At 36.4% G+C, this 230686-nt stretch carries 217 protein-coding genes, 2 tRNA genes, 1 pseudogene and 1 CRISPR repeat array (2 of these 221 only partly in view); of the genes and pseudogenes, 76 read left to right on the top strand and 144 right to left on the bottom strand.

Annotated elements, in window-relative coordinates; translation table 11 throughout:
- The 3 genes from QM524_RS02545 to QM524_RS02535 all read left to right on the top strand — a co-directional run.
- Window positions 1-629 carry the 3' end of a cytochrome c gene (locus QM524_RS02545; protein WP_283343344.1) on the top strand. Its footprint begins 775 nt before the window's first position, so the window shows 629 of its 1404 coding nt (coding positions 776-1404); its start codon lies beyond the left edge, outside the window; its stop codon occupies window positions 627-629.
- Window positions 630-682: 53 nt separating this feature from the next.
- Entirely contained in the window at window positions 683-2002 is a 1320-nt protein-coding gene (locus QM524_RS02540; protein ID WP_283343343.1) for a c-type cytochrome, read from the top strand.
- A 103-nt stretch (window positions 2003-2105) separates the two neighbouring features.
- Window positions 2106-2261 carry a hypothetical protein gene (locus tag QM524_RS02535; protein WP_283343342.1) on the top strand — a complete coding sequence of 52 codons (156 nt, stop codon included), beginning with the start codon at window positions 2106-2108 and terminating at the stop codon, window positions 2259-2261.
- 660 nt (window positions 2262-2921) lie between these two features.
- Here the strand turns inward: QM524_RS02535 and QM524_RS02530 are convergent.
- The 3 genes from QM524_RS02530 to QM524_RS02520 all read right to left on the bottom strand — a co-directional run bounded on the left by QM524_RS02530 (window position 2922) and on the right by QM524_RS02520 (window position 8491).
- Entirely contained in the window at window positions 2922-6833 is a 3912-nt protein-coding gene (locus QM524_RS02530) for a M12 family metallo-peptidase (protein ID WP_283343341.1), read from the bottom strand.
- A 206-nt stretch (window positions 6834-7039) separates the two neighbouring features.
- Window positions 7040-7165 (bottom strand): hypothetical protein, encoded by a 126-nt coding sequence (locus QM524_RS02525; protein WP_283343340.1) that lies wholly within the window; start codon window positions 7163-7165, stop codon window positions 7040-7042.
- Window positions 7166-7669: 504 nt separating this feature from the next.
- Entirely contained in the window at window positions 7670-8491 is an 822-nt protein-coding gene (locus tag QM524_RS02520) for an SGNH/GDSL hydrolase family protein (RefSeq protein ID WP_283343339.1), read from the bottom strand.
- A gap of 443 nt (window positions 8492-8934) precedes the next feature.
- On the opposite strand from QM524_RS02520, the gene QM524_RS02515 reads away from it, so the two are divergent.
- From QM524_RS02515 to QM524_RS02470, 10 genes are all read left to right on the top strand, one after another.
- The gene (locus tag QM524_RS02515) at window positions 8935-11325 is read left to right on the top strand and encodes a hypothetical protein (RefSeq protein WP_283343338.1); all 2391 of its coding nucleotides are present in this window, start codon (window positions 8935-8937) and stop codon (window positions 11323-11325) included.
- A gap of 272 nt (window positions 11326-11597) precedes the next feature.
- Window positions 11598-12218: a hypothetical protein gene (locus tag QM524_RS02510; RefSeq protein WP_283343337.1), complete on the top strand. Its 621-nt coding sequence runs from the start codon at window positions 11598-11600 to the stop codon at window positions 12216-12218.
- Window positions 12219-12380: 162 nt separating this feature from the next.
- Complete coding sequence (locus tag QM524_RS02505) at window positions 12381-13163, top strand: nucleotide-binding protein (RefSeq protein WP_283343336.1); 783 nt, start codon at window positions 12381-12383, stop codon at window positions 13161-13163.
- Window positions 13164-13319: 156 nt separating this feature from the next.
- On the top strand, window positions 13320-13925 hold the full coding sequence (locus tag QM524_RS02500; RefSeq protein WP_283343335.1) for a hypothetical protein: 606 nt from the start codon (window positions 13320-13322) through the stop codon (window positions 13923-13925).
- Window positions 13926-14368: 443 nt separating this feature from the next.
- Window positions 14369-14905, top strand: a complete 537-nt coding sequence (locus QM524_RS02495; RefSeq protein ID WP_283343334.1) for a hypothetical protein — start codon at window positions 14369-14371, stop codon at window positions 14903-14905.
- Between the two features lie 284 nt (window positions 14906-15189).
- Window positions 15190-15696 (top strand): hypothetical protein, encoded by a 507-nt coding sequence (locus QM524_RS02490; RefSeq protein ID WP_283343333.1) that lies wholly within the window; start codon window positions 15190-15192, stop codon window positions 15694-15696.
- A 174-nt stretch (window positions 15697-15870) separates the two neighbouring features.
- A complete protein-coding gene (locus QM524_RS02485) occupies window positions 15871-16362 on the top strand; it encodes a helix-hairpin-helix domain-containing protein (protein ID WP_283343332.1) in 492 nt (163 codons plus the stop codon).
- Window positions 16363-16751: 389 nt separating this feature from the next.
- Complete coding sequence (locus QM524_RS02480; protein WP_283343331.1) at window positions 16752-17618, top strand: DUF7003 family protein; 867 nt, start codon at window positions 16752-16754, stop codon at window positions 17616-17618.
- Window positions 17619-17959: 341 nt separating this feature from the next.
- The gene (locus QM524_RS02475; protein ID WP_283343330.1) at window positions 17960-18529 is read left to right on the top strand and encodes a hypothetical protein; all 570 of its coding nucleotides are present in this window, start codon (window positions 17960-17962) and stop codon (window positions 18527-18529) included.
- 537 nt (window positions 18530-19066) lie between these two features.
- Complete coding sequence (locus QM524_RS02470; RefSeq protein ID WP_283343329.1) at window positions 19067-19873, top strand: TIGR02452 family protein; 807 nt, start codon at window positions 19067-19069, stop codon at window positions 19871-19873.
- Window positions 19874-20016: 143 nt separating this feature from the next.
- Here the strand turns inward: QM524_RS02470 and QM524_RS02465 are convergent, their stop codons facing one another.
- Window positions 20017-20670 carry a hypothetical protein gene (locus QM524_RS02465; RefSeq protein WP_283343328.1) on the bottom strand — a complete coding sequence of 218 codons (654 nt, stop codon included), beginning with the start codon at window positions 20668-20670 and terminating at the stop codon, window positions 20017-20019.
- A gap of 906 nt (window positions 20671-21576) precedes the next feature.
- On the opposite strand from QM524_RS02465, the gene QM524_RS02460 reads away from it, so the two are divergent.
- The 4 genes from QM524_RS02460 (at window position 21577) to QM524_RS02445 (ending at window position 24726) form a co-directional block, all read left to right on the top strand.
- Window positions 21577-22050, top strand: coding sequence for a hypothetical protein (locus QM524_RS02460; protein WP_283343327.1), 474 nt, complete (start codon window positions 21577-21579; stop codon window positions 22048-22050).
- A 404-nt stretch (window positions 22051-22454) separates the two neighbouring features.
- Window positions 22455-22946: a hypothetical protein gene (locus tag QM524_RS02455; protein ID WP_283343326.1), complete on the top strand. Its 492-nt coding sequence runs from the start codon at window positions 22455-22457 to the stop codon at window positions 22944-22946.
- Between the two features lie 102 nt (window positions 22947-23048).
- The gene (locus tag QM524_RS02450) at window positions 23049-23822 is read left to right on the top strand and encodes a DUF4241 domain-containing protein (RefSeq protein WP_283343325.1); all 774 of its coding nucleotides are present in this window, start codon (window positions 23049-23051) and stop codon (window positions 23820-23822) included.
- Between the two features lie 256 nt (window positions 23823-24078).
- A complete protein-coding gene (locus QM524_RS02445) occupies window positions 24079-24726 on the top strand; it encodes a hypothetical protein (RefSeq protein ID WP_283343324.1) in 648 nt (215 codons plus the stop codon).
- Between the two features lie 63 nt (window positions 24727-24789).
- On the opposite strand, the gene QM524_RS02440 is transcribed toward QM524_RS02445, so the two are convergent.
- Complete coding sequence (locus QM524_RS02440; protein WP_283343323.1) at window positions 24790-25716, bottom strand: carboxypeptidase-like regulatory domain-containing protein; 927 nt, start codon at window positions 25714-25716, stop codon at window positions 24790-24792.
- Window positions 25717-26037: 321 nt separating this feature from the next.
- Window positions 26038-26499, bottom strand: a complete 462-nt coding sequence (locus QM524_RS02435) for an SMI1/KNR4 family protein (protein WP_283343322.1) — start codon at window positions 26497-26499, stop codon at window positions 26038-26040.
- A gap of 246 nt (window positions 26500-26745) precedes the next feature.
- Between QM524_RS02435 and QM524_RS02430 the strand changes: the two genes are divergently transcribed.
- A complete protein-coding gene (locus tag QM524_RS02430) occupies window positions 26746-27165 on the top strand; it encodes a hypothetical protein (RefSeq protein ID WP_283343321.1) in 420 nt (139 codons plus the stop codon).
- A gap of 152 nt (window positions 27166-27317) precedes the next feature.
- Here the strand turns inward: QM524_RS02430 and QM524_RS02425 are convergent, their stop codons facing one another.
- The 3 genes from QM524_RS02425 to QM524_RS02415 form a co-directional block, all read right to left on the bottom strand.
- Entirely contained in the window at window positions 27318-27863 is a 546-nt protein-coding gene (locus QM524_RS02425; protein ID WP_283343320.1) for a hypothetical protein, read from the bottom strand.
- Between the two features lie 409 nt (window positions 27864-28272).
- Window positions 28273-29901 carry a RagB/SusD family nutrient uptake outer membrane protein gene (locus QM524_RS02420; RefSeq protein WP_283343319.1) on the bottom strand — a complete coding sequence of 543 codons (1629 nt, stop codon included), beginning with the start codon at window positions 29899-29901 and terminating at the stop codon, window positions 28273-28275.
- An 83-nt stretch (window positions 29902-29984) separates the two neighbouring features.
- Window positions 29985-32957, bottom strand: coding sequence for a SusC/RagA family TonB-linked outer membrane protein (locus tag QM524_RS02415; protein ID WP_283343318.1), 2973 nt, complete (start codon window positions 32955-32957; stop codon window positions 29985-29987).
- Window positions 32958-33463: 506 nt separating this feature from the next.
- Here QM524_RS02415 and QM524_RS02410 point away from each other — a divergent pair.
- From QM524_RS02410 to QM524_RS02400, 3 genes are all read left to right on the top strand, one after another.
- Window positions 33464-37612 carry a hybrid sensor histidine kinase/response regulator transcription factor gene (locus QM524_RS02410; protein WP_283343317.1) on the top strand — a complete coding sequence of 1383 codons (4149 nt, stop codon included), beginning with the start codon at window positions 33464-33466 and terminating at the stop codon, window positions 37610-37612.
- Between the two features lie 422 nt (window positions 37613-38034).
- Window positions 38035-38397, top strand: a complete 363-nt coding sequence (locus QM524_RS02405) for a response regulator (RefSeq protein ID WP_283343316.1) — start codon at window positions 38035-38037, stop codon at window positions 38395-38397.
- Between the two features lie 320 nt (window positions 38398-38717).
- Window positions 38718-40688, top strand: coding sequence for an alpha/beta hydrolase domain-containing protein (locus tag QM524_RS02400; RefSeq protein ID WP_283343315.1), 1971 nt, complete (start codon window positions 38718-38720; stop codon window positions 40686-40688).
- A gap of 84 nt (window positions 40689-40772) precedes the next feature.
- Here QM524_RS02400 and QM524_RS02395 read toward each other — a convergent pair whose 3' ends face one another.
- From QM524_RS02395 to QM524_RS02365, 7 genes are all read right to left on the bottom strand, one after another.
- Complete coding sequence (locus QM524_RS02395; RefSeq protein ID WP_283343314.1) at window positions 40773-42125, bottom strand: chloride channel protein; 1353 nt, start codon at window positions 42123-42125, stop codon at window positions 40773-40775.
- 246 nt (window positions 42126-42371) lie between these two features.
- A complete protein-coding gene (locus QM524_RS02390) occupies window positions 42372-42695 on the bottom strand; it encodes a DUF952 domain-containing protein (protein WP_283343313.1) in 324 nt (107 codons plus the stop codon).
- A gap of 38 nt (window positions 42696-42733) precedes the next feature.
- Window positions 42734-46150, bottom strand: a complete 3417-nt coding sequence (gene galA, locus QM524_RS02385) for a beta-galactosidase GalA (RefSeq protein WP_283343312.1) — start codon at window positions 46148-46150, stop codon at window positions 42734-42736.
- Window positions 46151-46439: 289 nt separating this feature from the next.
- Complete coding sequence (locus QM524_RS02380; protein ID WP_283343311.1) at window positions 46440-47486, bottom strand: glycoside hydrolase family 53 protein; 1047 nt, start codon at window positions 47484-47486, stop codon at window positions 46440-46442.
- A 294-nt stretch (window positions 47487-47780) separates the two neighbouring features.
- Window positions 47781-48839, bottom strand: a complete 1059-nt coding sequence (locus QM524_RS02375; protein WP_283343310.1) for a SusE domain-containing protein — start codon at window positions 48837-48839, stop codon at window positions 47781-47783.
- Between the two features lie 321 nt (window positions 48840-49160).
- Window positions 49161-50768, bottom strand: a complete 1608-nt coding sequence (locus QM524_RS02370; protein ID WP_283343309.1) for a RagB/SusD family nutrient uptake outer membrane protein — start codon at window positions 50766-50768, stop codon at window positions 49161-49163.
- Between the two features lie 10 nt (window positions 50769-50778).
- Entirely contained in the window at window positions 50779-53766 is a 2988-nt protein-coding gene (locus QM524_RS02365; protein ID WP_283343308.1) for a SusC/RagA family TonB-linked outer membrane protein, read from the bottom strand.
- Window positions 53767-53969: 203 nt separating this feature from the next.
- Here QM524_RS02365 and QM524_RS02360 point away from each other — a divergent pair, with 203 nt between their 5' ends.
- The 3 genes from QM524_RS02360 to QM524_RS02350 all read left to right on the top strand — a co-directional run bounded on the left by QM524_RS02360 (window position 53970) and on the right by QM524_RS02350 (window position 63008).
- Complete coding sequence (locus QM524_RS02360; RefSeq protein ID WP_283343307.1) at window positions 53970-58079, top strand: hybrid sensor histidine kinase/response regulator transcription factor; 4110 nt, start codon at window positions 53970-53972, stop codon at window positions 58077-58079.
- A 531-nt stretch (window positions 58080-58610) separates the two neighbouring features.
- Window positions 58611-61559 carry a M16 family metallopeptidase gene (locus tag QM524_RS02355; RefSeq protein WP_283343306.1) on the top strand — a complete coding sequence of 983 codons (2949 nt, stop codon included), beginning with the start codon at window positions 58611-58613 and terminating at the stop codon, window positions 61557-61559.
- 321 nt (window positions 61560-61880) lie between these two features.
- Window positions 61881-63008 carry an NAD(P)/FAD-dependent oxidoreductase gene (locus QM524_RS02350; protein ID WP_283343305.1) on the top strand — a complete coding sequence of 376 codons (1128 nt, stop codon included), beginning with the start codon at window positions 61881-61883 and terminating at the stop codon, window positions 63006-63008.
- Window positions 63009-63323: 315 nt separating this feature from the next.
- On the opposite strand, the gene QM524_RS02345 is transcribed toward QM524_RS02350, so the two are convergent.
- Window positions 63324-63782: an Lrp/AsnC family transcriptional regulator gene (locus QM524_RS02345; protein ID WP_283343304.1), complete on the bottom strand. Its 459-nt coding sequence runs from the start codon at window positions 63780-63782 to the stop codon at window positions 63324-63326.
- A 341-nt stretch (window positions 63783-64123) separates the two neighbouring features.
- Between QM524_RS02345 and ald the strand changes: the two genes are divergently transcribed.
- Window positions 64124-65239: an alanine dehydrogenase gene (gene ald, locus QM524_RS02340; protein ID WP_095164405.1), complete on the top strand. Its 1116-nt coding sequence runs from the start codon at window positions 64124-64126 to the stop codon at window positions 65237-65239.
- A 68-nt stretch (window positions 65240-65307) separates the two neighbouring features.
- Here ald and QM524_RS02335 read toward each other — a convergent pair whose 3' ends face one another.
- The 6 genes from QM524_RS02335 to QM524_RS02310 all read right to left on the bottom strand — a co-directional run bounded on the left by QM524_RS02335 (window position 65308) and on the right by QM524_RS02310 (window position 77382).
- Entirely contained in the window at window positions 65308-67716 is a 2409-nt protein-coding gene (locus QM524_RS02335) for an alpha-L-rhamnosidase-related protein (RefSeq protein WP_283343303.1), read from the bottom strand.
- Window positions 67717-68065: 349 nt separating this feature from the next.
- Window positions 68066-69727, bottom strand: coding sequence for a glucoamylase family protein (locus QM524_RS02330; RefSeq protein ID WP_283343302.1), 1662 nt, complete (start codon window positions 69725-69727; stop codon window positions 68066-68068).
- Window positions 69728-70085: 358 nt separating this feature from the next.
- Window positions 70086-70919 (bottom strand): LamG domain-containing protein, encoded by an 834-nt coding sequence (locus QM524_RS02325; protein WP_095164415.1) that lies wholly within the window; start codon window positions 70917-70919, stop codon window positions 70086-70088.
- A gap of 40 nt (window positions 70920-70959) precedes the next feature.
- Window positions 70960-72447, bottom strand: a complete 1488-nt coding sequence (locus QM524_RS02320) for a RagB/SusD family nutrient uptake outer membrane protein (RefSeq protein ID WP_283343301.1) — start codon at window positions 72445-72447, stop codon at window positions 70960-70962.
- A 51-nt stretch (window positions 72448-72498) separates the two neighbouring features.
- Window positions 72499-75636, bottom strand: a complete 3138-nt coding sequence (locus tag QM524_RS02315) for a SusC/RagA family TonB-linked outer membrane protein (RefSeq protein WP_283343300.1) — start codon at window positions 75634-75636, stop codon at window positions 72499-72501.
- Between the two features lie 153 nt (window positions 75637-75789).
- Window positions 75790-77382 carry a glucoamylase family protein gene (locus QM524_RS02310; protein WP_283343299.1) on the bottom strand — a complete coding sequence of 531 codons (1593 nt, stop codon included), beginning with the start codon at window positions 77380-77382 and terminating at the stop codon, window positions 75790-75792.
- A gap of 236 nt (window positions 77383-77618) precedes the next feature.
- Here QM524_RS02310 and QM524_RS02305 point away from each other — a divergent pair, with 236 nt between their 5' ends.
- On the top strand, window positions 77619-80486 hold the full coding sequence (locus tag QM524_RS02305) for a ligand-binding sensor domain-containing protein (protein WP_283343298.1): 2868 nt from the start codon (window positions 77619-77621) through the stop codon (window positions 80484-80486).
- Between the two features lie 92 nt (window positions 80487-80578).
- Here the strand turns inward: QM524_RS02305 and coaD are convergent, their stop codons facing one another.
- The 3 genes from coaD to QM524_RS02290 all read right to left on the bottom strand — a co-directional run bounded on the left by coaD (window position 80579) and on the right by QM524_RS02290 (window position 82876).
- Entirely contained in the window at window positions 80579-81037 is a 459-nt protein-coding gene (coaD, locus tag QM524_RS02300) for a pantetheine-phosphate adenylyltransferase (RefSeq protein WP_095164421.1), read from the bottom strand.
- 214 nt (window positions 81038-81251) lie between these two features.
- Complete coding sequence (locus QM524_RS02295) at window positions 81252-82154, bottom strand: DUF3822 family protein (protein WP_283343297.1); 903 nt, start codon at window positions 82152-82154, stop codon at window positions 81252-81254.
- 221 nt (window positions 82155-82375) lie between these two features.
- Window positions 82376-82876, bottom strand: a complete 501-nt coding sequence (locus tag QM524_RS02290; RefSeq protein WP_283343296.1) for an NUDIX domain-containing protein — start codon at window positions 82874-82876, stop codon at window positions 82376-82378.
- 198 nt (window positions 82877-83074) lie between these two features.
- Between QM524_RS02290 and QM524_RS02285 the strand changes: the two genes are divergently transcribed.
- Window positions 83075-84403 carry a peptidase C69 family protein gene (locus QM524_RS02285; RefSeq protein ID WP_283343295.1) on the top strand — a complete coding sequence of 443 codons (1329 nt, stop codon included), beginning with the start codon at window positions 83075-83077 and terminating at the stop codon, window positions 84401-84403.
- Window positions 84404-84943: 540 nt separating this feature from the next.
- On the opposite strand, the gene QM524_RS02280 is transcribed toward QM524_RS02285, so the two are convergent.
- From QM524_RS02280 to QM524_RS02270, 3 genes are all read right to left on the bottom strand, one after another.
- Complete coding sequence (locus QM524_RS02280) at window positions 84944-85696, bottom strand: alpha/beta hydrolase family protein (RefSeq protein ID WP_283343294.1); 753 nt, start codon at window positions 85694-85696, stop codon at window positions 84944-84946.
- A gap of 76 nt (window positions 85697-85772) precedes the next feature.
- A complete protein-coding gene (locus QM524_RS02275) occupies window positions 85773-86294 on the bottom strand; it encodes an STM3941 family protein (RefSeq protein ID WP_283343293.1) in 522 nt (173 codons plus the stop codon).
- A gap of 852 nt (window positions 86295-87146) precedes the next feature.
- Window positions 87147-88208 (bottom strand): PLP-dependent cysteine synthase family protein, encoded by a 1062-nt coding sequence (locus QM524_RS02270; RefSeq protein WP_283343292.1) that lies wholly within the window; start codon window positions 88206-88208, stop codon window positions 87147-87149.
- A 282-nt stretch (window positions 88209-88490) separates the two neighbouring features.
- On the opposite strand from QM524_RS02270, the gene QM524_RS02265 reads away from it, so the two are divergent.
- The 3 genes from QM524_RS02265 to QM524_RS02255 all read left to right on the top strand — a co-directional run bounded on the left by QM524_RS02265 (window position 88491) and on the right by QM524_RS02255 (window position 90538).
- Complete coding sequence (locus QM524_RS02265) at window positions 88491-88952, top strand: Lrp/AsnC family transcriptional regulator (RefSeq protein ID WP_095164435.1); 462 nt, start codon at window positions 88491-88493, stop codon at window positions 88950-88952.
- 229 nt (window positions 88953-89181) lie between these two features.
- A complete protein-coding gene (locus QM524_RS02260) occupies window positions 89182-90039 on the top strand; it encodes a DUF4846 domain-containing protein (RefSeq protein ID WP_283343291.1) in 858 nt (285 codons plus the stop codon).
- 277 nt (window positions 90040-90316) lie between these two features.
- Complete coding sequence (locus tag QM524_RS02255) at window positions 90317-90538, top strand: hypothetical protein (protein ID WP_283343290.1); 222 nt, start codon at window positions 90317-90319, stop codon at window positions 90536-90538.
- A 2317-nt stretch (window positions 90539-92855) separates the two neighbouring features.
- On the opposite strand, the gene QM524_RS02250 is transcribed toward QM524_RS02255, so the two are convergent.
- Both QM524_RS02250 and QM524_RS02245 read right to left on the bottom strand, forming a co-directional pair.
- A complete protein-coding gene (locus QM524_RS02250) occupies window positions 92856-93518 on the bottom strand; it encodes an SMI1/KNR4 family protein (protein ID WP_283343289.1) in 663 nt (220 codons plus the stop codon).
- 1946 nt (window positions 93519-95464) lie between these two features.
- On the bottom strand, window positions 95465-95824 hold the full coding sequence (locus tag QM524_RS02245) for a helix-turn-helix domain-containing protein (protein WP_283343288.1): 360 nt from the start codon (window positions 95822-95824) through the stop codon (window positions 95465-95467).
- A 216-nt stretch (window positions 95825-96040) separates the two neighbouring features.
- Between QM524_RS02245 and QM524_RS02240 the strand changes: the two genes are divergently transcribed.
- Window positions 96041-96235, top strand: coding sequence for a hypothetical protein (locus QM524_RS02240; RefSeq protein ID WP_095160541.1), 195 nt, complete (start codon window positions 96041-96043; stop codon window positions 96233-96235).
- A gap of 397 nt (window positions 96236-96632) precedes the next feature.
- Here the strand turns inward: QM524_RS02240 and QM524_RS02235 are convergent, their stop codons facing one another.
- Entirely contained in the window at window positions 96633-96992 is a 360-nt protein-coding gene (locus tag QM524_RS02235; protein WP_283343287.1) for a GIY-YIG nuclease family protein, read from the bottom strand.
- 178 nt (window positions 96993-97170) lie between these two features.
- On the opposite strand from QM524_RS02235, the gene QM524_RS02230 reads away from it, so the two are divergent.
- From QM524_RS02230 to QM524_RS02205, 6 genes are all read left to right on the top strand, one after another.
- A complete protein-coding gene (locus QM524_RS02230; RefSeq protein ID WP_176464455.1) occupies window positions 97171-97335 on the top strand; it encodes a hypothetical protein in 165 nt (54 codons plus the stop codon).
- A gap of 90 nt (window positions 97336-97425) precedes the next feature.
- Window positions 97426-97938, top strand: a complete 513-nt coding sequence (locus QM524_RS02225) for a hypothetical protein (protein WP_283343286.1) — start codon at window positions 97426-97428, stop codon at window positions 97936-97938.
- A gap of 274 nt (window positions 97939-98212) precedes the next feature.
- Window positions 98213-99550 carry a hypothetical protein gene (locus QM524_RS02220; protein WP_283343285.1) on the top strand — a complete coding sequence of 446 codons (1338 nt, stop codon included), beginning with the start codon at window positions 98213-98215 and terminating at the stop codon, window positions 99548-99550.
- Entirely contained in the window at window positions 99523-99780 is a 258-nt protein-coding gene (locus QM524_RS02215; RefSeq protein WP_283343284.1) for a hypothetical protein, read from the top strand. The genes QM524_RS02220 and QM524_RS02215 overlap by 28 nt, the downstream gene beginning before the upstream one ends.
- A 680-nt stretch (window positions 99781-100460) precedes the next feature.
- The gene (locus QM524_RS02210; RefSeq protein ID WP_283343283.1) at window positions 100461-100634 is read left to right on the top strand and encodes a hypothetical protein; all 174 of its coding nucleotides are present in this window, start codon (window positions 100461-100463) and stop codon (window positions 100632-100634) included.
- A 106-nt stretch (window positions 100635-100740) separates the two neighbouring features.
- Entirely contained in the window at window positions 100741-101046 is a 306-nt protein-coding gene (locus tag QM524_RS02205; protein ID WP_283343282.1) for a hypothetical protein, read from the top strand.
- Window positions 101047-101459: 413 nt separating this feature from the next.
- Here the strand turns inward: QM524_RS02205 and QM524_RS02200 are convergent, their stop codons facing one another.
- Window positions 101460-103241 carry an AIPR family protein gene (locus tag QM524_RS02200; protein WP_283343281.1) on the bottom strand — a complete coding sequence of 594 codons (1782 nt, stop codon included), beginning with the start codon at window positions 103239-103241 and terminating at the stop codon, window positions 101460-101462.
- A 405-nt stretch (window positions 103242-103646) separates the two neighbouring features.
- Here QM524_RS02200 and QM524_RS02195 point away from each other — a divergent pair, with 405 nt between their 5' ends.
- Complete coding sequence (locus tag QM524_RS02195) at window positions 103647-104177, top strand: hypothetical protein (protein ID WP_283343280.1); 531 nt, start codon at window positions 103647-103649, stop codon at window positions 104175-104177.
- A gap of 111 nt (window positions 104178-104288) precedes the next feature.
- Here the strand turns inward: QM524_RS02195 and QM524_RS02190 are convergent, their stop codons facing one another.
- The 31 genes from QM524_RS02190 to QM524_RS02040 form a co-directional block, all read right to left on the bottom strand.
- Complete coding sequence (locus QM524_RS02190) at window positions 104289-105038, bottom strand: hypothetical protein (protein ID WP_283343279.1); 750 nt, start codon at window positions 105036-105038, stop codon at window positions 104289-104291.
- Between the two features lie 385 nt (window positions 105039-105423).
- On the bottom strand, window positions 105424-105999 hold the full coding sequence (locus tag QM524_RS02185; RefSeq protein WP_283343278.1) for a hypothetical protein: 576 nt from the start codon (window positions 105997-105999) through the stop codon (window positions 105424-105426).
- Between the two features lie 224 nt (window positions 106000-106223).
- Window positions 106224-106415: a hypothetical protein gene (locus QM524_RS02180; protein ID WP_283343277.1), complete on the bottom strand. Its 192-nt coding sequence runs from the start codon at window positions 106413-106415 to the stop codon at window positions 106224-106226.
- 99 nt (window positions 106416-106514) lie between these two features.
- A complete protein-coding gene (locus QM524_RS02175) occupies window positions 106515-107759 on the bottom strand; it encodes a hypothetical protein (RefSeq protein ID WP_283343276.1) in 1245 nt (414 codons plus the stop codon).
- On the bottom strand, window positions 107759-107974 hold the full coding sequence (locus QM524_RS02170) for a hypothetical protein (protein WP_283343275.1): 216 nt from the start codon (window positions 107972-107974) through the stop codon (window positions 107759-107761). The genes QM524_RS02175 and QM524_RS02170 overlap by 1 nt, the downstream gene beginning before the upstream one ends.
- Window positions 107975-108089: 115 nt before the next feature.
- Entirely contained in the window at window positions 108090-108365 is a 276-nt protein-coding gene (locus QM524_RS02165; protein ID WP_283343274.1) for a hypothetical protein, read from the bottom strand.
- Window positions 108366-108402: 37 nt separating this feature from the next.
- The gene (locus QM524_RS02160; protein ID WP_283343273.1) at window positions 108403-108768 is read right to left on the bottom strand and encodes a hypothetical protein; all 366 of its coding nucleotides are present in this window, start codon (window positions 108766-108768) and stop codon (window positions 108403-108405) included.
- Window positions 108769-108777: 9 nt separating this feature from the next.
- Entirely contained in the window at window positions 108778-110577 is a 1800-nt protein-coding gene (locus QM524_RS02155; protein WP_283343272.1) for a hypothetical protein, read from the bottom strand.
- 6 nt (window positions 110578-110583) lie between these two features.
- On the bottom strand, window positions 110584-111132 hold the full coding sequence (locus tag QM524_RS02150) for a hypothetical protein (RefSeq protein WP_283343271.1): 549 nt from the start codon (window positions 111130-111132) through the stop codon (window positions 110584-110586).
- A 58-nt stretch (window positions 111133-111190) separates the two neighbouring features.
- Window positions 111191-111424, bottom strand: coding sequence for a hypothetical protein (locus QM524_RS02145; protein WP_283343270.1), 234 nt, complete (start codon window positions 111422-111424; stop codon window positions 111191-111193).
- Window positions 111425-111427: 3 nt separating this feature from the next.
- Entirely contained in the window at window positions 111428-112174 is a 747-nt protein-coding gene (locus QM524_RS02140; RefSeq protein WP_283343269.1) for a hypothetical protein, read from the bottom strand.
- Window positions 112167-112607, bottom strand: coding sequence for an LPXTG cell wall anchor domain-containing protein (locus QM524_RS02135; protein WP_283343268.1), 441 nt, complete (start codon window positions 112605-112607; stop codon window positions 112167-112169). Before QM524_RS02135 ends, QM524_RS02140 begins: the two co-directional genes overlap by 8 nt.
- Window positions 112604-113245, bottom strand: a complete 642-nt coding sequence (locus tag QM524_RS02130) for a hypothetical protein (RefSeq protein ID WP_283343267.1) — start codon at window positions 113243-113245, stop codon at window positions 112604-112606. The genes QM524_RS02135 and QM524_RS02130 overlap by 4 nt, the downstream gene beginning before the upstream one ends.
- Before the next feature lie 141 nt (window positions 113246-113386).
- A complete protein-coding gene (locus QM524_RS02125; RefSeq protein ID WP_283343266.1) occupies window positions 113387-113845 on the bottom strand; it encodes a hypothetical protein in 459 nt (152 codons plus the stop codon).
- Window position 113846: 1 nt separating this feature from the next.
- On the bottom strand, window positions 113847-114170 hold the full coding sequence (locus QM524_RS02120) for a hypothetical protein (protein ID WP_095164489.1): 324 nt from the start codon (window positions 114168-114170) through the stop codon (window positions 113847-113849).
- Between the two features lie 4 nt (window positions 114171-114174).
- Window positions 114175-114351 carry a hypothetical protein gene (locus QM524_RS02115; protein WP_176464457.1) on the bottom strand — a complete coding sequence of 59 codons (177 nt, stop codon included), beginning with the start codon at window positions 114349-114351 and terminating at the stop codon, window positions 114175-114177.
- Window positions 114352-114376: 25 nt separating this feature from the next.
- Window positions 114377-115069: a lytic transglycosylase domain-containing protein gene (locus QM524_RS02110; RefSeq protein WP_283343265.1), complete on the bottom strand. Its 693-nt coding sequence runs from the start codon at window positions 115067-115069 to the stop codon at window positions 114377-114379.
- The gene (locus QM524_RS02105) at window positions 115050-115619 is read right to left on the bottom strand and encodes a transglycosylase SLT domain-containing protein (RefSeq protein WP_283343264.1); all 570 of its coding nucleotides are present in this window, start codon (window positions 115617-115619) and stop codon (window positions 115050-115052) included. The genes QM524_RS02110 and QM524_RS02105 overlap by 20 nt, the downstream gene beginning before the upstream one ends.
- A gap of 1 nt (window position 115620) precedes the next feature.
- A complete protein-coding gene (locus QM524_RS02100) occupies window positions 115621-115779 on the bottom strand; it encodes a hypothetical protein (protein WP_176464459.1) in 159 nt (52 codons plus the stop codon).
- A 3-nt stretch (window positions 115780-115782) separates the two neighbouring features.
- Window positions 115783-116250 carry a hypothetical protein gene (locus QM524_RS02095; RefSeq protein WP_283343263.1) on the bottom strand — a complete coding sequence of 156 codons (468 nt, stop codon included), beginning with the start codon at window positions 116248-116250 and terminating at the stop codon, window positions 115783-115785.
- Entirely contained in the window at window positions 116250-116963 is a 714-nt protein-coding gene (locus tag QM524_RS02090) for an SH3 domain-containing protein (RefSeq protein WP_283343262.1), read from the bottom strand. The genes QM524_RS02095 and QM524_RS02090 overlap by 1 nt, the downstream gene beginning before the upstream one ends.
- Before the next feature lie 57 nt (window positions 116964-117020).
- Complete coding sequence (locus QM524_RS02085) at window positions 117021-117572, bottom strand: hypothetical protein (RefSeq protein ID WP_283343261.1); 552 nt, start codon at window positions 117570-117572, stop codon at window positions 117021-117023.
- A gap of 35 nt (window positions 117573-117607) precedes the next feature.
- The gene (locus QM524_RS02080) at window positions 117608-118054 is read right to left on the bottom strand and encodes a hypothetical protein (RefSeq protein WP_283343260.1); all 447 of its coding nucleotides are present in this window, start codon (window positions 118052-118054) and stop codon (window positions 117608-117610) included.
- Window positions 118055-118088: 34 nt separating this feature from the next.
- Window positions 118089-118586: a hypothetical protein gene (locus QM524_RS02075; protein ID WP_283343259.1), complete on the bottom strand. Its 498-nt coding sequence runs from the start codon at window positions 118584-118586 to the stop codon at window positions 118089-118091.
- 293 nt (window positions 118587-118879) lie between these two features.
- On the bottom strand, window positions 118880-119428 hold the full coding sequence (locus QM524_RS02070; RefSeq protein ID WP_283343258.1) for a hypothetical protein: 549 nt from the start codon (window positions 119426-119428) through the stop codon (window positions 118880-118882).
- 540 nt (window positions 119429-119968) lie between these two features.
- The gene (locus tag QM524_RS02065; protein WP_283343257.1) at window positions 119969-120145 is read right to left on the bottom strand and encodes a hypothetical protein; all 177 of its coding nucleotides are present in this window, start codon (window positions 120143-120145) and stop codon (window positions 119969-119971) included.
- A gap of 181 nt (window positions 120146-120326) precedes the next feature.
- Window positions 120327-120809, bottom strand: coding sequence for a hypothetical protein (locus tag QM524_RS02060; protein ID WP_283343256.1), 483 nt, complete (start codon window positions 120807-120809; stop codon window positions 120327-120329).
- 7 nt (window positions 120810-120816) lie between these two features.
- A complete protein-coding gene (locus QM524_RS02055; protein ID WP_283343255.1) occupies window positions 120817-121524 on the bottom strand; it encodes a hypothetical protein in 708 nt (235 codons plus the stop codon).
- Window positions 121525-122160, bottom strand: coding sequence for a hypothetical protein (locus QM524_RS02050; protein ID WP_283343254.1), 636 nt, complete (start codon window positions 122158-122160; stop codon window positions 121525-121527).
- Window positions 122161-122162: 2 nt separating this feature from the next.
- Window positions 122163-122588: a hypothetical protein gene (locus QM524_RS02045; protein WP_283343253.1), complete on the bottom strand. Its 426-nt coding sequence runs from the start codon at window positions 122586-122588 to the stop codon at window positions 122163-122165.
- A complete protein-coding gene (locus tag QM524_RS02040; RefSeq protein ID WP_283343252.1) occupies window positions 122554-123648 on the bottom strand; it encodes a hypothetical protein in 1095 nt (364 codons plus the stop codon). The genes QM524_RS02045 and QM524_RS02040 overlap by 35 nt, the downstream gene beginning before the upstream one ends.
- 146 nt (window positions 123649-123794) lie before the next feature.
- Between QM524_RS02040 and QM524_RS02035 the strand changes: the two genes are divergently transcribed.
- On the top strand, window positions 123795-123959 hold the full coding sequence (locus QM524_RS02035) for a hypothetical protein (RefSeq protein WP_283343251.1): 165 nt from the start codon (window positions 123795-123797) through the stop codon (window positions 123957-123959).
- A gap of 54 nt (window positions 123960-124013) precedes the next feature.
- Here QM524_RS02035 and QM524_RS02030 read toward each other — a convergent pair whose 3' ends face one another.
- The 5 genes from QM524_RS02030 to QM524_RS02010 form a co-directional block, all read right to left on the bottom strand.
- Window positions 124014-125561 (bottom strand): ATP-dependent nuclease, encoded by a 1548-nt coding sequence (locus tag QM524_RS02030; RefSeq protein WP_283343250.1) that lies wholly within the window; start codon window positions 125559-125561, stop codon window positions 124014-124016.
- A gap of 315 nt (window positions 125562-125876) precedes the next feature.
- Window positions 125877-128819: direct repeats of the CRISPR family, unit length 30 nt; unit sequence GTTTCAATTCCTCTGTGGTTCGATTCAAAT.
- A 320-nt stretch (window positions 128820-129139) separates the two neighbouring features.
- Window positions 129140-130318 (bottom strand): tyrosine-type recombinase/integrase, encoded by a 1179-nt coding sequence (locus QM524_RS02025; RefSeq protein ID WP_283343249.1) that lies wholly within the window; start codon window positions 130316-130318, stop codon window positions 129140-129142.
- 283 nt (window positions 130319-130601) lie between these two features.
- Window positions 130602-130675, bottom strand: a tRNA-Arg gene (locus tag QM524_RS02020).
- A 141-nt stretch (window positions 130676-130816) separates the two neighbouring features.
- Window positions 130817-131269 (bottom strand): hypothetical protein, encoded by a 453-nt coding sequence (locus QM524_RS02015; protein WP_283343248.1) that lies wholly within the window; start codon window positions 131267-131269, stop codon window positions 130817-130819.
- Window positions 131270-131339: 70 nt separating this feature from the next.
- The gene (locus QM524_RS02010) at window positions 131340-132956 is read right to left on the bottom strand and encodes an ABC-F family ATP-binding cassette domain-containing protein (RefSeq protein ID WP_166554108.1); all 1617 of its coding nucleotides are present in this window, start codon (window positions 132954-132956) and stop codon (window positions 131340-131342) included.
- A gap of 527 nt (window positions 132957-133483) precedes the next feature.
- On the opposite strand from QM524_RS02010, the gene QM524_RS02005 reads away from it, so the two are divergent.
- Both QM524_RS02005 and QM524_RS02000 read left to right on the top strand, forming a co-directional pair.
- A tRNA-Arg gene (locus QM524_RS02005) sits at window positions 133484-133557 on the top strand.
- 289 nt (window positions 133558-133846) lie between these two features.
- On the top strand, window positions 133847-135025 hold the full coding sequence (locus QM524_RS02000) for a tyrosine-type recombinase/integrase (protein WP_283343247.1): 1179 nt from the start codon (window positions 133847-133849) through the stop codon (window positions 135023-135025).
- A gap of 134 nt (window positions 135026-135159) precedes the next feature.
- Here QM524_RS02000 and QM524_RS01995 read toward each other — a convergent pair whose 3' ends face one another.
- The 6 genes from QM524_RS01995 to QM524_RS01970 all read right to left on the bottom strand — a co-directional run bounded on the left by QM524_RS01995 (window position 135160) and on the right by QM524_RS01970 (window position 142817).
- Entirely contained in the window at window positions 135160-135774 is a 615-nt protein-coding gene (locus QM524_RS01995) for a MutH/Sau3AI family endonuclease (RefSeq protein WP_283343246.1), read from the bottom strand.
- A gap of 138 nt (window positions 135775-135912) precedes the next feature.
- Complete coding sequence (locus tag QM524_RS01990; protein WP_283343245.1) at window positions 135913-137160, bottom strand: GIY-YIG nuclease family protein; 1248 nt, start codon at window positions 137158-137160, stop codon at window positions 135913-135915.
- A 248-nt stretch (window positions 137161-137408) separates the two neighbouring features.
- Window positions 137409-138335, bottom strand: coding sequence for a GIY-YIG nuclease family protein (locus tag QM524_RS01985; RefSeq protein WP_283343244.1), 927 nt, complete (start codon window positions 138333-138335; stop codon window positions 137409-137411).
- A gap of 474 nt (window positions 138336-138809) precedes the next feature.
- Window positions 138810-139775, bottom strand: a complete 966-nt coding sequence (locus QM524_RS01980) for a hypothetical protein (RefSeq protein ID WP_283343243.1) — start codon at window positions 139773-139775, stop codon at window positions 138810-138812.
- Entirely contained in the window at window positions 139775-141643 is a 1869-nt protein-coding gene (locus tag QM524_RS01975; RefSeq protein WP_283343242.1) for an ORC-CDC6 family AAA ATPase, read from the bottom strand. The genes QM524_RS01980 and QM524_RS01975 overlap by 1 nt, the downstream gene beginning before the upstream one ends.
- Window positions 141633-142817, bottom strand: coding sequence for a metallophosphoesterase family protein (locus tag QM524_RS01970; protein ID WP_283343241.1), 1185 nt, complete (start codon window positions 142815-142817; stop codon window positions 141633-141635). Before QM524_RS01970 ends, QM524_RS01975 begins: the two co-directional genes overlap by 11 nt.
- 226 nt (window positions 142818-143043) lie before the next feature.
- On the opposite strand from QM524_RS01970, the gene QM524_RS01965 reads away from it, so the two are divergent.
- The gene (locus tag QM524_RS01965) at window positions 143044-143904 is read left to right on the top strand and encodes an IS5 family transposase (protein ID WP_283343240.1); all 861 of its coding nucleotides are present in this window, start codon (window positions 143044-143046) and stop codon (window positions 143902-143904) included.
- Between the two features lie 54 nt (window positions 143905-143958).
- On the opposite strand, the gene QM524_RS01960 is transcribed toward QM524_RS01965, so the two are convergent.
- From QM524_RS01960 to QM524_RS01935, 6 genes are all read right to left on the bottom strand, one after another.
- Window positions 143959-144687, bottom strand: coding sequence for a glycoside hydrolase family 25 protein (locus tag QM524_RS01960; protein WP_283343239.1), 729 nt, complete (start codon window positions 144685-144687; stop codon window positions 143959-143961).
- Between the two features lie 263 nt (window positions 144688-144950).
- Entirely contained in the window at window positions 144951-146087 is a 1137-nt protein-coding gene (locus QM524_RS01955; protein ID WP_283343238.1) for an amidohydrolase family protein, read from the bottom strand.
- A gap of 482 nt (window positions 146088-146569) precedes the next feature.
- Complete coding sequence (locus tag QM524_RS01950; protein ID WP_283343237.1) at window positions 146570-147418, bottom strand: hypothetical protein; 849 nt, start codon at window positions 147416-147418, stop codon at window positions 146570-146572.
- A gap of 129 nt (window positions 147419-147547) precedes the next feature.
- A complete protein-coding gene (locus QM524_RS01945) occupies window positions 147548-148141 on the bottom strand; it encodes a hypothetical protein (RefSeq protein ID WP_283343236.1) in 594 nt (197 codons plus the stop codon).
- An 818-nt stretch (window positions 148142-148959) separates the two neighbouring features.
- A complete protein-coding gene (locus QM524_RS01940; RefSeq protein WP_283343235.1) occupies window positions 148960-149940 on the bottom strand; it encodes a hypothetical protein in 981 nt (326 codons plus the stop codon).
- 488 nt (window positions 149941-150428) lie between these two features.
- Entirely contained in the window at window positions 150429-151544 is a 1116-nt protein-coding gene (locus tag QM524_RS01935; protein ID WP_283343234.1) for a hypothetical protein, read from the bottom strand.
- 444 nt (window positions 151545-151988) lie between these two features.
- On the opposite strand from QM524_RS01935, the gene QM524_RS01930 reads away from it, so the two are divergent.
- From QM524_RS01930 to QM524_RS25955, 3 genes and pseudogenes are all read left to right on the top strand, one after another.
- Window positions 151989-152144, top strand: coding sequence for a transposase (locus QM524_RS01930; protein WP_283343233.1), 156 nt, complete (start codon window positions 151989-151991; stop codon window positions 152142-152144).
- A 134-nt stretch (window positions 152145-152278) separates the two neighbouring features.
- Window positions 152279-152866: a DDE-type integrase/transposase/recombinase gene (locus QM524_RS01925; protein ID WP_388046050.1), complete on the top strand. Its 588-nt coding sequence runs from the start codon at window positions 152279-152281 to the stop codon at window positions 152864-152866.
- 47 nt (window positions 152867-152913) lie between these two features.
- Window positions 152914-153126 (top strand): annotated as a pseudogene (locus QM524_RS25955) (integrase core domain-containing protein); the annotation flags it as partial.
- An 87-nt stretch (window positions 153127-153213) separates the two neighbouring features.
- Here QM524_RS25955 and QM524_RS01920 read toward each other — a convergent pair.
- Both QM524_RS01920 and QM524_RS01915 read right to left on the bottom strand, forming a co-directional pair.
- Window positions 153214-153921 (bottom strand): hypothetical protein, encoded by a 708-nt coding sequence (locus QM524_RS01920; protein WP_283343231.1) that lies wholly within the window; start codon window positions 153919-153921, stop codon window positions 153214-153216.
- Window positions 153918-154601, bottom strand: coding sequence for a glucosaminidase domain-containing protein (locus tag QM524_RS01915; RefSeq protein WP_283343230.1), 684 nt, complete (start codon window positions 154599-154601; stop codon window positions 153918-153920). The genes QM524_RS01920 and QM524_RS01915 overlap by 4 nt, the downstream gene beginning before the upstream one ends.
- Before the next feature lie 600 nt (window positions 154602-155201).
- On the opposite strand from QM524_RS01915, the gene QM524_RS25950 reads away from it, so the two are divergent.
- Genes QM524_RS25950 through QM524_RS25940 form a run of 3 tightly spaced genes read left to right on the top strand, consistent with a single transcriptional unit; the run spans window position 155202 to window position 156625 of the window.
- Entirely contained in the window at window positions 155202-155366 is a 165-nt protein-coding gene (locus QM524_RS25950) for a transposase (protein ID WP_388046284.1), read from the top strand.
- 1 nt (window position 155367) lies between these two features.
- Window positions 155368-156300 carry a hypothetical protein gene (locus QM524_RS01910; protein ID WP_283343229.1) on the top strand — a complete coding sequence of 311 codons (933 nt, stop codon included), beginning with the start codon at window positions 155368-155370 and terminating at the stop codon, window positions 156298-156300.
- Window positions 156251-156625, top strand: a complete 375-nt coding sequence (locus QM524_RS25940) for a transposase (RefSeq protein WP_388046045.1) — start codon at window positions 156251-156253, stop codon at window positions 156623-156625. The genes QM524_RS01910 and QM524_RS25940 overlap by 50 nt, the downstream gene beginning before the upstream one ends.
- Window positions 156626-156786: 161 nt before the next feature.
- On the opposite strand, the gene QM524_RS01905 is transcribed toward QM524_RS25940, so the two are convergent.
- The 40 genes from QM524_RS01905 to QM524_RS01710 all read right to left on the bottom strand — a co-directional run bounded on the left by QM524_RS01905 (window position 156787) and on the right by QM524_RS01710 (window position 188841).
- The gene (locus QM524_RS01905) at window positions 156787-158052 is read right to left on the bottom strand and encodes a Shedu immune nuclease family protein (protein WP_283343228.1); all 1266 of its coding nucleotides are present in this window, start codon (window positions 158050-158052) and stop codon (window positions 156787-156789) included.
- A gap of 283 nt (window positions 158053-158335) precedes the next feature.
- On the bottom strand, window positions 158336-158941 hold the full coding sequence (locus tag QM524_RS01900; protein ID WP_283343227.1) for a uracil-DNA glycosylase family protein: 606 nt from the start codon (window positions 158939-158941) through the stop codon (window positions 158336-158338).
- A gap of 287 nt (window positions 158942-159228) precedes the next feature.
- Window positions 159229-159468 (bottom strand): hypothetical protein, encoded by a 240-nt coding sequence (locus QM524_RS01895; protein ID WP_283343226.1) that lies wholly within the window; start codon window positions 159466-159468, stop codon window positions 159229-159231.
- 4 nt (window positions 159469-159472) lie between these two features.
- The gene (locus QM524_RS01890) at window positions 159473-160411 is read right to left on the bottom strand and encodes a bacteriophage abortive infection AbiH family protein (protein WP_283343225.1); all 939 of its coding nucleotides are present in this window, start codon (window positions 160409-160411) and stop codon (window positions 159473-159475) included.
- Window positions 160412-160556: 145 nt separating this feature from the next.
- Window positions 160557-161177, bottom strand: a complete 621-nt coding sequence (locus QM524_RS01885; RefSeq protein WP_283343224.1) for a hypothetical protein — start codon at window positions 161175-161177, stop codon at window positions 160557-160559.
- Window positions 161178-161527: 350 nt separating this feature from the next.
- Entirely contained in the window at window positions 161528-161719 is a 192-nt protein-coding gene (locus tag QM524_RS01880; RefSeq protein WP_283343223.1) for a hypothetical protein, read from the bottom strand.
- 126 nt (window positions 161720-161845) lie between these two features.
- Window positions 161846-162124, bottom strand: a complete 279-nt coding sequence (locus QM524_RS01875) for a hypothetical protein (protein ID WP_283343222.1) — start codon at window positions 162122-162124, stop codon at window positions 161846-161848.
- A 37-nt stretch (window positions 162125-162161) separates the two neighbouring features.
- Window positions 162162-162545: a hypothetical protein gene (locus tag QM524_RS01870; protein WP_283343221.1), complete on the bottom strand. Its 384-nt coding sequence runs from the start codon at window positions 162543-162545 to the stop codon at window positions 162162-162164.
- Complete coding sequence (locus QM524_RS01865) at window positions 162546-162881, bottom strand: hypothetical protein (RefSeq protein ID WP_095167583.1); 336 nt, start codon at window positions 162879-162881, stop codon at window positions 162546-162548.
- Between the two features lie 20 nt (window positions 162882-162901).
- On the bottom strand, window positions 162902-168181 hold the full coding sequence (locus QM524_RS01860) for a tail fiber protein (protein ID WP_283343220.1): 5280 nt from the start codon (window positions 168179-168181) through the stop codon (window positions 162902-162904).
- The gene (locus QM524_RS01855; RefSeq protein ID WP_283343219.1) at window positions 168181-168708 is read right to left on the bottom strand and encodes a hypothetical protein; all 528 of its coding nucleotides are present in this window, start codon (window positions 168706-168708) and stop codon (window positions 168181-168183) included. Before QM524_RS01855 ends, QM524_RS01860 begins: the two co-directional genes overlap by 1 nt.
- A gap of 6 nt (window positions 168709-168714) precedes the next feature.
- Window positions 168715-169371: a hypothetical protein gene (locus QM524_RS01850; RefSeq protein ID WP_283343218.1), complete on the bottom strand. Its 657-nt coding sequence runs from the start codon at window positions 169369-169371 to the stop codon at window positions 168715-168717.
- Between the two features lie 60 nt (window positions 169372-169431).
- Window positions 169432-169629: a hypothetical protein gene (locus QM524_RS01845; RefSeq protein ID WP_283343217.1), complete on the bottom strand. Its 198-nt coding sequence runs from the start codon at window positions 169627-169629 to the stop codon at window positions 169432-169434.
- Window positions 169630-169635: 6 nt separating this feature from the next.
- Window positions 169636-170373, bottom strand: a complete 738-nt coding sequence (locus tag QM524_RS01840; RefSeq protein WP_283343216.1) for a hypothetical protein — start codon at window positions 170371-170373, stop codon at window positions 169636-169638.
- Window positions 170366-170824, bottom strand: coding sequence for a hypothetical protein (locus QM524_RS01835; protein WP_283343215.1), 459 nt, complete (start codon window positions 170822-170824; stop codon window positions 170366-170368). Before QM524_RS01835 ends, QM524_RS01840 begins: the two co-directional genes overlap by 8 nt.
- Window positions 170824-171522, bottom strand: coding sequence for a hypothetical protein (locus QM524_RS01830; RefSeq protein ID WP_283343214.1), 699 nt, complete (start codon window positions 171520-171522; stop codon window positions 170824-170826). The genes QM524_RS01835 and QM524_RS01830 overlap by 1 nt, the downstream gene beginning before the upstream one ends.
- Before the next feature lie 18 nt (window positions 171523-171540).
- Window positions 171541-171678, bottom strand: coding sequence for a hypothetical protein (locus QM524_RS01825; RefSeq protein WP_166554030.1), 138 nt, complete (start codon window positions 171676-171678; stop codon window positions 171541-171543).
- Window positions 171671-172138, bottom strand: coding sequence for a hypothetical protein (locus QM524_RS01820; RefSeq protein WP_283343213.1), 468 nt, complete (start codon window positions 172136-172138; stop codon window positions 171671-171673). The genes QM524_RS01825 and QM524_RS01820 overlap by 8 nt, the downstream gene beginning before the upstream one ends.
- Entirely contained in the window at window positions 172135-172467 is a 333-nt protein-coding gene (locus QM524_RS01815) for a hypothetical protein (RefSeq protein ID WP_283343212.1), read from the bottom strand. Before QM524_RS01815 ends, QM524_RS01820 begins: the two co-directional genes overlap by 4 nt.
- 8 nt (window positions 172468-172475) lie before the next feature.
- Window positions 172476-172697 carry a hypothetical protein gene (locus tag QM524_RS01810; RefSeq protein WP_095160511.1) on the bottom strand — a complete coding sequence of 74 codons (222 nt, stop codon included), beginning with the start codon at window positions 172695-172697 and terminating at the stop codon, window positions 172476-172478.
- A complete protein-coding gene (locus QM524_RS01805) occupies window positions 172694-173371 on the bottom strand; it encodes a transglycosylase SLT domain-containing protein (protein ID WP_283343211.1) in 678 nt (225 codons plus the stop codon). The genes QM524_RS01810 and QM524_RS01805 overlap by 4 nt, the downstream gene beginning before the upstream one ends.
- Window positions 173352-173915 (bottom strand): transglycosylase SLT domain-containing protein, encoded by a 564-nt coding sequence (locus tag QM524_RS01800; protein ID WP_095160513.1) that lies wholly within the window; start codon window positions 173913-173915, stop codon window positions 173352-173354. Before QM524_RS01800 ends, QM524_RS01805 begins: the two co-directional genes overlap by 20 nt.
- A gap of 3 nt (window positions 173916-173918) precedes the next feature.
- Window positions 173919-174077, bottom strand: coding sequence for a hypothetical protein (locus QM524_RS01795; RefSeq protein WP_166554115.1), 159 nt, complete (start codon window positions 174075-174077; stop codon window positions 173919-173921).
- Window positions 174077-174541 (bottom strand): hypothetical protein, encoded by a 465-nt coding sequence (locus QM524_RS01790; protein WP_095167611.1) that lies wholly within the window; start codon window positions 174539-174541, stop codon window positions 174077-174079. The genes QM524_RS01795 and QM524_RS01790 overlap by 1 nt, the downstream gene beginning before the upstream one ends.
- Entirely contained in the window at window positions 174541-175254 is a 714-nt protein-coding gene (locus QM524_RS01785) for an SH3 domain-containing protein (protein WP_283343210.1), read from the bottom strand. The genes QM524_RS01790 and QM524_RS01785 overlap by 1 nt, the downstream gene beginning before the upstream one ends.
- Window positions 175255-175310: 56 nt before the next feature.
- Window positions 175311-175841: a hypothetical protein gene (locus tag QM524_RS01780; protein ID WP_283343209.1), complete on the bottom strand. Its 531-nt coding sequence runs from the start codon at window positions 175839-175841 to the stop codon at window positions 175311-175313.
- Between the two features lie 52 nt (window positions 175842-175893).
- Window positions 175894-176346 (bottom strand): hypothetical protein, encoded by a 453-nt coding sequence (locus QM524_RS01775; RefSeq protein ID WP_095160517.1) that lies wholly within the window; start codon window positions 176344-176346, stop codon window positions 175894-175896.
- A 51-nt stretch (window positions 176347-176397) separates the two neighbouring features.
- Window positions 176398-176901 (bottom strand): hypothetical protein, encoded by a 504-nt coding sequence (locus QM524_RS01770; protein WP_283343208.1) that lies wholly within the window; start codon window positions 176899-176901, stop codon window positions 176398-176400.
- A gap of 131 nt (window positions 176902-177032) precedes the next feature.
- On the bottom strand, window positions 177033-178052 hold the full coding sequence (locus QM524_RS01765) for a hypothetical protein (RefSeq protein ID WP_283343207.1): 1020 nt from the start codon (window positions 178050-178052) through the stop codon (window positions 177033-177035).
- 12 nt (window positions 178053-178064) lie between these two features.
- A complete protein-coding gene (locus QM524_RS01760) occupies window positions 178065-182045 on the bottom strand; it encodes a strawberry notch C-terminal domain-containing protein (protein ID WP_283343206.1) in 3981 nt (1326 codons plus the stop codon).
- A gap of 141 nt (window positions 182046-182186) precedes the next feature.
- Window positions 182187-183749, bottom strand: coding sequence for a hypothetical protein (locus QM524_RS01755; protein ID WP_283343205.1), 1563 nt, complete (start codon window positions 183747-183749; stop codon window positions 182187-182189).
- A 677-nt stretch (window positions 183750-184426) separates the two neighbouring features.
- Window positions 184427-184666 (bottom strand): hypothetical protein, encoded by a 240-nt coding sequence (locus tag QM524_RS01750; RefSeq protein ID WP_283343204.1) that lies wholly within the window; start codon window positions 184664-184666, stop codon window positions 184427-184429.
- Window positions 184666-184938 carry a hypothetical protein gene (locus QM524_RS01745; RefSeq protein WP_095167633.1) on the bottom strand — a complete coding sequence of 91 codons (273 nt, stop codon included), beginning with the start codon at window positions 184936-184938 and terminating at the stop codon, window positions 184666-184668. Before QM524_RS01745 ends, QM524_RS01750 begins: the two co-directional genes overlap by 1 nt.
- Window positions 184939-184951: 13 nt before the next feature.
- Window positions 184952-185215 (bottom strand): hypothetical protein, encoded by a 264-nt coding sequence (locus QM524_RS01740; protein WP_283343203.1) that lies wholly within the window; start codon window positions 185213-185215, stop codon window positions 184952-184954.
- A gap of 3 nt (window positions 185216-185218) precedes the next feature.
- Entirely contained in the window at window positions 185219-185542 is a 324-nt protein-coding gene (locus QM524_RS01735) for a hypothetical protein (RefSeq protein ID WP_166580407.1), read from the bottom strand.
- Window positions 185529-186056 (bottom strand): hypothetical protein, encoded by a 528-nt coding sequence (locus tag QM524_RS01730; RefSeq protein ID WP_283343202.1) that lies wholly within the window; start codon window positions 186054-186056, stop codon window positions 185529-185531. The genes QM524_RS01735 and QM524_RS01730 overlap by 14 nt, the downstream gene beginning before the upstream one ends.
- A 5-nt stretch (window positions 186057-186061) precedes the next feature.
- The gene (locus QM524_RS01725; RefSeq protein ID WP_283343201.1) at window positions 186062-186769 is read right to left on the bottom strand and encodes a hypothetical protein; all 708 of its coding nucleotides are present in this window, start codon (window positions 186767-186769) and stop codon (window positions 186062-186064) included.
- Window positions 186770-186771: 2 nt separating this feature from the next.
- Window positions 186772-187416, bottom strand: coding sequence for a hypothetical protein (locus QM524_RS01720; RefSeq protein WP_283343200.1), 645 nt, complete (start codon window positions 187414-187416; stop codon window positions 186772-186774).
- Between the two features lie 4 nt (window positions 187417-187420).
- The gene (locus tag QM524_RS01715) at window positions 187421-187843 is read right to left on the bottom strand and encodes a hypothetical protein (RefSeq protein WP_283343199.1); all 423 of its coding nucleotides are present in this window, start codon (window positions 187841-187843) and stop codon (window positions 187421-187423) included.
- Complete coding sequence (locus QM524_RS01710) at window positions 187840-188841, bottom strand: hypothetical protein (protein ID WP_283343198.1); 1002 nt, start codon at window positions 188839-188841, stop codon at window positions 187840-187842. Before QM524_RS01710 ends, QM524_RS01715 begins: the two co-directional genes overlap by 4 nt.
- A gap of 211 nt (window positions 188842-189052) precedes the next feature.
- On the opposite strand from QM524_RS01710, the gene QM524_RS01705 reads away from it, so the two are divergent.
- The 5 genes from QM524_RS01705 (at window position 189053) to QM524_RS01685 (ending at window position 192587) form a co-directional block, all read left to right on the top strand.
- Window positions 189053-189214, top strand: coding sequence for a hypothetical protein (locus QM524_RS01705; RefSeq protein ID WP_166553764.1), 162 nt, complete (start codon window positions 189053-189055; stop codon window positions 189212-189214).
- Window positions 189215-189489: 275 nt separating this feature from the next.
- Window positions 189490-190428, top strand: a complete 939-nt coding sequence (locus QM524_RS01700; RefSeq protein WP_283343197.1) for a DNA adenine methylase — start codon at window positions 189490-189492, stop codon at window positions 190426-190428.
- Window positions 190412-191251: a type II restriction endonuclease gene (locus QM524_RS01695; RefSeq protein ID WP_283343196.1), complete on the top strand. Its 840-nt coding sequence runs from the start codon at window positions 190412-190414 to the stop codon at window positions 191249-191251. The genes QM524_RS01700 and QM524_RS01695 overlap by 17 nt, the downstream gene beginning before the upstream one ends.
- 8 nt (window positions 191252-191259) lie before the next feature.
- Entirely contained in the window at window positions 191260-191742 is a 483-nt protein-coding gene (locus QM524_RS01690) for a DUF7004 family protein (RefSeq protein ID WP_283343195.1), read from the top strand.
- Entirely contained in the window at window positions 191700-192587 is an 888-nt protein-coding gene (locus QM524_RS01685; RefSeq protein WP_283343194.1) for a DNA-methyltransferase, read from the top strand. The genes QM524_RS01690 and QM524_RS01685 overlap by 43 nt, the downstream gene beginning before the upstream one ends.
- A 191-nt stretch (window positions 192588-192778) precedes the next feature.
- On the opposite strand, the gene QM524_RS01680 is transcribed toward QM524_RS01685, so the two are convergent.
- The 7 genes from QM524_RS01680 to QM524_RS01650 all read right to left on the bottom strand — a co-directional run bounded on the left by QM524_RS01680 (window position 192779) and on the right by QM524_RS01650 (window position 196980).
- Entirely contained in the window at window positions 192779-192928 is a 150-nt protein-coding gene (locus tag QM524_RS01680; RefSeq protein ID WP_283343193.1) for a hypothetical protein, read from the bottom strand.
- A 72-nt stretch (window positions 192929-193000) separates the two neighbouring features.
- Complete coding sequence (locus tag QM524_RS01675; RefSeq protein ID WP_283343192.1) at window positions 193001-193306, bottom strand: hypothetical protein; 306 nt, start codon at window positions 193304-193306, stop codon at window positions 193001-193003.
- 418 nt (window positions 193307-193724) lie between these two features.
- Window positions 193725-193991 carry a hypothetical protein gene (locus tag QM524_RS01670; RefSeq protein WP_283343191.1) on the bottom strand — a complete coding sequence of 89 codons (267 nt, stop codon included), beginning with the start codon at window positions 193989-193991 and terminating at the stop codon, window positions 193725-193727.
- On the bottom strand, window positions 193967-195301 hold the full coding sequence (locus tag QM524_RS01665) for a helix-turn-helix domain-containing protein (RefSeq protein ID WP_283343190.1): 1335 nt from the start codon (window positions 195299-195301) through the stop codon (window positions 193967-193969). Before QM524_RS01665 ends, QM524_RS01670 begins: the two co-directional genes overlap by 25 nt.
- A gap of 223 nt (window positions 195302-195524) precedes the next feature.
- The gene (locus QM524_RS01660; RefSeq protein WP_283343189.1) at window positions 195525-196052 is read right to left on the bottom strand and encodes a hypothetical protein; all 528 of its coding nucleotides are present in this window, start codon (window positions 196050-196052) and stop codon (window positions 195525-195527) included.
- A gap of 266 nt (window positions 196053-196318) precedes the next feature.
- Window positions 196319-196480: a hypothetical protein gene (locus QM524_RS01655; RefSeq protein WP_283343188.1), complete on the bottom strand. Its 162-nt coding sequence runs from the start codon at window positions 196478-196480 to the stop codon at window positions 196319-196321.
- 68 nt (window positions 196481-196548) lie between these two features.
- Window positions 196549-196980 carry a hypothetical protein gene (locus tag QM524_RS01650; RefSeq protein WP_283343187.1) on the bottom strand — a complete coding sequence of 144 codons (432 nt, stop codon included), beginning with the start codon at window positions 196978-196980 and terminating at the stop codon, window positions 196549-196551.
- A gap of 191 nt (window positions 196981-197171) precedes the next feature.
- Here QM524_RS01650 and QM524_RS01645 point away from each other — a divergent pair, with 191 nt between their 5' ends.
- Both QM524_RS01645 and QM524_RS01640 read left to right on the top strand, forming a co-directional pair.
- Window positions 197172-197531: a GIY-YIG nuclease family protein gene (locus QM524_RS01645; RefSeq protein WP_283343186.1), complete on the top strand. Its 360-nt coding sequence runs from the start codon at window positions 197172-197174 to the stop codon at window positions 197529-197531.
- Between the two features lie 974 nt (window positions 197532-198505).
- Complete coding sequence (locus QM524_RS01640; protein WP_166551005.1) at window positions 198506-198868, top strand: helix-turn-helix domain-containing protein; 363 nt, start codon at window positions 198506-198508, stop codon at window positions 198866-198868.
- Window positions 198869-199208: 340 nt separating this feature from the next.
- Here the strand turns inward: QM524_RS01640 and QM524_RS01635 are convergent, their stop codons facing one another.
- The 3 genes from QM524_RS01635 to QM524_RS01625 form a co-directional block, all read right to left on the bottom strand.
- Window positions 199209-199814 (bottom strand): matrixin family metalloprotease, encoded by a 606-nt coding sequence (locus tag QM524_RS01635; protein ID WP_283343185.1) that lies wholly within the window; start codon window positions 199812-199814, stop codon window positions 199209-199211.
- Window positions 199815-200008: 194 nt separating this feature from the next.
- A complete protein-coding gene (locus QM524_RS01630; RefSeq protein ID WP_283343184.1) occupies window positions 200009-201619 on the bottom strand; it encodes a glycoside hydrolase family 43 protein in 1611 nt (536 codons plus the stop codon).
- A gap of 210 nt (window positions 201620-201829) precedes the next feature.
- Window positions 201830-202831, bottom strand: a complete 1002-nt coding sequence (locus QM524_RS01625) for an amidohydrolase family protein (RefSeq protein ID WP_283343183.1) — start codon at window positions 202829-202831, stop codon at window positions 201830-201832.
- Window positions 202832-203080: 249 nt separating this feature from the next.
- Here QM524_RS01625 and QM524_RS01620 point away from each other — a divergent pair, with 249 nt between their 5' ends.
- The 8 genes from QM524_RS01620 (at window position 203081) to QM524_RS01585 (ending at window position 210811) form a co-directional block, all read left to right on the top strand.
- A complete protein-coding gene (locus QM524_RS01620) occupies window positions 203081-203674 on the top strand; it encodes an HD domain-containing protein (protein ID WP_283343182.1) in 594 nt (197 codons plus the stop codon).
- 94 nt (window positions 203675-203768) lie between these two features.
- Entirely contained in the window at window positions 203769-204359 is a 591-nt protein-coding gene (locus tag QM524_RS01615; RefSeq protein ID WP_283343181.1) for a TetR/AcrR family transcriptional regulator, read from the top strand.
- Window positions 204360-204909: 550 nt separating this feature from the next.
- Window positions 204910-205221: a DUF3817 domain-containing protein gene (locus tag QM524_RS01610; RefSeq protein WP_283343180.1), complete on the top strand. Its 312-nt coding sequence runs from the start codon at window positions 204910-204912 to the stop codon at window positions 205219-205221.
- Window positions 205222-205262: 41 nt separating this feature from the next.
- Complete coding sequence (locus QM524_RS01605; RefSeq protein ID WP_283343179.1) at window positions 205263-205475, top strand: hypothetical protein; 213 nt, start codon at window positions 205263-205265, stop codon at window positions 205473-205475.
- A 93-nt stretch (window positions 205476-205568) separates the two neighbouring features.
- Window positions 205569-206126 carry a dihydrofolate reductase family protein gene (locus QM524_RS01600; RefSeq protein WP_283343178.1) on the top strand — a complete coding sequence of 186 codons (558 nt, stop codon included), beginning with the start codon at window positions 205569-205571 and terminating at the stop codon, window positions 206124-206126.
- A 158-nt stretch (window positions 206127-206284) separates the two neighbouring features.
- Window positions 206285-207124 carry an oxidoreductase gene (locus tag QM524_RS01595; protein WP_283343177.1) on the top strand — a complete coding sequence of 280 codons (840 nt, stop codon included), beginning with the start codon at window positions 206285-206287 and terminating at the stop codon, window positions 207122-207124.
- Between the two features lie 33 nt (window positions 207125-207157).
- Complete coding sequence (locus QM524_RS01590; protein WP_283343176.1) at window positions 207158-208072, top strand: helix-turn-helix domain-containing protein; 915 nt, start codon at window positions 207158-207160, stop codon at window positions 208070-208072.
- 252 nt (window positions 208073-208324) lie between these two features.
- Complete coding sequence (locus QM524_RS01585) at window positions 208325-210811, top strand: outer membrane beta-barrel family protein (protein WP_283343175.1); 2487 nt, start codon at window positions 208325-208327, stop codon at window positions 210809-210811.
- A gap of 110 nt (window positions 210812-210921) precedes the next feature.
- Here QM524_RS01585 and QM524_RS01580 read toward each other — a convergent pair whose 3' ends face one another.
- Window positions 210922-211518 (bottom strand): hypothetical protein, encoded by a 597-nt coding sequence (locus QM524_RS01580; protein ID WP_283343174.1) that lies wholly within the window; start codon window positions 211516-211518, stop codon window positions 210922-210924.
- Between the two features lie 75 nt (window positions 211519-211593).
- On the bottom strand, window positions 211594-212364 hold the full coding sequence (locus QM524_RS01575) for a TlpA family protein disulfide reductase (protein WP_283343173.1): 771 nt from the start codon (window positions 212362-212364) through the stop codon (window positions 211594-211596).
- A gap of 95 nt (window positions 212365-212459) precedes the next feature.
- Here QM524_RS01575 and QM524_RS01570 point away from each other — a divergent pair, with 95 nt between their 5' ends.
- From QM524_RS01570 to QM524_RS01540, 7 genes are all read left to right on the top strand, one after another.
- A complete protein-coding gene (locus tag QM524_RS01570) occupies window positions 212460-213404 on the top strand; it encodes a hypothetical protein (RefSeq protein WP_283343172.1) in 945 nt (314 codons plus the stop codon).
- 135 nt (window positions 213405-213539) lie between these two features.
- Window positions 213540-214031, top strand: coding sequence for a hypothetical protein (locus tag QM524_RS01565; RefSeq protein ID WP_283343171.1), 492 nt, complete (start codon window positions 213540-213542; stop codon window positions 214029-214031).
- A 162-nt stretch (window positions 214032-214193) separates the two neighbouring features.
- Window positions 214194-215303: a family 20 glycosylhydrolase gene (locus QM524_RS01560; RefSeq protein ID WP_283343170.1), complete on the top strand. Its 1110-nt coding sequence runs from the start codon at window positions 214194-214196 to the stop codon at window positions 215301-215303.
- 131 nt (window positions 215304-215434) lie between these two features.
- Complete coding sequence (locus QM524_RS01555; RefSeq protein WP_283343169.1) at window positions 215435-215677, top strand: hypothetical protein; 243 nt, start codon at window positions 215435-215437, stop codon at window positions 215675-215677.
- The gene (locus QM524_RS01550) at window positions 215670-215996 is read left to right on the top strand and encodes a type II toxin-antitoxin system RelE/ParE family toxin (RefSeq protein WP_283343168.1); all 327 of its coding nucleotides are present in this window, start codon (window positions 215670-215672) and stop codon (window positions 215994-215996) included. Before QM524_RS01555 ends, QM524_RS01550 begins: the two co-directional genes overlap by 8 nt.
- Before the next feature lie 37 nt (window positions 215997-216033).
- The gene (locus tag QM524_RS01545) at window positions 216034-216411 is read left to right on the top strand and encodes a hypothetical protein (RefSeq protein ID WP_283343167.1); all 378 of its coding nucleotides are present in this window, start codon (window positions 216034-216036) and stop codon (window positions 216409-216411) included.
- Between the two features lie 66 nt (window positions 216412-216477).
- Window positions 216478-217092, top strand: a complete 615-nt coding sequence (locus QM524_RS01540) for a hypothetical protein (RefSeq protein WP_283343166.1) — start codon at window positions 216478-216480, stop codon at window positions 217090-217092.
- 68 nt (window positions 217093-217160) lie between these two features.
- Here the strand turns inward: QM524_RS01540 and QM524_RS01535 are convergent, their stop codons facing one another.
- Complete coding sequence (locus QM524_RS01535) at window positions 217161-218699, bottom strand: subtype B tannase (RefSeq protein WP_283343165.1); 1539 nt, start codon at window positions 218697-218699, stop codon at window positions 217161-217163.
- 558 nt (window positions 218700-219257) lie between these two features.
- Window positions 219258-219623 (bottom strand): winged helix-turn-helix transcriptional regulator, encoded by a 366-nt coding sequence (locus QM524_RS01530; RefSeq protein ID WP_095164569.1) that lies wholly within the window; start codon window positions 219621-219623, stop codon window positions 219258-219260.
- Window positions 219624-219710: 87 nt separating this feature from the next.
- Between QM524_RS01530 and QM524_RS01525 the strand changes: the two genes are divergently transcribed.
- Window positions 219711-220223: an SRPBCC family protein gene (locus tag QM524_RS01525; protein WP_283343164.1), complete on the top strand. Its 513-nt coding sequence runs from the start codon at window positions 219711-219713 to the stop codon at window positions 220221-220223.
- 205 nt (window positions 220224-220428) lie between these two features.
- Here QM524_RS01525 and QM524_RS01520 read toward each other — a convergent pair whose 3' ends face one another.
- Together QM524_RS01520 and QM524_RS01515 are read right to left on the bottom strand one after the other, a co-directional pair.
- Window positions 220429-221016 carry a 5'-methylthioadenosine/S-adenosylhomocysteine nucleosidase family protein gene (locus tag QM524_RS01520; protein WP_283343163.1) on the bottom strand — a complete coding sequence of 196 codons (588 nt, stop codon included), beginning with the start codon at window positions 221014-221016 and terminating at the stop codon, window positions 220429-220431.
- 61 nt (window positions 221017-221077) lie between these two features.
- The gene (locus QM524_RS01515; protein ID WP_283343162.1) at window positions 221078-221632 is read right to left on the bottom strand and encodes a thioredoxin family protein; all 555 of its coding nucleotides are present in this window, start codon (window positions 221630-221632) and stop codon (window positions 221078-221080) included.
- A 178-nt stretch (window positions 221633-221810) separates the two neighbouring features.
- Between QM524_RS01515 and QM524_RS01510 the strand changes: the two genes are divergently transcribed.
- Complete coding sequence (locus QM524_RS01510) at window positions 221811-222461, top strand: hypothetical protein (protein WP_283343161.1); 651 nt, start codon at window positions 221811-221813, stop codon at window positions 222459-222461.
- Window positions 222462-222466: 5 nt separating this feature from the next.
- Window positions 222467-222832, top strand: a complete 366-nt coding sequence (locus tag QM524_RS01505) for a hypothetical protein (RefSeq protein WP_283343160.1) — start codon at window positions 222467-222469, stop codon at window positions 222830-222832.
- Window positions 222833-222861: 29 nt separating this feature from the next.
- Here the strand turns inward: QM524_RS01505 and QM524_RS01500 are convergent, their stop codons facing one another.
- Window positions 222862-223698 (bottom strand): helix-turn-helix domain-containing protein, encoded by an 837-nt coding sequence (locus tag QM524_RS01500; protein WP_283343159.1) that lies wholly within the window; start codon window positions 223696-223698, stop codon window positions 222862-222864.
- 85 nt (window positions 223699-223783) lie between these two features.
- Between QM524_RS01500 and QM524_RS01495 the strand changes: the two genes are divergently transcribed.
- A complete protein-coding gene (locus QM524_RS01495) occupies window positions 223784-224179 on the top strand; it encodes a DoxX family membrane protein (RefSeq protein ID WP_283343158.1) in 396 nt (131 codons plus the stop codon).
- Window positions 224180-224183: 4 nt separating this feature from the next.
- Entirely contained in the window at window positions 224184-225122 is a 939-nt protein-coding gene (locus QM524_RS01490; RefSeq protein WP_283343157.1) for a polysaccharide deacetylase family protein, read from the top strand.
- Window positions 225123-225247: 125 nt separating this feature from the next.
- On the opposite strand, the gene QM524_RS01485 is transcribed toward QM524_RS01490, so the two are convergent.
- Both QM524_RS01485 and QM524_RS01480 read right to left on the bottom strand, forming a co-directional pair.
- On the bottom strand, window positions 225248-226444 hold the full coding sequence (locus QM524_RS01485; RefSeq protein ID WP_283343156.1) for an esterase: 1197 nt from the start codon (window positions 226442-226444) through the stop codon (window positions 225248-225250).
- Between the two features lie 94 nt (window positions 226445-226538).
- Window positions 226539-227384 (bottom strand): SMP-30/gluconolactonase/LRE family protein, encoded by an 846-nt coding sequence (locus QM524_RS01480; RefSeq protein ID WP_283343155.1) that lies wholly within the window; start codon window positions 227382-227384, stop codon window positions 226539-226541.
- A 212-nt stretch (window positions 227385-227596) separates the two neighbouring features.
- On the opposite strand from QM524_RS01480, the gene QM524_RS01475 reads away from it, so the two are divergent.
- A complete protein-coding gene (locus tag QM524_RS01475; protein ID WP_283343154.1) occupies window positions 227597-228361 on the top strand; it encodes a hypothetical protein in 765 nt (254 codons plus the stop codon).
- A 74-nt stretch (window positions 228362-228435) separates the two neighbouring features.
- Here the strand turns inward: QM524_RS01475 and QM524_RS01470 are convergent, their stop codons facing one another.
- Entirely contained in the window at window positions 228436-229110 is a 675-nt protein-coding gene (locus QM524_RS01470; RefSeq protein ID WP_283343153.1) for an NAD-dependent epimerase/dehydratase family protein, read from the bottom strand.
- A 159-nt stretch (window positions 229111-229269) separates the two neighbouring features.
- Window positions 229270-230686, bottom strand: partial view of a TonB-dependent receptor gene (locus QM524_RS01465; protein WP_283343152.1) — the 3' portion only. Its footprint extends 1121 nt past the window's final position; 1417 of the gene's 2538 nt are visible here — the last part of the coding sequence; its start codon lies beyond the right edge, outside the window — the gene reads right to left on this strand; the stop codon is at window positions 229270-229272.

The raw sequence follows: 230686 nt of genomic DNA, 5'->3' as shown, positions 1-230686 counted from the left end.
ACTTGCCGGTAGCTGTAGGGACAATGGATTTTCAATCATGGTATGATTTATTGGTAAAATTCATTTTTGGTGCTCTAACCACTGTCCTATTGGTCGCAGGAGTAATCTTTTTCAAACCAAATTTCAAAATACCAACAGCAGTTTATATCCTACCAGTCATTGGAATGCTCGGTTTCGCAGGGATTTTTGAACGTATTCGTGAGTTTATTCGCAAACCTTATGTGATAGGTAACTATATGTACTCTAATACTTTGCGAAAAGACGAGTACCCGCTTTTCAAAAGGGACGGTGTATTAGCTCATGCTACTTATTCACCTGTTAAAGAAGTTACGGATGAAAATAAACTGGTGGCGGGCGAACAGGTATTTATGATTTCATGTAGCCGTTGTCATACCACACACGGTATCAACTCGGTGGTGGACAAATTTGTAAACATGTATAGTTTGAAAGCAGGTGAAAAATTGAATGGAGATTTGATGAAAAACTATATCAAGCATATCGAGAATGCGAGATATTTTATGCCTCCTTTTCCTGGAAATGAGGCGGAGCTTGGCGCTTTGGTCGAGTATATCAAACATCTTCAGGAAGACGGGACGCCTATCGACAATCAGGCAACGTCGATGAGGTAATTCGCTCATTCATAAAACTTATTCATTTTTCATTCACTTAGCTTTTAACAATCATGTTTAATCATATTTTGCTTCAAACCCCAGTTCCTCGTGATTTGCCTTTGGATTTACCTTTACCAAAGGAAGTCTTGATTGTACTTTTGGTATTCTCGTTTTTGTTACATATTCTCTTTGTCAATCTGATGGTCGGAGGCAGTATTCTTACGCTTTGGAGTCAGATAAAAGGTCTAAAAGACAAGGATTATGATACATTGGCACATGAAATTGCCGAGACTATCACGGTAAACAAAAGTTTGGCAGTCGTATTAGGCGTAGCACCATTATTGAGTATCAACACTTTATATACCGTCTATTTTTACTCAGCCAATGCGCTGACAGGTATCTTTTGGATTTCAGTAATTCCATTGGTAACGGTGGCATTCTTATTGACTTACGCGCACAAGTATAGCTGGAAGGTTCTGGAAAATAATAAATCTCTGCATATCTCGATGATGGGATTATCAGTAGCCATTTTTCTTTTTATTCCGCTTATCTTTTTGGTAAATATCAATTTGATGCTTTTCCCAGAAAAATGGAATACCATTGAAGGCTTTGCTCATGCCTTGACATTACCCAATGTATTCCCAAGATATTTTCACTTCTTGTTGGCTTCTTTGGGTACTACTGGTCTCTTTATTTTCTGGTATTTTGGTCGAAAAAGCTATGATTTCGAAAGTCACTTTACGACACTTACTCGCTATGAGATTCGTAAAAAGGCTTATTCTTTAACCTTTGGCGCTTCGGCAGCACAGTTTATTATTGGTCCTGTGGTCTTGTTGACCTTGCCGACCAAAGGGTTTAGTTGGCATCTAATTTTCACGATTGGGACAGGCGTCATCTTCGCTCTGCCTGCCATGTATTGGATTTGGAAAGGTATTACTGGAAAAGCCGAAGATATTGCCAACAATTTCTGGAAAGTAGCCCTTACACTTGGTTTGACGATTACGTTCATGGGCTCAGGACGCCATATTTACCGTGCAACGGCTTTAGCACCGCATCAAAAATTAGTGGAGGCAAAAACTATTGCTTATCAGAAAGAGGTAAAAAAAGCGACGGAAGAAATGAAAAATGCTCCTGCCGAAAAACCCTCTTCTGACAATGCTGGAGAAGCCATTTTCCAAGCAAAATGTAGCGCTTGTCATGCCGTGGATGTAAAAGTAGTAGGTCCTCCAATCAAGGAAATGGTCAGTATTTATAAAAACGATGTCAAAGGATTACACGATTGGATTTTGAAGCCTGGCAAAAAACGCCCTGATTATCCACAAATGCCAGCTTTAGGATTAAGTGAGCAGGAAATCAACGATGTTTCTAAATACATTTTGGAACAAAAGTAGTCTGTTTCCTTAGAGAAATTTCCCTAAAAATGCGGGCAAATATCTGATAAGTTTTGCCCGCACACTTACTCAAAATCATTTTTCACATAATCATTTTACCCATATGATACTCGTATTATCTATAGGAATAGCGGTGGTAACACTAGCCATTTTATATACCATGTTTGAGATACAAATTAATATTACTTCTCTCGAAAAAATGGATCATATTCTTTCGAAAAAGTTAAAGGCTTTTGCGCATGAAAAAGAAAAAGCCTAATTCAAAACATCTGAAAAGGTCATTCGGAGCATTGATTTTATTATTGATACTACTAGTGTCAATGATTTTTGTCCTTATTGTCGCACTGAAAGCTTCTTAAAGCTCATTGAGTGATTATTTATCTCCATTCCGCTCGTAGAGACGCAATGATTGCGTCTCCATGAGGTGTTACTTTGAAATATAGTATCAAAAAAGGCGGTCGAAATTAGTTTTTCAACCGCCTTTTTAATGCTAAAACCCTTGAAGATATCCTGTATTAATACTTACTTATTAGATTTTTTTCAGGATCCAATCTTTTCATCAGCTCCGTAGGAGCGACAGTTTGGTAGTAGAGAATAATTCGCCTGAACGGTTAAAAGAGCGCCGTAGGTGCGACAGAATTCAAGATTTTGGCTTTCTGTCGCACCTACGGCGCTCAAAAAATGTTTTCTCATTAATTTATTAAACTTTATTTTGCATTAATACGCTCTAAGCTTTATGCATTTAGCCAAACAGTTTCCTAGAATTCATGGGGAATATTTTTACCAAAAGCCCATTGCTGAAAGCCGAAAGCCAAATAGTTAAATTTTATTTTGCCCACTTACCTATCTTAGACGCAATCATTGCGTCTCTACTAGTTTCATATTAATGATAATCACTCATCGCCACTCACTCAATATTTCACTCTAAAACCAATTTCTGAGAAATTCGGTCTTTACTGGATTGAAACCAGACCAGATATACTCCTCGAGTCAAGTCGGCCGTTGAGACCTTGGTTGACTCCTTGAATGAACTTTCGAAAACAACATTACCTAGCATATCTACCAGCTTCACCTCTACTTCTCCTTGTAGTGTGCTTTTTAAGGTAACAAAATCTTTGGCTGGGTTCGGAAAAGCAGACAAACTTTGACTTATTTCTCCATCAAAACCTAAAGGCATGGCTAAGGCAACTTTTAGCTGAGCATAATTGGTACAGCTATTACTCCCCCACGCACGAACGGTATATGTGCCATTGTAAGCGGCAGTCACATTCTCAATGATGGGGTTTGCATTGGTTGAGGTAAATTGATTGGGACCTTGCCAGAAATAATTTACCCCGCCCGAAGCCGTTAATGTCAGGGTATGATTGACAAGATCTTCATTAAAATTCGCTTCAATTTTTGGTGAAGGTTTCACCAACAGAACTGTTTTGGCAGTATTGGTACAGCCATTATCATCAGTTACTTTGATGCTATAAGTCCCTGAATTTTCAGTCTGGGATTTACTAAATACAATCGAGCTATTGGAAGAAGAAAAACCGTTTGGTCCTGACCACTGGTAAGTACTTCCGCCACGAACACTTATCTGAGCGGGTTCGCCTGCACAGGTGGTATCACCCATGGCAGATACCGCTGGCAGAGTAGCAATTTTCCCTATCAGGGTATCTTTTGACAACAAACCCGTGGTTATTCCTCGTAAACTTACTTGAAAAACACCTGTCCCAAATCTTGGAGATAAATCTGTGATACGATACGTTTGAGTACCGATTAACTCCTGTTTTAGTGGTTTAATGGTTTGGGAAACACCATTTGCCAATTTTACCTGCATCACAAAACTTTCTGAATTGGCAATTTCTCCAAAGACCTTTGCTTCCAATTTAATCGAGTCGCTTGCGCATACCGTCTGAATACCTGATGACTGGAATTTTACAATAGGTATTACATTGACGGTTGTATTTGAAGGCAAACTCGAACAACCGCTATTTTCACAAATAGCAGCATACGTCGTCGTCACTGTAGGATTTACTATCAAAGTAGCAGAACTAGACGTTTTTTGTTGAGAACCTTCTACCTTATTTGACCAACTCCAAGTGACCTGAGAACAACCTTGAGCGGTTAGCTGTACTTGCTGACCATATTCAATAGAAGGACTTTGAGCGGTTAATTTGGGTTGGTTTGGCGCACCAGAACAAGCATTATATCTTATCAAAAAATTAGGATATTGAAACCAAATATTCCCTTTTACATCCGCCAACATCTTACTTAGCCCTGTGGTACTCAAAACAATATTGCCTGTTTTCGACCATGTTTGATCAGCATATTTAAAGATATTGCCACTATCATAAACATAAATATTGTTTTGAGCATCTTCGGCGATATAGTTTGGTTTCAGAAACGAAGCATAATTCTGTACTTCCCAAGCACCTTCCGAATATCGGAGGACTCTCCCATTTTGTAATAGCCACAAAACACCTTTACTATCCATAAAAGTCTGATTAATAGCACTTGAAAGTTGTGGCACATCTGACTTCGTAAAGGTTTTTACTTGCTTGGTAGCCATATCATATTGCCAAAGCTCTCTACTTTGCGAGTTGTATTTATAAACCTCCACCCACATCGTATTCTGATTCCAAACTGGTGTTTGAAAATAGACATTTGACTCGGTGCTTTTGTAGGTAAAAAGCGTTTTTAAACTATCTTTTTCAATTTTCCCAAAAACCGAAGCACCCTGCACATCCGAATATCCATAAAACAACTGATTAGCATAGTCGAACTTCGATGGGGAAATATTGTCGGGATTTGACAACTCTACCGAAGAAAGCATTTTTCCCGTAACAGGATCTAACTTTCTGAGCGCATACACCAACGAACTACTTGGCAAAAGTCTTTTTCCCAACAATTGAATCGTTTTGATGGTTGGGTCACCTCCTGAAAGTGACAAACCGTAATTTTGATTCCCAATAGCACCTGTTGTATTGGCATGATCAAAGGTTTTGACCTGAAGATTATTGACTTGAATGGTAAAAATTCCTCGCGCATTTTGTGCCACGATTTCGTTTTCTCGCATCTCAACTGCATTGATAGAATTCGCCAAATCAGGGTTCTTATCTTTACCAAAATATGCCACCTGCGCTCCTTGAGAAACGCCTTTGTACACAAAACTCGTTTGGGTCGTTGAGACCACTCCTTTCGGGATATTCAACAAATATTCTGGCTCATTATATATCTCCTCAACCTTTACAAAATAGGTTTGGTTACTTTGGAGTGAGTCCAACCAAAACGAATAAGTATAGCTAGATTTGGCTGCTATATTTTGAGTATTTTTAACACATAAAATCTTTTTAAAACTTGAATCACTCGCAACAGTCAATTTTATAATAGACTGATTATTAATGTAGTTACCTGAATATTCTAATACTTTCAGCGCAGAGTTTTCTGTCAAATAATTGGTAGAAATGTAATTATTTGGATTGCTAACTACTACATATTGCACCTCCGACCAAGCACTTTTGGTAGTGCCAACCACCGAACGAACACGCCATTTGAGCTGATTGGCATAATAATTCATTTTGGTCAACACCGAAGTGCTTGAAGAACTTGTCTGAAAAATAGGGTTTTTAAAATCTGCGTCTGAAAGTGCTGCTACCTGCACTTCGTAGGCAGAAGCATTAGGCACTGATGTGTAAGAGAGCGTAAAATTGGTCGATAAATTAGCCGTTGAAGTTAAAGGATATTGAGCAAAGGGGGGTAAAGTCGCATCGTTCGGAACATTCCAAACGGCATTGCTCCAATCAGAGCATCCGATACTGTTGCAAGCTTTGATGCGTAAGTAATTTTGACCTGTTCTTAAAAGCGAGGAACTCCACACACTTTTGTTGACGGTATCCGTTTTTTGCACTGTCGAAAAATTCGCAGAATTTGCCGATTGAACAATATAATAGTCGGCAGTAACTACAGGTTTCCAGTCGATTACAGCATGGCTTTGAAAATTATAATTAGCTGATAACACCGGACTTTCTGGCTTAGAAGTTGCTGAGGGCAAGTTATCCTTGGCATATTGCTGAATCACCGAGCGACAAAGTTCATGAAAAGTAGAAAGTCTGGGACCACAGTAACTCATAATGGTTCCAGCGGTAGTGTTAAGTGCGCCGTCATAGCATGAACCTTCTGAAGGAGTACAATAATCAAGCGGACCTTCGGGCCATTCGCAACTTTGCGTGTGAGGCACCCCGAAAGTATGCGCCAGTTCATGCGCCACTGTACCCAAACCTGCCTGTCCCCATGGCACTACGCCTTCGGTGCCACCCAAGTAGGCAATACCAGCAGCACCCTGCAAGCTTTTGGAAGTCATAAACAGCGCCTTATCAAACTGATTTGCGATGGCTCTAAATTCATTTTGGTAGTTCCAAGTAGAATTAAACAGCGCCAACAAATCATAAATATTGCGATTGCCTCGATACGGATCTTTTTGAGCGTCTTTCCAGATATGGATCACGGTAGGAACTAGCCGAACATTCATCTCCTTTTCGTAGACCTTTGATATCTGCGAGATGGCATTTATCACCTCCCTTTTGATATAGACAGAGTCCGAATCAAACTTTTCAAAAGTTTCGGAATCAATTTCTATCGCAAGGCGACAAATCCAAGAACCACTTTGCGTAGTTCGGGAAGCTTTGGAAGCTAGTATAAATTTTTGGGCATTTCTTACTCTACTTAGGGCATCAGCAGACATTTGAGAGTCATTTACTCCACAAGTTGGAGTCTCCTGAGTTTGTTGTGCAAATAAGAAAGGCGCAAACAATAGCAAATAAACAATGAGCGGTAGTTTATTCATAATTGTATTACCTCGACGGATTAAGTTAATTCTGACTATGCCATTGCGTTATGGCATTGTGATTCTAGTATTGGCGGATGCTGGAATGTCCAGATTTCGTCAAACTAACTTAAAAGGGCGTAGAATGGGAAAGTCAAACTTTGTCCCAAGCAAATCGAGGTATTTTAGATATAGATAGAAATTTTGTTGCAGAAAATTTCTAGCGCTTATATCCAGTCATGACCAGAACCTGTACTTGGCGGACTAAAGGTTTGGATTCCTGTTGACAATACAATTTGGGTAAATTTTCCTATGCGGGGAGAAATTTTCCATACTTGTAATGTTGTATTCAATTAGAAAAAAGCCGTTTGCGTTACGTCCATTTTCTTAAGTAAAAATCCCGCATTTTTTATGCCAAAAATCCAAGTATCAACCAAATAGGTCTATTATTCTTGGATAACTACAAAATAATTAAATCGTAACGCTCATATTTCGGAAAATAAAATAGTTCGTCTCTGTAAAATATTCTTCATTTAGCTAAATTGGCTTTTTTAACAAGTTTTTGGACATAAAAAAAGTCGGTATTTTTAGCAATACCGACTGAGTGTTTTGAGCATGTTTAAATTTTATAAGTCATTGGAAATTAAAAGTATGTATTTGTTTTCCTGAAATCCTATTGTTTGAGCCGTAGGCGAGGTGGGTCGCCACTCGGATTAGGATTTCTTGACTTTCTTTTGCGGCCGCCGCGCGGTTACTTTTCTTGTGCCAGACGGGCACGCCTAGCGAAGAAAAGTAAGGTGTAGCGAAAGGAAATTTTGTTTCATCTACGAATGCCAAAAAAAAATTTAAACACACCCTTACTTCATCAATTTCCAAAGTCTTTTGGCTATTATTTCGTAGCCTTTGTCTGAAGGATGTAAGCCATCATAAGTCATCGCAATAGACTCGACTGGATATGGATATTCGTCTTTTTCAGGATTAAAAGGCACATCGATAAAGTCTGGGAATGGATAATTTTTGTATTCCCCCGTTTGAGGATCTTTGAGTCTTTTGAAATTTACTAGGGTTTTATGAGCTAGTTCTTTCTCATGATACAAATCCAGAGACTTGTATCCCTCCTTTTTCGCAATAGCTTTAACTGCCTCCGCAAAAGCCTCCAACTGCTGGTTATTCTTGGCACGATATGAGCCAAAAGCATTATTTTTAGGATTAGCGATATACACAAAATCAACCCTTTGCATAGGCGTAATTAAGACTACTTTTGCCTCAGGATTTAGTTTTTTCAAGTAATCTACAATAATTCGGTAAGCCCCAAAGAAAGTATTAAAACCTGTATTATTTTCGTAGTCTTGTATCGAGCCAAGAGGTTTCCCTTGCCACCAGTCGTTGGTACCCAAAAAAACGGTGTAAACATCCGCTTTTACGATGTTCAAGGTTTCTATTTTCTCCGCGATTTTGACAGCCGTCCAACCATTATGACCTTGATTGATAAAGTTGAGTTCAGGATGTTCCTGAGTAATAAGGGTCATATATCCCTTTGTAATGCGATTGCCTGTCTGCTCGGGATGATCGTTCAGATAAGTAATAGAATCACCAATAGCCACCCACTGACGTTTTTCGGGAGCAAAGGACATTAAAATAACAATGAGCAATAAGAGAGGTAAGAATTTGTTTTTCATAATGATCGTTTTTGTCTAAAAGCGAAAAGTCTTATTTATCTAACCAAAAACTTCAGACGTATATCTATTAACGCAAGGACTTGTAAGAGGAAAAGGTATATTGACTTTAGTTAATAAAATCCAAAAATAACCCTAAAAATTTCCATTTCTTATTTTTCGGTAGTTTGAGGGAGTTAAATTTAATTAAATTGCAGGCTGACTTGTCCTTTAGTATAAGGAAAGGATTTGTAGTGCAAAAAGTACGACAAGAATAATAGAAAACTTATAAAGTACAAAAATATAAGAAAGTACTACAATACTTTCTTATATTTAGGAGTTATGCGAAATGCAAAAAATAAGTACGACAAATCTTTGGTAAAAGCACTTCGCCTAACATGTATTGGCTGCAACCCTATATTAGCAATATGTAACTTTTACCAACAGGTATAACATAATATTTCAACATGAAACTAAAGAAAGACGAATTAAAACAAAAATATACTGACAATACATTTTTAAACAACTTTAAAGACCTGTTCAGCTTACGAATACTTTTCTACAGCTCAATCATCAAAGAAGGCTATACCGTTCCTGCCTCAATTGGAGATGCAATTATCCTTAGTGAATATGGTGAAGAGCTTTTAAAAAAGCTGAAAGAAGGTGAACATAAAACTGAAGAGGAACATCTTTTGAAGTTTGCTTTGCTAATGGAATTCTATCACGACGAGCTTATAGTTGATGTTTCTAAAACTAAAATAGTCGCAATTGAGCAATTATTGCATCAACAAGTTCTTGATAACTCCCTTATTCATCCGTGGGTTTATGGACGGCTTCTTTACGACAAATACTTTGAAGAATTTGAAGAGCAGGAGGAGGTTTTAAAAAACGATGAAGTAATTAAATTACTTGACAAAACACCAAAAGGCGTTTTTCAAGTGGGCAATTATATTGTTGGCTCATTGGGACTTTTAAAGAGTAGCATTAGCAGATTCATTCCGCCTAAAAGAACAATCAAACTTTGGCATTGTTCAGATCCAGCATGCCCTACATTCCATGATGTTCATTTAGCAAGTGGCGAGAGTAAAATACCAAACATAATTGAGACAATTGACGACTTGCTACGATTAGAGCCAAGTTCTGATTGGGGAAGATTTTATTTTGATTTGATTGAAAAAGAAGATTTTTATTATGACAGTAATAGGTTAATTGAATCCCCATACTTATTGATAAATGCTTTAGGTAATAGCGAAATTAAATCGCTACTCAAAGAAATAATAGATGATGACAAGAGCATAAGGGAAAAATTTCCAGATGATAAAAGATTAAAAGGGTCATCAGACAATATTGTCAATTCAATTGAAAAGGACGTTTGCTTTCAAATTCTATTGTTGGTAAAAGATGAGCAAAATATTAAATCACTAGAGAAGTTAATTGATGAACAAACAATATTTATCCCACCAACCGAAATCAGAAGACCGATATCGAGGGTAGCAAGAGGTTTTTATAAAGTGCATCATGAGTTTAATAAACTTGGAATTCGCTCAACATCATCCGAATCCAATTTAGGGTTGAGGCAGATGAATAATTTGCTTGACAAAATATATTCCGAGCCAGCTTTAAGAAAACAGCTTGAATGGAAATTGAGAAACATTGAAAAGGAGACATTGAAAGAAAAGCTTGAGACATATACTTTACAAGAGGAGCCGAGAAAAATTATAAGAGAAACGGTATTTGCAGGACCTTCTCAACTTTCGGAAACCTTCAAATATCTATACGGTAATTTCAAAACGCCTGCAAACATAAGAGAAGAAGAAATCCTTATTGACAAAATCTTATGGAAACTTGGATTTGACATAAATATCTATCCAACAAATTTGCATAAATTTTGGGAGATGTTGCAGAACTTCAAGGATATTGTAAGAAGTTGCAGAACTCTCAATGATAGTGATAAAGAAAAAATAAGAAGTGCTGCAGTAAATTTTTGGATTGCACTTGAAGAAATTTTAGAACATACATTGTCATTTATGACATGGACAATTTTATCTGACCATTTTCTTCAAACACAGTTCAAATATAATTTTGAAGAGGCAAGAGATTTCATGTGCGATAAATTGCATAAATATCAAATCGGCTCTACCGACCCATTGCTTTTTGACAAGGGAGGCAAGAACACTCTCTTTCCCTTGACCGAAGGATTCACAGCGTTGCTTGGAATTGCCGAATCATTATTAGCAGAAGGTGCTGAAAAATACAAACGGAAGGAAGAAGATATGCCAAGTTTCTGGCATAAGACAGAGCTGATAAGTTTTCCATTTGAAAGTACTATTTACTTGTTTGATATTAAACCGAGTAATTTCAAATTATTGAGCAATTTTCTTTCAGAAATTCCTAGGAGTTTTACAAAGAACAATGTTCTTTCCGTTAGAAATAGAACTCAACATAAACGGGACGATTTCCCTTCACAAGAAGAAATTCTCAACGCTTGTAATTGCGTTGAAGATATAATTGGCAAGATTGAAGTAAACGGTATTTACCCAAATGTTTTTCTTTTCAAAAATTCAACGACTGATAAATTCAATAGAGTGAAACTTGAATATGAAGATTATAAAGGTAGAAATATTACACTTCAACCGACATTTGAATTTTCAGGCAGCAAACTTCCAGGAAGAAGAAGTCCACAAGTAATTGTTCCTATATTAACTATTGGAAATTCTCAAGAGCTACTTAGATTTAAATTTGAAGAAAGCTCAAGTTACCTTAAATTTTGGAAAAACTTTCCAAGAAAAAAAGCTAAAAAGAAAAAGAAGGAAACTGTAAAACATGAGACTTCAACAACAGCCATCGAATCACAATAAGACAAAAAAAATATTTATGGATTAGACCAACAGAAGCGCAGCCGCTAAAATTGCATTGGCAATATGGAGGGGGACGATTATATTCTCAGCTTTTTGTTCGCTAATCAGCTTCGGTTTCGGCAGACGAATAACGCTAAGCAACAGAATAAACAATGAGGTTTTGTATATTTAATTAGCTGCGGTACTGTGCAGATGGAACACTGAATACCGACACATCGCCAATGCTTTAACGTTGGTAGTAATTGAAAACAGACAGCATAAGTAAACTTCACATGGACAAAATAAATTGGATACAGGTTGCAACTGGTTTTTTAAGCGGTGGTGCCTTTGGTGCTTTGATAAAACAATATTTTGACAATAGGCGAAATAGAATACAACCTGTAGGCTATTCAATTGACTTGAAACCTTTCTACAATTCTGCAAACACATCAATTGCATCAACACATATCACACTTAATGATGGAACTACTGACTACAAATTCTCTAACTTATATACCGGAACAATAGAAATTATTAATTCAGGTTTAGCTGATTACTCTGAATTTGTATTTGGAATCTCTTTGCAAGCTGGAAACAACTTTATCCAAAATAAGACAACTACCAAAGACAGACATCATCAAGTCGAAATTAGCAATGAACCAACTTTGACAAACCAGACTAACACTTTTGATATAACGTTAAAACCATTTAATCGGAAAGACAGGTATGTTTTTGACCTACTACTAACAAGTTCAAATTTAAACATACAGAGCAATACAGTAGTTTTAAGCACATCAAAGCCTGTTAAACTAACGGAAATTTCTACAACGACAGACACAATTATTGCATATGCCAATAGAACATTATTTGATATTACAAAAGAATTGGTAATCAAAATGGTAAGAATATGTTGAACAACTAATGCCAACATCGTATTGGCCATAGTGGGTCAGACAGTTGTAAATTCAACATTAGTAATTTTATTTGGCTTTTGTGCAAAGTTTCGGCTGACGTTTTTCAAATGCCCCACCATCGCCAAGCCTTGAACGGTACCAGTAATTATAACGCATACATACATGAGTAAAAACATAGAACTTATTCAGGACTTGATAAAACAAGCAGAACAAATTGCTTATCGAAATGGACAACATGATGCAGTTGAAAAAAGAGCAGAAATGCTGTTACGAAAAATATTTGGTGACAGCACACACTATTTGAAATCTCTAAAAGCTATTAGATATTCACCTGGCATTTGGACATCGGGAACTCCTGACAGTGTGTTTGAAAGCAGCTTTAACAGTGGGAAAAAGCAATTGATAAATCTCTTAAATGTTATAGCAGAAGACCTGCAATTAGATACAGTTATTAACGAGCCGAAAAAACTAGCTGACAAATCTTCTCCGAATTCTAATAATGTCTTTATTGTTCATGGACACAATGAAGAAATGAAATTAGCTGTTGCAAGGACAATTGAGAAGTTGAAACTTAATCCAATTATATTACATGAGCAACCAAGCAAGGGAAAGACAATCATTGAAAAATTCACAGACAACTCTGAAGTTTCTTTTGCAGTAGTCCTTTTATCAGCAGATGACATTTCATACAACAAAAGCGAGAAGCCTGAAAATGCGAAATATAGGGCAAGACAAAATGTTATTTTTGAACTAGGATATTTCATTGGCAAATTGGGACGAGACAGGGTTTTAGCATTACATGAGCAAGAGAACGACTTTGAAATTCCTTCTGACTATAGTGGTGTATTGTTTGTTCCTTTTGACAAGTCAGGAAAGTGGCAGTTCGACTTGGTTAAGGAATTAAAAGCACTAGGAATTTCCGTTGACGCAAATGACATACTATGACAGAAAGAATAACTACAGGTAACAGGCGCTTTGCAAAAGCGGGAGTTTCGTGCTTCTATGAAAGTGAAGTGCTTAATTAAAGCTTTGTGCATCTAATGAAGTTTAGTACTGAAAAAACCCGCCTTCGCAAAGCGTCGAACCGTTAGCTGATATTTTATGAAAGAACCTTGGACAACAGAGGAACGAAAAGAATATTACAAGTTATTTAAGACTTGTCAGACTTTCGTTGGACAAAAAATCGAACGAATTATTTTTTATTTGGACGAAGATGACCTTGATTTTTATGAACAGCCAAACGGATACGGAAAAAGCCTTTTAAATGCAATCGAAATTGAAATTTTAGGACATACATATAGTTTAGGCAACTTTTTCTTTGGTAAAAATTATAATGGACTGAATATTTTAGTTGGTAAAACGACTGATTTTGAAAACGTTGAAGATAAAAAACCTGTTGTTTATCCTTCTGAAATTGTTGGACGACAAATTACAAGTACGATAATTTATTGGACGAAATCGAATTGGGGAAAATATTTTGTACCACAAGAAATCGAAATTAGAACTGAAAACAGTTTTTTAATTTTTTCAGCTATTGAAGTGAATAATGGAGAAGTAAACTGCCCTTTGACAGATGAAATACTTGTAGTTGAAAATGATTTGGGCTTGAAAAAATTTCAACTTGGTGAATATGGAATTGGGACAAATAAAAGGTATGTATTTGACAATTTTGAGGAACTAATAGAAAATGGAAAAAACATCAGCTAACATGGGTAGCAGTTCCACAACTCATTTTCCTAAAAACCCTCCTACAGAATAAACATCCAGACCTCTTTTAAAGCCATTTAAAGGAGGTCTATTTTTTACTCCTCAGAGAATAATCTCAAACTTGAGGTACTTCACATCTTTAAAACACACATTTTCAGGTAGTTTTTCAATGTACAAATTAAAGGTTCTACACAAGATAGAAGTCGATGATTATTTCAATATATTTGAGTTGTGCAACAGGCATATGGGTTTAGTGTTAGTGGACGGACATTGCGAATAAAAACATTGTAGCAATTAATAAAGGTTGGTGCTGGTAGACAGCTTAGGGTTTCATAAGCCCCCAAACGCAATGCCCGAAAACTTTATCGGCAATTATATCATGACAATAGCATATGAAGCCTACGAAAAATAGAGTTTATTGTAACGATTGTGGAAAAACAAAGATGCTTTTTGATTCAGAAAAAAAGGCAGATAATTTTATTGCATTTAACCAAGAAGAAATCAGAAAAGAAGCAGGATACGCACCAGAACGAAGCTACTTTTGTCTATTCTGTGGAGGCTGGCACATTACGAGTATAAAGGAAGAAATTGGCAAATCAAAAAACGAAGAATTACTCGAACAGCTCTTGATTGAAAAGGCAAATAAAAAAGAAAAAGCATCTTGTGAAAAGTTCAAAATAAATTACCAAGAATATAGGAATAAATTGTTTTTAGAGATAGAAAGTAAAATTAAAGAATTAGACAATAACGAAAAGGAGTTGTTTTTCAATGAACAAATAAGCTTCCTAAATAAGGAAATAGAAGAGATTAGTAATTCAACAAACCAAAATGATAAAGAATTACTTAAAGAACTTCGTCAAAAACTTGACGTTACATACATTGTCAGAAAGCAAAATGGTTTTCAAAAAGTAAACAACAAATTCAACGAAAAATTAGAAGAAGAATGGTTATCGTGGTTGAAAAAGAATGGTAAGCCATAGAATAACTACTGCTAACAAGCAGTAGCTGTTTCGCAAATCATTTCCCCTAAAAACCCTCCTACAGCATAAACATCCAGACCTCTTTTAAAGCCATTTAAAGGAGGTCTATTTTTTTTCGTCAGAGAATAATCTCAAACTTGAAGCGCTTCAAATATTTAAAACACACATTTTAGGTAGTTTTTCAAGATAAAATTAAAGGTTCAACACAATATGGAAGTCTATGATTATTTCTATATATTTGAGTTAGGCACAAGGTAAAGCCTTTAGGCCTCATTACAAGTACAATGGAAACATTTCAAAAGACAGACAAGGAAATCAAAGACCAAATCATCCATTGGTTCTTAGTATATCATGGAAAGACTATTGACCATTTTAATGGTCAGGAGGAATTCACTTTGTTTGACAAACTCTTCTCAGACGAACAAACAGTAATCAATGCCCTTTCAATCGATACTGAACTTCCTGTGTTAGTATTGAAAAAAGATAGTGGAAATATAGTTATATGTACGACCAGACGCTTCATTTATCTTGAAAAGGATAGTATTCAAGCACTAACGTATTCTGAATTCAAAAACCATACTGGCTATGAATCTATAGATGTATATAGAAATTCTAGACTACATATTGGAGTTAAAACAGACGGTTATATTGCTGAGTTTGGTCTAAGAAAAAAAGACGGTCAAATTGTTTACTGGAAAATTCCGACTGGAAAAAGTGGGTTTGCATTTTGGAATGTTACAAAAAAGTTCGAATTAATCGGTCGTAAATACATCATAGGCGAAGTAGAATAACGACAGGATTATATGGGTTTCTGTCAAGTAGAAAAGGACATAATAATACTCAACTTTGGAAGGCAATCCATATATTTGCCTCGGCTGAAGGGAGCGTTTTGAATATTTACAAACAACTTGAAATCAGGGAATTATTTTGGATACCATAACGCTCATTTGCTAAATTTGCCAAAGATGAAAAGTAAATCAACCATAAAACTTCCGCTGACAGACATTGAAAAAGCAAATTTGAGAAAGAACAAAATCAAAATTGCCAATGTGTTCGACTTTGCACCCGACGAATTGGCAATACTGTTAAATGCTACTGCCGAACGAGCAAAAGAAATGTATGCCTTAGCAGAATTTCAAACTGTTCCTTCTATCGGAATAAAATTTACCGAAGACCTTGTGTTTTTAGGTTACTATTCGCTAAACGAACTAAAAAACAAAGACGGAGCAGAACTGACCGACGAATACGAACTAAAAAAAGGTTATTGGATTGACCCCTGCGTTGAAGACCAATTCAGATTAGTGGTAAATTTTGCCAATACAAACGACCCGAAAAAAATGTGGTGGGACTTTACCGAAGAAAGAAAAAAGTTTGGCGCCGAGAATGGTTATCCAACAAGCAGACCCCAAAAACCTTGGTTTGAAACAATTGGATATAAACGAAACGACAGCCACTAACCTCCAAACCTTTTGCACAACTCAATTCCGCTACGTATCCTCTTACGGAAAAAAATCTGAAACTTGAAGCACATAAAATTCAGTGCTTTATGTAGAGACATACCTACCGATCCAAACTGACTTGGGAATACATTTTTGGTCGGAAATTATCACCTCCTTGTGTATCATTAGAACACACATTTCTAGACATTTTTTCAAGGTAAAATTAAAGGTTGTCGACAAGATAGAAGTCTATGTTTATTTCTATATATTTGAGCTTTACAGCCGAGAACAACAAAGCGAAGTCCTAAACCCAAGCATTGTGCACCTAATGAATTTTAGTGGTAAAATCTTCGTCTTCACAGAATTGAAATACATAAACATCTATTGTAAAACCATACGCTCAGAAAATGACAGAAGAAGATATATTGAATACGCTTGACCATTCCAATGATGGATATTATTGCTCTTTTGTTGAACTTGGACACCCCTACTCATACCTTCTAGACACAAGATTAAATGTCTTTCGTGGCGACAACGCCCATTGGGCAATTGCGATCGAAAGGCTTGGCTATAATCCAAGAGCTGGAGCAATTGTACTTGACATCAATTATTATGGCAACTGCTTGAAAAATCTTGAATTTTACAATGAAAGACCTACAAACTGTTACAGCATTGACCCAATTGACTTCGATAACTTCAATGAAACAATTGATGGTGAAACCTTAAAATCAGATGCGATTTTTTGGTTGGTTCGTGGACAACAAGTTTCCTTAAGTCACCATCAAGAAGACTATTTGAACGCGGGTATTGAACTAAAAGAATATGAAGCAGATGAAATAAGTGCTGAGGAAGTTGGAAGGCTGGTCGTTTCACAAAACCCTGACCTCTTTCGTGCAACTGACAATGAACTATATAAGTCTATTCCGAAAGATTTAAAAAAAATATTGGTGCTGGACGAATGGTTTCATAAAGACTTTCAATTACAAATTTCACCCACCATGACAGACGAGCATTTACGCCAAACTTTTGAGCTCAATAAAAACTTAACTGGACTGGGTGGAATGACCTTTGAGAATTTCGCACAAGCAGTAAGACATCAAGAAATGTTAAACAACGGTGGAAATAGAAAAATTTGGAAAAACAACAGACCTAGTTCATACGAAACCTGGCAACTAATTGCTAAAGTTATTGTAGCAAATGACCCTATGCAATATAAACCAACCTTAGCACCCAATACACATTGGACAAATTGGACAGATTCAGGAAATATGTAATAGACAAACAGAAGATAATTTAGTACGCAAAATAATGAGCTTTCAGGTATCGGCTTTCGGCGATGGGCTATGGAAAAAATGCATGTCCGTGGTCGTTAAATTATTTTAACACTCTTTGACTTGTGCCTGTTGCCTTGTCCCTAAAACCATAACCTAAATCTTATTCTGCACGATTACTTAGTTTTATAAATTTCAGACCTTGAGGTTTTACATCTACCAAGGAAATTTCAAACTTGGAGCTTAGTGCTTCTACTCAAGTTCAGTATAAGTTCATAGTTTTGCCCCCGTAATCCACCTGAATTTAAAGTTCTAACAAAGCCCCTAAATTTAACACCGAGCCTATGATAACTCTACGAAACTTACTACTATCAATATTCTTCATTGGGCTAATCGCCTGTAATACAAAGACTAGCAACTTAAAAACAGAAGTTAAAAAGGTTACGCTAATTAAGAATTTAGCGGGAAAAGTGTACTTTTTTGCTCCTGATTTAGACACTACTACTTGTGAGGCATTTGGCGCTTGTGATTGTTGTACATCTAACATACTGTTTCTCAATAACAAAGACTTTGTAACAATCTCTTATTGTGTTACCGATCAACAAATAGCCAAAGGAACGTATCATATCGACAATGACAAAGTCTATTTACAATACGACTCTTTAAAGGTTGACATAGAATATAATATGGAAACTGAAACCGATACCACAGGAAAAGTTGAACCTGAGTATTTCATTAGGACACAAAAGAGAGAGGCCAACAAGGTAGTTTTGACGGCATTGACTTGTAAAGGACAGGTTAATTTTAAAGCTGGTGACAAAGAGATATCTTACGGTTCATTGGACAAGAAAACACCAATTGAAGATCATATACAGCAACTAAAGAGCCTAGGGATTTGGTACAAATTGAAATAAAAACTTGTGCCTACAAGGATTCTGAATCAGGCTGGTCGACGCATGAAATTTCAGCTTTGTATTGCTAAGTTTGTAGATAAAATAGAATTTAATTTTTGGCTTTCGACTTTCAGCAATTGGATTTCGGCAAAAATATATCTGTAGTTACTAAAAAACATGTTAAAACTATTTACCCTGTGCCTAAACCCAACAGCCTAAATCAAATTTTCTGATTACTGGACAAAATGAGAAAGTGCGATTCAGGTGTTTGGACTTTTTCACTGAATTTTGTAAAAACAGTTTCAAACTGTTAAAAAATGAGTCCAAGACTAAGTCTTGAACTAGTATTTTCAATTTTGTCCAGTAACCAGTCATATTTTACAAATTGAATAATAAAATATTGATAATCAGAATTTTACATTCACAATTCAGCAATCACAATTCGGCATTAATACTCCATAAATTTGGAATTTGTGCTAGAAAACTCACCTGTACACAAAGCACTTCACACTAGTAAAAAACTAAAACCGAGACATGAACCGAGAAAATAAGAAGAAAATGGCTGAAGATACTTTGAGTATTTTGAAGCAAGGATATTATACAAATGCCTTAGGAGAAAATATTTTAATCAAAATAGCTCAACAGTATTCTGAAGACAATACCAAACTATACCGTCCAGAGGATACCGATAGCCTAATCGGAAAAGACATTTTAAATACTCCAAATAAAGAGACAAACTACAAGGTTATAAATGATACTACGTTGAATGTCGTAAGAAAAATGCTTGAGGCAGGACATGAGAAAATCCTTTGTTTGAATTTTGCTTCTGCAAAAAATCCAGGCGGCGGGTTTCTAAATGGAAGTTCCGCTCAAGAAGAGAGTATTGCACGCGCCACAGGGCTATATCCTTGTTTGCTGAATGCGGAAGAATATTACACTACTAACAGAAACACTCCTTCGGCATTATATACGGATTATATGATTTATAGTCCAGAGGTACCGATAATTAAGAATGAAGAAGGTGAGTGCTTAGAGAATTTTTGTACTGTATCTATCATCACAGCTCCTGCCGTTAATGCAGGAGTGCTCAGAGAAAGAGAACCTCACTTGGAACCTGAAATTGAGATTGTAATGAAACGAAGAATTGAAAAAGTACTTAGAATTGCCATTGAGCATGGACATAAAAATTTAGTGCTTGGAGCTTGGGGATGCGGTGTCTTTAGAAACTCACCTGAAGAAGTTTCCAGATATTTTAAAGAGGTTATTGATGGTAAATTCGCAAGCGTATTTGACAATATTTTCTTTGGAATTTATGCTGACAATGAAAAATTCATTACACCCTTTCTGGACAAGTTTAACAAGTAAAAGCGTTTGTTAAATTGGGTAGTGGTCAGACTACTCATTTTAATTAAACCCATTCGGCCTCTTATTATATGTCATAAAAGGAGGTCCGAATGGGTATTTAGTAATAGGATTTTCAGGTAAAATGAGTTGTGCAATAGCTACATTTATTGGCTATTTTTTTTGTTATTATCAGGTTGTTGATCAATTTGTTTAATAAAATTTATTAAAGATTTTTTAAGGTTTGGCTCGGTGGTGTGTAACATATTTTGGTTAAAATAAATATTTTCAATTTTCAAACCATTTTGGTCGGTAAATATAATTTTCTCAATCCATTGTTTTTGAGTCGGATAATTTTTATTAGACAAAGTAACAGTCACCTCAGTTTTATCATTTACGGATTTTATATTGTTGATTTTAAAATCTGTTACTCCTTCGTGTAATGAAGAAACTCTACTTCCTTCTCTCGAAAGTGGTTTATCTGTAGGATGATTGCTTCTTGCAATTCGTCGTATATCAGCTTGAGTTATAGAATCACATCGCATGTTTAATACTACGATATCTTTAGAAAAAATCATTGTGTCATTCAATAGCACGTCATTGTGTCCATCTTCACTATACATCTTTTCTAGCAAACTATTTATTTTCTTATTATCTATCGTGTTTGCCTTCTCGTTACTATTTTTTTGATTGCAAGCTATGAATCCCACAAGTACTCCTAAAACTAAAGTTCTTTTCATTTTGATTAAATTTATGTTTACGATTAAATTGTTCGTATCTATTTTTTCTTCTACAATGACAGCCAAAATGGCTTTATCCAAATTTTAATGGTGACTTATTTTTCCGTTTGCGATCGTTTTGTTTGGTACCTAGTTTCACCCGTTAACGCTCAGAACACTATGATAGAAGGACCTCCTTTCGCTTTCATAAGAGACGGATAGTACTCTTCAATGTCACTTCAAATATTTATGAAGCAGTTTTTGATAGAAATGGAGTATACTTTTCAATATGTTTTCCATATGTAAATATTGAAAACCGTTATTTGTTAAGTAGGAAAAGGTTATTAGTTAACAGTATATTGGTGTGCTTGAAGATATTCATAATCAAAAGGTTATAGTCAAATTTTGCCTCAGTTATACTATTAGTTTAATCTTTCCCACTCCTTAAAAATGAAAATACCTTAAGTTAATATCATTATTTTCGAATTTAATCAGTAATATTCAATGGAAGTTACCCTGACCAAACCATGACCGCTGCTCTAACCAAATTTCTCAACAGATTTCTTATCGGCAATATCTTTAACAGTGGAGGAATTTATGAATGGAATAACACACTTGGAGAAAAATAATAATTCAGTTAATTTCTTCTCGATGTACTGTTAAAAATTAGAGCTTTGTAGGTAGAAGAATATTTTAATAATAATCTGGGCATTTACGCTCAGAATTCTACCAAAAAGCAACACTTTGTCCGTTACCTACAAGGATATGGAGGCACCAAATGGTAATTTAAGCGTTTAACAATGTAAACGGCGATGATGAAACGTATAATTTCATAAAACCATTTGTTATAGCTGTTGGACATAATACATAATGACCTTATTACTAAGGTAAAATCATCAAAAATTTGCGTTTGACTGTAACTCCATAAGGGCAATTCTTAATGAATTAGCGTATCAGGAATACAAGAACTCACACTAGGAAAAATCAATTGTTGAAATCAAAATTTGAATGAAAAGATTTGCACGTATAACCTTGATATTTATTCTTTTCATTTCGATGAGTTGTGATTCAATATTTCTACAATCTCGTGAATTTGAAAAAGAATTTAAAAATTTCACTTCGGAGTCAGATTCAGTTTTACATGATGGAGATTTTTTGCATCCTTCCTATGCCTATATGAAAAATGGAAAAATAATAGGTATGGAGTTCAATTCAAATCCTGAATGTGGGAAAATTACTAGAAGATACTTTTTAGACGAGGAGGAAAAAATCAACAAAATAATTCTTGAAAAAGATTACTGGAGTGAACATTGCGGAGCACTATTTGATTCCATATTTGTAATAGAAATTCCCGCGAAGCGAATAAAAATTTACTCAAAATCAACATTTGGGAAAATAATTAAGGATAGCAATATTATTCAAAATGAGCAAATTAATATTGTTAAATACAAAGAAGAAATACAAAAATGGCACACCAAATAACACGAGTAGCGTAGCTATTTCACCACTCATTTTTATATAATTACTTCTACCAAATATACATACTGCCCCTTTAAAGCGCTTAAATGGAGGTTTTACACTGAGTGTAAGTCTATTTTCATTTCGATATATTTGATTGTTACAACAGGTTTTAAGGTCTTGCATCCTTAAGGATGAAAAATATTTTTGATACCTTTAGAAAGAGAAATCACCAATCTAGAACCCCTATCTATTGGCGACAATAAGGAAAATCCACTCAACAAAACATAACCAAGATTGTAGTGAACGACGAAAATACGATACAGACATTTTCAAAATTGCTCGGACAGATTATTTTTGACATCAAGTACATAGAAACAACGTTTCATTATAATCTAAACGGTGACTGAACGACTGTAGATCCAGACATGTTTGTTTTGCACTCCCCCGAATGGGAATTTACTTTATCAAACGGACAAAAGTGTTTTTTGACAAACCCTCAAGGAGACTTGACACTTGAAGCTGCTCAATCAAATATTACCGTTAGTTCATCCACTATCTCCAATGTGGATGACAGAATATTTAAAGCTCCAAATTCTTTTGGCTGGTCAGGTATTTTAGGCCAAGAAATCAACGGAATAAGATTCTATAAAAGAGTTCTAAAATCAAAAAGGTTTCTGGGATTTGAAATTGGTAAGACCTATCAAGACAATATTCAAATCATTCAGTTCTTTGGCTCTGGCAAGACATTTTCCATCACAACAATGGACGGTGATATAGGACATCATACTTTTTATCCGACGGGTTATTTAGGCGATAGACTTGGATTTTTCTTTGACAAAACAATTCCAGACAGCCATACAGCTGACGGATTGACCATTACAATGGAGAATATTAAGGAAGTAAGGAGGAGAGAATAACTAACAAATAGGTTTTGCCTCAGGCAAATTGACGTGCCAACCTGAAGCTTTATGCTCGGAAACCCGTACAAACACAAAGCAGATAACATTATACATAATCTTATGAAATCAATCATAGCAATTATATCTACATTGACTATTCTTGTTTCTTATAACAACAATAAGCAACCAAGCAATAGTAGCATAACGACAAACGATAGTAAACCCGACAGGGATAAACCGATTATTATTACTACCTTAAAGTCAACAGCATATCCGAATATATTTGAAGCTGCTTTTGTAGGCAATACAAAAGTTATCACAGGAGACTTTAGCTATAAATTTTATAAGCTTGAAATAGGCAAAATAAAAATTGAGAGTGGCAAATTAATTGCTTGCGACCCAATTTTGATGCAAGACGCTTTGCCATTTACTAAAAAACTCCCTATTGGTAATTTTTCTGTTCAGCTTGCAATGGCAAAAACTCATAATGATGAAAGAGTCGCATTCAGTAGAATTGTTTTTTCGGACAAGAGAATTTCTAAATGGGATTTCGCCTTGCAAAAAGGACAAAAGCCAATTCCATTAAAAGGTACCAGCATTTATTGTTATAATGTTGACGCAGGAGCCGGAATTTTTATTGACTCCGTTGCTAACAAAAGTTTTAATGAAAAGGACCATTCAGAATGGGAAAACGCTTTCATCACAAAAGCTCAGAAATATGGCGACACAGGATACATCCATGATTTTGATGGACACAGCCTTGCAACATTTTCAACTGGCTATGGTGACGGTTGTTATGCAACATACATTGGCTTTGACAATAAAGGAAATGTATGTCAGGTATTAACCGATTTTGGTCTTGTTGAATGGTGGAAATTAAATAAGAAAAAATAGTTGCTACACGTTGAGAAAGATAGCCTACCTACAATACTGGAGTTCATGCAAGTGACGTACAATAGCAAATTCCCATTTCAAGCTGTTTTAGGGGCTGGACGAACAAATCGTAACTTTAGTATTCAACTTGATATTTTAAATTAATTGCGGAGATGTCGGCAAACGGAATTCAATTACCCTACCTACATGAGCCTCTATCCCATATCTACGATTCTAAATGAACCTATCTTTCGAAATACAACAGCACCTAAATATAATGAACTCTTCTGTTTCATTGGGACAATGGGAAAGAAATCAATTGCCTGACAATTGTGCATTTGCACATTCAAAGAACCGTGACATCTCTGTTGAACTTTGTAAAAAGGGAATAACACTAGCTATGTCTGAGAAAGACTTTTGCCAAGCAAGGGTTTTGACAACAAAGATTGAAACGGTAGCCGAATTAATAGATTTATGGTTGGGGCAGAATTTACCCGTATATAAAATAAAACCATTTTTTCAAGAGGTTGAATTGTTTGAGGGCTTCCCAGAGGTGAGGAAAGGAAAGAAATTACCGAAGAGATGGAATGAAGTAAAAAATTCCTTTTTTAAACGAGAGTATTCCTCTGAAGCATTTCATTTTGACACATGCACTCAAATTCTAGAACAAGCCAAAAAAGATCCAATCCTTGCCAAAATGTATCCTTACCTAAGTCTAGGCAAATTATGTTTTAGTGACCGCGCAATTGGTTTTAGCAATTATTTGTGTATCGCACCGATACCTGTAGGTCCAATAAAAGAAAAATACTCCATCAATCTACCACCAGACCATGAAAACATCCAAATCAACGTTGACAACCTTCATGAAGCACTGGAACTCTTAAAACAAAATATTCACAGACTTGACGAAAGTCAGAGCAAATAACTTAGAGATAATGGTGGTAAAGGTATTACAACTTATTTTACCAACTAATTGATCTTATGCAATCTATTCATAAACCTGCACCTCCAATCCAAGCATAAAGGTGCCCAATGATGATGGGAATTCAGACCATTTTGAGGATTTATACCTCCAAATCCAGTTATGCAGGTTTTTGTACACATTTTTGGAAAAAGATACTTTTGGTGAAATTACCTTTTTAATAGAAACACGCCGCTGCTCAAGAACCGAATAGGTCGAAATATACTTTTCTTGATAATCATACTCCTCTTGGGTTAATAAACTAATTGATACAAAAATCCCATTCGATGGTATTTGGATGCCATACTGCGATAAATCATACTCATTCCATTTGTTACTTTTGCTGGCTCTTAGTAACAATGCCTCTTTTAATAATGGTTTATGAGGGTTACCATGAACGGAATCTACCGAGTATAATTGAATCAAAAAAGGTTCGGTAAAGTGGTCTTCCAAACCAAAAACGGCTTTCGCAAAGTATCGAAACCTAGAGATATAACCATGTTCTATTCCCAAATTTGGAATAAATAAAGCCACTTTGTCTCCGAAAGATAAATTCAAAGAGTTTCCTCCCTTTTTGTCGACATTTCCTATTATAATGTTAAACGTTTCACTCCCATGTACCTTCACTTCTTCTAATTCCGTGACTAATTCTCTTAGATACACATGAGGATTGTGCAACATATCTGCAATAGCAATAGTTCTGGATTGAAAACCGATACAAGTGATTTGGAGACTATCATTTTTATGAATAATAGCTTGATCAAGCTCAAAAAAACCTTCTTCATTACTCAACATAAAATACTTTCTTCCGATAATCTGAACTGTAGCACCAACAATAGGCTCATTGGTTTTTTGGGCATTATTCACCTGTATTTTTACAATGTTTTGTGCCAAAGAAGGATGAAATGTGAGGGAAAGTAGAAAGACCAAAAGCAACGGTTTTAGAAATGGCATAGAATGAGTTTTTATCGGAAAACGTATAGCCTTTCAAAAATAGTATTTCTAGCACGAAGAAAATCACGACCACTGGTTCAAGTCTGTGACTTGGACCTATTTTTTCATCAAGTTTTTAAACTTGAATACACAAAATCATAACCTATTGAAACACTTTATTCCTCCAGCAAAGTAATAAACTTTGGAAAAAGTGAGTCTAAGTCTGAAGATTTGAACTAGGAGATCTGAATGGTAACTTCAACAATTGGATCATTTGAGGGATGAAGGATCTGAATTATACTTTGAATTGATACTAGATAGGAATCTAGTACTAATTCATACTCACAACAATTCTATAAATTCATGCAATGAATCAGCAATTTTTATAAAGATTATATCATCCAAGTCACTTCCATCAAGCCAATATATATGTCCCTTGTTAGTTTCACTAATACCAATGGCAATACTTGCAACACCATTCATAGTAGTACCAATAATTAATAGATCTTTGGTATTTATACTTATATCGAATTCTTCAGAAATTGTTCGTAAGTTATTATAGTTAGAACTTAAATTTGAAATAGAGTCAAATGTTCCAAAATAATCAATCCTATTTTTAGGAATTTCTTGAAAAATCTTTTTTGAGTTTATTGTAACAAATCCATTACTTTTTTGCAAAAAATTCAAATAAAATTCAGGAATTTTCGTGTTAATTATTTTTTCAACACTTGCAATTTTTATATTGGTAACTAAATCATTTTGAATGATTTCAGCTTTCTTCAATAGTTTTTCTACTTCTTTCATTGACATAAGTCATTTATTTTAGAGTGTGAAATTAATGGATGATCAAAAGAATCTTTATCTATTTTACTTTTTATGATGCTTGTAATCCTGGATGTTTTACACCAGTAGTAAAACTGTTTACTTTATTAGGAATTAACATCTTTGAATTACAATCTTCATGATGATGCCGTGTATAGAATACTATCTATAATGCTTCTTACAATACTAAGTACTTATTAAAAGCATCTCATCTGAACATTAATATCTTTGAAAAAAAACACCTTTTGTATCGCCATTTTGATTAGTGTTCGAATTAATGCTCAGCAAAATAAATTATTATTTCAAAGCTCTGATTTATTTGCCCAAATAAAAGACACAACAAATATTACTTTCATCAGTACTAATCCCTTTGGCAGATATATTTCGGTAAAATATGCTGATGGGACCAAAGAAAAAATATCAAAAGACACACTTTGGGGCATTATTTCAAAAGGTTATGTCTATCGGTTTTATGGAAGTAGATTGTTTGGAGTAAGCAATTACCAATCTGCCGATGTAATTGAATATAAAGATTTGACACATATCTTCTACAAGAACATTTCGATTCCTCAATATAGATACTATTACATTAAAACGCTAAACAGCAGAATAGTAAGCTTAAGAAATAAAGCTTTGAAGGAAGAGTAAGATATATCACTGGTTCAAGTCTGTGACTTGGACCTATTTTTTCATCAAGTTTTCAAACTTGAATACACAAAACCATAACCATTTGAAACACTTTATTCCTCCAGCAAAGTAATAAACTTAGGAAAAAGTGAGTCCAAGTCTGAAGATTTGAACTAGGAAAGCCAATGTTTTAAATTCTTAAATATGTTTCCCAATATTGTTTTTTTCTGAAGAGGAAATTCAAAATTGCTAGGCTTTTCCTTACTTAATTGCATGAGTTCTGTATCAAAATACGACAAGTCAGGACTGTATTTGGTTTGAACTTGCACTTTCGTTAAAAGCTTTTTTATCTCAAAAGGCAAATTGTCAACCGTTAAAACAGTTTCAGGAAAAGAGAGCAAATAATAAACTGAACCAGAATCCTTTACGATTTCAAGACGGTCATAAACAAGGATCCCTTTTCTCGAAACTTGTTCAAATGTTTTATTACCCTCGTGGAAGAGTTTACTTGTAAATGTATTTTCAATACTATTTGTAGTTGGTGGTAGCTGATTGAGATAGTTAGCAATAGCGGGCAAATCCTCATAATGTTCTAAAATGAGTTTAGGGATTTCTCCGCCAGAAGAAAAAAATTGAGCAACTTCACCATCTTTAAAAACAATGAACCAGTCAATATCAAAAGCCTCTGGATATAGCATTATGTCTTCTTTGGGAATCATAATTCAAATTGTTAAAATGAAACTCATATTATTTTTTTCTGCTAGTTTATGTCTTTGCTTTTATTCTTTTTGATCAAGTTTTCAAAAAGAATAAAGATAAAACTCTACACGATTTTATCCTTCAGCAAAGTTTAAAACTTTGGAAAAAGTGAGTCCAAGTCTGAAGACTTGAACTAGTTCGATACTTGAACTAGCTCGATGTAACAAAAAATGGCGCAAGCTTTCGCTTGCGCCATCTAGAAATTTGGGATGCAGAGAGCTAAAGTTGAATTATTGCCCATGAAGTATTCGCTCTCTTAATACTATAGGTTTTGCCATAATTCAGAATTAAGGCTTAATAAGTTTTGATAATTTTGAGCGTAAAATATCGGTAATTCAAAATTCACAACTCATACTTCAGCATTAAGACTTAATAGCCAGGGTTTTGCTGAAGCACAGCATCCTTGTTTAATTGAATCTCAGTAAGAGGGATAGGCAATAACAAATGTTTGTCTGCAATACCTTGAACTGGATTAACCGCGCTGTTGGCGTTTAAACGTTTTACACGATCCACCAATTTTTTGGTACGCATCAAAGTCATACGACGATTTTCTTCTCCGATTAATTCACGCGCTCTTTCGTCTAAGATAAAATCCAATGTCATATCACTTGCCGACACTTGTCCTTGTGCTGGATAGTTCGGGAATGCTCTTGCACGCAATACATTGATGGTATTGGCTGCATCTTGCAACTTACCTTGTTGTACCTGAGCTTCAGCCAATAATAAGTATGTTTCGCCCAAGCGCATCAACACAAAGTCTTTGATCATGGCAAAACCAAAAGTATCATTAGGGTCAAACTGATACCACTTTGTAGTATGTGGCGCCAAATTGAACAAGGTATCAGTTCCTGCATAAGGTACTTGCTTGCCATAAGTAGCAGTCTGTGCAGGGTCATTATACACATAGCGACGACGGATATTGTTTGAAGAGTTACGGATATCACCATCTTTGTACAAGTTGTAAATAACCCAGTTACTCAATCTCAAACGACCCAAAGCACGACCACCTGTAGAATCTGACAAAGACATACCTCTTACGTTATGATAGGCTGCGCCCCAAACACGTCTTTGCTGTGCACTACCTGTATTTCCACCTACCACGCTACTTGGGTTTTCTTGTTCCAATACCCAAAGTGCCTCGGTATTTCCTTGGCTACGACGTTGGTTACCATACACAAACATATCCGAGTAATAATCGCCTTTCAAACTAGTTTTGATACCATATCTGTTTTTCACTAATTTGAATTTACCACTGTCAATAATTGCTTTCAACTGTGTTTCTGCTAACTCAGGTTTACCCATTCTCAAGTACACTTCACCCAACAATTGCATCGCCATAAATTTATTGGCACGACCATACAACTTCCCTTTTGTATTGCTTTTTACGTCTTCAATATCAGGTAAATTTGTGGCAGCAAAAGTCAAATCCGCTACGATTTGGTTGTTTACCTCATCAATAGAAGCACGCGTAAAGTCCGTTTTAGGAGCAGTCAAGGCTTGTGTCAACAAAGGCACTCCGCCAAAGCAAGTCGCTAAGTTATTGTAAGCATACGCTCTGAAAAACTTCGCTTCAGCACTCATTTTATTTTTACCAACTGAAGTAATATTCTTCAAATTTGGTGAATCCAATGAGTTGATAATGATATTTGATAGGTTAATCAAGATATAGTTTCTATCCCAAGTACGAGCTGCTGCACCGTCGGTAGGTGTCAACAAGTTGTAGTTATAATATGGGATTTCGATACCTTCTTGGTTAGCTGTTGCATTGGCTACGTCGGTTCCAACTTGCCAAACGCTTACCCATCCCTGACGGTCAGACCAAGTAAAAATGGTACTAGTGTGGTTATACAAACCTACCAAAGAAGCCTCTACACCGAGCGAGTCATTGAGTGTTGCTGGAGTATATGATGAAAAAGGCTTTTCTGCTAAAAAGGAATCTTTACAAGCGGCCGTACCAAGTGCTAGCGCCAATAAAGCTATATTTTTTAGTTTTTTCATGGAAATCAAATTTTAATTAGGATTTAGACAAAGAGCATAAATGTTCCATTTTGTCTTCAAAAAGCTACAGGCAAACTTTACGTTTATTTCAAACTAACATTCAAGCCCAATACCAATTGACGAGTTAATGGGTAGTTGTTTGTCCAGTCGCCCGAACCTCTCTGCGATTGTGCAGATTCTGGGTCCCAACCAATCCAGTTGGTAAATGTGTAAAGGTTACGTCCACTTGCATATACCGTCAAGCCACCCAAACCTAGTTTATCCAAAATAGTTGGCGTAAACACATAACTCAAGGTTACATCTTTGATTCTGGTGAAACTTGCATCAGAAGCATATCCATATCCTCTTGGGTTTTTATATGCCAATGAAGGACGTGTTTGGCTCATGTTTTCAGCAGTCCAATATCCTACATCGACTGGCGTATTTCTCTTACCTGTTTCATCAGCATATGTCAAATCGTTGTTGTTACGGGTAATGCCTTGAACCGTTTGGATAAATACATTCAAGTGAAAGTTTTTGTAGTGGAATGTATTTGTCAAACCTCCTGTCCATTTTGGAGCAGTTTGTCCTAAAATAACGCGGTCTTCAGCAGTGATTTTACCATCGCCATTTACATCCGTAAATTTCAAATCACCAGCTACTGCACCTGGGTCTTGCTTAGAAGCATCTTCGCCTTTTTGCCAAACACCAGCCAATTTGTAATCATAAATAACACTGATAGGCTGACCAATAAACCAACGGTTTCCTAAGTCATCTTTCTTATCACCGTATAAGTCTACAATTTTGTTTTGATTAGAAGCAAATACCACTGTTGTTTCCCATTTGAAATCTCCTTTGGTTACATTACGAGTATTCAAAGTCAATTCGATACCTGTGTTTGAAGTTTCGCCAAGGTTATCAAATACGTTGTAATACCCTGTTACAATTGGTAAACTTCTTTGCAATAAAATACCTGTAGTATTGTTTTTGTACAATTCCAAACTACCATTAATTCTATTGTTAAAGATTCCAAAGTCAACACCGATGTTGCGGCTCAAGGTTGTTTCCCACTGAAGATTACCGTTACCAAGGTTACCTGCAACAGCACCGATGGTACTCAAACCATTGAATGGCTCGCGAACAATGTTGTTAGTGGTAATCGTACGATATACCGAAATAGCCTCGTTACCAGATTGACCTACCGACAAACGCAATTTCAGGTTATTGATAGTACGATTGTTTTTCATGAAATTTTCATTCATTACATTCCAACCTAAGGCTACTGATGGGAACAAACCGTATTTTGAAGTATTCGCACCAAATACCGACGAACCATCACGACGAGCAGTTACTGTAAACAAATAACGGCTGTCATATGAGTAGTTTACACGTAACATTTGTGAGTTCAAACCATAACGATCTGCATAAGAAGAACTTGACTGAGTTGCACCTGCCCCAATTGAATTAAAACCTAATTCATCATTCACAAAACCTGTTGCTCTTGCTGAGGCTTCATTGTATTCTCTTTGTTGGGCAGAATAAAGCGCTGTCAAGTCTAAGTGGTGTTTATCCCAGTCTTTTGTATAAGAAAGGATATTCTCCAAGGTAAAGCTGTTGGTTTGCGAATAGAAAGAGTTCGCTGTACCTAATAAATCATTTGCTTGACGACCCGTATATGAACCTGTATGTTTAGGAATAAAAGAATAACCTAGGTTCATACGATACTTCAATCCTTTCAATTTTCCACCAAACTTAATTTCACCATAAGCATTACCATTCAAGTTGGTATTGCCATCCACACGACTAGTTGTTAAGCCCAACATTGGGTTGGTATACAACTGCTCTGGGAACATCGGATAAATCGTATAAGTACCGTCGTTGTTATAAATCTGACCATACGGACTCATCGCAGAAGCATTCAACAAGTTGGTGCGACCGCCATCGTAATTGTTATTATTGATAAATAACGAAGTACCTACTGTCAAGAAATCCGTTACGTTGATATCTAAGTTCGAACGGAAACTAATTCTTTTATACTGGTATCCTTTGATTACCCCTTTCTGATTCAAGTAATCACCACCGATAAAGTATTTGATATTTGGCGTACCACCCGAAATACTCAAGTTGTGGTTTTGCATGATACCAGTCTGACTTGCCAATCCTAACCAATCTGTTTCGATACCTTTATTATAGTTCGTCAACTCGTTGTAGTTTGGCACAGGACTGGTTTGAGTTTGCCCTGTTTGGATTAAATAATCCTTATATTTCTGTAGGTATTCAGCACCATTACGAGGGCGAAGCACATGAGAGAATTCTTCGATACCTGTGTAGTTGCTATAGCGGATTGATGGCTTACCTGTTTTACCACGTTTGGTCGTAATCAAAATGACCCCATTCGCACCGTTTGTACCATAAATTGCTACTGCAGAAGCATCTTTCAAAATCTCCATCGACTCGATGTCATTCGGGTTGATGTCGTTTAATGAACCACCAGTTTTGCTCAAAGGAATACCATCAACCACTACAAAAGGACCTGAACTAGCATTGATAGAGTTTTGACCACGTACAATCGTTGAAGGTTCAGCACCTGGAATTGAAGAAGATTGTGAAACGTTTACCCCCGCCACAGAACCTTGAACAGCCTGCATTACGTTGGTAACAGGAAGTTGAGATAATCTGTTTTTAGGAACCGATGCAACCGAACCCGTAATATCCGAACGCTTTTGAGTACCATATCCCACAACCACTACTTCATCCAAAGATTTAGTATCAGATTTCAACTGAACATTTACGACCGAGCGACCACCTACCGTAGTTTCTTGAGTAGTAAATCCTACGTACGTCACCACTAGCACAGCCTCTTTCGAGTCATCAATTTTTAGGGTAAAATTTCCCTTCGAATCTGTATTAGTACCAATACTTGTACCTTTTACAGCCACACTTGCCCCTGGTAAGCCTTCGCCTTTTTCATCGGTAATCTGACCAGTAATTGTTTTTTCTTTTAGCGTATTAGCGCCGAGAGTAGACTTGACATTAGTAGAGCTAGCTACAAGGTTGTTAGCCTGTAGATTTTCCATACTAAGCACTAGACTACATAATAGTAACCATTTGATTTTCATAGGCTCCTAGCGTTTGATTGGGATTTTATTATTTAGAAGAATTTGAGGAAATACTTGCTATCTATCTAAGAATGGGTAAATCCTACATTTGAATAATACAAAACTACAGGGTGGTACTGGGCTTGACGGGGGCTTTTTTCGTCAAAAACGGGGGAGAAAATCACAGAAACCTTATTTGTGTTATTTTTACACAATTTTATTAGATAATCAGTTTTTTTATCTAAAACTTCAGTAGTCCTTCTGCATCTTGTTCTTATTAATATGATTCTGTGTTATGACTGTTCGAAGGATTTTATAACTGTTTATTTCGGAAATCGGATGTTGGATTTCGGAAGTGTAAGCTTTTCACTTCTAAAAAAATAAGGGTATTTAACCTTTTTCTTAGAAATCAAAAATCCCCAATCTGAAATAGTTGGATCCCTTCCGACAGTTCTAATGGTAGGTAGACGATTGAATGTAAAAGTATGAATGTAGTAAAATTTGTAATGGTACTTTGGCTGATGGCTTTGGTACGCAATGAGTCATGCGCTCAAATTAGCACAAGCAAGTTTCAGTTTGAACACCTCACCATCAATGAGGGCTTGCCACATAGCGACGCCATGTGCGTAGTAGAGGATAATTTGGGGTTTATCTGGGTAGGTACCAACGACGGAATTGCCCGATATGATGGCTTTGAGTTAAAGAAATATAAGTTACCAGTAAATCCTTTGAATGGACTAACCTCTAATCGAATTCAAGTTTTCCATAAACAAAACAACGGTACTTTATGGTATGGCGCTGAGCGCGCTGGGCTTGGCTATTATGATGTCAATAAAGATAAGTTTGTCAATATTTCAGAAAACCTTAGTTCTGCCGTTGATAAATCGACAGTACAATTACTTCGCAAAGCCAGCATTTTGTCGATTACCACCGACCAATCTAATCACCTTTATGCTTGCTCGCGTGACGGGGTATTTGTGCTAACCCTTGGCAATAATCAGGTATTAGAAAAAATTACTAGGGTTGCTATTTTAGGAAATCAATTACAATATACGGCCAATGAGGTTATACTAGATTCCAAACAACAAGTGTGGATTGCCACGGTAAACCAAGGGTTGTTTCTCCTATCATCTTCCCAACAAACACAGGCTCAAAAAGCACCTTTCCCAAGCGAAACAGTTCGTGCGATCCAATTTGATAGCAAAGGCAATTTATGGCTTGGTGCAGATACAAAATTGTACTTTATCAGTCCTGCTGAACAAAAAGAGTTTAAGAATTTCACCTTACACCAAGCCTCCACTTCTATCGAGGATATGGAATGTATTAGCATCGATTCGTTTCATCGTTTGTGGGTGGGTACCAATTTTGGACTTTATTGCTGGGAGGACATTAGAGAGCCTATTCGCGTGCTTGAAAACAAACCCCAACTCTTTTTACCCAAAGACGACAATCCTAATAGTATCAATTCTGGAAGAGTCCATCAGGTATATGAAGACGCAAACCATATTTTGTGGTTAGCAGCTTCGGCAGGTGGTTTGAATAAGGTCGATTTGAAAAGAAAGCCTTTCGAAAATCTTCAACGTCGATTTTTCCAAACTCCTACCCTACCCAACAATTATGTCAATGCGGTATTAAAAGACCCTCAGCATAATTGGCTTTGGATAGGTACCAGAAATGGTTTTTCGAGATACGATTTTGACACCAAATCTTATACCAACTATGCCAATCGTGAGCTCAACGGCGACGCCACAGGCACGGATGTTTCAACACTCTTGATGGATACCAAGCGGACACTCTGGGTGGGTACTCGCTATAATGGGTTGTATGTGTTACAAAATGGTGCCTTAAAAAAAATTAATTTACCGATTCCTTCCACCAGTATTGAAAGTATTATCGAAACGTCAGACGGCTTTATCTGGATTGCTACTTTCGAATATGGAATTTTAAAACTTGACAAAGCAGGAAAAGTCCTCAATATATACTCGACTAACAACCATAATCTGCTGGCTCGTCAGTTCACCCATCTTTTGTATGACAAAACCAAAGAGCAAATCTGGGCAAGTACAAGGGATATGGGTGTTTTGTTATTTCAGATTCAAACTAATGGGCTTAAGTTATTACAAAAATTTAGTTTTGAAGAAAACAATCCCAATTCCTTGAGCGTCAACTTTGCTTGGCAAAAAGTCCAAGATCCTTCAGGAGCCATATGGGTTGGGACTATTGGTGGTGGCTTAAACAAAATCGAGCCTCTAAAAAATGGCCAATACCTCGTCAGACGCATCAATATTCCTGAATCGAATGTAGAAGGTATTTTGCAAGATAAACAAGGAAATATCTGGATTGGAGGCTCTGGACTGGGAAGATATAGCCCAAAGTCAGGACAATGGATACATTATGACGTAGCTGATGGGATTCAGAGTAATTCCTTTAAAGTCGGTGCTGCCTATCAGGATGCCTCAGGTATTCTCTACTTGGGCGGAATCAAAGGCGTTACGTATTTTAATCCCGAAAAAATCCAACCAAGTTTACAGGCGCCAACGGTTCGTTTTACTAATCTAAAAATCTTTAACCAAACGGTACAAATTGGTGAAGAAATCAACCACCGAGTAATACTGCCAGCGCCATTTAACCAACTCGATGAACTTGAAATTCAAGCCAATGAAAATGACTTTTCGATTGAATTTGTAGGACTAAACTTTGCCAACCCTGCCAAGACAAGCTATGCTTACAAGCTTCAAGGGTATAACTCGCAATGGGTGTATGTAGGCTCAAATGCCCGTATTGCGAATTTTGCCAATCTACCCTCTGGTTATTACAAACTCTACGTAAAAGCGTATAACGGCGAAGGGCAATGGTCTAAAATTGAAACCGTTACGATTCATATTTTACCGCCTTGGTATCAAACTTGGTGGGCGTATCTCCTATATCTAGGATTGATTATCGCTGGTTTGTATTTGTATCGTAAAATCACCTTGCGCCATCAAAAACTACAGAATGAGCTTTCGTTAGAAACCTACAAAACTGAAAAAGAAAAGGAATTAACAGACTTAAAACTTCGTTTTTTCACGAATGTTTCGCATGAATTAAGAACACCATTAACCTTAATATTAGGACCTTTGGAGGAAATGATTACTATGCCAAGTCCATTTAGGAGCAAATTGCTATTAGTTCATCAACAAAGTAAAAAGTTGTATGATTTGGTCAATCAGTTATTAGAATTCAGAAAAGTAGAATCGGGACATATCTCTATTTCGGCAAGTAAAGACAACATTATTCCAATGTTGAGTGAAATTCTGTTGATTTTCCAGTTAAAATCTGAAGAACAACAAATTGAATATACCATTGACTTGCCTCAAGAAGAAGTCGAGCTGTTTTTTGATTCTTCAAAAATTGAAATCATTCTTACGAATTTACTTTCTAACGCTTTTAAATATACTGCATCGGGTGGAAAAATACAGGTGACAGTACGAACAGTAGGGAATTCGAGCGAGAAAGCACTTTTTGAGCAAAATCATTTATCCAATCATTATTTGGAAATTTCTATTCAAGATAATGGTGTTGGCATGGAAGCCTCAGCGCTTTCTCAGATATTTGACCCTTATTTTCAGGCATCTCATACCGAAACCATGAAATTGGTTGGAACAGGTATTGGATTGTCCTTGGTCAAGCAATTTGTTGAAGCGCATCATGGTGAAATCTTGGTTCAAAGTGAAATCGGAAAAGGAACAACTTTTACCATAAAGCTCCCGTATGGTTCTGCGCATTTGAAACCCGAAGAAATCACGCAAAATGCACCTAAAGAGCTTACTTGGTTGCAAAATCCTCCTCAAGCGCTCCAAAATATTGACACAAACCATGATGCCAGCCATGGACAAAAAGTACTGATTGTGGAAGACCATCCTGAAGTGCGACAATATATCCAAAAACTTTTCGAATCTCATTATCAAACTTTTACCGCCATTGATGGTCAAGATGGTTTGGAAAAAGCCAACCATTTGATGCCAGACCTCATTATCAGCGATGTCATGATGCCTCATGTCGATGGTTTGGAACTTTGTCGAAAACTAAAACAAAATCCAAAAACTTCCCACATACCTGTGGTGCTACTGACGGCTCGGTCGGCGGCAGCACATCAAATTGAAGGCTTGGAAAATGGGGCTGATGAATATTTGTCCAAACCTTTTCATCCACAGTTACTACAAACCAAAGTACAAAATCTCTTACACAATCGCCTGTTGATTCGGGATTATTATCAACGGCAAATATTGCTTCAACCAAGTGCTGTTTCAATTCCTGATGATACCAAAACCTTCTTAGAAAAAGCGATGAAAATCGTGGAAGAAAATTTGAGCAATCAGGATTTTAATGTGCAAGAGTTGGTAAAAGCAATGGCTATGAGTCAATCGGGTTTTTATCGCCAAATAAAATCTATTACGGGCCAGTCTGTGGTAGAATTTATTCGTGATATTCGTTTAAAACGAGCTGCGCAACTTTTAACCAGCACCGATTTGAGGGTGCAAGAAGTGGCAACCATTGTAGGAATAGAGGATGCTAAATATTTCAGAAAAATGTTCCAGCAAATTTATCAATACGCACCATCGGAATATGCTAAAATTCACAAGAATGCAAAGTAGAATTTAGAAATGAGTACTCATTTTATATGTGGTAGGCTGTGGGCATAATGCCCTGAGTTAGTAGGCAAAATAGAGTTTAATTTTAGTGCCTAAGGCATTGAGGTATCGGCTTTCGGCGATGGGCTATGGGAAAAATGCATGTCCGTGGTCGTTAAAAACATTTTAACACTCTTTGTCTTGTTCCTGTTGCCTTGTCCCTAAAACACAAAAATTAGATCTTATTTTGCATGATTACTTAAGCTTAAAGTTTAATGATTTGTCTTTGTAAATAATATAAACATGTGCTTAATGCCAACCGCTTACAGCCTAAAGCCTATTTATTAAATTTTTTAAAAAATACGATCTCAACGAAATCCAAATTATATCCAATTTCGTAAGTATGTTATTGGACAATTCCAATAACAACCCATAAAACATTATAAATGAAAGTATTAATTGCTGAAGACGAACCACTTCTTCGAAGATTGCTCATTGACAAATTTTCTAGAAACGATTGTACCGTTATTAGTGCCGAAAATGGATTAGCAGCCATTGAAAGCTTTGATAATTTACAGCCAGATGTTGTCATTACTGATTTGAACATGCCGTATGCGGGAGGACAAGAATTGATTCTTCATATTCGAGAATCTAAGTTTGCAGACACTCCTATTTTGGTATTATCAGTTACTAGTAATGAGCATACCATCAATGATGTTTTTAGATTAGGCGCCAATGATTTTGTAGAAAAACCATTCAGAATGAATGAGTTACTACTCCGAGCACAAAGATTGATTCATCTTAACTAATGAGTCTCAACAATCTAAGTTAAAACCGTCCTTACATATTACTGCATTAAACTAGGAACCCAAGCCGAAATCATAAGGCTTGGGTTTCGCTTTTTAGTATAACTTTATTCTATGAAAAATCCTTTAAAGTTCACAGTTTGACGATTTACTGTACAGTGATTCCATTTAACGGGTGAATTTATTCATCTGTAACGAATATATTGAAACAGCCTCTATATTTGTAGCCATTTAAGCTTAAGTATGTAGTAATATTGCTAATTATATTTCTAGCTAAATACTCTTATCTGTACCAAAATCAATTCCCCTTCAACCAATTTTTTATGAAAAAAATTACCCTATTTATTCTATTCTTGTGGACTATTGGCAATTACTCTGTTTCTGCAAAAATCACTAAAATTGAAATTCTCAAGCAAGAATCGTATCAAAACGGTCGCGTATTTGGCAACATTGGTGCTTTTGTGAGAATTACAGGATTGGCCTATGGTGAAGTAAATCCTTTTGAGGCTCACAACAAAATCATCCAAGATATTACGCTTGCGCCACGCAACAGCCGTGGAATGGTGGAATATATCACTGAGTTTGTAATGTTGAAACCCGTAGACATGAGCAAATCTAATGGTTTACTCTTTTACAATGTTCCTAACCGAGGCAATGCGTATGGACCCGACACCACTCTTATGAAACGCGGTTATGTGTTCCTTTGGGGAGGCTGGCAAGGAGATTTGTATGGCGACAATAAGCTCAAAATTAAAGTTCCCGTGGCAACGCAAAACGGCAAAACAATTATGGGCAGACTTCATACTGAATTTGTGGTGAATGACCCTACGCCAACTGTTCCTTTGAGTGGCACAACTTTTACAGGACAATTCCATCAGCCTTATGAAACTGCCAGTTTAGATCCTAAGACAGCAAGACTAACCCGAAAATTTAACCCATTAGATGAGCCAATCGAAATTCCATCGACAGAATGGTCATTTAGTGATTGTAGCAAAGGCGACTGTGTGCCCAGCACAACCCAACTTTCCTTAAGGGGAGGCTTTGACCCAAATTATATTTACGAATTTCAATATACGGCTAAAAATCCCTTGGTCTTAGGCTTGGGATTAGCAGCTACGAGAGATATTGTCGATTTTTGTCGATACGATAAAAGTGTACAAAACCCATTGGCAGGATATGTCAAAAAATCTGTTGCCATTGGTGTTTCACAATGTGGTAACTTTTTGAGAACATTTCTTCATTTGGGATTTAATGCCAGCGAAAAAAACCAGATTATTTTTGATGGACTCAACGTTCATGTGGCTACTCGTAAAACTTCGGTAAACATCCGTTTTGGTCGTCCAGGAGGTGCAGGTTTACAACATGAAGAAATCCTATTTGCTGGCAATGAAGCCCCTTTTACATGGAATATCACGACCGACCCACTTTCGGGCACCACGGGCGGAATCCTTGAAAACTGTGCAAAACAAGGCTTTTTGCCCAAAATTATGCACACCGTAAGTTCAACGGAATATTGGCAAATGCGTATGTCGCTTCGTACCACAGATGTATATGGTAAAACAGACTTGGAAATTCCTAAAAATGTAAGAATCTATCATTTTGCCAGCACACAGCATGGCCCTGCCCCGAACGAAAACATCAATAAAATCACAGGGCAGTCTAACAATACTAACTCTTTCAATGATTCATGGAGAGCATTGCATGTGGCACTCGAACAATGGGTAATGGAAGGCAAAAACCCACCAGCAAGCCAATATCCAAAAGTGGCAGACAAGACGCTTGCTAAAAGTACCGAAATCGGTTGGCAAACGCTACCCAATATCCCATTCAAAGGATTGGTAGATGGTTATACAGTGAGAGATTTTGGTAAAGAATTTCAAGCAAAATGGATGACAGGCATTGTACACGAACCAGCCAAACTCATCAAAGATAAGGTTTATACAGTTTTGGTACCTGCGGTGGATCAAGACAACAATGAAATTGGTGGCTTACATACCCTAACAAGACGTGTTCCACTTGGCACTTACACAGGCTGGGCACTCAGAATCAAAGGCTATGGAGAAGGGAATTTAGCTCCATTAGACGGCTATTTTCTACCATTTGCCAAAACTAAAGCTGAAAGATTGGTCAAAAATGACCCTCGTCTATCACTAGAAGAAAGATATGGCAACTCTGAACACTATGTATCATTAGTCAAAAAAGCAGCCGAAGAAATGGTAAAGGAAGGGCTAATTCTCCCAGAAGACGCAGAGCGAGAAATTAAGAAGGCAGAGAATAATAGTTTGTTTGATTAATCAAATAAAAAACCCACAACCCTTGGTTAAACTTTTGGGTTGTGGGTTAATTTAGGTTATTTCAACCCAAAACCTTGTCTCCTATTACGTTTTCTCAACTTCTAACTTCTCTTCCACATCCTTTAAATACAAATCCTTTAGTTGGTCGTAAAACGAATGTGACGAAACGAAATTCGCAATTACGTTCGCGATAAAGCCTCCTATTAATAAAAAGAATATGATGGAATGTCGATCTGTCATTTCAAAAATAATGATTGCACTGGTGAATGGCGCACGCGTTACACCTGTCAAAAATGCCGTCATCCCAATCAGAATGAGTAAATTGGCATTGCCACCTGTAAGATGCAATAGCTGTGAAACATACGCACCGACTGTCGCTCCTGCACTTAATGACGGTGCAAAAACGCCTCCTGCTCCTCCAAATCCGAAAGAGGTCATTAGCCCTACAATTCGTACTAAAGGTAAATACCATTCCACAGATTTATAGTTGGTAAATAATACCCGCTCCATGATTTCTTTGCCAGAGCCCATTGCCTCGAAGCCTAGAAAGTAAATCGTTGTCGCAACCCATAATCCACACAAAATAATGGCAAAAACTTTCTTAGGAATGGAAGAAATTCTACCAAAAAACTGCATGAACTTCAAGAGCAATACACACATTTTACTCCCTAAATAACCTGCAACAATTCCTACTGCTATTATGCCCACTATTACTGTCAAACCATCAAATCCTGTTTTGGGAGTACCTAAGTACAAATATGAACCTCCTAATCCCTGAGCAGTGAGACCCGCAGTAATTACTGCAATAAAAAGAGGCGTTTTATAATATCTGATATGAAATTTTGAGAGTTCTTCTATCGCAAAAATCACTCCACCTAAGGGTGTATTAAATGCCGAAGCAAGCCCTGAAGCAGCGCCAGCAATCAACATGTTTTTTTCCGAAATATTAATCCACCATTTGGGTAAGACTCTTTTGATTTCTAGAAATATTGAACTTCCTATTTGGATAGTTGGTCCTTCTCGCCCAACAATTCCTCCTCCAAGCACCTTGATTGCACTTGAAAATATTTTCACCAAAATCACCTTAAACCCTAGAAAATAGCGAATTAGTGACTTTTCTTCTGGCTTTTCTAATTCCAATGCAGCCATCACTTGCGGAATACCACTGCCTTTGGTATAGGGCGCAAAATGCTGTGCAATCCACCAAGAAAGAACAAATGAAAGCGGTGTAACCAAAAATACACTGAGCGGCGAATACTCAAAAAGTTGAATAGACCAATGTTCGGCAATACTAAAAATACGGCTATACAGAAAAGCTACCGCACCCGTAATCAGCGCTCCAATTAGATAAGGAATAATTTGGAAAGTTTGTTTTCGAAGGGATTGATTGGTAGATAAGGTTCGTAAATATAATTCCTCAACATAATTCCAAAACACCTTCCCAAGGGGATGTCTTTTGATTTTTACAATATTTCTTTTCCTTGAAAAATTCAATTTTACAATTATTTTAATGAGTATCGTTTTGATAGGTTAGATACAAAAATAGGTTATTAGTTTGTCGGAATTTATTAGAATTTCATTAGTAATCAGCCTACATATAAATAAAGTGCTTTAAAAACCTCATACCATGTTATTGTATCAGAATTTTCAAAGCACTTTATCTTTATTAGAAAATTACAAGTCCTATCTTTTCCAAATACCATCTATATCTGGCTGGATTACCTCCACCTGAGTCACTGCACTCATATTTAATTTACCATAAAGATGCGGAAATACACCATGATCACCAGCTGATTCAAATTTTAATTCAGCTTCTAATAAATCTTGGTTGATATGTAGTAAAATCAAGCGAGGAAATCCCACAAAAAAGCGATTTAGCGTGCCTTCTACCTGTTCAGGGGTAGAAAAATGAATAAAGGTTTCTTGCGCCAATGTTTCAGATTCGTAATGGGATAATCCCTCAAATTTAGCCCACCATTCTGGCGTAGCAATATGATGAAGTAACATAATTGGTTGTTTTAAGATTTGGGTGCAAAGTTAAATCATTACTTCAACAAAAATTGCTTACTTATTTCATCATAAGTAGTCAAATGGTAATTGGCTTTTCCATCTTTTTCAAAGATAGCCTCCCAAGTATTAAGTGGCTCCCAAATGCAAGTTCCTTTGCCCTTGCCATTCGGTAAATTAAAAGCCACTTGATTGACTTCATTTTTCATTTGTGAGTATTCAACCACGATAACATCTTTGTTATAGCGCTCAATCAGGTTGCTTAGATTGTCACGCAAATCCTCAATGGTACCATGCCATTTTGGATAATAGGATTCCCCAATTACATCAAAATGAACGCCACGTGCCAACATATTGTCGATAAATTGGACTGATTCATGATTTTGTCCGCCCAATGCTACGTGCAACATCATGATAGTTTGTGGAGCCACCGCTTTCACCGCTGCAGTACCTGCATTGATGAGTTGTGCCAATTGGTCAGTATTTGCAAAACTACCTTCTGGCCAAACTATGCCATGATTGATTTCATTGCCTACTTGTACCATATCAGGCAAAGTTCCCTGTGCTTTCAAGGCTTGCATCACCTCATACGTGTAATCAAATAAAGATTTTTTCAAATCTGAAAAATTTTTGCCTTCCCAAGCTAAGGGTTTAAATTGTTTGCCTGGGTCAGCCCAATAATCAGAATAGTGGAAATCCAATAATACTTTCATACCAAGTGCTTTAGCACGTTTTACCATTTCTTTGGTATGTGCCAAATCACAATATCCTGTTGTTGGAGAATAACCTTTGGACTGGGCAGGATTATGAAAAATTCTCAAACGAACATAATTAAAACCATGATCTTTCAAGATTTGAATCGCATCTTTTTCAACACCTTTGTCCGAAAATTTGACATTTTTTGCTTCTAATTCTGGTAAAAAAGAAATATCCGCTCCGAGCATTTTATCAATCACTGCTGATTTTTTGGCATCTGGTTTAAGTTGGTACGCTGGGTCGATATTTACTTGTGCAATTTTGTCGGGAGAAACGGTCAAAATATCAGTTCCACCAGCATATAAGCCTGTTGCCGATGCCTCAAACTGAATCATACTTGGATTTTCACCCATTTGGACAATTACCTGACATTTTCCATTAAATAAACTACGTTGCCACATTCCCTCAGCACATTGGTCTGGCTCATGACTACTTGGGTCGCCATTACCCACACCGATGATTTTTGCATCGCCTTTGAGCTTAAACTTTATCAAATTATCGGCATTAGGCACTTCACGACCTTCTTTGTCTATTACCGAAATATTGATAATGCTTACATCTTTTCCATCAGCAATAGCCGTCGTTTTGTATGGCGTAACCACTACCTCGTAAGGTAAACCAGTGGTTTCTACTTTTGCCGTAATCTTTCTACCTTTTTTCCAACCTATGGCTTCCAATTTTCCAGCAGCATAATTCACTGACCAATTCAAATGCCCATTACGTGTCATAACCTTTTTTCCCAAAGATTTTTCATTCAAGAATAGTTCTACCTCATCGGCATTGCTATTGACCCAAACGTCAATTGGTTGTCCTTCTTTTCCTTGCCAGTTCCAATGCGGTGCTATGTGCAACACGTCTTTGTCTGTCCACCAACTTTGATAGTAATAATAGAGATTTTTCGGAAAACCACAGACATCCATCATCCCAAAATGCGAGTTGATATTTGGCCAGCGATATGGCGTTGGCTCGCCACGATAATCAAACCCTGTCCAAATAAAACCGCCTAACCAAAAGTCATTGTTAGCTGCCAACTTCCACCATTCCTCGGCTTTACTTGCCCACCAAGGTGCTGTAATATCTTGGTCAGGAACATATCCTCTGATGGTATCTTTTTCATAAATCCCTCTTGTGGTAACGGTACTTCCCATTTCAGTGCCGATAATCGGCTGAGTTGGATGGTCTTTGTGATAATCTTCCACCGCAAACTGACGATAGTTGAAACCACGCACAGGAATCACTTCATTTACGCCTGCAAAATGATTGGCTAAGTCTGCAGCATACGTTGAAGTACGAGTCGGGTCTAGTTGTTTTTGTTTGGCTAATAAAGTCAAAGCAATTCTTTTTCCAACTGTATTTTTCTGAATCCATCCCTCCTCGTTCCCAATGCTCCACACAAATACGGAAGCATGATTTCTATCTCTTTTAATCAGTCTTTCAAACTGATTCATATATTCTGTTCCACTATTTAATAATCGTTGTTCGTCCAACAACAACATTCCCAAACTATCGCAAGCCTCTATCAATTCAGGTGTTGGCGCATGGTGACTCGCACGATAGGCATTTGAGCCCATATTTTTCAATAAACTGATTCGGTAATATTGCAAATAATCTGGCATAGCACTACCTACTCCCGCATGGTCTTGGTGATTGTTGGTCCCCAGGATTTTCACGTGTTTCCCATTCACAAATACGCCGTTTGGTTTGATGTCAATAGTACGAATACCAAATCTAAATTGCTGTTGGTCAACTACTTTACCTTGTGATTTCAATTCAACCTTTACCTTGTACAAATAGGGATCTTCCAAAGACCAAAAACGAGGATTAACGGTACTGAAAGCTTGAATAGCAGTCTTTTCTTCTTGAGCTTTTAAGGTAAATGCCTGCTCAGGAGACTTGGCAACTACTTTACCATTTCTATCCAACAAATAACTTGTGATAGTCAGGTTGTCAGATTTATAATCTTCATTTTTGAAAGTCGTTTCTACTTTTACATTGGCTTTATTACCAGCTATTTCTGAGTAAGCAAAAATACCATCTTCCTGAATATGAGCATTTTGATAGCGATTTAGCCATACATGACGATAAATACCTGCACCTTCATAAAACCAACCTTCGTATTGCGAAGCGTCTACGCGAACTACGATAACATTGGCTTTATGAAAATTCAAAAAATCGGTAATATCATACGAAGCTCCTAAATAACCACTCTTGTTATTTCCTAGATAAAAGCCGTTTATCCAAACATTGGCATCACGGTAAATGCCATCAAATTGGATTGAATAACGACTTCCCGAATCGGCTGGCGTCAAACTAAAATGCTTGCGATACCAACCAATGGAAGTTTCAGGGAATTGACCGCCAACAGGCTTAAAACCATGTGACTCAACATGCGCATCTTCTGATTTGACAAATGGCAGAGCAACCACCCAGTCATGAGGTAAATTGAGTTTTGTCCATGAGGAATCTACAAACTTCGGGTCGATAGCCGTATTCACAGCCGAACCTGATTTATAAAAAAGGTTGGTTAAACCATAATTAAAATCTTTATCAGGGTTAGAAAAATGTCCCAAATGAAAACGCCAATCCTTATCAAAATTGGTTTTTGTTCTTGAGTTTTGGGATAAAGTGGGTTTCTGTATCAAAGTGACAATCGCTAATGCCAAAGTCAGTTTGAATAGATAAGTTTTTAGTTTTTGCATAAAATAGTTTTATAAAAAGCTGTTAAAACTTCCTCATCACGGGTGAATAAATTCACCCGCTAAGTGAAATAGTCGCTTAAGAAATAGAGATATTGCTATATCCGTGGCGAGTGTCTCAATCGACACTTGACAGAAGCCCAATAGACTGCGTTTATTCTATTTATTTTAATTCAATCTTTTTTTGAGAGTTTTTGCTGTCGCTAGATGGTCAATGTGACACTGACCACGGATATATATCTATATGCATTTTCAAATCTCCAAATTTTCAAATCTTCAAATTTGTAACCGCTTAGTCAGCAAACGAATTGAGTGCCACCGTAGGTTTTCCTGTGTTATCAAAAGCCCCCAAGGTGTAACCTACCCAATTATTGTAAGCCTGTGGTTCCCAATACAAAACGCCCAAGCCTTTCGAACTAGAAACAGATTTTGTTTTTGTTATAATATCCTTAATGAACGCTTGACATTCTGTAGCCTGATCCCAAGGCATACCGATTTCCACAATCATCACTTCCTTGCCGTAGCGAGAAACCATATCATTCATGTTATTCAAACAATTTTGATTGGCCACCTGCCAAGTCGAATTGGCCCAAGTTGGGTATAAAGACATACCAATGACATCATACTTTGCTCCATTTGACTTCAAGCCATCAAACATCCAACGAAACAGGCTATTATCATAACCATTCGCTAAGTGAACAATCACCTTCGCTTGTGGGAAAACCGCCTTAACAGCATCATATCCAGCATTAATCATTTGAGCAAAACCACTCATATTCGTCGAGGCACGACCCGTTGGCCAGAGCATTCCGTCGTTGGTTTCGTTACCTACCTGTACCCATTCAGGAGTAACATTATTCTTTTTGAGTTCATTTAGCACATCTGTGGTATGATTGGTAATAGCAGTTTTTAGTCCAGCCAAATCCATATTTGCCCAAGCCGCAGGTTTGGTTTGTTTACCAGGGTCAGCCCAGTTATCGCTGTAATGAAAATCAATCATAATACGCATTCCCAAATTTTTGGCACGAATCGCCTTTGCCACCACATCGGCTTTATCGTTATAGGAAGGCGATGGATTTACCCAAACTCTCAAACGAATGGTATTCATTCCCAAGGACTTCATTAAAGCCATTCCTTCCATTTGGGTACCTGCAGCGTTGTAGAATTTGATTCCTTTTGCTTCCATTTCTGTAATCCAACTAATATCTGCGCCCTTGGCAAAAGTAGATGTCACTGGCGTAACAGGCGTTGGTTCGGCTGGAGCTGGTGTATTATTGCTACAAGAAATGAGCAATACCGAAGCCATCAAAAAATGAAAATGTCGTTTTAAATTCATCATGAGAGTTTAAGTATTTGTATTAAAAAGTTAGTGCATAAAATAGAATTCAATTATTTGGCTTTCGGCAATGGGTTTTCGGCAAGAACAAATCTATAGTAACTAAAAAACATGTTAAAACTCTGATTACTGGCCAAAACGAGAAAGTGTTATTCAGGTGCATAGAATTTTTCACTGAATTTTTTAAAAACAGTTTTAAACTGTTGAAAAATGAGTCCAAGACTAAGTCTTGAACTATTTTGTCCAATAATCAAGTTAACACTCTTTACCTTGTGCCTTTTGCCTAAAACACTATTTCTATTCAATCGTATAAGTATAATTCCCAGCTTTCAAATCAAGAGTAATGGTTCTTGTTCCAGTTAGGTTTGACGGAATTTTAATATCTGTTCCATCATACTCAAGACTTAGGTCGGCACCAGTATCGCCCAAATTGATGGTCCAACCGCTATTGGCTCTAAATTTCAAACTACCAACATTTAATTTGGTGGTTACTTTCCAAACATTTTTGGTCGCATCAAACTGCATTGGAATATCATTTGACCAATTTGAACCCTCGGGCGCGTCTCCAATGATAGACCATGTCGTTTTGGTGGCGCTCCATGTATTCGTGTTGGTATTTGCTTTGATTAAGAAATAACCATCTGTTGGAACAAACAAGTTTCCTCCGCTTGTATTTATTGTACCTGATACGTCCGTACCAGTGGTTGTGCTACTCGCCCAACCGTAGGCAATACCATTCCAATCTGGTTGACTTGTCAGTTTAAATTGACGAGTACCGCCCGAAATCCAAACGTAACCTTCATAAATTCCATTCGAATTTCTTGAGGAGATTTTTGGTGCTGTTGCTGGATTCCAGCCCTGAAAATCTCCTGCTACCCAAAGCGATGGGTAATTGATTACGACAATATAAGGCGTAACCGAAACCGTCAATGTATTTGAATACAAATCTGCCACAGATTCAGAAACACTCGATTTTACACGAACTTCCAATTGTCCAACAGCACTTGGCTTGAGTCCTTGTAAAATAGCTAATTGGTTAAAATCAGCTGTGGTATATTTGAATGAGGTTGCATTTCCCAAACTCACTTCTTTAGGCGCTGCAAAATTGGATCCTGCTTTGGCAATTTGCAAGGTATATTTTGCGGCAGCACTAAAACCATAATCCGAACGAGCCCACGTCAAAGAAACAGTACTATCGTTGGCTGTATTGGCCGATAACACATAATTGGTTTGAGTGGAAGACAATTTAGGTGCTTGCGTCTGAGCACTCATATAGGTTTTTACTTCGTCGTTTTCGCAAGCCACAAGACTTTGCAAAAACAAGCTCAAACAGAGATATTTTATGATTTTTTTCATTGAATTTCTATTTAGAAATACCAAAATTGATTTTTTGAACAGGTAAATAATTACTAGTTCAAGACTTAGTCTTGGACTTAATTTTTAATTCAGTTTATAAACTGAAACAAAAGCTAGTCCGAGACCAAGTCTCGAACTAGGTCATTATCCATTTCGGATATCGGATATTGGATTTCGGAAGTGAATCAATTTTTTCGACTCATGTTTTTAAAATTCTAAAACTTCCGAAATCAAAAATCCCAAATCCGCAATTATTGGAAATCCTTCGTACGGTACTAATTTTACATTCTCAATTCATAACTCATCATTCAGCACTACTACTTAGTATCCTTTATTCTGAACCAAATTCGGATTTGAAGAAAGGTCGTTGGCAGGAATAGGGAAGATATTGTATTTATCCTCCACCGAGCGACCGTTGGCAGTACCGCCCTTCCAAGCCCAGAGATAAGCTCCCGTAGTGAATTTTTTATAGCGAATTAAATCCGTTCTTCGGTGTGCCTCATAGTACAATTCACGACCTCTTTCGTCCAAGATAAAATCTAAAGTCAACTGACTGGACACGATATTACCTGTTGTTTTACCATTATAGGCACGGGTACGTAATTGATTTACCAACGACAAAGCTGTACTCAAATCGCCACCCGTTCCACCACGCAATACTGCTTCGGCATAGGTCAAATAGATTTCTCCCATACGGAAAAGTGGAAAATCGATATCCACAAAATTTCCTGCCAAATCTTGATTAGGTGCTTTGGCTCCTGAACGAGTCTTGTTTCTGTATTTTGAAGAAGAATACCCATCTGTTCCAGTGTACAAATCAGTCATATCTCTATTTTGTCCAGTCGTGTAAAACTGAGCACGCGTATCTGTATTGCCAGAAGGGTCAACAAACAAACTCACAAAGTTTTGCGAATGGCGCAAGCCTCCCCAGTTACCATTTGTTCCTGATAAATCACCTGGCAAAGCCGCTTGGCCGTGCGTCAAATAGGTAGTTCCACCCCAGTTTTGGGTATTGGTACCATCGTAAGCTATCATGAAAATGTTCTCTTTGGTGTTCAGATGATTGTCAGCAATGGTCAATTCACGATAATTGGTGTGCAAACCATAATTCGCATCTCTCAACTTGTTACAATAGGTAATAGCGTCAGTATACTTAGGCGTTCCTGTGTATACTTCTGCATTGAGATACAAGCGAGAAAGTAATGCCCAAGCCGCTGATTTTTCAGCACGCGGATATTCGTTTTGTCCTGGTGCCATCAAATCGTTTTCGATAGCTTTTAACTCAGACTCGATATAATTGAATAAATCTTTACGCTGAATTTGCTTTGGAATAGTTGTCCCAATCGCATCGTTTTCTGTGGCAAAAGGAGGATTTCCGAACATATCCATCAAAACCCAATATTGATAGGCACGAATAAAGCGAGCTTCAGCACGGTATTTTCTGATATTGTCAGCATCAGTTCCAGTAATACCTCTTTTGCTCAAATTAGCATCCGACGATTCACGAATAAAGTCGTTACAAAGTGTTATCTGAAAAAACGAACGATAATACAATCCGTTGACAATAGGGTTAATAGCCGACCAAGACATTTCTTTTAGCCCTTTTACACCAGCATCATTTTGCCAAGTCCAAGCAGCCTCGTCAGTCGTGATTTCCTGCAAATTCCAATACAAGCGTAAGAAATCGGAGTTTCCTTCATCTGCAATAATTTGAGAAGGAATATCTGGGCTACCCGTGCCACCTGTATTACCCGTCAAAGCAAAGGCTGCATATACTTTCGCCAGACCTTGTTTGTATCCTTGTGGTGTTTTATAAACCGTTTCGGACGTAATGTCATTGGTTGGCAATAAATCCAAATCGCTTGTGCAGGATGTACCAATACTCAGTAAAAATGCTGCGAGAGTTATTTTTATATAGGAAATTTTCATGGAATTGTCATTAAAAATCAAAGTTCAAACCTAAAGAGAATGTACGTGGACGAGGATACAAATTGCTATCAATACCCGAAGCCACTTCTGGGTCAAGACCTGTGTATTTGGTAATCACAAATACGTTTTGAACACTGGCATTGAGACGTAAATTGACATTGCTATTTTTCATGATTTTACCCAAATCATAACTCAAATTCGCATTGTCCATACGCACAAATGAGGCATTTTGGATATAATAATCACTCAACAATTGTTGGCTATTTCCTTTGAATCCTGTTGTCAAATAGTTGGTAGAGGCATTGTAAAGGATATTATTCCCTAAAATTTGATTCTGTACACCACTTTGACTATAGTTGTTATTATACACATAATTACCCACCGACGAGCGCATCACAACACCCAAATTCCAGCGCTTATAATTGAGTGAGCTACTCAAACCAAAGAAGACTTTTGGCACAGAACTTTTACCTCTATACAAATCATCTTGGTTGATTACGCCATCACTATTTCTGTCAACGAATACACCTTCCAATGGTTTGCTATTGGCGTCATAAACTTGCTTATATAAATAGAAAGTATTACGAGAATAACCCACTGAGTTGATGAAGGCAAACTGTCCTCCAATACCGCCTGCAATTCCACCTGAAGGGAAACCAACATAATTTTGGTCGACAGGCACTACGGTAAGATTGGTAATTTTGTTTTCGTTGTAAGTGGCATTGAAATCTAAATTCCAAGTCAACTCACGTTTGCGGATAATTTGTGTACTCACACTAAACTCCACCCCTCTGTTTTCCATACTTCCGACATTGGCAACGATAAACGCCGAGAAGTTAGACCCCGCAGGTTGCGGAATATTATTCAATAAATCTTTGGTCTTTTTTACGTAAAAATCAACACTACCTTTTACACGACCGTCCCAAAAACCGTAATCAAGAGCAAGGTTGGTCGATGCAGTTTCTTCCCATTTCCGATTAGCATAAAATCCTCCTGGGCGGTAACCTTGATAATAACTATTGCCAAACTGATAAGCCGCATTTGGCGCACTTAAGGCATAATAAGAATAGTAATCATAGTTTCCGATACCATCTTGCTGACCCGTAACCCCATAACTGGCACGAAGTTTTAGGGTAGAAAGCGTTTCATTTTTTGCAAAAATTCCTTCTTCCTTCAAATCCCAAGCCAAGGCAATGGATGGAAAAAGACCCCAACGATTCGCAGGTGCAAATCTTGACGAACCATCACGACGAAGCGTAGCTGTCAAGAAATATCGGTTGTTGACCGAATAGTTAGCACGACCAAAAAATGAAATCAAGGTATTTTCTGGTTTGTCAAAAGGAAAAGCGGGGTCTGTGTTCGGGTACTTTTCGCCACTAGCAGTGTAGCTAGCATAGTTATAATTGGTGGTTAGGTAATTATTGTAAGAATAACCAGCCATCACATCCACACGACTTTTGAGGAAGCGTAAATCTTTGACATAGTTGAGATAAAATTCGAGTAAGGTATTTTGCTTAGTTTGCTTGTAGATATTATTAGTTCCGCCTTTGCCACCAACTACATACCCAATCGCTGAGCTGTCGGATACATAGACTGTACCTTCACCCTTAGACACATCATAGCCCAAGTTGAGGTTAGCACGTAATTCAGGAAGAAAATGGAATTTATAATCAAACTGGATATTGCCAATACTACGTTGCGGCGTACCTTCATCATAGCGTTGCTCCAACATTCCAAGAGGGTTGCGACCTGCCAAGTTCATCAAACCTGTTGGCGAATTACGATCGAGCCATTCAAAATATCCCCCAAAACGTTGTGGATTTACTGTTGCATAAACGGGTTGCGTTGGATCAAAACTTACAGCGGCACCAATCGCACCTAAATTTGCGAATCTTGATTTCTGAAGAGAACCTTTCAAACTTAAATCTACCTTTAGATGGTTATTAAAAAAGGTGGGATTTAATGACAAAGCTAGAGAAGTACGTTGTAGTTTATCCGTCTTCAAAACCCCAGTTTGGGTCTGAAATCCTAGTGAAACTCGATAAGGTAATTTTGCAACTTCCCCTCCAATACTCAAGTTATTGTCAGTCATGTGAGCCGTCTGATAAATCACATCTTGCCAGTTCGTATTAGCGGTACCCAACATAGCTTTTTGAGCGGCTGTTCCTTTTTCATTTACGATAGTACGAAACTGATCTGCGCTCAAAACACTTACTTGTTTAGCAACGGTAGAAAGAGAATTGACAGAAGAAAAATTAATGCGTAAAGCTCCGCTTTTACCTTTTTTAGTGGTAATAATGATAACGCCATTTGAAGCACGAGTTCCATAAATTGCCGCTGCTGAGGCATCCTTCAACACCGTAAAAGTTTCGATATCATTAGGGTTGATAAAACTCAAAGGATTGGACGCTCCTGCAATGCCACCTTCTCCCTCTAATGGGACACCGTCAATCACAATCAAAGGATTATTACTCGCACTCAACGATGACCCTCCACGAATACGAATCGTACTACCTGCACCGGGCTGACCGCTATTAGAGATAATAGAAACCCCTGGCACTTTGCCCGAAATCAATTGCTCTGGCGTAGTTATCGCGCCAGTTTGGAAATCTTTAGAAGTAATAGACGTCACCGAACCTGTCAAATCTTTCTTGCGACTTGTTCCATAACCTACTACAACTACCTCCTCCAAAGATGTGTTATCTGCTACCAAACTTAGGTTTATGGTCGTTGCGGTCGAGACTGTTTTTTCAACTTTTACATAGCCAACCGAACTAAACACCAATATATCTCCAATACTTGCCTTAATTTTGTACTCACCTTTGGCATCGGAGATAGTGGCAGCTTTTTTATTTTTAACCGAAATACTCACTCCTGGCAGCGCTTCGTCTGAAGCATCTGTCACGCGACCTGTAATTAATTTGTCTTGCGCATAAGCAAAAATACTGCTTAGCGTACACAGTATTGTCAAGACAGAATACCATAAACATCTTCTCATTTTTGACTTTTTTTTATCAATATAGTGCTATAAAATATTTTCAAAGTCAAAATTAGATAGGCTTTTAGGTAATTATTTGTGCTATCGTTCCAAACTTTGTCGCTATCGTTCCAAATATGCGCTCAGGGAATTATTCTAAGTAAAAATGCCTTACTTTAGAATAACTATTTTTACTGTTTCGTCTTGAAATCATTCAGTCTTGTATGTCAAAAAGATTCATTTTATTCATTCTTGGAAATATCCTATTTTCCTGCTTTCCTACAAAAAATATTTGGGGGCAAAAATGGGATATGTCTTTTAAGCATATCAATATCGAGCAAGGGCTTTCTAATAGTACCATCGAGTGTATTTATCAGGACAAAAGAGGCTTTATTTGGATAGGTACAAGAGATGGTCTCAACCGTTATGATGGTAAACATATTGTGGTTTATAAAAATGAATCGAACAATCCATTTAGTTTGAGCGACAATTTTGTCACTGCTATAACGGAGGACTCTCAAGGAAATATTTGGATAGGAACGATTGATGGCTTAAATCGTCTGGATGAAAAGAAAAATACTTTTGAGCGCTTTTTTTACCAAAAACAAAATCCTAATAGCCTTGGAAATAATGCGATTACCTCCTTATTGAAAGACCAAAAAGGACAACTTTGGATTGGAACTCAGGGGGGAGTTTTGAATCTTTGGAATGGAGACCATTCCTTTAAAAAGTATGCCTTAAATACATCTACACATGGGCAAACTGCCATTACGAGTCTTTATCAAGATACAGAAAACAACTATTGGGTTGGCTCAAATAAAGGACTATATTTTTTTGAGCCACACAATGGACATTTTCAATATACAGAAACTATTACTGGCTCTCGTCCTACCGTCAATTGTCTCGCACAAGATGCTCAAGGAAATCTATTGATAGGAACAAATGGTCAAGGATTAATGAGTTTTAATTATCGTTTGGGATTGAAAAAACGTTTTGTGCAGCAAGATTTAAACCCTCAATCTCTGGCGAATAATCTGGTAAAATCCATTTGGGTCGATCATAAAAAACAAATATGGATAGGTTGCATCAACGGAGGTCTCAATCTATTTGAACCACTGACAGGTCATTTTACAAATTACCAACCACGTCCCGAAAACCCCAAAAGTTTAAGTCAAAGAACCATCTCAGCTTTGTTTGAAGACAACCAAGGAAACTTATGGATAGGCACACATAGAGGCGGAATTAATTTGTATATGTCTCAAGTACAAAAATTCCAATTATTTCGACAGCAACTCAACGAAAATAGTTTGAGCTACAACGATGTTCGGGCTTTTTGTGAAGATTCATCTGGTGATATTTGGATTGGTACAGACGGCGGAGGCTTGAATCTTTTCCATAAAAACACTCAAACTTTTGAGCATTTCAAGCATAATCCTTTTCAGACAAACAGTATAAGTTCAAACGAAATTTTAGGCTTGACCCAAGACCATCAAAAACGACTTTGGATAGCCACTTGGGGGGGGGGATTGAGTGTATTGGAAAAGGGTTCTCGTAGTTTCAAACGATTTTTACAGCAGGAAAACAACCCCAATTCTCTTGGCTCAAACTATGTCCAACAGGTATTCGAAGACCGTCAGCAACGTCTTTGGATTGCTACCTATTATGGCGGTTTGTATCAGTATTTACCTGATGGAAGATTTATCAAAATACTTTATGGAAAAAATCGAAAATCCCAGCTATTGGGCAATAATATCATTTGTCTAAACCAAGATTTAAGAGGAAGAATTTGGATAGGAACTGATGACGGCGGACTCAATTGTCTTGATCCTCAAGCGGGTGTTTTTTCTCACTACTTTCACAAAGATTCCCAAAAACCAGACATTCGAATCATTTTTGTAGACCGACAAGGGCGTATTTGGGTAGGTCATCGAGGACTTTATCTATGGCATGAAAAAGAACAACGGTTCAAGTTATTTACGACCAAAGCTCATTTATCGGAGGATTTTATCAAAGGAATCGTACAAGATGATGAGAGCAATCTATGGATTTCTAGTTCAAATGGCATCACCAAACTAAACCCACAAAACCTTCAATTTCAACAATATAACTCAGCTGATGGCTTACAGGGATTGGAGTTTGAGCCAAACGCAGCATTGCGTACCAAAGACGGACAGATTTATTTTGGAGGAGTGAAAGGCTTCAATGCTTTTTATCCTCACAAAATTTCAAACAATAACTACATCCCTCCTATTTATTTGACCAGTCTTCAAATTTTCAATAAAAAGGTAGGTGTTGGTAAAGAATCGCCTTTGGAAGAAGATATTAGTTACCTCAAAACGCTGGAACTAAGTCACAGACAAAATACCTTTTCGATTGACTTTGCTGCGCTCAACTTCACCGCATCAGAAAATAATCAATATGCTTACAAACTAGAAGGCTGGGACAAAGATTGGATTATTGCAGGCTCCGAAAACCGTGCATCTTATACCAATGTAAGTCCTTCGAATTATACCTTCATGGTAAAAGCTTCTAACAACGATGGCGTTTGGAATCCCGAAGTAACCACTTTAGAAGTCATTATTCACCCTCCATTTTGGGCGACTTGGTGGTTTAGAGTTATTGCATTCATATTGATTCTGACGGGTATCCGTACTTTTTATCAGTTTCGTAGGCGCATGGCGATTCAACAACTTAAGGAGCAACAAAAAGAAGAACTTCATCAGGAACAATTGCAGTTTTTTACCAATATTTCACACGAATTACGAACGCCACTTTCTTTAATACTTGGTCCATTGGAGAAACTCAAAAAGGATTTTCCAAGTCCTTTGGCGCTTCCCTATTATGATATGATTCAACGAAATGCCAAGAGATTATTGGCCTTGACCAATGAATTAATGGATTTCAGAAAAGTGGAATCTGGCGCACTTCAATTGCATGTCATGCAGGGGAATATCAACATTTTCCTGACAGAAATTGCAGAAGAGTTTCAAGATTTGGCGACAGAAAAAGGAATCGATTTCAGGATTACTCCTACATCTTCTCAACAAACGCAATGGTTTGATAGACAGATTTTAGAAAAAATTGCGATAAATCTCCTTAGCAATGCCTTTAAGTATACCTCTAACGGCAAAAAAATTGAGATACAGATATTGGAAAGCTTAGAAAATTTTCAACCTCAATATCAATCACAATTGCGCATTACCAATGGTTTTACCAGTTCTCAAATGCTATATCTCCGTGTGGCAGATCAAGGAATTGGTATTTCTCAAGAATCTATTTCTCAGCTTTTTGAGCGATATTATCGTACCACAGAGTCACATATTGGCTCTGGCATTGGTTTGGCATTTGTCAAAAGTTTAACCCAATTACACAAAGGTTCGATTTGGGTAAGTAGTGAGCGCGGTGCTGGCACAGAAATGTTGATTGGTATTCCTTCAGGAGAAAAAGACTACCTTGAATATGAAAAATGGCTCACGAATAGAACTCAAATCAGATTAGAAAGTCTTTCTAATTCGCTGGAAAGTCAATTTACCGAACCAGAAGTACCTTCAAAGGTCTCATTGGCGCAGGCTTCTTCCACCAAAATTCTAATAGTAGATGACAATGACGAATTACGAACTTTTTTGAAGGATGCCTTACAAAATGAGTATCTAATCATTGAAGCAGAAAATGGGCAGTTGGGATACGAACAAGCCAAGCAAAATCATCCCGATGTGATAATTAGCGATGTCATGATGCCTGTCATGAATGGTGTTGAATTTTGTAAAAAGCTCAAAACTGACCCACTTCTCAATCATATTCCTTTTTTGATGCTTACGGCCAAATCCGCTTCTGATGCTCAATTAGAAGGAGTTGCCTCGGGAGCAGACTATTATTTTGCGAAGCCCCTTAGTATCGATATTCTAACCCTAACGCTCAAGAATATTCTCAGCCAAAGACAGAAATTCAAAGAGAAATACGGTTTTGCCCAACTTTCCGAAAAAATCCAACAAATAGACGAAGAAAAGGATCAAGCTTTTTTGAATGATTTTCTACAAATTATTCATGAAAACCTTTCCGATCCAGAAATGAATATCGAGTTGATATGTAATAAAATCGGCATGAGTCGAACCAAACTTTACTCAAAGGTTAAAGATTTAACAGGTCAACCCATTGGTGATTTTATCAGAACCATTCGCTTGAAAACAGCTCTACAGCTCATGACCGAGCAACAAATGCCGATAGCCGAAGTCATGTATCGAGTGGGTATTCAAACTCAATCCTACTTTACCAAAGCTTTCAAAAATGAATTTGGCAAAACACCAATGCAGTTTTTGAAGGAGTTGAAGGGGTAACAGGCACAAAGGAGCAAAGGCACAGAGGCACAAAGTGGTTAGGGGTTAGGCAAGGAGGGGATAGGGGTTAGTGTTATGGTTATGGTTGAGGGATCAGGGGATAGGCACAAAGTGTTTTCACTCCCTTCAAAGTTTTTAGTTGAACTATTTTAAACCCACGTTGTGCCTTTGTCCCTCTGTGCCTTTAATACTATGTATCAATCCACCCTATTCTTTTATTTCTTACCCCTCTCCCCTGAACCCTATCCCCTAACCACTTTGTCACTATGTGCCTTTGCCGCTTTGTGCCTAAACCCAAACCCTCTTCCATCAACACTATCCCCTAACCACTTTGTGCCTTTGCCACTTTGCGCCTAAACCTAAACACCTCCCCTCCCCCTCATATCAAACTATACAACCACTCAACATAACCTTCTTCCCTTTTTCGTGGTAAATGTTATCTTGCTAAAATTCTCATTTTGGGTTCGATTTTATCCTATTAAATAGTTCATCAAAATGACTAAATCTTATTATAAAAACATCTTTAACAGTATGCCAACTTTCTTTAAAGCACTTCTCACTTCGGCATTGGTGGTATCGAGTTTAGGTTCCATCGCCCAAACTAAGTTTGAGTGGAAATCGGCTAATTCAAGTGGTTTTACCTACAAATATGTAAGTAATGACCCGATGAAAGCTCGTTTTTATCAGCTTAAAAATGGATTAACCGTTATTCTCAGCGAAAATCACAAAGAACCACGCATTCAAGCACTAATCCCCACACGTGCTGGTTCAAACACAGACCCTAAAGACCATACTGGTTTGGCACACTATCTTGAGCACATGTTGTTTAAGGGTACCGACAAATACGGTTCATTGGATTGGTCAAAAGAAAAACCGCTTTTAGACAAAATTGATGCACTTTATGAGCAGTACAACAAAACAACTGATGCTGCCAAACGTAAAGAAATTTACAAAGAGATTGACAAAACTTCTGGTGAAGCTGCCAAATATGCCATTGCCAATGAGTATGACAAAATGATGGCAGCGATGGGTGGTCAAGGTACCAATGCCTTTACTTCGTACGAACAAACGGTTTATACAGAAGATATCCCGACAAACGCTATTGACCGCTTCTTAGCATTACAAGCTGAACGCTTCAGAAATCCAATTCTCCGTATTTTCCATACTGAATTAGAAGCAGTATATGAAGAAAAAAACCGTAGCTTGGACAATGACCCTTGGAAAGTTGAAGAAATCAAATACGCCGCGTTGTTCCCTACTCACAATTATGGTCAACAAACGACCATTGGTACAATTGAGCACTTGAAAAACCCATCGTTGATCGAAATCAGAAACTATTTCAAGAAATACTATGTGCCAAACAACATGGCCATTATCATGGTAGGTGATTTCAATTCTGATGAGTTGATTAAGAAAATTGACAAGGCTTTTGCTTACATGCAACCAAAGCCTGTGCAAGAATATAAGCCTGCTCCAGAAGCACCAATCACTGCTCCAATCGTGAAGGAAGTGTTCGGTCCAACGCCTGACAATATTACGATTGCGTGGAGATGGCCAGGCGCGGTAAGTCCAAAAGAGCATATCATTGGTACTATTGTAGACGAATTGATGTCTAATTCAAAAGCGGGTTTGATTGATATCAACTTGTCGAAAGCACAAAAAGTACTTCGTGCAGGTTCAAATCCAGATTGGAATAAGGATTATTCAGTGTGGACTTTGAGTGGTACACCGAAAAATGGACAATCCTTGGAAGAAGTTCGTGATTTACTTTTGGGTCAGCTTGACTTATTGAAAAAAGGTCAGTTTGACGAGTCTATCATCAAGGCAATTGCAGCCAACTACAAGCTTACGGCAATTCAAGGTTTGGAAAAAAATGACGCTCGAGCTTATAAATTATTAAATGACTTTGTGGTTTCTAAAGGCGCAGATTGGAACGAAACGTCGGCGATGACCGATGCTTTGAGCAAAGTTACCAAGCAACAAGTAATCGATTTCGCTAACAAGTATTGTGGCAATGGATACGTTGTCGTATACAAGCGTAAAGGTGAGGATAAAAATATCTCTAAAGTAGATAAGCCAGAAATCACACAAGTTGAAACCAACCGTGAAAAACAATCTGAGTTTTTGAAATCGGTTAATGGAATGCCAATGAAGGAGATTCAACCAAAATGGTTGGATTATAACAAAGACTTACAAAAAGGAAAAGTTGGTCCAGCAGAGGTACTTTATGTAAAAAATGAAGACAATGATTTATTCCGTTTGACCTATCGTTTTGATATGGGTAGCTGGAATAGTAAGGTATTACCTATTGCTTTGCAATATTTGAATTTCTTAGGAACGCCAACTATGTCGGCTGAAGAAATCAGTAAGGAATATTACAAATTGGCGAGTAACTTCGGAGCAAACTTTACCGACCACCATATCAACCTTTCGCTCTCGGGCTTGAATGAAAACTTCGACCGTACCGTTTCGATTTTCGAACAACTTATTACACAAGCAAAAGCAGACCCTGCAACGTTTGAATTGCTAAAAGGTCGTTTGATTAAGCAACGCAATGATGCAAAAGCCAACAAAGGCGCAATACTTCAAGGTTTGGCACAGTATGCACAATTTGGGGCGAAAAATCCTCGTACTGCGCTGAACTTTACCAATGATGAATTGAAAGCATTGACAGTTGACGAGGTGGTAAACTTCCTAAAAGATTTATTCAACTTCAAGCATACAGTTATTTACTACGGACCAAAATCTTTGGAGCAATTCAGTGCTGATATTTCAAAAGTGCATAAATTCCCTGCACAATTCAAAGCAGACTTACCATTGGTTGCCAATTTTGATCGCATAACGCCTTCAAAAACACAAGTATTGTTTACAAACTTTGACATGGTACAAGCTGAAATCGACTGGATTCGTCCAACTGTGAAGTTTGATCCAGCTCAAACGCCAGTGGTGGAGTTATTTAATAATTACTTCGGTGGAGGTATGTCGTCAATCGTTTTCCAGACTATTCGTGAATCAAAAGCTTTGGCTTACTCGACTTATGCCTATTATTTCACGCCAAATACGAAGGATGAAAAATACTATTTAGTTGGCTATGTAGGAACACAGGCCGATAAATTGAATGAGGCTATTCCTAGTATGAATGAGCTTTTCAACGTTTTCCCTGCTTCTGAAAAGAACTTGGAAACTGCGAAAGAAAGTATGTTGAAAAACTATCAAACAGAGCGTATCACACAAGATGCTATTGCATTTAACTACTTGGCAGCTCAAGAAAAAGGTTTGAATTATGACGAGAGATCTAAAATCTTTGAAGCATTAAGTAAGTTAGGTTTGGAAGACTTGAAAAAATTCCAAGAAGCAAATATTGCAAATAAACCTGTTACCTATTGTATTGTCGGTTCGGACACTAAAATCAAAGTAGACGAACTTAGCAAATACGGAGAAGTGAAAAAATTAACACTTGAAGAGGTATTTGGGTATTAATTGTTAGATTAGAGTATAATTAAACTTAGAAGTCGATTAAAATAAGCACATTATATTATTTGTTTATTTTTTCGAAATCCTACTGTTTGAGCCGAAGGCGAGTTTAGGATTTCTTGACTTTCTTTTGTTACTTTTCTTGTGTCAAGACAAGAAAAGTAAGGTGTAGTGAATGGAAACTTTGTTTTTCTGACAAATACCCAAAAATGATTAAATATGCTCTTCACAATAAAAAAACGGCTATGAGTTTCGTAGCCGTTTTTTTATTTATAAACTTTCACCATCTTCCAGAAGTTATTCATAAAATACTATCTCAAATATCAGATGGAAACTAACAATACAGAAATATATCCCATTGCAATAGTTGGCGGAGGTTTGGCAGGGTTATGCGCAGCAATTCATCTCCAAAAATCTGGAAAACAGGTAATTTTATTCGAAAAGAAGCATTACCCTTTCCATCGGGTTTGCGGTGAATATATTTCTAATGAGACCAAAAACTATCTAACTAAAATTGGACTTAACCTAGAAAAGTTAGATATACAGAAAATTAGCAAGTTTCAATTTACAGCGCCATCTGGTAGAAGTCTTCACTATCCTCTCGACCTTGGTGGCTTTGGATTGAGTCGATATACTTTGGATAACGAACTTTACAAAATTGCCCTAAAATGCGGGGTACACTGCCAAACTGGTACCGAAGTTGAAAGCATTCATTTTGAAGAAAACCAATTTAAAATTCAACTAAGCCATTCTAATCAAATTATTTATGCTAACTATGTATTAGGCGCTTATGGAAAACGAACCAAGCTAGACCAGTATCTACAACGCCCCTTTCTTCAGGCACGAAGCCCCTACATTGGAGTCAAATATCATATACGATACGACTATCCAAAAGACCTCATCAGTTTGCACAATTTTGAGAATGGATACTGTGGAATTTCGGCTATTGAAGACAACAAATACTGTTTGTGTTACTTGACAACTCGGGAAAATTTAAGAAAATATAAGAGTGTATCTGAGATGGAAAGGAATATTCTCTGGAAAAACCCTCATCTTAAGCAAATATTTTTGGAGGCAGAATTTCTTTATGACAAGCCTGAGGTAATAAATGAAATTTCATTTTCTCCTAAAAAACAAATTGAAAATCATATCATTATGATTGGAGATACAGCAGGACTCATTACACCACTTTGTGGAAATGGTATGGCAATGGCTATTCATGGCGCCAAACTTATTTCGGAAATTATACTAGAAAATTTTGATAATCGTGAAGCTGTTGAAGTCCAATATCAAAATGCATGGAAAAATTATTTTGGGTTTCGATTATGGGCAGGCAGACACATTCAATCATTGTTTGGGCATCCAGTACTAACTGAATTTGTACGCTATTTTTTTAAAATATGTCGTCCAGCACTAGGTATATTCATACAATCTACGCATGGAAAAGAATTTTAGTGAAAAAAAAATTTTATTTGGCAATAAAGACTTTATGCAAAATCAAATTTGTATTTTTTCAATATTACAAAACTTAATTAAGCCATAGGGGCTTTCTTCAAATATTTTAATATTAAGCAAAAATACTCATATTTGTTTATGTGAAATATCGGTGTTATGTTTGCATACCAAATTACACTTCAACGATAGACCTGTAAGCGTTTTCGAACTACTTACAGGTCATTTTTTTATAGCGATTCTCTTCATTATTATCTAGCGTAAAGCCTTAATACTACCACCACCAAATAACAGAATTCTATTAAAGAATAACTCGTCTTATAAAGGAATTACGGTAGTTGTTTTCACTTCAGACATCACAAAGGAACTACTGATATGTGCCACACTCGCTAAAGCAGAGAGCTTTCGTTGGTAAAAATCGTTGTAGGCTTCCATATCTTTTGCAATTACTTTAATCAGATAATCATAGTTGCCTGATACAATACAGCATTCTATCACCTCTGGGTACTGACGAATTGCCTCCTCAAATTCTACAAATTGGTTCTTCTGTTGTTTATCTAAGGTAATACTACAATATACCATCAGGGGATTCCCTAACTTCTTTCGATTCAGAATAGTTACGTATTTTTCAATGATTTCTTCCTGTTCCAATCGTTTGATTCGGTCGTGAGTCGGCGTCATTGACAAATTGATTTGTCGTGCGATCTCCTTGATGGTTAATTGCGCATTTTCTTGAATTAATTGTAATATTTTTACATCTATAGCGTCTAATTGCATGGCGAAAAAGAAATTTTTATTGGTTGAGATTAGAAAACATATCCCAAAACAGGATTTTTTCCTCTATAAAGACAAATTTATTTTAACTATTTCTTATTTTTCATGGAAGTATAAAATATTTTTCTGTTATCACTAATTTTGTCAAACACTTCATCAACACAAACAACAAACACCTAAGAAGTCGGTTGTAAAATTGTCATTTTATGTGTGGCGAATTGGACTAACGAGATTGAATACAAGGGATAGATAGAAAAAATTTCGAATGAGGGATGACCAGTATTGACTGGTACATAACACAATCATCAACCGACTAACTTAGGCTTAAACCCCAACCAAAACTTATGATCATCGGCGTACCTAAAGAAATCAAAAACAACGAAAACCGTGTAGCACTTACACCTGCTGGTGTTGCTGAGTTTAAGAAAAACGGTCATACTGTATATATTCAGACTTTGGCTGGTGTAGGAAGTGGATTCACTGATGAAGCTTACGAAAAAGCTGGTGCTACTATTCTTCCAACTATCGAGGCAGTTTATGAAATTGCTGAGATGATTGTGAAAGTAAAAGAGCCAATCGCTTCTGAATACAAATTAATCAAAGAAAACCAATTGTTATTTACGTATTTCCACTTTGCTTCGTCGGAAGAATTGACGCATGCCATGATTGAACGTAAAGCAATTTGTTTGGCATACGAAACAGTAGAGAAAGCAGACAGAAGCTTACCATTATTGGTTCCAATGTCTGAAGTTGCTGGTCGTATGGCGATTCAAGAAGGGGCAAAATACTTAGAGAAACCAATGGGTGGACGTGGTATCTTGTTGGGCGGTGTAGCTGGTGTAAAGCCTGCCAACGTATTGGTATTAGGTGGTGGTATCGTGGGTACACAAGCTGCTAAAATGGCAGCAGGTTTGGGCGCAAACGTAACTATCATGGATATTAGTTTGCCAAGATTACGTTATTTGGAAGACGTAATGCCTGCCAACGTTGACACAGTAATGTCGAATGAATACAATGTACGTGAGGCAATCAAGTTAGCTGATTTAATTATCGGCGCTGTATTGATACCAGGAGCGAAAGCACCACATTTGATTACTCGTGACATGTTGAAAGAAATGAAGCCTGGAACAGTGCTAGTTGACGTAGCAGTTGACCAAGGCGGTTGTATCGAAACTTGCACACCAACAACTCACGAAAATCCAACGTTTGTAATTGATGAGATTGTACACTACTGCGTAGCCAATATGCCAGGAGCTGTACCATATACATCAACGTTAGCATTAACAAACGCTACTTTACCGTATGCAATCCAATTGGCAAACAAAGGCTGGGAAAAAGCATGTAAAGAAAATGAAGAATTGAAAAAAGGCTTGAATGTAGTGAATGGCAAGATTGTTTACAAAGGTGTTTCTGAAGCTTGGAAATTGCCTTACTGCCATATTTCAGAAGTTTTGGCTTAATTGATTATATATTAGGTGATTTTTAAAAGGCTATCCAATTGGATAGCCTTTTCTATTTTGCAACCGTTTTAGTGAACCTCTACCACATTCTTCAATCCACTCACCCATATATACTCAAATCCCTCTTGGGTAGCTGGCTTTGCTGATTTCCCATTAACTTTCCAACTGGTGTATTTCCCTTTAGGATATTGTACTTTTATTTTCCAAGCAGCTTGTGTTTGTAGTAAATCGACTTTTATAGAAGATGTTGTTTTGTGATAAGCCATAGTTAGAGTATTATCCCCAATATGTACTTGTTCAATTTTAGCATCGTTCCATGAAGATGGCATTTGAGGTTGCACAACAATCATCTTCTCTCCCGCTTGAGGACGAACACCAAAAAACTGCTTAATAATTGGAGTGGCATAGCTATACAAATTCCAAGCTTGACACATCATACCATAATCTGGCGAAACTTCATATATCGCTCCTGGAAGTACATAACTAAAGGTTTTGGTCATTTTGTTCAAATACCACAAAGCTCCATCTGGATTACCATAATTGTTTTCTCCAATAGCCGCCACACCCGTTGGCAAAGTCATCACCGCACCTGTATAGGTAAAAGATTTTCTTAAAAAAGTGGAAGGAGCCTCCTCAGCATTAGAGCTTTCGTCTCGGTCAATACCTGTGACAAATGCACCAAATGGATTAGTATATTTTCTAGCATTAGTCAACGCCAATTTAGCTTTCTCAGAATCGGCTATCCCCATTTCCATAGGTGTATTGATGACCCAGTTATGATGTAAGACAAATCCTTTTTTGGTTCCTTTTGGCAAAGCCTCAACACTTGACTTTAGTTGCTTTAGGTCAGAAACTGCCCAAGGCTTTTGTAGGGTATCTGCTCGTATAATTGCATCGTCTATTAAGTGTAATGTTTGTTCTCTCGTACCTATAAAGTCGGCAAAAGATTGACTTTCTGGCACCCAAAAATCAGTGTTGATTTGATGTTTGATTTGCGTAGCATTGCGTTCATATTGCAAACCTTGTTCGGTATCTCCTAGGATTTTTGCGATCTGAGCAGCATCAGCAAAGGCTTTTTGGGTATAAACTGCCACATCAATCATCTCGCTATTGAGTCCGTGGATTTCCATCATACCGAAGCCATCAGGAAGCAAGTTTTTATCTTTATCATTTTCCTTTAAAAGCCAATCTAATCCTTTTTTGATAACAGGATAATATTTTTGTAAGAAAGATATATCGCCTGTCCACTGGTAAATCTCCCAAATCATGCTGGCAAATTGTGGGGTTTCATTGACATTGCCAGGATTAAAAACTACTCCATTTGAAGACACCTCGTGTACGATACGCCCATTTCCATTTTCTTTTTCTGAAAGTTTATTCAAAACCTCTACAGCATCGTAGACTAGGTCTTTTTTTCCAGTTGCCACTAAGCCTTTCAAGGTATATTCAGCATCTGTTCCAAACCACCAAGGATAATCGGGCATACCTGCCGACATACCTCGTCCCACAGCTGGGACATCGCGCACCAGCCAATCGGTATTGTATTTCACCCAACGAAATGCTTGCTCTAATTTTTTATCAGGAACAGTCAACGCAGATTGCTTAGCGATAGCCTCATATCTTTTGATTTTTTGTTGCAATAAAACAGAAGCACTTTTCTGCGTTTTTGTAAAAGTACTATTCGCCACAGTTTCCGATTGATAAGAACCTGCAATAACAATAGGCAAAATAAAGGTTGATTTTGGCGCTACTACTATACTGTATACTAAGCTTGCGTTCGTTCCTAAACCTTGAGATTTAAACTGGCATTCTGATGTATTTTGATGATGTGATGTAGGAGAAATATTAGCACCAAACTGCACATACCAAGGATTGTTTTGGTCTTTAATCACCCAAGATTGAGTTTTGTTTTGCCAAGTAGCTTTATCCTCGGCATCAATCATATTAGTTCTTTCACCTAACCACACAGGACGTAAATCGCTATGTCCAGTAAATTCAAACTCTATGGTTTGAGGACTTAAGCCATGATTTTCAAAAGTGTATTCTACTACAACCGCTTCTGTTTTATCTGGAACAAACTGAAATCTTTGAATAGAAAGGTTTGGCAATATATCCTGATAAATATGCTTATTTCCATAAGGGAAATTTACGAAAGAAGTAGCTTGGTCGAGACAGTGAGAAGTACCGTTGGCATGTATTTTAGCCGAAAAGCCATCCATCAATTTGATAGGATGATTCCAAATTCCTCCCATTTCGCCAGTGACGTGCCATCCCAAATCGGGAAATTGCCCATTTTGATGCCCGACCATATAAAGTCGGTCGCCAGCAGTTACATAAGGTGTATTCAGATACGATTTTTTCCCTGAAATACTCTCACTATTTTTGGTTAAATCAAGTAAAGAGGCTTTTTGAGCCTTTGCTTGGATAGAGGCCACAGCCATGCTTCCTAGCAAAAGGGTTTTGAGGATTGATTTCATATTTATTTATAAAAATGGATTTATTCTACATCAAATTTAATGATTTATGGATACTTTCTTATCAGGGTTTATTTTTTAACAAAAATCCGTGACACTCATAGAATGCCACGGATGCAGAATTACGCGGTTTAATAAAATTTTTGAAGAGTTTGGTTTGAAAAACTCGGTTTGAAAAAGAAGCTGTTTAAACTTTCATAAAATTGCTTGCGTAAGCAATGAATTTATACTGTTTGAGCGAAGCGAGTTTATAAATTCTTGATTTTTTTGTTACTTTTTGTATCAAGGCAAAAAGTAAGACGAAGAATTAATCAATAAAATCTGCTTTTGAAAAGTTTAAACAGCTTCAAACTCAGTTTGACAACTCAAGCTTCTTTAAGCCATTTTTTACTTCTGGACAAGACATAAACAAATTCCATAAGAGTCCAGAACGATGGTTTTCTATCATTACAATAATGGGTCCTTGGTCGATGGCTAAAAAGCTATCGGCGTACCAAAACTTATTTAGATTGAAAGCATCTACGAAGCCATATTCTTTCCAGATTTTATCACCCAATTTGTAATAGAAAAACTGTAAAGCCTGCATAGATTCTGTTGGTGTATAAGGAAATGAAGATAGCGCTGCCGTAGGCGAAATCACGCCTAAATCATTATCAGGTGCATGCGCAGAATACCCATTTTCATTGTCGCTGGCAGTGAGTCCCCAGCAACTTTCTCCATAAAAAGCATATTGTTTAGGATTGGCTTTGCAATAGAGATAATTGATTTGCGCATGTGCTTTATTTTGGTCAAAATAATTGGTGTATTGGTCCGTCAATAATTTGGGATTAAGTCCTAAAAATGAATAGTGGGTGAAAAATAAGGGGCCACCCATATTAATTCCCAGCGGAAGCTTTACACCGTAAAAGCTATTCCCATTTTTGAAAGCGCCATTACGAGTCCAGCCATTTTGATATACGTCTTTGGATATCGCATATTTTTCAGAGGAAGCCGCTAAAACATAAGTAATCAAAGCCTCATTCCAACCTGAGATTTTCATATTCATGGCCCAAACATCGGTTGGCGACCAGTGCCAATAAAGCCCATTGGAAGTATTTTGAGTAAACCAATTCCATTCGACCCCATTCCAAAGGTTATTGATTTTTTGACGAAGTGTAATTTCTGCTTGAGTATTGCCATCAAAATATTGTCGAGCAGTCAACAAACCTTGCATCAAAAATGAGGTTTCGACCAGATCTGCCCCATTATCTTTAGCACTAAATGGCACCGTTTTACCTGTAGCACCATTGAGCCAATGTGGAAATGCCCCATGAAACTTCTCAGCTTGATTCGTCAAAAAATCGACTATAGTGGTGAGGCGTTGTAGCCCTTGTTCACGTGTAATAAACCTACGCTCGATTCCAACCACCATCGCCATAATGCCAAAGCCCGAACCACCAGAGGTGACTATATCTCCAGAGGTATTACGTTCACGAGCCAGCCCCGAAACAGGATGTCCAAAATCCCAGAAATAGCGAAAAGTTTGTTGCTGAACTTTAGTCAGCAATTCATCATTGCTAATTCTTGGAAATTTGTCTTTTGTGTCTAATTGAGTGGTCAGATTAACCGTAAATTCTGTACGCAAATTGCCTCCTGCTTTTGATTTCAGGAGATTATTGATTGATAAAGTGTATTTGTTAAGGTAATCCAAATCAAGTGCGGGTTTGATTACAATCGCACTGTCATTTTGAGTTAAAGAAGTTTGTACAGCAAAGGAATTGCCAGCAGTATTTTTTAACAAAATCGCTGATGCTAGCGAACTAGCATCTAGCGCTGTATTGAAAGTAAGGATTATTTCAGGTTTTGTCGTAACATCTTTATAATCAAAGCCATTGAAGTCTCCGTTCACTCTTAAAGTATTGAGACTAAACGAGCTAGGTATGGGCGTTGGCTTTACCTCCTCTGTTGCTTTTTTGGAACAAGCGCAAAGAAGAGAAAGTAACACACAAAATATTTGATAAGGTAAGACTTTCATAAAATTGGGATGTTTTGCATAGGTGAATAAATTCACCTGCTAAATGAAATCTTTGGTCAAAACTATTCATATTGTAAAACTTCAACCCAAGCATCTTTTTTCCTCAAAAATAAAATCAACGACCTACCCGAAGATAGGTCGTTTGAAACATAAGGCTCTAAGCATTAAGCTTTATGCAGTAGGCTAAAATTTCAGAAAAAATTCTCCTTTCTAGCCTATTACTTACGGCTTATACAATTTGAAGCTTCATAATAATTAAATCAATTCGGGATAGATAGATTTAAGTGATAAGCTGAGAATGAAGATTTATCTTTTCAAAAAACTCTTCACTTGCACTCCCAACCCAGCACTTAAAAAATTATTTTCCTCTACCTTCTAGCTTCACCAAGGCATTTACCTCATTTTCGGCTAGGGCTTTGTTATAGATGCGTACTTCGTCGAGTTGACCATTCAAGAAACTAGCCCATGACTGTTTGTCACCACCATTTAAGCTAGGACTTGTTTGGAATTGAACTGTTCCAAACACCATTTTAGCAGCATTTTGAAACTTTATTCCTCCGTAGCCTGCAACTACTTGCGTAGCGATTTTATTACCGTTATAATACACCTTGAACGTTGAAGTGGTAGCATCATATGTAACCGCAATATTTGCCCAAGTATTCCAAAGGTTATTTAAGTCATAGTTGCCCAACCAAGCATCTTTTCCAGCATTGTTTACGTGTACTTTTAACAAACCTTTTGAGTCAGTGGCACCGTTTTCCAAGAAAATAGTAAGATTTCCCCAGAATGATCCAGAATTGGCAATATCCACCAAACCAACAATACCAGCATCATTTTTCTTCATGTTTACCCAAGTAGTTACCGTGAAGCTAGAAAGGTTTTGGATAGCCGAAGGTACATTGCTCACTACATATTTATCGACACCACCCACCATAGCTTGACCTTTTATACCACCTGCAAAGCTAGTGCCTGTGGCATCGCCCGCAGTTTTGGATACAGCATCAATATAGTTGTTATCGAACGACCAATAACCAACCAAATTGCTTGGTGCAATTTCGGTAGTGCTTGTATATCCTCCGATAGAAACAGCTGGCGCATAGGTAGAAGCATCAAACTTCTCGTAGCAAGAACTCAACAACATAGATGAGCCAAGTAAGCCAGCTAATAATGATTTATTTTTAAAAATATTCATAGTTACGAACTCAGATTAAAATGTTAGATATTGGCAAAAACTAGTATCCAGGGTTTTGCTTAAGTACTCCAGCACTTAGGTCAATTTCATTTTGAGGAATTGGGAAAACCTCATGAACACCCGCTTTAAACCCTTTTTTACCTAAAACTTCTGCACCTCTCCCCTGACGAACCACATCAAAGAAACGATCAAACTCCATCGCCATTTCTACACGTCTTTCATGATAAATTGCCTTACGAAGTTGTGCTTGATCGGTTGTAGTTACCTTTGGCAAAATCGCCGAATTACCTTGACGAGCACGAGCACGAACCATTTCCAAGGAAGCCAAAGCATCTGCAGTATTTCCTAGCTCCATATTTGCCTCGGCATTCATCAACAAAATTTCAGCATAGCGCATCACTCTAACATTTTGCTCCGCACCTTCACTATAACCTGACACAAACAACGAGAATGGCACATACGATTTTTGATTGTACATAGGGTTATCTCCAGTAGCAGGAATCGCATCACCTTGTGGAGTCGTTTCTCCACGGAAAATAATTGTTGCATCCAATCTTGGGTCACCAGCTTCAAATTCAGCCACTAGATCCTGTGTTGGCACATTGAAGCCCCAGCCACCTCCTTGCACACCACGAACCCCTTGCACTTGAGAGTATTGAGAGCTAGAAGCAGCCGCATTTCCTAGAATCAATTTACATTGAATTTCGAAGATAGATTCTTTAGAGTTTTCGTTTGGAATACGGAAAACTGAATCATAATTAGGGAGTAAGCCATACCCCATTCCCATTACTTGCTTGGTAAGACTTACAACATCACTCCATTTTTTCTGATACAAAGCCACTTTGGCATTCAGTCCCAATGCTGCTCCTTTTGTCGCACGACCTATATCAGCAGCGCCATAAGTTTGAGGTAAGACCGTTGCAGCATCTTGTAAATCTTTCTCAATAGCAGCCCATACCTGCACTTTTGGAGTACGAGCCAAATTGTATTGAGAGGCATCACTAGCCAAAGACAAACGCAAAGGCACATCACCAAAAGCACGCACTAATCTGAAGTAACAGTAAGCACGTACAAATTTTGCCTCAGCGATATAACGAGCCTTCAAACCTTCGTCCATGCTGATAGCAGGGATGTTTGTTAATACCTGATTAGCATAGTTAATAGACTGATATTGACCTGTCCAAAAATCAGCAATTTGACCTTCGGTAGAGGTATGAGTAAATGTATCAAACTTGTTGAAGAAGGTTGCATCACTCGGGCTACTGCCTTTTTCGGCATCATCTGAAGGTACACTTTCGACCGCAATTGGAGCAAAAGCCGTGTTATTCCATGAGCGAAGGTTTGCATACATGGCATTTACTGCTTTGGTTGCGTCTGCTTCATTTTTCCAGAATTGTTCAGATGGTTGTTGTCCTTGTGGTGGAACTTCCAAAAAGCTATCACTACAGCTTGATAAAGTCAACACTAAGGCAACTGGTAAATATTTCCCCGCTTTGAGGGCTGTTGAAATAATGCTATATTTTTTCATAATTCTTTCTCTTTTCAGTTTCTAAAAATTCTTTTCGCTTAATTGGAATGATTAGAAAGTAACATTTAGACCAAAGTTGTAGGTAGCATACATTGGATACACGTTGGTATCAATACCCGCATTGATTGTTGCGCTTGTACCGCTTGTAGCCGCGCCACTGCTGTTGTAAGCACCTGTAACTTCAGGCGTAAAACCTCTATATTTGAAGAAATTCAGAGCATTTTGTGCGTTAGCAAATACACGCAATTTTTTGATATGTAATTTGTCGGTGATATTGCTAGGAAGCGAGTAGCCCAACTGGATATTACGTACACGGAAGTAAGCACCGCTCTCTACGAAGAAAGAGTTTGGACGATAGTTATCACCACCACCGATATTTACTGAAGGATAGGTATTTGAAGTACCTTCACCATGCCAACGGTTGTTGTAGAAATCTTTAGTAAAGTTTTCGTTACCGTAACGCAAGCCTAGGTTGGCATTATAAATATCTACTCCCGCTACACCTTGGAAATCTAACATCAAATCAAATTGTTTGTAGTTCCAGTTGGTGTTAATACCATAGCTAAATTTAGGGTTTGGATTACCTAGTGGAGCACGGTCAAGGTCTGAAATAACACCGTCTGGCTTGCCATCTGGACCGCTAATATCGCGGTATTTGAAATCGCCTGGTTTAGCATTTTTCTGAGCAGAAGCTGCTACTTCAGCTGTATTTTGGAAAATACCATCTACGATATAACCAAAGAATTGACCAATAGGCTGACCTTCGATGGTACGAGTTGATAAAGCACCACCTGTTGAAGCTGCACCACCTGAATAGATAGGGTTAGCACCTGTTACTACACGCAAAACCTTGTTATCGTTGATACCAATATTACCACCAATTGAGAAAGAAAGGTCTTTTGAAATCGTATTTCTGTAGTTCAACACAAACTCATATCCTCTGTTTTGAATATCAGCTTGGTTACCTGTAATTGTGCTAGAGCCAGTACCAATAGAAGAGGGAATTGGAATATCAAAAATCGCCATTTCAGTTTTTCTATTGTAATAATCAGCTTCGAATGTCAATTTATTTTTCAAGAAAGCCATTTCTACACCAATGTCAGTACCCACACTTCTCTCCCAAAAGGTAGTTGGAGGAACGACCGAGTTAATGCTTGCACCTGTGTAGATTTGGTCGCCAAAGATCGCAGTTAAGTTTGCTGCCTGATTTACACGCAATACTGATACGTTGGCAGGAACAGAAGCGTTTCCTACTTTACCCCAGCTCGCTCTGAATTTCAAGTTGTCAAAGATTTTTTGGTCTTTCATGAAATCTTCTTCAGAAACTACCCAACCCAAACCAACAGATGGGAAATAGCCCCAACGGTTATTACCAGCAAACTTTGAAGAACCATCCGCACGCAATGAAGCATTTACCATATAACGGTTTTTAAAAGCATAGTTCACACGGCCGAAATAAGAAGCAATTGTACTCAAATCGCCGTAATCACTAATCTGACGACCGTCAACATTTCCTAAGGTTAAATACAAATCCCCTTCAGATTTGTTAGGAACATTTTGCGCAGAAGCATTGATGCCATAGGCACGATAGCTCTGTGCCGACTGACCTACCAAAATTCTCACATTGTGATCTTTGTTGAAGGTATTGTCATAGCTCAAAGTATTTTCCAAAATCCAGTTACGGTTTTCCGCTCTACTGACATTCAGCGTGCTTACGGTGGTACGTTGTCTTAAAGTAGCAGCAAAAACTGGCGTGTAGTTACGCACTTCTGTTTGTCTGAACTCCCCACCAATACTTGTATGAAAAGTGAAATGTTTGGCAAAATTCAAATCAGCAAATACATTACCTGTTAGGCGATAGTTGGTTGTTTTTTGGTTGTAAAAATCCAACGTAGCTTGAGGGTTATAGTTAGCACCATCCCCTAAATTGTAATCACTTGGATCGCCATATGTTCCGTCCGCATAATACACTGGTACTACAGGAGCTGCTGAATATAATTGTCTAAATATTGCTGGAGGAGCATCTTTTGAAGTACTCGCCGCACCTGTTACCGAATAACCAACTTTCAAGTTTTTGAATAATTGGTAATCATTTTGTAAGCGAGCAGTATAACGGTCAAAATTATTTCCTTCTACCAAACCTGCTTGGTTCAAATAACCTAATGAGAAATTATACGTTGACTTCTCAGAACCACCAGCTAATGAAATTTGGTGATTGGTTACTGGTGCACTTCGCAACCCAACACGATACCAGTCAGTACCTTTGCTAAATTTAGAAGGGTCAAGCACTTGGCTACCACCGTTGATAATCGACAATTCGTTTACCATTGTCGCAAACTCGTTAGCATTAGCCATTTCTAATTGGTTGCTCACACGTTGAACACCATAAGAAGCATTATAGGTAATAGTTGTTTGCTCAGCTTTTCCTTTTTTAGTAGTAATCAAAATCACACCATTCGCCGCACGGATACCATAGATAGATTGCGAAGAAGCATCTTTCAATACGTTCATCGACTCAATATCGGCTGGGTTCAAGAAAGAAATATCATCAAACCAAACACCATCTACCACGTATAAGGGGTTAGGATTACCATACACCGTACCCAAACCACGAATACGAATTTGTGGTGAAGCACCAGGCGCACCAGAGTTATTAATCTGTACCCCAGCTACTTTACCTTGTAAAGAACTTACGGCATTTACTGATGCTTGCTTTGAAATTTCTTCGCCTTTTACAGAAACAACAGCACCTGTTACATCCATTTTGCGCTGAGTACCATACCCTACAAATACTACCTCAGCCAATTCTTTTGAGGAATTTTGAAGGGTAATATTGATACTACTTCTGCCATTAACGGGCACTTCCTGCGTTTCGTAACCAACAGATGAAAGCACTAAAACTGCATTATCGGGTGTTGTCAAAGAGAAATTACCATTCAAATCGGTATTTGCACCTTTGTTGGTTCCTTTCACACGTACTGCTACTCCTGGGATTGGCTCTCCTTTGGCATCTGTTACCTTACCAGTCACTTTGGTATCTGCCACTGACTGCACATATCTTGGCAATACTTTCGCTTCCGAAAATACTGGCCCTGCGACCATCGTCGCCAAGCAAGCATATCTAAAAAATTGGGTTATTGGTTGTACGTACCCTTTTCTAGATAAAAAAGTAAATGGTTTTTGTTTCATACGTTTTGCTAATTAGAAATGTAAGCACTAAGCATTGAGGTAAGGCAAAAGGTGATTAAGTAATGGTTTGGAGTTTTATCAACACTTACCCTACACTCGTTTATTTAAAAAATGATGGAGAGTCAGAAACCAATCTTCCCTTCCATAGATGATTTATTTTAAGTGGATTGTCAAAGAAATCTCAGTGTTATTTTGCAAAATTGTGGCCTTGTATGTTCCATATTTCGCTTTGAAATGTACCTTTTGCATACCTTTTAGGTTCGATGTGGAAGCTACTAAAACTTGTTTATTACCATTTTTGTCAGTAATAAATACCTCAACGGGTTCTGAACCTTTCACCGCAAAGTCAAGGATAAAGTCATCCGAATCTGGGTGTTTGGTTAGGTTCACATCCTTGATTTCAGGGTCGGGCTGATACATATAGAACCCAGTTGGATATTCAGGTTTATTGATACCCATTTTCTTCAAACCTATTTGTAGTTCTTTAATGTTCTCGCCAAGCTTCCAAAGCAAACCTGAACGATAGTTTTCAATCATCACCACCATTGGTCCTTGGTCTATGGCCAAATACTGATTTGAATACCAGTTTTTGGTAGCATTGAAGGCATCATAAAATCCGTACTTTCCGAAAAGAGTAGCTCCTTTTTTCAAATACATATAACGCATCGCCTGATAGGATTCGAAAGGTGTGTACGGGAAAGATGACACCGCTGCCGTTGGGCTAATTGTCCCATTATCGTTGGTTGGTGAGTGAGCATCATAAAAATTATAATCATCACTTGCGGTCAAACCCCAGTTTTCGGTCGAATAGCCAAACTCCTTCGGTGCTTCTTTCACACAATGTTTATAATTGATGAGTGTTTGAGCTTGATTATGTTGCCAGTAGTTAGTCTTTTCATCTTGCATCAAACGTGGGTCAAGACTTAAGTATGAATAATGAGCGAAAAATAAGGAGCCTCCATACGGAAATCCTACCGTTAGTTTATAACCTAAATAATCCTTACCGTTTTCATAAAAATCACTTTTCTTCCAAGTGTTTTGATATACCTCTGGTTTGATGGCATGTGTTGGCGAACCCAATGCTAACACATAAGTAATCAAACACTCATTATAGCCTCTAATAGGCATATTCATATCCCAATTGTATTGCGGTGACCAGTGCCAGTACAAATGCCCATCGCCTCTTGAAGCATACCAATCCCATTCTACACTTTCCCATAGTTTTGTAATGGTATCTCTTAAATTCTTCTCAGCAGGGTTATTAGCGTCAAAGTATTCACGTGCTACTAATAAACCATTGACTAAATAGGCCGTTTCAACCAAATCTCCTCCGTTGTCTTTTTCTCCAAAAGGCACCATTTTTCCTGTTCGTCCATCCAACCAGTGTGACCATGCACCATGAAATCGCTCTGCTTTCCCTAAGAAGTTTGCCATCTTTTGTAAATGCTTGACAGCCTCTGCTCTCGAAATCCAACCTCTGTGAACTGCAGCTACAATACTTTGTATTCCAAAACCAGTACCTCCCGAAGTAACTATATTAGGTGTGGCAGTCCGCTCTGGAGCCATGCCGGAAATCGGATGTGCATAATCCCAGAAATATTGAAATGTGGCTTTTTGAACCGTCTCTATATACTCATATTTTTCATTGAGCTTTACCAGTTTTGCAGGTGTTTCTATCTTATTTTGTGCCCATCCAGACTGCATCATTCCCAGTGCAAGTCCCAAAGCTAAAGTTGCTTTTTTCATTATTTCAGTCGATTTGGGATAGATTTTTCTAAAATCAAAAACGGTTGTTTTATGGTTTTAGAAATAATACTTCTTAAAAGAATTGTTATTTTTTTTATAAAAACTTTAAATTTGACATGGCAAATGTAGATTTAAAAACAACCTCATTCCTAATTTTGGGGTACATCATTACTACATCAAAACCCTTTTTTTTCACTGTTTAGGCATATTTTAACTACGTCATACACAATTTTAGGATGATTGAAGCGACTTTGGGATTGACAGAATTATTTTACCAGAAAAATATTCGTGTATTTTTCATCTTCTTATTTTTGAGCACCTCTCCCCTGTTTGGTCAGGGTACTGGAACAATCAATTCGATTGGCAGTCCTGAGGTAATAAATTTTAACAAACAGCAATACGGCGCCCATTATCAAAACTGGGATGCAACGCAAGATCCACTGACTGGTTTTATGTATTTTGCGAATTCGAAAGGAATGCTAGAATATGATGGTAGCAACTGGAAAACCTTTGAGTTGCCCCGTAAGCAAATCGTTCGATCGGTGGCTGCAGATGGTACAGGCAGAATTTATGCAGGAGGTATGGGGTGTTTTGGATACTGGGAAGCGAATGATAAAGGAACCCTAACTTTTCACTCTTTGACCCACCTAATCAAAGATCGGGAATTTCCTCGTGAGGAAGTATGGCATATACTACCCTACAAAGACGGCATTTTATTTCAATCTTTTGCTTTCATGTACTTTTACCAAAATGGTAAAGTTACTAAGCTTAAAAACCCCGGAACAATTCTTTTTACCCATGAAGTACATGGGAAGCTTTTTGTAGAAATTATTAATAAAGGACTTTACGAAATCGTCAATTCTACCTTTCAATTATTACCTCAAGGCGAAAAGTTGAGCAAAGAGGCTATTGATGTGATTTTACCATATGGAAAGAACCAATTATTAATTTGTACCAACAATGGTCTTTTTGTCCATGATGGTAAATCCGTAAAACCTCTCAATGCAAAAACCAATGAGTTTTTCCAACAATTTCGACTCAATCGTGCCATCCAACTTCATAATGGACAATATCTTTTTGGTACCTTACTAAATGGTATTGTCTTGACCGACCAGCAAGGCAATATCCTTCGTCATATTAATCAGCGTCAAGGTTTACAAAACAATACCGTGCTGACGCTCTTCGAAGACAAAACACATAATGTGTGGGTCGGACTAGACAAAGGAATCGATTTGTTGATGTTGAGTTCGCCATTGAGATTTTATCGAGACTTAGAAGGCTATCTGGGGACGGTATATGATATTGAATTTCTCAATGGTTGGCTATATGTCGGAACCAATCAAGGATTGTATTGTAAACCGATCAACTCTGCTGAATCATTTAAAATTGTTCCTCGTACCCAAGGGCAAGTATGGGACTTGAGTGTTATCGACAATCAATTATTTTGTGGACATAACAATGGAACCTTCATTGTTGACCAAAACCAAGCAACTCAAGTCTCAGAAATCACAGGAGGATGGACTATCAAAAGACTTCGAAGTAATCCTAATTGGCTAGTTCAAGGAACTTACACAAGACTCTGTTTTTACAAAAAACACGAGAATGGCTCATGGAAATTTGACCATGTTTTAGAAAAGTTTCCCGGCTCATTTACGCAGGTCGAAGAAGACTATATGGGTGATTTATGGATACATGGTCCGTCTACTGGCATCCACCACCTTCATCTTGATAAGAATTTTAAAACTATTCTTTCCAATCAAAAATTTGAAGGTGCTGAGTTTCAAAACAACACTTTAAACCTTCGATTTTTCCAAAATAAAATCCTCATTACCACCTCCGAAGGTTTAAAATCTTACAATTCACAATACAAACAATTTAAGGTTGATGAGCAACTTCAGAAGTGGCTATTTGGCGCTGTCATTCAAAAAATTTTCCCAACCTCCAACGATGAGCTCTATGTATTGCGTAAGGATGGCTCTCTTAGCTATGCCAAAGTAGGTCATACCCCCATAGATATCCCTGTTCCTAATAATCGCTGGGTAGACCTTTATGAAAATGTGGTAAAAATGAACAATGGAGAGGTACTGGTTTGTACCGAAGATGGCTTTGTCGCCTTACCAGACCCACATACCCTTTCGAATGTAAGTAATGAGAGTGCAAAGCCATTTATCCGAAGTGTATCAGTACTTGAAGATAGCACGGCCTATATTTATCGCTTTCCTCCTCAAAATCAGGAAATTACCCTTAATTATGATGAAAACAGTTTGAACATCATTTTCAGTACCACAAGCATAAACCCCAAGATAAAATATAGCTACTGGTTAGAAAATGGAATGAAATCATGGTCTCCATATCAGTTTATTTCCATGAAAGAATTCAGTAATCTTCAATCTGGAACTTATATTTTTCATTTGAAATCTAATCAAGATAATTCGGAAAATACTATCACCATCACGATTTTACCACCTTGGTACTGGAATACATGGAGTAAGGGACTATATCTGACCATTTTTATCGTCATTAATTTACTTTTTTATAGATACCAAGATCGAAAATTCCGACTAAAACAGTTAAAAGAACGTAGAAAACTCGAACGCAGAATCAGAAGGCAGGCTGAGTTGAACGAACAAGAAATTATTCGTTTACGAAATGAACAATTAGAGCAAGATGTAATTAGAAAATCGGAGGAGCTTGCCAACTCTACGATGACGTTGATTAAGAAAAATGAACTGCTTTTGGATATTAAGCAAGAGGTAGACAATCTCAAAAAAGAATCTGGTCGAAATGTTGGCAATCAAGCCTATCGACAGATTATGAATTTGATTGATAGTAATATCTCATCAGAACAAGACTGGCAGGTTTTTGAATCAAATTTCAATAAAGTACACGAAGAGTTTTTGAAAAAACTGATTGAGCTTTATCCCAATCTCACACCAAGCGATTTGAAATTGGCGGCCTATCTACGCATGAATCTGTCAAGTAAGGAAATTGCACAGCTCTTTAACATTACGCACCGAAGTGTCGAACTAAAGCGTTATCGTTTGCGTAAAAAAATGGAATTGGATACCGAAGTAAACCTTGGTGAATTTATGATGAAAATATAAACACGAATCCTCAAAAACACGTAGAGCCGTTGCATGCAACAGCTCTAAACAAAATTCGTATTGAAATACCTAATACTGATGGTTTTATCAAATTATTCCTCCAATTTGTAGGGCAAAAATTCATCAACATTGGTACCATAACGGTGTAAGTCACGGATAATCGTAGAACTGATGGGTGCCAAGTGTGGCGATGTTATCAGAAATACGGTTTCCAATCCTTTTACCAAATAACGATTTACCTGAGAAATAGAGTTTTCATATTCGAAATCAGTCGTATTTCGTAGACCTCGAAGAAGAAAATTTGCATTCATCTCTTGTGCTACAGTAGCAGTTAAATTGTTATAAGCCACTACTCTCACTGGTTTTCCTACAAAAGTTTGCTCAATCCACTCGGTCATTTTTTCGATAGAGAAATAGCGACTTTTGTTTGTGTTATGACCAATACCAATAATTACCTCATCAAAAATCTCCAAAGCTCGTAGCACGATATCTTCATGCCCTTTGGTGAATGGATCAAATGACCCAGGGAAGAACGCAATTTTTTTATTCACTTTTTCTCAAGTTTTAATCACAGTTAAATGAAATAAGTTTTCATGCAAAACTAAATTGCATTATTTGGCTTTCGGCTAATAGCAATGGACTCTTGGCTAAAAGTATAAAATATATTACTAGTTCAAGACTTTGTCTTGGACTTATTTTTTAGACAGTTTGTAAACTGAAGCAAAAGCAAGTCCGAGATTTAGTATCGAACCAGAAAGTTAATTTTTACATTCCATCTTTCATTCCAATATAATTTTTCGGAATTTGTCCCTCCTCCCATGCTCTCACTGTCTGAAAATCCCCTAATTCTACATTGGTAACATATTCAGAAAGAATGGCCAATAACTGTCCGTCAGCACCTAACTCACCAAACAACTTTACAAAGGCCTTCTCAGGACTGATTGACAACTCACTTAATGTTGCTAAGATATAAAATAATGCATCGTTGGTGGATCTTATTGGAAATCTATTGCACAACTGCAATTTTCTTTGATTGGTCACAACCACATTTATGGCGTCTTCTTTGACATAAACGTACATCGCAGGCTCGTTGCGTGACTCTGCTTTTGCCACTTCTAAAACTATCTGACAAATAGGAGTGTATTGAATCTCAACAAGCGGATACGTTTGAGAAAACCAATTTAATAAAGCCGTTTCAATACTAAAAACATGCACTAATCCGAATGACTCATCTGCCTGAGAAAGAATTTGCTCTGAATTGCTAATCAATTGACCTTTTGCCAATTGAAGATATTTCTGCATAAATTCTTTTCTAAAATATGGCAAAGGTACTTGCACAAAAGACTGAGAATCGCATTGTATATGAATTGAATGCCATTTGATAGACTTCAAAAATTCATGCGAAGAATAAACAAAACTAATATTATCAACCACACTCGAATCGGCATCTAACCAAGAAAGAGAATATTCTTCGACCCAAATAATTTGTGCTGTGACAGAATCTTTTACCCAAAAACAGAAACTCTTCGATGAAATTTCGAAGAATAACTGATAAGTTGGAATTTTCTCAACATCAAAATTTGGGAGAAAAAATTTTCCTTTAGGTTGAATATTTGAAATAATCGCCTCCAATTGTCGTATGGGGTTGAAGAGGGTAAAATCCATCATAAAGTACTACATTGTATTTTCACTACCAGAACCACTATCATTATTTCCTGTTATGAAAACATTAAATCTACATTAACAGGGATGCAAAAATACAATTCTGCTTCAAAATATGTGAAGAATTCTATGAATTGCAAACGATTATTCGTAATTTTTGCTGACAATCAATCGATTAGCCTTTTCATTATACAGAAATAGACTTTTTACTTTTGTCATTGTCAGGCTTAGGGCATTTTAGCGCAAAATCCTTTTATGGAGAATAACTCCTCTAGAGAGTTACAGAGCGAGAAAACTCTATGTGCTTGAGCTGTTGGCAGTTGTTTGATTTCGTCAAAACTCATCCATTTAATTTCCTGAATTATTTGGTCTTTCATCTCTGGATCATATCCTTTTTGGGCTTTTCCATGTGTGATTTCAACCTTAAAAAATAATTCGATAGCATGAAGAGGAGGTTCTAGGAATTCATTTACAAAAAGCATCTCTCCTATGGTAATGTCGGTTTGAGTTTCCTCTAAAAATTCTCTTTTGAGTGCTTCATTCACTGCTTCGCCGTATTGAAGCCCCCCACCTGGCGGACACCAGAAGTCTGCCCCTTGCACTACACCAGCGTGATTAATCATTAATATTTTTTGGTCTTGGACACAAATTCCACATACTCTCAATCGTAACTTTTGAGCATATAAATTCAAGACTTGTTGGTGTGCCACATCTGTAACGGTACTCATTATAGTAGTTTGTTAACCAAGTGATTAAGTAATTTTGTACAAGGATATATCTCCACTATGTTTCGATGGGCATTAAGCATCAAAAAGAACATTTCCCTAAGATATACCAGATTAAGAGGGTAAAAATACAGCAAAAAATACTAGGATTTCACAAAATATCAGAATCATATTTCCGAATTGGCAAATTTTTAAAAAGTCATGTGTGATACTTTCGTAGTGCCTCCTAAATCGAGTAAAGAGCAATGTTGGATTTTTGGAAAAAATTCCGACCGAGAACCCAATGAGGCTCAGTCGGTTGTGGATATACCCGCTCAAGAACACGCTGCTGGTAGCCTCCTGAATTGCACCTATCGAAGTGTTCCGCAAGCCCGATTTACCAATCGTGTGATTCTTTCAAAACCTTTCTGGATGTGGGGTGCCGAAATGGGAGTCAACGAACAGGGAGTCGCAATAGGGAATGAAGCAGTTTTTACCAAAATACCTCTCAGCAAAGAAAACACAGGACTTACAGGCATGGATATGCTTAGAATTGCCTTGGAGAGAAGTAATTCGGCCGAAAACGCCTTGGATTGTATATTGGAACACCTTCACAATTTTGGGCAAGATGCTTGCGGAGGCTATCAAAATCGTAATTTCTTCTATCATAATTCCTTCTTAATCGCCGATGCAGAAAAAGCTTTTGTCCTCGAAACAGCAGGTAAATTATGGGCTATCGAGTACGTAAAAGGTGCCAGAAGTATTTCGAATGGACTTTCTATCGGAAACAGCTATAACGAATTGGCTCCAGATGCGATAGATTTTGCCCAAAAGAAAAAGTGGATTAAACCGCATGAAGATTTTAACTGGGCAAAAGCCTTTTCCTCGTCCTTTATGAGTTGGGCTAGCGGCTGTAAAGTGCGACAAATACAAAGTACTACACAGGTACAACAACCTTATTTTGACTTACATCGTGGTATCGATCTTTTGAGTTCGCACCATGACGGAGAAGATTTTCAGGCGCATAAGGCCACGACCAAAGATATTTGTATGCATGCCACAGGTGTGCTTTGTCCTAATCAAACGGTTGGCTCCATGTTAGCTTTCCTCAAACCTCGTACTCATAGTTCGGTTTGGGTGACGAATACCTCAAATCCCTGTTTATCGGTTTTTAAACCATTATATTTTTACGATAAATCAGAACTACCGCTTCAACCAACACAATGGGCTGATCATTCGATATGGTGGCAAGCCGAAAAACTGCATAGATTGCTCTTATCGGGAAAAATAGAAGAACCTCACCTCCAACACATCCTCCAAGACATTGCCAAAACCAGAGATACGATTCATCATCAAGCGATTGGGCATGATGTGTTGGTTAGACAAGGGCTAATGTCGTCAGTTTCGGCCACCCGATTTGCCTTTCAATCGTATCAAAATCACTTAAAAGACTGGTTAAAATGGGCGATTGAGTCTCCACAAAAGCGTTTGGTATATCCTCCATTGTATAGTTTTTTCTGGAAAAAACAGGGTAAGAATGCTGGGCTGTAGATTCTTATTCGGAGAGATTTTTGTCTTAATCATTTAAGAAGAGAAATGAAAGCCAAGCAAAGAAAACTAATAGATGAATTATTAAGATAGATTTGTCGCTTCTGGGATAAGTCATCAAATTGATAATCGAAACTAAAATCGCACCTAAACTGATAAGTCCAATCAAGAAAAAGAATAACATATCAAAACTTGGCGTACAGACTCCAGATTTAAAACTCTTACTATTGTGAGCTAGAACAGCGAATACGAGTAGACCAATATACATACTCAAACACAGGACAACTTTCTTATTTTTTATCATCTTGTTTATTTTAAGTAATAGGAAAGATTAAATTGATAATATATCTGCGGTATATAGTGATAGTATCCTTCTGATTATGAGTTTATTCTGATAACTGATATACTGTTAACTAATAACTCCCTTCTACTTATTAAGTATAAACAAATAATTTCCAACCACCTACATTCAAATTTACATAGTAAGCTTTGATGATAGAATCTTTCTGAAATGACCTCTTTCAAGGTCACGATTTACAAAACTCAATCATTAGATTGTAAAAAATGTAAAACGTAAGTTTGAATCTCTTTTCTTTGGCGTTCGTCAGCGTGGTTGTCCATGTCGTTATGGGGAGTATTAGGAAGCATAATTATCTGAATTGACCATTTTTTTTGCTCGAACTCATTTGGCAAAACGCCCTCATCTGCTGGTTGATCGCTGGATCTTAGCGTATAAATTTTGGGTAATTTTGTCCTAGGAAGAGACATCCGTCGATTATCGAGGGTAATTAATTTATGGACAAGATTGGGATATTTTTGACCAAACAGTGCGGTTATATCTCCTCCATTAGAATGCCCAATCAACGACAAATTTTTGAAATCTAATTTCGGATATTGGAGTTTTAATTGGTCTATTGCAAAATGGATATTAACAACACCTCTTTCCCAGAAAGGTCGGCGCACAATTTGAGGAACTCCCGAGGTAGGAATAAGACTGTCTGTCGTAAGTTCATGCTGAATACTAAGTACAAAAAATCCGTTTTCCGCTAAAAAATTCGTCAAATAGGTGTAATGAAGATAAGCTGTTCCATCATTTTGACCATATCCATGATTGAAAATAACAACTGGATACTTTTTTGTTTTGGAAAAAGTCTTAGGCTTAAAAATGGCAACAGGTATTTTACGATTTCTCGCAACATCAAACCACGTTAGCGTATCACATGAGATAGTTTTTGACTGTGAAAAAAGAGGAATTGAGATAAGACTCAGAAGCACCCAACAAAGTAATTTATGCATTTGGTTTTAGAGACAAAGATTTCAAAAATCAAAAGTATAAATCCTTCGAAATAATCAGGGCAATTCATGGATTTAATTATTCGATAATTCTCAACTTTTTTATCAATGCTATCTTTTCAGGTGTATCACCACACACCATATTATTGATAAAGTGGTTAAGTTGAGTTTCATCGATTGACAAATCAGACGTAAAAATATACATTTCCGAAATTTCATTTTTACCGAAATAACTCAAAAAAGAATGCTTTTTGACTGTTAATGGCTCACGGAGTTTAATACGAATAAATTGCTGTTTAAAAATCGAAATATTCTCCGATAACCTAATATCATCCCATCTGATTGGCGAATTTCTAGACCAACGGTAATCACATATTCCTTCCTCAGAAATAGTTACTTGGGTTTTATCCGAAAATAGTTTGACCACACCCTGTAACACGCCAGCTCCGAAAAAAAGAATTCCGACAAAAAAAATACAAAACTCTGTGATATCAAGCTGCTTATGGGTGAGTCCCCAAGTACAAAGCAAAACAAAAACGAAAGAAATAGTAAAGGGAGCAATAGTATTATTGAATTGCGAATGGAAATTGATGGTAGCCATAATTCAGGTGTTTTTATGTGAACATTTCTGCATCTAAGTTACTATCAACTCCGTAAAAGAAAAGATTTTGGTTAATTTTTTTGATGATACAATCGTATTAAAAATCCTAACAAAAAACTTAGTCTTGAACTTAGTTATGAATCCCCAATCGCCAAATTAAATGTTTGATTACTAATACATTACCACATCAATCTATTTGATTAGACCTTATAAAAGCCAAAAGCACCATAGTTACGACAGACTTCAACATGGTTGGCTTTCTATCGCTCCTACGGTGCTCATGGAATAAATCTTTTTTGAAAATCATATATACTCATTACTCAACAAGAGTCCCTTACAAAAGATTTTCGACTATTTCAAATTTCGGATTTCTAATTTCAAGGATGAAGTAGAATAACACGAGTTTTTACAAAAATAAATTAGGTATCCAATATCTAAGTTAGCGAGCAAAATAAGCTTTAATAAACGAAAATTTTCTTGTTTTCCTTTGTACAAGCTGTGTAGGAGCGACAGTTTGGTAGCAATAAGTCTTGAGAAAAACCTTTTTTGAGCGCCGTAGGTGCGACAGAAAGCTATAAGCTTGAAGTCTGTCGCGCCTACGGCGCTCGTTTAATAGGTCAGGAAATAGATTCACTTCTACCAAACTGTCGCTCCTACGGAGCTGATAAAAAGACTGAGTTCTGTAGAAAACCCTAATAAACAGGCTTATCAATGTTATATAATTGATAAAGTTAATTTTAATGTAAGGAATTGATAATTAAAACTTTACATTCACAATTCACAACTCATAATTCAGCAGTAATACTTAACGTCTGAAATAAACAGTTTCCATAATCCTACGTAAACTCCTGACTAACAACTTGTCATAACAGGTTGTGGTAGTCGACTTATCGCTATAAAATCCACAAACTCTGTTTCCGATGAAATATACTGAGGCTGAGATGGCTCCTCTTTTACCAAATCTGTACTTAAATATTTTTTATTACTATCGCACAACAAGGTTACGACCACAGAATCTTGACCTAGCTGTTCATGGAGTTTTATAGCACCTATCACATTGGCACCAGCAGAAATCCCAACCGCTAAACCTAACTGCGTCGAAAGTTTTTGTGCCATAATAATAGCATCCCCATCATTTGCCTGAATCACCTCATCCAATTCTTTTAATTTTACCAAATCAGGAATGAATTCATCTGAAATCCCCTGAATTCGGTGAGAACCAACCTTATAACCAGTCGTCAAAGTTGGACTTTCAGCAGGTTCTAATGGATGAAGCTTGATGCTTGGATTCATAGACTTCAGAAAAGCTCCAGTTCCCATTATGGTACCACCTGTTCCAACACCAGCAACAAATGCATCAGGAACTAATCCAATACTCTCTAGTTGATGCCAAATTTCGGGTCCAGTAGTTTTTTCATGTGCCATGGCATTCCAAGTATTTTCAAACTGGCGTGGCAAAAAGTAAGTATCAGAATTAGCACGCATCTCTTCTGTCAACTTAATACTTCCCAAAAATCCACCCTCCTCCTTACTTATCAGCAGAATGTATGCACCAAGTGACTTGATAATATCAATTCTTTCTTTACTCAACCAGTTGGGCATCACAATAGTCACAGGATGTCCAAGCGCTTTACCGATGGCAGAAAATGCTATCCCAGTATTGCCACTTGTCGCCTCGATGATGGTATCTGTTGGACGAATCAAATTTTGAAGGTAGGCCTGTTGCAAAATGAACAAAGCCATACGGTCTTTAATACTTCCTGTCAGATTATAGTGCTCACATTTTACAAAAACTCTCCCCTCCTTTCCTTTGTACAAATACTTGAGCTCAAGCATTGGCGTGTTTCCCACCAATTGCCATAAACTCTTAAATTTAGTTTGCACACGATCGTTTGTTTCAACAGAATTGTTCATGATAGTCTTTATCTAATTATTTGTAAATTCTCTAACAAATGTCCTAGATTTTCAAATTTCATCATATGCCTACGATAATTTTCCGTAAAATATTCGGTTATTTACACAATTACTGAATATTTTTCAGAATTAGATTTGAGTTATGTGCTTAGGCAATTTGTAACAGGCATTTTAAATCTAATTTTGCTCACTTACAAAAAAGCATATTTCTCTAATTTCGAAATCAGAAATCCTGTATCCACAATTGATTAAAATCCTTCATAAAGTCTATATAGCAATAACATGAACTCCTTAGACCAGACCGACATAGAGATATTGAAACTGCTTCAAGAGAATGCAGAGTTATCCATCAAAGAAATAGCCAATAAGACCTTCAAATCGAACGCCTCTGTTCACGAAAGGATTCGAAGACTTAAGGAAAATGGCTATATCAAAAAAACCGTAGCCATATTAGATAGACGACTGGTAAACTGTAATTTGATAGCCTTTTGCCATGTCCTATTAAATAATCATGCTTCAAAAACCTTAGATTCATTTGAAAAAGAGGTGATTAAGTTTCCAGAAGTAATGGAGTGTTATCAGATGACGGGGACTTTCGATTTTATTTTAAGAGTAGTTACCCCAGATATCGACGCATATCACGATTTTTACAGAAACAAACTCGCTAACCTAGCTGATATTGCAACAGTTCAAACTTTCTTCGTTCTTTCTGAAGCAAAAAGTGAAACTGCTTACCCACTTTAGCGAACCAATTTGAGTGTAGTAAAGGGATTAGATGGGGTGCATTTATTTAAAGGTCGAACATTTGAAATACCAGCTTGTTGATTCCGTTATACTAACCTCAGCAATGTGCAGCTTTTTTACTTAAAATATTAATTGGTGGGGAATCAATCAAGCACAAATAACCAACACTAAATTGCTCATATACAGCATACTACATTTCACTAAAATTTCATCCTACCTTCTTCCTATTATGAAAACCTATTTTATTCTTGCGCTAATTTTCTTGACTAATCATTGCAAAGACACAACATCTTCCAGCACTGCATTAAGCAATAACCTTAGGAATACAGTCAATCCACAGAAGTTGATTAATGCCACTGGGAACACCCTTGCCACTAGGTTCAATCCACCTTTGGGATATAAAAGAAGAAAACTACCTCCTGCCTCCTTCGGCTATTTTCTACGAAATCTTCCCTTAAAACCCATAGGTTCAAAAGTGATGTATTATAATGGTTCCTTTAAAAAAGCGAACGTTTATGAAGCTGTAGTTGACATGGAAATATCAAATGAGAATTTACAGCAATGCGCCGATGCTGTCATGCGTTTGAGGGGAGAATATTTGTACGCCAAAAAAGCTTACCATGAAATTTCCTTCAGACTAACCAATGGCTTCAGGATGGATTACTCAGAATGGATAAAAGGCAACAGACTTGCTGTGGAGGGCAATCACACGTATTGGCGAATGAAATCATCGCCTTCCAACACTTATCAAGATTTTCGTAGATACATGGAGGTTGTTTTTGCCTATGCTAGTACGATATCCTTATCTCAATCTCTCAAATCTAAGAATTTAGGAGAGCTTCAGATTGGTGATGTTTTTATTCAAGCAGGTTCGCCAGGACATGCAGTCACCGTTGTGGATGTTGCAGAAAACGATAAAGGGAAAAAAATATTTCTGCTCGCACAGAGCTATATGCCAGCTCAAGAAACACAAATATTACGAAACTTCAATGACAAGAACATTAGCCCTTGGTACTCAGGTGATATAGCTGACAAGCTATTCACTCCTGAGTGGACTTTTATGTCTTCTCATTTAAAAACATGGTAAAATCCCCGATATTTCCAGAAACTCAAACTTTCTTCACAAATACCTCTCATAGGCAAAGCAAATTCGTTTGTCTGGTGGCAAAATAATTCATCGCTTTCCGAATAATAAATCGAACAGCTTTTCAAGGGCTAATCGTATAAAATCATAAATTCGGCAAAACCTTTTTAGCTATATTTATAAGGAATTGACAATATTTTAAATTATTGAGATAAACACTCCATGTTATAAATCAAAGATCACAAAAACGTTTTTATTCACCTTATAAATTCCTAGCATTATGTCTGATGACCAAGAAATTACACCAGAGAATTCAGTTATTAAATATGGACACTTTTCTGTGATCGAAGAAGAGTTAGACTTTCCTTTCGATGATTTAGAATCAAGATTTGACAACGTAACTAGCTGGCTCCAACAAATATGTGATGAAGGTGGTCCAGCACATTCAATCAAAGAATATAAAATCGGTCTAATCTATTCAGAATTTGAATATACACTTTAATTTCATGGCGTTAACACATACCAACAAGATCGCCATACAGAACTAATTAAAATAGAATTTCAACCCACTGAACTATTTTTTACCCTTCCAAATGACTATTTTGAAGGCCTTTCATACGACGCAATTAAGGAAAAAATCATGGAAGAGTTAAGTAAATTTGTAAAGAGTGATGCTTTCAAAAAATCTTTTATCTCACAAGCCCAAAGTGTAATTTTTCAACCCACTGGAGATGTGCTTTGGCCAGAGGAGTAGTATGTAATAATTGGGAGAATTGAATTGGATGTGAAGGGTATCTTTTGCATAGATTCGAAGCGGATTTCATTCAAGTCCTGGAAAAAGAGGTTCTAATTTATCGATTATCCCCATTTATTATATCGTTCAGCAATCTTGTATACATACCCATCTGGTAACCTGAGGAAAATCTTAACAAAAAACAATATTCAATAAATTGTTTCTTAGACCTATTTTAGCACTAGGCATTTTAGGGATTTTCGTAAATGGTACAAAAGTTCAAGCTTATACAAAAATGGAGACAACAAGAAGATGTCAATAGAGGGATAGCTAAAACAATTGAGGAGAATAAAAATTTTTGTTTACTTCCAAAGTCTTATACTTTTCTATTGATTGTTTTCAATTATGTGAGGGATAAGCCTTATGTTACAGGAAAGGGTAATGTGATAAAAATTGATTAATTTTGGAAGCCTTGAGAAATCTCAAGGTTTTTAATTTTAACGCAGTTTTCTATCATGATTTCCTGTGCTAGGATTCTTATACTTTCCTGCTTTATTGGAACTTCCTCTACCATTTTTATAGTGGCCTCTCTGAGCGGATACTTGAACTTCAGTAATAACAGTCAATGTAAATGTAAATAGCAGTCCAATTAATACTGATTTTCTAAATATGATTTTTTCGTTTTACTGTGATTTTATAAATTTTACCTATTTAAGTATGAATGACTTTTTAGAACAGTATAGTTAAATTTTAAGTCCACAATAAGACCATAAAATTAGAAAATACCATTGCAACAGTGATTCTACTTTATTAAAAAAAATCTATGTGGGTGATTTACCTTATGTATAAATCAACTAATCAAAATCCCTAACAAAAATGTTCAAAACATTCCTATCAGGGCTTATGCGAATCAACATATCTAGCCTTACATTTTCAAACAACACTTTCTACCTTCACTCCTACATATAAACCAATCCAAACAAAATCAGATTAGTAGTCTTCCGTTTGGTAGAGGTTTCTTCTAAAACTGTGAATCTTTAATTGTACTTCTGTGATAGAGGCCTAGGAGTTGCTACTAAATAAAGAATCTAGTAATGAGGTAATTGCTTGTTTTAAAGTATTTTCATTGCGCACGGTGTGGAAACCAAATACTACTTTGTTTTTTGTTATCAAAAGTCCACACTTGATAATTTCATTCATTCAAGTATTATCTACTTCTACAAAGCTTCGTTTGTTATTGTTACTTTGTATGGGGTCGATCGAGCTAAATCATATCCTACTCTTCTAGTCACTAGATGCAAAAAGGCTGTCAATTAATTAAAATAAGTGTTCATGCAACTCCACAGGAAGGTATTGTTCATTCTTTTTCAAGGATTGTTTCCTGATGGTCTAATCTTTATACTTTTCATAGCGCGAAATTTGTTTTAAATCTTTCTAACCTACAATGGCAATAATGGTAGTTTGTGAAACATCGAAAACATTAAGCGTATAGTCAACAAAGGTATATCCTATACGATATGAAAAGTATGATGATTGTTAAGCGAGGCTTTCTTGTCTAATTATTTTAAGATTTTCACCTATTTATTTCAATGTTTTATTTCCGATAACCAGTGTAGGATAAAGAGAAGTATGCACAAAACGGTATGCCTCTTACATCTCTAGGTAAGGTTTTGGATCAAGTGTTCCAACGCTGTTATCTTTCTTACTATTTTGTGAGACTGGATATTTCCCCTAAGCTTTTTCAACTTAGTATATTTTGAATGGTTCAGCCGAAACCACCCTTTTTTGGGCACAATCCATTATTTTTTACCAAGAAGAGATATTTTTCAATCTTTGAATCCTCGTATTGTTCCAACAGAAAATACTTTTTAAACTCAATGAAAATATGAATGTTTAGAGAAGCATATTCGGCAAAATAATGCTTATTGATTCATAAGAGTTTTACATATCAGGTATTTGAATTATGCTTGATAATAGAGATAATACAAATTAACAATTTCAATTCTCCCCGTTTTGAAGAACTCAAGAAAATACAAAACAAAAGGCTTATTAAATCGAAAATCTAATAAGCCTCTAAAGTTCTATTTTATTTATTCATTTTTGAGTTTCTCAGCTCAACATAAGGTTTCCATCGTTCGGTTCTATCCCAATTTATAATGCTCGCTTCTCTCTCTGTTTCCAAAAAATGAGTAAATCCTTCTATGCATGGAATGTAAAGACCTTTCTCTAAATCGTCAGCAAATATTGATACAAGTTCAGAAATAGAGTCGGCTACCCATATGCAAATGTCAGATTCAAAGTCTCTAAAAATGATTTGTCCATAGGTTCCACTCGCTGAAGGTGATAAATCTAATAATAGTGTGCATCGAGAATTGTCATTACCAATCTCTAGCCAATCGGGATTATGAATGTTACTGTCATCTATTCGTTCATCGCAATAATGAACAGTTAAATCATACGTATTCTGAATGGTAGGTAGATAATCAATTAAACTTTTACGAATATCAATAACTCTTGCAATGCTATTAAACTTTAGCCCAAAAAAGAAGTTCTCTAGATTTTTGTTAATATTAATTCCATTGTAAGTTTTATAAAGAGCTATAAAATCTTGAGGAAGCTCCTTACCAACGAGCTTTTGTAGTTTTGATATTTGATAATCAGAAACGGGCTTCTGTAGTCCATACTTTACAATTCTGGGAACATTTTCAGTGTACCAATCGGTCACTCTTTGTAAATTTTTTTGTAGCATAATTTGAATTTTAAATAAAGGTTAGAAACATCAAAATGTTATTTCAAAATAATTACGTTTAGAACTTGTCAGTGAGAACATATATGTAGTCTTAGAACTTTAAATACATTAACTTTACAGGCACACAACTCGTAATTAAACGAAAGACAATCATTGAATGCTTTCTATTGAGTTGCTAATTTAATAATAGTTTTACAAATCTAAATACCTATATGACACTCTTTACCGATGAAAAACTTTTATAATCTCTGTCTCAGGAGAAGTAACCCTAACTACACATCGAATATGGCAAACTGGAAATGGAAGAACCACAAGCATGATGCTTGAGAATACTTCTTCATGCAAATCTGTTGTGGTTTCTAACACAACTTTCTTAATTATCATTTTGCTTTTAGAAGTTGTTCAAAACAACCAGATATACTTACCATCAGGCGTTTTGCCCTTTGGACACCATTTTGAAAAAGAGAGGAGAAATTTACATTTCCTCTCCCATCGCGACCATTACAATAAATGCAAAAGGGATGTCTGAGGAAACTATGAATGAGTTCTTAAATAGAGTAGAAAGTGCCAAAAACGAACGAGTTAAAAACAAATAATCATCCAAGTAGTTAATTATTTATGAAAAATTAGAACTATTCTTCTCTCTAGGAGAAGTCCAATGATTTGAATCTTTGGATATTTAGCATTGTTTGCATCTTCACTGACCTAAATTTCCTCCTCTCAATAGCAGAATCCCTAAAGCTCACATATGTTGAAAGTTGTGGTGCGCCCTTCCACCCTGCAATAGCTATTAAAGCGTTGACACTGTTAGCTTATAGAGGTTGGTATTATTGACCAAAGGAAATTCATTGGATAGACGCAGTCTAGCCTCTGATCAATTTTATCATTATTACTCCCCATCCACTTACTCTAATTTCAAATTTGCAAATTAATTTTTGAACCAGGGTATTTCATAACAAAACCAGTAAATGTTCCTGTGTAAAGAATAGAGGTTAGAAAAACTTTCATATTATCAAAATCTGAATAAGTAAAGGAAATAGGTCCTTTTCTTTTACCTCTTCTGAATGGTAGTTATACCGTATCCATATTAATAAATTCACTTGACCCACATATCCGTGTACATTTTGTCTTAGAAACAGATATCTCATGTAGGCACTCCATATTTTTTTACGAATAAATACAACTCAAAGGAATGCCAAAACAATAGTGATAATCATCGGAGCATAAATTTGAATTTTACTTCATAAAAAGATATTTAGGAATTCTCACAAATTGATTTCTCAAACCTCTGGCAGTAAGTGAATTTATCTTTTGGATCTCAACCAAATGCTCTTAGTCATTTAAGATAAGAACTCTTTAAACAATATGATGATTTTTTGGGTAGGGTTTTCATTAGGATAGAGGAAGATAAATCCAATTTGTAGGATCTGATTACTTTCTTGGGCTTTAATTCAATTAGAGAAGGCCTTTTTAGTAAAATCTCAATTGACATGATGGATTGACTACTCAAAATGTCCAATTGTATTTTAATAAATGAAGGCCTTTTTTCTTAAAATGACTTTTGTATTGACTATCATCGAATAGTTTCCAATTTAACTTAAGTAAAAATCAGGATAGTATTTGTCTCTTAATTTTGATTTCACTAGACAAAGTGTTCCGACTTGAAGTTTAATACATTTTCTAAATCTAAAGTGAAATCCAAGAAGTCTGTCTAAATTTACCTCTATACATCAGGAAATACCCTAATTAATCATTAATTTTTAGATTTTCGCAGAAAATGGCTAAGGATAGTATGTTAGATAAAAGAAGCTAAAAACAAAAAAGCGAGTCGTTTGACTCGCTTTTGGTGGTCTCGTAGGGATTAAGACCTTGCTGATTATCAACGGCTTACAAGTCAAAACTTGCAACTGTTAGTAAAAATGTTAGTAAATGGGGCAAAAAAAAACCTAAGCCACACTTGCCAACACGCCTTGTCTTCTACTAACATACTTAAAATTTCCGCTTTTGCTCAATTGCTCTTCCAATTGATAAGCTCGAATCTTCCAATTCTGTGCTTCTGTAGTAGCTTCTTCAACTAATCGCTTCCAAAAACCTACAGGTTCTTCTTTTGTCTCAACATCCAGAAAGTAAGTAATAGGAACACCAAGAATATCACAAATTTTCTCTAATGTATCAACTCTGGTACTTCCTGAATCAATCATTCTTTTAATACCACCTTGAGACATTCCTATTTTTTCACAAAGTTCGACCTGAGTCATTCCTTTTTCTTTAAGAGCTTTCTTTAACTTTTCTGCGAAATTTTTCATAATTGTACCTTTTTAAATGCTTTTAATAAAGCTATTTGACACAAAAATTAAATATTTTAATAAAAATCACACTTTTGTACGATTAATATTTGGATAATAACATTTTTGTACGATATTTGTACTCATAAATCGCACAAAAAACGAATTATATACGAATATAAAACGAAAAGTGCGATTTGTAGTTATTTAGTTCATTAAAAAATATACCACATATCTATGATTTCGAAGGATGAAATAAAAAAAGCCTATCGCTCGCTGACACGAGTTGACCGAAAACAGATAAAGGATGTTGTATGTAATACATTTGGATACAAGGAGCGAAACTTCCAAGAAAAAATGTCAGGTGAATATAATTGGTCGAAAGCTGAGATAGGAGTTTTGAAAAGTTTACTTGAAATTGATGGCGCATAACAAAGTATTTAGGATTCATTATTAAGACAACTTTACATCCTTATACCCTCATTACAAAAATTCCCCTACACAGTTCAGCGTAGGGGAAATGAGGAAGACAATTACGGGGTGAGGTTAGAACTGGAAATTTTACTTTTCACCCCCTGTCTTCTTTTCGATTTACGCATTTTATTTAATTAATAGTCACACATAAATCTAACAACAATGACATCTTTTAACAAATACAAAAAGGCTCTTGAAAAAAGGAACCGTGTCCTTAAGAAGCAAAATGCCATTTATCACAATGCCTTTATGGAAATAAATTTGTTATTGTGCCAAGATTTTTCGGCTGAACAACGGCTGAAAAATATCATCAGCGTTGTTCAAGCTTCTAGAATAGATGTTGCTATGATAGCACCTACTTCGACGGTCGTTTTGGTTTGAGTAATGGATACTTTTTGTAAACATAAACAAATACTGAGTCATCGTTGGTATTTCCCTCAAGGTCAGAATCAAGCATTCCTAGATGATGTCCCCAAGATTCGATAGAACGTGCAATCCTCTTTGTTTTTGCATGCCAAAAATGAAAGTGTTTTACATCAAACTTTTCTTTTTTGGAATTTCGGAGATGTTCCTTACGTCTTCTTTCAGGGTCATCTGTAATTCCAATATACCATCTTTGGTGGTCGGGTGAAATAAGTGATTTTTTGATTAGCCATTGGTTAATTTGACTAATAATAGACTGTGCAGTCTGAGAATTAAGAGAGTTGTAGGCCATTATTGTTTTTTATTTTTAAGTGTAAGGTTGGAAAGGCTTAAAGAGAGTAACCTGAGAAGAACTCTCTTCTTTCCACCTCCTTAAAGATAGACAAATGTGGTTGTTTCATATAAAATTATTGTGAATTTATTTGATTGGATTAATAGTTCATTACGTTCATTTAACCCTCTATTACACCATGAATATTCCAGAGTTCGTCCGTTCTTTGTCGAGTGACCCACTTATTCAGTTTTTCTTTGCCATGTGTTTGGGAGGTTTGTTTATGGCCTTCTTTGGTGAGCTTCTCTGCAACTCGAAGTTTTTCAGAGATTTATTGATTGGAAAGGACAACGATAATGCCTAACGATTTTCATATATACGCAGGATTTGTGATGGGTGCTTTGCTAGTGGCATGGTACTATCGAAATAACAAAAGACCTCCGACTAGTTGCCTATGAAACGTCCGAATATCCTTTCAAAAGTCTATGACGTTATGGATGATTCTCAGCAGGAAACCTTTCGGCAAAAGCTGAAGGAAATTGGCTTGAATTCTAGGGTTTTCCATGAGAATTACAAGCTTGATACCTGCAAAATCAATGTCATGGATTGTTACGATTTGATGGTGCTGATACTTGCACCCGACCGACAATTTGAGCATCCCTATTACGTGCTTGACTCGATTTTGAATCCTAGGAAAAAGCCTAGAAAAGTAGCCTCAACAGTGACACCTGAGCCACGAAAAAACGTAGCTAAACAGGTTGATTTAGAGGAGATTATTGAGGAGAGAAAGGAGGAATTGAAAGAGGTGGATTTATCAAGTAAAATCCTGAGAATTGCCTATTCGGGTTACTCCATGCAACAATTGAAATTGACTGACGGCTCGCTCGTGAAAGTTGATCCACGATACGAGTACCATTATAAAAAAGATATTGTGGGCTATCGAATGGTAGCACCGACAATGAAGTAAGTTTAGAGAGAGCATCATAAACACCCGATTCGCTTGGGTTGGGTGTTTATTTCAACAATGTTGGCTTTACTTGTAGAGTACCCTTATTTTATGAATATGGGTTATTTTCATACGTATAATGTAATAGGTTATCATTATTAAATCTGTTTTGGAAGGGGTTTTCTTTAAAGATTCCCACAGGGTTCGACTCTCTGGCAGAAGCAACGGGAAATAGCGTAGTGATGATTCTAAGCCTTGACAAGCGAAGTTTTGTCACTACATACCAAAAACAATTATGAGAATTGAAAAAACGTTTAGTCACCAATTTGGAAAGGTCATCGAAAGGTATCATGCTTTTGCTAAAGAGCATAATGAGGTTCAGTTTGTAACCAAAAGTACCATGTTGAGAGAACCACATCTATCAAAGTTAAAATCCATTGCATCGTTGTATTTAAAACAGTTCTGGAACTGCATGAACAGTCCTTTATGGGCTGATTCTGACCGTGTGCCAGTTTTACAAGTCACTCGTTGGGATTTGGCTAATCTTTGTGGTTGCAGTCGCAGGGCTGTACAAGACCATTTGGCACGTTTAAGCACCTTTGGGGTGATTACCGTAGAGGAGTTTGAAGAAGGTAGAGTTAATGGCTATAAGATAGCTCTAAACCTCTGGTTATTGCTTGGAATCGACCAATTCAAGCCAAAAATCCAAAGCTGGACTGAAAAACCAACTACAATTTTGAAAGCCTTTGCCCCTTCTGAGGTGCAAACTTTGCCACACTTAACTAACCAAATAGAAAATTTAAATAATTCATATATAGCGGAAGGTGTGGAAAACCTATCCCAAGAAAGACACCAAGAAAATTGCCAAGAAAAACAAGAAATAGCCCAAAACCCTGAAATTGACCAAGAAAACTGCCAAGAAAAAAACACGGGGGGCGCCGAAAATTCTTTCATCAGTTCAGACGAACGTTTTGAAGCCTACCGCAAAGGAAATCTCAACAAGATTCGTTACCAAAATGCACCAAAACCAGAGCCAAAAGGTTTAACTGACCTTGAAAAGGCTACGATTGTAAACAATTTCTGGAAATATGTGAAAGATGTGTTCTACCCACAACGCAACTATACCCCAATTGAGTCCGAAATTAAGAAAGTGATTCACAGAGACGTGTTTAACGGCTTTAAAAATGAGAATCCAAAGGAGAACACCTTCGAATTCTGGCAGATTTATAGCATGATGCTCCAGTATTGGGCAGATAAAAAGCAGGCTTTTGACGCTCGTAAGGACAGAGAGGCATATCACCCAACAAAATACTTCTCGAAAGACTATGGAACACACCAAAAACAAGGATTCTTGGTAGTGTTGCAATGGGCTAAAAAAGCCGAAAAGTCACTTAAAGAGATAGAATTCGAAAAAGAGCTTGAGCGTGCCAAATTGACTATGATGCAATACCCAATGACGGGTGTTGTACCACGTGGTCAAGGAAATAAAATCAAGGATATTGCCCAATTAGCACAATATTTTAATCGCAAGTTGAGCGTAAAAACCAATAGTGACTATGTACAAAAATTCAACAACTTTCTAACAACAACTAACTTTCTAAGACCATGCAACCAACAATATCAGCACCAGTAGTGAAATGGAAATTAAAGTACATCTTACCCAACGGAGTATGGCTTCCAACCAAAGGAGCATCTGATTTAATCATCTTTGGTAGAAATAGTTCAGAACGTCTCAAATCAGCCTCGAAGCTTGTGAGCGGATTTAAAGACCCCATCGACAATGCTTTTATTTACGAAGTAGGTTTCAATGGTAAAATGATAGCCCAATACGATAAGACTTTAAAGAGGTTTCTTATGTGCTAGTAACAATATTCAATGATTTAACTTCGAGTAATTATGTACACTGACCAAACACTTTTGACTTTTGGGAAATACAAATTCACTCAATTGTGTAGAGTACCACCAGAGTATCTATTGAGAATACATCAAGCTAAGAGCTATTTTAATCAAGAACTTAAAGAGTACATTATCAATAATCTCGAAAGGATAATTCAGCGACGGGACGGCATCATACTAACACCAATAGTCTATTTCCCATGCAAAAAGGTTATTTATATTTCGAAAAAAGAGGCTAATAAGTTCCTTGAGTCAATTAAATATTTGGAACAAAATCACAAAAAGCCTGTACGAGCTTACGAGTGTGACAAGTGTAGATATTGGCATATTACTTCACGAGAAACTTTTGATAGCAAAATGAAAGCCCAGGAATTTAGATATCCTCTCGAGAAATTAAAAATTGATAGCAAAAATTAAAGCACTGTTGTGTCTACGCAAACAGATCCGTTAAATCTTCACTATAAATTGATAGCAAACTATGGAATGTCATGTGTGCAAAAAGGAAGCTCCATTCCTTTCAAGAACTGTACCCCTTGGTAAAAAGTGTAAAGTTTGGGCTTGTGAAAAGTGTTTGAAAGCGCACTATCCCCAAATGGTCGATAAAAAGCAATTAAAGAATACTAAAGAAATCGTAAAAGCATTCAACAATGGAAAAGGTAGAGTTTAGAGTATTGCGCTTCGAAGATTGTAGAAGCTCACAAAGTGAATTAGAAATCGGTGGTGTCTACACTGGAGAGATTGACAAGAACAGAGTCTACTTCACAGACCAAGCAGGTGATAATTGGACTTTTTATTTGAACGACACTTGCGAACTTGTATGAGAAACTCCACCGCTCAGAAAGAAGCTTTTAACATAGAGTTTTTTGCAGAATCTGTCTCCAATATCATTACTGCACTTCTTGTTTTACTTTTTTTAGCACTCATCAAATGAAACAATTTACACAACTGACAATCAGAGCTTTGGACAGCGTCGAAAACGAAGACTTAGTTCAAATTATGAACAACGTCATGGACAAAGAAGGTCTCAAAACGGGTCAATCTGTTATAGAATTCATCATTCGAGACTATATCCGAAAAAAGAATGAGCTATACAACGTCAAGGAAGATTTGGCTAAGTATAAACTAAATGCTGAAAAGGAGATTAAAACTCTCAAAGAGGATAATAAAGGCATGAAGGACACAATGAAGCTATTCAATGAGTTTTCGAAAATGGTAAAGAAATATGATAAATAGCATAGAACTAAACATTGACCTGTATGAATACCAAGTAATCAGAATAGTTTGCTACAGGCAATTCCAACTAATTTCAGCACATTTTAGAGTTCAAAAGTCTGCAAGTATTGACCCATCGTTAATTGTGGCAACACTGTAAAGTACTATGTTTTCTGTAAGTCCAGAACTCATAAAATTGAAAAAGAACGGTTACCTGAAAATAAAGCGTCACTACTTCGGAGGCATGAGTGTGGAAATTTAATAATCTTTAAGACTTAATCATATTTAAGATTGGAGCAAAGAATTACCGTTAGCTCTATTTTTTGCTCCAATTTAAAATATTGTTATGTTAATATACAATTATTTTAGTACCAATAAATACTATTATGTGTATATTCCGAAAAGTCGATTGCATTCAACTTTTAAACTATAATTTATCTCATCAAAGTTTTTAGATGTCTACATTTACCATAATTCCTAAGAACGTAAACAATCATAGATTCTGGATACTCGGTTTCGATTGCTTTTTTCAATTGAATTATATAATCGTCTGCTATATTAGGAAGATCTTTGTTAAAAAAATCTTCAAAATTTGGAAAACTGTCAGCCCAAATTCCTTTGTTGATTTTTTGACAAATAATATGAGTTATGAATGAGTTACCATATCGATAAATACTTCTTTCCCTACCCTCAACTTTTGAAGCCATTTCATCCATCTTTTTAGAAATATATCTGTATATTCTTACTGCTTTTATAATCTTATGCGCCGAGGTGTTTTGATTAAACAAATCTGTATATGGCTGTTTAGATACATCTTCCCACAACCTCCCAGATTCTTTTTTTACCATTGTTGAGTAATCAACATTGTTAAATAAGGAAGCTAAACTAAATCCAACCTCTTCTAGTAGATAATTATTTTCATCCACAATAATTCTTTCATTTGTTCTTTTATAATGATACTCTATGTTTTCTAGTTTAAGTTCAATTTTCAATCTTGCTTGCTCAGTGTCTAATGATACGAAATCTTTTTTCTCTACCTTATTTTGAGTATTTGTTGCAATGGTAATTCTCTGTCCAAAACCTTCTGGACTGTCTTCGAGTGAAATAAATTTTACCATTACCTTTACCTTACTTAATTCGTTAGGGTTACTAGTATGAAGTGAACCGATTGAGCCAAGCGTTTGTGCTCCATTTACTACAGAAATCCCATTACATTTAAATGCACCAACTAGTTTATCTGCACCACCTAAAGGCTTCTTTTTAATACTTTCGCATAAAATAGTTATACCATTATTAAAATAGATAAAGTTATCTGGCTCTGTCTTTATAGTTTTAATAATTTCATCATTAACAGTAGATACACCCAAAAAATTTCTTATATTCTCGGTAAAAAGTCTCCTACCATATTTATCCCATAAATTGCCTAAATCAGTTCCAGCAATCTGACCGTAATATGATTTAAATGGTTGTTCTATGTGACCCCAGTTTAAAATTGTAATATCTTCGTTAATTGGGGCAATTCCTCCACCAGTTTCTAACCCTTTATAAACTTTATCTATGTTGAAATCAGTAAACATTAAAAGTTCCTCCGTTTCATTTTGTTCATCTAAAAGCTCTGTTATTGAGTCTAAATTATGAGTTGAGAGTTTTTTGCCAGTATATGCGAATATTATTTGTATTTTAACAGTTGAATCATCTAAAGCTTCCAGTATTTCATCTTTTTTATTATTAACCTTGCTATTAAATTTTTTTAAATCTGCATCAATTAATCTTTTAACCCCTTTTGTGAATTTTTCCACGTCTCCATTATCAATACCTCCAACACCACTATGAATATATTTGCTTTGAACTAGCCAAAGTATTTTGGCTGACCTATTATAGTAAATTGCATCGATTCCATTATCATCAAAACCATCGGTTATTGAAGAGGTGGCAGTGTCAATATCCGCAACAGCCTCTATTGTTAGTGCATAAGCGGCTAAGGCTCTGGTCAAGAAAAAATTTTGCTTTTCTTCATCTTTAGTTGATGTTGGTAGATCACTTAAATCAATTTTACCTTTAAAAGTCTTTTCAAGATAGTTTTTAATTCTATTTACTATTAACTTGCTCATAGGGGTAATAAAGTTATTTTGAATAAATTCTTTTGTTGATTTACAAATTACAGTTTTAAAATTCTTTAAAGCTAAGATTATATATAAAAAAATTAGGTTTTGCATTTTATTAACAAAAGTCAATATTCAATAAACTGTAAACTTTTATATGTCGAAGATTTGTAGGAATTCTCAATCTAAAATATGCTTCTGTAACTACACTGATTTTCATAGGAAAACTTAAATTTAGTATACAGCACTTAGATTTATAGCCAAAACAAATACTTATTTTACCTTTGCGCCTACTTCATAGTTCTAACATTTACATGAAGTTCACAACTAGCATTAAATAAATCAATTAATAATTCACAACCTAAAATTCAAAATGAAATTTTTTTATTATCTACTACTATTTCTCGTACTAATTTCTTGCTCCAAGGACGAACCAGTAATTGCAGATTTTGATGTAAGTTTAGCCGAAAATGGGAAGGGAACTCTGACCAACAAATCAACTGGTGCTGATACCTATGAATGGGATTTTGGCAATGGAATCAATTCAATAGAAAAAAAACATCTGTACAGTATGATTCAAACAAAGACTATACAATTAACTCAACAGCAAAAGGCAAATCTGGACAAAATACAAAACCTAAGACTGTCAAAATCACAAATGTTATTGAACCAAGTGATAATTTTGTAGGGACATTTTCAGGAACAATGTTATATTCGTGTTGTAACACTCAGAATAAAACTATCAGAAAAGCGATTATTAAAATCAACAAAGTTGACAAAAATACCATAAGCGTAGAACTAACACAATTAGGTGGCTATGTTAGTTACAATATTTATCAAGAAAGCCTTGTAAGTGATATATTCAGGTTTTCAAAAGTAAAAGCTGAGAGTCAAACATCATTCAAAATTGATGAAAGTATTGTAACATTTGACGGGACTTCAAATCGAAGATGTGTTGGTGCGATGACTATTACTGGGTCAAATCTTATCATTAAATTTGATTCCGATTTCTTCTCACACAAATATGAAATGACATTACAAAAAAATTAGTTTTATAAAGATTATATTTTCGGATAGATAGAAATTACGTTTGTTGTTTCCCTTACTGTAGAAATTATATTATGATTTGCTACTGTATTTAGTAAGATAAATGTATTTGTTTTAGTGATAGAAATCTTGGCTCATGACTAAATCAAAAGATTCTTCAAACGTCTTTTTCTCAAAAGCACTAAGCTCAAGTATATGAGATAAAGCAAAAGGAGGAGCCAGAAGTGTTATATTTACGTTATTCTCTTCAATTTTGTCTTTGTTTTTTTCTCTTCTTTCTTGTTGTTCCAAAGAAATTTGTTCTCCAATCTCTGTTTCGAATTTTTTTCTAAGTATTACGTACAATTTTTGTATTAATTCAAAAACATCTTTAGCATATCTCAACACCTCTTCTTTAGTTGGAAAATAACCTTTATGCACTACACTATTGCGAAACTCTACTGCTTTTTGGTTTAATATGGAAGGAGGTTCTTTGAAAGCCATTACATACAAAGCCAGAAAAGCTCCAATTTGACGTTCGGATTGTCTTGACATTTCTTTGTACATTTTTTCAATAATGGATTTTTCTATTTTTTCAGAAGAAAGAACAATTTTGATGAAAAATTCATAAAAGCGTTCAACGGATGCTGTTAATGACAATACGGATTCTAGATAATAATCCGATTTTATGGCGCACAATCCAGATTCATAAAGTAGTTCAAATTTGAATGCTTGAATTTCTAAAAGATTAACGTGCCCCTTAGAACATCTAAAAAAATACAAGTCATTTTCTTCAATTGAAACATGACCTTCAATATTAATATTCAGAGATTGTTGCTCGTATGCTTCTATTGAACATCTTGAACATGTTGTAGAAATCTTCATTCAATATTTGGGGTTTTAGAATTATTAAATTTATAGAATTGAATATATAATGCAATATATCTTCATCCATTAATAGGACGTTTTATAGAGAAAGTTGGCAATCAACTACTGCATTTAATGACGCTTTCTATAATGGTTTCCTGTACTTGGATTCTTATACTTTCAGAACTTCCTCTACCATTTTTATAGTGTCCTCTCTGAGCAGATACTTCAACTCCAGTTGTTACAGTAAATACAAACAGTAGTCCAATTAATAATGATTTTCTAAACATGATTTTTTCTTTTTGAGGTGATTTAATAGAATTTAGTTACTTAAAATAAACGGCTTTAGAATAAGTGGTTGATTTCAGGAATAATCGGACAAGAATCGTATTTCTATTTTAGGCTACTCTATGCTGTTTTTTGTAATATTCATATCTTTTGCGAGTTGAATTACTAAACTGTTAGCTTCTGTCAACATCTTGATATTGATGATATGTTGCTTTTCCCATTCAGTAACTGAACCATTATTTTTATGAAGTTGATTCATTGGGGTGTCCTGTAATCTAAACATTTTCATTTGAAAACTATCTAAGTCTGCACTAATTTTTGGTGAAGTGAGATTCCTTGCTTTTAAAGATTCAACTCTCCATTGTGATAATAAACTTACAGCGTCCTCAGAATATTTCTCAAAGGCTTTTTGATGCCTTGCGGTATCATAAGCCACTGATGTTTTGAACCAGCTAATATCAGCCAATAATGTTTCGTAAGTGATTAAAGTTTTTGAAGCATCATCCAAGAGTTTACTTTGTGCTTGCAGAATGATTTCATTTTTTAATCTTGTCCTTTGTATCTCGTTGGTTACATAGGGTATTAAAAAACCTGATATAATTGCTGTTGCAAACAATAAAATAATCTTTTCAACAAACGATTCACTTCGGATTGTTTTTGCAAGAATTGATTTCTCTTCTTTCTTTTCCATAGTTATTAATAGTTTATAATACAAAATATAACAGCAATATACTTAATTTTCAGAACCACATTACAACCAAAAAATAAGAATTGAGACTATTAAAAGTGTATTTCAACTTTATGATCCAAAATCAATATACGTAATTTACCTTATGTATATTAACAGAAAAAAAACCTTGACAAAAATGCAAAACACATTCCTGTCAAGGTTTATTAAAACCACCGCAACTGACCTTACTTTTTCCGAACGGCACTTACCACTGTCACAATCCCAAATATAAAAACCAATCCTAACAAAATCAGGTTAGTAACCTTTTGTTTGGCTGTGGTTTGTTCTAAATTAGCGAGTCTTTGTTGTACTTCTGCGTCGGTAGCATCGGAGTCGCTACCAAATAATGAACCGAGTAATGATGTAATTGCTTGCATTTGCTATCAAATTTTTAAGGTGTTTTCCCTGAGCATGGTGTGGCCACACAACAGTGCTTTGTTTTTTGCTATCATTTTTGCCAAAATTCACCAGGCTTTTCAACTCGAGTTTTGAATTTTTGCTATCAAAAGTTTTATAAAGGTAAATGTCACAACAAAAGCTAGGATACCTAATAGGATTTTGGTTGCTTTATCTGAGTCCTTTTCTGTTGTTGTAATAGGCTTTTCGTCAACTGTTGAGGATGATGATACAACCAAATTTGTAGGTTCATTTAGGCTATTATTTATGGTAAATGGTTGTGCCTTGCTTAGATATGTACTACCCAAAACTTTTGCAAAGTCCTCTGCTGCTTTTTGTTCTCCTTTTTCATTCAAATGAAGTTTATCTTCTAGCCTTAGGGAATTGTCGTACAGATAAATATCGGGGCCTATTGAGATATTTGTACCTTCTACAACGGCTTTAATTGTTCCGTCAATGATACCAAGGTGTTCTTGGTAGTCTGTGACCGATGGGGCAAGGACAAAATGAAGACTTGGAAGATTTGATTCATTACGAGCCGTTTCGATAATGGTTTTGTATTCATCGGCTACTACCTCTGGGTCATTGGTAATAAATTTATCATTGTCTCCATGAATGCTCAAAATCCCACGAATTCCCGTCCTTGGTACAAGGTATTTAAGGGTATTGAGAAGTTTGATAATCGGCATTCGTTTGGATGAATTGACAAATGAATGCTCAAAGTTTTCGAATCGGGCTGACTTTGCCCATTGCTCCAAGGTAGAACCCCCAAAGCCTGCATGGTAAAATGCCACAGGACAATCATTTTGAGCTACCAATAAATCCCCTAATCTTCCCCAAATACCACGATTAATGGCAAAGTTGATATGGTCTTCAACCGAGGTATAATCTGTGGCGGTACTTGCCGAAAACTCCGTCATCGAGATAAAGCCTGTTTTCTGATAAAGTGTAGTGTCGGTCATATCTGCAAAACGTGAAGCAGGTATAATAACCCTTTCATCTTTACAGTACTTTGTACCTAAGCCCTCCGTGAAACTGTGTCCTTTTATGCCAAAAATGTCACCAATGGCAACAATTACACTGACTGATTCAGAATCGTTGGAAACCGACAAAGTGTAGTAACCTTTAGTTAGAGTGAAAGGAATAGAAAAATTGGCATTTTCTACCGTTGTGGTCAATGTTTTTGAGATGCCTCCCTTGAGTGGAATCGCCGAAAGGGTAACTTGTTTGTTACCCTTCTCAATCAATCCTTCTACCAAAATGGTAGCTTTATCTTGTACATTCCTCTGGAATGGTTGTTTATTAACAGGTGAGATTAGTTTCATTATTTTTTAATTAGCCATTGGATGAATTTATACATCAGGTAAAGGAAAACTACATTTTCAATAAATATCAAGGCTGGTGAGGCATACACAAAAAAGCCCTGATACATAGAGTCAACAGGTGTAGCATCTTCTGAAACGGTTATTGGTTCTTTTGCTGAATCTTCCTGATTCAACTTTTCTAGTCTTACGACTTCACTACGTCTTACGGTGTACATTTTGCTATCAATTTTTTAGGTTTAGAGCTGATATCTTTTTTCCTGGTCTTTGATATTGCTATCGAAATTTTGAGCGCCTGTTATCTGCAGATGAAAAGCTGCCTTTTTTTTGCTATCAAAAAGAGATTCCCCAACTTACAGACCTATTCCCCAAGTAGAAAAGAGCCATGCCCAAAACAGGTGCTTTTACTTTCTGCCAGACAACTTGAAGCTTCTTTCTTCGAATGACTTTGTTGTCTATTTCAGCCACTCTGATAAAATCCTTGGTATTCTGGTCACTGAGTTCAAATGCCTTTTGGCTTGCCTCTATGCCTTTTTGATAGTTGATATGGTTTAGTAATAGTTCATTGTATCGAACTAAAAGCGAATCATACCTCATTCTATCAGACACGATATTTCGTAGTTGGATAGCTGTAATTTGGTAGAGTTTACCTGTTGATTGGTTGGAGCTGTCCGTAGTGCTTTTCGAAAAGCTTTTCAACGGTAGAATCAGGTATAGAAACAATGATAACCTTAATATCTTTTTCATCTTGTAGGTGCTTTTCCTGTGTTTTTTCAGTGTTAGAAAGTCCATTTTTAAAAGCCTCGTAGGCTATTTTCTGCATGGTGGTACGTTCAACTTCTCTTTCCTGAATTCTCTTATTAATTTCTATCTTTTGTCCTTCCAACTTTTCAGTGGAACGACTGCCAATAGTCAAATAGAGCGTAGAACAAACAAGCAAAATAACTATCCCCTGCAAAAGCCTCAGCTTCCACAGGGGTAGTTTGATGGGGATGTGTAGGTTATTAAGCATTTAACTTGTCTATTTCATCCTACAGAGTACTATGTGCCCAAGGTTGATAGTTGTTTGAACCACACCGTTGATTAAAACCATGTTCCCATCTCCATAGATTCTCAATACGCCTAAACTTGTCCCACACAATATTTGATAGTCCGAGTAATAGTTGTTTAGTGGTACATACTCACTAGGGAGTTGAATAATATTACCATCCACCGCACTAGTACCGTCCAACGTCCCAACAATATTCGTATTACCATCCACATCCTTCCAGACGGTGAGTGGTGTTGCTGTACCACCTTTATTGATCCAGTTACTTTTGAAATTTGTTGGTTTTATCAATTTGTAGAGCCTCCTTACATTTCCAGTGTTATCATCTTGACTTAGACCAATTGGCTGAAAACCTTCTCCGACGTTTTTAGGATTAACACAGTTAACGTAACATACGCTACAGTTGACCGCAGTATCGAATCCTCTAGCAAGCTTCCCTGAGGCAGAATTATTGAATACACTGTTAGATACTAAGATGTGATTGCTTGTACCTATAGATTCATTGTGAAAATAATAATTCACTCCACGCCAAAATGGATACTTTGGATGATTGGTAGGTATGTATCCAAGGCAATTTACGTTATCAAGCTTTATTATCGTACCATTGATATGATTACCTTTCAACTTCACCAACGCTTGTTCTTGTCCCTCAATGTAATAAAGTGGCGTTGCAAATCCATTGGATATACTTATCCCGAAAGCACTCATTGTTCTTTCAAAAAGAAAAGCCTCATGACAAATATCTACCCCAAAGTTTGTAATCTGGAAGTCTCCCGAAGAGTACTCAGTAGAACCTTCTGGTATATAGGTATGAACATATCTCTTACAGGCGTAGACAAAAATATTGTTCATCTTGTTGTCATCTACATGACCAAACTTAAATGCTGTTAAGTTTTCACATAAAATAGGAACAACGAATGTAACAATATCAAACTCACTAATAAATCCTCTAAGTGAATTGGGGTTGAAATGTATATCACTGATGTATGGAATATCTGTACAACTCTCAATATCAATAATGTTTTGATAAACACATCCAAAAATGTTACTAATTTTCACTTTTTCCACATTAGCTATAGCCTTCACAAATCCACTTGAACCAATAATATTGATGTTGCGAATTGTACAGAGTGTTTTTAGTTGAACTGTTGGGTTGGTATAAAACTTGGGATTTTTATAATCTTGGTCTCTGTAGCGAATACTTAAATCACAAATGGTGGATTTTTCATTCTCTATGATACTCACATTATCTGCCAATAGAAGAGTACTACCTACATTAAAATCATCCTGACTCCAGTCAATTCCTGAAAGAGTTTTATACTGAGGGATGTAAAGATTAGAGCCAATAAAATAGACTTTATCATCTAGTAAAACCTTCCCACGTGAATAAAACAAGGCACTATTGATAGCCTCAGCATCATCGTGAATACCATCCCCCTTAGCTCCAAACCATTCTGCTTTCACTTCATAGTCAAAAACTCTATCCAGAGCAAGACCCGCAGAGGTTATTATCCTCATACCAACATTGTCAAAGAGATTAGAGGCATCTTGGGAGACTCTAAAAACACCTTCTTTGCCTTCTTCATTGCAATAAAAGGTTTTGAAAAGGGTTGTTTGAAGATTTGATAGCTCTCTTAGCTCGTCTACCTTAAATCCACTTTGTAGCTTTTCCATGAAATCAATTTTCAGACCTGATTTCATCTCATTTAGAAAAGCCTCTGAACCCGTTTTTACAACTTGGTATTTCCCACCAAGAAATCTTATTAAATCCATAGGTTGCTACAGTAATATCTTTTGTGAAAAGTCAATCAACAATTCAGAGGAGCTTAATGCTATTCCGACGCTTCGAAGCATTCCGCTCTCAGGGTCATCAATAGACATTCCGCCTGCCATTGTTGCATAATAGGTTTTATTGGGTTCTAAGCCTGTAAATCCGCTTATCTTCCCTGCTAAGGCTACACGAATCAAGTTGCCTGAAACGGCGCTTGTTTTGGCAATTCCAATAGCTAGATTGTACATATCTTCATCCGTTGGGTCAAACAAGTAAACGGTTCCGTTTTGAATCGCTACCACTTTGCCAAAACCAATGTTTTCCCCTGCCGTCAAAGCGATTTCGGTCAAGTTTTCAAGCTCTGAAATCTTTGCCTGAAGGGTTGAATCATTTGATGATGTTGGAACGTACAAAATAGATGCCTGTGCAGGTGCTGTATTCATGTCCGTGCTTTCAACCTTTTCATCTAACCGCTCAAAGACTTTTTTGAAGGCTAGTGCAATCGCTGTCAAAATCAATAGCACCAGTATTAAAACATAAATCATCTTTTTTCTCATGATAAAAAATAGCCTTGCCCAATCTTTGGACAAGGCTTCTTGATAGGTTTAGAATTGGTTATTTGTAGACTTTCTTGGAGGCTTTGCGAAGTGCTTCCCCCCATGTGGGAGATTTCTTTCCCGCTTTACCTGCATTATAAATTTCTTCAACTGCCAGTAAATTGACCTTTTTGACCTTCTCCTGAGCCTTTTTCTGGCTTGGAGTATAGTTGGGCTTAGTTTTCTTTTTTTCGGGCTTAAATTCGATAATTTTGCCCTCAGGTTTTGCCTTTGATGTTACTTTTTTTGCCATAGATTAAATAGGTTTAGACTTTTTGATGATAAGATAAACTAAATAAAGAGCGCAAAGCCCTAAGAATCCTAATACATAAACCATTGGATTATCCTTCGTCTGGCTTGCTACTGTTTGTCCTGTAAGCTTTCGGTAAAGTAGCTTTCCTTTGGTTAAAACGGCTTGCCAGTACTCACCTCTAACATTCATCCAACTGATATAACCACCTTCGTAGAGTTCCCTTGGACGACTCAAAAGACCTAGGTAGTCATATTTGATGCCTTCTTGATGGGTTTTATTAAACCAGTCTGGAGTAATAAAATTCGAGACTTCAAAGCCATCAATCAAATATCCTTTCCCATCGGTTGCGTCTGCTACTTCTTCGACAAATAATGGATCATCTTCATTCTCTTTGTAGCCAGTTGTCTTTCTGAACTTTTTCAGGAAAGGATTATGGACAATTTCCATAACCTCATGACTGAGAACATAAGAGGTTCGAGAGGAGTATTTGACTAATCCGTACGGTATGCCATCATCTCCAACGGCGTGATAGCCTCCCAAGTTAGGTTCGTCAATTTCGTATTGGATGGTAACTGGATAATAACCAAGGCTTTTTGCGGTCTTTACATCTTGGAAAACTACCGCTTGAGATTCTACAGCCCACACTGGCGCAAAATGTAGGGAGAGTTGCTTGTTGATAGCATTCACCATCTTTTCAAGCCCATCTCCCTGAATCTCTTTTACATTGGATATTACGGCAATCTTAATCATCTTTCTTTCTGAATGCGTAAATCAAACCGCCAATCAATGCCACCGCTCCGAGTACTATAACTATTACTACGTTTTGCCCTGTTCGCTCTAATTGCTTCTGTTGAACACTTGGGTCTGGTTGAGTGTTAGTCGTTCCTGTGTCGATGGCATTTGGAAAGACGGAGGTAAACAAAAGTCCCACACCTGCCAAAATACCGCCCCAATTGGTGTTGGTATTCTTACTAGCTACCACATTCCCTTGATTGTCTTTTACTTCAAGGGTTGTGCCTGTGGCGGTCACAGGTGAGGCTGTTTTTCCTGTAAAGATATTCTTGATTCCTGTCCAGATGGACGAAATAGCCTGTCCTGCCTTGGTCTTCTGGTTTTGAGGCGTTGTAGTCTGGCTTTCAGACGATGTATTCATGCCTTGTGAGGCATCTACCTTCTTTTTCATGCTTCCTCCTTTCTGCCTCTCAAATAAGCCCATACTGCAACACCAATACCAACAACCAATAACGCAATGCCAATGATTAAGCCTGTTTTACTAGATTGACCTGAGTCATTTGAATCACCACTACCACCTGTTCCTGAACCGCCTACGCCTTTTTGATTCGTAGGTGCTTCAGGGTTATCTGAATTAGCTTGGTTTTTCTGTTTCTCCATTTCTGCATTGTTCAGAGATAATTCCTTGTATTCATTATCTCCCAACACCTCTGAAGCTTTTACCCAGTAGAGCGCATTTTTCAAAAATGAGTCTTTGTTCACATAAGGGTTATAGACGTAAAGAGAGCCTTCAACTTGGTGGAATACTACGCCTGAAACAATCTCTGTTCGCCCTGTGTATGTACCAACGTAGCTGAATTTCCTTGTCCACATTTTCATGATTTTCTGTTCGGGAGCATTCAAAGCATCACCCACATAAGCATGAAGTTTTACATCGGGGTCAGGAATACAACTTTCTGAATTGAGAATCCAAATAGGTTCGTCATTTGCCATAAAGTCATACTTTTGACCCGTTGGTAATTTGGCTGCATAAGCGTAGATATTTTCCTTGTTGGTGAGCAATAATTCGCCAATAGTAAGTTTAGCCATTATTCATATTTGTTTAATTTTCGCAACTCCTTTTCTTTTCGTAGTTGGATAAAGTTGAGTATTGTACCACTTATGTAGAAAAGTGCAATAGTCAAGCCCACTACAAAAGAACAGATACGAACAAGTGTGAGATACATAGTTTTATTTTGGGTAATAACGTTTACAAATCTTCTGAATCATTATTCTCAAATCATCGGGTGAAACACTCTCAGGGTCATGGTGTGGTAAATCCATTCCTGATTTACAAAGTGCAACATAACACAAGTCAGCACAGCAAAAACCATCATTAGACAAGCCTACAGGATACAGCATACTGCCAAAGATTCCTGCCCAGTTATACGGTTTTCCGTATTTACGTGCTACGTATTTTCGTGCCTCTGTTTCGTAGAACCACGGAATTTCGTAGTACTCCCAAAAATCGTGGTTGCGGTTTTTATCCTCTTCATAAATCCCTACGCCTCTATACATATCGGATGAAGCAACTTTTCCATCTGAAAAAATCAACTCACAGTGGATGATTTCTGACCTTAGAAATACCTTCATTACCTTGTCGGTAATTTCGTTGTCGTGGCGATAATCTTTGAATGCAATCAAAAACATACTATCCTAACATTTCTTCTTGGTGAGCTTCTGGCTTTGGTTTAGCTGAAGCGTCCAAGGCTTGAACTCCAATGTAACCTTCTAAAAGTTTTGAGGTCATCTCAACCTTTTCTGCCATTTCTGGCATAAATACTTTTACGAGCTGAAGCACTAAAACGCCTAAACCTGCCACAGTAGTTTTAGGGTTTTGTAAGGCTACTTGAAAGAACTTCTGGAGTCCATTTTTGTCGGCAACCTGTTGGGGATTCTGATTTTGTTGGGCTTGCTTTTCCATCAACATTTTTAACTGCAGAATCTCCTGTCTCAATTCTTCTTTATCGTTCATCGGTTTAGTCGTCTGATGGTTCTTCATTGAGGTGTTCTCCTTCCTTGATTTTTTGGTGCTTGAGCTTTTCATTTTTTATCTTCCAGTAAACATATACCGCTGAAAGTAGGAAAAAGCCTCCTTGGGCTAAGTCTGAGAAATCGTGCATAATAAAACCCAAAAACGGGATTTCAAGTAGCATATCTGAGTCGGTGTATAAAATTGTCCTAGCTAAATTCATGTCGTACTCCTCGAATGGAATGTTTGATAAAATCCTTAATCCATTCTTTGAATGATTCCCATGAATCGGGCTTGTACATGAAATAGCCTGTTAATGCAAAGAATGAGATTCCTAATACCCACAAAAGAAGCTTGCCAGTTTGGGAACTAAGCGACCCTTTCTTTTCCAAATTGTTTATGTCGTAGCCGACTGGACAAGCCTTCTGTAGGAATATTTTTACTTCTGCCACTGTGACCACTGAATCTTTGTTGTAGTCGAGCGGATTGGCACTGTATGCAGACGAACCTGCACGGTATAGAACCGTTGTATCTGATTTACCGAAAGCAGAGGGAAAATGAACCAAGAAATACAATTGATAAGCATCCTTGGGTACTCCTCTGCTTTTGATAGCTTGTTGTAAATAGGCTTTGACATAGGGCAACTGTTGTACATGATTCATCTTTGCCAGTGCAGCCGTTGTAGTGCCGATGGATCGTGCGGTTGCCTCTAGGAACTGAATCAAACCCGTTGCGGTACTGCTTGGGTTCTTTGCTTGTGGATTCAGTCTTGATTCAGCCCACATTACTATCATGAGCCAGTCTGGATTGGCTATTCCTAAGTCATCACATATCGCTCTGACTGTGTTTTCAAATGCAGTGCGTAGTGATGAAGGGATTTTCTCAATATAGACGAGGCTCATAGAATATAGGTATTTTACTAGCGTATTTACGGTCTTTTTTGTGCAATTTGATTGCCTTGGTAACTGATTGCTTAAAAAAGCATTTGACATCAATTACCTCTAATTTACCATCGTGGTCACCATAAACTGTATCGAGTACTTTGTTGCCACGATACGCTTTTTCGTGTTCCAAGGCTATGACATAGCCATCACTTTTGCCTAAACAAACAGGACTGAAAACAGCTAAATACACATCGTAGGCACAATTCATTTTCCCCACGTAGGGTTTGAGATAAGGCAATACTAAATGTTCTAATTGCCACTCTCCATATTTGCCTTTTACCTGATCCAATGTGTAACCTAACCTTGCAAGTGTCGATGGTAAGCACTGAATGAGTCCGAAGGCATTGCTACTTTTATTCGTTGCTTGTGAATCGAATCTTGATTCAACCCAAATCACTAGCATGAGCCATTCAGGTTTGATTTGTAGTTTGGCTGACACCTCTCGAACTTTCGAGATAAACCCAAAGGGATTTCTAAACGTCAGCCATTCGAAAGGTAGTATTTCCATATTAAATCCAACGGGAAATTAGTCTTGCGAACACAATCAACAAAATCCCTGAACCTAGCGCCGTAGCACCTAATTTCAAGGTGCTTGCTGTGTCAAATTGTACGTTGATGTTTGCGCCTACAGTACCTAGATTCCCTAAAATTCCAGATTGGTTATTCATAGTTTAATAATTGAGTTTTAAGGTAATCATACGATTCTCCATGCGTTGCTGTTGGTCTCCACTCCATGAGAAAAGAATCTTTTTCCAACTGGTGACACGTGTCCATAAGGTAGCCGAATCCTTCTTGCCATATTTGGCGTTGTAGGTTTGCACCATAGTATGAAATTGGTCATCGGTCAAAGACAAAGCTTTAATGTAGGAATCTCGCAAGTCATCCGAATTACCAAACCAACTATCAAAATAGGCGTGGAATTCTTCTACTAATGGGTTTGGATTCCAACCTTTGGGAATTCCACTTCCTGAGTCTGGCAAGGGTAATTCGAGATAGGTTTCTTCTTTGGGTTTCGTTAGTCTCTGATACCCTAAATAGGCAATAAAGGCAAACAATACATACCAAAAGAACCTTGATGCAGTAAGGAATTTAATTCCAGTACCGATGCCATCTACGGCTGATTTTAAAGCTCCTTTCACTAATTACCTCCCCTTTTAAAGATTCCACTCAATAGTTTAACGGTTACAAAACCGACTACTGCTGTAATTGCTCCCTTGATAATAAGCTCTTTTACTGACCATCCCTCACCCGTTGAAACACTGGATACTTCTACTGTTTTAGTTTCTCCTGTTGAAGTGGTTTTCTGTACCGATTTTTTGACTACTTGTACCGTTGGACTTGGTTTAACTAAAGAACAGTACTGAGCTGATACATAACCAACACCACCGAGTGCTAAATTGAACTTTAAGAAGCCGTTTGTTACTTTGCCGTCACTCTGACCAATCAAATCACCTTTGTTGACTTGGTTTTTGATAGTAGCAGTCAAACTCGCACCGTTTCGAATTCGTACTGAATCACCTGTACAGTAGTAGTTTTTAGTGCCTGAAACGACTGTTGGTGTCGAGATGGTTGAAATATCTGATAACGGAACAATGACATTTGCACGGTATTTAAGCATATAGAGAATGGGCTTGTACAACTGTACCAATGCCAATTTTGAATCTTCAAATACATCTTGAATAATACCTAGTTGCAGTCCATTATTCATTTTGCTGACTACATCACCAAAGTCAATTTTCGTAGGAGAATCTTCATCCCAATCAGCACCATCATACAATTTTACGTATCCGTAATTGGGTGATGCCGTCTTGACGGACATTCCTATACGCACACTCTTTATATCAATTGCCATACTGATTTTGTGTAAATAGAAGGACTCTATCTTTTACAGAGTCCTTCCAAGGTTTGATTAATCTTCGTCTTCGTCTTTTGAAGTTAAGGCTTTATAGCCAAGGTAACCTAAAATAAGAGTACCCGCAAAAATCAACCAGTTAACTGGCTTTTTGTAGAATGGGGTTGCAGGGTCTGAGCCAGTTTCTGAACCGCCTTTAGGACTCGAACCATTAAAGAGTTCTTTCAAAGTATCCTCTGTGGTTTTCTCGGTTACTGGGGTTGAAGAGATATTACCTTTACCATCGGCGTAGATACCGATTTCTTTGCCTCCTTCGGTAGTGTAAGCCTTACCAACTGCTGCAACTTGGTTGAGTGCATATACTTTGATTTGGTTGATGAAATCTTTGATTGCTGAATCATTCAACCAACCAGAGCTTGCAATCATCTCCTGTGTCAAAGGTGCCCATATGTTGTTTGAGCTATGCTTTGCGAATGCTACTTTAGTACCATTGAAATCGACTAAAGCGTAAGTCCAAATTGAGCTGTCACCGAAATCAATTGCAAATAGTACTTCGCCTTGCTTCACTGAACCTGAAGCGTGAATGTTAATTAATGAAGCTGTTGCCATTATAGGTTTAGAATTAAATTGTTGAAATTGAATTTTTAGAGTGCAGGAACTGCGATGTTGTTGTTTTCTAAAATGTTAGCCAGTCTTTTAGCATAGGCAATCACTTTAATCAAATTGGGATCCTGCAATTGAGCTTGTGGCTCGATATAACCCGTAGCATCAAACTCGGTCGAGTTGAATTGAGTGTATTCCATTGCGGTTGCGTTGGATTTTAACCCTACTGCAATTAACTCGGAGTCACTGGCTAATTTGCTTAAGTCACCAGAGGTAAAGCCATTGAGATAAGTAACCTTACCGACAATAGTGGAGTGAGTAAAATACTCTCTGCCTACGGGTACAAGTTTGTTGGCTAGGTTACTGGCAAACAATAGGGCTACATACAAGCCATTCTTTCGAACAATTTTGATAGTACGAGCCACCCCATCATTGTAGTTGACACTAGCAACAGTGTCTTGATTTTGATACTGTTTTGCGAAAACCATTATCTTAATCGTTAATAGGTGAATAATTGGGCAATTAAGCGTAAACCACTTCGATTTCGACTTCAATAGACGAAAGCAATTTCAAATACATTGCCTTGTCTGGAGTCATCGTTTGATTCACTGGATAGATGAAAGAGCCTCCTTTTTCGTGTACGGCTTCAATCTCCACACGTTGAGCCTTTTTGAAGCGGTCAACAGTTTCAATAATGAGTGGTTGTTCAACTTGCTTGAGTTGGTTGAAATTGGATTTGACTCTGATTCGAACACCGTGAATCATTGGAGGATAGGCTAAATCATAATCCAAGGTATGTTGGATAGATTCTCCCAAGGCTGTAGCTGTAATTTCAGAATCACCTTCAACAGCTTTAAAAGCCCCATCGGTAAGTACCTTACCTACCAAAAGGTTTTTAGAAGCTAAACCACCGATAAGGCATACTTTGCAGTCACCTTTAGTGTTTTCCAGATGGTACTTTAAGGATTTGGTGGTGTCTGAAGCACTTTCCCCCGATGGAGATAGGTTTACATTTTCCATAAAAATAGGTTTAAAATTGATTTGTTTTTTCAAATGAACAGTACAAAGATAAACCTTAAAAATGTTTGAGCGGAGTTGAATAGTCCTAATGAAGTGTAATTCCGTATCGATGGTGTTTATTACCGTATTGAAGCATGAGAAGCAAGGAAATGAATTATTAAAATAAAGATATAAATCTATTGAAAAATATTTTAGATGTCAAAATCTCATAGGTTAACATAAAATCTTACTATTTCTAATAATTATGGCTGTTGTTTCTGCGATTCTAACGCAAAAACAACAGCCATAATGTACTATCTGATCTTTCTCAATTTCACAGAACGTACTTTAGGTAAAATAGTACCACGACCATTTCTTAAAGCATGAATAGTTAAGACATCACCCCTAATTAGGTCAACAGAACCTAAGTCCATAGTAAGGATTTCACGACCAGTTTTTGGGAATGTTGCAGTCCTCAATACCATAGGTGGTTCTGTCTGCTCTTTAATATTTTTATAAATTTGTATATTATCAACAAATGTGTCTGATGCTCCCTCTAAAGAAACCATGTATCTACCATTTTCAATATTATACAACTCAATGCTAAAATTTTCAGGTCCATGATTAGGCAATCCCCCTTCAAGCATGCCAGAACTTGGATTATACAACATATAACCAAATACTACCACATCTTTGGCATAGTAAACATATTGCGTTTCTTGAACGGATCGCACATCGTTGGATACCTTAGGCGAAGATTTACGATATACATAATTTTGAGGAGTAAGCTCACTTTCCACTTTAAATGTTGAAAAATAGTAGAAATTGAAAATAAATGCGATTACTAACAATGGGTTTTTCATAAATGTGAAAGGTTAAGTTTTTACAAAATAAAAATGCAAAAAAAGTTATTTTATTGTTGTAAAAACTTACCCAATTTATTATTCGGTAAATGATTCACTTTTCAAATAATAAAGGCTTTAGCTAAATTGTACGTCTAAATCATTATATAAATACTATCATCGCATTTAAGGGAAACTGTCTAGCGAAAAGTAATCGAACAACTAGTAAAACTTTACTAATGTTTTAGTATAATTATTCACAAGATTTCAACCAAGCCATTATCTCGATTACTAGAATAGGGTAGCCTACAATAGCATGAATACTTTAGAATATATGTAGTGTATCGCAGGATAGGGGAGCTTTTTACGAAGAGTAGGATTCATTGGGTCAAAGCCTAATTTTTTTAAGTTCTCACAATGAGCTTCAACCCTCAAGCATGAGATTAGGTATGGAACATCTGCTCGGATGTTCTTTTCTGAGCCAGTCGTTATGTTCAAACTCTTACAAATATCTGTGAGCGTTGAGGGTTGAAAACTAATCATAGTGGATAGGTACTCTTTTTATGATTTTAAAATAGGCGTAAATCCATAATCAAGTTTGGAAACTTCGTCTCTGGTTAAGCCTCCATTTCCGTATCGGGCTTCATTGAGCTCTAGACCCCGACGGTTACAATAGTGCTGCATGGTAGATTGCTCTGTGTTGTGGTCTGGTGAGAGGGCATAGGGATTTCTAAACATACTTGAGTTGATTAGATGTGAACGAGAGTCCTTTCTTTCTGCCAATTGGCAAACTATATACCCTAGAGAAAGGACTACAAAAAGAATGAGCAATAGGTTTAGCATGGTGTTTTCAATTTATGATTTTGTTTTTTCGTCTCCAAAACTCTTTGCAGGTGGTGACTTGTTGGGTAGAATCTTCTTAGTTTTCATCGTAATTCCTTGCTAATTCAAGGATGGCGTGTTTTGAATCAATATCAAGCTCATCGTAAATACTTTTATCCTTTTGAATGATACTGGCAAGCCTGAAAACATCCATGTTTTCAAATTCCTCAAAGGGTTTATCAAAGTTTTCTTCAACGACTAAATCCAGAATGCCTTCGTCAATTTCTACTTGAGATAAGAAAACATCCCGTTTCTCACATGATTTCATGAGTACAAATCCAATCGTATGACCTTGGGACTCCTGATTGATGTTTTCATGGCTCTGTGCAACGTTTTGGATGTTTTCAAGAATGTTTTCATTGACGTTTTCATGCTTGTTTTCATCACGTTTTCGCTTAATACGGTCAAAAATCAAGGTTGACAACAGGATGAATATTCCAAAAAAAGCAAAAACTACTACGATGATTTTGGAGATAAAGCCGTAGTTCCAGCTTTCATCTTCGTCTTGAAATGCACTCATATAGGTGTTATTTAGGATTGAACTCTAATTTTTGTTTGGCAAATGGAAAATACTCTTTTCCATTGAGCCATTCTACTGTGTTTTCATTGCGAATGCCGACCCGATATTCTTCTTTGTCAAAATAGCGTGTAGTCCATTTCTGGTTTTCTGGTCGCTTCGTGTTTTCTTTCGCAATATCAAACAACAAATAGCCAATTTCTTTGCGTGGTTGTACCTTATTTGGAAGATCGTTGAAATCATCACTGGTCTCTTTGAGAACCAACATATTCATCATCTTGAGCAAATCGGGTGAAACCTCTGTACCTCCAAAATAGTGAAACTGTAGTAGCAATTCCAGACCGTTGTTTTTGGGTGTTTTCAATAGCTGTTTTTGCGCCTTGGTCATTGCACCAGAGCCAAAGAAACTCCCTGCATCATCGTAAATCACTACGGCATTTTTGACATAATTCGAACAGAAGTGAGAAAACTTGTCATAGTCATCACTTTGGATTTTTACGACCGCATCTTTAGGTAAAGTTTTCTGCAAATCTTCCATTTGAATCACCTTGGTGATGTCACTGTACGAACTATTATTGGAGTGGTCGTAAACGATAATCCGTTTGGGATTTTTACGATATGCACCGACTCGAAAGTCTAATGATAATTCTAGGGCTTCATGGGTTTTACCTGTGTTTCTAGTACCAAAGAAGCCCCAAACATTTCCCTTCTGATTCATCTAGGTGATTTTTTCTTTAATTTTACGAAATACCTTTACAGTGAAATTGGATAAAGCTTCTGGATGGTGAGCGATAAGGCTTGAACTCATCATAATGACCAAATCTCTAATCATGCAAGATTTTGAAGGCAATCGGTATTTTCCTTCACGAGCTTTCTTTTTGAGGTCTTCCAAAATGACTGTTTTCACAAACTTTCGAATCACATCAGTATCCTCCAGTCCTTCATCGGCTAAGATGTTTTTCTTTTGCTCGACTCTTTTCTGTGCTGACTTTACCTCATCGCTCATTTGAATCTTTCCTGATTCAAAATCTTCAACAAGCTTTTCATCTCCACTTTCGGTCGCCATCTCTGCCACGACATTTCGTAGTACACCCGTACCCGTTTTTACGTAGCTGAAGATTAACTCTGTTTCAAGTTCAGCGTTGCCCTCCAAAATAGAGTTTTCAATCACTGGCACGTATTGAGGTGTAAGAATCTGTGTGGGTGGCTTAAAAGGGTTCTCAAAAATACCCTCTGACACGGAAGGTGCAGGAGGTTCTGCTACTCTTTCAGGGGTAGAATTCAGTGAGGTGAGAATACTATTTCCCGTTCTTAATCCCTCATTTATTTTTCTTAATTCGTCTGCAAAACTCATAGCTACGATTTTACGTGGTTGATTCCTTTCTTTGCGAAATAGGTAGTTGCCTTAGATAATCCAAGGTTTACGAAAAATGAAAACACCTGCTTTCTCTTATTTGAAATAAATGTTTTCATTTGTCCAATCAATGTTTTCCTACCTTCCCACTCGATGATAAACTTTTCGAAAACTGGACGTAAGGCAGGTTCAAAATCAATCATCCCATTTTCACGAAAACATCCTGTTCGGCTTAGGTAGCCACCAATCAAGTCTAGTTTGATTTCATTGTTGAAAACAGCGTTTTCATAGGCTTTTCGTTTTGCCATGAGTGCCAAGGCATCGTCTGAAAACACTTGGAATTCTTCGTAGGTCATTGCCCCATGACTATGATAACTTACAATGTTTTCATTATCATCTAGGGTCACTGTTGCCAGTATTTGCTTCATAGTTTTCAAAAGCTTCGATGTAGTAATTTTTCAATTTCTCGGTGCTAACTGTTTTCACGGAATACTTTTTCATGAAATCATGGGCTTTGTTGACCATATTATCCAAACCTGCCTGATTAGCTAGTTTAAATCGTGTGATTTCAGCTAAGACAGTATCCAAGTCCTCTGTTTTCAACCGAGCGTTTTCAGACTTCAAAGCTCTGTTTTCATCCCATATTTTTATGAAAACAGGATTTTTTTCAATGTTTTCAAAGGTGTTTTCAACGTTTTCACGATTCATGAAAACATTGATTTCATCCTTAAGCCTTTGGTTTTCATGACTAATGTTAATGAAAATTGGGTTGTCTTCAATGTTTTTGATTGCAAGACGTTCATTCGCTTTTATCAATTTAACGTTTTCATCCTTAAGCTTCATGAAAACAGGATTGTTTTCTATGTTTTCAGAGATGTTTTCAACGTTTTCACGATTTATGAAAACATTGATTTCGTCCTGAAGCCTTTTGTTTTCATTCTGTAGATTGATGAAAACAGGATTGTTTTCAATGTTTTCAGAGATGTTTTCAACGTTTTCACGATTCATGAAAACATTGATTTCATTCTGAAGCTTTCTGTTTTCATTAAACAATTGAATGTTTTCATCCTGTAGTGATTTCAATTGACCATCCAAAAGTTCCTGATGCTGTGCCCTTGCTTGTGCCTCTCTCTCAGGAGTGAGCAAACGTTCGTCGTTTTCATCTAATCCGTAAGTCAAAACATTGAAAACGTGCTTTGAAAGTGCCATTTTGGCGATGTTTTCAATGTTTTCATACTCAGGGTTTTCATTGAGCAATGTTTTCACGTCTATGATTTCACCATCGTTCAATTTTAGAACAATCATGTTTTCATTGACCTTAATCACTTTGTTTTCATAACGGTCTTCAATGATTTCATTCACGAAATCACTAATGTTGCCAGATGTTTTCAGCCATTCGGATACCTCTGGACGCACACGGCAACCAACTTGAACGGTGCGAGAACTATTTACTTTGTTTTCATTCATACTCCAAATCTTTGTTTTCATGATGAAATTAGCACCTTATGAAAACATAAATCCAAGGCATGAAAACATACAGCCTAAAATATCCTCATTTATCCTGTTTTCATCCTTTTTCTCCTTACTCAAAAATGATAACTTTGTGAACTGTCAAACTTTAACATACAAATTATATGAGTGCTTCTACAATCGTCAATTCCTCTATTATTGCTCAACTAATGGGATGGTCTAAAAATTATGCACAGAAGAGAATATGTGCTGTCAAAAAAGCGAAGGGATTTGCCTACGTTACTCTGGCTGACTGTATGGAGGTCTGGAATGTGTCAACTTCTTGTTAATCTTACTTACTCTCTCTAAACTAAAAAAGAGGCACTTGCGTACCTCTTAGTTATTTATTTTACCCTAAATCCTGTCTCAATTATTTTTAGAACTTCAATTATTTCAAATGCTGATTTTTCGAATTCTAGCTTTGCGTTAATTTCATCATTCTTTATCCACTCTCTAACTTCATCTAACAATTCCTTCTTTTTGTCTCGTTTAGAACTATTAGAGTTTTTTAGGGGTAAAATCTCAGAACGAAATTTTTCTACAAATTTTTCTGGATAGTATTCTTCAAAATCATGCTTCTTTAATTGTAGGAACTGTTCAGGATTCCAACCTTGTTTTACGTATTTATCTTTAAATTCATTTATTATTTTTAACTCTTCATCACCACCATCAATTATGACCCATACTTTATTTTTATAAACTAATTCTAGATGAAGGTAAACAAACAATCTATTAAATTCATCGAATTTAGGAGCTACCTGATTACTAGTTCTTGCAGAGAAAGTTCTAATCTTGTTGTGAAGTTTTGGTACATACCATGGAATAAAATAATCTCTAATTAAACCCTCAGCTGAATATTCTTCAAAAAATATCCACCCTTCCCACAAATCATAATCAAATAGTTCATAACCAAGCTCCTCTAGTAAAATTTTTCTTTCGTCGGTAGTACTTATTTTCTGAATAGTTGAAATATAGTGATGTGGAGCGCCATCTTCTACTTTTTTAGATTTTACTTTGTAAATACTGGTAGTCACTTCTGAACCCAAAACCTTTAGAACTATATTTGAATGAGTTGAAATAAAAAACTGATTTAATTTGGAAGACTCGATTATAAGATTTAGAAGTATTTTCAACATTTGTGGATGAATATCATTTTCTGGCTCTTCTATCAAAAAAACTCCACCCTTGCAAGAACACAATTCAACAATCAAGATAGCCAAGGAGATAACACCTTCTCCCATTTTTACAATTGGAATACTATTCTTTGAGTCTACATGAACTACTACAGTTTTATTATCATCTATGTATCCAGTTAATATTTCATAACCAAATATCTGTAAACACATTTTAGAATACAATGCTAGTTCAGGAGTATGTGGATTTGACCTAATTCTGTCAATCTTATCTGTTAATGATTCGATTAAATTGTCATTTCCAAATTTTCTTTGATACTCCACATTTGTTTGAAGTTTTCGTAGTTTGCGCTCTGAAAAGAAACAGCGAAGCTTACCAGCAATTGCTCCGTTTCTCATACCCATACTTGGTGAGACATTATCCTCTGTATAAATATTTTGCATTCCACCAATCAAACATTCTATGTTAATTGTCTTAGATTTAATTTCTTGGTTTGACAGAGAGGAATTATCTCCTAAATTTTTAGTAGATTCATTTTGATTTAATTGAATATTTATAGAGTATGATCCACTACTGGTTGAAAAGTATAAATCTTTAGAGTTAAATACGTTTGTGTCTATACATGAAATTGATTCGAGTATTGTTGATTTTCCAGAATTATTTAAACCACAGAAAACATTTATATTTTCAGAAAACTCTAAAGACGTTGAACCTTTAAATCCTCTGATATTATCTAATTTAATTTTTGATACTATCATGATATTGAAATGAGTATTATTCTTTATTTGACTAAAAAATGATTTAGCTTAATTTTCCATTAGATTCCGTTAAAGCTGTAATTTTTGACATCTGCAAACAACCAAAACAATTTCAATTATCATCGTATTAACTCGCAAACTGTTGATAAATTGTTAAATCTACTATATTGGCATACTTTAGAATCCTATTATTTTACTTCTACTTAGATTGTTATTATTATAAATTTCTGACACCAAATCATAGTCTAGTTCCAATTCTTCATTAGTACGATTTTAATTTGGTCAAGTAGAATTCACAGGAAGAGTTCCTCCTAAGTTTCAATTCCTCAGTGGTTCGATTCAAATAGTAGGTAGTACTAAGCTATTTCTATATTCACCAAAGTTTCAATTCCTCAGTGGTTCGATTCAAATAGAAAACCTGTATTCTTTTTACCCTGTCTTTAAGGAGTTTCAATTCCTCTGTGGTTCGATTCAAATTCGAAGTCCTGAGCCTTTGGGCTGAGTATATTTGTTTTGTTTCAATTCCTCTGTGGTTCGATTCAAATTTGTGAGGCTTTTTTTCTAAACTCGAAATCAAAAGTTTCAATTCCTCTGTGGTTCGATTCAAATTGTTTTCCAGAAAAATAAAAAACTGCTTCCTATAAAGTTTCAATTCCTCTGTGGTTCGATTCAAATACGGCAAAGGTGAGTATAAGGTGTCTATGTTATCCGAGTTTCAATTCCTCTGTGGTTCGATTCAAATCGGAAAGTTAGTCCAGTTAGGATTTGATGAGTTTGGCGTGTTTCAATTCCTCTGTGGTTCGATTCAAATATGTCTAATAGATTTAATAGCGCCTCGTTTTTAATTCCGTTTCAATTCCTCTGTGGTTCGATTCAAATCACCGCTATTTCTCACAAAAAAACCGTAACAGTTTTGTTTCAATTCCTCTGTGGTTCGATTCAAATTATCAAAAAGGTGTTTTTGCTTGCTTGATAATCGAGTTTCAATTCCTCTGTGGTTCGATTCAAATTTTAGGGCAATCCAAAAATATACATTCCTTACCTACGTTTCAATTCCTGTGTGGTTCGATTCAAATCAGCATTGGCTACTAGTTGTACGTGGGTTTATCTTAAGTTTCAATTCCTCTGTGGTTCGATTCAAATTGCGTGAGGCTTTTTTTCTAAACTCGAAATCAAAAGTTTCAATTCCTCTGTGGTTCGATTCAAATTTGCAGAATACCAAAAAGGCGAGGGCTTACAAATTGGTTTCAATTCCTCTGTGGTTCGATTCAAATTTGGGCTAAAAACTACCTATTATCAATCACTACTCAAAAGTTTCAATTCCTGTGTGGTTCGATTCAAATTTAATACTAACACAAAAACAAATTCCCAGCTTTTGTTTCAATTCCTCTGTGGTTCGATTCAAATACTTTGTTGTCAATAATTCTTAATTCGAGTTCTGGGGGTTTCAATTCCTCTGTGGTTCGATTCAAATCTTCATTTTTTGAGCTAGATTCCTATTGGCTACCAAGTTTCAATTCCTCTGTGGTTCGATTCAAATAAATCAAAAGCATTCCATAGTTTTTTTGGATTGCTTGTTTCAATTCCTCTGTGGTTCGATTCAAATCTTGCATAAGCCCAGTTGCTCCTGTGCTTTTCACAAAGTTTCAATTCCTCTGTGGTTCGATTCAAATAGGAAGTTATATATGCAGGACAGGAATATTATGCTGCGTTTCAATTCCTCTGTGGTTCGATTCAAATTGACCGCTGGCATCAATTATTTTTTTGTCAGGCCTGTTTCAATTCCTCTGTGGTTCGATTCAAATGTGATGGCAAATACACTGAAATAAAGTCAGGCTAGTTTCAATTCCTCTGTGGTTCGATTCAAATATGACATACTGAGCGCAAAAACTAGGCTTGTCATGTTTCAATTCCTCTGTGGTTCGATTCAAATGCGCTCGTATGCCATTGTAGCGACCATCGGAGCAGGTTTCAATTCCTCTGTGGTTCGATTCAAATCGAACCCGATTACAATTACATCAGCTTGGCTTGATTGTTTCAATTCCTCTGTGGTTCGATTCAAATGCCAAACCGCTGGATTAATTGTATCAATATCTCTAGTAGTTTCAATTCCTCTGTGGTTCGATTCAAATCTGCTACACCAACAGCAATGGAATGGTCTTGTGTTCCATGTTTCAATTCCTCTGTGGTTCGATTCAAATGGTACGCTAATGTGCGTTATGAAAATTAACGACCCGTTTCAATTCCTCTGTGGTTCGATTCAAATTTCCTTTTGTTGAATTATACCCTAATACAATATAGTTTCAATTCCTCTGTGGTTCGATTCAAATGATATACCCCTGATTTAGAAACCTTTTGCATAGAAAAGTTTCAATTCCTCTGTGGTTCGATTCAAATCCCAAATCGGTTTTTAGGGCAACGGCACACTTGGTTGTTTCAATTCCTCTGTGGTTCGATTCAAATCTTGGATAAATGGGACTACCAATACACCACTGGTGAGTTTCAATTCCTCTGTGGTTCGATTCAAATCAACAAACCAAAAACGGCATAACACGATTGCGATTACGTTTCAATTCCTCTGTGGTTCGATTCAAATTAAATCAGTAGATGCAGATTCTACTATTTTAAGAGAGTTTCAATTCCTCTGTGGTTCGATTCAAATAGCTGGTTAGGTTTTCTTGAAGGTGAAAATGAAATGTTTCAATTCCTCTGTGGTTCGATTCAAATGAAGGGTATTTGGGGAAACCTTGCCAATATTTTAGTGTTTCAATTCCTCTGTGGTTCGATTCAAATTTTGCACCCTCTTCGCTCAATGTGCCAGACTTGGCTGTTTCAATTCCTCTGTGGTTCGATTCAAATTTTATATGCTGAAGCTCGTTTTTTGAAAGATCATTGTTTCAATTCCTCTGTGGTTCGATTCAAATAGAAAGAAATCGAGGAAATAGACGAAGTTTTGAAGTTTCAATTCCTCTGTGGTTCGATTCAAATCAGAAGAGTACTATAAATCATCCGCAGCATCACAAGGTTTGTTTCAATTCCTCTGTGGTTCGATTCAAATTTCGCCCACGCATCCATGCCAGGGCGTAGACGTCCAGTTTCAATTCCTCTGTGGTTCGATTCAAATAGGTCTATGTCTTGTATGCCTGTTTCCAGAAATACCTTGTTTCAATTCCTCTGTGGTTCGATTCAAATGGAAACACAGCTTGAGATAGACCGAACAAAAAACATGTTTCAATTCCTCTGTGGTTCGATTCAAATCCGTTTAAAAAAACGGGATAACTTTCACAAATAGCACTTTTTTTAAGTAAAATAGAGTCATAAAGTCGTCGACTGTTAATAGTATGATTTATACAGGAGGTCGACGACCGCCAAATTTTACTGCAAATGCTGTTTTATACTTTCTGATATAAATTACGAAACAGTATGAGAATGAACTTTTAGACATCGACGACAATTGACAATGTTTCAATTCAAAAATTGTAGTCATTGTTCGCAACAAAAATAACAATTTAATTCATTTTTTTGATAAAAAATGAATGCCACTTGGTGAAATTTTCCCAAGTGGCATAGATGAGTAATTACTTCAAAAACTGTTTCTTAATAGTTGAATCTTTCACTCTGGCATATCTTGAAAGCTGTCTGCTATCTTTCCAACCCACCATTGCCTGAATTGTGCTTTCTGGTATATCAAGCTCATTGATACTATGGTCAACAAAACTCTTTCTTGAGGTATGAAAGGTTAGATACTTATTTATCTTTGCCTTTTTGGCGATTTCTTTGATGTATTTATTGAGCTTAGTGTTTGAGAGCTTCGGAAGTGAGTAAATATCAGAGCCGTAACGTTTGAATATGCTCATGGCTTTTTCGTTTAGCGGTACTCTCTGTCTCGTATCCGTTTTGTCCCTTCCTAACTTTATCCAGAAGGTTTCATCTGAGTCAATGACGATATCATCTTCTGTGAGCGTATTGTAGTCTATAAAGCTCAATGAAGTTTCGGCACAAAAACGGTAAATATCAAAGGTCTTTCGATGCTTATCTGACAAATCCAAGGCATCCACTTTGTCCATCTCTTCCTGAGTAAGAGATACAGGATCCTTCTCTTTGGCTTTCTCAACCTTATAGCTTTCAATTTTTCGGTCTTGGGTGTATCCTTTAGATACGGCATACTTTACAATCCCTTTAATAAGGAATAAATACTTTTCGATGGTACTTTCTTGGTACTTTGAAATTTTAAGGTAGAATTTAAAATCCTCCATGAAAACATGGTCTATTTCATCAATATCTATTTGCTCCAGTTGCTTTTGTACCAGATAAGTTCGAATGGTCTCAAATTTTGACTCTCGACTTACTACAGATTGCTTCTTGAGTTTTTCGGCTTTGACCAACAAATACTGGTCTTTAATAAACTCTTTGAATACATCAATGAAGGATGGTACTCTTTTCCCTTTTCGTACTAATCCGTTGGCGACTCTGTGCCTTTCTAAGATTTCGACTGGTCTGATTGGTTCATTGGGTTTTTCAAAACCGATTTGATTGAAGATTTGGGTAAAACGTAATTCATGGTTGTCCATGAGCTTTTGATTTTTTGCAGCCTCTTTGCCTTGAAAACACTGTTCTTTGGGATTCCATTGTTTGCGGTTTAACTTGATTTTAGTAGAAATTGGAACGGACTTTTCACCATCAACTCGAATTTCGCAATAGATAGTACCAAGGTCTTTGGTTTTACCTTCACGAAACCAATAATAGAAGGACATCATGTTGATAGGGGTGTAACTAACATTTCTAGGTGGTGTTGCAGAGTTTTTGACATTTGTAAAAACTATTATATGTGAAGAAATTATAAAAGTTTGATACAAACCAAAAAGTATTCCAAAGCCACAAAAATAAAAGTGTTAGTAAAATTGTTAGTAAAATTAAAAAAGTGCCTTGGTTGCAAGTAGAGGGGCTTTTTGAGGTATTTCAGAGGATTGCGGAAAATCTGATATAAAACAAAAAAGTGAGCTAAGTAGCTCACTTGTAAGTCCTTGAAAATCTAGGTTGTGGTCTCGTAGGGATTCGAACCCCAAACCTTCTCATCCGTAGTGAGATGCTCTATCCAGTTGAGCTACGAAACCATTTCCTTTGTGACAGCGTTGCTGTGTTTCGGGACTGCAAAATTAGAAAAATGTTTTTAAAATCCCAAATCAAACAAGCATTTTTTGCGATTTTTTTTCAAATAAATCATAAGTCGCTAATCTTCAAGGAAGTAAAATTTGTTATTTAGCAATCATTTTAACAACTGCATTACCAGTTTGTCCCATATATGAAACATTTCCTTGAATGTCGAAGTTTGTATCGTTCAATTGTATTAACGTAAATTCACTTGAAAGAGCAAGTCCACCTTGAATGGTTACGTTCGTCAACACGACTTTACTTTGGTCTGAATTAAATGCCCACGTTCCGCCTGTTATTGCAGTTCCATTATTGTCAGTACCTGTTACTGTACCATTGCTATTTAGGTTGAATGTTACTTTCGACAAATCATACAAGTTTTGAGTGTTACCTTTTTGATACAACATGATAATGCCGTTTACTGTAAGATTGTCTATAATCCAAGTTTTGGCAGAAATGTATTCTGTTTTAGTCTTAGTTGGAGTTGGGTTGTCATTACTTTTACAAGACGAAAACAATGTTGTTAGCACTGCGAGACAAATAAATAGATTTTTCATGAGAGCGGAGATTTTTGTGAATGATATATTAAAGAAAACACGCCTGCAAAAGCAGGCGTGTCGAGGGATATTAATAAATAGTTTCTTTTTGAGCTTTCACTTTTTCGTCAGCAATATAATCGTCAAAAGTCATCAACTTATCCAAGAAACCTTTTGGACCAATTTCTAACATACGAGTAGCCACCGTTTGAGTTAATTGGTGGTCATGACAAGTAAACAGCATGGTTCCTGTAAAATCAACTAAGCCATTGTTTAACGCAGTAATTGATTCTAGGTCAAGGTGGTTGGTTGGCTCATCAAACAACAAAACGTTGGCACCCGACAACATCATACGACTAAACATACAACGTTGTTTCTCTCCTCCTGATAAGACTGTACATTTTTTCAAGGCTTCATCTCCTGAAAACAACATACGGCCTAAGAAACCACGAATAAAGCTTTCGTCTTTTTCTGTTGAATATTGTCTCAACCAGTCAACCAAATTTAAACTTGCATCAGCAAAGTATTTGGCGTTATCGTTTGGCAAATAAGCTTGAGTCGTAGTCACGCCCCATTTGAATTCACCGCCATCCGCTTGACGTTCGCCAGTTAGGATATCCAAAAGTGCAGTTATTGCCAATGAATCGCGCGAAAGCACCGACATTTTATCACCTTTATTTAACGTGAAAGAAAGATCTTTGAACAAATATGTTCCGTCTTCAGACTTCGCCGAAAGGTTTTCTACAGTCAATAACTGATCTCCTGCTTCACGCTCTGGTTTGAAGTTGATAAATGGATAACGACGAGACGACGGTTTTATGTCATCAACTTTCAATTTATCCAACATTTTTTGACGAGCAGTCGCCTGCTTAGACTTAGCCACGTTGGCAGAGAAACGACGAATAAACTCTTCTAATTCTTTACGTTTTTCATCATTTTTCTTACTTTGGTCAGCACGTTGACGAGCGGCCAATTGAGAAGATTCGTACCAGAAAGTATAAGTACCACCATATAATTGAATCTTGCCATAGTCAAGGTCAGCAATATGAGTACATACATTGTCCAAGAAGTGACGGTCGTGAGATACTACGATTACGGTATTTTTAAAGTTTTGCAAGAAGTTTTCCAACCACATGATCGACTCGATATCCAAGTTGTTGGTAGGTTCATCAAGCAAAAGAATATCAGGTGCACCAAACAACGCTTGTGCTAAGAGAACCTTCACTTTATCAGATCCGCTTAAGTCTTTCAACAAAACATAATGCAAGTCTTCTTTGATACCTAGGCCACCTAACAACATTCCTGCGTCAGATTCTGCTTCCCAACCATTCATTTCTGCAAACTCAGCTTCCAAATCAGCTGCACGATTACCATCTTCTTCCGTAAAATCTTCTTTCAAATAGATAGCATCTTTCTCAAGCATGATATCGTACAGGCGTTTGTTTCCCATCATCACAGTTTGAAGCGCAGTTACCTCTTCATATTCGAAGTGATTTTGCTTCAAAATAGACATACGCTCACCAGGATTCATGGAAACTGACCCTGTTTGTGAGTCCAATTCACCAGAGAGAATTTTCAAGAAAGTTGACTTACCAGCACCGTTGGCTCCAATTAAGCCATAACAGTTGCCTTCAGTGAATTTAATATTAACATCTTCAAAAAGTACCCGTTTGCCAAAACGGAGTGATACATTCGATACGGTAAGCATTCCTTAGTATATGAGAATTATAAAATGAGTTAAAAGTCAAAAGAATGGGCATTATTCGCCTCTATTATCTTAACAAAGTACAAAATTACAAAATGATTCTGATAACTTAGATTTAAAAGATGGGAGATTTGGAAATGTAGTGATTTTGATTCGAAAATTGATTAAAAAGCGAAAGAAGTAGTTGGAATCAAGAGTACAAAAGAGTTGTAGATAAAATTTACCAGTTATGACAGAGAATTTGACGGAAATAAAATCGAATTTTAGTAAAATTCGATTTGTTAGCCCCTTAAAGAACAACTTTTTTTGTATTTTTTTTACAATCGTAAGTGAATCTTTACAGTTCAATTAAGCTCCTGAAAAATAAATAATTACTATATATGTTACGAAGCTAAAAAGCCTCTATTATCCGAAAAAATGATGTTTTTTGTTCAAAATTTTAGATTTTTTTTCCTGAAATGTTTGTGATTTTAAAAACAATCGTCTAATTTTGCATCACAGAAACACAGAGACACTGTAACAGACACAATGGTTTCGTAGCTCAACTGGATAGAGCATCTCACTACGGATGAGAAGGTTTGGGGTTCGAATCCCTACGAGACCACAACCTACATAATTAAGGACTTGCAAGCGAGCTATTTAGCTCGCTTTTTTGTTTTATAACAGATTTTCAGCAATCCTCTGAAATACCTCAAAAAGCCCCTCTACTTGCAACCAAGGCACTTTTTTAATTTTACTAACATTTTTACTTACATTTTCAATTTTGTGGTTTTTGGAATACTTTTTGACCTGTGTTTAAACTTTTATAATTTCTTATTTAATACACAGTTTTACCAAATGTCAAAAAATTAAACAACTACCCACCTAGAAATGTAAGTTACACCCCTATCAACATGTTATCTTTCTATTACTGGTTTCGTGAAGGTAAAACCAAAGATGTTGGTTCAATCTCCTGCGTAATTCAAGTTGATGGTGAAAAGTCCGTTCCAATTTCTACTAAAATCAAATTAAACCGCAAACAATGGAATCCCAAAGAACAGTGTTTCCAAGGCAAAGAGGCTGCCAAAAATCAAAAACTTATGGATTATCACGAATTACGCTTTACCCAAATCTACACTGAGATTAGTTTTGAAAAACCAAATGAACCTATCAGGCCTGATGAAATCTTACTTAGGCATAGAGTGGCTAGCGGGAGAGAAAGAAAAGTAAAGAAGGTATTTACCTTCGTTGATGTTTTCAAAGAGTTTATTAATGACCAAAATCAATTAGTCAAAGCTGGAAAGCTCAAACAAGTATCAGTTGCTAGTAAAGAGTCTAAATTCGAAACTATTAAATCTTACTTGATTAAAAAATCTTTAGAGCAAATTAGAATAGATGAAATAGATCATGTGTTTCTGGAGGATTTTAAATTCTATTTGAAAATTTCCAAATATGAAGATAGTACAATTGAAAAGTATCTATTTCTTATAAAGGGAGTGGTGAAATATGCAGTATCCAAAGGCTATACCAAAGAGCGAAAAATTGAGGAATACAGAGTTGATAAGGCTAAAGCCAAAGATCCTGTATCGCTTACTCAGGAAGAGCTTGACAAAATTGATAAAATGGACTTAAATGAAAATCATAGAAAGACTTTTGACATCTATCGCTTTTGTGCTGAAACCTCTTTGAGCTTTACGGACTATGACACGCTTTGTGATGAGGACATTGAAATGGATTCTGATAATACCCTCTGGATAAAACTGGAGAGGGATAAAACAGAAACTAGACAGAGTGTACCTCTTAACGAAAAGGCGATGGAAATTTTCAATAAATACGGATCTGATGTGAAGACTCTTCCAAAAATGTCAAATTCTAAATTGAATGTATACATTAAGGAAATTGCGAAGAAAGCAAATATAAATAAGTACCTAACGTTTCATACCTCTCGAAAAAGTTTTGTTGACCATAGTATAAATGAACTTGACTTACCCGAAAGTACTATTAAAGCTATGGTTGGTTGGAAAGATAGTAGACAGCTGTCAAGATATGCTAGGGTCAAAGATTCTACTATCAAGAAGCAATTTTTGAAGTAGCTTAAATAAATTTGTTAGTATCCAAAATTGTCTTTTTCCCCTAATTCCTAAATCTAAAATTCTGGGTTATAAAATTTTCAACCTATGAAAATCATCGAATTAGGGGAATATTACTAAATACAAACAAAAAAAGTTCAAATATGAAGGTTAATAATTTCTTCGATTAATTGCTTTCTAGCATAAAAGGCTCTGCTTGTTGAACCATGGCCTGAGCCCTTGGTCCTTGCTTGTATCCATTTACCATCTTTTCCAGTCAAAGAGTTGAATCCACTAGTTATGCACTTATTTCGAATTGTATCATAATCTTCTTTAATTTCTGCTAACAGAGTGCTATCTTCCAAAAAATCAAATGATTGAACTTCTAGGAGCACAGAACTGCAATTTTGGCTTCCATTCCAGGAAACTGCACAGAAAATCAATGATTTCATTTTCTCCCAACAGTGACTTTCAAAAAAAGATGTCCCAGTCAAACTCATTGGGTTTATCATAGTGATGGCACAAGTTTCTTTTGGTTTCCAAACATCATTTACTAGACGAAATGATGTTGATTTAAGCTCAAATCCTAACCCATTGGGAGCCTGTTTATTACTATTAGATAAACCTGCCAAACGTTCAAGAGTTAAGCCTTTCCAACCCTTATTTTGTTTGCCATTAGAGAAAGGACTTATCCCATAATCGGGTGCTATCTCTGATAAATCCGTTCCAATGAATCTTCTAAGATTATTTATTGCTACAATCCTTGTTACCATATTAAAAATGCTTCTACAAAATTCCTCAATAGTTGATTTTTCAAATCTAAATGTAAAGTATGACCTGGGAGGAATTATATTTTTTAATATCAAATTTGTTCTGTAATATATAAAAATTCTAATACATAAACTTTTATTTTAAATATGTTTATCTATTTCACTCAATTGCATTCTATATTCTTTTAATTTGGTCTCCGTAAAAAAGCTGACCAACATTACAGAAAAAAAATAAATAATCAAGATTAAATTAAAGTGTATGTGAATTTCATTTAAATGATGTTTAAAAAGAATTAAGTCAATAAAAAGTATGCTAGGAACAATAATAAATTTGATATATCTAATTAATAAAAATTCTTTTTTTGATATTTTTTGAGTTTGAAAAATAAATAAAAAAACAGTCAAGCAAATATTCAGGAATATAACAATGAATATTCGAACATTAAAACTACATTCTGCCAAGAAAGTAAAGTATATATTTAAATACACATAATGCATACAGGTTGAGCTTAAAATTAAATATTTTTTTACTTTATTAATTTTTTTTATTTTAATTACAATCTCATCCCTGTACTTGATAGCTAGCGATATATCATGTTTAAAGACAATCTTAGCCTTATGCCTTAACAAATTTTCATCTTTTTCTTCCTTCTTTTTATAATATATCCAAACTAAAATCTGGGTTACCCAACTTAAATAAATAGAGACGATAACCACTCTAAACATTTTTAAAAAATTATGCTCGACATGCAAAAAACGATTTATAATTTCTAAAAAAAGAGCTATAATTAGCAAACTAAAGAAACCAACAACTTTTCTTATTGAAAAGTAGGTGATGATAAGCCTAGATATTAAAATTGTAATGAATGGAAATAAAATAAGATTAGAGTATACAAGAATTTGATGGAAATGAGTAGTATTCGGACGAATTGTCTCATATTTGTACCCATACCAAGCAATAATAAAACCAATAAAACCAACGATAGATGGAATTAAATATTTATTATGCAAATATTTAATTTTCCTTATGAGGTTAAAGACACCTAAGCTTTGATAAGATAACTTGGTTTGAATTACCTTCAAATCTTCATAAATAATTACATTTGGATATTCTAAGTTACAGTTCAAAATAAAATCGTCCAACTCTTTAGTAAGATAAAACCATTCACCATTAGCTCTCAAGTGTGAAAATTTTTGGTGTAAAGTATTTTCCAATTCAATTTCAGATTTTGTTAAAATCCCAATCAATAATGAACCTTCATCCATAAATCCAGTACTTAAATGTTTATATCGGTTCTCAATATTAACACTTCTACCAATCTTAATTTTATTTTGATTTGGAGCATAAATTAAATATACACCAGTTTTGAAATTTGTACTTTTTCTCATTGGAACTTTATACTTATCATAACTCAAAATATATTTAGGATTCTATTAATAGACTTTATCACGGTCTATTTATTATAAGATAAGAGCGTAATCTGGATTAATTTTCTAAGGATATATAAATGCCTTAAATTTCGCTAATTTTCGGTTTTTACTTATCAAAATAGACTGAGTTGTCTGTAAGCATTATCATTAATTAAACCTGCTTGTTACAAACCGTGATAAAGTCTAATATTATAAACTTAAGTAGATTAATCTTGGGACTGTAATCGTTCTTGTTCTAGAGTCTTTAATGTCTTGCCTTCGCTATTTCTCCAATTTTGAGGTCCCGAAATACTTGATCCAACTATTACAGATGCAGCTGGTGAGGCAGTGTCAAAAATGGCATTCTTTTTAAAAATATATTTATCAACTTCTAAAACTAAAGTTCCATTGTTTATTAATTTTTCTCTAAGTTCCTTATATCCGTTAGGCATACTTGGTTTAAGGTCTTTGATTGCCTGTGAGCCTTTTAGTACCACAATTCCTTCGTCTATCTGCATGGCTTTTGCTCTAATATTGTTAATATTCAGGAACAATTCTAGGGAGCTTGTCTTTAACAATACTTGATTATCATATGTTACTCTCTCTAGCTGCACATTTTCAATGAAATTTTTCTTTGATATAGTGGTGATATCCTCTAGAAATTTATGTCCTAATACACCTATAAGAAGTTTTATATAATTCAAGAACTCTTCCATTGCTCCAATGTCAGGACGTGGCAATGGAGACAGTTGAGGTTGAGTGCCATTTTCTATTTTGTAACGACCTGTAGAATTTGCAATTTCCACCAAACGACTTTCTAAATATCTTATATGCCCTTTTGTTAGGTTTTCATCCTTACTGATAAAAATCACCAACTCATTCCAGAAATCCTTTTTTGCAATATGGTCTTGCAATCTGTTGAAAACATTTTCTGCTTCGCCGATATAAACCATTGTATCACCTGTTTCTTCATCTTGTCCAAAAAGAAAGTAAACTCCCGGCTTTTTGGATTCTGGATAATTGTTCAACTCAGAGGTTCGAAGTCTTGGGCAAGAAATGGATTGAATAGTTTTGTTAACTATTTCTCCAAACTTGATACCTGTTACCGTTCCATCAGATAAATATATTCTTATGCTTTCTCCAAATAAACTCATGATATTTTAATATGGTAATTTGATTGAGATAATGGATCATTAAAACTTAATCACTATATACCTATTGTGAGATTAAGCTTCTTCGACTAGTTTTGATTATACAGCCTACTTTAATTAATGTCCTTGAAACTTTTTCAAAGACAAGCTAAGCAATATCTAACTAAAATGCAGGTTCATCTATCAACATAATGGTATTTTGCATTCTCTAATATAAGTTGTTTGACCTCCTTGAGTTCACTAGATTCTATTTTACATTGACGCTAACGCCAATTATGAAAGGTACATTGCATAACATCTTAACAAATAAAGGTAAAACTAGCTCAAGCTTTAGAAGAGGTAAAACCATTTAGAGTAGTCAATGAGAAAATATACCTGAGACACTGTCAAATCCTAATTAAGGGAATGGATATCGCAACAGGATTCAATAATTTAAGGGTTACTCCTAGCAAAATCATAAATGAACAGTACTAACATTTATTTATGATTAATCATATTTAAATGAACTATAGTTGGCATTTTGGTCTCATCCGCAATTTTGTTAATTGGATTTCCATTATTACCATCACTCAATCTGTAAGTTGTAACCTCTCTATGATACATGTTAACAATTAGTGCTATCAAGTTAAATATCTTTGGGCCTATAGGCGCCAAAACAACCCGATAATCTTGATATATTAGAAAATTCACCATTGAATCTAAGGTGTTTATTAGAGGGTTCAAATTTTCAAGTTCATAATAAATAATGTTACTTTTATTAACCATATTTATTAGGTGTTGATTACTAGTCAACACTTTTTCATAGAATCCATTATTTCTGATAATAAATAAGTAAATATCTTCAGAGGTACTTTGAAAATACTCATGTAATCCTAAAGCTTTGTTTTCTTCGTAACCCATACCTAATAACAAAGCCACTTTTTTATTAGTAGATTGAATATGATCAAATAATGGAATAGGGTGATTAAAAGAGAGAGGGTTATTTACCTTAGACTCTGTTAATTTTGCGTGAGAATAAGAAAAATAAACATCGACTGTATTTATTATATCAAGTCGATTTAAACATTTTAGTAAGCCCGCATAAATAATTGTTATCATGCATGAGTAATCGATGAATATGCTAATTCTTTCTTTATTTTTCTCTTTCTGTCTTTGAGAAATATTTACCAGAAACTTATCTACATAGTAGTCAATATCATTGCTTTCAACAGAGATAAATGAAAATTTATTTTTCCGAAAATACTCGTCATTTTCAATCTTTGAATGTAGTTTTCTTCCCTTAAATGAAAAGCAAATCTTATAGGATGTAAACACCTTCATTCTATCTAAAATTTTAGATGAATATGTTGACCTTTCTTCGAATCCAGAGGCGCATACAATAAAATCAAAATCAGTATGGGCTAATTCTTCAAACTCTATTTGTTTTACATAATTTATTTTCATTATGAATCAATTCTTAGTTGACTATTAATTACTTTTGATTGGTCACCTATGATATTATTTAATTTAATTGTTCCAAATAACCTAAGTGGTAGTTTAAAGTGAGGGTGAAGCAAGTACGAAAGCCTATACCTTACACTTTTATCAAGACTTGTATCTTCTGAATTCTTATCTATTTTTATAAATGCACCTAGACTCACCCCAATATTTACAAGTCTTCGTATTTCTAAAGGAGTATTTTTTGGGTCAAAGAAAAAAGAGGTTTTAGGGTGCATGGATAATGGACTTTGGTTCACTTGCTCCTCGAAATAATCCCCAATCACTTTTATTAACTTATCTAAATCAAATGGTTTTCTATTGTATAAAACTGAAGTTGGATATGTTTTTAACATAGCATAAAATCTAGCAGAAACGTTTCTGACAACCTGCACTTGTTCTTCTGGAGAAAATACAAAATCGTCAATATCTTTGTAACGTTCCGTTTTTATAAAAATATCGTTTATGATATTTATAATAAATCTTGGATTTCCTTCACAAAGTTTGAAGATTGTTTCTTTACCATAATAAATAGGGTATTCTTTTCTTGATCTTTTAGAGTAAAAAGCCTGATTTTGAAATTTACTAAATATTAATCTATTAATGACAATTTCCTTTGTTTTTCTAAAAAAGGTATCTGATTCATTTTTGTTATTTGGAACTGGATTTTCAGGGTCTATCCCTTTTTTTATCAGAAGTTCTCGAAGGTCTTTATCAAATTGGGCTAATTCTTTAAAAACAAACCAAGATAAGGATTCTGCTTCATTCTCTTTAGCGCTTACATTTATTTTAAAATCGAAGTCTTTAAGTGCATATCTAGAGTAGTCCAAAAAACCGAAAATTTTTGAAAAGTCAACATCAACATACTTTTTTACTTGATTTTTGTCTCTATATGAAATTATGCGTTGGATTGCAATTTGTTCACAAAATTGAGAAAAACGTTTTTCTTCAGTGTATGAAGATGGCCACATTTTGACAACTTCGTAATCATGAGAACGTTGAGCTTCTATACCATCAAATTCAGAGAGAGGACTTGCACTTAATTTAAAAACGATATTTGAAGGAGCTACTCTTAATCGACTTTTTAAATTTTCAAAGAAATCTTCTGATATTAATTCAAGTTCATCAAAACACAAAGCCCATTTTAACTCATGACCATCGTTAAAAATATTTTCATAGGCAATAATCCCACTTTTTAGTGCATTGAGAAAATCTAAAAAAAAGTGATCTTCCAATTCAATTTTATAGCTCTTATTATATTTTTTGTCAAAGGCATACTTTGTTAACTTTCCAATTAATGAACTTCTCATTTCACTGAGTGCTAACTTGATAGAAGGAAGAGAAAATGTACAATTACTTATGCCCCATATTTCTAGTAGTTTTTCACAAAACATCCTCTCCTTATATTGTTTATTATCTGTCTCAAGGTAATTTAAGTGATTTTTTATACTTTCACAGAAGTTAATAAAGATATTATTACTTATCAGGGCATTAGAAATAACTTTAACCAAAGATTTATCATTTTGGAAAGAGCTCAATACACTTTTTAATTGATCTTTCCATAGCTCATCAGACGGTATATAAATTGCTATAAATGGAATATTTTTTTTTAATTCATCATCTCTTATTGTTTTTGGACGCCAATTATTAAGAGCTGAGGTTGTTAGCATCTTGAACATTGTAGTTTTTCCACAACCTCTTGGGCCGAGCACAAAAGTATGATTATTTTTGGCGATCTGAAAAAACTCATCACTCGAAACGAACGTCTCTGCCACTTCTTCATGAGTACTGTATTTGGCATTGAAATTATCAAAAACCGATATCTTATTTCCCATTGCTAACCTTTTTATATTGAACAAAAGTAGGTTCATCAAGTGTTACTGGACTAACAAATATATTTTTATTCTTGAGTTCATTTTTTAGTTTATCTACATCTGAGGGAATCATAAACTTAATATCCTGAAAGGTTTCAATTAAATCATCCAAGCTTACAATATTATCTTTTTGTTGGTCAAACCATTGATGAATCTTACTGGAGAGAGCTCTAATATCAACCTTAACACCAAATCCAATTCTTGGCTCAAAATATATGTTTTTTATGTTTTGCTTCCAACCTTTTGTTGGGACAAAAAACCATGTATCGATTATACCCTTACCTATTTGATCTTCATTACATTCAAAGGTAATTATGTGAAAGGTATTATTAGCACCTTGTAAAAGTAAATTTTTAAATGCAGAAAAACTCCCTGATGAAAAAACAATAGGAGAGTTAATACCACCCGGGGAGTACCTAATTCTTGGATCATGTTTGTGCCCATGTATAATTAAATCAAAATTCATTCTGTCTAATATTTTAATGAGTTCATCACCATTATTCAAGAAATCCGTACTTCCTGTGTTATAGTGGGAGTGTTCTATTGGATTGTGATGACAGACTGCTATATTAACTTTATTACTTAAACTTTTATTCAGTCTTTCCTCAATATTATTAATGGCATCCTGATGGATGAGACCCTTATTAGCCATTTCTTTCGTTGTATGACTATGAACTGTATTAATGTTTAATATTCGATAATTTTCATCCTCTATTATAATATATCCGTTCTCCCAAAAAAAACTATTTAACTCTACATCATTAAAAGGGAAGTCAAGTGAGAAATTTTTTATATCATTAAATGGGTCAGAGTTTCGTATTTTCCTCGAATCAACATCATGATTCCCAATATTTGGAATAATTTTCTCTACATTTAACAATTTTCCTATTTGTTTAGCTATGTCCCAACCCATTTGCAACCCTTCCAAATCACATTTATTTGTAAAATCCCCTGGAAGCACTAATAAATCTGCTGAAATTGTGCTATCATTTTTTATTAGTATTTCAAAAGATTTAAATGGATCTTGAAAGGTATCGATAGTTACATCTGTAAGTAAATATGATTCCTGAGTATTGTTGTTGTTATTTTTGTTATGACAATGGAAATCACTAAAAATTGCAATCCTGAGTTTCATTTAATTCGGCTTTTAAATTCAAAAATGATTAAAATTGTTATTGCCTGAGATTTAGCTTCTATCGTTATATTATAGGATGTCGAAATATTTTTTTATAAATATAAATACTCAATTAAAGTTTAGCTCATTTTTTTAGGTTGAGATAATTCTGAAGCTGTTTAAACTTTTGAAAAGTATTCCCAAATAAGTGAGAATTTTGTGGTGCTAAATCATAAAATATCACGCAATGGGAATACTTAGTAAAAATACAATAGATAGGTGGATTATCCCACATTTAACGGTTGGAAGTAGAGGGTTTGCCCCTAGAGTCCCGATTCATGAGATAATTGAAGCTATTTTATACCGTTTGAAAACTGGTTGTCAATGGCGAGAAATACCTACAAAGCAATTTTTTAGTGATACTATTTTGAGCTGGAATACTGTATTTTATCATTACAACAAATGGTCTAAAATTGGTTGTTGGATTAAAATTTGGGTAAATATTTTAAAAGAAAATAGTAAGTATTTAGACTTGTCAAGCGTTGAATTTGATGGTAGCGGTTCGCCGCCCGGTCATACTCCCGCTAAAAATGGGGGAGATGCTGTGGGTTATCAAGGTCGCAAGGCTTGCAAGACGACAAATGCCTTGTTTATATCTGACAATCAGGGTGTTATATTGGCAATGTCCACCCCACAAGAAGGGCGACATCATGACTTGTTTGAGATACAAACACTGTTTAACGAAATTTGTACCATACTAAAAGAGGCTGATATCAACTTAGATGGGGTGTTTCTAAACGCTGACTCTGGCTTTGATTCCTCTCTATTTCGGGAGGCTTGCGCAAAAGAAAATATTATTCCAAATGTTAAGCCCAATCCTCGCAACTCAGTAAATAAAGCAAATGAATTATCCTCAATTGGAGCAACTATTTTCGATGATTTATTGTACGAAGACAGAACGGTAATTGAACACGCAAACGCTTGGATTGACAGCTTCAAAGCATTATTAGTAAGGTTTGAATTCTCAGTCAGAAATTGGATGGCATTGCATTTTATCGCATTCTCAGTTATTTTCTTACGCAAAATCAATAAAAAACAGAAAGTTTAAACAGCTTCTCTATTAAACTTAAAATTTTATCCCTTCCACCAAAGTATATAATTTTTAATGCTTCTGCCAAAAAAGTTGAAATTCATTAGGAGTTCCGTTAAATACATTTACATCCATATCGAACTCAGTTCCGGGGACGTTGTATAAGCATTCTCCAGTTTTTTTACAATTTAGCTCACAGCTAAATTGCCACAAGGTTACATTTGGCCATACATTGAATGGAATATCTTTTATACTATTTTTAAATCTTGCATACCACAAAGGACAACGAGCAAAAATACTGTTTAGGTTATATTTATTGTTGATTTCTGTGTATACTTTGTTATTAACATAAACAAATGGATATCGATTTGTTTTTTCATAGATTCTCTCAATGAATTTCTCTGCATCCTTAAGAGAAATATTATTTCCACCTATATCCTCAATATCTAAAGCCATGGGGTCGTTGAAATTTGCACTTATTTGTTCTAGGTAGAAGTCAGCTTGCTTTATAGGATCAGCATTAGTACCGAGATGGTAGGATGCAAAAAAAATTTTTTTTAGTTTAGCTTCTTTTTTTCTGGAAGCATACTTATTATCGATTCTAAAACCAATCGAAGCTCTATGAAATATCGCAATAGTTCTTTCATCAGTAACCAGTTTGCTCATATTAATTGCATTTTTTTCATAAGCATCAATTGCGATAGGATATTTTTTTTTATCCCATGGTTTAGAATAAAAGTCAGATTTTTCATTCGATTGAATTCCAAATAATAATGTTAAGAAGATAAATATATTTTTCATAGTTACAGAAGAGGATAAAAATTGAGCTATTGTACCATGCGGAAAATTTTATGATATAAAGTAATATTAACAGAGCTAATACGATAAATATTCTGGCAACAAAGAATACATTTTTCGTATTTAAAGGCATTCTATTTGCCTGAAATGGAAATTAATATAACTTTAAAAATTCAAATGTAGTTTTAAAATTTTATTGATTTATTTGACCTAAAAACTGTAACATAAATTACAAAGTTTGCTTTGTAATATTCCATTTATATGTTTTATATTTTAATTTCGAGAATGTATTTCCCATTATCGATAGATATATTAACATCATCTTTAAAAATTTGTTTTTCTACTTTTGTTAAGCCAAATGCATGTTCAAATGCATTTTGTCTATATTTATTTAACTCCTCGTATTTAATTACTTCGTGCAATAACAAATTTTCAAATTCTGTTTGTAAACGCACATTATGCATACCACTGTTATCAGTTCCTATTACAATATCAACATCTTCTTCTTCACAGGTTCGAAATATTCTTTTAAAATTTTCATTATTATAGTCTGTAAAAGTACCACACTTAAAATAGGTTGTGGGACAAATTTCAAGGCAAATTTTACGTTTTTTTAGATAAGGGAGATAAGAAGGATACTTCAATGGAATTTGAATACCATGTCCTATCCTATCCAAATATTGAATAAGCTCCAACATTCTATCTGGAGTATCTTCAGTCTCAAAAATATGAGCAGTAGTTTGAAGTTTTTGTTCTTTAGCTCGTTTAAAATTATTTACAATTTCATCGTAACGAATTGTGTAGTTTTTCTCTCCTCCTGCAATGTCAATACCATGAACAATCCCCAATTCGTGCATTTCAATGGCTAAATCTAATATCGCACTGTTTACATTCGCTGTGTAAGTAGGGAATTGTGAGTGCATACACAATATTTGGCGTATAATTATTGGGTATTTCCCATTTTCTGAACCACTATACTTCTTTATATATTCATCAATTTTTAGAACAATGATTCGCATTTCAGCAATTCTTTCTTTTTCATCCTTTAATTTGTTAGTTCGACTATATGGACAATGCCTTATCTCAATATACGATAGATTTTCAAACTCATAAGCCCCTCTCATCAATCTATTTATAAAATATTCAAGTCTATCTAACGTTTGAAGAGGCTCGACAAGTTTGTGCATCTTCAAATACTCATCCAAACTGTCTCTCTTTTCATCAAAAAAATGTTGAAATGAATAAAAATCGCCAAATTGACTGATAAGTTCATCCGAGCAATCATCAATGGTAACCTTGTGCCATATCATCCTTGGGCTAATTGCCCCACCAAAATGCAAGTGTAATTCAGCGTAAGGTGTTTTGGAAAAATAGAATATATCCTTTATATCTTTTCTATTCATAACTAGACTTGATTTTATACCTATAAGTTAAAAACACAATTTATTTTCTTGAAATAGACTATATATTCTAAACTAATAATGTAATCCCACGGCAAGTATCACTTAAATACCTAGGTTTTAATCTAATTTATATTAACAAAATGATTCCCAAATATTCCTTTAGAATTTTCAACACATAGCATTCATCATAAATATGAGCTCAATATCACCATATATATTTGAATTTAGTTTTAAAACTGTGCGGTTATAAATATTGCTATAAGGTACGATATGAAATTAATAGAAGGGTATCTAAAGACATAAATTTATCTAAAGTAGCAAAAAAATAACACCTGTCCCAACTGATGGTTTAGTCCATCATTGCTATAATATGAACGAATAATCAGATATTTGAATTTGATTAAAATTAAATATATCAAAATCGAAATTGTTAAGAGGTAAATCATGTAATGGTAAGTACTACAGTCAAAAAATCACATTAGCTATTCAGATAAGTCGAATTTATATTCTTTTGCCATATTCCATTGCTTTTCAAAATGATAACTTAAATCCTTGTGAAACATCGAAGCTTTATCTCTAACTACAATATGAGTACCTTCAGTGGCAATTTTATCATGTAAATAAAAGCCTTGAATTAGTTTGGAGTCTATTCCTATTAATGAGATTGCAACAAAATCATTATGAAATTTCAATTTGAGTTTATCTTTTTTATCAATATCAAGACGATTATATATGGATTGTAGTACCTCTCTATTTTGAATAATTGCATCTCTAGTACGTTCAAAGTTAAAATACTTTAGGCATAAGGATCTTTTCTTCATTACATCAACACCATTTTCTGGGTCCAATAATATTATCCTTACGCTACACTTATTTAAATTAATTGCATTAACTATTGAATCTTCAAACTTTTCTATGAGAGGTATCCATATTTTCAAAAATTTTATTTCACATTCAAAAGAATTTATAATATCTCTGTTTATCATATCAAGATTTAATTTGTAGAAAGTGTCATTTATACCTAAAGTACGAATGTTGTGATATCTTTCAGGAACAATAATTTTTGTTGCCTCTTCGAAAACTGCCGAAACATTTTCCTTCATTTCTAGGATAAAACTAGCTCTTAGTATAAATTCATACACAAAAAGTATTGGAACTATTGTTGCAAAAAGTATTCCCACTTCATGCACAAAACCTTTTAGATCTTCGTTTGTTACATGTTTAGAAATATACATGATGAAAACTCCGAGTAATTCAAAAGCTAGAAGAGCAGCTGTGTGCTTGAGACCAAATTTTTTAAGTCGTTCAAATATGAAGCTAGATTTCTGCATAAAATATTATTTTTAACAACCTGCATGTATATAATTTTCTATTGCTGGTGTACAGTTTGATACAATCGTAAAACTTATATTTAAGTGAAGAAAATGCTTTTGTGTCCAAACTTGATTTAAGTAATTTGTTCAATCCTTAATTAATTTTTTTATTGCATTCTTTAAGCTTGTTGTGGTAGGGAATAAATTAAAACTATAATACCACCAAATATCTTCTGCATCAAACTTTACCGTTCCTGCATTGTCTTGAGAATTGAATTTAAGAGGGAGTATATTTGATTTTTCAAATGTAGTTTGAATTAGAGAGTTTATTTTTTGCGTGTTTTCATCATCTAATAAAACAAAAACATATTTTTTTGAAGCTACTAACCAAGTTCTCTGTTTTGGTGTTTGGAAAATTAGTAATTCTTGCTTGACTGCATCATCATTGTCAAGAAGGCCGGAGATTGTTACAAACCTTTTTATCCCTTCGGATGAAAAGAACCCATCAGGTCCAAGTTTTATTTTTTCATTTGTGTTGTCAACTTGAGTTCGGACTTCTTTATCTGTAGTTGGTTGAAAAACCCATTCGCTACCTGCAATTTTTAAGCTTCCGAGCCTAGTTAGTAAGGCCTCAATATATCTCCGAAATTTAAAAATCACTAATAAAACAACCGCTGGCCATATAAGACGGCCAATTAAGTCCAATATTGCTACAATTACTTTAGAAGTATGCTCGTTCATAATGTAAATTACTTAGACTCAATTGAAAACATAAGTTTTTTTGTAGTATTTTTTGTATTGTTTGGTATGATACAGATTTGAAACAGTAGTATTATAATTGCTCTTTTTGTATTGTTTTACAGTATATGTTAGTTTCCAGTTAAAATATCAAAAAGCATCAACGGCTAATCTTCTCGATTCGATTAGTACTGAAAAATGAATGAAGATGCAATATACTTAAATTTCATTGCGGCTTATTACCGAATAATAAGAAATGAAGCTTTTTAGATTATGTTCTAAATTTATTAACCAAAGTCAATAAATTTAGAACAATTTAGTTGCTTTACAGCAACACAAAAGTGGTAGGCGAACTCAAGTAGACTCCCATTTCTATCAATAATAGAGATGAGACCACGTTGGCAAACTATAACATATGAAGTTTTTCAAATGAGGTATTGTAATTAAACAGCTCATCTTAGGCATTTCGAGCTAGAGACAACAATAATCAAACTAAAAGCAGACCTCCAAGATACTTAAAAGAGGGTAGAGGTTGAAAGTATCTTTACAGAAATGAATGTGTAGGCAGCTCTGTTAGATGACGTTATCCTTGGTTCAAATATTAATCCATCATTAAAAATTTCATTATGATTTTCATCTGAAATATAACATCACCGCTAAATACCTTCACATTTCAAGTCAATGTTATGTAATAATGTAATAGTCGATAAATCTGCCATCGTTCGTTTGACTGTCAAACCCCAACCGAGACTTGTGCATACACATTGTCAATTGGATAATATTCAGTCCTACATTTGAGAACAATTCTTTTAAGAGTGGTTCTATCTAATTATATTAAACCATACTTTTTCCGCAAATGGGTCAAAATATACTTTCTTAGCGTCAATTAAAAAAGAAGCACCTAATTGTGCTGCAGGAATTGTCCATGTCCCAATCCCGCCACACTCCTTTGCTTCAGACGGAGTCATTTTTAGAAAAATATTTACATCTGAGTGAATGATTATCGGGCTTCCATCTAATCCAGTTATTGAAAAACTTGTTTTGGTTGGAAGTTTGTAAGCCTTAACTTTTTCTTGAATGCCTGTCACACATGTACTTAAGGTAAAGTTTGAAGAAGGGTTTTCAATTAAGAAAATACCACTTTCTCTTATGGCTTTAAAGTACGCTTGATTAATATTTATTGCATGTCTATAAATTTTATCATCGTAGCCAGGGTCTATCTGAGCTACTGCAGCTGCATTTCCAATTTTAATAGGAATTGTTGGAATATTTGGAGTACAAGGATTATTTAATTTCTTTAAGTCATTAGAAAAGTAACCTGCGGTGGTAGCGGCTTTGAATCCATTTGCTTTAAGAATACTATCAGGGCATGAAGTGCTACTATTACCTCGCAGAAGCTTTGAATTCTGATAATCTAATAAGTATGAATTGAAACAGAGAAAGTCAGTGCCAATTATCCCAGCTTGCTTAATATTTCCCAAGCCTAGTATATTTGAATGATTTTGTATTGCAAGTGATACCGTACCCCATGAACCAAAAAAATCAAAATTGTCAAAACGGTTTGTCGTATTTGTCACAAGTTTCGGTCTATTACCAGTAAAGGCATTCGTGTCTATTGTTGAGGATGTAGTTCCAAAATCAATTAAAAAATATCCTTCGGCATCTCCTACTTTGACCTTTGTATAAGGCATAAGACTACCAACTTTAAGTGCTTGTGTTTCTTTTAAGCATTGGAAAAATTGTGAGTATGTCTTAAATGTAAGAAGCCCAATGATTGAAAGTAAAAAGATTTTCTTTTTCATATGTTATGGTTTTATGTTTGAAAGACTAATTACTTAAGAAGGTTCATGTTTATTTTTTTAAAATATGTTGAAGTACGTAGAATGTTGTGCATCCTGTCTTTGGTTGATTGTATTATACTGAACCTCTCCGCTGTGAATTTTTTTTTTAGTTTAAAATAGTTTAGAAGAGAAACATTTTATCTATTCTAAGACTGTTGAGTATAAACTAATTGATTTTAATATTTCAAATTGAATATCCATTTCATCGACACTTAAATACAGTACTATGGCTCTCAATATTGTAAATACTCCCACCTTTTCTATTTTCCTAAACTTTATAAATCCTTATGTTGTAATGGGACAGAATATAATTGTTTATAAGGTTGGCAGTGTGTTATTTCTATTTGAAATCGAAGAGGAGTATCAAGCTCAACGTTTATAATATATTCATTTATCAATATTGATAATGCGTTGTCACAGTGAGTACATAGGCTGTTTTAAGCTAGCAATTATTTAAACGCATCGATTTCTTTGTTTACTTGTAGTGTCAACTTAAATGCTTCAACCTCAGCAATTAGCCCGTCAATTTTACGATTATCAATGGACGATTTAGGAAAAGATTTCGCTTTTTGAAATATGCGTACATAAGAACTTAGAAAGTCAGAAAGAAGCGTGTTATAATCTTTTTTAAAGTCATTTACAGATTGCTGAATAACAGGTAGTTTTTTTGCTACTTCCAAGCCGTTTTGTATAGTTTCAAGATTTACAAGGTCTTGATACTTTGTATCAATATTGGCTTGTGGAAGTATGGTAGTTAGCTCAATTAGTGGATTTACTTGGTTTTTAATTCCTAAGTTATCTATTAAATCTTTATTAAAAGTTTTAGTATTTTTATTTAAATAGGAATATTTTTTATTAAGCTCGTTTAATCCTTGTAAGTATCTTTCAGAAGATAAGATCATCTCATCATAAAAATCAATATATGGCTGAAGCTCATCTTTGAAAAGAGAAATTTTTTTTTGATCAAAAACGTCTTTTGTGTCGGCCACTAGATCTTTGATAGTTTTAACTTTACCATCAGAGTTTGTTGTAATTACTTTTGTTGAAGTAAAGTTAGCTATTGAATTTACAACAGAAGATACAGTTGTAGTAAGAGGATTTGACTTGAGAATAGAAGAAACTATAGGATTTTCTATGATTTTATTAACAATGCTCCAAAATCTTGGTTTTTCTTCTTTTGGCAATTCACTCAATAAATGTTTTTCTGATGCTTTTACCACTACTTCTGTGAATTTAAAACCTAAAATGTCACTAACAGGATTATTTGCATCCATCAGTTTTGTTAAAAGTCCAGTTATTACTATTTTATCTGATACCTGTTTAAAATCAAAATCTAAATCTTTTGATTTAGTATATGCTTCAAATATTTGGTTTCTAATACTTGAATACTTAATACTATCACTTTTCCGGATGTCTCTCCTAAATTCTAAATTCCCTGCTTCTAGTAATGATGTCTTCTTTTTCAATAGTGAAAGTTCAGATAGAATTGTGTCCATTTGTGTCTGAGCATTTGCTCCAAATGTTATTAAAAATAATACAGACACATAAAAAAAATATTTTCCCATTTTATTTGTTAGAGCTAATAATTTGACAAAAATTAAAGGCGTTTTGTGATACACTTGGTTGTACTCTAATTTTAATTTTACAAATATTTTGTAAAACTTTTTTAATATTATTAACTGTGTGATTTTTTTATTGTTGTATTAGTTACTGCAATATTTCAATTTCAAATCCTTCTAGTTAAATTCATCAAAATCATAAATGAATGTTTTGGTGACTTGTTTGTTTACTATGCGTACATCTCCAGCAATTTAACTGAATTTTATTAATCAAAATAACCGAATAATAAGAAATGGTACCACTTTGGTTTTATTTTTTAAATTCGAAGCAATAATTGTACTTGCCTGATTAACAGAAATATATATATGTAAGCTTCTGTAAGGTTCCCCAAAAATAGTACGGATTAAAAGTTTAAAAAGTGTGATATTTTTTAACTTTAGGTAAGTATTATGAAAAGCAGCAAATTTATTCCGACCGAAATTGCCAAGATTCTTAAGGAATTTGAATCTGGCAAGTCCTTAGACACCATTGTTCGGGAATATGGGGTCAGTAAGGTAACTTTTTATAAATGGCGTCAGCGTTATGGCGGCATGGAAGCCAGCTAACTCAAGAAGGTCAAACAACTTGAAGAAGAGAACGCCAAACTCAAGCGCATGTATGCTGAACTAGCCTTAGAGTTGGATATGGCAAAATATGTCATAGAAAAAAAGCTCTAAAGCCTTGTGTCAAGCGAGCACTTGTGCGAGAGTTGAAAGAACTCTATCCAAGAGGCATTAGCAAGGCATGCCATATCTTCAAAACGAGCCGAAGCAGTTTAAGTTATCAATCCGTTAAGAACGATCAAGTGTTAATGGATGAATTATCACAATTGAGTAAGGATCATCCTCGTGAAGGCTTTTGGAAGTTTTACCACCGTATGCGCAATGCGGGTCATATCTTCAATCATAAGCGAGTGCATCGGGTGTATGTGCAGATGGGACTTTCTATTCGTAGAAAGGCTAAAAAAGGCCTTGCAGCTAGGGTGAAAGAGCCCTTAGAAGTTCCACAGAGCTTTACTCATACTTGGAGCATAGACTTCATGAGTGATGTTTTGAGTAACGGGCGTTCCTTCCGAAGCTTTAATGTGATAGATGATTACAATCGAGAAATACTTTTCATAGAGACAGACTACTCGCTCAAGAGTGGTAGGGTGATTTATATCCTTCGTCATTTAGTGAACAAATATGGTAAGCCCACTAAGATTCGAATGGATAATGGACCAGAATTTGTAGCAAAGCTAGCGCAAGAATGGAGTCAGATGAATGACATTGTATTTCACTACATTTAACCAGAGAAACCAACGCAAAATCCTACATTTAGTGATTTAACCAAACTTACCGCAGACATGTATTAGATGCTTATGCTTTTGATTCTTTGGAGGAAGTTCGCCAAGAAACAGATCTATGGCTGAGGGATTATAATTTCGTTCGCCCGCATGTCTCTTTAGGTGGTATGAGCCCAGTAGATTATAGAATGAAAAAACAAAACACCCTTCTTGGGCTTCGTTCCGCTACGCTACACTCAGCCCAAGAAGGGTTAAAAACATAATCAAAACAACAAGATTATGTATATTTTTAAACTGTACTAAAAATGAGAAGCCGACAACAGACACACTAGCCAATTTTATATACATTTTTATTTTATTTTCCCATTTGCCCAAGCTATTAATAAGTTATTTGTGTCAGATTGTAATGCGAATTTATACTCCTCTCTTACAATATTTAACCATTCTATTCCACGGGTGTTCTTGCTTGGAAACTTATTATTAAATTCTTCTCTTGTCGTACTAATTATTCTTGCATATTTTCCTGTTTTTTTAATATTACCATTTGTAATTAATGACAAGTTATCTGTTGTTGTCTGCTTTAAAAACACTGTAACTCCATCTTTAAACACATAAGGATAATATCCTTTTCCGTCCATATTTTCATAAACTATTCCCTTGACGGGGAACTGTCCCCCTGACGCATTGCGAATAGATTTAATTAAAAAGTCTGTATTCTTTTTATCTAATTTATTCGTTAAGGTCACGCAAGTTGTAATAATCCAAGTTGCAAGTTTTTCAGCATCTGCATTTGCCATATAAACTTTTCCAATTTTTTTTCCATTGTCTACAGAATATTCATAAAGCGTAACTTTAATGTTTTCCCAACCTTTTATTGTGTCAGTTTCCAAAATGTATTTTTGTGCCATATACCGTGAAGGTATTATTGACTGTTCAACTCTTTTTTGAATTGTTGCTAAACTATCAATAAGAAACTTACTCTGTAAACTATTGCTTTGTCCAAAGCATATTGTGTTCGCTGTTACACAAATTAATAATGGTAAAAAAAGTGTTTTCATAATTTGTATGATTTAATTACATTTTCGATTGCATTTCTATAATATTTGCCTCCTTGGTGATTGTATTTCCCAAGTTGTGCTAGTTCAAAAGCATATATTAGAGAAGCCTCAATTTCTGAAATTCCTTTTTTTAAATTCTTGGCATAATTATCAGAATAGGGTTTGTATCTTTTGTTGTGCAAAAGTGTAGACGTTAGATAAAGTACGAAGTCTTGTTTTGAGATAAACTTTCTATATCTATTATCTGGTCTGTCAATTTCATCAAAAATTAATTGCCCATTTTTTGTTTTTCGTATAACCTTACACTTGCCCTCATTTTCGTCTGGTTGTCCTTTTAACACGTATAAATTTGCAGTATCTTTTGTCCATTTTTTTACTCCACCTAAATTATTTGCGTAATATCCCGTTCTGGTAAAGCCGAATCCTGCCTCCAATATCAGCATGGCCATTACTGTCTTTTTAGGCAAGTTTTGTTTTGAACAAATACTATCGACGTAGGGCTTTAATAAATTAATAAATTCAGCTTTTTCTTTTTGAGTCGGGTGTCCAATAGCAGTCAAATAGCAATTGACATTTAATCCTTTTGTTTCGTCTTCATTTGGTGTTGGTGGAAATGAAATATATTGTCCAAATACAAAGACTCGAAACATCAGAAGTAGTAGTAATAATTTTCCTTTCATTTAATATATATATTTGATGGTATCATTGAAAATGACATACACAATAATAGTACAGTCGCAGTAGTTTGCAAAGCATTTTATTACGCACAAGTTATACAAAGTCTATTTATGAAAGATTTGACACACTTGTTCTTTCGTTTTGCCTAGCGATAATCTATGAAAAAATTTAAAATCCAAGTCTTAAAACTGCAATATTGAAAAAGTTCTCAGATAGGTGTCCGAGTGTAAATATGTATCAGGTTAGTTTTTTCACAGTCCGGCGTTTTTGCGCTTTGCGTTCGGGCGGGTTTCAGAGTACAAAGTTTCTAATTATCACTAAAGTTCATTAGAAGCACAAAGCTCCAAGTTTGCACGTCACCCCGCCTGAAGCAAAACCCTTGTGCCTGTTGCACAACTCAAATATAAAGAAATAACCATAGACTTCCACCTTGCTGTGATGCTTTAATTTTACCTTGGAAAATTGCCCCAAAATGAGTATTTTAAATATATGCAAGGACGCAAAAATCTCCTCCCAAAAATGTATTATCAAGTTAGTCTGGATAGCTAGGTAAGTGTCGATAATTTCTATTGAAAACTTGAAAAGCACTTGTTTTACACTTTCTGTATGCCCGAACAGCACCTTACTATGGAACTGAAGGTCAGGAGTCAATAGATCCCGTCGTGTATTTCAAGATATTGTTAGTGGGGTATTTGAATAATATTCCTTCTGATAGACGTCTGATGGAATACTGTTCAAATTGTTTGGACATTCGCCTGTTTCTCTAATATGATTTGGACGAAACTCTTCCGTGGCATAGTACTATTAGCCGCACACGCCAGTTGTATGGTGAAGGAAGGGGTAATTTTAGAGTTGTTTCAAACGGTATTGAAGCTGTGTGTCGACAAAGGCATGTTCAGAGGCAAACGTCAGGCGATTGATAGCGTTTTTATTAAAGCCAATGCCAGTATGGACAGTCTGGTTGAAAAAGAGATATTGGAAGATGTCAGCGCTTTTGTTGATGAATTAGAGCAACAAAGTGAGTTTAAGGTGACAAGCTCACGCAAAAAGCTAGTTGAACGTCATCACAACTGGAAACGAACTGCTTACAAAGACATGCCTGCCAACAGTAACAGCGAAAAGTTGGATGAGAATGGTAATCTGATTCGCCCCAAATATATGTCAAACCATACCCATTATTCACCTACTGATACAGACGCACATATCAGAGTAAAACCAGAGAAAGCTCACCATCTTAACTATTTTGGACAAATAGCTGTGGACGATGCTCATCATGTAATCACTGGCGCATGTGCTGATTTTGCAGACAAACGAGATAGTCAATGTTTAGCTCAAATTCTGAAACTGACAGAAGGGAATTTATCAGAACATGATATTGAATTGGGAGAGATATTAGCTGATGGAGGTTATAGCAGTGGCGAAGCTTTGACATATCCAGATGCCAAAGACATCAACGCATGGATACCCAACTTTGAGCAGTACAAACCTCAACGAACAGGATTTACCTTCTATAAAGAGGCTAACTATTACGAATGTACGCAAGAAGGCGGAAAGCAAGCAATACTAACCTACAAAGGCGAAAAGACAGACAGCAAAGGCTATACCAAACGTACCATCAGATTGCAAGGTTGTCCACTCAGAGAGCAATGTTGTGGGAAAGCTACTAAGTTTAACCGGGCTGGCGAACCTGAAAATAGATGATAGTATTCATAAAGAGCATTACGACCGAATGCATGAAAAGCTTTCCCAAAACAAGTCTTATGCCAAGCAAATGGTACGAATACGAAGTAAGACCGTCGAACCTGCGATAGAAACACTCGTAAATTTTATGAACATGAAACGAGTGAATACACGAGGTCTCAAATCCAGCAACAAACACGTATTAATGGCAAGTTTAGTTTACAACTTGCAGAAATATCTATGCTTCAGTGTGAAAAAAACAAGCATATTAGCCCAAGCTATTGCTCTTCTTGAAGGGATAAACTACGCCTTTCTCAAAAAACTACAAATATTCATTAATAAATAGGTTTTAAGCGCTTCAAGTTTGAGGATGCTTCGCAAACTAAAAAAACAGACCTCTCTTAAATCGCCTTAAAAAAGGTCTGGATGTGTATTCAGTAAGAGGGTTTTTAGAGAAAAAGAGTTGTGCAACAACTACCAGTGTTGACGGTTCGTTCTTTTATACTCTCACTTTTTTGCTAACACTTTTTGCAGGCTTTCTATCTTTGTTAATAACTCGTCAAAAGTCAATATTTCAACATCTTTACTATTACTCCTAAATAGTTCAAATGAATATCTCTGCTTTTCATCAAGGTCTTTTGTTGAACCAATTAGAACCACACATTTAGAGTTAAAAGTTTCAAAACTTCCCTTGCTTTTTCCTTTTATTGCATAAAATTCTTTCTGAAAGTTATCTCTTTGGTTTAGAACTTGAACAATACACCCTGTTAAATCTTTCGTAGCACTAAAAACATCTTCACCTCTATACGCTGTTTTTTCAAGCATTTTGGTTTTATGTGTCTTAATTTCCAAGAAAGAAACATTATCACTAAGACTATTTTTAATCAAAAAGTCATTAAATTTTCCATTTTGATTATCAATAGTCTTTCCACCTACATACGCCTCCCTTTTATACAAAATAACTGGTTGTGCAAATATTGATGAAAAAATCCAACTATTATCTTTTAAAAATTCTTGCCACTGTTTTTCTAAACTTTCACTATCGGTTTTTAGTGCCATTAACTCTTTATATTTTTTAAGAGTTTCCTGAATATATTTATTATCAACTATTTCTTTTGTTTTCGCTAATGCGTCTTTTGTCAAAAAGTCTGTACTAATTGATAATTTATCAAAAAGTTCTTTAATGGCATTTTTATCTGCGTCTGAAAACTCATCTATTTCATTACCCCAAGAAGCCAACGATGTTGCTAAGGCATTGGCAATGTATGTTTTTGGTGGTGTAGGAATATCTGTTGGAAATAGTGAATGAAGATTTGTTTTTAGTACAAAATCTACCTCATCTTTATTTTTTTTGAAAATACTACTAAAAGCACTATGTAGTTTTTCTAAACTTTCTTCGTTTAAGAACAGTTTTTTATTAGCAATATCAAATAACACTTTTCCACCTTTTTCAATTACAACTTCTTCAAAGTCATAATTTTCATCAATATAATACGCAAATGGGTTTAAGGTTTTTGTAAATCCCCAACCATAAGTAACAGACTTAACCACTCCAATTGGTAATTTTCCATTAAATTCCTTGAATATAAATTTTTGGATTGTTTTATACTTATTACCTCCTTCATATCCTCGTGGATAATGAATAATTTGGTCGATTTTCTTAAAAATTTCGCTTGAAATTTGCTTTATTTTGGCTGTGGTATCCTGATAATAAAATATTTTTTTAGTTGCAGTTTCTTTTTCAAGAACCTCGCCCTTAATATCGTCTGCCATACTTTTCTAAACTATTTTGTTTTAAGGTATTATTTTAAAATGGCCGCCAACGTCAGTCTGTGAAAAAACTCAAAATCTAAGCCTTTAGATTGTAATAATTGAAAATTTCTCGGATAGGTGTCCGAATATAAAAAGGACTCAAATTAGTTTTTTCACAGCCTGACGTTTTGCAGCTACAAGAAGTTGGCAATTTCGGAGACGTAAACAATCTACCCATACAGAACTTGATACGAAACACAAAGCTTCATTTAACCACTGAACCGCCAATTTGTTGAAGGTGTTGTTAAGTGCAGATTTGTATTGTGTTTGTCCAGTTATCTAGCTTTTGAATTCTTGTTAATGTTCTAAATTGTCTCGATGGCGTAACTAAGTCGTGGCAATTAATATTTAAATTGTAACAAGTATCTTTTACTGTTGTCCATAAGTTACTTATAATGCCGTCTGCTAATAATGTATGCTCATACCTTGTCAAATAAACTCCACAAAGCGAATTAGCGTTTTGATTTATAGTAGACTGAATATCCGTTGGGATTATTTGGGTAAACTTGTCAAATGCGTTGTCATTAACACTTAAAATAATATCATTGTGTAATTGATTATGAATATCTGCATCCTGAATATTCGTAATTAAGTCAGTCAAACCAATATTCTGTTGAGTGCACCAATTCATTAAATATTGTCTATTAGTCCTGAAATTCCTGCCCATTAAACTTTGTTGTCCAAAAACCTGTGGCATAATAAACCAAAAATCATTGTATTGTCGTCCATAAAACCAGTTGGCATTGTCATTTTGAGGTCTGTTCCAAGACGGATTAAAAGTGCCTACAAACAAATATTTTAATTGTCCGTTGGGGTTTAAGTCATTTATAAATCTATGTTCACAAGGCATAATTGTCGTTTTTTAAACTTTCACATAACGTCAGTCTGTGAAAAAACTCAAAATCTAAGCTTTTAGATTGTAATAATTGAAAATTTCTCGGATAGGTGTCCGAGTATAAAAAGTACTCAAGCTAGTTTTTTCAAAGCCTGACGGTCGGGTATTGCCGAAGGCGGGGGGGATTAGCACCGAACTTCAAAAGAAATACCAATGTTAAAATATAGCACAAAAGTTTAATAGAATTACTGATGCCCCGCTTTGGGCAATAACTTGTTGGCTGTAGTTTTTCTCATCCAATGTTAACAGTTTAGTGTCTTACGAACCAACTCTTTGTTCTCGTCCGAAGCGGCTTCCAAAAGTCTTTGTTTTACTTCGTCTGAAAGTTCGGCAACGGTCAAACTATCTCTTAAGTTCTGTCCACCTGGATAAGTATTCTTGTCGTATTCGTGTAAAATTGTTCCGTCATCATACAATGTGTAGTCATCATCTAAAACACCACCTTTCATTTTGTGCGATACTGAAATTGTTTTTTTGTTCATCGTTTTAGTTTTTATTGTTATTGCCGAATAATTTCAATTGTGTCTTGTCAAAATTATACATTCTATCAAACTCAACTAAAGCCGAACTGATATCCAGTCCTTGAAAAAATGCTTGAAAGTCAATCAAGTTCTTTTTGTTATGAAAGCTAACTTTCCAAGTTACTTTGTCTTTATCAATACGCTTGATAATTTCCAGAAAATAGGGTCTGTCAACTACTGAAAGTGAGTGACCAAAAACATAAATCGTTTCTAAGTATTTCAAACTGTCAAAGAAGTCTGAATTTTCTGTGATGATTGTCTCTGTTGATTTGTATGTTTCAATGAAATAGTCGTCTAAAATCCTATTTCCTTCCGCAACTCTAACATCTGTATCTTCATCGTTGTAAAGTTCGTCAAGTTTCTTAGCGTTTTGTGGGTTGCGACTATGACCTAAAATTAAAGTTGAGTTTGTATCAACCGCTTTGTTATGGATATAAAATATTTTTTCTTGAGCAACTTTATAAAGTCGCTCTAAAGTGTCTGTGTAATTGAAATTGATGAATTTGGCATTTTTGTCAACTACAACCATATTTTCATTAGCCTTGTTTGGTAGCCTTAGTTGTAAAATCCATTCAGTAAAACGCTTCTTTAATGTATCGGTAATTAAATTAATTCTCTGTTGGACTTCATACCGGTAGTCGTGATTGTATGCGTCACTCCAATCTTCTGCACTGTATGGTTGTAAATAATCCATACACTCGTCAACTATTTGTTCGGTGTTCAAGTAAGCTAAAGTTTCTTCAAAGTCAGACCAAAGAGCATCACCTCCAAAATATTCTTCAAGTTTTTCAACTAATTGTTTGTCTGTGTTGTCAAGATATTCTATAAAGTCCCAATAACGTGATTTTAGACCGTGTTGAATGTCAAAACCGTTGCCAATGATATAAAGTTTTTTAATTGTCATTTTGTTTCTTGTGATGTCGTCATAAAATTACTGCCAACGCCCCGCCTGCTAACGTCCACGGCTTGGCGATGTGGCGGAAATCGAAGCACAAAAGTTGAGTTTTGCACAAAAGCTCAATCGAAGAACTGAACTTGAATTTAGCACTTCAGTCGCCATATTGCCAAACCGATGTTGCCTGCTGTTTTTTTCTACATCGTTTATATGTATCCCAAATTAGTCTACCGTCAAAATCAATTTTATACTTTGTCTTTCCAAAGTCTGTTAACAAAATTCCGTCTGGTTCAAGTTTAAATTCTTCTTCATTGTCTATACTTACAAAAATGTCTGTACCGCCAAATTTCCACTTTTGATTCCCTTCTCTGTCAAGTTTTGTTACTTGAAGTTCTCCGTGAATAATGTATTCGTCCTGTTGCTTGAATATCTGAAAACAGGTTGCTTGGTCAGCTTGTGTTTTCCATTTTAAATCAAGGTTTGGAAGTGTCAAACAAAATATGGTGTCGCAACAGCATAGCAATAATTGGTCGTTGTCAAGAAGCGATGAGTTTTTATGAACACCTGTCGCACCACCTGAACCAATAACAATACAATTGTCAACAATTTGGTCGCCCTGACAAATTCTTACTCCGTGTTTGGAAGTTGCATATTCTGTTCCTCCGTCACCAAAGTAATGTTTTGAATAATTGAAATAATTGTCTGCCGAACCAAACGAATAAGTCGGTTCATTAATCACTTCAACTATCAAGTCGTTATATTGGTAACTGTTCATTTTGGGGTCGTCTTAAAATAGCAGGCAACTCTTAAATATGCGAAAGTTTTGTAGTACTTTTTGTATTGTTTGAATCGAAATACACCTTGAAATTAAATTATCTAACAAGTTAATGATAATTCTCAATTATCAATTGCTTATTAAGGAGCATAGCTTCCTTTGCAATATATTAAAATTTCATTACGATTTACTACCGAATAATAAGAAAAGAGACCATGGAAATATGAACAACAAATTTATTGACTCAAGTCAATATACGTTTTTAGCAAAAATATTTATGTAAACGAAAACCCTGATACAAATACTCGTAAGTATTCATATCAGGGTTTGCAAAGGATAGTAAAATAGTTTTACTTTTTTTTCACAATACTAACTATTGTTACAATTCCAAAAACAAGAACTAAACTGTACAGAATAAAATTTGTAACCTTTTGTTTTGCTACCTTCTCTTCTAAAATAGCAATTCTTTGTTGCATTTCTGCGTCGGCAGTATCAGTGCTACTACTAAATAGAGAACTGAGTAATGAGGTAATTGCTTGCATTTTGCTATCAATTTTTAGTGGGTTTTCGCCTGAGCATAGTGTGGATATGCTACAGTGCTTTGTATTTTGCTATCATTTTTTCATCTCGAGCGCTGATATCACAATTCCCGGTATTAAATTTTGCTATCAAAACTTCCATCCCCATGTAACAGACTTGTTTCCTAAATAGAACAGAGCTGCACCTAGCAATGGCGCTCTAACCTTGAGCCAAATGATTTGAAACTTCTGGTTCTTGATGGTTTTGGTATCTAGTTTAATGATTTTCGAATAGTCATGGGCGTTCTGGTCTGCTAGGTCGAAGGATTGGGTGGCAGCATCAATCGCTGGTTCCATCACTGTTTGATTGTTGCGAATGAGTGCATTGTATCGAACCAATAGAGAATCATATCGCATACGGTCAGCCACGATATTTCGTAGCTGTAGTGGCGTGATAAGATAGTACTTATTTGTAAACCGTGATTGGCTTAGGCTGTCCGTATTGGTCTGTGAATAGAGCTTCAATGGTAGAATCAGGCAGAGCAAGGATATACACATTGATATTGCGTTCGTCTTCATGGTGCTTTTCTTGGATTTGTTCTTGGGTAGAAAGTCCGTTTTTGAATGCTTCGTAAGCAATTTGTTGGAGTGTGGTTCTTTGTTGCTCTCGATGGGCTATTCTCTCATTGATTTCTATTTTTTGTCCTTCAGCTTTAGCTACTTGTGTATCTTTCTGATAATAGAAATATCCCACTACAATGAGTAGGCATACAAACAAAAGAGCTCCGCCCTGTAGAAGGCGTACCTTCCAGAGCGGGAGCTTAATGGGGAGATAGAGTTGACTAAACACCTATTCGGTTACTTTAGTCTTAATGGTCACTAATTCCCCATTTTGGTACTTTTCAATCTTTTCATATTCAAGTCCAAGGGCAGTCAAAAGAATCTCCATTACCAACTTCTCTGTTGTGTACCATTCATTAAATTCAGCTTCTGTGAAGGAATATTGTTTGCTGGTTTGGAAAATACCACTTGCATCAGGGTACTTTTTGGCATCTGCAATTCTGGACAAGTCAATCTTTTCATTGTATGAAATAGAAATACTTTGTCTGGTTTCCGAGATATTATCGGCAATAATTTCAATTTGAGAAACGCCTTTTTTATTAGGCAAAAGTGTTGCTAAAAACATAGATTTTAAGAGGTTAAAAATTAATTAAATGAGTTTACAAAAACGACTCTGTTACCTTCAAGTGTCAGGTAACCACTTGGCGCACTGGACTTCGAATACGATGGTGTCATGTTAAGACGAAGATTATTGGTTGATATAGCATTAGAGCCTATAACTTCGGAGCTAATGTTATGAATATAACTCATACCTTCCATCACACATCCATGTTTAGAATTGAACCAATAGTTCGTAGAAACTACATTTCCATTGAATTCAAAGGGTTTATCGGCGATATCATTCCAATTATGACTATGAGGGCTTGGGTTAAACTCGGTAGGTTTACCGTAGATGCTTTCCCAACTGTGTGAATGACCCCAGTCTGCTTTTCCGTCTATTTTACTTTTGACAAGAGCTACTGAAGCAGGATTGGTACACCAATTCGCCCATCTGGAATCGTCGTTGACTACATCCACATGGTATCGCACGGTGTCCCCGTCCACCTGAATGACATTGTAGGCACCAGAGGAGAAATTAATTACGCTATACATACCCTTGTCAGCGGCATTCTCTTGCAAAAGGACTGAAAAATTAGGTTTACCATAAATTGAATCCCAGTGATGTGAATGACCCCAATCTGCCTTTCCGTCTATTTTACCTTTGATAAAGCTGGTTGAAATGGGAGAAGTTGTGGTGTTATTGTATCGAGCATCATCGTTTACGACATCTACATTGAAGCGTACTTGATTGCCCGATACAGAGGCTCCAATAAATGCCCCATCACAAAAGTTAATATTACCATTATTTCCAGATTTAACGGATCCATTCTCCTCCAAGCTTATGCCTGAGATTTTGCTGTTCCAGTACGATATCTGACTATCCGAGACTAGACGTTTATTGGTATTAGTGACAATGTTGTTTGCATCAGTGAAGTAAGCTGCATGAAAGCCATCTAGTAGGTCTGCGTTTAGCCCTGAACCTATACCGTGATTGTTTTCAGACCAGACCCTTTTGTGAACCAGAGCACCAGCGTCACTATAATCGGTTCTGATATACAAATCAAAGTTCCTTTGGTATATAGTTACTGCAGAACTACCGGGTGAATGTAGCGTAATCGACGGATGTTTTGTATTGTCCGTTGTTATGACCGCCAATTTCGAATCAGACCAGTGTGTACCACCATTAGCTTGAATTTCAACTTTACCAGTAAGATAACCACCCGTAAGTGGTAGGTAAGCTCCTAATTCACTTCTATCAACTTTGGAATTCCAATAGCTAACTTGAGTATCGGTAACAAATCTTCGGTTAGCATTAGTATTGACCCAGTCAGCTCCAAAGGAAGTTTTAACGAGGTTTCCATTGGCATCAGAGACGACGGGTACAGAATTTAGTCCATCTGCAAAGTCTGAAACTTTTAAGGTTTTTGTTGAGATACGACCTGCACGTGTATCGAAAACTATACGAGTAATATTGTCTACATTGCACTTAAATCCGATTCCCCACCAAGAAGCAATCTCAAAATTGTAGGTTGATTCCGTTGCATTATCACCCGTTCCAGTTGATATATGATTATTATACCCAAATCTAACTTTATCAGAGCGGACGAGGCTTCCATCTCCTTGAGAAACAATTAACCTATCAACTTGACCATCTGCAAAATCACTCAATAATACTCTGCTTGCTTGTATTCTACCTGCACGTGCATCAAATACGATTTTGGTCGTATTATCGAGGGTAGATTTGAATCCCACTCCGTACCAAGATGCTATTTCAAGGTTATATGCTGTAGTTGTTGCGCCATCTCCAGTACCTGCACTTATGCCGTTATTTGAACCAGCAGCATTAAATCTAATAGCTCCTGTCATGGTTCCACCTGTAAGTGGGAGGAATGCTGCTAGTTCAGTTCTATCAACTTTACCATTCCAGTAAGTAATCTGAGCATCAGAAACTAGACGCTTATTTGTATTTGTGATAAGGTTATTGGCATCAACAAAGTAGGAAGCATGATAACCGTCCAACAAATCAGCATTCAACCCTGAATCAACCCCATGATTCATTTGAGTCCAAACCTTGTAGTTGACATTATCGTAGGCAGTACCATTATCGTTTCTGATATACAAATGCCCTAGCTTTTCATAAAGTTGGATAGCTGAAACGCCCGGTGTATGAAATGCTATCGAAGGAGGTTTACTAGTGTTGGTAGTACTAATACAAAGTTTCGCTTCCTCCAAACGAGTACCTCCTTGAGCAAGAATATCAAGTTTTCCTGAGATAACACCACCTGTCAGAGGCAAATATGCGCCAAGTTCGGAGCGTTCTACTTTGTTGCTCCACTGAGAAACTTGGGTATCAGTTACAAATCTTCGATTAAGGTTTGTATTAATCCAATCGGCAGAGAATGCTGATTTAACCAAGTTTCCACTTCCATCAGATACTACAGGTATAGCATTCTGACCATCAGCAAAATCCGAAAGGCGAACAGCGCAGGCTAATATTCTACCAGCACGGGTATCAAATACAATTTTTGTTTTATTCCCATTTGTATCTTTGAATCCGATTCCATACCAAGAGGCAATCTCAAGGTTGTAGGCTGAATTAGATGCACCATCGCCAGTTCCATATCCAACGTAACAATTTGAATCAAACATTACCCTTCCTGACATGGTACCGCCAGTAAGAGGTAGATAAGCTCCCAACTCCGAGCGGTCAACTTTAGCGTTCCAGTAAGAAACCTGAGTATCTGAAACCAATCTTTTGCCAGTGTTAGTAACAATATTGTTTGCATCTGTAAAATAGGAAGCATGGAAGCCATCCAGTAAGTCTGCATTGAGTCCTGAACCAATACCATGATTATTTTCAGACCAGATTCTTTTGTGAACTAATGCCCCAGCGTCAGAGAAATCGGTTCTGATATATAAGTCAAAGTTTCTTTGGTAAATGGTAACGGCAGAACTTCCGGGAGAATGTAGTGCAATGGATGGATGTTTAGTGTTATCCGTTGTTACAACTGCCAGTTTAGAATCTGACCAATGAGTACCACCGTTAGCCTGAATTTCAACTTTACCAGTAAGATAACCACCCGTAAGCGGAAGATAAGCGCCCAACTCCGAACGCTCAACTTTAGCATTCCAATAGCTAACTTGACTATCAGTAACAAATCGTCTGTTAGCGTTAGTATTGACCCAATCAGCACCAAAAGAGGTTTTAACTAGATTTCCATTAGCATCAGAGACAACGGGTACAGAATTTAGTCCATCAGCAAAATCAGAAACTCTAAGAGCTTTACTGAGAATACGACCAGCACGAGTATCGAAAACAATGTAGGTATTTCCATAACAGCTATCTCTAAAACCTATTCCAAACCAAGAGGCGATTTGTAGGTTATAAGTTGAAGTAGTGGCTCCGTCGCCAGTGCCATTTCCAATCGTGTTAACTCCTACGCCACTAAACCTAATTGCTCCAGACATGGTACCACCAGAGAGAGCTAAATAAGAATCTAGTTCAGTTCTATCAGCTTTACCATTCCAGTAAGTAATCTGAGCATCAGAAACTAGACGCTTGTTTGTATTTGTGATAAGGTTATTGGCATCAACAAAGTAGGAAGCATGATAACCGTCCAACAAATCAGCATTCAACCCTGAGTCAACCCCATGATTCATTTGAGTCCAAACCTTGTAGTTGACATTATCGTAGGCAGTACCATTATCGTTTCTGATATACAAATGCCCTAGCTTTTCATAAAGTTGGATAGCTGAAACGCCCGGTGTATGAAATGCTATTGAAGGAGGCTTACTAGTGTTGGTAGTACTAATACAAAGTTTTGCTTCCTCCAAACGAGTGCCTCCTTGAGCAAGAATATCAAGTTTTCCTGAGATAACACCACCTGTCAGAGGCAAATATGCGCCAAGTTCGGAGCGTTCTACTTTATTGCTCCACTGAGAAACTTGGGTATCAGTTACAAATCTTCGATTAAGGTTTGTATTAATCCAATCGGCAGAGAATGCTGATTTAACCAAGTTTCCACTTCCATCAGATATCACAGGTATAGCATTCTGACCATCAGCAAAATCTGAAAGGCGAACAGCGCTGGCTAATATTCTACCAGCACGGGTATCAAATACAATTTTTGTTTTATTCCCATTTGTATCTTTGAATCCGACTCCATACCAAGAGGCAATCTCAAGGTTGTAGGCTGAAGTAGATGCACCATCGCCAGTTCCATATCCAACGTAACAGTTTGAATCAAACATTACCCTTCCTGACATGGTACCGCCAGTAAGAGGTAGATAAGCACCAAGCTCCGAACGGTCAACTTTAGCGTTCCAGTAAGAAACCTGAGTATCAGAAACCAATCTTTTGCCAGTATTTGTGACAATATTGTTTGCATCTGTAAAATAGGAGGCATGGAAACCATCCAGTAAGTCTGCATTGAGTCCAGAACCAATACCATGATTATTTTCAGACCAGATTCTTTTGTGAACTAATGCCCCAGCGTCAGAGAAATCGGTTCTGATAAATAAGTCAAAGTTTCTTTGGTAAATGGTAACGGCAGAACTTCCGGGAGAATGTAGTGCAATGGATGGATGCTTAGTGTTATCCGTTGTTACAACTGCCAGTTTAGAATCAGACCAATGTGTACCACCATTAGCCTGAATTTCAACTTTACCAGTGAGATAACCACCCGTAAGCGGTAGATAAGCACCAAGCTCCGAACGCTCAACCTTGGCATTCCACTGAGAAACTTGAAGGTCTGTAACAAATCGTCTGTTAGCGTTAGTATTGACCCAATCAGCACCAAAGGATGTTTTAACGAGGTTTCCGTTTGCATCAGAGACAACGGGTACAGAATTTAGTCCATCAGCAAAGTCTGAAACTCTAAGAGCTTTACTGAGAATACGACCAGCACGGGTATCGAAAACAATACGAGTTGTATTGTCTACGGTGGCTTTAAAGCCAATGCCCCACCAACTAGCAATTTCTAAATTATAGCCTGTAGTGGTGGCATTGTCTGCGTTTCCATACCCGATGTATGAGTTTGGGTCAAAGCTAATTCGTGCGCCATACGCCATGTTTCCACCCGTTAGGGGGAGATAGGCAGAGAGTTCTGAACGTTCTACTTTGGCATTCCAATAATTGATTTGTGTATCTGTCACAAAACGTTTATTGGAATCATCTGAGATAACTGAAGTCGTAAGAAATCGGAATGAATAGCCAGTATCATCCTTTAGTAGAGCCATGTTAGTTGACCCTCCCTCTGGAACAAGATTGACATTCAATTCAGCAAGACTGCCGTTAGCGTTCTTTATTACGACTTTTTTCTTCATTAATTTAACGAGCTAGTGATAATTGGTTCTGAAATCTCTAATACCATTTGAGTGGGTGCTAATGCCTTCCCGATTTTCTGAGAGAGCTTATTGGCAACATTATCAGGTGGAATGGTTGTCACATCGCCACCAGTTCCCAAAAAGTAATTAGAGCCTTTGGTGAATGCTGCCCCTGAAATGGTAAACTTACCACCTGTCAAAACAGACATTTGAGCGTTGTTAACACCGACAGTTACGGCAATGCCAATGGCATCTTTTGCCAAAGAGCCATTGTCTGCCAGTACAAAACCAGTAGCGGTGAGAGCGACGATTTTCCCAACGGCAATACCGCCTGTTTCCACACAGTTGTCTTTTACTAAGAATCCTTTCATCCAGTCTGGAATCACAGATTCATCGACAATCCCACTATCATTTAAGAGTAGGAAACGTCCTGCATTAGCGGCTGTACCGTCGCTGGTATCAGTCGCCACACTGACTTGCATCTTACCGTCAGTGGTTTTAATTAGAGCTTGCTTTTTTGTAGCCATGTTTGTTTAGGTGATTATTTGATTTATGATAGAAACTGAGAAATCAATATTGAGCTTTTCATGGGTGATTGACAAACCCACACTTTGGGTTACTCCACCTTCGAGAGCGCCATTCGGAGCATTAGGAATCAGTTGTCCAGCGGGACCAGCATAGTAATTAGTATTTACCAATAGTCCCCAATTGGCAATTTCAACAACTCCTTCGACTTGAATATGGAGTGTTTCGCCAGTTGGCGCATTGTCAAGGCTGATACCAGTGGCTTTGAGGTAGTTTTCCTCCAGACTTGGGTTGAAGTGATAGGCAAGACCATTCTTAACAGTGATTAGGCGACCTTTTACGATATATTCGCCCGCAATGACTTCTTGAAAATCCACTCCCTTGTACACTGTGGTACTGTAATGATTCGTGACATCACCACTTGGTTCTTTGGTGGTATCCTTCTCTAAATCCTCAATCTTTTCGGATAGGCTTTGAATGGCAAGGCGTTCCTTTGCCAGCAAATCAAGTAAATAATCAGTGTCTTTGTCTATTTTCGCATTTGAAGCAGCTAGCTCTTTTTGAGCTTTCTGAGTGAAAAACAAACCTATCTTATCCCAGAAAAACCATAATGCTGCTACTACAATCACTGCAATGCCCCAAGTAGGATATTTTTGTTGTTTCATAACTTCAAGAAAGCCTTGACCGAAATTCGACCAAGGCTATTTTCTAGGTTTAAGAGGCAGTTACTTGTTGTAGACTTTCTTGGAAGCAGCTTTCAGTGTTTTACCCCACGTGGGCATGGGCTTTCCTGCTTTGCCAGCTTCGTAGATACTTTTCACAGCTTCCAAATTGACTTGCTTTACTTTTTTTTGGGCTGCTTTTTGTGCAGGAGAAAAGCTTCTTTTAGGCTTCTCCTCTGACTTCTTTTGGGTCTTTTTCATAGGTTATTAAGAGGTTTTTTTACGAATAAAGAGGTAAGTAACTATACTAAACAAAACTACCGCACTTGGTATAATCCAAGCTAGTGGGTTATTCTTGGTTTCACTTGCCACACTTGAACCTGTGAGCTTTCGAATCAGAAGCTTTCCTTTTGTTTTGACCGCTTGCCAGTACTCTCCTTGCACACTCAGCCAGCTAATGTATCCACCTTCGTATAATTCACGGGGTCTTTTCAAAAGTCCTAGAAAATCATATTTGATGTTCTCGACATGAACCTTGTTGAACCAGTCGGGAGTAATGAAATTGGATACTTCAATGCCATCAATCAAATATCCTTTCCCGTCCGTAGCATCAGCGACTTCCTCAACATAAAGTGGGTCATCTTCATTTTCCTTAAACCCTGTGGTTTTTCTAAACTTCTTTAGATAAGGATTATGAACTATTTCCAGAATCTCATGTGAAAGAACATAACTGACCTTTGTGGAGGATCTAACTTTACCGAAAGGAACTCCATTATCATCGACTCCGTGAAAACCTCCAAGGTCTTCCCCAATGTCATATTCGATGGTCACAGGAAAGTAACCTTTTGGTATCAGGTTGGTACTACTAAAAACCGTAGCTTGAGCTTCAATTGCCCAATAAGGTGCAAAATGTAGCGCCAATTGCTTGTTAATGGCTGCTACGATTTTTCGTAGTTGCTCAAGGTCTATTTCCTTTACTTTCGAAACTACTCCGATTCTAATCATCCTTCTTTTTGAAATAGATAAAAATGGCAGTGCCTATGCCCACAATAGCTAAACCAACTATCCAAAGAATGTTTTGACCCGTTCGCTGCAATTGCTGTTGCTGGACATTCGGGTCAGGTTGTTGGTTGTTGAGGTTGGAATCCTGATTGATAGCATTAGGAAAAATACTGGTAAAAAGTAATCCCACACCTGCCAACACTCCGCCCCAATTGGTATTGGTTTCCTTCTGTGCAATGACATTGCCTTGGTTATCCTTTACCTGCAAAGTCGTGCCATTGGCTGAAACAGGATTGGGTGTTTTTCCTGTAAAAATACCTTTAATCCCTCCCCAAATATTGGAGATAGCTTGTCCGACCTTGGTTTTGCCGTTTTTATCCGTATTTGTCTGGTTTGAACTATCCGTTTTGGAAGTATCCAAACCCTGCGAAGTGTCCTTTGCTGTCTTTTTCATTAGTCTTCTTTTTTACGAGTGACAATTGCCCAAATTGTGACACCAATCAACACCACGCCAGCAATGATACCAAGGATTAAGCCTGTTTTAGAACCTCCATTGTTTGAATCTGAACCAGATCCACTTCCTGTTACACTCGTTGGCGCTTTAGAGAGCTTTTCTTTTAGGGTTTTGGTATCCACATTGCCCGATTGTCCTTGCTCAGCGAGTTGAGTTAGTTCGTCTTGGTCATTGGAGACATCAGACAGTCGTACCCAAACCAAAGCTGGAACAGGGAAATCATCTCCAGACCCTGTGTAACCTCGAATCTCGACGGCTACTTGAATGTAGGCAACGCCACCCAAATACTTGGTCTTACCAGCAAAAACGCCCACCACATCCCCAAATTCAAACTCTACTAAAAGCTTGCGTTGTGGTGGATGGGTTGAACCACCAATGAATAATTGCATGGGAACGGTATCGGGGTCACTTTCTGCCAAGAACTTTAATTCGTTGCCAATAGGACTGTCGTCATACTGCTGATAGCCTGTGGCAAAATCAACGAGACCGATGACTTGCCCAACGCCTGGTATTAAGTAGGTCAGAAAGTTTCGATTGCTCGTGGTGTCTACCCAAGGATTGTATTTTCGTTCTTCCTTCTTTCCTGCAAAGGCTGTGAATCGCAAGCTTTTGGCATAAAGGATATCACCTTGTTTCATTTCGTATAGGTTTAGCGGTTATTCGTATTTATTGATTTTTCGAAGTTCTTTTTCCTTACGAAGCTGGATAAAGTTGAGCATCATTCCTGACACGTAGAAACCAGCGATACATAAGCCGACAAAGAAACTTCCGAGTTTTAAGAGTTTGTTAAACATCGTATATTCGTGGATAGAGTTTTTGAATCATTAACCGCAAATCATTGGGTGAAACACTCTCAGGGTCATGGTTGGGAAGTGGTACGCCTGATTTACAAAGTGCAACATAGCAAAGGTCAGCACAACAAAAACCATCTTGACTCAGCCCCATTGGATATAGCATACTTCCCAAGACCCCACCCCAATTATAGGGTTTACCTACCTTTCGTGCTACGTATTTTCGTGTCTCGGCTTCGTAGTACCACGGAATTTCGTAGAACTCCCAGTAAAACGGGTTTCGGTTCAGGTCTTCTGGAAAGATGTTTACACCTGTAAATTCATTCGATGAACCAACCTTACCATCTGAGAAAACCAGTTCACAATGAATAAATTCACTTCTTAGAAAAGTCTTCATCAGTTTGCCATAAAAGTCTTTTCCATCATGTTGATAGTGCTTAAAAGCAATCATGAATTTTCTCATCCTGCAACGACCTCTTCTTCCTTAGGTGGTACTTTAGGCTTGACACTGGCATCCACGGCTTTGTAACCTAGATAGGATTCAAGACCTGCTTTGGTCATTTCCAGTTTTTCGTGCATCTCTGGAATAAACACTTTGATAATTTCGCAAACGAAAATTCCCAAACCTGCAATCGTAGTTTTGGGATTATCTACCGCCACCTTGATAAAAGCTTTCAAGCCCGACACATCAGACTTTTGAGCATTTGTAGGATTCTGTTGAGCGACCATTTGCTGCATCACCAAGGTGTTTTGGTGTAGTGCTGCTAATATTTCATCCTCATACTTTGCCATAATGATTGTTAGTTATCGTCCTCATTGTCCTCTACTACCTTTCCAGATTTCATGTTCTCATGCTTGAGCTTCTCATTCTTGATTTTCCAATACACATAAATGGCGGATAAAAGAAAGAAGCCTGCTTGTGCCAAATCTGAAAAGTCATGAATGATAAAGCCCATGACTGGTATTTCTAAGAGCATATCGGAATCGGTATAGTATATGTTTCTAAAAACGTTTAAGTTCATTTGAAAACCTTGATGGTTTGTTTGAAAAAATCCTTGATGAGCGCTTTGACTGCTTGCCATGAATCAGGACGCACAATAAAGTAGCCTGTTGCCACAAAGAAGCTAATCCCTATGATCCACAACAAAGCCCTGCCAGTTTGGGAACTAATCGACCCTGTCGTTAGATTTGTTTTGTCGTAGCCGACTGGCAAGGCTTTGTTTAGGAATAGTTTCACTTCTGCCACTGTCACCACGCCATCTGCATTGTAATCAAGTGGGTTGCTATCATAAGCTGTTGTACCTCTTCGGTAGAGCACCGCATTGTCAGCTTTACCGAATGCGATGGGAAAATGTACCAGAAAATAGAGCTGATAAGCGTCTTTAGGCACACCTCTTTCCTTGATTCTTCGTTTGAGGTATTCTCTCACATAAGGTAGCTGCTGCACGTGGTTCATCTTGTAAAGTGCTGCGGTGCTTGTCCCTAGGTCTTTGGCAGTACTTTCCAAAAACTGAATCAATCCCGTAGCCGTCCCTTTAGGGTTTCGAGCCTGTGGATTGAGCCTTGATTCTGCCCACATGACAATCATGAGCCAATCAGGATTTTTGATACCTAGGTCTGAACAAATCGCCTTAACCGTATTCTCAAAGGCTGTCCGAAGGTTTGAGGGTATTTTTTCAATATAAACTAAGCTCATAACCAAACGGAATTTTGTCTTTGTATTCAGGTAGTTTCTTGTGGAGTTTTACGGCATTTTGGACAGACTTTTTAAAGAAGAATTTTACATCTAACACTTCCAGTTTGCCGTCTCTATCACCATAAACCGTATCTAGTACTTTATTGTATTGGTAGGCTTTTTCACGCTCGTAAGCAATAACATAGCCATCACCTTTACCAAGGGCAGCGGGATGGAAAATAGCTAGATACACATCATAGGCTGAGTTCATCTTCCCGATATAGGGTTTGAGATAAGGATACACTAGGTGTTCTAATTGCCATTCTCCAAACTTACCCCTGACTTGCCCTAATGAATAGCCCAAACGTCTTAGCGTACTTGGCAAACATTGAATCAAGCCGAATGCTTCTGAGAGCTTATTTTCTGCTTGCGAGCTGTGCTTACTTTCCACCCAAATGACCATCATCAGCCATTCAGGCTTGATTTTGAGTCTTTGAGCTACTTCTCGAACTTTGGAGATATAGCCGTAAGGGTTTCGGTATGTGAGCCATTCAAAGGGTAGCATATATTAGTTGTTAATCCACTTTTTCAAAAAGATTGAGATAAGAATCAGAAGCGTACCAGCCCCTAGGGCAGTAGCTCCAAGTTTTAAGGCACTAGGCACATCAAATTGTACATTGATATTGGCTGTACCTAAATTGCCTAATAATCCACTTTGGTTATTCATTAGTAGTTAAGTTTTAGGGCAATCATACGCTGTTCCATTCGAGCTTGCTGGTCGCCATTCCATGAAAAGAGAATCTTCTTCCAGCTTGTGACTCTAGTCCAAAGGGTTGCAGCATCCTTTTTGCCGTATTTGGCATTATAGGTCTGAACAAGGAGATGGAATTGGTCATTAGTCAATGAAAGAGCTTTGATATAGGCATCTCTCAAATCATCGCTATTGCCAAACCATGAGTCAAAGTAGGCATGGAATTCTTCTACCAGAGGGTTAGGATTCCAGTCTTTGGGAAGCCCTGAGCCTGAATTAGGAAGTGGGAGTTCCAGAAATGTTTCCTCTTTGGGCGTTGTCAATCGCTTGTAGGCATAAAAGGCAGCCGCACCAAAGACCGCGTACCAGAATACACTCGAAGAGGTGAGCTTGTTGACCACCTTGAGGAAAGTTCCCCATGCTAGGCTTAGTGCTTTCATTAATCACCTTTGAGTTTAAAGAGTTTTCCGATTAGTTTAATCGCTAAAAAGCCTGCTACTGCACCGATTGCGCCTTTGATGATGACTTCCTTGACTGTATAGCCTTCGCCTGTGTTTACTTGGGTCACTACAACTTCCTTGGTTTTTCCTGTGGTTGGGTCTGTTTGGGTAACCGTCTTTTTCACAGGTTGTGAAGTGACAGGTTTGACCGTCGAGCAATATTGGACAGCTACATATCCCACACCACCCATTGCCAAGTTGAACTTCAAAAAGCCATTGACACTTTTTCCATCGGACTGACCAATCAAATTACCTTTATTAACGGCTGATTTAATGGCTGAGGTTAAGGAAGCTCCCGTTCTGATTCTGACACTATCACCTGTACAATAGTAGTTCTTCGTTCCAGAAACGACGGTTGGTGTTGAAATAGTGGTAAGGTCAGACAAAGGAACAATGGCGTTGGTACGATATTTTAGCATATACAAAATAGGTTTGTACAACTGCACTAAAGCTAGTTTAGTATCCTCATAGACATCTTGGATAATTCCCAATTGAAGCCCATTGTTCATCTTACCAATAACACCACCAAAGTCAATCTTGCTTGGATTATCTTCATCCCAATCGGCAGTATCATACAACTTGACGTAACCGTATTTAGGGGAGGTTGCCTTAACGGACATTCCTATACGGACATTTTTGATATCAATTGCCATTGTGTTTGATTTAAGACCAGACAGCCTATCAACATAGGCTGTCTAGCATGATTATCTTAGTCTTCGTTGCTAAAAGACTTCCAAGCGAAGTAGGCAGCCAAAGCGGCTAAACCAGCCAACACGTAGTTAAGCGGCTTTTTATAGAATGGAGTGGCTGCCTCTGGAGAACCTTCGGTAGATGCGCTTACGCTTGAACCACCCAAGACTTCTTTGATGACGTCAGTAGCGTCTTTTGCGACAAACGGCGTATTGGCAATGGCGCCTTTACCATCTGCATACAAACCGATTTCCTTGTCGGCTGTCACATAAGCCATTCCTACGGTTTGCGTTTCTGGCAAGGCAAAAGGTTTCAAGGCTTTGGCATACTCTGCGATACCAGTTTCATTGAACCAACCCGAACCTTCCAGCTTAGATAGGTACATTGGTTCAAAGTTGCCACCGCTGCTATGTTTGGCAAAAAGGACTTTTTGTGAGTTGATTTCACAAAGCGCTAAAGTCCACGTACCTGATTCGCCGAATTTGAATGCGAAAATTACGTCACCTTGTTTGATTGCACCATGTGCATGGATATTGATAATAGATGCCATTTTCTTGAGTTAAGAGGTTTGGAGTTTAAAGGAAAATTGAAATTGATTGGGTTTAATTAAAGCCCTCGTAGGGGATTTTGCGAGCATCAAGAATGTTCTGAAGCTTTTTCGAGTAAGCCATCAATCTAATAACTAACTCATTTTCGATGGTTACTGGTGCTGGCTCAACATAACCTTCCGTTGGAAAATCCACTAAGTTTTGTTGGGTGTACTGCATGGGTGTTGTACCTGTTTTAAGACCCACTGCCACCAAGTCTGCATCCGAAGCTAACAAGGATGTGTGTTCTGAGTTAAACCCATTGAGAATACTCAATTTTGGGACAATGGTAGCATGAACAAAGTACTCTTTTCCTACTGGAATCAGCTTGTCAGGCGCATTACTGGCTTCAATACAGGCAAAGGTTAAACCCAAATGCCGAAAGATTTTGATGTTTCTGGTGATACCATCGTTGTAGTTGACACTAGCGATAATATCACCATTTTGATACTGTTTTGCGAAATTCATGTTGAATAGAGATAATATGAGAACCTGAAACGAAACAAAGAGGATTAACTCTTACTCAGCATAGTTTACTTCAATGTCTACCGAAATAGAAGCTAAAAGCGGTAAGATGATATGCTTGTCTAAAGTGATCTGCTCGTTGACATGATAGATAAAGTAATCACCACCTTCGTGTTTAGCTTCAATCACACGTGAGGTAGCTATACCTTTTCGAGAAGTAGTGTTTACTTCTAATTTTTGGCTCATTTGAGCGAGCTGGTTCAATTCAGACTTTACCTTCACACGAATACTTTCAATGGTTGGTGGATACACGTAATCAAAATCCTGTACGTGGTCTAAGAGAATACCCTCTTCAGGTGTTGCCGTGATTTCGGTATCGTTATCGACTGCTTTGAACGTCCCATCGGTTACGTAGCGACCATTCAAAACATTGCCTAAGCGAAGACCAGGCATAAGGCAGACTTTTACATCTTTGTCACCGTTTTTGAGGTTGTACTTCACGCTCTTAGAGGGAGGTGTACTTTCCTGACTAGGGTTTAAATCAATAATGTTTGACATGATAAATAGGTTTTGTTGCTAGGTTGATTTTTCCTTGTTTGCAGCTACAAAGTTACTATGGCTTTTTAAGGCTTTGGTGGTAATATGGTGGTAGTAAGGAGTATTCGTGCCTACTACCACACAAGTTGAGCCTAAAACAGTCCTAAGAACTTCTTGCGTTTAGGCATTTTACCTAAGGACTCCCATTCGATATTGGACTTTTTAGCGATAAGCTTCAAGGCTCGCCTATCCTTTTTGTGAATGGAGGTCAGTACCATTTTCTGATACGTGAGTGCTTGAGCCTCCTTGAACTTGGTTTCTGCATCTGTTCCTAGACGTCCCATTCCTCTGATTTCTTGCAAGGTGGTTGAGCTGATTTTATAAAGCTTTCTTAGAGCCTCTGATTCAGTTTCTATCTTCTTTTCAAGTTCACGAATACTGGCCTTGGTTTTACTAATTCTTTCGTCCAGCAAAGCGATTGGGGCAGCTTTAAAGCCTTCAATGGATTGATTCTTGAGCATCTTTCCATCAATTTCCTCTAATGAAACAGTGTTTGATTTTGCATTGGTTACGAGAAATAGTAGTTTACCTCTTTTCACCAATTGCCCTTCTTCAAAAGGACTTTTAAGATGAACCTCTTTGGCTTTTACTTTTTGTATGGGCTTTATCACTACGGCTTCTCTGGTATCATCGACTATAAGTACGCCTTCAAATTTGTTCCCATTAACGCTTTTAACTTTGAGTGTTTTATCTAACTCCTGATCCTTTACGATATCGCCTTCATCTAGCGTGCCTTTGAAGAGCTTTTTAATTGAGGCTGGTCTACTTGTTGATGCAGGTTTGGGAGCTACTTTTTTTTGCTTTGACTTGGCAAAGGCTTTTCCCTTCTCTTTATTGTCTTTGGAGATACCTAGTAGGGACTTTGCTTTTGATATTTTCTTTACTTCTTTGGGACTGGGCTTTTCGGGTTCCTCCTTAGGTTTGGCTTGAGCATCGAGCGCTTTATTGATTTGTTCCAAAATCACATCAATGGACTCGTCAATTTCTGGGTCAAGTCCGTAGACCTCTACGGTATCGGTGGTAAGTCCCTCTACGATTTCTACTAATTTCTTGTTTGAGTTTTCTAAAAGCTCTGAACGTTTTGAAGCGTAATTGCTAACGGTAATTTTCATGGTTGATTAGGTTTAGTTTAAGTTTAAGGCTTGTGCTTTGAGTTTGAGTAATTGAAGCTTGATTTTAATCAGGCGCATGGATTTCTGTTTGTCAGAGGCTTCGCTAGCACTCTGTTGTTGTACCTGAGCGTTCACCGAATCTTGAATCATTTTAAAGTCGGTAGCACTCAGAGTGACAGAAGCTCCAAATCGCTCGGTCAAAATCCTACAGACTGCTTCTAAGTTTGAATCATCGACAATACCCACCATCGTGCTTGATACTGAATTGAAGTTGCCACCATCTACGTATTTGAGTAGTTCTGCATCGGTGTAAACATCGCCTCCCTTGCTTTTAGATAGAGCGGTAATCATTCTAAACTTGCCATTCTGTCTGAAAAAGGTTGTTCCAATACTAGTTGACACCTGACCTTTACTTCGAATGATGGGTACTGCTACCGTTAGTGGTGCAATGACATTGGCAGTATTGCTTTTCCAATTAGATTCCCTCAGATATGAATTAGGAAGTAATAATCCTTTCTTGACACTGCCATCTTGCATGGTGAAATCAATCAAACGTCCTTTAGCAAACTTATCGTTGGTATAGGCTTGAAGGATATTGCCTGTAACAATCAAAGCTGAAACACGGTCTTTAGACTGAGAAGTAATGGCTCTTTGCCATTGTTCCAACACATTATCATTGGACAAAAACTTCGATTGACTCATAATTCCTGAGAGCTTGCCAAAATCATTGCCTGTGATGCCAAAGGTTTGCTTTTTAACGCCATTGGAAACGGCTATGTCAATTTCAAAGCTGTTTAATTGTATTTGACCATCTTCGTATGGCTTTATACCCAAACATACCCCTGTGACGTAGCTATTGTCGGATTGTGGGACATACAAAAGCCTTCCTAGTTTGAAAAAGTCAAGTAGTTCTGCATAGGCTCGTTTGTTCCCTTCTTTCCCTGAACTATGATAGGCAATGGCTTCCTCGCGTTCTTCGACGAGTTCCTGAAGCTTGGTTTGTAGCTTTTGCTGCTGTTCCTCGGTCTTATTTTTAAGTGCTTCAAACCATGAAATCGTCATTTCTTTGTCTTTCTCATAGTCTGTTTGTGCTCTGGTGATTCTCGACTGGGTTTGTTGTTCCAATAAATTCAAGACTAACTCTTTGATACCATCCTTTTGTACCTTTTCTCGCTTTTTTAGCTCTTCTTGGAGCGTCGTGACCGTGTAGGGTTTTCGTAAGTTGTTAATTTCATACAAGCCCACATAGGTAGGTCCCGAAAAGGGCGAATCCGTAAAGCTTTTGCCTAGTACTGCGATATTGGGTACTTCGATACTAGCTGCCTTTAAGTCCATCGTTTCGACTTCAAGGTCATATTCATCCAAGGCAATCTTTAGCTCTACGAAGGCTTGATACTTTTTGACCATATCAGCATAGAACTTTTCTTGTTCCTTGGTATTGAGTAAGGCTACTCGACCAGACACGCTTTTGGCTAAATTTTCGATATACTTTTCGGACTTCGCATTCGTCTGTTCTGCATCTTCATCACCATGTTGGGTATCATAGAAATAGCGTTGAAGGTCTAAGCGAGTGTAATAACTCTTTTCTAAATCTTCATTCTTATCATCCTCAATCAGGGTTTTCATCACGATATCTCCATACTTATTCAAAAAGTCCTCAGATTGAATCAGGTCTTTCGAAGTCTTTTGCGAAGAGGTCGTATTCGCATCCAAAGATTTTAGCTTTGATTTGAGCATCATTACTAATCGCTTTTCTGCGGGAATATCAGAACTGAGATAGTCATAAATCGGTGGCGAGATTTGACCCGTTCGGTTGATACGTCCACGTTTTTGAATCTCGGTGTTAATATCGAGCTCAGGTTGCCAGACAATCATCACTCTTTGTTTTACCTCAGAAGCTGGTACTTTCTTAGTAGGAATGGCATGAGCGGACTTTCCTGTTGAACCACTTTGGTTAATCATCAAGCAGTCAATTTGATTGTCCTGAAACTTCTGGAAGGTATCAGCCGCATTCTCTTTGCGCCTAGTTTGAACTCGACCTGTCGTGACAACAGCACTCATTCTCCCTAATCCTTTGGGTAGGTATTCATAGATAACCTCCAAATTACGACCTGTTACCTCACCAACTTTGTAGCCCTCAGCTTCAATGCGTTGTTTGACATAATCAATCGGTGAAATCATCACACCCGTTTGAATGGTTTTGATTCTACTCAAGATATAATTGTATTCAAAAACGGCATTACTTCCTAAGGTATCAAGTTCGATTTTCTCAAAATGTCTTTTGCCCCATCCGTCATTGATTTGGATTCTAAGGACGCCTTCTAAACCTCTGGTTAATACTTGTGAGAAGTCGGTATTTACCTTGCCTGTAGAATCAATATCAAGTTCCTTGACAAAAGCTTCCATCGTATTGGCAAAGGCAATCACAGGCTTTTTGCCCTCTCTAAGTCGTTGAATGGCTCTATCCGCCACTGCATCAGCTTTGATAGCCAGTAGCATTTGTGATACGATTTGGAAAACTTTAGAAAAGTATGGAGCGTTGCGCACTCCTAAATCAGCCGTTCCGCTAGCCAACGCCACTTCACCTTGTTCATCACGCAAGGTTTGATTCATGTTTTCTACTGTGCCCTTGACATAGTTTCTCTGGAAGGCTACAATCATTTGCATGATGTCTGTGATGTTGTCACAAATCTTTCGGTGCAAGGTAGAATAGTCTTTCATACCAAAACTGGTAGCGGTTTTATCTAGCACAATCCAGTTAACAATAGCGCCTGTATTAGCCATACCTCTTTCGTGTCGAATGAGCTGCCCTTCACTTACCAAGTTGGCTGAGATGATTTCTTGCAATGCGACACCACCCATTTCTACAGCATTAGCCATTTGCTCGGAGGACATATTGGCTTCACTAAGGTCAGTTTTGAGACCATACAAAGCCATGTTTTCACTACGTTTGGCAAATGTGGCAGAAAGGAAAATCGTACCTTTGGATTCACGGACAATTTCTCGCATGATGATACCCGTAGAAGAACTTCCTCCTGAAGCATTGTGCGATTCATCCAAAATCAAGATATTGCCTTTTGCCTGTTCGTACAGGAATTTAGCCTTTTTACCCTTGATAACGTTCTTTTTACCCCCATTCCAGATAATTTTATTGCCTGTGGCTACTTGTGAATAGGTTGCTAAGATAAAGTCATACTCATCGGGTAAAACACCTGAATCGATGATGCCATCTTGTTCTAGTTTTTCAGGAGCTTTGTAAATAATATTGCCTAAATCATCCTTGATATGAGAATCGGCATCCCTCGTATTGACAATAAAGGGTCTAATGTGTTTACCCTTTGACAAATCATAATCCGCCGTGTTTCGTTTGTATTTAAACACGCTTTTGGTCGGGTTCTGTTCTTTAAAAGCTTCATAGTTTTCGGGATTGTTTTCGTAGTTGCTTTTCTCTTCTTCGCTCAATTCATCCCATGTATCATATTTGATTTTCTGCTCGACTTGACCAATGGCGATTTCTAGTTTTTGAGAACCATCTTCCATACCCACCCCGATAAGGTCACGGTAAAGGTCTGTAAACAGAGAGGGCTTTTCTGTGATAACAATGGGCTTTTTGCCTTTGTGATAAGCATAACGAATCATGGCCGCATTGATACGACCTTTTCCAATGCCTGTTTGGTGGGCGATAATGATTCCTTTGCCTTTTTCGACCTGATAGATAGCCAATGCGACCGAATCAACCTGCTCGGCGGCCATTGCATTCGAGAGTTCATCAAGTGATTTGTAGCGTAGGTGCATCTTGACGTATTCATCAACCGTCATTTCGTCACCGTATACGTTTCGAAGATATTCTTTGAGTTTTGAAAGGGCAATTTGTCCTTCAAAAAACATAGAATCGGGGGTTTCAACGGATAGAGACTTCATTTTGGAAGCGGGACGATACATTTCGCCTAATCCTTCCACTTTCTTCTTTTTGGATTTAAACAATTTAATCATGGTAGAGGTGTTTATTTTGATAGCAAAATGAGCTTCTGCAGCTGGAAAAAGACCAGGAGAAAAGCGGATTTTGCTATCAAAATCAATAAGGGTTTGTAGATATCAGGAGCTGATCACTAAAGCTCTTGTATTTTTTTGCTATCAAATGGCTAATGCCTGTGCTTTGAGCTTGAGTAATCGTAGTTTGATTTTGATTAATTCCGTAGGTTTTCTTACTCCTTTCTGATAAGTAGTCATAAATCTTTCATAAAGCGCTTCGAAAGTATCGACCACGGTTTGATTGACTTCTTCTGCCATTGGGGCAAAACCCGAAGGTTCTTTTTTGACACCATCGACTAAGACCACACGCACATCAAATTGTGTTCCTTGGCGAGCGTAAAGCTCTCCATCGATACTAATTACATCAACAACGTTATAGTGGTGGTGCAGGTAGTTAAAAAAGAAGCGGTCGCCCACGGCATGATTCCCACGATTTCGACCAACAATCAATCCCTGAGCATTGTAATGGGTATGTCCACCAAGGATAAAAGCTGCTTTACCTGCTGGTTTCATGGTTTCCAAGGCATAGAGTGCCATCAAATGGTCGAGTTTATGAACTCTGATAGGACCTACATTTACTCGTTGTGGAAGCAATCCAAAGGGAGGGTTAGAGATAACGGCATCAAAGCTACGTTGATAATCAGGCATCTTTAAAGAGGCATCATTCTTCGTTACTAACTTAAAGCCTTGGGTCAGTAGATTCTTATATCTTAGCTCAGAGATTTCATTAACGATAAACTGTCTAGGCTCTGCGGCAATGGTTAGAAGACCGTTTCCTGCACTTGGTTCAAAACCTTGTTTGTTTGGGTCATCAATCCCACACCAAATCCCCATCAAAAAGGCGATGGGAGCTGGAGTAGAATACTGTTGGAGCATGATACTCTCAGAGGTACGATGATTGAGTCGAACTTGGTTTTTGTAGAGATTAACAATGCTCAAGTAGCGCTCTAAAACGCTAGAACTGGTATGCGCATATTCCCTTGCCGTGCGAACAATGGCTAATTCAGTAAGTTCTTTGACCTCTGATTGGTTGGTAATACCAAATTGACTTGCTAGTTTTTGGGAAGTGGTTTTACTATCCCTTTGACCTTCTTTGAGTCTTTTCTCAATGGCTTGTACATATTGAAGCGAATGGTCAATAACCAATTTGCCTATACTCTGTATAGTTTGAGTTGCCTCAAAATCAGTAAAAATACCAACTTCCTCTGCGTTGAAAACGGGATTGCATGGGTCAAGGATAAGAGGTTTATCCAGCAAAACAACCAGATAAATATGGGATGTACCCTGTGAAGTATACGTGGCTAAACGCACTTTAAAAGGAATCCCTAAATTTAGTAGTGTTCCACCTAACAGAATCACAAAATCTTCACAGTCTATTCCTGTATGTCTGTCAGCCCATGAGGCGTTAGGCAAACGAATGATTTCCGCTGAGTCAGGATAGCCGTCGTATTGGTATTTGAACTCTTTTCTACAAAAGTCATACAGAGCTTTTACAGAATCTTGGTGCGATTGAGAGTTAAATCTTTTGGCAAAAGCTTTGGTTTGTGACTTGGCTTGAGGTATGTATTGATTAGCAATTAGGCCAGCTAGTTGTTGTACGTTGGGGTTTTCATGGATGATACGGTCGTGTTTGGCGGGTGTCTTAAAAATTGAGCTTGTTTTCAAAGTACTTGATTTTAATCTATCATTTGTCATGTAGAACAAATGTACTGATAGGAATAAGGATGGTCGGTGGTAATATGGAGGTAGTTTAGAGGTAATTAGGATTTAAGTAACCCTTACAAAATCCTAATTATGCTTATTGTCTGTAAAGTCTTTGAAGTAAATTTCTTCCCCAGTACGATTAAATATTCGAAGTGTAAAATCACTGGGAGCCTTTGTAAGAGTATCACAATAGAATTTTGTTACAATGATAGAGTCTTTTTTATGAATCTTGTAAAGGAACTCTCCTTTGTTTTTATAAACTGTATCACTAATGTTCAAATACGGAGTTATCGAATTGAAGAATGCACTAGTTAAGTGAATATGGTCTTTTTTCTGCTTGACGTAATCATATCCATCTACTATCAGGGCATTGCCAACACTTTCATTTTTCTGAACCACGATATGAAACTCTCTTTCAAGAGTTAAAGCATTGCTTCCTTTACAATCAACTTGACAAGAAAATATAAAGTTGCAAGCTACATACAAACAAAAGAATAACAGATTTATTTTTATGTAATTAAGCTTCAAGAATTGATTAGTCATTTTAGCATGAATTTAATAAATACTTTTAATTTGCTGTATTCGAGATTTGTGAAGATTCCTTAATTTTTCATCACTGTTAAGTAAGTGAAATTTTATTAGATTGTCAATTTGAAAACTTCATTATAAATATAGTTTATAGCAGGATAAGGCAGTTTCCTTCGTAAAGCAGGGTTGTCAGGGTCAAAACCCAAAGACTTTAATTTCTCTTTGTGAGCATCCACCTTCAAACACGAAAGAAGATACTTCACATCAGCTCTAAGGTTTTTGCCTTGTCCTGTGGTAATATTTAGCTCTTTGCAAATATCGGTTAGTGTTGAAGGTGGATAGATTTTCATTATTTTAGTTTTTCTAGGATTCTGTATTTGAACAAATTCGTCATAGCAGCATCATCTTCTACGAATTTTCGTAGCAATGCTAAGTCTACACTGTCAAGTTCAATGGGTTTGTCAGAATAGAGGTCAAATGCAATCAGCATCAATTTGGGACTATCCTTAGTATTCGATTGAGCAATTCTTTCAGCAAGGGCTTTGCCAATACTTCCTCCTTCAAGAGGCTTACCATCAAGTCCTTTGAAGTCTACAGATAAATCAATTTTCGTTTTTGCCATTTTATTTTAGGGGTTATTTTTTCAAAATCGGTGTGAAGCCAATAGGTAATTCTTTGACTTCTTTTCTGGTGATTCCTCTACCTAGTTGTAATTCTGGATTAAGGTTTAATTGCTGCTTGTCGCAATAGACTTGCATGGTGTCTTGCATTTGTGGTGCTAGCATAGTTTGAGCGTTGGAGGTTTGTTTATAGCGGTCTTTTCTCTGAATCAGGATTCTTACTATTGCTCCTAGACAAAAGACCACCAAAAGAATGAGTAATAGGTTTAGTGTAAACATGGTTTAAAGAGGTTGTAAAAAGTCTTTGATTTCTTGCTCTGAGAAATACTGTTCCAGTTCTGGAGTTTCGTTTCTTTTGAGCATGGTGTGAAAATCTGGCAGCTCTCTAAAATAGTCGAGTGGTGGTAATACTTCTCTTTTTGCTTGGATAGCCAGACAGTATTGGAACTTCAAAAAGGTGGTTTGCATCATCACCATGTTTCTAAAGCTACGTACCTCTGTCTCTAGCTGAAGCTTTTGTTGCTTGACTTTTTTGCGATGGGTTTGAAACCCAACAAAGAAAATTACGCATAGGAATACTAGGTCTAAGGTGTCACGAAGGGTCATTGTTTTCTAAGGTTTTCAAGTTGAGAATTGCGAACTGTGAGTCAATATCTAGGCTCTCGTAGATTTTCTTATCTTGATTGATAATTTGTACCAACTCAGTTACTTCGTGGTTGTGAAGTGCCTTGAATGGCTTGCTAAAGTGTTTTTGAACTAACTCATACAAAATCACAGAATCAATCTTGATGGTATCCTCAAACTGTTGTCGTAGCAGGGTTGATTCGTCATTAGCTTGCTGGAAACCGATAGTAGACTCTGGTTCTTCCAACTCAAAATGCTCACTTACTACCTCATTCAATTCTGATTTATCCAGTTTGATGGGCATTATTGTGGTATTCTGGCTTTCTGTAGGTTCTTCAACTACCGTGGCATTATCTGCAAGGTTCTTTTCAGTCCTTTTTCGCATCAATAGGCTCATGCCAAGAATCACCATTCCAACAATGGCGCAAATGAGCAAAAACAACTTCACAATTAATCCGTAGTTGGCATTTTCTGATTCATCTTCAAAATCTAACATAGGTGCTATTTGGGGTTAAATTCTAGTTTCTGTTGTGCAAAAGGAAAGTACTTTTTCCCATCTATCCATTCCACTTGTTCGGTGTTACGCACGCCTACACGATATTCCTCTTTGTCGAAGTATCTCGTTGTCCATTTCTTGTTTTCAGGAAGCTCCGTATTTTGAACAGCAATGTCATACATCAAATAGGCAATCTCTTTTCTCGGTTGAACCTTTGTAGGTAGACCATTGAAATCATCACTTGTTTCTTTCAAGACCAACATATTCATCATTTTCAAAAGGTCAGGAGAAACCTCTGTACCTCCGAAATAGTGAAATTGAAGTAGCAGCTCTAAGCCGTTGTTTTTCGGGGTTTTCAAAAGCTGCTTTTGAGCTTTTGTCATTGCACCTGAACCAAAGAATGAGCCTGCATCGTCATAGATGACCACCGCATTTTTGACATAGTTGCTACAGTAGTACGAAAACTTGTCGTAGTCGTCCGATTGAAGCTTTACCACTGCATTTTTAGGCATGGGTCTTTCCAAATCCTCAAACGATACCACCTTGGTGATTTCCTTGTAACTGGAATTATTCGAATGGTCAAAGACAATGATTCTTTTGGGGTTATTTTTGAAGGCTCCGACTCGAAAATCAAGTGAGAGTTGTAAGGCTTCGTAGGTCTTTCCTGTATTTCGAGTACCAAAGAAGCCCCAAACGTTTCCTTTGGGATTCATATCTAGGTGATTTTGGCTTTGATTTTCTTGACTACTTTTATGGTGAAGTTTGAAAGTGCCTGTGGATGATGAGCAATGATGTTTGAACCCATGAGCACCACTAAATCGTAAATCATGGCGGTTTTACTTGGGAGTCTATATCTGCCTTCACGTGCCTTTTTCTTCAAATCTTCCAGAATAACCAGCTTGACAAACTTTCGGATAGATTCAGTATCTTCGAGCCCTTCGTCCTGTTGGATTTTCTTCTTTTGCTCCACTCGCTTCTGGGCTGCTTTGACTTCGTCACTCAATGGAATAAGGTTCGCCTCAAAATCTTCGACCAGTTTTTCATCGCCATTTTCGGTCGACATCTCTGCCACAATATTTCGTAGCACGCCTGTACCCGTTTTTACGTAGGAGAAAATTAGTTCTGTTTCCAGTTCTGCATTCCCTTCCAAAATTACTTGGTCGTAGCTGGGTACATAATGAGGTGTGACGACCTGTTGAGCTACGGTTTGAGGCTTGAAGGGATTGTCAAATAATCCTTCCACTAGTTTGGGAGCTGGTGGCTCTTCCACTCGTTCAGGTGGTGAACTCATCCCTGTGAGGATGGAGTTGCCCATTTCCACACCCTCTGATATTAATTTTAGTCTTTCTGAGAATTTCATGGTGCTACTTTTTTACGTATTGGACTCCCTTTGCTAGACCCTTACCAGCGTACTTGATGCCAAGGTTAACAAAGAAGGATGCTACTTTCTTTTTACCTGCCTTTAGTTGGGCTTTGACTTTTCCCATCAAGGTTTTTCGTTCTTCCCATTCGATAATCAATTTTTCGAAAACAGGACGAAAAGCGGGTTCAAAATCAATCGCTCCATCGGCTCGAAAGCAACCCATTGCGGTCATGTATTTTCCAATCATATCGAGTTTGAGTTCGTTGTTGATAACGGCAGCATCATAAGTTTTTTTCTTGGCCAGTAATGATAGAGCTTCTTCTGAAAATGCTTGAAATTCTTCAAGTGTCATTTCTCCGTGACTCTGATAGCTTACAATTTGTCCGTGGGTGTCTAGGGTGAGTGTAGCGAGTATTTGTTTCATGGTTGAGAGATTTCTTCAAAGCCCTTGGTATAGTGTTTCTTCCATACACCCGCTCCGATACGAACAAAAGCTTTCTGCTCAGAGAATCGAACTGCCTCAGCAATCAGGTTATTGAGACCTGCATCGTTTGCCAGTTTAAAAGCCTTGAACTTATCCAGCATGGTGTTTTCGTTGTTTTCATCACGTAAACGGATGTTTTCAAGTTGAAGCGCTTTGTTTTCGTTTTGTAGTCGAATGAAAACAGGGTTGTTTTCAATGTTTTCAGGCTCAGTGGTGATGTTTTCAGGGTTCTTGAAAACATTGTTTTCGTCCAGCAGCCGTTTGTTTTCATCCTGTAAAGCAATGTTTTCACTTTGAAGCTGAATGAAAACAGAGTTGTTTTCAATGTTTTCAAACTCAGTGGTGATGTTTTCATGGTTCTTGAAAACATTGTTTTCGTCCATCAGGCGTTTGTTTTCATTCTGTAAAGCAATGTTTTCACTTTTAAGCTGAATGAAAACAGGGTTGTTTTCAATGTTTTCAGGCTCAGCGCTGATGTTTTCATGATTTCTGAAAACATTGTTTTCGTCCTGCAATCGCTTGTTTTCAAGTTTCAATTGAATGATTTCATCCTTTAGAGGATTGATGTTTTCATCCAACAAGGTTTGGAACTGTGCGCGGATTTCAACTTCTCGTTCAGGTGTGAGTATTCGATCATCGTTTTCGTTTAAGCCAAACGTTAGACCATTGAAAACATAGTGAGCTAAGGCAGATTGAAGAATGTTTTCATAAGTTTTCAGCTCAGGATTTTCTTCGAGCAGTGTATCTAATTCCCGAAGCTGCTCAGGTGTGAGGTGTATGAAAACAGTGTTTTCATGCTTAGGGATATTGCCAGCAAAAGTCTTTTCAAGAATCTCGTTAAGGAAATCACTAGTGTTTTGAGAGCTTCTGAGCCAGTCAGCAATTTCAGGTCTTACTCTCGCTCCAATCTGGACGGTACGTGCAATGTTTTCAGCCATGTTTTCAATGTTTTCATGAATCAAGACCGATGTTTTCGTTTGTTTTCATCGGTGTTTTCATCATGAAATTAGTAGGCTATTGACGAAAACATGATGTTTTCATGCGAGCACATTCGATTTTGTCCGTATATATCCGTTTTTATCTCTTTTTTGCACAAGTGATTTTTAGTAAATTTGTATGAAAACCTAAAACAAAAACATTGGATTTATTATGGGAGCTTCTACAATAGTTAATTCTGCAAGCATCGCTCAATTGATGGGCTGGACAAAGGAATATTCGGCAAAGAAAATCAGACAAGTAAAAAAGGCAACAGGTTGTGCATACGTCACCTTCGCAGATTGTGCCAAAGCTTGGAACGTATCAATGTCGTAAAACAAAGCTCTCTTCTAAATATTACTGATAAATGAGAACGCCCACCAATTGTGAATTGGTGGGCGTTTGCTTTTCTTATAGTTATGACTTGAAGGGAATAGTTATTAAAACAATTTGCTTGTTTTAGTACTAGGTAAAGAGCTGAATTAAGGACTAAAGTTTAATGCGTTCTTCAAACCTATATTGAATTCGAAATTCTAATTTGACAAAGGGATTATTCCTACTGTAGGTACTATTTCAAAAATATTCAAGTAATTTTGAAATAGTGTAAATGAATGAACAATAATATGGGAGAAATAAAAATTGCAAAACCATTTTTAAAATGGGCAGGAGGAAAAACACAATTAATAAATGATATTGGGTATTGTTTACCAAATAACTTAAACCAAACAAACTTTACATACATTGAACCTTTTGTGGGAAGTGGAGCAGTACTCTTTTGGATGCTCAATAATTTTCCGTCCTTGGAAAAGGCTGTAATAAATGATATTAACATAGATTTAATCAATACTTATAAAGTAATTGCCTCTTATCCAGCAAATTTAATTTCAAACCTCGAAGTATTACAAAATGAGTTTCATAGTTTAGAGGGTGATGAGGACAAAAAAAAGCTTTACTATTATGAGAAAAGGACAGTATTTAATACTAGAAATGCAGAATCGATAGAGCAAGCAGCCTTATTTATATTCATTAATCGAACCTGCTTTAATGGCTTATACCGAGTAAATAGTAAAAATGAATATAATGTACCTATGGGTGCATATAAGAAACCTACAATTTGTGACAAAAGTAATATTCTATCTGTAAGTGAAGCACTACAAAAAGTTGAAATATTAAGTGGAGACTTTGAAAAAACGCTAGAGCATACTACAGAGAACAGTATATTCTATTTCGATCCTCCGTATAAACCACTTACCACCACATCTAGCTTTAATTCTTATGCAAAGGATGAGTTCAATGATAAAGAACAAATTAGATTAAGAGATTTCTGTAATAAACTCGAACTTCTAGGACATACTTGGATTCTAAGTAATTCAGATGTAAGGGATAGCCTCGAATTTGGAGACTTTTTTGATAACCTATACTCAGATTATCAAATTCAAAGAGTGGAAGCTAAGAGAATGATAAACTCTAAGGCTGAAAAACGTGGAAAACTTACTGAACTATTGATAACAAATCATATAAAAAACAAAGACCATGTCAGAGCAATTTAATAAGTTCTTATCACAACTATCAGAAACAAATGCTACGCTTGATTACTTTACAGACTTTAAAAAAATAAAGAGTAACGTAAATAAAATCTCTATTAAGCTTAATCAATTAAATTATCTCATCGGTAAATCTAATTTGAAAGAAGCTGTATTTGAGCTATTTGACGAAAATCCTAAAGTATTTGAAGTATTAGATATACTCATTGCTGTCAGAAGAAGCAAAAAAACAAAAACCTTCAACAATAAAGGTGAAATAGTACTGATTGATTCCTATTTTTCTACTCCAGAGTTAATTTATACATATATAAAAGAAACAGGTTTAGAAGATGTTTTTATCAATAAAGATGTTACTAATCTTGTTGACTATGTATTCGGAATTGAGGTGGGACTAGATACTAATGCTCGCAAAAATCGTGGTGGTGAAAATATGTCAAAAGCAGTCTCGTTACTATTTGACAAAGCAGGTATTTTCTATAAAAAGGAAGTTAACCATACAGTTTTTACTGAGATAGTTAGCCTAGGTGCAGATGTAAAGAGGTTTGATTTTGTGATTAAAACAAATTTGAAAACATATTTGATTGAAACTAACTTTTACAATGGAGGTGGATCAAAACTTAATGAGGTTGCAAGAGCTTATTCTGATGTAGCACCTAAAATCAATCAGTATCATGAATATGAATTCGTTTGGATAACAGATGGACAAGGATGGCTCTCTGCCAAGAATAAATTGGAAGAGGCATATAATCTAATTCCGAGTTTATATAATTTATATACTCTTGAAAAATTCATTGAGAAAATTTTAAGTGAAGGGGTTGTGTTATTTTAATGTTCGATATGCTTGTAAAAGAATTAAGAGATAATAAGAAAATAATTTTTGACTCTGGAAGAATTGACGACTGGTGTGTATATATAGTACACCCTGATGGACGAAGAGTTGCTCCGCGAGATATTGACTATTTTAAATATTTTAGTCAAATAACAGAAAGCTATGCTAATAACAGTGTGTATGTTGACTTTGTTAGCATCTATGAAAACACTAGTAGTGATTTAGATAATCATTTATTATCTCTTATTGATGAGATTGTAGACCAATATCATGAGGATGATAAGGTTTTGGTCGAACTATGGTTTACTGTTATATATGCCGGTATGGTTGCTGAAGAAAATAAACAATACACTCGACTCGGAAAAAGGATTAAGCGATTAGGAATGTATCAATTATTAATTGAAAGGCAAACTGTTGAGTATGCAGCTAACTTTAGTAAAGGAAAAAGATGGACAGAACTAGATATGATAATGAAAAAAAACGGCTTTTGAATGAACATTTCTTTACTTCAAATGATGAATACTTTAACCTTATTAAAGGTGATGTAAGAAATGTTTTGAATGATTTAGAGCTTAAGTTTGATATGGTATTTGCTGATCCTCCATACTTTTTATCAAACGATGGATTAACTATTAAAAACGGGGAAATTACAAGTGTAAACAAGGGAGATTGGGATAAATCAGAAGGATTTGATTTTATTAATACCTTTAATAAATCGTGGCTATCATTAGTAAGAGATAAAATGAAGGATGATGCTACGATTTGGATAAGCGGTACCATGCACAATATTTTTTCATTAGGCCAAATTTTAACAGAGTTGGATTTTAAAATACTTAATGTTATAACTTGGGAAAAAACAAATCCGCCACCTAATTTTTCTTGTCGTTTTTTTACACATTCTACGGAACAAATAATTTGGGCACGTAAGAAAGCAAAGGTTCCTCATTATTTCAATTATGACTTAATGAAAGAATTAAATGAGGATAAGCAAATGAAAGATGTCTGGAGGTTTCCAGCAATTGCTCCTTGGGAAAAATCTTGTGGAAAGCATCCAACTCAGAAGCCGTTATCAGTTTTGGTAAGGTTGATACTAGCATCAACAAAACCTAATGCATTAATACTCGATCCATTTACGGGTAGCTCTACCACAGGTATCGCAGCAAATTTGTTAAATAGAAGGTTTGTTGGAATAGATAAAGAAGATGAATATTTAACAATGAGTAAAAACAGGAAGTTCGAAATTGAAAATATTGAAACAGCTAAGTTATATAGAAGTAAGATTGGTGGGTTTAGTGCAAATAACTTCCTAGAAAAGTTATTAATCGAGGAACAATAATTATGGAATATTTTTGTCTGAACCACGATAGATATCTGCTAGTATAAGCACACATTGTCTAAATCAAATAAAACCATCTCCCAATCTGCTTGAAATTGAGTAAGGAAGGTGGTTTTATCATTTTTAATACTTATTAATTTAGTAAACCTAAAAACCTAATAATACCATTTTATCAAATTTCTGTTTTCATGCTAAGATTTTTTGATAATCACTTGGGCTCTGTTTTTCTCAACAAACTTTTTACGCTCTTCAGGAGTCATTAGTTCGTGAGGCTCTAAAATGCCTTTATATCTAATTTTAGTGCTTCTAGTATCAGGTGTTTGAATAGTTTTAGTCGCCATGTCGGAAGTCATTTTAGTTAAACAAATATAGCTAGGAAATCATAGCAAAATTGTCTAAGGTGTACATAAATTTCAGGTGTCCAGTTGGTTAGCAACCTCTATAAATTGACAAAATCCCTTAATGGCTTGTTTGAGCTTTTTATTCTCAGTCTGTAATTCTTCTATTTCTTTGTTAGACTTGTGTCGGTGAGCGTTGTAGGTTTGTCTAAGCCCTTGTAACTCTTCTGTTTTCTCTCTGTAATCTCGTAAGATAAACTCAAATACAGATTGACCAGTTTTGATATTTTCTTTCTGCATAACTTGGTTCATGATTTCGACCAAGTCTGCGTTTTCATCGTTGTCCAACCCACGAAGGGTCATTGTTGAGAATTGCTTCATTTTGATAGGATTAAAAAGATGATGACTAAAAATGCGGTAAATACGTTTGCGACTGTTTCTGCCAGCAGTTCGACTTCTAGGTGTTCTTTGATTCTTTTCATTGTTAGAGAAGCTTGTGAGCTTTGTTTTTGCAATTGGCTTTGTGCGTAAGTTGAATGTTGTAGTTAATCACTACAAGAATGTATTCGCAACTATCAATTTCTATTAGAGATATTCCATGTTGTATCTGTTGATAGGGTAGAATGTGTCTGTATCTTACTGGTGGGGATTCTTTCTGAGAAAAAGCTGTGATCGCCAGCACGGAGAGTATTGCTACAATCAAGGTGTTTTGAGATTGAAATTTCATTTTGCTATCAATTTAGAGTGGACTTTTGCCTGAGCGGTTTTTGATCGGTGTGAGCTGCCTTGAATTTTGCTATCAATTTTGTGAGTTGCACATTAAGAACCTTTTCAAAGTCTTATCGTATTGGGCAATCATTTTGCCATTGTAACCTACTTCGTAGATATAAGCATTGTCTATTGGGTCTTTAAAACCGCTCACAAGCTTCGAGGCTGCTTTGAGGCGTTCGGAACTATTTCTACCGAAGATGATTAAATCGGATGCTCCTTTGATTGGAAGCCATACTCCGTTGGGTAAGATGTACTTAAGTTTCCATTTCACTACTGGTGCTGTTGTTGATTGCATGGTCTTAGAAAGTTAGTTGTTTTTAGAAAGTAGTTGAATTTTTGTACGTAGTCGCTGTTGGTTTTCACACTCAATTTGCGACTGTAATATTGGGCTAATTGGGTAATATCCTTGATTTTATTCCCTTGACCACGTGGTACAACACCCGTCATTGGGTATTGCATCATAGTCAATTTGGCACGCTCAAGCTCTTTTTCGAATTCTATCTCTCTTAGTGACTTTTCGGCTTTTTTAGCCCATTGTAGCACTACCAAGAATCCTTGTTTTTGGTGTGTTCCGTAGTCTTTTAAGAAGTATTTTGTTGGGTGATATGCCTCTCTATCCTTGCGAGCGTCAAAAGCTTGCTTTTTATCTGCCCAATACTGGAGGGTCATGCTATAAATCTGCCAGAATTCGAAGGTATTCTCCTTTGGATTCTCATTTTTAAAGCCATTAAACACGTCTCTGTGAATCACTTTCTTGATTTCGGACTCAATTGGGGTATAGTTGCGTTGTGGGTAGAACACATCTTTCACATATTTCCAGAAGTTGTTTACAATCGTAGCCTTTTCAAGGTCAGTTAAGCCCTTTGGCTCTGGTTTTGGTGCATTTTGATAGCGAATCTTGTTTAAAGTGCCTTTGCGGTAAGCTTCAAAACGTTCGTCCGAACTGATGAAAGAATTTTCGGCGCCCCCCGTGTTTTTTTCTTGGCAACTTTCTTGGTCATTTACAAGGTTTTGGGCTATTTCTTGTTTTTCTTGGCCATTTTCTTGGTGTCTTTCTTGGGATAGATTTTCCACATCTTCCGCTATATATGAATTATTTAAATTTTCTATTTGGTTACTTAAGTGTGGCAAAGTTTGCACCTCAGAGAGGGAAAAGGCTTTCAAAATGGTAGTTGGTTTTTCTGACCAGCTTTGGATTTTTGGCTTGAATTGGTCGATTCCAAGCAATAACCAGAGGTTTAGAGCTATCTTATAGCCATTAACTCTACCTTCTTCAAACTCCTCTACAGTAATGATCCCGTAGGTGCTTAGGCGTGCTAAATGGTCTTGTACAGCCCTGCGGCTGCAACCACATAGGTTTGCCAAATCCCAACGAGTAATTTGTAACAAGGGCACACGGTCAGAATCAGCCCACAAAGGACTATTCATACAGTTCCAAAATTGCTTGAGGTACAAGTGTGCAATAGATTTTAATTTTGATAGATGTGGTTCACGCAACATGGTGCTTTTGGTAACGAATTGTACATCGTTATGCTCTCTCACAAAAGCATGATACCTTTCGATTACCTGTCCAAATTGGTGACTAAACGTTTTTTCAATTCTCATGGTTGTTTTTGGTATGTAGTGACAAAACCTCGCTTGTCAGGGCTTAGAATCATCACTACGCTATTTCCCGTTGTTTCTGCCAGAGAATCGAACTCTGAGGAATTTCAAGGACGAAAATCCCTTCCAAAACAGACTTTGTGCTGATAACTTTACTGGTTATACGTCGGTAAACAATCCCCACTCATAAAGGAATGGGGTTGTTCCAACTCTCTTTCTAAATAAACTAACACTCAGTTGGTGGAACAAGGATATACCCACCGTTTGATTCTTGATAATGATATTCTTTTCGTGGGTCGAGTCGAATAGAACGACCATCCTTTAGTAAGAAAATTTGAAGGGTTGTGCCCATCATGATTCTTTTAGCTATCTGATCTGAGAGGTCTACACACTTTTCTCTTCTTTCATCCTTAACCTCCTTTATGATTTGCTCCAATTCAATCTGTCTAGTTGCCCTTGGTCGCTCTGGACTAACTATCGGTTGCACGACAACATTTGGGATTCGTGGTCTACTTCTTCCTTTGAGCCAATCTTGCAGGACAAAGTAGGGATGCTCGTACTGCCTATGGTTAGCTACAATCTCCACCATGATGTCGTACAAGTCCATGACATTGATTTTACAAGTGTCAAGCTTATAGTTTTCGTGGAAAACCCTAGAGTTCAGCCCAATTTCAATAAGCTTTTTTCTAAAGAGTTCTTGGTCACGAAAGCACATGGCATCATAGACTTTGTTGAGGATATTCGGACGTTTCATAGGTATAAGGAATCTTGTCAGTGGCTCTTTCGTAGAGCCACATCCCAAATACAACCAAACAAACTAAATCAACTAAAACAGACATTTTACAAACAGTTAGTAGGTGGTCGTCTATTGTTCTTAAAGTACCAAGCCATGAGTAATCCCCCGATTACGAAGCCAGCATAAATGTGAAAATCGCTATTCATGAGTTTAATATTAGAGTTGAAAATGACAAAATTAAGTAAAAATCAACTCATCAGCCGAATACCAACTTGTTGGGATGCTTACTCATCGGTATCCTTTCCGTAAAGTAAATCTTTCAAAAACTCAGAGCGATTAAGGACTTCACCTAACATCGCAATCAAAAAAGCACCCAAACACATTGCAAGTATAAACTGCATAAGTGGGTCAGCGGACAAAGAGCGAATTAATTCAGGTATATTCATGGTGTAATAGAGGGTTAAATGAACGTAATGAACTATTAATCTGAATAAATGAAAAGGTTACAAGGTTATTAATTGAATTCACCTCTCATGCAAGCTTCCACGTTTTGATGAAATTTTTGCCATTCTTCAGAATTGCGTACATATCCGTAATTCTTTAAAGTAATTTTATTAATTAACCTTTCTGAAAAACCCGTATTAAGTAGACTTTCCTCTGGATGAACATCAAAAATAGAATCATAAATCATCATTGTGTATGTAAATACTTCTAAAGAAATGATGTTCTCCAAAGGGAAGTTTGAAACAGTAGCCTTAAAAATCTCAAACTTCGCAAATGCCCTTTCTGGCTTCTCTGACTCAAAAATAAATTCTTCAATGACTTTTATTGCTTCTGAAAGAGAATGAGTAATCTCATCTGGGTATTTCAGTGCCTTTGTGTAACGTTTTTCTGTCAATAGTTTTAGAATCTCAATTCTAAGGGATGCTCTTTCTAGGTTTGTCATAGTGTAAAAAGTATGAGATTTTATTGTTATTAACACTCTGTTTAACTGTTAATTCAATCAAATTAAATTCACAATAATTTTATATAGAATAGTCACATTTGTCTATCTTTAAGAAGGTGGAAAGAAGAGAGTTCTTCTCAGGTTACTCTCTTTAAGCCTTTCCAACCATACACTTAAAATAAAAAACAGTAATGGCCTACAACTCTCTTAATTCTCAGACTGCACAGTCTATTATTAGTCAAATTAACCAATGGCTAATCAAAAAATCACTTATTTTTACTGACCACCAAAGATGGTATATTGGAATTACAGATGATCCTGAAAGAAGACGCAAGGAACATCTCCGAAATTCAAAAAAAGAAAAGTTTGATGTCAAACACTTTCATTTTTGGCACGCAAAAACAAAGAGAATTGCACGTTCCATCGAAACTTGGGGACATCATCAAGGAATGCTTGATTCTGACCTTGAGGGAAACACGAACGATGACTCTTCATATGTTTATGTATACAAAAAGTACCCATTACTCAAACCAAAACGACCGTCGAAGTAGGCGCTATCATAGCAACATCTATTCTTGAAGCTTGAACAATGCTGATGATATTTTTCAGCCTTTGTTCAGCCGAAAAATCTTGGCACAATAACAAATTTATTTCCATAAAGGCATTGTGATAAATGGCATTTTGCTTCTTAAGGACACTGTTCCTTTTTTCAAGAGCCTTTTTGTATTTGTTAAAAGATGTCATTGTTATTAGATTTATGTGTGACTATTAATTAAATAAAGTGCGTAAATTGAAAAGAAGACAGGGGTGGAAGTAGTAAATACCACTCTAAACCCCACCCCGTAATCGTCTTCCTCATTTCCCCTATACTGAACTGTGTAGGGGAATTTTTTTGTGAACTCTCAAAGGCAATAGTAGGGAAATACATTCCCTACCGTGCAAGCAATAGAGTTCTAAACCATCATTTGCCTTTTGGGCAATATCTACATTGTTGATAGTTGTAATTTTCGTCTTTACAACTGCAACTACTATCTGAATCACCAAAACTTGAAGAAAAAAACAATAGAAAAACAAAAGTCCAGAACATGATTTCTTCTAACATAGTCATAAAATTTAGGTTCAAATGTTTGTCAATTTTTTAAGGGTACAAGGATGTAAAATTGTCTATGTAATAAATCCTAAATACTTTGTTATGCACCTTCAAGCTCAAGTAAAACTCGCAGAAGCTCTATTTCATCTCTTGTCCATCCAATCTCGCCTGAAATCTTGGACTGAAAATTTCTTTCTTTGTATCCGTATCTTGTACATAAGGTGTTCTTTATCTGTTTTCGGTCAACTCGTGCCAGAGAACGATAGGCTTTTTTGATGTCATCCTTTGAAACCATAAAGATTTAATATTTTAATAGATTTTAGACTAAAAAATCGAATAAATCATATTAAATTCGGATTATATTCGTTTTTATTGCGTTTTGTACGCACAAATATCATATAAAAATCCGAATTAAAAAATAAATCAGACAAAAATATGAAAAATTTTTCTGAAAAATTAAAGAAAGCCCTAAAAGCCAAAGGAATGACTCAAGGGAAACTCTGCGAGGAGATAGGTATGTCGATGGATGGATTTAAAAGAATGGTGGATGCTGATAATATAAAGGTCAAGACATTAGAGCAAATTTGTGAGGTGTTGGGAGTACCTTTAAATTACTTTTTAGAGATAGAGCCTGTAAAAACTGAACCAGTTGGGTTTTGGAAAAGACTGATTGAAGAAGCTACTATGGAGGCACAGAATTGGAAGATACGAGCTTATCAACTGGAAGAGCAGCTAGGTAAGAGCGGAAATTTTAAGTATGTTAGTAGAAGACAAGGCGTGTTGGCGAGTGTGGCATAGGCTTTTTTTTTGCCCCATTTACTAACATTTTTACTAACATTTGCAAGTTTAGGCTTGCAAGCCCCTGATTCCCAGCTAGGTTCGAATCCCTACGAGACCACCAAAAGCGAGTCAAACGACTCGCTTTTTTTGTTTTTTCTGCCTGAATAGCTCCTTTTGTCGAACATACAATCATTAGCAATTTTTTACCGAAAATCTTAATCTCAATGATCATTTAGGGTGTCTCATCACGTAAAGTGTAACCGCATATAGATTAATTATTCTCGTATTCTGCTTATTTTTATATTGAGAGCTAATTGCAGTTACTGATATCTTATTTCATCTCGATAATCCCTTTCAATCACAGTTTCCACCCTTTTCCTCTTAAATGCTTTTTACAATCTTTACAAAATTCCTTTTCTTCATTCGTAGGATTTTTGCCTTCTGCATCTCTCATAAAACAATGTTTTTGTTTGCAATGGGGCAATCCTTGTGTATGCCCAAGCTCGTGAATGGCAACCTTAAATAGTTGTTCCTGCCTTGTGTTTTTCTCTAATCGAAAAGTTGATGCGACACAGGCTTTTCCTGGACAATACCCAAGTCCCAAGACTCCAAAATCATTATTTATGCCTTTTGTGGCGCTAATATCCTTACTTGTCAGGCCAATAAAAACAAAATCATGAGCTTTGGATTGATTGAGAAATACTAAAATTGAGTCAGCTCTGTAGCGATTTCTTGTTTTGTAGTAGGCTTGTTTTGGAAGGTTAATTTTAGGAAGGACAACTACCTTCGGATAAAATGATTTTATCTTTTGCTCAACATACACTACGTCCTTCTCTGGAATACCTGTAAAAGGCTGAATAGCAATGGTGATAGCAGCTTCAGTTTTGTGGTCTTTTTGAATACAATAAATAAGACCACTGGCATATACGGTCAACAGAAACGCTATTTTAAGGTTTTTGAACATACGGTTTTTCGGAACAGGGGCTTTAAGATAACTCGCTAAGGCTCTAATTTATTAAACAAACCTCTTATTTATTAATATTTTGGGTATAGTCTCACCCTTTGCTATTGACACATTGATTGCTTCAACCGCAAGAGTTACTTTTCCATTGCTATCTAATCTATGCAAAGACACAACTCTAAACTCATCAGCTCTCCTTACCTCACAAACAAATATCTCATAAAATCCACATCAATATATCCCTCCTCCTGATGAAGATTATAGTTATAGATGCCTATCCTGTCGCCACGATAACTTCCCCATGTCATTTGACTTTGCCCTCCGAATGAAATATAGTCTTTCCCGTTCAAACTGTATTCATACTGATTAATTCCTTCATAGTTCCATGTTGATTTTAGCCAAATGACTTTATGAGAAATTTTCGGTCCAACGGTCTCTATATTTTTATAAGTAAATACTAAACTTCTAGTGTCCCCTAATTGCTTTATTCCGATATTAGCGATTGAAGTTGTTGAAAAATGTGTTAATCCTGCTTGTTGCCCATTTTTCATCTGAGAGATATCGAGCTTGACCACCACCTCACATTTTTGGGTTCTCAAACTGCGCTGGGTAATGGTATTGCCCGCTCTCATTAAAATATCTGTGGAATCTTTAGGATTAATTGGTTGAAAAGCATGGAGACGTAAATACCCTTTTCTTTCTTTCAATGACCATTTGGATGCTCTTGGCTGATAGTTCCACTCCCAATCAGGAGACAAAGTAGTTCCAGAAAAAGAATCATAGGTTTGGTTGGTTAATTTGTGCTCTTTCCGAATAATTGGTTTTGGTGCTGACCACAGCATTGTCCCAATCGTGCCATTGCCAACTTTCCCCATTATTGGCCAGCCATCAATCCATGTAATAGGCAATAAACTTGCGGCTCTTCCCTCCCAGTCGCCCGTGCCGTGATGGGTAAAAAACCACCAACTCCCATTTTTCAATTGAATCAAACCTCCCTGATTGGGTTCTTTGTCAAGTTTTTTGTTTACATGGTTGAGTTGCGTTATTTGCCAAGGTCCTGAAAGACTTTTGGCTCGCTCCATCATTATCACGCGTCCTTCCTTGTTTACCTCACTAAAATAATGATAATACATTCCATTAATTTTATAGAGCTTATTAGCCTCACTTCCTTGCGATTGATGTATAATTTTATCTGATTCCATGATTAAGCTTTTCCCATCAGGCGTCATCTTAAACAAATGGATATTATATTTTTTATGATTGATTTTGTCCTCCTCAAAATTTGTAGCGATAAAATATAATTGTCCATCATCGTCTAGAAACGAGCAACAATCATCCCAACCCTGAACCTTCCATACTTGATGCAATGGCTCCCAAGGACCTGCAGGATTTTTGGCCGAACACATAAAGAATCCATCTTCAGGTGTTCCAAAATAAACCCAATATTTCCCCTTGTAGTATCGAATCGAACCTGCCCAAACTCCTTTGCCATAACTATTCATTTTATTCCAATTCAATTCTTGATTGATTCTGGTAAGATCATTCACTACATGACTGATTACTTTCCAGTTTACTAAATCTTTGGAATGCAAAACTGCCATTCCGGGCGAAACTTGTAAGGTAGAAGATATGGCATAAAAGTCGTCTCCTACACGAATAGCATCCAAATCACTAAAATCGGATGGTAATACAGGATTGTGAAAAGTGCCATTTCCTTGATCGCCCCATTTGGCACTAAATTGTGCAAACACAGGTGTATTGAATGAAAACAAATAGAATATGATTATACAAAAAATAGATTTTAGCATTGATTCAAGAATTTGGTAATTTATCCTTTAACAAAAATGTGTTAACACACATGAAAGGTTAAAATGATAATTATTACTCAATTCGTCTGAAAGATATGTGCTAATGTAGAATTGCGCGTGGCGAATTGTGAATGCAATTATTTAATTATCAATACTTTACACTTACAATCCACCACTTGCAATTCAATAATAATTCCTAAGTCGTGTTCTTTACTTAAACTTACTAGCATCTAAATTGAAAAATCTCACGGCATTATTAAAGAAAATATCACGCTTTTGGTCTTCCGACAAATAGTTGGCGCTTTCAATTACTTGAATTGATGTTTCCAACAATTTTGGCCAAATCATAAGGTCTGTTCCGTACAAAATTCTTTTCCCAAAACCCGCTTGTACCAGTCTTTTCAGATAAGCATGGATTTCTTCCAATGGATAACTCCAAATAAAGCCTGCCAAATCGACATATACATAGGCATTTGCACCCATCAAAGCAATCATTTCGTCGGCCATTGGATAGCCTGCGTGCATTACCCAAATTTTTAATTTTGGATGTTTAGCCAACATATCTTCTAACAAAAATGGACGACCCAAAGACGCTCTGTATTTTGGATTACTAATATTGATATTGCCATTTCCGCCTGTACCCATGTGAATACCCACAGGCACGCCAAGACGTTCGGCCACTGCAAAATATTCGTCTAAACTTATATCACTTGGCGACATACCTTGATATTGTGGAGCCACTTCTCCCATCACTTTATAAAATCCAGCGTTCAATGAATCTTCAAAAGCTTTGACGGTCATGTCTTTATTACTACTAATGCCCAATGATGGAATGATACGATTTGGCGCAGCTTTATGCCAATTATGAATCACACCCGCATCGCCACTCACAATCATGGTCACATTGAGTCGCTCGGCAGTGGCCAATAAAGTTTCCTGCATTTCCTTATCTGTTTTAGCAGCTTTTAAAGGATCTGGACAATCCAAATTAAAAATAGAGGGATTTTCTCCATGATTGTGAGGATCTGCACCAGGCATATTTTTCAAAAACCATGGACAAAGATCTCCCGTATTAGGATTAGCCTTGAACGCATGTACATGTACGTCGATGATTGGATAATGTTTTTTGGGAGCCTGAGCGTACAAATGGTTTTGGATTGCTAAAACGAACAGTAGGAATAGCAACTTGGGGATCATGTAAATATTTTTCATAATGGGATAGTAAAATAGTTGAGTAATATACTTCTAATGTCACAAGTTGAGACATTAGGCGAATTTATAATATTTTACTTTTATTATGGCAATATTTTCCCTGAAAATTACAATAATATTATTCGCATGAATATTCAAGCTTGTACGAACGAGCTTTCAAAAACAATGAAAAGACAATTAGCCAATATCCAAATCATCATTCTACACATTGAATGCTTACCTTTGTGTACAACATTAAACTAGGTCAAGATGATTTCTGATAATTTACTCAAGCAAATTGCCTTTATTAAGGAAATAGATAAGGTTAAGTATATCCAAAGAAAGACAAAGCTTTTTAATAGCGATAGAAACGAGAATGATGCCGAACATAGCTGGCACTTAGCTATTATGGCGGTAGTACTAGCTGAACATTCTAATGAGAATATTGATGTTTTGAAAGTCGTAAAAATGCTTTTGATTCATGATATTGTGGAAATTGACGCTGGCGATACTTTTATTTACGATACGCAAAAAAATCATACCAATACCGATGAGGAAAGGCTGGCTGCAAATCGAATTTTTGGTTTGCTACCGAAAGCACAAGCTGAAGAATTAATTGAGATTTGGGAAGAGTTTGAAGCTGGCGAAACCAAAGAAGCTAAGTTTGCTAAAAGTATGGACAGATTGGAACCGTTATTGCAAAATACCTCTAATAATGGTGGTACTTGGGCAGAGTTTGGGGTAGATTACGACAAAGTGTACAACAAGAAAAAGGTTATTAAAGACGGTTCAGAAGTCATTTGGGACTATGCCGAAAACCTGATTAATGAAAGTGTTGAAAAGGGTATTCTCAAAAAAATATAGAGGGCTATTGGGTTGGGACATTCAGTTATTGGGTTATTATTTTTCATAAGCTCAATGACCGAATGTCAAAATCAATAATTTGATTTTACAAACTATGAAGAAATCAGCGGCGACTAGATTAATGATTTTAGAAAAAGCATTTGAATTAATTTATGCAAAAGGTTATCAAACCACCAGCATCGACGACATCATTGCTACCACCAAAGTGACCAAAGGCGCTTTTTATTACCATTTCAAAACCAAAGATGAAATGGGACTTGCAATCATTAATGAACTGGTAAAGCCCCAGTTGACAAACGGCTTTATGTTAGCTTTTGAGCAAACAGAAGACCCACTCGAAGCGATATATAATTTGATACACCATCTACTTTTAGAAAACGATTTTTTAAAGGTAGAATACGGTTGTCCAGCCGCAAACTTGACCCAAGAAATGACACCATGGCACGTTGATTTTAGTGGAGCGTTACAAGAAATTACGCAACTGTGGAATGCACATATGATTGCAGCCATAGAAAAAGGAAAGTTAAATGGCGTAATCAGACAAGAAATAGTTGCATCAGGTGTTACTTTTTTTGTGATGTCAGGGTATTGGGGCATCCGAAATTTCGGTAAATTAGAAAATAGCAAATCTATTTATCTCCCTTATTTAAAGGAACTTAAAGCATATCTCAACGCGCTTCGATAATTTTTTATTCAAAAAACATACCAATTAGTATGTTTTTTGAATACCTTTGTTACATCAAACAAATCAAGCGATGTATCAAACTCTTATTTCCTATCACAACCTCATGCGGTGGTTCGTCTTGGCGAGCCTAATTCTAGCTATATATCGGGCATATCGGGGGTATGTCACGAAAGCGATTTTCTCAAAAACGGATAATACCATACGGCATTGGACAGCGACGATTGCCCATATTCAATTGATGATTGGTATGACACTCTATTTCCATAGTCCAATAGTGAAGTATTTCATGCGACATTTCAAGGAAGCCGTTTCTCGATTCGAAATGACTTTCTTTAGCCTTATTCACAGCACTTTGATGCTAGTGGCGATAGTCCTTATCACAATTGGCTCTGCCAAATCAAAGCGACAAACTGCTAACTCCGAAAAATTCAGGACTATGCTTGTTTGGTTTTCCGTATCACTCCTACTTATTTTCATGGCTATACCTTGGCCTTTTTCACCATTTGCACACAGACCTTATTTCAGGTAGAACCCTTTATTTTGATCTCAAATGTTTACATTATTCAAAACAAAACTTGGACGTATACGCATCATCGGTTTCTTAGAGGGGCTATCTCTTTTGGTGCTCATTTTCGTGGCAATTCCTATGAAACATCTTTTTCATAATCCAACTCTCTCGAAATTCTTAGGTCCGATTCATGGGGCTATCTTTCTGGTATTTGTACTCAATACGATGAGTTTGGCGATTGAACAAAACTGGAAATTCAGAACAACCACTTGGAAAATTATTGTAGCTTGTTTTATCCCTTTCGGCACATTCTATATTGACCATAAAATTTTCAAACACCTCAAAGAGTCATGAATAGATTTATTGAAAATTGACCATAAACAAAAGCATCAATCATGGTATTTGTTTTTAAAACCAATATTTCAAATCGCTGGCAAACAAGACGCCTTTGTAAGCAATTTGAAGAACAATTACAGGTCTCAAATTTGAGCTTTGATTTGGAAGATTGCGATAAAGTTCTGCGTATCGAAAGCTCATTTGAAGTATCCAAACAAATCATACAACTCATGCAAGAAAATGGATTTTCTTGCGAAGAGCTCGTGGATTAATCCAATCATCATTTTGTCGTATTTACCAGTTAAAATCGACGCAATCAACTTGGTTTATCAGTCATCAGCTATGTAATTTTAAAACAAAAAACTATGAGAAAATTAAAATTACAAATGCAAATTTCTGTTGATGGCTTTGTAGCTGGTCCAAACGGTGAAGAAGACTGGGTTATCAGAGGCGATGATAAACATTGGCAACTCATCAACGATTTGGCAGATAGCTCAGATACAATATTGATTGGTAGAAAAATGGCTGAAACATTTATTCCTCATTTTGAGAATTTTGCAAAGGAAAATCCCAAATTTGAGTTTGCGCAAAAAATGGTGAATACGCCAAAAGTCATTTTTAGTAAAACGCTCGTTGCTCCCTTTGGAAGCAATACTACTTTCGCAAGTGGAAACTTGGCAGATGAAATTTCACAACTCAAAAATCAGGCAGGAAAAGATATATTGGTGTATGGTGGTGCAAGTTTCGTATCATCTCTCCTAGCGGGCGGGCATATCGATGAAATGTATTTATTAGTCAATCCCATACTTATTGCCAAGGGTATGCGTATTTTTGATTTGCTTAAAAATCGTCAAACCCTAACCTTAGTAAGCGCTACCCCTTCATATACGGGGGTGACGGCTATGCACTATCGGTTTGGATAATGGTGAATTGTGGATTAGCTTATTTAATTTTTCAAAAAAATAACCTTTTTTCAACATCAAAATTCCTCCACTCACGATTCAGCTACATCATAGATGGATTGGGATACTTTTTTGAGGGGTTCATTGAGCAATTTTGCATCAACAAAATAAATAAAACAATGAACACAGAAAAAGTATGGTTTGTAACAGGAGCTTCAAAGGGTTTGGGGCTTGCTTTAGTAAAACAGTTATTACAGGCTGGATATAAGGTAGTGGCAACTACTAGAAGTATACCAGCCCTTAATGCCGAATTGAGTTTTGGGTTAGATCAACTTCTTCCGCTTGAGGTGAATCTGACTGATAGTTTGGACGTTAAATTGGCAATTGAAAAGAGTATTGCACATTTTGGCAAAATCGATGTCATCGTTAATAATGCGGGATATGGTCAATTAGGTACCATCGAAGAATTGACAGATGAAGAGGCTCGACAAAATTTTGATGTCAATGTCTTTGGTGTTCTCAATGTGATTAGACACGCTATGCCGTATTTTCGTGCTCAACAATCGGGACATATCTTCAATATAGCTTCAGTCGGAGGATATGTTGGTGGCTTTGCAGGATGGGGTGTGTATTGTTCAACTAAATTTGCAATGGCTGGTTTTACAGAGGCTTTGGCTGAGGAAGTCAAAGAGTTTGGCGTAAAGGTTACACTGGTATATCCTGGCTATTTCCGCACTGATTTTTTATCAAAAGGTTCTCTTAGAATCCCTCAAAATGCCATCCAAGGGTACAAAGAGGCTCGCGAATCTGAACGTGTACATCTCAATGCAATTGCGGGTAATCAGCCCAATGACCCAGATAAAGCTGCTTCAGCTTTGATTAAAGTTAGTAATGAACAAAATCCCCCTGTTCACTTGTTGTTGGGAAAGGATGCCTATGACATGGTTCAGCAAAAAATTGACTTTATGACAAAACAAGTTGAACAATGGAAAGAGGTTTCCATCTCGACAGCATACTAAATTCTCAATTTCATATAATACCCTAAACTTCACATGGAGCATACATTTCGTTTTAATACCATCGCAGAATTTCATACATTTTGCCAATTACCCAACCCCGAACACCCACTGATTAGTTTGATTGACTACAGCAAGGTACAATATCCTGATTTGGGTGTACAAATGAAATGGATTCAAAATTTTTATACGATCGGATTAAAACGAAATGTCTCTGGGAAGTTTAATTATGGACAAACGCAATATGATTTCAATACAGGTCTGTTGAGTTTTGTGGCGCCACTACAATGCTTGAAAGTAGAGATTAATCCCCATGTGGAGGTTGAACCTACAGGTTGGCTTTTAATAATTCATCCTGACTTTTTGTGGAACACAAATCTGAGTAGCAAAATTAAATCTTACGATTTTTTCAATTATGCTGTCAATGAAGCTTTGTTTATGTCAGACAAAGAGGAAAACATTATGGTTGAAATTCTTCAAAAAATACAAGCCGAATACCAAGCCAACATAGATAGGTTTAGTCAGGATTTAATTATAACTCAACTCGAACTATTATTGATTTACGCTGAACGGTTTTATGAACGACAATTTCATACAAGGAAAAAAACGTCGTTTGAACTTTTGGATAGGTTTGAGCAAATACTCGATAAATATTTTGCACAGAATACCTTATCCGAAAAAGGAATCCCTACGGTTTCTGATATAGCTGAACAACTCCATATTTCTCCAAACTATTTGGGGACGATTTTGAGAATTCATACTTCTCAAAACACTCAGCAACATATTCAAAATAGGTTAATAGACCATGCAAAGCAGTACTTGAGTACTACTAATTTGTCGGTGAGTGAAATCGCTTTTCAGTTGGGCTTTGAGCATTCACAATCTTTTAATAAACTGTTTAAGCAAAAGACTAACCAAACACCCTTGGAATTTAGGCAGTACTTTAATTAGTTGAATAAGTCTTTGAGAAAACTTGACCATTGAAACAAAAGCGGCAAATACGGCTATCGTGTTGCATCAAGAGATATAAATGCCATTCTAAAGAATCGTAGTATTCTATTTAATCCCAGCAGATTCGCCCTTCTGCTGGGATTTTTTGTATTCTCTTGTAACCTATTCAAAAATTCTTGCATCCAAGCCTTATATATCTTAAACCTATCAAAAAAAATAAAAGCATACAACTAAACTTAATTCTTCTCAATCATGAAAACATTTTTTTACGCTCTTCTGACTTTAATGACTTTATCTAACTTGAGGGTTCAGGCACAGGGGAAAATCACGGGACAGGTTACAGACAACAAAAATAAAATTGTAGAATTTGCGACCATTACACTTTTACAAGCCAAAGATTCTAGTTTAGTCAAAGGCGCGTTGGCAGATGCTAACGGTACGTTTGAATTTGAAAAAATCAAGTTTGGCAATTATTTAATCGCTATTTCTCAGTTGGGTTATCAGAAGTTTTACACGCCAAAATTGACTCTTTCACCAGAAAACCCATCGCTCAGGCTTTCCGATTTGATATTGATCGAAGAATCAAAGGAACTAAACGAAGTAGTGGTTACGGCTAAAAAGCCCTTTATCGAACAACAAATTGACAAAACCATTGTCAATGTTGAAAACTCCGTTGTTTCGGCAGGAAATACCGCTATTGAGATTTTGGAAAAATCACCTGGTGTAACGGTCGATAAAGATGGAAATATTTCCCTGAAAGGTAAACAAAATGTCATGGTAATGCTTGACGGAAAACCAACGTATATGTCATCCAGTGATTTGGCAAATATGCTTCGCAATATGCAATCGACCCAGTTGGACAAGATTGAAATTATGACAAATCCACCTGCCAAATACGATGCCGCAGGCAATGCAGGCGTGATTAATATTCGCTTGAAAAAAAATCAGAATTTAGGATTCAATGGTTCTGCCAATCTTGGATTAGGTTATGGATTTTATCAGTCATTACCCAAAGAAAATGCTAGTCTAAACCTTAATTACCGCAAAGAAAAGCTTAATATATTTGGCAATTTCTCGGCAAACGACCGCCAAAGTTTTCAATTACAAGAAATTGATAGAAAATTCTTCGAAAACGGAAAAGTAACATCAAGTTTTAATCAGACGGCAGACGAGAAACGAAGGAATAATTCGTTGGCTTATAAAATTGGAGCAGATTATTTTCTTGATAAAAAAAATACCATTGGTTTCTTGTTTAATGGCATGAATGGCAATTGGAATACCGACAGAAATAACCAAACAGCCATCAAAAATGCCATGAATCAATTGGACACTACGTCGGTAACACTAGGAATTATTAGAGATAAATGGGCGAACTATTCCTCTAATCTGAACTTCAAGCACGTGATTGATTCTACTGGAAGAGAAATCACCGCAGATATGGATTATGCTCGTTATGATGCAGATAACTCGATGAAATATCGAACTTCGAAATACGATACGCAGAACATCCCACGTGAAACGCGCAATGAAGATGGTTTAACAGGCTCAAAAATCAATATTTACTCCTTAAAAGTTGACTTAATTTATCCCATCAACAAGACTTCAAAATTTGAGGCTGGCCTAAAAAGTAGCTACGTCAACTCGAATAACGATATGCGTTTTGATTTCTTGGTTGGTGACAATAACACGCCTGTGCTTGACCCCTCTCGCACCCGTAATTTTGTGTATAAAGAAAACATTAATGCTGCCTATATCAACTATTCTAAAGAATTCAAAAGGCTAAATATGCAATTAGGATTACGCATGGAAAACACCAACGGACAAGGGACTTTATTGGGAAAAGATTTGCTTGATAGACATTATACCAACTTTTTCCCAAGTGTATTTTTCCGTCAAAAATTGGCTAAAAATCATCAATTGGGATATTCTTTCAGTCGACGTATCGACCGACCAAGCTATGAGGATTTGAATCCTTTCCTATTTTTCTTGGACCCATATACTTATCAACGTGGCAACGAGTTGTTACAACCGCAGTATACCAACGCTTTTGAGGTATCACATACTTATAAGGAGAGTTCTACTACTACCATCAACTATAGCAAAACTGAAGGTGTAATGACTCAAATCTTGGAGCAAAACAATGCGCTAAAGACTACCAATGCCACCAAAATAAATATTGGGTATGTAGAAAATCTTGGGATTTCTTTTTCTTTGCCGTTGCCTATTACCAAGTGGTGGTTTAGCAATACCTATTTTAACTTATACAATAATCACTATGTTGGAGCTATTCCCAAAACCACCATTGCGGCTGATGGATCATCAACCACTGTTTTTGAACCCTTTAATGCCCGTGCGACTAGCTACACAGCCAATATGACACATCAATTTACCTTACCTCGCAAATATTCGATGGAATTGAGTGGGTGGTATCTGTCGCCATTTATTGAAGGTCAACTCGCTGGAAATCCGATGGGAGCCGTATCTTTTGGCATTCAGAAAAAAATGATGAACGACAAAGCCTCTGTCAAATTAAATATCAATGATATTTTCTGGACCCAACGTTTTAATGGTGTTTTCCTTTTTAATGATATCGACGTTCAGTTGAGAAACAAATGGGAAAGTCGTGTGGTTCGTATCAATTTTTCATATCGTTTTGGAAATAGCAAAATTGCAGGAGCAAGACAGCGAAATACAGGTTTGGAAGACGAAAAAAATCGCGTAAAAAGTGGAGGTAACTAGACTTACGGAACAGGGTATTTGTGGTTAAAATATGTCTTTATCAATACCCTTATTTATTTTAGTGGGCGACTTAAATCGCCCACTAAAATAAATAAGAAAATAACTAACTATCAATCTATTACCGAAAATAACACGTAGTCTTTTTTTTCAAACCCCTCGTACTCAGGCTTCAAAACGATATACATTGCTGATTCAGACAATCTATCGCCAAACTCAATCATTTCTACTTCTTGGTCATGCAACATTCTTTTGACTCGTCTGGTCGGTTGATACTCTTTTAACTTATAATCTCTTAGAATTGTATCAAGACATATCTTTGCTTCCTTATCTTTTGCCACAAAAGAGTTCTCTGAACTTGATTCTACAACAAAAAGTACGTCATTCATGATAAAATAGCCACTGAAAGTAACCTTTTCAGTCTTGAAGAAATTGGTACTACATACAGTCGCATAATACTGTTTTTGAGTTTTACCATTCGACAATGTTTTTTGTTCTTCCCTTAATAGAATAAATTTTGTTTTATCCTTTTTCAAGGCCTTCCAAAGAGGATGATCGTGCAAGGTAATACGGTTATAGTACGCATATATTGCCTTTGTAACAAGCGGATTATCCATGGCATACTCAACCATTTCACATTGAGAAAACGTCAAATATCCGCTTGATAAAAACAATAAAAGAAATGATAGCTTTTGTGAGATATTTTTCATAATTGTAGTCAACAGGTTTTATTTCAAGAACACCAATAACTGATTATCAAATCAATAAAATTTAATACTTTCACCTTATTTCAAGTATTTAGCCAAATAATAGGGTAAATATCTTTCTCCATCTGAAAAAACTTTCAAAATACGCCCTGATTTTGATACGATGATATGTGTGGGAAAACTGTTAAAACCCAAAGTATTTTCGATAAAATTTTCTTGATTAGCCACGGTAGCATAATTGAAACTTTTTTTACTTAAAAACTCTTTGAGATTTTTTTCATCGTCAAGTGCCAAACTCAAAAAAACTATATCATTACGGAGATCAAATACTTTAACAATCTTATTCATAGCAGGCATCTCTTCCACACATGCATGGCATCGAATAAACCATGTTTTCAATACAAGAATTTTGCCTCGAGTGTTCTGATTATCATATCGCTTTCCTTTCAAGTCGAGCATATTAAAAGAAGGAAAGGCTTGACCTTCATAACTCATAAAATTCTTCTCTATTTCGGCAAATTGAGCGACTGTTGTGAGAATCTGGTCATTCGTAGAAGATTTATCCTTATCCAATCTGTAAAGTTTATAGAAAACCTTACCGTCCTCCTCCTCTCGGATTGGTATATAATCTTTTTGGCTTAAGCTTTCTAAAAAATCCACTCTCGATATTTTATCACCCTGTTCGTTCAAGGGGATAAAGTCTGCACTAAGTCCTGTATTTTGGTTAAAGTATGTTAGATAGGACATAAAATCCTTCAGAAAGGGATAATTCTGAGGTTTATTTTCGCAACTCAAAAATGAAAAATAGAGTACCAAACTTAAATACCTATAGGCTTTAAAAAATCGCATATCAATTTTTATTTACTACACTCAAATTAATCATTTTTCATATTTAATTCACTAAATTCAGCGATTACTATATTTTATTAACATTTATCAATCAAATGTCATCAATCCTTACACTATCGTTCCTAGAGGTAGAAAAGCGTTTAAGCCAAGCGCAGAAAGCACTTCTCTTTTGTTTTTCAAAGCACCAACGAACTAATTATATTGATTCATACTTTTTGTGGTACGAGGGCGACACCAATCTTGATAAAATTAATTTAGAATCAGACAATTATGATTTTGAGTTAGCTGGAATCATTGTTGACGGTAACCTCACATGTGAGAAAATATTGAATTATGAAACCGACTATGGAGTGAACTTGATTGTTTTGGGACATTTGAATGCCGACTTCATTGCAGTTGGTGGGCAGCAAGTTTTTGTTCAGGAAGATTTGACAGTTCAACACCTATTTGTCGGTTCTTATAATCACGGCAACCTTGATGTCCTAGGCGATTTTAATTGCCCAATTGTGGTACTCGATGATTATGATTGTTTAGTTAGGGGAGAATTTTACGGAAATGTTCTCGGTTGGGGAAAAACAATAGAACTTTTACACGACGGTGAAACTCAATATGTTCCAGATGGAGATTATGATTTTGAAGATTTTTTTGATGAGCCATATTTGAATGCTTGGGGAAGTATCAATTTTAGTTTAATCGTAAGCGATATTGCTCATGATATAGATGTACTCCGAAAATATGTGTTGAATCCAGAAACAGATTCAATCACTCCTGAAATTATTATAGAATCTTCAAAATCGTCTGTTTTTCAAGGAATTAGCACGGACGAATACGTGGGCGTTTATTCTACTAAATATAAGTCTCATATTACTGATAATTCTATGGAGTTATCAATCCTAGAATATGATGACTCCTTTAAATATTCGCTCATTGGGAATCAAGTTTCTGTCTTTCACAAAAATAGCGAAGATACAGAGTTTGTAAAATTGACGCTAGGAAGTAATGTCTACCGAAAAGCTAAAAGAGTCCTTTTAGCAATTTGATTAATTTCCTTTAGTGAGCTCCATCTGTCGCCCACTAAAAGAAATAACACTCTATTATACAACAACTTACAAAACAATCATGTTTTTTTGTATATTTAGGTAAATGTATCTCTTCATTTCCTAAACCCTACAAATATGATGTTTGGACTTACCTCACTCGGAATCATTCACACATTAATCAGCCTTATAGCTGTTTTTTCTGGTGCTATTTCTCTTATTAAACTAAAAGAAATCACGTGGAATAATTCAATTGGTAAAACGTATGTTATTACCACAATTCTTACCTGTCTGACAGGCTTTGGCATTTTTCAACATGGTGGATTTGGCAAGCCACATGTACTTGGGATTATTACCTTGGCAGTGTTAGGACTAATTTATCTTGCGCAAAAATCGAGTCAACCACTCGGAAAATATTCACCCTATATTGAAAAAGTTGCTTATTCACTGACCTTCTTCTTTCACTTAGTACCTGGCGTAACAGAAACAACAACTCGTCTACCATTAGAACATCCATGGGCAAGTAGTCCAGATGACCCATTAGTGGCAAAATTAGTCGGCATTTGTCTTGTCTTATTTTTGGTTGGCACAACATTTCAAATAATAGCTTTACGTAAAAAACTCTCTTAATTCCATTTCCAATAAAGCTCTAGTGTTTAGAGCTTTATTGGTTTATAAACTTATCATCTCAACTTCTTTTTGCCTACCCTGCCTTATCTGTTAAACATTTGCATGCAGAAATGAATTTAAGCAAATTGCGTACTCAACCCAATTTTTAAATTCAGCTTCATTATGACAAAATTTTCGCGTTTCCTTTTTCTATTTATAGGAGTTTTAATCAACTCCACAATATTCTCACAATCCAAAATAGATAGCTTGATTCCTACTCGCGGTTTTTGTATTACCGCCCCAAAAACTCAGAGAGTCGATGATTTCATCAAATTTATCCAAGAAGAATTGGTGAGCCGTCAAGTAAATACTTTACTGCTTCGCGTAGATTACAACTACCAGTTTGAAAGTCATCCTGAACTTCGAGACCCAGAGGCTCTTTCTAAAAAAGATATCAAAAAATTGGTCAGTATTTGTAAGAAAAACAATATTCGACTCATTCCCCAGATTAATCTATTGGGGCACCAATCATGGGCGAGCACTACGTACAATTTATTGAGAGTTTATCCCGAATTTGATGAAACGCCTTCAGTAAAAATGCCAGAAAAGTACGTGTGGCCTAACTCTGACGGTTTGTACTGCAAAAGCTATTGCCCACTTCATCCAAACGTTCATAAAATAGTATTTGAGCTAATGGACGAAATCTGTGATGTTTTTGAAACGGATGCTTTTCATGCGGGAATGGATGAAGTCTTTTACATTGGAGACGACAAATGTCCTAGATGTTCAGGAAAAGACAAGGCAGAATTATTTGCAGGTGAAGTCAACGAAATTAGAAATCATTTAGCACTCAAAAACAGAAAGCTTTGGATTTGGGGCGACAGACTAATCGATGGCAAAACCACAGGTATCGGTATGTGGGAAGGAAGTTTTAACAACACACATCGAGCCATTGATTTGATTGCCAAAGATGTAACTATCTGCGATTGGCATTATGAAAGACCCGACCAAACGGCAGTTTATTTTGCGATGAAAGGATTCAATGTCATTACTTGTCCATGGAGAATGCCCAAATTCGCTGTGATTCAAACACAAGATATGGTCAGGTTTCGCGAATCTTCTACAGCCATTATGAAGCCCCATTTTCAAGGCATGATGCAAACAGTATGGTCTAGTGCAGAATCTTTTATGGACGAGTTTTATGGAAAAAACACTACCAAGCCTACTGAAGAAAACACCTCCGCCAATTGCTTTAGGGCTATGTTTTCGGAAATGGGTCAGTTGGGGAAGTAGATTTCTCCTTTGTTTATCATTATAATCCGCTGAGAGTTTTGACGTTGTAGATGTTGCTAGTATTGCTTAACTTAGTGTTATGATAATTTCTTTGTTCAGAATTAAATCAAAAAACAATTAAGGATTAGGCTATGGGAAAGACAATTAATCTTAATACTAATATCCAACTTACCATTAATCAATTGGTGGATTTAGCCAAGCAATTACCTCAAAAAGATAGGTTAAAAATAGCCTCAATGCTTCTTGATGAGGAGTCAACATTTAGCAAAGAAGAGTTGAAGGCAAAAATAAAAGAAGGTTTAGAGGAAATTAATCTTCACAAAAAAGGTCAAGTTAAATTAAGAACGTTGAGCGACTTTTTGGCAGATGTTTAAAGTCCTGACCACACGAAGTTTTGAACGAGATGCAAAATCTTTGCTCAAAAAATATGTTTCACTTCGCAGTGAGCTTGTAGAGCTTGGGGAAGTTCTAGCAGAAAATCCTACACTTGGAACTTCCTTGGGACATGATTGCTACAAAATTAGAATAAGCATTAAAAGTAAGGGGAAAGGGAAAAGTGGTGGGGCTAGAGTAATCACCTACGTTGTTACCGAAAAAAGTGAAGTAATTCTTCTTGCGATTTATGACAAACAAGTAAAATCAGATATCAGTAGCAAGGAGCTTCGAATACTTTTAGAGGATTTGGGTGAGTAAACTACTTAATTTTCAGCTTAAAACAACTCACATCTGTATGAACTGGTCTAATATTGTTCAACAAATTAAAGACTCTATTAAAGTTGGAGATAAACTACAAGAAGACTTAACGTACAGATACTTTATCGCTGGCCCTGATTTTTCTTGTAACGATTATGACTACAATGGAGAATTAGGTTATAAAATTCAAATTGGAAAGAATAATTGTCTGCAAATACCTTTCCTATTATTAAAAACAGTGTTCGAAGATACTCTTGCAAATAATGGGATATACAACAGAAAGGTCATTTGCAAACACTATCAGAAACAGGTAACTAACCATGGTTGTCATGTACATGTCGTGGGTAGAATTTTTGCTCAAGCTGGAATAATGCAGGAAAAAGATAAGCGCACTTATCAGATTACAGCAACTTAATTGAGAATATAATGCAAGTCTAAACTTAGTAATAGAAAATATTTCATCTCACACTTTGTAAACTCTATGAAAAACCTCAAACTACACTTTCTCCTTTCTATTTTTTTAGTGTCCATTGCACAAAGCATCACCGCGCAAACAACCTCTTATCAGCCTGATTCTATTCAATGGGAAAAAATAAATAAATGGGTTAAAAGAGCTCAAGATAAATATCCTTCCGAAATAGATTGTCAGACTGCTTCAATTTTCACAAACTTATTTTGGGGTGATCGACGAGTATCGGAGTCTGTATCGAATGGAATGAAAAGTATTTTTAAGCGAACTTTCATGAAAAGTGTACATTCTTTTCAGGGTACTTTCTCATTTTTAATCTCTTTTGACGAAAAAAGCAATGTAAAGACCATAGCTTTTTCTGAAAATGTCCCTTCAGAATTCATTTTGGTAGTACAAAACAATTTCAATCAAACCATTGAGGATATTTCCCGAATAGATCGTTTGAAAGGAACGCTTCACAACAAAAAAATACTTCTTATGCTTCATCTATCATGGATGTTCAATTATAATCCCAACACCATGACCTACTCTGATGATGGTACAAAATCCATAAAATTCAAAGAAGAAAGCACAGGAAAAGGTGAAATATTATTCGCTGAATCAAATTTTATGTCTAGACAATTTTAGCCTTTTTTTTAAAACCTCCCGATGGAGCAATGTCAATTCATCAGGAGGTTTTAAACACTTTGTCTTTCTTATTTACAAAGCCCATCTACCCAAGCAAATAGTTCATCAAGATCATAATCGCCACTATGGGGTTTGTCCCACGGAAATTCCAAATTAGCATCAATACCCTTGTTTTGTAATGCTGTAGTCAATATCACAGAGATAGCGAGCGATGTATCTTTGTCTTTGGAGCCGTGTCTGATACGCCAGTGTTTGGCATTTGTGGTATTTTTTTGACCTAAATAATACATGGGGTTCATCATTTTCACGAATACCTCATCTACTCTCGAAGCATCACCGATGGCGTTTTTTTGACCAAACTCTGTAAAATGCTGCTTATCGATCGTAGCCGAACCAAATAGCATATTCTCGCCTGTTGAAAGGTCTAGAGCATCAAAGGCTGGAGGAGTTTTCATGCGCTCCATATAGCTAACATACGCACCAAAATCTAAGCCTGTAACTTGATTGCCACTAACTTTCAAGAACGCATAGCCCGACATATCTTTTCCAGCATCCAAGGCTTTTTGTGCCGAAGCGATTACATAATTAATCACTAAATCTTTAAAACTCCCATTTCCGTCTGCATCCAAAGTTAAAGATTTTCCCTTGCTATCCTTGAGGTTTAGGCTGTTTATATAAGTAGGAAAAAGCGTTTTCAATTGTCCCGATATCTTTATTTGCTCTTCACTCAACACAGATGGTGCATCGTTATTTTTCGTCTGCATAAGTCCACCCCTTTTGTAGGTATTGTAGCCATTAAACTGCCATTCATACGCCATATCAGCATGGTCCAAGTTGGTAATTGGACAATAGGCAGAAACAGCAAAGACATCGTCTGTTCCATTGGCGGCCCCTATTGCTTTTAAGTAAGGCTCATAGTCTGGATTATTGCCCGTTGCCCCAACTAAAGTCGACATAGCACCGCCTGCACTTGTGCCATTCGAAATGATTTTATTGGCATCGCCGGGCATCAGTTTATCATTAAATTTCAAGTAACGTACCGCAGCTTTTAAATCTACAATACCCGCTGGTGCTTTACCTGTGTATTCGCCATTACTTGCTTTCAAAGTACGTCCCCTTGCCCCTGCCGAAGCCACTACATAGCCTTTGGCTAAGGCAGCAACTACCGTTGAAGGTTTTGCTTGTGGCATTGCTGGCGCCCCATCAGGTCTTCTCTCGCCCATGGGTGGCATTCCATTCATTGGCGGTCGATTACCTCCCATTCCTCCCATTGGCATTTCTTTGAGGGTTGCAGGTTGTGCAGGCATATATCCACCTACTTTGTTGGGGAAAAAAATGGGAGCTGTTTCAGCTGTATAGCCATTTATTTTTTTCCCTGAAAAGTACTCTTCTGGAATATAGATATTCATTTTTTGGTATACTGTATCTACAGGATTCGCAACATAAATGATATTTTCATAGGCTCTTACCGTAAAGGTTTTTCCTTCAAAAGTAAGTGTTTGAGTAACATACTTTTGCGCTTGAAAACTTAGGTCTATCTTGGGAAATGTAAATGAACAAAGTGCCAAACCGACAATGATGCAAAAATTGATAAGATGGGTTTTCATTTTTTATGAGTTTAATAAAAAATTTAAAATGAATTTGTAAAATATCACTTAACAGATATTACCATGATTGCGTAGTTGTTGTGGCTACTCCGCTCTTCATGAAAATATATTTCAGCATATCTTTTTCTTGAATCAATATTACGGTTTAGCCTGATGTTTTATTAGAAAAATGAAGGATATAAAAGGTGAAGCGGAAAAAAAGGGAGTTGAAACGCACCATTTAAGAGTATGTGGTTTAGACAACAGGCACAAGGAAAATAGTTTTAAAATGTTTTTAAAAACCCAAGACATACTTTTGTACAAAGCCCATGGCTAAAAGCCATATACTAAATATCTACCTAATACTGGATACAACGAAAAAATTGAATTCGGGTCTTTTTCAATATATTTAGTAAAAACAGTTTTAAACTCTTAAGAATGAGTCCAAGCTCTAGGTAGTGAACTAGTTAATCCAAAATTGTTCATCAATCAGAATGTGGGCAATTTTGAACCAAGTGCTTATTGCATAAAGTTTAGAGCATGTCTCAATCAAAAGTAATTTCGTGTTAATAAATAAAACTATACAAATATCCCCTGATTAAGCACCACCGTATTGCCCCATTCAGTAATTGCTTTTAACAAAGGAATAAGGGATTTACCCAAAGTCGTTAGCTCATATGTTACTCTGATAGGCGGTTTGTCGCCATATACAGTTCTAGTTACTAAGCCATCTTTTTCTAATTGCTTTAATTGTAAACTAATGGTCATTTCTGTAACAGTCGGAATCGCTTTGCATAATTCATTGAAACGCAGACTCCCTTCTATCAAGTGATAGAGAATGACTGCCTTCCATTTCCCTCCTATTAAATCCATTGTTAAACTAACCGTACAAGGATATTCCTTTCCGTTGAGTGCAACAGTATCGCTTTTACATTCTGTATTCATATTCTTTAGACTATCTATTTTGATAGTTATTTCAAATTAAATATACTAAACTTAGTTTTGCAACTATAATTTTAATAGTATAAAAAAATGCAAAATTCAATCATCTGGCCAGAGGGCTATTTACCCGGAACAACAGACAATTTTTGTTCTAACGAAGTAATTGTATCAGGATTAAAAACCAGCGATATTTGGCCTCTATTGGCTAATCCTTTCGAGTGGCCAAAATACTATCACAACTCATCTGACATTGAGTTACTTAATGCAGAATACAAGCAATTAACCGCAGATATCCGTTTTCGTTTTAAGACATTTGGTTTCCCGATTGAGGCACAAGTGACCGAATTTGTTCCTCCTGTGGAAGGAGAGCCAGCAAGATTAGCATGGCATGGTTGGGCTGAGGGTGATGCAGAAACAAGATTGGACGTGATTCATGCTTGGCTCATCGAGGACTTAGAAGGAGGAAGAGTAAGAATTTTAACGCAAGAGACCCAAATTGGAAATCCCGCGAAAGAATTAGCAAAAACAAAGCCCAACCCGATGATAAATGGACATCAAGATTGGCTTGAAGGATTAGTAGACTATGCTAAACAGCTGATTTAGTTGCTGTTAATAATGTAAAACTAATTCCTCCAAAATTATTTGGCATTACATATTTCAAATATTGTAGTACCAAATAATTTTGGAGGAGTATATCCAAGCTATATCTTATGCCCGACTATTAAAATGTGTAAAGTTAATTCTGAGGCAAAGATTAAGCTTCAAATTAAGTTATAGTGCAGTATGAAATAAAACTTTCGTGAAAGGCTTATTTCAAAATCTTCAACAATTTACCATACGCCACTGCTGCTTTATGAACTTGTTCTGTCCAGTCTTCTGCAGCGTTGTCGTCAGCGCCATCAGAAATGTATTTTAGACACAAAAACGGGATATTTTCTTTTTGGGCAATCAACGCTAATGCATAGGCTTCCATATCTACCACATTATAAATGGTTTCGGCATGTCCCATTTCAAAGCTATCTCCTGTACCACAGATTCCTAATTTCAGTCCTTCCATCTCCAGACCATATTCCAATAATGGAGGTACGCCCGAAAGCGGTGTTTCGTACAATTGAAATCCTAAACCACGCACATCCATATCTCTTTGCACAAATTTGGTACAGCAAATCACTTCACCTTTGGCAAAATAGTTGCTACCTGCCGTTCCAAGATTGACAATCAGCGCAGGCTTTTGTTGCTGAATTACTTTGGTTAGTTCGTAAGCTGCATTTACTTTTCCAATTCCTGTAAATACTACATTCTGCCCTTCAAATACTTCGGCGGCTTCTGATTCGAGTGCAAATGAAAAAAGGGTATTCTCTAATGGAAAAGTTGTTTCAGAATTAATATTTATCATGATAGTCTATTTAAACAATCTCATACAGTCTATGAGATTTTAAAATTACGAAAAGAAAAACTTATCCAATCAACTGTGCCAATTCCTTACATATTTCCTCTCCTTTATCTTCGTTGTACCAGTTTTGTAATTTGATTTTAATGGTTTCAAAATCTGCTTTTGCCTCGTGTAATTCTTCCATCAACTGATGTGCACCTTCAGGGCGAGGTCCCCACACGAAAAGATCTTTTCCGTCTTCGTCTCTTGATACCAATTTAGGAATACTTTTGCTCTTTCCATTGGTCAGATATTGCTCAATCAAAAATGGTTCACTATCTCTTAGTTGAATTTCATAAGATAACAAGGGATTTTGTTCAGTGATTTTAATCAAAAACGGCACAATATGCGCTGCATCACCACACCAAGGTTCGGTAATGATGATCCAATGTTGTGGCGTCGTAATTTCTTGGACTTTGTTCAAAATAGCATCTGACAATACCAAATGCTTATCCCAGCGTTTCATACGAGACTGGTTAAGCTTCGTGTAGTTTAGATAATCGGGTTTGTCGTAAGGAGCAGCAGGTGTTACGGCTGATAAAATCTCTTCGAATAGGGTTTTATATGCTAGGTAGTTCATGATATTTTTGGCAATAATATGTTTGTTTGTAGATATTACAGCCATTGAAGGGTAAAGAGTTCCAGTGAAGTATCAAAGAATTGGTTATAACAAGGGTAATTAGAGCTAACATCTTTAATTAACAAAGCACAAAGGCATTATAATTAACTTATATTTAACTACTTAAATTAAAACATCTATGAAAAACAGTATCCACTTTATCTATTTTCTAATTATGACCTTTTCATTGATTTCAACAGTTTGCATTTCGTGTCTTGGGCAAAATGAGATTTCAAATGATACCATAAATATTGAAGGGTTCAATATTATTCCGCTAAAAGCATTTGACTACAATGGTGATTTTGTGATAAAGGAAGACACTTTATTTCTTGTGACTTGTTGTAATTTCGTCTATTATCCATTTGGGAAATTAACCAACAAAAACTCTTTGAAGAAGAGTATATTTAAAAATTGGACCATCAAAAAATACAAAAGAGAGAGCTTTAAAAATACCAACTTAGCCCCACCTGTTTGGGATTTTTTTGAAGATGTTCTGGCAGTTTCAGGCAGAAATAAGTTGAGTTTTTTCTTCGATAATGACCCCGAAGCATCAACTCATGGATACATTAGAAATGGAGAAATATGGGACAGTAAAGTTGAGCTTCTTCAACATATTAAGGTAGGAATGAATATAAATGCTTTTTGTAGTAAGTTTTTTGTAAACTATCCTCCTGAACTACATAGAAGGTTTCAGGTTATTGCATTTATTTCATGTATCAGTGATATTACTCAGCATTATACATTCAAAAATGGAAAACTCTGGAATATTAAATTTATTTCTCAACCTTGATTGCTATGACGACACAACAAAAATTCAATATTTGGTTAGATGATATCTTGACAAACGAAAAACCCGAAAATGATATCATTGGGTATTACTTTGGCTTATTAACCACAGATGAGGGTTATCAGGCATATCTTATTGGTTCAAAAACTTTCGATGCGGCAACGGATGATTGGGCATGCAATATAGATTTTAGCCCTGTAAATAAGTATTTATTTCTTGGACAAAAAGATTTGGTATGGTATCAAATACTGGATAATTTTAAAACATATCTAATTGACTATTCAAAAACTTCAGTATTTAAAAATAGTTTTTTAGAAAACTCTATTGCGATTGCCTACGGTTTTGACGAAGGTGACCTCTTTAGGCTTAAATAATTTTGTAAAAGGCCAATACAAGAAATATGCTAAGTTTGTTTTTTCCTCCTCTTAAACTCACTCGGACTAATTCCTCGATATTTCTTAAATATCCTATTCAAATGGCTCGCATCACTAAACCCTAGCTCATAGACAATCTCGCTGATATTCAAATCTGTATGTAATAATCTCATTTCTATTATCTTAATCTTATAATTCATCACATACTCTTGCAAACTACTTCCTGTTTGTGTTTTGAAATATTCACTTAAATAGGTAGCCGATAAATTGAAGTGCTTGGCAAGTTCTTCGACTCGAAGCTTTGAGGGTTCATAAATATGCTGATGAATATAGTTTATCAAAAGCATGGCCGTTTCAGATTTGGATTTATCGATATTTATGGGAGTTATCAGCGAAATATTTCGGGCAGCAATGGTTATGATGGTATTGATAATTTGCTGTATTACCTCCTCTGTATGAGGAAATTGATGATGATGCTCGCGAATAAGCGCTTCAACCAAGGCTCTGACCAAGGGCTTATCAGCTACAGTTTTTAGAATACAGCCAGGCAAATGGTTGTGATTATGAAAAATAAACTCTAGTTTTTTCACCCAATCTTTACTTTGCTGGTCTAAGTAGGCGCTATTGAATCTGATGAAAAATAGCTTGCTTGCTGATTGTATTTCAAATCCGTGTGAATCTTGTGGGAAAATTAAAAAAAGCTTGTCTTTGGCAAAAGGTAACTGATATTGATTGATTCGCTGGATACCTGTTCCTTCCAACACAAATACCATTTCAAAAAAAGTATTTTTATGCGTTCGAGCCTCATATTGGTCTTTTTCCCAAAGCTCTAGTTCAAATGGCAAATATAAATTACGTATTTCCATACCTCTAAACTTACAAATACAACCTTTATTTATACAACACTTCAAATGCATTTTACCTGCAATTTTGCAAAAAACAATAAACATCATGAATACTACCTCATTTTTATTACTTCGTTTAGGCATTGGTATAAGTATGTTTGGGCATGGCTTGGTTCGTTTGCCCAAATTGGCTGGGTTTAGCAAATGGATGGTTACATCTTTCGAAAAATCTTTGCTCCCTAGTGCCATCGTTACGCCATTTAGTTATGCGCTACCTATTCTCGAATTTGGAATTGGTACTCTACTAATTCTTGGTCTACTGACCAAACAAGCCCTTTTGGCAGGCAGCATCGTAATGCTCATATTGTTATTGGGAACAACGCTTATAGAGAATTGGGATGCGCTTCCTTCACAACTAATTCATTTGGCATTCTTTGCGATTTTACTACAATTTATTTCATCCAATACATGGTCTTTGGACTATTTTCTCTTCAAAAAATAAGGTCATGAAAAGCAGAAGAAAATTCATTCAACAAAGTAGCGCATTGGGACTGAGTCATTTATTGCTACCAAGCTTTTTGTCAAAAGCTTCAACAAAAGAAAATACACCTAGCTCAAAATGGGCTGATGGTTCAAAATTAATGGTATCTATTTCCATGCAATTTGAATCTGGAGGTGAGCCTGATAATGCAGAAAGTCCTTTTCCACAAAATCTCGAAAAAGGATACCGAGATTTGCCCGCTAAAACTTGGTACGAGTACGGTTACAAAGAAGGTATTCCGAGAATGTTGGACAATTGGGATAGACTTGGGGTTAAGGTTACTTCTCATATGGTTGGTACTGCGGTATTAAAAAATCCACAGCTTGCACGTGAAATCGTCGAGCGTGGACATGAGGCAGCAGCGCATGGAATGAACTGGAGTTCACAATACAATTTGCCTTATGAGCAAGAGAAAAAATTTATCAAAGATGGTGTAGATGCCATTAAAAATATCACAGGTTTTAACGCCATCGGGTACAACGCCAATTGGCTACGTAGAGGCGAAAATACCTTGAATATTCTACAAGAACTTGGCTTCAAATACCATATCGACGACCTTAGCAGAGATGAACCTTTTGTCATCAAAGTCAATCAACAGGACTTTGCCGTGGTGCCTTATACTTTGAGAAACAACGATATATTACTGATCGAAGGTAAAAATTTTTCTACAGATCAATTTTTCAATCAGGTAAAAGCCGAGTTTAACCAATTGTACTTCGAAAGTCAATTCAAACGTCGAATGCTATCTATCAGTTTTCATGATCGTATTGGAGGTACGCCGCAAATGGTTAAATCTACCTATGATTTGATCAAATACATACAAAATCATAAGGGTGTTTCCTTCAAAAGAAAAGACGAAATTGCCTCACTGGCGCTGAATGATGCAAATACTATTAGGGAATAATTCATTACGATTAGGGGGCGACTTAAGTCGCCCCCTAATCGTAATTGCTAGAAAGATATTTATTATCAAAGAGATTCCTCTTTAAACGCAAAGCATCACATCTCTAAGGATAACGTATGTATGGATTATTTAAACAATCTTGGCGCAAATTCAGCAAGATAGATTCTCCAGTTTTTCCAAATATGCCCCTCTCCTGTCTCCAGATATTCGTATTTTAAGCCTAGTCCATCTAGCTTTTTCTTGAAATCAATATTGGCTTGATACAGAAAATCGTCTTTGCCTATTGCAATCCAATAAAGTTTCAACCCGTTGTTTTTCTGAGCTTTTAGTGTTTCATCAATATTGCTATACACCTTACCTGTAGCATCTTCGCGAGGCATAATAGCTGCCGAAAATAAGCCCACATAATCGAAGGTATTAGGGTAATATCGACTAATGTGCATCGTATGAAAACCTCCCATCGACAATCCTGCAATCGCACGATTTTCTTTGTTATTCTTTACCCGAAAAGTCTTTTCTACATAACTAACAATGTCCATAAAATTAGCCTCATAAACCCCATTCATCGATTGAGGTAATAAAAATTGTGGCTTGTAAAAACCATCTTTTCCATAGCCGTAGCCAGCATCTTGTACTACATTCCCGTTGGGCATCACCACAATCATAGGTTTAGCTTTGCCTTGTGCTATTAAATTATCCAAAATTTGAATAGCTCTTCCGTGAGCCGCCCAAGATTCCTCGTCGCCACCAGCGCCGTGCAAAAGATACAAAACTGGGTATTTTTCATTTGACTGCTCATAACCCGCTGGTGTATAAATAGTCAATCTTCTATTCATTTTCAACCCTGCGGACGGATACCAATTATTTGTCACGGTTCCGTGTGGGACATCATTGGTTTTGTACAAATCTGCTCTGCCTTTATCGACGATAAAGATATTAGTCATCGAGGCTGAGTTTCGCAAAGCATAAGGACTATTGGGATCAGTTGTTCTTACACCATCGACTACAAAGGAATAGCTATACAACTCCGAATCCAATGGCTTGGATGTATAGGTCCAAAGTCCATTTTTATCTTTAGTCAAATTGATGGTACCAGGACCATCTACCAAACCAAAGCGACTCATAACTTTTACTGGTGGTAAAAAATCTGAGGTTACCTGAACGGTATCTGCCTTGGGTGCGTAAAAACGAAAAGTGACAGTTCTATCGGCGTTAACTTCAGGCGAAATGATATTTTCGAGTTCTTTGGGTACTTCTTGCGCCATAACAACCTGCACCGCCAATACTAAGATTGAACAGAGAAATAAGAATTGTTTTTTCATGATAAATAGTTGGATAGTTAGAATTAATAAAAAAGTTTTGGGGTTTGAATACTGTTGCTGACGCGAGGTTTGTCGGAGAAAACTCCGACAAAGGCTAATTGACTTTATAGGCTATCACTTTATTTTTCCAGAAAGTCGGTACCAATAAAGTTTTTTGACTAGGGATATATTCAATATCTGCGGTATTCATTTTGGCATCTACGGTATCCAACAACAATTGGGTTTTGCCTTCTGGATTGATATGCCAAATTTTACCTCTCCATTCGGTAGCAAAATAGCCTTTTTGTCCATCCGACAAAATACCGTCCAAGCCTCCCATACCTTCTGCGATTGTGGCATATTGTTGCGTTTTTAAATCGAGTGCTAAGATTTTACCATCTCCGTTACCAATAATCAATTTATCATTTTCAAAAAATACGCCATTAGGTGTTTTTAAAGGTGCGCCCTCTGCTACTTTTACAAGCTGTCCTTTTTCCAACTTCCAAAGTCTATTCGAACGCATATCGGTAAAATACACGATTTTGTTTTTCTTATCAACGCTCACACCATTCAAAAAAGTCGCATTCGGAACTTCATATTTTTGTAATACTTTGCCTGTTTTAGCATCAATTTCTACCAATTTAAAAATCTCAGCTACATAAATCTTTCCATCCAAGACATCCAATCCTTTCACTGCATGAAGATTTTCTGTTACTTTTAACTGGGTAATTTTACCGTTTAAATCTAATTTCGAGATAAAGCTTTTTTCATTGGTTGCTGTTGGTGCACCATTGATACAAGCTACGTATAATGCTTTTGATTTGGTGTCAAAAACCACCGATTCAGGTGTTGAAATAAGGGTATCTGTCTCCCAAATTTTAGTCAGTGTTTTTTGAGAATATGATTTTGAAACCAAACCAGCTGATAATAGGATTGATAAGAGGATTGCCGACTTTTTCATAAATGATTTTAGAATTTTTATAATTGTTTAAATGATTTAGTTCAAACCATGAGACATTTTGCCAGTATTTTCAAGTCTCAATCGAAAAAATTGTAATTTCGAGCTCTTGACCTATTCAACAGAAAACCTGTATAATTTTGACAGTCTAACCTTATATCCTGTAAAACTAAAATAGGCCCGTTTTTTACTGTTTTTATTCAAAATATTCAACTATGGCAATCACTAAAAAAGTAAGTGTACACTATCCTAATGCCAAAAGTGGCGATGATATTACTGAAAGCTATTTGACTTTATTGGAAAAAGAATACAATTCAGACTTGAGAAAAATGCTTTTTGCTACGTCTGTTTGTTCTGATGACGTCAATGTATCGACAGACTTTCGTCGCGTATTATCACGACCGTTCACGATGGGTGGTTTGGGAGGTTTGCCTTACTCTGGCTTTACAGGCATGGTGGCTTTTTCGCACCATATTCCTGATGGAGGTGATGCCTTTATTTTTTATGGTCCACATATTGGAATCACCGACGAGGGCGAATTAGGACGAATGCGTCGTATTGGACAAAAACGTTTGACCAATAGCTGTGGCGCATTGATGTTGGCGCTCGAACGTTTCCAGAGTGACGATGATGTAGATACGTATGTGCCACAAAGTGTACATTATGATTATCAGCAGATTCAATTGGAACAAACTCTGATGCCGTTTAAGAATAAAATTTTGACCGCTGATAATCCCAAAAAAGCCATTACGGATTACACCTATACTGCTATAGACAAGCAAATAAAAAAGCTGGTAAGTATGAGCTTAAATGAATTTCATTGTGAGCGTATTTTCTTGCTGGGGGGCGTTATTATCAATACCAGTGAAGAATATAATGACTATGTAGATATTCGCAATTTTGATGTAATCGAAACCAAAAGTCTCGAACCTTTCAAACCAAAGTCGATTTTGGAGCTTGATGCATTTAAGAATTTGTAAGAATATATTCAATAAAAATCCCTGTGCAGATGATAAATCCACACAGGGATTTTTTTATTTTCGGAAAACTAAACTTACTTTAATTCTGATAGTTTTTTTATATCACTCGCCTCCAATATTGTTTTTGAGTAACCTGTTAGAGCACTGTTAATCATGGCAATAGCAAAATCTGATAGCCTTAATATAGCATTCGGAAAAAGTGGACGCAATAATACTAAGAGCCATTTGAGATATTTCACTGATTGATAAGTTTGGGTTGGTTTTACTGCTAGATATGGAATCAAAGCGCCTGGTCGGAAGTTGTAGACGTGGCTAAAGCCTAATTTCTGCAAATCATTCTCAGTTTTGCCTTTTACCCTAGCCCACATAGTTTTTCCTGTCTCTGAACTATCTGTTCCAGCACCAGAAATATAACAAAAGGTCATATCAGGATTATTCGCCACCAGTGCTTTGGCAAAATCCATAGTCAGTGTGTATGTCATTCGGGTAAAAGTTGCTTCATCCATCCCCATTGAAGAAACTCCAATGCAAAAAAAGCAAGCATGATAATTGGGTAAAATATCCTTTATGCAAGAGAGTTGTGACAAGTCCGACACGACTACTTCTAAAAGCTTGGGGTGCTGAACTCCCGAAACTCTACGATTGAGCACCAATATATGTTCCACCTGAGGATGCTGTAGACATTGATCCAATACTGCTTCCCCAATCATTCCTGTGGATCCAGTAATGATAACGTTGATTTTTTTCATATGCTGATTTGTTAAGGATAAACCCATTTCTACTGGCAGAAAGTTATTTCAATAATAGTTAAATATACGTTTCTAACAAAATGAAAAAACAAATCTTCAAATTTAAAATCAAGTGGCAATCATTATCTCTGATGCTCCTTACCATTCAGACATACATTTCTATAATTTCAGTGTAGCGCTCAAATAATAAAAACCACCAACACTTGGACCTGCTAAAAAGTTGTAATAATATTGATTGAGCAAATTGGTTGCACCTAATTTTAACTCAATGGGTTGACTTTTAAATTCATAGCTTACCTGCCCGTCGAGCGTACTGTATGCAGGAACTGTACCTGTTGCTAATGACGACTGCCAGACAAAGGCATCTTGCCATTTATAATTCAATGCCATGCCCCAGCCATTGCCAAGATTACGATTCGAAAGACCTATATTCAAAATCCACTGAGGCGTGTTAAAGGCCTCCTCCAAGCCATCGTTGGTTTCTTTTCTGTCCAGTTTGGCATAGGAAACGTTACTATTGACCACAAAGCTTTTGTAAAACTGGTAGCGTACGCCAACACTAGCACCATAGTTATATACCTTACTTTTAGAGTTAGTCCACAAACGATAACGGTCTTGCTTGGTTCGGTCGTTGAGATAATAGGCCAAAGAATCACCATTCGTAAAGCCCGATTTTATGGTAGATACTTCTACTTGAGCCATAAAATTTTGGTAAACATTGTAATAAAAATCAGCGTCAATAAAGAGTTTTTTAGCGAGAAAATTACCCTTATAGCCTATCTCAAAACTATTGACTCTTTCCGGTTTGAGATAGGTGTAATCATTTTTTTGGACTAGTCCTTTATTCTTTTCAATGGCCTGTGCCACTGTTAATCCCTTTGTGTTGACGTCGCTCGTTACAGCCGCTTGGAAAGCATCTATGGAGGTTTTATAATAGGAATTTTCGAAAATACCTTTTGACATCACTGGCAAACCACCCACTCGCTTGACCCCTCCGCTATTGACATTTGAAAAGGCTTCAAACAAACTTGGGAAGCGATATCCATTTTGGAATGAAACTCGGAAATTTTGGTCGTCTGTCGGCGAAAATACCATCGCTAATCTTGGGTTCCATTGCCAATCAAAATATTGATTTTTATCGGCACGAATACTTAGATTAACCTGTAATTTGTTATCAAACAATGACTTGGTCACTTGGGTAAAAGCACCATATTTGTAATAAGTTAAATCTCTCCCAGGCTCTACAGGATTAATAAAATAGTTACCATCAGGATATACCTTATACATGCGATAATCAAACCCAGACAAGATATTGATTCCATATTTTTCTTTCCACGAAGCTAAAGCTTCCTCTGTCAGGTTATACTGTCCTTCAGCATGATACATCCATGACTTAACACGCAAGGCAGCGCCAACATCCCAGTTATTGATATCGCCTAATTTCTTAATCAAAGCATCAAACTCAGCTGTATGCGGTTGTGGGCGACCTGCATCGACTTTTATCCTTGCGTCTTTCAAAGCCTGAGTGGCAGTGATACCTGCTTGAGTACTTGCCAAAAATGCTGCACTAAAATCC

Origin of the sequence: Flectobacillus roseus, from assembly GCF_030056595.1 — a bacterium.
GTDB lineage: Bacteria > Bacteroidota > Bacteroidia > Cytophagales > Spirosomataceae > Flectobacillus > Flectobacillus roseus.
The sequence above is the reverse complement of the archived record's forward strand: the minus strand, read 5'-3'. Positions and strand labels throughout refer to the sequence as shown.

Excerpts from the sequence above, each read along its gene's own strand:
- QM524_RS01595 (WP_283343177.1), top strand. The coding sequence starts at position 206,285 with ATGAACACAGAAAAAGTATGGTTTGTAACAGGAGCTTCAAAGGGTTTG.
- QM524_RS01520 (WP_283343163.1), bottom strand. The coding sequence starts at position 221,016 with ATGATAAATATTAATTCTGAAACAACTTTTCCATTAGAGAATACCCTT.
- QM524_RS02480 (WP_283343331.1), top strand. The coding sequence starts at position 16,752 with ATGACAGAAGAAGATATATTGAATACGCTTGACCATTCCAATGATGGA.
- QM524_RS02050 (WP_283343254.1), bottom strand. The coding sequence starts at position 122,160 with ATGAGTTTTGCAGACGAATTAAGAAAAATAAATGAGGGATTAAGAACG.
- QM524_RS01605 (WP_283343179.1), top strand. The coding sequence starts at position 205,263 with ATGGTATTTGTTTTTAAAACCAATATTTCAAATCGCTGGCAAACAAGA.
- QM524_RS02505 (WP_283343336.1), top strand. The coding sequence starts at position 12,381 with ATGAGTAAAAACATAGAACTTATTCAGGACTTGATAAAACAAGCAGAA.
- QM524_RS02450 (WP_283343325.1), top strand. The coding sequence starts at position 23,049 with ATGAAATCAATCATAGCAATTATATCTACATTGACTATTCTTGTTTCT.
- QM524_RS02335 (WP_283343303.1), bottom strand. The coding sequence starts at position 67,716 with ATGAAATCAATCCTCAAAACCCTTTTGCTAGGAAGCATGGCTGTGGCC.
- QM524_RS02305 (WP_283343298.1), top strand. The coding sequence starts at position 77,619 with ATGATTGAAGCGACTTTGGGATTGACAGAATTATTTTACCAGAAAAAT.
- QM524_RS02060 (WP_283343256.1), bottom strand. The coding sequence starts at position 120,809 with ATGAGTGCATTTCAAGACGAAGATGAAAGCTGGAACTACGGCTTTATC.
- QM524_RS01880 (WP_283343223.1), bottom strand. The coding sequence starts at position 161,719 with ATGCAAGCAATTACCTCATTACTCAGTTCTCTATTTAGTAGTAGCACT.
- QM524_RS01970 (WP_283343241.1), bottom strand. The coding sequence starts at position 142,817 with ATGAAACTCAGGATTGCAATTTTTAGTGATTTCCATTGTCATAACAAA.
- QM524_RS02475 (WP_283343330.1), top strand. The coding sequence starts at position 17,960 with ATGATAACTCTACGAAACTTACTACTATCAATATTCTTCATTGGGCTA.
- QM524_RS02425 (WP_283343320.1), bottom strand. The coding sequence starts at position 27,863 with ATGATTCCCAAAGAAGACATAATGCTATATCCAGAGGCTTTTGATATT.
- QM524_RS01700 (WP_283343197.1), top strand. The coding sequence starts at position 189,490 with ATGAACAATAATATGGGAGAAATAAAAATTGCAAAACCATTTTTAAAA.
- galA (WP_283343312.1), bottom strand. The coding sequence starts at position 46,150 with ATGCAAAAACTAAAAACTTATCTATTCAAACTGACTTTGGCATTAGCG.
- QM524_RS01810 (WP_095160511.1), bottom strand. The coding sequence starts at position 172,697 with ATGAACTTAAACGTTTTTAGAAACATATACTATACCGATTCCGATATG.
- QM524_RS02105 (WP_283343264.1), bottom strand. The coding sequence starts at position 115,619 with ATGGAAATACTACCTTTCGAATGGCTGACGTTTAGAAATCCCTTTGGG.
- QM524_RS01965 (WP_283343240.1), top strand. The coding sequence starts at position 143,044 with ATGGGAATACTTAGTAAAAATACAATAGATAGGTGGATTATCCCACAT.
- QM524_RS01795 (WP_166554115.1), bottom strand. The coding sequence starts at position 174,077 with ATGAATAACCAAAGTGGATTATTAGGCAATTTAGGTACAGCCAATATC.
- QM524_RS02485 (WP_283343332.1), top strand. The coding sequence starts at position 15,871 with ATGAAAAGTAAATCAACCATAAAACTTCCGCTGACAGACATTGAAAAA.
- QM524_RS01525 (WP_283343164.1), top strand. The coding sequence starts at position 219,711 with ATGCAAAATTCAATCATCTGGCCAGAGGGCTATTTACCCGGAACAACA.
- QM524_RS02115 (WP_176464457.1), bottom strand. The coding sequence starts at position 114,351 with ATGCTACTTGAAATCCCGTTTTTGGGTTTTATTATGCACGATTTCTCA.
- QM524_RS02160 (WP_283343273.1), bottom strand. The coding sequence starts at position 108,768 with ATGCTTAATAACCTACACATCCCCATCAAACTACCCCTGTGGAAGCTG.
- QM524_RS02255 (WP_283343290.1), top strand. The coding sequence starts at position 90,317 with ATGTCTGATGACCAAGAAATTACACCAGAGAATTCAGTTATTAAATAT.
- QM524_RS02405 (WP_283343316.1), top strand. The coding sequence starts at position 38,035 with ATGAAAGTATTAATTGCTGAAGACGAACCACTTCTTCGAAGATTGCTC.
- QM524_RS02370 (WP_283343309.1), bottom strand. The coding sequence starts at position 50,768 with ATGAAAATTTCCTATATAAAAATAACTCTCGCAGCATTTTTACTGAGT.
- QM524_RS01920 (WP_283343231.1), bottom strand. The coding sequence starts at position 153,921 with ATGAAAACACTTTTTTTACCATTATTAATTTGTGTAACAGCGAACACA.
- QM524_RS01665 (WP_283343190.1), bottom strand. The coding sequence starts at position 195,301 with ATGAGAATTGAAAAAACGTTTAGTCACCAATTTGGACAGGTAATCGAA.
- QM524_RS01505 (WP_283343160.1), top strand. The coding sequence starts at position 222,467 with ATGACGACACAACAAAAATTCAATATTTGGTTAGATGATATCTTGACA.
- QM524_RS02455 (WP_283343326.1), top strand. The coding sequence starts at position 22,455 with ATGTTTGTTTTGCACTCCCCCGAATGGGAATTTACTTTATCAAACGGA.
- QM524_RS01490 (WP_283343157.1), top strand. The coding sequence starts at position 224,184 with ATGAAAAGCAGAAGAAAATTCATTCAACAAAGTAGCGCATTGGGACTG.
- QM524_RS02315 (WP_283343300.1), bottom strand. The coding sequence starts at position 75,636 with ATGAAACAAAAACCATTTACTTTTTTATCTAGAAAAGGGTACGTACAA.
- QM524_RS02040 (WP_283343252.1), bottom strand. The coding sequence starts at position 123,648 with ATGAAAACAAAGATTTGGAGTATGAATGAAAACAAAGTAAATAGTTCT.
- QM524_RS02085 (WP_283343261.1), bottom strand. The coding sequence starts at position 117,572 with ATGGCAACAGCTTCATTAATTAACATTCACGCTTCAGGTTCAGTGAAG.
- QM524_RS02035 (WP_283343251.1), top strand. The coding sequence starts at position 123,795 with ATGAGTGCTTCTACAATCGTCAATTCCTCTATTATTGCTCAACTAATG.
- QM524_RS01720 (WP_283343200.1), bottom strand. The coding sequence starts at position 187,416 with ATGAAATTCTCAGAAAGACTAAAATTAATATCAGAGGGTGTGGAAATG.
- QM524_RS02490 (WP_283343333.1), top strand. The coding sequence starts at position 15,190 with ATGGAAACATTTCAAAAGACAGACAAGGAAATCAAAGACCAAATCATC.
- QM524_RS02330 (WP_283343302.1), bottom strand. The coding sequence starts at position 69,727 with ATGAAAGTCTTACCTTATCAAATATTTTGTGTGTTACTTTCTCTTCTT.
- QM524_RS02140 (WP_283343269.1), bottom strand. The coding sequence starts at position 112,174 with ATGATTAAGATTGCCGTAATATCCAATGTAAAAGAGATTCAGGGAGAT.
- QM524_RS01715 (WP_283343199.1), bottom strand. The coding sequence starts at position 187,843 with ATGAAACAAATACTCGCTACACTCACCCTAGACACCCACGGACAAATT.
- QM524_RS02100 (WP_176464459.1), bottom strand. The coding sequence starts at position 115,779 with ATGAATAACCAATCTGGAATTTTAGGGAATCTAGGTACTGTAGGCGCA.
- QM524_RS01990 (WP_283343245.1), bottom strand. The coding sequence starts at position 137,160 with ATGAGAAAAAGTACAAATTTCAAAACTGGTGTATATTTAATTTATGCT.
- QM524_RS01885 (WP_283343224.1), bottom strand. The coding sequence starts at position 161,177 with ATGAACAGTTACCAATATAACGACTTGATAGTTGAAGTGATTAATGAA.
- QM524_RS01670 (WP_283343191.1), bottom strand. The coding sequence starts at position 193,991 with ATGCAATCAACAACAGCACCAGTAGTGAAATGGAAACTTAAGTACATC.
- QM524_RS02520 (WP_283343339.1), bottom strand. The coding sequence starts at position 8,491 with ATGAAAAACAAATTCTTACCTCTCTTATTGCTCATTGTTATTTTAATG.
- QM524_RS01650 (WP_283343187.1), bottom strand. The coding sequence starts at position 196,980 with ATGACAAACCTAGAAAGAGCATCCCTTAGAATTGAGATTCTAAAACTA.
- QM524_RS01555 (WP_283343169.1), top strand. The coding sequence starts at position 215,435 with ATGGGAAAGACAATTAATCTTAATACTAATATCCAACTTACCATTAAT.
- QM524_RS02515 (WP_283343338.1), top strand. The coding sequence starts at position 8,935 with ATGAAACTAAAGAAAGACGAATTAAAACAAAAATATACTGACAATACA.
- QM524_RS02295 (WP_283343297.1), bottom strand. The coding sequence starts at position 82,154 with ATGATGGATTTTACCCTCTTCAACCCCATACGACAATTGGAGGCGATT.
- QM524_RS01905 (WP_283343228.1), bottom strand. The coding sequence starts at position 158,052 with ATGGCAGACGATATTAAGGGCGAGGTTCTTGAAAAAGAAACTGCAACT.
- QM524_RS02200 (WP_283343281.1), bottom strand. The coding sequence starts at position 103,241 with ATGCAAAACCTAATTTTTTTATATATAATCTTAGCTTTAAAGAATTTT.
- QM524_RS01690 (WP_283343195.1), top strand. The coding sequence starts at position 191,260 with ATGCTTGTAAAAGAATTAAGAGATAATAAGAAAATAATTTTTGACTCT.
- QM524_RS02220 (WP_283343285.1), top strand. The coding sequence starts at position 98,213 with ATGAGAATTGAAAAAACGTTTAGTCACCAATTTGGAAAGGTCATCGAA.
- QM524_RS02130 (WP_283343267.1), bottom strand. The coding sequence starts at position 113,245 with ATGGCTAAACTTACTATTGGCGAATTATTGCTCACCAACAAGGAAAAT.
- QM524_RS02030 (WP_283343250.1), bottom strand. The coding sequence starts at position 125,561 with ATGATAGTATCAAAAATTAAATTAGATAATATCAGAGGATTTAAAGGT.
- QM524_RS02150 (WP_283343271.1), bottom strand. The coding sequence starts at position 111,132 with ATGAGAAAAAAGATGATTTATGTTTTAATACTGGTGCTATTGATTTTG.
- QM524_RS01735 (WP_166580407.1), bottom strand. The coding sequence starts at position 185,542 with ATGACCCTTCGTGACACCTTAGACCTAGTATTCCTATGCGTAATTTTC.
- QM524_RS02170 (WP_283343275.1), bottom strand. The coding sequence starts at position 107,974 with ATGTACACCGTAAGACGTAGTGAAGTCGTAAGACTAGAAAAGTTGAAT.
- QM524_RS02400 (WP_283343315.1), top strand. The coding sequence starts at position 38,718 with ATGAAAAAAATTACCCTATTTATTCTATTCTTGTGGACTATTGGCAAT.
- QM524_RS02500 (WP_283343335.1), top strand. The coding sequence starts at position 13,320 with ATGAAAGAACCTTGGACAACAGAGGAACGAAAAGAATATTACAAGTTA.
- QM524_RS02445 (WP_283343324.1), top strand. The coding sequence starts at position 24,079 with ATGAACTCTTCTGTTTCATTGGGACAATGGGAAAGAAATCAATTGCCT.
- QM524_RS01545 (WP_283343167.1), top strand. The coding sequence starts at position 216,034 with ATGAACTGGTCTAATATTGTTCAACAAATTAAAGACTCTATTAAAGTT.
- QM524_RS01540 (WP_283343166.1), top strand. The coding sequence starts at position 216,478 with ATGAAAAACCTCAAACTACACTTTCTCCTTTCTATTTTTTTAGTGTCC.
- QM524_RS02090 (WP_283343262.1), bottom strand. The coding sequence starts at position 116,963 with ATGGCAATTGATATAAAGAGTGTGCGTATAGGAATGTCCGTCAAGACG.
- QM524_RS02440 (WP_283343323.1), bottom strand. The coding sequence starts at position 25,716 with ATGCCATTTCTAAAACCGTTGCTTTTGGTCTTTCTACTTTCCCTCACA.
- QM524_RS02275 (WP_283343293.1), bottom strand. The coding sequence starts at position 86,294 with ATGGCTACCATCAATTTCCATTCGCAATTCAATAATACTATTGCTCCC.
- QM524_RS01610 (WP_283343180.1), top strand. The coding sequence starts at position 204,910 with ATGTTTACATTATTCAAAACAAAACTTGGACGTATACGCATCATCGGT.
- QM524_RS01550 (WP_283343168.1), top strand. The coding sequence starts at position 215,670 with ATGTTTAAAGTCCTGACCACACGAAGTTTTGAACGAGATGCAAAATCT.
- QM524_RS01815 (WP_283343212.1), bottom strand. The coding sequence starts at position 172,467 with ATGGCAAAGTATGAGGATGAAATATTAGCAGCACTACACCAAAACACC.
- QM524_RS01695 (WP_283343196.1), top strand. The coding sequence starts at position 190,412 with ATGTCAGAGCAATTTAATAAGTTCTTATCACAACTATCAGAAACAAAT.
- QM524_RS02390 (WP_283343313.1), bottom strand. The coding sequence starts at position 42,695 with ATGTTACTTCATCATATTGCTACGCCAGAATGGTGGGCTAAATTTGAG.
- QM524_RS02175 (WP_283343276.1), bottom strand. The coding sequence starts at position 107,759 with ATGAAACTAATCTCACCTGTTAATAAACAACCATTCCAGAGGAATGTA.
- QM524_RS01630 (WP_283343184.1), bottom strand. The coding sequence starts at position 201,619 with ATGCTAAAATCTATTTTTTGTATAATCATATTCTATTTGTTTTCATTC.
- QM524_RS01730 (WP_283343202.1), bottom strand. The coding sequence starts at position 186,056 with ATGTTAGATTTTGAAGATGAATCAGAAAATGCCAACTACGGATTAATT.
- QM524_RS01840 (WP_283343216.1), bottom strand. The coding sequence starts at position 170,373 with ATGATTAGAATCGGAGTAGTTTCGAAAGTAAAGGAAATAGACCTTGAG.
- QM524_RS02195 (WP_283343280.1), top strand. The coding sequence starts at position 103,647 with ATGGGATTTTGGCAATGGAATCAATTCAATAGAAAAAAAACATCTGTA.
- QM524_RS01660 (WP_283343189.1), bottom strand. The coding sequence starts at position 196,052 with ATGAAACGTCCGAATATCCTCAACAAAGTCTATGATGCCATGTGCTTT.
- QM524_RS02265 (WP_095164435.1), top strand. The coding sequence starts at position 88,491 with ATGAACTCCTTAGACCAGACCGACATAGAGATATTGAAACTGCTTCAA.
- QM524_RS01470 (WP_283343153.1), bottom strand. The coding sequence starts at position 229,110 with ATGAAAAAAATCAACGTTATCATTACTGGATCCACAGGAATGATTGGG.
- QM524_RS02000 (WP_283343247.1), top strand. The coding sequence starts at position 133,847 with ATGTTATCTTTCTATTACTGGTTTCGTGAAGGTAAAACCAAAGATGTT.
- QM524_RS01890 (WP_283343225.1), bottom strand. The coding sequence starts at position 160,411 with ATGACAATTAAAAAACTTTATATCATTGGCAACGGTTTTGACATTCAA.
- QM524_RS01915 (WP_283343230.1), bottom strand. The coding sequence starts at position 154,601 with ATGAAAGGAAAATTATTACTACTACTTCTGATGTTTCGAGTCTTTGTA.
- QM524_RS02325 (WP_095164415.1), bottom strand. The coding sequence starts at position 70,919 with ATGAATATTTTTAAAAATAAATCATTATTAGCTGGCTTACTTGGCTCA.
- QM524_RS01975 (WP_283343242.1), bottom strand. The coding sequence starts at position 141,643 with ATGGGAAATAAGATATCGGTTTTTGATAATTTCAATGCCAAATACAGT.
- QM524_RS01820 (WP_283343213.1), bottom strand. The coding sequence starts at position 172,138 with ATGAGAAAATTCATGATTGCTTTTAAGCACTATCAACATGATGGAAAA.
- QM524_RS01900 (WP_283343227.1), bottom strand. The coding sequence starts at position 158,941 with ATGCCTTGTGAACATAGATTTATAAATGACTTAAACCCCAACGGACAA.
- QM524_RS01675 (WP_283343192.1), bottom strand. The coding sequence starts at position 193,306 with ATGAAGCAATTCTCAACAATGACCCTTCGTGGGTTGGACAACGATGAA.
- QM524_RS02540 (WP_283343343.1), top strand. The coding sequence starts at position 683 with ATGTTTAATCATATTTTGCTTCAAACCCCAGTTCCTCGTGATTTGCCT.
- QM524_RS01485 (WP_283343156.1), bottom strand. The coding sequence starts at position 226,444 with ATGAAAAAACAATTCTTATTTCTCTGTTCAATCTTAGTATTGGCGGTG.
- QM524_RS02055 (WP_283343255.1), bottom strand. The coding sequence starts at position 121,524 with ATGAATCAGAAGGGAAATGTTTGGGGCTTCTTTGGTACTAGAAACACA.
- QM524_RS02320 (WP_283343301.1), bottom strand. The coding sequence starts at position 72,447 with ATGAAAAAATATAGCATTATTTCAACAGCCCTCAAAGCGGGGAAATAT.
- QM524_RS01960 (WP_283343239.1), bottom strand. The coding sequence starts at position 144,687 with ATGAAAAATATATTTATCTTCTTAACATTATTATTTGGAATTCAATCG.
- QM524_RS02225 (WP_283343286.1), top strand. The coding sequence starts at position 97,426 with ATGAAACGTCCGAATATCCTTTCAAAAGTCTATGACGTTATGGATGAT.
- QM524_RS01645 (WP_283343186.1), top strand. The coding sequence starts at position 197,172 with ATGGCCTACAACTCTCTTAATTCTCAGACTGCACAGTCTATTATTAGT.
- QM524_RS01510 (WP_283343161.1), top strand. The coding sequence starts at position 221,811 with ATGAAAAACAGTATCCACTTTATCTATTTTCTAATTATGACCTTTTCA.
- QM524_RS02080 (WP_283343260.1), bottom strand. The coding sequence starts at position 118,054 with ATGGTTTTCGCAAAACAGTATCAAAATCAAGACACTGTTGCTAGTGTC.
- QM524_RS01980 (WP_283343243.1), bottom strand. The coding sequence starts at position 139,775 with ATGAAAATAAATTATGTAAAACAAATAGAGTTTGAAGAATTAGCCCAT.
- QM524_RS02065 (WP_283343257.1), bottom strand. The coding sequence starts at position 120,145 with ATGTTTAGAAATCCCTATGCCCTCTCACCAGACCACAACACAGAGCAA.
- QM524_RS02355 (WP_283343306.1), top strand. The coding sequence starts at position 58,611 with ATGCCAACTTTCTTTAAAGCACTTCTCACTTCGGCATTGGTGGTATCG.
- QM524_RS01560 (WP_283343170.1), top strand. The coding sequence starts at position 214,194 with ATGACAAAATTTTCGCGTTTCCTTTTTCTATTTATAGGAGTTTTAATC.
- QM524_RS02360 (WP_283343307.1), top strand. The coding sequence starts at position 53,970 with ATGTCAAAAAGATTCATTTTATTCATTCTTGGAAATATCCTATTTTCC.
- QM524_RS01625 (WP_283343183.1), bottom strand. The coding sequence starts at position 202,831 with ATGAAAAATATTTACATGATCCCCAAGTTGCTATTCCTACTGTTCGTT.
- QM524_RS02415 (WP_283343318.1), bottom strand. The coding sequence starts at position 32,957 with ATGGAAAATCTACAGGCTAACAACCTTGTAGCTAGCTCTACTAATGTC.
- QM524_RS01725 (WP_283343201.1), bottom strand. The coding sequence starts at position 186,769 with ATGAATCCCAAAGGAAACGTTTGGGGCTTCTTTGGTACTCGAAATACA.
- QM524_RS01480 (WP_283343155.1), bottom strand. The coding sequence starts at position 227,384 with ATGAAAAAGTCGGCAATCCTCTTATCAATCCTATTATCAGCTGGTTTG.
- QM524_RS01770 (WP_283343208.1), bottom strand. The coding sequence starts at position 176,901 with ATGTCAAACATTATTGATTTAAACCCTAGTCAGGAAAGTACACCTCCC.
- QM524_RS02215 (WP_283343284.1), top strand. The coding sequence starts at position 99,523 with ATGCAACCAACAATATCAGCACCAGTAGTGAAATGGAAATTAAAGTAC.
- QM524_RS02380 (WP_283343311.1), bottom strand. The coding sequence starts at position 47,486 with ATGATGAATTTAAAACGACATTTTCATTTTTTGATGGCTTCGGTATTG.
- QM524_RS01940 (WP_283343235.1), bottom strand. The coding sequence starts at position 149,940 with ATGAAAAAGAAAATCTTTTTACTTTCAATCATTGGGCTTCTTACATTT.
- QM524_RS01615 (WP_283343181.1), top strand. The coding sequence starts at position 203,769 with ATGAAGAAATCAGCGGCGACTAGATTAATGATTTTAGAAAAAGCATTT.
- QM524_RS01780 (WP_283343209.1), bottom strand. The coding sequence starts at position 175,841 with ATGGCATCTATTATCAATATCCATGCACATGGTGCAATCAAACAAGGT.
- QM524_RS02075 (WP_283343259.1), bottom strand. The coding sequence starts at position 118,586 with ATGGAAAATGTAAACCTATCTCCATCGGGGGAAAGTGCTTCAGACACC.
- QM524_RS01740 (WP_283343203.1), bottom strand. The coding sequence starts at position 185,215 with ATGTTTACACTAAACCTATTACTCATTCTTTTGGTGGTCTTTTGTCTA.
- QM524_RS02280 (WP_283343294.1), bottom strand. The coding sequence starts at position 85,696 with ATGCATAAATTACTTTGTTGGGTGCTTCTGAGTCTTATCTCAATTCCT.
- QM524_RS01985 (WP_283343244.1), bottom strand. The coding sequence starts at position 138,335 with ATGAGTTTATTTGGAGAAAGCATAAGAATATATTTATCTGATGGAACG.
- QM524_RS01575 (WP_283343173.1), bottom strand. The coding sequence starts at position 212,364 with ATGCGATTTTTTAAAGCCTATAGGTATTTAAGTTTGGTACTCTATTTT.
- QM524_RS01495 (WP_283343158.1), top strand. The coding sequence starts at position 223,784 with ATGAATACTACCTCATTTTTATTACTTCGTTTAGGCATTGGTATAAGT.
- QM524_RS01530 (WP_095164569.1), bottom strand. The coding sequence starts at position 219,623 with ATGAATACAGAATGTAAAAGCGATACTGTTGCACTCAACGGAAAGGAA.
- QM524_RS01825 (WP_166554030.1), bottom strand. The coding sequence starts at position 171,678 with ATGTTTAACAAACTCTTAAAACTCGGAAGTTTCTTTGTCGGCTTATGT.
- QM524_RS01745 (WP_095167633.1), bottom strand. The coding sequence starts at position 184,938 with ATGGCAAAAACGAAAATTGATTTATCTGTAGACTTCAAAGGACTTGAT.
- QM524_RS02495 (WP_283343334.1), top strand. The coding sequence starts at position 14,369 with ATGCTTTTTGATTCAGAAAAAAAGGCAGATAATTTTATTGCATTTAAC.
- QM524_RS01685 (WP_283343194.1), top strand. The coding sequence starts at position 191,700 with ATGGACAGAACTAGATATGATAATGAAAAAAAACGGCTTTTGAATGAA.
- QM524_RS01620 (WP_283343182.1), top strand. The coding sequence starts at position 203,081 with ATGATTTCTGATAATTTACTCAAGCAAATTGCCTTTATTAAGGAAATA.
- QM524_RS02155 (WP_283343272.1), bottom strand. The coding sequence starts at position 110,577 with ATGGATTTAATAAGATTTCTTGGTGGGAAATACCAAGTTGTAAAAACG.
- QM524_RS02110 (WP_283343265.1), bottom strand. The coding sequence starts at position 115,069 with ATGAGCCTCGTCTATATTGAGAAAATCCCTTCATCACTACGCACTGCA.
- QM524_RS01515 (WP_283343162.1), bottom strand. The coding sequence starts at position 221,632 with ATGAACTACCTAGCATATAAAACCCTATTCGAAGAGATTTTATCAGCC.
- QM524_RS01860 (WP_283343220.1), bottom strand. The coding sequence starts at position 168,181 with ATGAAGAAAAAAGTCGTAATAAAGAACGCTAACGGCAGTCTTGCTGAA.
- QM524_RS01935 (WP_283343234.1), bottom strand. The coding sequence starts at position 151,544 with ATGGGAAAATATTTTTTTTATGTGTCTGTATTATTTTTAATAACATTT.
- QM524_RS02045 (WP_283343253.1), bottom strand. The coding sequence starts at position 122,588 with ATGAAGCAAATACTGGCAACAGTGACCCTAGATGATAATGAAAACATT.
- QM524_RS02125 (WP_283343266.1), bottom strand. The coding sequence starts at position 113,845 with ATGTTTTTGATTGCATTCAAAGATTATCGCCACGACAACGAAATTACC.
- QM524_RS01475 (WP_283343154.1), top strand. The coding sequence starts at position 227,597 with ATGGCAATCACTAAAAAAGTAAGTGTACACTATCCTAATGCCAAAAGT.
- QM524_RS01500 (WP_283343159.1), bottom strand. The coding sequence starts at position 223,698 with ATGGAAATACGTAATTTATATTTGCCATTTGAACTAGAGCTTTGGGAA.
- QM524_RS01785 (WP_283343210.1), bottom strand. The coding sequence starts at position 175,254 with ATGGCAATTGATATCAAAAATGTCCGTATAGGAATGTCCGTTAAGGCA.
- QM524_RS02010 (WP_166554108.1), bottom strand. The coding sequence starts at position 132,956 with ATGCTTACCGTATCGAATGTATCACTCCGTTTTGGCAAACGGGTACTT.
- QM524_RS01805 (WP_283343211.1), bottom strand. The coding sequence starts at position 173,371 with ATGAGCTTAGTTTATATTGAAAAAATACCCTCAAACCTTCGGACAGCC.
- QM524_RS02025 (WP_283343249.1), bottom strand. The coding sequence starts at position 130,318 with ATGATGTCCTTCTATTATTGGTTTCGTGAAGGTAAAACCAAAGACCTT.
- QM524_RS02245 (WP_283343288.1), bottom strand. The coding sequence starts at position 95,824 with ATGAAAAATTTCGCAGAAAAGTTAAAGAAAGCTCTTAAAGAAAAAGGA.
- QM524_RS01835 (WP_283343215.1), bottom strand. The coding sequence starts at position 170,824 with ATGAAAAAGACAGCAAAGGACACTTCGCAGGGTTTGGATACTTCCAAA.
- QM524_RS01760 (WP_283343206.1), bottom strand. The coding sequence starts at position 182,045 with ATGATTAAATTGTTTAAATCCAAAAAGAAGAAAGTGGAAGGATTAGGC.
- QM524_RS02420 (WP_283343319.1), bottom strand. The coding sequence starts at position 29,901 with ATGAAAAAACTAAAAAATATAGCTTTATTGGCGCTAGCACTTGGTACG.
- QM524_RS01710 (WP_283343198.1), bottom strand. The coding sequence starts at position 188,841 with ATGGCTGAAAACATTGCACGTACCGTCCAGATTGGAGCGAGAGTAAGA.
- QM524_RS02015 (WP_283343248.1), bottom strand. The coding sequence starts at position 131,269 with ATGAAAAATCTATTTATTTGTCTCGCAGTGCTAACAACATTGTTTTCG.
- QM524_RS01705 (WP_166553764.1), top strand. The coding sequence starts at position 189,053 with ATGGGAGCTTCTACAATAGTTAATTCTGCAAGCATCGCTCAATTGATG.
- QM524_RS01570 (WP_283343172.1), top strand. The coding sequence starts at position 212,460 with ATGTCATCAATCCTTACACTATCGTTCCTAGAGGTAGAAAAGCGTTTA.
- QM524_RS01640 (WP_166551005.1), top strand. The coding sequence starts at position 198,506 with ATGAAAAATTTTTCTGAAAAATTAAAGAAAGCCCTAAAAGCCAAAGGA.
- QM524_RS02435 (WP_283343322.1), bottom strand. The coding sequence starts at position 26,499 with ATGAAAGAAGTAGAAAAACTATTGAAGAAAGCTGAAATCATTCAAAAT.
- QM524_RS02135 (WP_283343268.1), bottom strand. The coding sequence starts at position 112,607 with ATGAAAAAGAAGGTAGATGCCTCACAAGGCATGAATACATCGTCTGAA.
- QM524_RS01950 (WP_283343237.1), bottom strand. The coding sequence starts at position 147,418 with ATGCAGAAATCTAGCTTCATATTTGAACGACTTAAAAAATTTGGTCTC.
- ald (WP_095164405.1), top strand. The coding sequence starts at position 64,124 with ATGATCATCGGCGTACCTAAAGAAATCAAAAACAACGAAAACCGTGTA.
- QM524_RS02285 (WP_283343295.1), top strand. The coding sequence starts at position 83,075 with ATGTGTGATACTTTCGTAGTGCCTCCTAAATCGAGTAAAGAGCAATGT.
- QM524_RS01855 (WP_283343219.1), bottom strand. The coding sequence starts at position 168,708 with ATGGCTACAAAAAAGCAAGCTCTAATTAAAACCACTGACGGTAAGATG.
- QM524_RS02510 (WP_283343337.1), top strand. The coding sequence starts at position 11,598 with ATGGACAAAATAAATTGGATACAGGTTGCAACTGGTTTTTTAAGCGGT.
- QM524_RS02205 (WP_283343282.1), top strand. The coding sequence starts at position 100,741 with ATGAAACAATTTACACAACTGACAATCAGAGCTTTGGACAGCGTCGAA.
- QM524_RS01585 (WP_283343175.1), top strand. The coding sequence starts at position 208,325 with ATGAAAACATTTTTTTACGCTCTTCTGACTTTAATGACTTTATCTAAC.
- QM524_RS02120 (WP_095164489.1), bottom strand. The coding sequence starts at position 114,170 with ATGAACGATAAAGAAGAATTGAGACAGGAGATTCTGCAGTTAAAAATG.
- QM524_RS02375 (WP_283343310.1), bottom strand. The coding sequence starts at position 48,839 with ATGAAAAAAATCATAAAATATCTCTGTTTGAGCTTGTTTTTGCAAAGT.
- QM524_RS02470 (WP_283343329.1), top strand. The coding sequence starts at position 19,067 with ATGGCTGAAGATACTTTGAGTATTTTGAAGCAAGGATATTATACAAAT.
- QM524_RS01680 (WP_283343193.1), bottom strand. The coding sequence starts at position 192,928 with ATGGCGACTAAAACTATTCAAACACCTGATACTAGAAGCACTAAAATT.
- QM524_RS01895 (WP_283343226.1), bottom strand. The coding sequence starts at position 159,468 with ATGAACAAAAAAACAATTTCAGTATCGCACAAAATGAAAGGTGGTGTT.
- QM524_RS02180 (WP_283343277.1), bottom strand. The coding sequence starts at position 106,415 with ATGCAAGCAATTACATCATTACTCGGTTCATTATTTGGTAGCGACTCC.
- QM524_RS01635 (WP_283343185.1), bottom strand. The coding sequence starts at position 199,814 with ATGTTCAAAAACCTTAAAATAGCGTTTCTGTTGACCGTATATGCCAGT.
- QM524_RS02185 (WP_283343278.1), bottom strand. The coding sequence starts at position 105,999 with ATGGAAAAGAAAGAAGAGAAATCAATTCTTGCAAAAACAATCCGAAGT.
- QM524_RS02310 (WP_283343299.1), bottom strand. The coding sequence starts at position 77,382 with ATGAAAAAAGCAACTTTAGCTTTGGGACTTGCACTGGGAATGATGCAG.
- QM524_RS02345 (WP_283343304.1), bottom strand. The coding sequence starts at position 63,782 with ATGCAATTAGACGCTATAGATGTAAAAATATTACAATTAATTCAAGAA.
- QM524_RS01850 (WP_283343218.1), bottom strand. The coding sequence starts at position 169,371 with ATGAAACAACAAAAATATCCTACTTGGGGCATTGCAGTGATTGTAGTA.
- QM524_RS02365 (WP_283343308.1), bottom strand. The coding sequence starts at position 53,766 with ATGAGAAGATGTTTATGGTATTCTGTCTTGACAATACTGTGTACGCTA.
- QM524_RS01775 (WP_095160517.1), bottom strand. The coding sequence starts at position 176,346 with ATGAATTTCGCAAAACAGTATCAAAATGGTGATATTATCGCTAGTGTC.
- QM524_RS02410 (WP_283343317.1), top strand. The coding sequence starts at position 33,464 with ATGAATGTAGTAAAATTTGTAATGGTACTTTGGCTGATGGCTTTGGTA.
- QM524_RS02235 (WP_283343287.1), bottom strand. The coding sequence starts at position 96,992 with ATGGCCTACAACTCTCTTAATTCTCAGACTGCACAGTCTATTATTAGT.
- QM524_RS02145 (WP_283343270.1), bottom strand. The coding sequence starts at position 111,424 with ATGGCAAAAAAAGTAACATCAAAGGCAAAACCTGAGGGCAAAATTATC.
- QM524_RS01865 (WP_095167583.1), bottom strand. The coding sequence starts at position 162,881 with ATGTTTTTAGCAACACTTTTGCCTAATAAAAAAGGCGTTTCTCAAATT.
- QM524_RS01750 (WP_283343204.1), bottom strand. The coding sequence starts at position 184,666 with ATGAAAATCTATCCACCTTCAACACTAACCGATATTTGCAAAGAGCTA.
- QM524_RS02530 (WP_283343341.1), bottom strand. The coding sequence starts at position 6,833 with ATGAATAAACTACCGCTCATTGTTTATTTGCTATTGTTTGCGCCTTTC.
- QM524_RS02350 (WP_283343305.1), top strand. The coding sequence starts at position 61,881 with ATGGAAACTAACAATACAGAAATATATCCCATTGCAATAGTTGGCGGA.
- QM524_RS02230 (WP_176464455.1), top strand. The coding sequence starts at position 97,171 with ATGAATATTCCAGAGTTCGTCCGTTCTTTGTCGAGTGACCCACTTATT.
- QM524_RS01765 (WP_283343207.1), bottom strand. The coding sequence starts at position 178,052 with ATGAAAATTACCGTTAGCAATTACGCTTCAAAACGTTCAGAGCTTTTA.
- QM524_RS01830 (WP_283343214.1), bottom strand. The coding sequence starts at position 171,522 with ATGAAACAAGGTGATATCCTTTATGCCAAAAGCTTGCGATTCACAGCC.
- QM524_RS01955 (WP_283343238.1), bottom strand. The coding sequence starts at position 146,087 with ATGAATAGAAAAGATATAAAGGATATATTCTATTTTTCCAAAACACCT.
- QM524_RS01600 (WP_283343178.1), top strand. The coding sequence starts at position 205,569 with ATGAGAAAATTAAAATTACAAATGCAAATTTCTGTTGATGGCTTTGTA.
- QM524_RS01930 (WP_283343233.1), top strand. The coding sequence starts at position 151,989 with ATGAAAAGCAGCAAATTTATTCCGACCGAAATTGCCAAGATTCTTAAG.
- QM524_RS02190 (WP_283343279.1), bottom strand. The coding sequence starts at position 105,038 with ATGAAGATTTCTACAACATGTTCAAGATGTTCAATAGAAGCATACGAG.
- QM524_RS02460 (WP_283343327.1), top strand. The coding sequence starts at position 21,577 with ATGAAAAGATTTGCACGTATAACCTTGATATTTATTCTTTTCATTTCG.
- QM524_RS02210 (WP_283343283.1), top strand. The coding sequence starts at position 100,461 with ATGGAAAAGGTAGAGTTTAGAGTATTGCGCTTCGAAGATTGTAGAAGC.
- QM524_RS02240 (WP_095160541.1), top strand. The coding sequence starts at position 96,041 with ATGATTTCGAAGGATGAAATAAAAAAAGCCTATCGCTCGCTGACACGA.
- QM524_RS01655 (WP_283343188.1), bottom strand. The coding sequence starts at position 196,480 with ATGAATATACCTGAATTAATTCGCTCTTTGTCCGCTGACCCACTTATG.
- QM524_RS01845 (WP_283343217.1), bottom strand. The coding sequence starts at position 169,629 with ATGAAAAAGACCCAAAAGAAGTCAGAGGAGAAGCCTAAAAGAAGCTTT.
- QM524_RS02250 (WP_283343289.1), bottom strand. The coding sequence starts at position 93,518 with ATGCTACAAAAAAATTTACAAAGAGTGACCGATTGGTACACTGAAAAT.
- QM524_RS01790 (WP_095167611.1), bottom strand. The coding sequence starts at position 174,541 with ATGAAAGCACTAAGCCTAGCATGGGGAACTTTCCTCAAGGTGGTCAAC.
- QM524_RS01580 (WP_283343174.1), bottom strand. The coding sequence starts at position 211,518 with ATGAAAAATATCTCACAAAAGCTATCATTTCTTTTATTGTTTTTATCA.
- QM524_RS02290 (WP_283343296.1), bottom strand. The coding sequence starts at position 82,876 with ATGAGTACCGTTACAGATGTGGCACACCAACAAGTCTTGAATTTATAT.
- QM524_RS01800 (WP_095160513.1), bottom strand. The coding sequence starts at position 173,915 with ATGCTACCCTTTGAATGGCTCACATACCGAAACCCTTACGGCTATATC.
- QM524_RS02070 (WP_283343258.1), bottom strand. The coding sequence starts at position 119,428 with ATGAAAAACCCATTGTTAGTAATCGCATTTATTTTCAATTTCTACTAT.
- QM524_RS01995 (WP_283343246.1), bottom strand. The coding sequence starts at position 135,774 with ATGGTAACAAGGATTGTAGCAATAAATAATCTTAGAAGATTCATTGGA.
- QM524_RS01910 (WP_283343229.1), top strand. The coding sequence starts at position 155,368 with ATGATTTGGACGAAACTCTTCCGTGGCATAGTACTATTAGCCGCACAC.
- QM524_RS02260 (WP_283343291.1), top strand. The coding sequence starts at position 89,182 with ATGAAAACCTATTTTATTCTTGCGCTAATTTTCTTGACTAATCATTGC.
- QM524_RS01590 (WP_283343176.1), top strand. The coding sequence starts at position 207,158 with ATGGAGCATACATTTCGTTTTAATACCATCGCAGAATTTCATACATTT.
- QM524_RS01565 (WP_283343171.1), top strand. The coding sequence starts at position 213,540 with ATGATGTTTGGACTTACCTCACTCGGAATCATTCACACATTAATCAGC.
- QM524_RS01945 (WP_283343236.1), bottom strand. The coding sequence starts at position 148,141 with ATGAACGAGCATACTTCTAAAGTAATTGTAGCAATATTGGACTTAATT.
- QM524_RS02270 (WP_283343292.1), bottom strand. The coding sequence starts at position 88,208 with ATGAACAATTCTGTTGAAACAAACGATCGTGTGCAAACTAAATTTAAG.
- QM524_RS01535 (WP_283343165.1), bottom strand. The coding sequence starts at position 218,699 with ATGAAAACCCATCTTATCAATTTTTGCATCATTGTCGGTTTGGCACTT.
- QM524_RS02535 (WP_283343342.1), top strand. The coding sequence starts at position 2,106 with ATGATACTCGTATTATCTATAGGAATAGCGGTGGTAACACTAGCCATT.